The organism is Paenarthrobacter sp. TE4293, from assembly GCF_050435325.1.
Taxonomy (GTDB): domain Bacteria; phylum Actinomycetota; class Actinomycetes; order Actinomycetales; family Micrococcaceae; genus Arthrobacter; species Arthrobacter nitroguajacolicus_C.
The window spans coordinates 57,672-280,745 of record NZ_JBNJRY010000005.1 but is presented as its reverse complement, the minus strand read 5'-3'; the positions used below and the strand labels follow the sequence as shown (position 1 = coordinate 280,745).

The window sequence follows — 223,074 nt, the reverse complement described above, 5'->3', positions numbered from 1 at the left end:
AGGATGTGGCGGGGGTAGACGGCGCCGGTGGGGTTGTTCGGGTTGATGATCACAATGCCCTTGGTGCGCGGGGTGATCTTCGCTTCGACGTCGGCCATGTCCGGCCACCAGTTCTCGTCCTCATCGCAGAGGTAGTGCACTGGCTGGCCGCCCGTCAGGGTCACAGCAGCAGTCCAGAGCGGGTAGTCCGGCGCCGGAATCAGGATCTCGTCGCCGTTTTCCATGAAGGCCTGCAGTGTCATGGAGATCAGTTCGCTGACGCCGTTGCCAATGAAGACATCCTCGACGCCGATGGTCATCAGTCCGCGGGTCTGGTAGTACTGCGAGATGGCGGTCCGGGCGGAGAAAATACCTTTGGAATCGCTGTAGCCCTGGGCGCCGCGGAGGTGGTGGATCATGTCCACCACAACGGACTCCGGCGCCTCCAACCCGAACGGCGCCGTGTCCCCGAGGTTCATCTTGAGGATGCGGTGTCCTTCGGCCTCCATGGCTTTGGCGGCTTGGAGGATGGGACCGCGGAGTTCATAGCGGACGTTCTGGAGTTTGCTGGAATGCTGCATCGGACGCATGGTTGATCTTTTCACGCCACAGGGCAGGGCGGGCAAACTGTTCCAAAAACAGCGGGTTCACACCCAGCGGATCACCACCGGAAGGTCGCCGGCGATCGCTGAGACTTCCCTTTCGGTTCCGTCCACGGCTACGGCAAAGTGTTGCAGCTCCTCCATGGACGCGGGGACTTCGAAGTGCCCGGTGGCGTCGCTCCTGGCGGCTGACGCGGACGAGTGGGCGTGGATGTACGCATCAGGGATTCCCTTGTTGTGGACATCAACCAGGCGTCCCTGGATCCTGCGGCCCGTGCTGGAATTGGGGCCGGAGGTGAGTCGTTCGGGTGCCTCCGATGGTTCGTCGAAGCCCAGGGAAACCGGCACGCACACCAAGAACCCCAGGCCCTGGGAGGAAACGTCGGACTGCTCGGCTCGTGTCATGTCGCCCTTGGAAACCACGGCGTAATCCCCATGCAGCTCAACTGCCAGCAGGAGCCGTTCCATGAGGTCCAGCTGCTGCGGTCCATGGCATTGGACCGACACACGCAATTCCAGCTCCAGGACAGGCCCGTTGTGCCGGGACCGCCCCACCCGGGTGAGGGACGAAGCGCGGACGGTGACCGGAGCGTCCGGCGGGGGAACAACGGCAACCGGGGACCCGTCGTCGAACCTTAGCCGCTGTGGAGCGGCGGCCTCCGCGAGTACCAGCAGAAGGTCGGACAGTGAAGAACGAACAAGGCCCACGGCAGAACCCCAGCCGGACGGAATCCACTAAATCAACTGGAACAAGGCTACTCCCGCCGTCCGCCGTGATCGAGTTTTTGCACAAAAGACTCCCGCGCCGGGGTCAGGTCAGGCCCGGAACGCCGTCGGTGATCGTGAAGGACTTTTTGGTGCTGACCGCGGCACCCGGCGTGGTGACGTAATCCAGTACCCGGAAGTCCGCCGTCAGGGCGTCCTTGGTAATGCGCGTGTTCACATAGCCACGGTTGTCGTTGTAGAACTTCAGGTGCGGGTTCCAGGCCATGGTCGGGTCCGTAGTGGATCCAGTGCCATCACCGGTGGAGGTAATGGACGTGCACACCAGTTCCGAACCGACCACAGGCGCTGCCGGGTCCTTGTAGTCCACCTTGAGGTCGGTGGCCCAGTGGCGGTGGACGTCACCGGTCAGCACGACGGCGTTGCGCACCTTGGCGTCCACCCAGCCTTGGGTGATGCGGCGGCGGGACGCGGCATAGCCGTCCCAGCCATCCATGGAAACGTCATCGATGTTCGGCGCCTTGTCGCGGTCCCGTTCGGCGAAGAATACCTGCTGGCCCAGAATGTCCCAACGCTGCGTGGAGTTCCGGAAGCCGTCCAGCAGCCACTTCTCCTGCTCGGCGCCGGTGATGGTCCGGTTCTCGTCCCAACGCCCTGCAACGTTCTTCTGCCAGCCGTCGCCGGCGAGCTGGTCGTCACGGTACTGCCGGGTGTCCATCATGTGGAAGTTGGCCAGCTGCCCCCACTGGATGGTGCGGTAGATCTTCATGTCGAACCCAGCCGGAACCGACGACGAACGCAGCGGCATGTTCTCGTAGTACGCCTGGAACGCAGCTGAACGGCGCTGCCTGAAATGCTCCGTGGTGTCGTTGAGTTGGCCGGCGTCGCTGTTCTCAGGGATGTCGTCCGCCCAGTTGTTGTCCACCTCATGGTCGTCCCACACCACCAGCCACGGCGCGATGGCGTGCGCAGCCTGAAGATCGGCGTCGGCTTTGTATTGGGCGTGCCGCTGGCGGTAGCCCGCGAGGCTGACGGTTTCCGGCCCCTCATGATCGCGGGGGTTCCCGCCGCCGATCACGTAGCTGTCCTTTTTGTACTCGTAGAGGTAGTCGCCAAGGTGGAGCACCAGGTCCGGGTGGTCCTCGGCCAGGCGCTTGTACGCAGTGAAATAGCCGTGCTCGTACTGGGCGCAACTGGCGAACGCCATGGCCAGGGCAGCGGGGGTCTCGCCGGGTGCCGGACTGGTCAGCGTCCGCCCCACCTCGCTCAGGTGCCGACCGGTGCGGAAACGGTAGAAGTACTCCCGCCCCGGCTTGAGGCCCTTGAGCTCGACGTGCACCGAGTGGGCGGTTTCAATCCTGGCATGTTCGACGCCGCGGGCTACTACCCGGCGCATCGCCGGGTCCTCTGCGACTTCCCAGGCCACGGCGACGTTGCGCGACGGCATGCTCCCCAGTCCGTCCTCGGCCACGGGGTTCACCGCCAAGCGGGTCCAGATGACAACACCGTCGGGCCATGGTTCGCCCGACGCGATGCCGAGCGTGAAGGGGTCGGTGCGTAGACCGGCGTCGTCCGCTGTTGAAACCGCGACGGCGGGACTCGCCACGGCGGTGCCCGGCAACGCTGCTGACACGCCGGCGACGAGTCCGGCCCCGAGGCCGGCTGAGATGAGGGATCTACGGGAGATGTTTTCCATGGGATCGACCCTAGGAAGCCCGGGTTGACTGGATTCAAGGGTGATGTGAATGAGTGGTTAATTGTGTGACAAAAGGTGTTACCCCTGCCTGAAGCGGTGCCGGCTGCCCTGATGGCTCGTCTATGCTCAGTTCATGACGACGGCGGACAGCCCTCAGCGGCCCGGTACGGTGACGTTCTCGGTGGTGCTGATGTACATCGGCGGCATCGCCCAAATCATCCTGGGAATCTTGACGATCTTCCTTCGCTACACACCGGAGGCCCAGTCCGGCGGCGCAGCCTTTCCGATCACGCTGCTGGGCGCCGGGATGATCCTGTTCGGCCTGTTGGTGATCGGCTTGGCCTCAGGGGTGGCGCGCGGGAGCGAGGCCGGCCGTCGCGGCGCAACCGCGGTCATGCTGCTCGGCCTGGCATTTGCCGTGCTGGACCTCATCATTGCCGGAGACGGGGATTGGTCAGCTGTCATCGTCCAGTCACTGGCCACGATAGCCGTGGTGGTACCGCTGTGGGTGCGACGAGGACGCCGCTACTTCGATGCCCGGGGGTGAAGAGCTTCCTGGGCGTCCCTGTACGCTACGCGTCGGTGGACGAAGCGGACGATCTCTATGAGAGCAATACAGGCCACCGAAGTACCCAGGACCAGTAAAGCCGTGGGCAGGGTTGGGTCGGTGAACTGCAGGAAGTCCCGGGCTATCGGCACGGAATAGACCAGGACGAGTCCGATCATCATCGCGCCGATCACCAGGCCCTTGAAACGCGTCACGGGACGGGAGAGCACCACCAGGATCCAGATGCCAATGATCGCCAGGATGAGGGTCGACCCGGTCCGGATCTCCGCTTCGGGGATCGTTATGTTTGCGGCGAGCCGGGCGTAGGAGGCAAGTCCCAACGTCACGGCCACGCCGGCCGGTACCGCGAAGGTCAAGGATCGCCGCAGGAAACCGGGAATGTAGCGCTGGGCGTTGGGCAACAAGGCCAGGAAGAACGCCGGAATGCCGATGGTCAGGCCGTCAGTCACGCTCAGTTGCCGGGGAAGGAACGGGAACGGCAGCAAGAGGATGCCAAAGGAGATGGCCAGGAATGTGGCGTAGGCGGTCTTCGTGAGGAACAGCATGGAGACGCGCTCAATGTTGGCGATGACCTGCCTGCCCTCTGCCACCACGCTGGGCAGATGCGAGAATTTCCCGTCGAGGAGTACCAGCCGGGCCACAGCTTTGGTGGCGGCGGCACCGGAATTCATGGCCACCCCGATGTCGGCTTCCTTGATGGCCAGGGCATCGTTCACGCCGTCGCCGGTCATGGCCACGGTGTGGCCCGCCGACTTCAACGCCACCACAATGCGTTTCTTCTCGTCCGGAGTGACCCGGCCGAAAACCACGTTGTTCTTGATGGCTTCCAGGAATTCCTGGTCATCGTCCGGCAACTCCCGGGCGTCAAAGCCATGAGGGGCATCCAAGCCGACTTCCCGGGCGATCGCGGCTACCGTCTGCGGGTTATCACCCGAGATGATCCGGACATCCACATCCTGGGCGGCGAAGTACCTGAGCGTCTCCGCTGCGTCGGGGCGGATATTCTCGCGGAACGTCAACAAGGCCACGGGGACGGCATCGGCCGGCACGGTCTCGTCGGTGGTTGGAGTGCCGTGGGCCAGGACCAGCGTGCGGCGACCGGTGGTGGCCAACTCCGCGGCCTGGGTGGCGAGCTGCCCGCGCATGGGGTCGGTGGAACTGCGTCCCGGGAAGACCATTTCGGGACCACCCAGGATCCACATGCCGTCGTCGAAAATTACCGCGCTCCACTTGCGCGCTGACGAGAAGGGAACCCGGTCGATCGGCGGATGCGCCGGGGGCGGAGTGGTGAAGTGCCCTGCAAGGCTGCGGGCGGTTGCGTTGGCGTCGTTTTGCACTCCGTACCAGGAGAGTATGGACTCCCAACCAGGACGCTGGGTCAGGGAGTGGGCGGCGTCGAAAACAATGTCGCCTTGGGTGAGGGTACCGGTTTTGTCCAGGCAGATGATGTCGACGCGTGCCAGGCCCTCGACAGCCGGAAGCTCCTGGACCAGCACCTGCTGACGGGCCAGCTTCACTGCCCCCACAGCGAAGGTAATGCTGGTCATGAGCACCAGCCCCAGCGGCACCATGGCGACGACGGAGGCGATGGTCGCCGTCGCTGCGTCCCGCCAGGCGCCACTTGCGGAAGCCTCCGCCCACCCGCCCTGGGCCATCATCTGGGCGTTCAAAACCAGCAACGCCACGGGACCCACGAACCAGGTCACCCACTTCAGGACGCGATCGATTGAGGATCGAAGTTCCGAAGCCACCAGGGAGAAGCGCTTGGCCTCGGCCGCGAGCGAGTTCGCAAAGGAATCCGCCCCCACCCGGTCCACCCCCGCGGTGCCTTCCCCGGCGACCACCACCGATCCGGACAGGACGCGGTCGCCGTCGACCTTCTCCACGGCGTCGGATTCCCCGGTCAGCATGGACTCGTCCACTTGGAGTCCCCGTGAGCCGGTCACCATGCCGTCGGCAGGCACTTGATCGCCGGCCCTCAGGACAAGGGTGTCGTCCAGCACCACATCGTCCAAGCCGATGTCTGCCTCGGAGCCGTCCCTCATCACCCGCGCATGCGGCGCGTTCAGCAGTGCCAGCCGGTCCAAGGCCCGTTTTGCCCGGTATTCCTGGACGCTGCCAATGACTGCGTTGGCGATGGCACTGAAACCAAACAGGGCATCCTGCCAGCGGCCAATCGCGAAAAGGACGATGAAGCAGGCCAGGATGATGCCGTTGAAGAGCGTCAGAACGTTGGCGCGGACGATGCTCCAGACGCTGCGGCTGGTGTCCTGGACGAACGCGTTGGTTTGTCCGGCGGCGATCCTCTCAGCCACCTCGGCCGTAGTGAGTCCTTGCGAGGCCGTCCTTTGCTGGACGGCAGCACCTGGGTGGTCCTTCTCGTGTGGCACTCATGCCCCCGTTGTTGAGATGGTTCAAAGATTGTCATCGAACGGTGGTGCGATGGGATCGAGTATGCCAGCCGCCGGGCGTTAAGTCGCCGTCGTCAGCGTTGCCACGGCGTCAGCCTCGGCCACCACCCAGGAACGTTGCGACGGTAGGCGAGGTATTGCTCCCCGTAGGTCTCCGTGAGGGTAGGTTCCTCGTACCCCTTCACGAAAGCCACCACAGCGGTCAAAGCAATCACCGCGTATATGACCAGTCCCCAGCTGGCGAACAGCAGGGCCTGGCCGAGAATGATGCTGAGGACCGCGAGGTACATCGGATTCCGCACGAATCTGTAGACTCCCGTCACCACCAGGGTTTCTGTCGGGGCAATCGGCGCGGGCGTCCCCCGATGCAGGGCGAACAATGCGAAGGCGTGCAGGAGGAAAACTACTCCTGCAGCGATGGCTACCCAGGAAAGCGGAACCACGAACCAGGCCGTGCTGCCCCAGTCGTGCCCACGCCAGCCGGTGACAAGCCAAGGGATGAGGCCTGCGACCACGCCGGGGGCCATGAAGAGGAACACGATGGTCCCGATCCATGCGCGTGCTGGCGATTTTGCCTGGGCCATGGGCGACAGAATAGTCCGGTTGCTCCGGGTGCGCGAGGGGAGATGGCAGCCCCGCCGGGCGCCAATTCCGGGCACCCTCCCGCCCGCGCCGCAGCAGGACTAGGATGGCCGGCATCCACGAGCAGGCCCGGGACCACTTACCCCAAGGAGCATAACCATGGGAATCCTTTCCCTTGACCTTTTCATCACTCTCGACGGCGTGTACCAAGCGCCAGGCGGTCCAGACGAGGATCCGTCGGGAGGCTTCGAGTTCGGCGGCTGGCAGGCGGCGTATTCAGACGAAGAGGCCGGCGCCGCGATCGTCGCAGGAATCGACCGCATGGATGCGCTGTTGCTCGGCCGCAAGACCTACGACATCTTCGCGGGTTTTTGGCCCCACCAAAGCGACCATATTGCCGACACGTTCAACGCCCTGCCAAAGTTCGTGGTGTCGCGAACCCTGACCGATCCGGGCTGGGAAGGAACCACGGCGCTGGCGGAAGTGTCGGAGGTTGCCGCGCTGAAGGACGAGTACAAAGACATCCATGTCATCGGCAGCGGCGACCTCGCCCGGTCATTGCTTGAAGCCGACCTCGTTGACCGGCTGAACCTCTACCTCTATCCACTCACCTTCGGATCGGGCAAACGCTTGTTTGCGGACGGCACCGGCGTGCCCGCCGCATTCCGGGTGGCGCAGCCGCCGCAAGCATTCCCGAATGGCGCCGTTCTACTCGCCTACGACCGCGCCGGTGATCCGGTCACGGGCATTGATATAAGCCAGACGTAGCCGCGGCCGCACTACCGCGCAGGCTCGGCACGCTGGTGCTCCCGGCGGAATTGGCTCGGTGAACGGCCGGTCTTCTTGGTGAAGAGCCGGCTGAAGTAGGCGGGATCCTCGTAGCCGGCGAGTGAAGCGATCCTTTGAACGGGCAGGGCAGTGTCTGCCAGGAGTGACTGGGCGCGCGATATCCGCAGCTGGATCATGAGCTCCTTGGGACCCACCCCGGTGGCTGCTTGCACTGAATGCCGCAGCTCAGGAACCGAGACCTGCAGGGAGTCTGCCAGTTGGGAGAGGCTCAGCGGGAGATGGGCTGTCTCGCTGAGCCTGGCGAGCAGTTGGTCATCGTCCCTCCCCGCTTCCTGGGGCCCTTTGTTCCGCTGCATGCCGGCTCCAACCAGCACGCGCTGGCTGAGAACGGAAGCATCCAGGTCACCGTGCGTTCCGCTTGCTGAGAGAGCTGAACGCAGCAGCGGGAAAAGTCCAAGTACGTCCGCAAGGCCCGACGTCGACGAATCATCAAGCAACAGCATCGGGTGCTCGCGCGTAAAGCACCCCATTTCCTGCATGGCTCTTGCCATCGGTCCCGTGAACAGCAGCCAATGTTCCTTCCATCCCCGGGGCCCAGGCCCGTACCCGTGGCTTACGCCTGGAAAGAGCCAGATAACCGCGGGAGCACGAACCTCGTACCGCCTGCCATCCACAGCGAAGTGACCGGATCCTTCGGAGACCAGCACCACGGCGTGGCTGCTGAGGGTCCGGTCGGCAAAGGACGGCAGCAGACCGCTTTGTTCACCAGCGCCCAGGCACGCCAAGCCAAGGTCCCGGAGGGGAGGGGCGGGATGCCGGTAGGTTGACCAATCGTCCATGGACCTCAATGCTGCCCGGCCCCACTCGCCAAGACAAGCCACACAAAAGTCCAAGTGATAGAAACCGGAGTCCATTCACTTCACCTAAAGCCACTGCCAATCTGGACACTATGTTGACTTCGAATGGCTACGTCCTGGACGAATCGGATTCCCGTTTGGCCGAGCTGGAACCGGTACCCCCTACTGAACGCGCAGATCGTGACGCACTGTGGTCACGACTCCGCCGCGACGGTTACCTCTACTTGAAGGGACAGCTCAATCCGGACCAGCTGCTGGACTTCCGCACGTTCTACTTTGCTTCTCTGGGCGAAGCCAACGTGTACCAGGCAGGAACGGATCCGCGTGAAGGGATTGCGGCGCCGGGAGAAGTGGACCGTGCTGCGCTGCGCCGGGGCCTCTTCGACCGCATCGTTCCGGGACCGGAGTATCAAGCACTGTGTACTGCACAGGGGATTGCCGGCTGGTTTGCCTGGTTCCTCGAAGATGACGTCCATCTGCACCGGCGGAAAATCATTCGCCACACCAAACCCGGAGAGGGCGGCATCGGCACGGCCACGCAGGCCCACTACGACCTCGTCTATCTCCGCGAGGGCAGCGACCGCGTCCTCTCCATGTGGATTCCGTTGGGTGATTGCCCGCGGGAGCGGGGCGGTTTGGCCTACCTCGAGGGCAGCCACCACTGGGTGATGGCCGAGGAGCGTGAAGGAACTCTGAAGAAGCCGGCCGCCTCCATCACCGCGGATCTCCCTGGGCTGGCGGAGGAACGTGACGCCCGGTGGCTGGTGACGGACTACGAGGTGGGCGATGTGGTGGTCCATTCAGCGCATATCGTCCACGCCGCCTTGGACAATGTGGACCGCGGCGGGACCATGCGCCTGTCCACCGATATCCGCTACCAGCGCCTGAGCGAACCTATCGATTGGCGTTGGCAGGACCATTGGAATGACGACGACGGCCTCTAACCGCCCGCCGTTACTTCGCCTGAAGGACGGCATCGCCCCACCACGCCATGGTTGCCGCCGTGGCTTCGGCCAAAGGAGTCGGCTCAAGGCCGAGGAGCCGCTGGCTGACCGAGGAATCCATGACGAACGGACGCTCGAACTGGTACAGCAATTCGACCAGCTCGCGCATGTCCGTTGAAAAGACGCCCGCCACCCGCAGCACCCATCCGGGCACGGCGCCCACTTTGGGTGCAGCAACGCCTGCGGCTGATGCGTGTGCGGCGGCCATTTCGCCTTGGGTGACGGCCGGGCCGGTGGGGGCATGCAGCACCGTATTCCAGAGTTCCGGCTTTTGCGCTGCCGCAATCATGGCGGCGGCGAGGTCCGGGACGTAGGTGAACGAGTGCGACTGGCGTGCGCTCCCGATGAACTGCACTGCCTTGCCCGCCAGGATGGGGGCCACCATCCGCTCCCCGGCGTGGGCCATCTTCACCCGCGGGCCAAAGAAGTCGCCTGCCACAACGCTTACGGTGTCGGCCGCATGCGCTTGCCGGGCCGCCAGCAAGGCGGTCCGGATGCCGCGCTTGCCGCCGGTTGCGGCCCGTGGACTGGCTTCGGTCATGACGTTGTCAGGCTCGCTGTACGAGTAGAGGCTTTCGGGGAAGACGACGACGGCGCCCGCGGCTGCCGCTGCATCCATCACCACTTGCTCGGCGTGGGGGAGTTCGGCGGCCCAGGCTGATGCCCGGTAGGCCGATCCGTGGATGCAGTGGAAAACGGCGGTTGCGCCCTGAATCGCCTCATTCAGCTGCGCAGGATCCGAGACGTCCGCCCGAACCCGTTCAACGAGCGGATGCTCTGGACCGCTGCCCGAGCGTGTCAGGACCCGTACCTTGTGTCCTGCATCGGCGAGTTGTTCGGCGATGGTGTATCCGACGGGTCCTGCTCCGGTGACGACGTACATGCTGGGCCTTCCTTCGTTTTGGTGGAATCAAAAGCGAGAGCACTGCTCTCTCAATCAGCATAAACTGCCGCAGAATGAATGTCAAGAGCAGCGCTCTCGTTTGTTGCCAGCGCTCTCTGTTGTGGCAAGCTGGTGTGCATGACGTCCGTCGAATCCACCCGGGTCAAACCCCCGACGCCGCGAGAACGTGCCCGCACGCAAACCATCGCCGACATCGTTCGCCTCGGCCGTGAGCATCTGGCCCTTCACGGCGCTGCGGCCTTGTCCCTTCGCGCCGTCGCCAGGGATCTGGGAGTCGTGTCCTCGGCCGTCTATCGCTATGTCGAGAACCGCGACGAGCTCCTCACGCTCCTGCTGATTGACGGCTACAACGAGCTCGGCGACGAGGTCGACGCAGCCGTGGACTCCGTCCCGGAGAGTGACTTCGCGGGGCAATTCAGGGCATTGGCCACAGCCGTCCGGGCGTGGGCCATCCGTGAACCGGCCAGCTACGCCCTGCTGTTCGGCAGCCCCGTCCCCGGGTATCAGGCTCCCGGCGAGCGCACCACCGTTCCTGGAACGCGCGTCATCGTCCGACTCGTCCACATTTTCGATGCCGCCTTCCGGGCAGGTGCCCTGGACGCCGAGGTGAGTCCCGGCGTCGTAATTCCCGAGGGACTGGCCGCAGACCTGGCTGCCATTCGGACCGAGATGAATCTTGCGGCCCCCGACGCTTCACTGGCTCGCGGTGTTTTGGTCTGGACGTCGCTGTTCGGGGCCGTCAGCTTCGAGGTCTTTGGCCAGTATGGCCCGGATACGTTCAAGGCCCGCGAGGAGCTCTTTGGGCATCAGCTGAGCGTCCTTCAGGGCGTCGTGGGGCTCCAAGGCTAGGGCGCTACAGTATTCAGATGGTTCGAGGGCTGGCGGATATCGGTGCGGAGGGCGTCCTGCTCGCCGGTGCCGGACGCGCCATTCTCCTGCAAATCGCCGACCCCAAGGTGGGGCACGGCGTAGCTGAGCACAGTAATTTCGCGGAGCGCCCCATGGACAGGCTCCGCGCCACCATGACCTACGTCTATGCGGTGGTGTACGGCTCCGAGGAGCAGTTGAGGTCCGTTCGCCGCGCCGTCAATCGCGCCCATGCACCGGTCCGCCGCGGGCCCGACGGCGCCTCCAGGGGGTACAACGCGTTCGACGCCGAGTCCCAACTCTGGGTGGTCGCCACTCTTTACGACACGGCTGTCACCGTCTATGAGCAGGTCCATGGAACGCTCGACGACGGTACGGCCGACCGTATCTACCGCGAGTATGCGCGGATCGGGACAGCCCTGCAGCTTCCGGCGGACATGTGGCCGGCTGACCGCGCCGCCTTCGCAGTGTATTGGGACGCCCACGTGCACGGACTCCAGCCGGACGATAAAGCGCTGGGCGTGGCCCGGGACCTGCTCTACCCGGCAGGTGGGCCGCAGCTCTTGCGCCTGGCCATGCCGCTGGCGCGTTTCCTGACCGCAGGCCTGTTGCCCGATCACCTGCGCGAAGGCTTCGGTTTTGAATGGAGCGCGGGGCACGCGCGCCGCTTCGAGCGGACCATGCGCCTGATGGGCCGGGTATATCCCCGGCTGCCACAGCGGATCCGGCATTGGCCCCGAGACCACTACCTGCGCCGGCTTGTTGCGGAACCCAGGGTGCCGCATGCGTAGCTCCACCTCGGTGGAAGAATCCATTGATGCCCTCGCCCACCGATATCTGGACAATGCACGTGGTGGGCGCGCCCGGGCGGGGCTCACCGAGTTTGTGGTGTTCGGGCTGAAACAGGCATGGGCGTGTGTGTTCGGTGCTGCGTTGCTCGCGGTGATCATCGCCGCCCGCCTCTGGTACCCGGATGACGCCGCGCTTGCCCGGAACGACTTCCTGACCATCGCCGCCGTCGTTATCCAGGTTCTGATGATCAGCTTCAAACTGGAAACGCTGCGGGAACTGAGGGTGATCCTGCTGTTCCACGTGGTGGGCACCGTGATGGAGTTGTTCAAAACGGACGTCGGCTCATGGGCTTACGAGGCCGAGGGTTTCCTCCGTATCGGGGCCGTGCCGTTGTTCAGCGGTTTCATGTACGCCGCCGTGGGTTCCTATATGGTGCGCGTGTTCCGGCTGTTCGACCTTCGCTTTGACCGCTACCCCCGGCGATGGATCACGGCCATTGTGGCGGGCGCGATCTACCTCAATTTCTTCTCTCACCACTACATCGTCGACTTGCGCTGGGTGCTGCTCGCCGCCGTCGTGCTTGTCTATGGACGGTGTGTGATGCACTTCCGGGTGTTCCGCCGTCGCTTCAAGATGCCCATCCTGGTGTCTTTCCTGCTGGTGGCGCTGTTCATTTGGTTCGCCGAAAACATCGGCACGTGGTCCCGCGCCTGGCTGTACCCGAACCAGCTGAACGGCTGGCAGGCGGTCTCCATCGACAAACTGCTGGCGTGGTTCCTGCTGATGATCATCTCGGTGGTGCTGGTGGCGTGGGTGTACAAGCCGGAGCCGTTGGATGCTGCTGGCGCCGCCGAGGTCCCTAAGCTTCGCCGCGTAGCGCCTTGACGGACGCGCGCCGGGCGAGCAGTAAGGGCTCGACGTCGGACACGCGGGCTAGGTTGAAGGGTTGACTTGGGGGGGGTGCGTTGGGCGTCAATCACGATGCCGAACCCGCCCGCCCGCGCAGCCGGCCGCCGGCCAGGAGTTGGTTCCGGGCCAGAGCGTGAAATCTGCCGGGAGGGGGATCCCGAGAACCCCATCGCGTCAGTCTGGCAGTTCACCGTCGGCGAAACCAACCCCTCAGGCCCGTGATTTCAACGAATTCCTTTTGCCACAAGTCAGACTTGAGTCAACTTGACTCAACTTTGGATTGACTTAAATCTGAGGCTGAGTACAGTTGAGTGCAGAACGCTCAACTAGCCGATTGTTGAGCAGGCTTCCGGCACGTAGACCGCCCAGCGGACCGCTGCCAACGGCAATCTCCAACATCGGCCATTGAAAGGAAACAAGATATGTCACGTGCAGTAGGTATCGACCTCGGAACCACCAACTCCGTGGTCTCTGTTCTCGAAGGTGGCGAGCCCACCGTTATCGCCAACGCCGAAGGCGGCCGCACCACGCCGTCGGTCGTTGCGTTCTCCAAGTCCGGCGAGGTCCTGGTCGGCGAAATCGCCAAGCGCCAGGCCGTCAACAACATCGACCGCACCATCGCTTCCGTCAAGCGCCACATGGGCACCGACTGGAACGTCGCCATCGATGACAAGAAGTACACGCCGCAGGAAATCTCCGCGCGTATCCTCATGAAGCTCAAGAACGACGCCGAGAGCTACCTGGGCGAAAAGGTCACCGACGCTGTGATCACCGTTCCGGCCTACTTCAACGACGCCGAGCGCCAGTCCACCAAGGAAGCCGGCGAAATCGCAGGCCTCAACGTCCTCCGCATTGTCAACGAGCCCACTGCGGCTGCACTGGCTTACGGCCTGGACAAGGGCAAGGAAGATGAACTCATCCTGGTCTTCGACCTCGGTGGCGGAACCTTCGACGTCTCCCTCCTCGAGGTGGGCAAGGACGAAGACAACTTCTCCACCATCCAGGTCCGCGCAACCGCCGGTGACAACCGCCTCGGTGGCGACGACTGGGACAACCGCATCGTCGAGTGGCTCCTGAGCCAGCTCAAGGTCAAGGGCATCGACCTCTCCAAGGACAAGATCGCCCTCCAGCGTCTGCGTGAAGCTGCAGAGCAGGCCAAGAAGGAATTGTCCTCCTCCACCAGCACCAACATCTCCCTCCAGTACCTGTCCGTCACCCCCGACGGCCCGGTCCACCTGGATGAGCAGCTGACCCGTGCCAAGTTCCAGGACCTGACCAAGGACTTGCTGGACCGCACCAAGAAGCCGTTCCAGGACGTCATTGCAGAAGCCGGCATCAAGGTTTCCGACATCGATCACATCGTCCTCGTCGGTGGCTCCACCCGTATGCCTGCTGTCTCCGAGCTCGTCAAGGAACTCGCTGGCGGCAAGGAGCCCAACAAGGGCGTCAACCCGGACGAAGTTGTGGCCGTTGGTGCCGCACTGCAGGCCGGCGTCCTCAAGGGCGAGCGCAAGGACGTTCTCCTGATCGACGTCACCCCGCTGTCCCTTGGCATCGAAACCAAGGGTGGCGTCATGACGCACCTCATCGAGCGCAACACGGCAATCCCCACCAAGCGTTCCGAGACCTTCACCACCGCTGACGACAACCAGCCGTCCGTGGCCATCCAGGTCTTCCAGGGCGAGCGTGAATTCACCCGCGACAACAAGCCGCTGGGCACGTTCGAACTGACCGGTATCGCTCCGGCACCGCGTGGTGTCCCGCAGGTCGAGGTCACCTTCGACATCGACGCCAACGGCATCGTCCACGTGTCCGCCAAGGACAAGGGCACCGGCAAGGAACAGTCCATGACCATCACCGGTGGCACTGCACTGTCCAAGGACGACATCGACCGCATGGTCCGTGAAGCCGAAGAGCACGCTGCTGAGGACAAGGCCCGCCGCGAAGCTACGGACACCCGTAACTCCGCCGAGCAGCTCGCCTACTCCGTGGACAAGCTGATCGCCGACAACGACGACAAGCTGCCCGAAGAGGTCAAGACCGAGGTGAAGGCCGACGTCGACGCCCTCAAGTCCGCGCTGGAAGGCACCGACGACGCCGCCGTGAAGACTGCGTTCGAGAAGCTCCAGGCTTCCCAGACAAAGCTCGGCGAAGCCATCTACTCGCAGGCCGCCGCAGCTGACGCTCCGGGTGCCGGTGCAGAAGGTGCTCCCGCCGGTGAAAAGGCTGCTGACGAAGAAGACATCGTCGACGCCGAAATCATCGACGAAGACGAAGCGAAGAAGTAGCCATGCCTCACCACGGCAACGAAGCAGAGCACTCTGAAGGCAACGAGCCGCGCAAGCCCGTTATTCGCGACAACCGCAAGGTTGACCCGGAGACCGGCGAAGCTCGTCAGCCTGAAAGCGAAGCTGCGGCTCCCACCGAAGGCAACGCCGCTCCCACGGACGGCGACGCCCTCTCCCAGGCTGAGGAAATCCTCAACGGGGTAGAGGTGCCGGCTGAAGAGTCGGTAGCCTCCGGTGCCGCGGCTGAAGCCCAGGCTGCCGAGCTCCGCAACGACCTCCTCCGCCTTCAGGCTGAGTACGTCAACTACCGCAAGCGCGTCGAACGCGACCGCGCCGTAGCAGGAGAGATGGCCGTCATCGGCGTCCTGAACTCCCTGCTCCCGGTGCTGGACGACGTCGATGCAGCACGCCAGCACGGTGACCTCGACGGCGGCCCCTTCGCCGCCATCGCCGCCAAGTTGGAGAACGCGTTGAAGACGTACGGACTGGAGCGCATCGCGGATACGGGAGTCGAATTCGACCCCACCATCCACGAGGCACTCATCCAGCAGCCCGGCGAGGACATCGAGGTTGACACGGTCAGCCAGGTGCTGCGCTCCGGATACCGCTCAGGTGAGCGGGTCCTGCGTGCAGCCCAGGTCATCGTTGCGGTTCCGGCGTAACTAGAAGACGCTTCACCGGATATGGGGCGGTGCCCGCTTCGCGGTGCCCTCCACACCGCCGCCCCATATCCGGTTTCGCGTCGGTTGTAAGCTCGCCAGAGGCGCGATGACTGCGGCCGCACGTTTTTATTGACTTGAAAGGAAACGCTCTTGGCCAGCCAGGACTGGGTTGAAAAGGATTTTTACGCGATCCTTGGTATCGCCAAGGACGCGTCCGACGCGGATATTAAGAAGGCTTACCGCAAGCTGGCGCGGCAGTACCACCCTGATACCAACTCCGGGGATGCTGCTGCGGAGAAGAAGTTCAAGGACATTTCCGAGGCTTACTCGGTGTTGTCGAGTCCTGAGGACCGGCAGCAGTATGACGCCATCCGCGCCATGGGCGGTGCCCGGTTCGCTCCGGGTGCTGGAGCCGGACGCGGTGGCGCCGGGGCCAACGGCGGGTTCGAGGACCTGTTCGGTGGCTTGTTTGGTGGCGGCCCGGGTGCCCGCCAGCCCGCAGGTGGCGGCATTCCTCCGGAATTCGCTGACCTGTTTGGCGGCGGCTTCGGCGGTGCCGGCCAGACCGGCTTCCAGCGGGCCCCGCAGAAGGGGTCGGACCGGACGGCCACCTCGTCCATCTCGTTTGCCGGCTCGATCAAGGGCACCACGGTGAGCCTGCGTGAGAGCAACGGCAACGTCATCGACGTCAAGATTCCCGCAGGCATCAAGGATGGACAGAAAGTCCGCCAGCGCGGCAAGGGCAATGCTGGTCCGGCCGGCAATGGCGACCTCATCATTACGGTGAACGTGAAGCCGCACGACTTCTTCCACCGGGATGGCGACAACATCCGCATCCACGTACCGGTCACGTTCGCGGAGGCGGCGCTGGGCGCCACCATCGAGGTTCCAACGCTCGACGGCGACACCGTCAAGGTGCGCGTCCCGGCCGGGACACCGTCGGGTCGCACCCTCCGGGTCAAGGGCCGCGGCGTGAAAACGTCCAAGGCAACCGGCGACCTGCTGGTGACCATCGACGTCGCGGTTCCGCAGAACCTGAACAAGGAAGCGGAGGAAGCTGTGAAGGCGTTCGCTGCCGCCACCACCGACGCCAACCCGCGTCACGACCTGGCCGCAAAGGCCCGGTTGTAAGGAGGCGGTCATGGCAATCGACGTCAACCAGCCGATCTTTGTCATCTCCGTCGCTGCGGAGCTTGCAGACATGCATCCGCAGACGTTGCGCCAGTACGACCGCCTGGGCATCGTCTCGCCCAGCCGTGCACCCGGCAAGTCCCGCCGCTACTCACAGAATGACGTCAATAAACTGCGGGAGGTCCAGCGCCTCTCGCAGTCCGGCGTCTCGCTTGAGGGCATCAAGCGCATCCTCGACCTCGAAAACCAGGTGGCGGCGCTGCAGTACCGCGTAGCTGAACTGACCGAGGAACTGACCCGCCGCCGCACACCGGTGGATGCACGCATCTTCGCCGCTGGTGCGGCCGGCGACGTCGTCAGCCTGGCCCGCGGGCAGCGGCCCCGGGCGAGGTCGCAAGCTGTCGTGGTGTGGCGGCCACGGTCGGGGGATTAGCCGGAGCTAAGCCCGGGTTCGGTCCCAGCTGACCACCACGCGGGCAGCGCCGCCTTCAGTGCGCTCCACATTGGTCACGATCTGCGATTCTGAAGCACCCATGTCCCGGATCTGCTGACGGTAGTTCTCGACGTGCTCCTGCAGTGATTCCTCAGTCCATTCGCCCGGCCGCATCCGCGTGGAGATCTCCACCGGCTCTTCGCGGACCAGGATCTCTTCAGGTTGCTCGGGCTGTTCGGGCTGCGAAGGTTCGGGGTTTGGAGCCTGCGGAGCAAGCATCCGGACGGCGAAAGCTCCGCCGGCGATTCCGGCAACGAGGCCTGCTGCGATGAGCCAGATGGTGCGGCCGGGACCGCGCCGTGTGGAACCGGCACCGGTGAGTTCTGCTGCCTTGGTGGAGTTTCGTCGTGCCATGGGGAGTTCAACTTTCCGGTCGGCGTTCGGGAGTCCGTGCGTTGGTGGGCCTCAACCCGCCACTCCATCGTAAGCATGCTGGGAACCCCTGGTAAGTCGCGGCCGCCCAGTGCCACGCTCCGCCCCGGCTCCCATCATCGGGAACCGGGGCGGAGCCATGACCGAAGTACCTCAGCCGGCCAGCTGCTGAAGCGCGAACTCGACATCGACGTCGTCGTCCATTTGCTTCACGATCCGACCCGTTTCGTCCACGTCGTTATATCCGGCGTGGCTTCGGGTTTCCGCGGATTCTCCCAGCAGGGCTGCGTTGGACCGCTGGTATAGCTCAAGCCAAACGACGCCCGGTACAGGCAGGCCGTTCACCTGCGCGTCGGCGATGCGCCGCGTGCGTGCTGCGAGGCGTGCCGCCACCGTGGCCTCATCGGCGGGGGAGGCGCTGACTGTTACGGCACCGGGTGCCTGAACCGAAACCCGGACCTGGCTTGAGTCCAGCTCCGGGACCGAATCAAGGGCCTGCAACAACTCCGGTGCACTGACGTTGGCGACGGTGATGTCCACGGTTCGGCGTTCAAGAATAATGTCCCGCAGCGCCGGTATGAGGAGCGCTGACAGGCGGCCGGCACCATCAACGACGACGATGGGACCGGTTTCGTCGTAACCCACCGGTTCGGTGGGAAGGCTCAGCGGATGCTTGTGGATCATCTGGAGCAGGCCCAGTCCGTGAACTTCGGCAGCCAGGAGGGCATCGCGGGCTGCTGGGACTTCGCCGGCCGTGGCGCCCGATGCGACCAGCAGTCGCTCTAGGATCAGGCGGCATTCACGGACCGACATAGCTGCCTTGCCGGGTGGGGGTGTCAGTTTGGAATCGCTCATTGTTTAGTCCTCCGGTTCTGCGGGAAACAGCCAGTCCTGGCCGGACCCGCTGGCGATCTCTGCGGGTGTGGGAGCGCCGTGGAACAGGACTCCCACAACGCCAACCGGCCCGTCTTCCTTGGTTTTGTCCAAGCCGTAAAAGGCGCTGTTGAAGAGACGAATGATGTGGGCAGGGTTGAAGTGCTCATCACGGGTGTTCGCCCGGACGGTGTGATAGGCGGTGTCCCGCAAGGCAAGCAGTCGTTCGATGGTGACGCGGTACTCAGGGAACTGCCGGGCAACTGAACCTGCGGTCGTGGCCGGGTCCATGTCGCGGAGAAGGGGGACCAGTTGCTGCAGCTTCTCGGGCAGGTCCAGCGTCATGTCGTCGAAAACCGTGGGAAGGTCCTTGAGCGGTCCGCGGCGGGGTTCTTCGGCATTGGCGGACTTGTACCAACCGAAGTGCAGCGCTGACGGGTCATCCAGGTCCACCGACGTTGCCCAGCCGTAGTCCTTGGCGATGACGTCCAGGAGTTCACCGGCAGGCGTGGCCGGTGATGCCGGGGCATGCTCTTCCACGGTGATCAGGCTGGGCATATTCTGCGGCGCCGGGAGCAGTTCCATCAACAGGGCGCACAGGATCTCCTGTGTTTCGGAAGTGAAGTCCGTGGCCTCCTGATAGATGGAGTCGAGCAGGTTGCCAGGCTCCCCGGAGATTTCCCTCAATGCCGCCAGCCGGGAACGGAGTTCGGCGAGTTCGGAACTCACCAGTTGCGCCGCGGGCTGAAAGGTGTAGCGCATCCGGTCTTTGGCTTTGTAACTGACGGCGCGTTCCAACAGTGAGTCGAGTCGGTCCAATTCGGGTGAGTCTGCGGCAAGGACCATGTCCCGTGCCTCCGCCAGGCTCGATTCCCGCAAGGTGATCCAGCGGTCCACCATCTGCGGATGGTTCTTGGCGAACAGCACCAAGCCAAGTCCGGAGGCGTTGCCAAGGCCGAGGAAGCGACGGAATTCAGGGCTTAACCCAACAGCATCCGGGCCTTGGGCCGCGGCCATGTGTTCCGCCAGATCCAGGCTGAATTCACGCATCAGGTATGACGTGAGCATTTGCGCGTGGTACGGCGTCCGTAGCGGGTGGTCGGCTTCGTAGGCGGCGAACGACCGTGTACCGAAGGTTCCGTTCCCGTCAAGGCCGGTGTTGCGCATGAGGTAGCAAACAGCACCGAGCACCCTTGCTGGTGGTTGTTCGCCCCGGGACAAGGCCTCAACAGTGAGGTCGAAGGCCCGCATGCTGCGGTTGGCCCGGCACCAAATCAAGGTTCCCGGCGCGGCTCGTCCGCCGTAAAGCTTGGGCAGCTCACGCTTGGTCTGCTCAATGCGTTCGTCGCCTGCGGCGCCTTCAATGAGTGCACCCATCATGTCCCAATGACTGCCGATGATCCGGTCGGTACGTTCAACGCCCTCCTTGGGCGCGTTGGAGAACACCACGAACTCAAAGGACCAGTCGTCGTTGACGGCCACGTGGTAGCGGGCGTTGCCCTGTCCTGCAGCATCGATAGTGAATTCCGCGCGGGAGATAACCCAGCGCTCCTGGACCATCCTGGTGATCAGCGTCCGGCTGGCGCTGAAGCGCGTAGGCTGCAGCGCGCCCAGCGCATCGGGTGTCATGACGACCCCCGGATCCCTCAATTGCATCATTCCTGCTCCATTCAATGACTGTGTGGTGTGCCCGGACGTGCGGGCAAGATTGAGAACGTACGTCTACGCATACGTGACGTTGTTCAGCATACACATACATCAAATCCTGCGATAGGGCGGATTTATGCCAAAAGAGGCAATGTTGAAAGATGGGTCTTGTATCTGTGTCGCAGCGCACGTATGCTCCTGACAAATGGAAAATACACCAGCCCTCGAAGAACAGTCCGCTCAGAAGTCCGCAACCCGGACTCTCAGCTCAGCCAGCCGGGCCCTCGGCCTGCTCGAAGCAATCGCGGAGCATCGCCGTCCCGTCAAGCCGCCCACATTGTCCCGGCAACTGGGCTGGTCAAGGGCTACGTTGCACCAGCACTTGGTCACTTTCGTGAATGCAGGATGGCTGGAGCAACTCGACGATGGGTCGTACCGTTTGTCCATGCGGGCAAGCCGCGTGGGCCGGGCTGCCATGGAGCAGTCCAGCATCGGCGAGCGGGTCCTGCCGCTCATGCGCCAACTCACGGAAGCCACCAGGGAGTCAACGTTCCTGGCAGTTCTCGACGGGGATGCTGCCCACATCGTCGAACGCATGGAACCGCGCCGGCGCATCCGTGCCGACATCAGCTCGGAAATGAGCTGGGCGCTGGACGACAGCGCGTCGGGACGCGTGCTGACAGCGTTCGCCGATCCCGCCGTCGTCGATGAATTGAGGGCCGCGGGCGCAAAACTCTCCACACAAACCGAACTTGCCCGCGTACGCCGCAACGGTTACGCCGTTTCGGCGCGGGAACCCGACGACGAAGACATGATCACGGCCGTTGCCGTCCCGCTGATGGACGATCGCGGCTACTGCGTTGCCGCACTCGGCGTCCTGGGACCCGAAGAGCGCCTGGATATCGAGGACGTGGCGCGCAGGCTCCAAGCCGGCGCTGACAACCTCCATGCGCTGTGGCATCCAGCCAACTAGTACAAACCAGAGGAACTACCAGACCATGAAAACACCCGACACTATCTACGTCGACGGGATGGAAAGCGGCAGCTTCGATTCCGGGACGCTGAGGACCATCCGGTCCGGGCTCGTCGACTGTATTACGGTCACGTGCGGTTTTTGGGACGACGCCCTTGAATCCTTGGACTCCATTGCGAAATGGCGTGAACTCATCGAAGAAAACAGTGATGTTGCCGGTCTTGCCCGCAATGCCGATGACATCCGGCGGCTGAGGTCCGAGAACCGCACAGCGGTACTGCTGGGCTTCCAGAACACGTCGTCCCTGCAGGGCCGCATCCGCTTTGTGCGGTTGTTCGCCGAACTGGGCGTGCGCGTCTTCCAGCTGACCTACAACAACCAGAACGACGTCGGATCCAGCTGCTACGAGCCCGGCGACGCAGGACTTACCAGGTTCGGCTACGAAGTGGTGGGCGAACTCAACAACAACGGAATTTTGGTGGACCTCTCGCATGTGGGGGAGCGGACGTGCAAAGACGCAATTGCCGCATCCGCCAAGCCAGTGGCCATCACCCACGCCAATGCAGCGAGCCTCTACGCCCACCCTCGCAATGTTTCGGACAGCACCATCAAGGAATTGGCAGCGCGTGGCGGAGTCATCGGCTGCGCGCTCTACCCCAACCTCGCCGGCCCGGAATACAGCAAGTCGCTGGACACCTGGTGCGACATGGTCCTCAAGACGGCGGACATAGCCGGAATCGAGCATGTGGGGATCGGCTCGGATCTGGGTGGGAGCACCACCGACGCGGATCTGGCATGGATGAGGCAGGGCCGTTGGACCAGGAAAGCGAACTACGGTGCCGCCTCGGCATCAGCCCCCGGCGACGACGATCCCCAGTGGTTCACCTCCATGGAGTCGTTCGCCGGAATCGCTGACGGCCTTGCCGGACGCGGACTCAACTCTTCGGAAGTTTCCGCCGTGATGGGTGGAAACTGGATGCGTCTTTACAGCGAGGTCATGGCATGAGCGCCGTATCAACCACCAAACCCGTAGGCGCCACTGCGCCCCGCAAGGTCATTCCTCTACGCCGTCCCGGACGGATTGTCTCAGCCATCATCATCCTGGTCCTGGTTGCCCAGGGCATCCTGGTCCTGTTCACCAACCCCAACTTCGAATGGGACGTGGTAGCCAGTTACATCTTCGCACCGCCCATCATGCAAGGCCTCTGGCTGACACTCTGGCTGACTGTGGTGGCCATGGTGCTCGGCATCGCCCTCGGTGTGGTGCTCGCGATTATGCGCCTTTCGTCCAATCCCGTCGCTTCCTACACCGCATGGGCCTTTGTTTGGTTCTTCCGTGGAACACCGCTGCTGGTGCAGTTGGTCTTCTGGTACAACCTGGCGGTGCTCTTCCCGGCCATCAATTTGGGTATCCCGTTCGGTGGCCCGGTGTTCGCCAGCCTTGATGCGAACAAGATCATCACCCCGATCGTCGCAAGCCTCCTGGGCTTGGTGCTCAACGAGGCCGCCTACATGGCAGAAATTGTGCGATCCGGCATCACCGCCGTAGACAAGGGCCAGGTGGAAGCGGCGAGTGCACTCGGCATGAACCGGGCCAAAACGCTCCGCCGGATCATCCTGCCACAGGCATCCCGGGTGATGATCCCGCCGGCAGGCAACGAGACCATCACCATGCTCAAGAGCACTTCCCTGGTGAGCGTGGTAGCCGTGGCGGACCTGATGTACCAAGTCAACCTCATCTCCGCGCAAACGTTCCAGACCATCCCGCTGCTCATCGTGGCCAGCCTCTGGTATCTCCTGGCAACCTCGGTACTGTCCGTCGGCCAGTCCCGTTTGGAACGGAAGTTCGGCCGCAGCGACCAGCAGATCTCCGGCCGGACGAACAAATTCACGCAGCTGCTCAACACGCGGCGTCTCTTGAAGGCAGGCAACCGATGAACGCCCTCCCCATGGTCCAGGTCAGTGATGTCCACAAGCACTACGGCGACTTCCACGTCCTCAACGGCATCAACCTTGCACTCAACGCCGGCGAAGTGATGTGCGTGGTGGGACCCTCGGGATCCGGTAAGTCCACCATGCTGCGCTGCATCAACCACCTGGAGAAGATCGACGCCGGGACCATCCACGTAGACGGTGAACTCGTCGGGTACCGCGAACGCAACGGCAATCTCCATGAAATGAAGGACAAGGACGTTTGCCGGCAGCGCGCCGACGTCGGAATGGTTTTCCAAAAGTTCAACCTGTTCGCCCACATGACCGCCCTCGAAAACATCATGGAAGCACCCATGCAGGTCCGGGGCAGGAAGCGCACCGAAGTACGCGCCGACGCGCTGGAGCTCCTTGAACGTGTTGGCTTGGGCAACAAGAGCGGCAACTACCCCGGCCAGCTCTCCGGGGGCCAGCAGCAGCGTGTTGCTATTGCCCGGGCGTTGGCCATGCGGCCGAAAGTCATGCTCTTTGACGAACCAACGTCCGCGCTGGACCCCGAGTTGGTTGGTGAGGTCCTGGATGTCATGCGCGAGCTGGCGGCATCCGGAATGACCATGGCCGTTGTCACGCACGAGATGGCGTTCGCCAAGGAAGTGGGAAACTCCCTGGTCTTCATGGACGGTGGCACCGTCATCGAAAGCGGCAACCCACGCGATGTTTTGAACAACCCGCAGCACCCCCGAACACAGGCTTTTCTTTCCAAGGTCCTCTAACAGGACCCACCCTGCATTTCCCCACCCACCAAAGGAACACCATGAAAGCCACTACCCAGCCCCGTCATGCCCTGAAGAAGCCAATGGCGGCAGCTTCAGCCCTCCTCTCCGTTGCTCTGCTCTCAGCCTGCGGCAACGGCGCCGCGGCTCCGGCAGCCACTTCTGAAGCCAAGGCCAACGCCGAAGTCCAGGCGTTGTTGCCCGAAGAACTCAAGAAGGGCGGCACCGTCGAGATCGCCGTCGACTCCGCCTACCCGCCCATGGACTTCATGGAGGGCGACAAGATGGTGGGCATCGAACCCGAAATCTGGACCGCTGCCGGAGAACTGATGGGCGTCACCATCAAGCCCACCACTGTGGCCTTCGACGCAATCGTCCCCGCCCTGCAGTCCCAGCGGTACCAGGCAAGTTTCGCCGGTTTCTGGATCACCGAGGAACGCACCAAGGCCGTGGACATGGTCTCCTTCTTCCAGAGCGGTTCCCAGTACTTGGTCCGAGGCGACGACAACAAGGGAGCCATCGACAGCTTCGCCGATCTCTGCGGACGCTCAGTTGCCCTCCAGAGCGGCTCCTACGAAATGACCTACGCGGAAGACGCCGGCAAGGAATGCGAAAGTGCCGGCAAGCCGGCTGTCCAAATCCAGGGCTACAAGACGCAGGACCAAGCCACACTTGCCGTCACCAGCGGTCGTGCCGATGCCACCGGCATGGGCGCAGAAGTAGCGGGTTACGTCGCCCAGCAATCCAAGGGCAAGCTCAAGACCGCCGGCCAGGTCTTCCACACGGTTGAAGGTGGCATCGCCCTGCCCAAAGGCAGCAAGCTCTCAGCCGCATTCCAGGCGGCCTTCAACAAGTTGATCGCTGACGGCAAGTACAACGAGATCTTCGCCAAGAGGGGCCTCGACGGTGCCAAGATCGCCGAGTCCAAAGCGCACACGAGCTGATGGCGGTGGCACAGGAGACCGTGACGTTCCTTCCCGAGCCCGGGGCGGACCCGCAATCCGCCCTGTATTCGGATACCGCCGCAACGGGGGGAGTTGTCTGGACCACCCAGATACCCACCCGGCCCGACGGCAGTATCCCCGGAGACATCGAGGCACAGTCAAAGCAGGTGCTGGACAACCTGCGATCCGCCCTTGATCGGGCCGGAAGCGGCCTCGACCACGTGATGCACCTGACCATCTACTTCACCGACATGGCTGAACGGGCCGTCTTCAACGAGGTCTACCGCGAGTACTTCCCGGCGCCGCGTCCCGTTCGCTGCGCACTTGGCGTCAGCCAGCTCGGCATCGCCGGAATGAAGGTGGAACTGACTGCGACGGCGGCGCTCGCCGCAACGGCCTGACCTGCCCCGGCGTCCGGTGACGTTGCCGGCGCAGCCGCGGACCGCCGTCGGGCGCTTGAAGCTCGACGGCGGTCCGTGGCCCCTCGCTGTCTCGCGGGAACGCTGTCGGCACCCCGGTAACAAGCGGGTTGAACGGCGCTTCTTTGCCTGTGGCTAGAACGCCGGAACGGGCAGATAATGAAGGCATGGCACGGCAAGCAGCGCTCGTGCTGATGGCCTGAGCATCGTGAGGATGATGTCGGTGTCGTTGTCGGATGAAGAACGCAGGAGCTTGGAAGAGCTGGAGCGGGAACTGGCTTCGACCGATCCCGATCTCGCCTCCGAGTTGACATCGGGCCGCCCTCGCGGAGCGGCAGCCCGCACTCTTGTCGGCAGCCTGGCCGTTCTCTGCGGCTTCGTGATGGTGATCGCCGGGATCATGACCCAGATAGTGGTCCTGGGCGTCGTAGGATTCCTGTTGGCCAGCGCCGGGGCCTATTGGCTGCTGGCCGGAACCTCGCTTCGGGGGCGGGTTGGAAGGCACGACGGCGACCCCGCACCTTAGCGGGGCCGCTCGCCAGTGCTGCTCGTTGTAGCTGCTAAGGCCGTTGCCTAGGGAACCGGTGGTACGGGAGGCTGACCCTGCGTCTCCTTCACGGGCTCAGGTTCGCCCGGGGGTACCATCATGCGCCATGCCAGGACAGCGCCCGCGCCGGCAACAGCCCCGATGAGCAGGCCGATCACCCATCCGGACAGGCGCGGAGCGCGCTGCCGGCTGTTCCGTTTCAAGGCCTGCGTTGTCCTTGTCACCGCTTTGGCGGCCGTTCGCCGGGCTTCCTTGGCGGCTTTCTTATTACCGGTCAATGTGAGCATGACACCGTGGACCACGGACGGCACATCGGCGTGGTTGATCCGGGCAAGCGCCCACCGCACCACGGCATCCGTCTGTGCGGATGTGCCGTCTGTTGCGTGCTTCACCCATTCCCGGGCAAGGTCCTGTGCTGCTGGAATGATGTTCTGCGGTTTGTACATGGTGCACCCCTATCTCAGTAGATGGCCTGTTTGCCAGCCTACGCCGGAGCCCCAATGACCGACAGGTGCCCCGGCGTCGAAAGGCCTAGTCGCGGACCACTGCCGCCAGCTCCACCGGGCTCTCCAGCCCGGCCCACTGTCCGTTCAGCGTCAACTCGCCATGGAGCTCGGGAGCGGCAGCGGTGCTGGCAGAAGCGTCCGCAGCGGTATCCAGGACCCGCGCCACCTTCAACTTCAGCTCACCGGCGTCAATGATGGTCACGCCGCTGCCCGATACCGGCGCCGAGGCACTCAAGGTGGGGACGCCGCCGTCGAGCTTTCCGCTGCCTAGCACCGTCACCGTGCTGGGCCGCGGTCCCAGTTCGCCGTCGACAATGAGTTCGGCCTCTTTCCGGCCGGTCAGAATGGTGGTCGCGAGGGCCCTGACGTAGACGGGATCCGCGCACGCGTCGTATACATAGCGCTTGCCCAGGACGGAGTGGTCCATGGTGCCGATGAGCCATTCCTCGGCACCGGCCAGCTCGTAGCCGCGGTAGCTCAAGGGGACCTGGTAGATGCGGTCACCCGCGGCGACGACGTGCGTCTCGATTCCCACCTCACCGGCAGGATCATCGAAACGGTAGGCACCGATGAGCTCCGGCGCGCCTTCCTGGATAAACCAGGGCTGCTTCGGCAGGTAGTCAGCGATGAGTTCGAGCTTGGACGGGGACAGGGTTGCCTTGTGAATGATCGCCATGGTGTCCAGCCTAGGGCAGGGCGCGCTGACACTGCGCGTGTGGGCCCAGCTCCGGGTTCGTTCAGCTCCGGGTTGGGCCTAGGCGCTCGGCGTGGCCACGAGGGAGCCGGGGGCAGCGCCCACCATTCCCTCCACCGCACGGGCAAGGTGTGTGCCGCGATCGTTGACGCCGTCCCAGCGGACCAAGGCCTGAGCGTTCAGGCCGTCCACCATGCCGAGGATCTGCCAGGCGACCGCGGCGGCATCGGAAACGTTGAAGGCTCCGGTCGCGTTTCCGTCCTCCACTACTCCCTGGAAGACCTCCTGCCAGGCGTCCATTTGTTCGCGGACCGAGGCTGCCAGGGTCTCGTTGCGCCGTCCCAATGTCCAGGCTTCCACCCAGATTGCCGTGACGTCGAGTCTGCTGTTGTCCAGGAGCGTGTCCACCAGCAGTGCGAGCCGTTCCGAGGGGCCCGGACGCTGGCTCAGCAAGCCCGCAACTTCCTGTGTTTCCGCGGCCACGATGCTGGCGAACGTGCTTGAGACCAGCGCATCCATGTTGGGCTGGTAGTGCGCCACCAGCCCCGAAGCGACCCCCACCCGGGCCGCGACATTGCGCAGCGTAAGTGCAGTTAGTCCCGCCTCAAGAGCGATCTCGCGGGCGGCCTCGGTGATTTCTGCGGCGCGTTCTGCCGGTGACTTCCGGACCGCGCGTTTCTGTGGAGTGCTTGACATCAAGGACCAGTCTAGATTACCTTTTCAGCATTGTTGATCGTATGATCAACAAGGGAATTGCACTGAGGACAGAGGAGTCACCATGGCTTGGAGAATGCCGGCCGAAACCGCACCGCATGAGCGCACTTGGATGGCGTTCCCCCGAACAGGCCTGACACTTGGCGACGACGCTGCGTCGGCCGAAGAGGCTTACGGGGCCTGGACCGCCGTCGCCCACGCAGTGGCCGAATTCGAACCCGTCACCATGGTGGTGGACCCGAGCGAGCGCGACCGGGCTGCCCGCATGCTGGACAGCAGCATCGAACAGGTTGAAACGCCGTTGGATGAGTTCTGGATGCGCGACGTCGGACCCACCTTTGTGGTGGATGACGAACGTCCCGGCGTGCTTGGCGCTGTGGACTGGATCTTCAACGGCTGGGGCGCGCCGGCGTGGTCCGAATGGCAGAAGAGCGCAGGAATGGCCCGGTTTGTCGCCGCGCAGTCCGGTGCGGAGCTTGTCAGCTCCCTGCTGGTCAACGAGGGTGGCGCCATCCATGTAGACGGCGAAGGCACCGTGCTGGTCACCGAAACCGTGCAACTGGACCAGGGTCGCAATCCGTATGCGGACAAAGCATCAGTTGAGGCTGAACTGGCCCGCACCATCGGAGCCACCAAGGTCATTTGGGTTCCCCGCGGCCTGACCCGCGACTACGAGGACCTGGGCACGCGCGGCCACATCGACATGGTGGCCACCCTCCCCACTCCCGGCCGTATCCTGCTGCACTCCCAAACCAACCCGGAGCACCCGGACTACGACGTCAGCCGCACGCTCCAGGCATTCCTTGAGACCCAGACGGATGCGGCGGGCAAGCCTTTCGAGATCGTGCCGCTGCCCGCGCCGGCCACCCTGCGCGACGAAGACGGCTTCGTGGACTGGAGCTACGTCAACCACTTGGTGGTCAACGGTGGCGTCATCGCCTGTGGTTATGGTGAAGAACGTGCTGACTCGCTGGCTGCCGAGATCCTTGCCGAGGCTTACCCCGGCCGCCGTGTTGTCACTGTCGACGCCCGGCCCATCCTGGCCCGCGGCGGCGGTATCCACTGCATCACCCAGCAGCAGCCCCGTCTCAGCGGAACGCAGTTTGCCGGGGGCGCAGAGTAATGGCGCGCTTCGACGTCGTTGAGGCCTCCATTGAGCAGTTGCGCGCGGCACTGGAGTCGGGCGAGGTGACCAGCGAGGAACTCACCCAGGCATACCTGGACCGCATCGAGGCCTACGACCGCAACGGCATCAAACTCAATGCGATGGTGGTTATGAACCCCGACGCTTTGGCGGATGCGCGGGCTTCGGATGCACGCAGGACCCAAGGTGCTGAGAGGGGCCCGCTGGACGGAATCCCGTACACCGCCAAGGACAGCTACTTGGCCAAAGGACTTACGGCCGCGGCCGGATCGCCGGCCTTCGAGCACCTGGTGGCGCAGCGTGATGCCTTCACCATCGAGCGGCTCCGGGACGCCGGTGCAGTGCTGATCGGCCTGACCAACATGCCGCCCATGGCCAATGGCGGCATGCAGCGCGGCGTCTACGGACGCGCCGAGAGTCCCTACAACGCAGACTTCCTGACGGCAGCGTTTGGTTCCGGATCCTCCAACGGTTCCGGCACCGCGACGGCCGCCAGCTTCGCAGCCTTCGGCCTTGGCGAGGAGACCTGGTCAAGTGGCCGCGCACCGGCGTCGAACAATGCTTTGTGCGCTTACACGCCCTCCCGAGGCGTCATCTCGGTGCGCGGGAACTGGCCGCTGGTCCCCACTATGGACGTCGTGGTCCCGCACACGCGCACCATGGCGGACATGCTGGAACTGCTGGATGTCATCGTGGCCGACGATGCCGAAGTGCGCGGTGACTTCTGGCGCGCGCAGCCGTGGATCCAGCTCCCGAAGTCCTCCGAAGTCCGGCCGGAGTCCTACGTGGCGCTGTCCCCGGAAGGGCCCGACGCCGGACGGCTGGCTTTGCGGGGCAAGCGCTTCGGAGTGCCGCGAATGTACGTCAACGCAGACCCCGACGCCGGGACCAGCGCGAAGCCGGGCATCGGTGGTCCGACAGGCGAGCGCATCGAGACGCGGGCTTCCGTGATCGACCTGTGGGAAGCAGCGAAGCGCGACCTCGAGGCCGCGGGAGCCGAGGTCGTCCTGGTCGACTTCCCCGTGGTCACAAACTATGAAGGCGATCGCCCTGGCGCGCCCACCATCGCAACCCGCGGCCTGGTCAGCCCGGAGTACCTCAAGCGTGAAATCGAGGACCTCTCGGCCTGGGCATGGGACGACTTCCTGCGCGCCAACGGCGATCCCGCCCTCAACAGGCTTGCCGATGTGGATGGCGCACAGATCTTCCCCCACCCGAAGGGCGCCCTCGCGGACCGCTACACCGGATTCGACGACCACATCTCCGAATATCCCCGGCATGTCCGCGAATACGGCGTATCCCAATTCACCGAGATCCCCGAGCTGGAAAGCGGTGTCCGCGGACTGGAAGAGACCCGGCGCATTGATGTGGAGGAGTGGATGGACGGGCTCGGCTTGGACGCCGTCCTGTTCCCGGCCGCGGCAGACGTCGGACCTGCCGACATGGACGTCAACCCGGCATCCGCGGACCTCGGCTGGCGAAATGGGGTCTGGGTGTCCAACGGCAACCTCGTCCCACGCCACCTCGGCATCCCCACCGTCACGGTGCCGATGGGAACCATGGCAGACATTGGCATGCCCGTAGGCCTCACGTTCGCAGGGCGGGCCTACGACGACACGGCATTGTTGACGTTGGCCGCAGCCTTCGAAGCCACGGGTTCGCGCCGGACGGTTCCGCCCCGGACGCCGGCGCTGTAACGGCCTCGCGGCCCGGCAAGCCCGACCTAATGCGTGACCGGGGCCTGGCTCTGATTACAATCAAAGGGACGTCGACCACTGAGGGAATCATGAAGAAACTCACCACTGTCCTGATCGCTGCCGGGCTCATTGCCTCGGCATCCGCCTGTTCCGCCCAGCAGCAGCTGACCACCAAGGAAACCTGCGACCGCGTTGGCGTCGCCGCAGCCGGCATTCCCCAGAGCCCGAGCCAGACCGCCACCATCCGTGCGGCCAACGCCATCCGGCCCATCGAGCCCGTGGCCTCCACTGAGATGAAGCCGGTGGTTACCGCCATCCTGGAATTCCTCGACGAGCAGGCCAAGGACGAGCCTACCGACGCCGCGCAGAAGAGCGAGCGCGAAGCCAAGTTGGCTGAGCTCAATGCATCCTTCCAGGAAGCCGGTACCAAGTACGGCGAGCTCTGCCGCGGCTAATGACGCCCGCGCGCTGAAGTGTAGATAGCGCTGGACGACAAAGGGGACCGGTGACGTTAACCGGTCCCTTTTGCGTCCCCCGACGCTCTCTCACCTTCCGCCCTTTAAACCGGAACGCTCTCTCACGTGGTGAGAGAGCGTTTGGTGTTTAGGGGTGAAAGGTGAGAGGGCGTTTGGGGGTGAAAGGTGAGAGGGCGTTTGGGGGTGAAAGGTGAGAGGGCGTTACTTTTCGTCGGGGCCCAGGTCAGGCCCGACGGCGAAACGTACCTCGCGTGTCGCGCTTCCGTGGAGCTCAAGGATGGCGAGCTCGTTGGCACCTTCCCGAACCAAGGGACCCGGGATGTACAGGGTGCGCTGCGGACCGCGGCTCCAGTAGCGGCCGAGATTGAAGCCGTTCACGAAGACAACTCCCTTGGTCCAACCGTCCAAACGAAGGAAGCGGTCACCGGGGCCGCCGGCCTCGAAGGTGGCAAAGGAAACGGAGGGGCCAGCCACGCCCGCCGCAGCATCACCGGGTGGCAGCGGCACCGCAGCGGACCGGAATGCCTCCAGCGAGCCCAGGTCCACGGCACCGACTTCCCAGTCCAACACCTCCACGCCGTTCAGCAGGGCAGGACCGATCAACCCTTTGGCCTCGCCGATCCGTTGCCCGTAGTTCACCCGGCCTTGGTCCTCCAAGAGAATCTGCAGGCGGCCGCCAGCGGGGATGACGACAGAACGCTCGCCCAGTTCCCGGCTCAGCACACCCGCAGGCACACCATCCAGGAAGAACTGTGCCCGGTCCCGAACTTCGGAGAAAGAGAGGACTCCGCCGCCCGGAAGCGGGGTTTCGTACAGGTAGAAGCCCTGGTACTGCCCGGTCACCTCGACAGGCGGAACAGGTCCCGGCGCCATAGACGGACGGACAGCAGCTGGGAGCACGGACGCCGTCGAATCAACGGCAACCACAGAAGCCGGTAGGGGAGCCCGCTCACCCGGGACCTCGGCAGGGACCGGGAAGTGCTTGGCGATAATCTCCCGGAAGGCGAAGTACTTGGCCGTCGGATGCCCGTCCTCGGAAAGGGGAGCGTCATAGTCATATGACGTGATGGTGGGCTCGTAGATGCCTTTGTCGTTGGCACCGTTGGTGAAGCCGAAGTTGGTGCCGCCGTGGAACATGTAAATGTTCACAGAAGCCCCGGCTGTCAGAAGGGCGTCGAGTTCGGCGGCGGAAGCAGCGGCGTCGGTGGTGTGGTGGTGCGTTCCCCAGTTGTCGAACCAGCCGTTCCAGAACTCCGCGCACATCAGCGGCCCTGTGGGCTGCCGTTCGCGCAGGAACGCGAGCCGTTCATCAGCACGGGACCCAAACGTCCCCGTCTTGTGCAGCTCCGGCAGCGAGCCGTCCTCGATCATGGTCCCGAACGGCTGGTCGCACGTGAACAACGGAACGTCCACACCCAAGCGCTTGGACAGGTCCACCAGATGCTGCAGGTACGCCTTGTCGTTCCCGTAGGCGCCGTACTCGTTCTCTATCTGGAACATGATCACCGGACCGCCGTGCGTGACCTGCCGGGGCACCACCAAGGCCAGCACCGATTCCATGTACGCGGAGACGGCGGCCAGATACGCGGGCTCGTTGCTGCGGATGCCCACCGTGGGGTCGGTGAACAGCCAGGCGGGGAGCCCGCCGTTGTCCCATTCGGCACAGATGTACGGCCCGGGACGCACGATCGCCTTCATGCCCTCGGCCGCTACCAGGTCCAGGAAACGCCCCAGGTCCAGCCCGCCCTCAGCGACAAACGAGCCGGGGGTTGGCGAGTGTTCGTTCCACGGCACGTACGTTTCGATGGTGTTTAAACCCATCAACCGGGCCTTATGGATCCGGTCCGCCCACAGCTCGGGGTGCACGCGGAAGTAGTGGATGGCACCGGAGAGGATGCGGAAAGGCTCGTTGTTCAGGAGGAAGTCCTGATCGCCGATGGCGAAGGTATCCAAGGAGGGTCCTAACAGGGGTCTACGCCGGGCGCAGCACGGCGTGGAATGCGTACGAAGCGTTGCTCCAGATCACGAAAAGCAGCGGCGCAGGAGCCAGTGCGATGCCCAGGACCGGCTGCAGCACGGCAGCGGAGACGATGATCCCCAGCAGGATCAGCATCGCCAGGCTGAGGTACCAGCGCTGCACCACCAAGTACAGCGATGCCTTGAGGATGCTTTTCAGCCTCGCCTCGGGCAGAAGTACGACGCCGGCAATCGCCGTGACAGCGAGGCTCACCGTCACGGCGGCTGCTACGACGATCAGCGGCACCAGCAAGGCAATGCCCTGGACGTCCCCGGCCAGGTTGTGGACCAGGGCAAGGTCCACGCCGAGGAACATCAACAGGCTCACAGCGCCCACACCCAGCACCGCGGCCTTCGCGAAACTGCTTTTGTATCCCTGAAGGAAGGCGGCAACTGGCTTGACCGCGCCGCCGTCGTCGTTCAATGCCTTGAAGGCAGCGAAGATGCCGGCGAGCGACGGCGCAAGGGTGACCGAGAGTGCCAGGAAGAAAGGCCATGCGGCGGCGGGGTCGGCCACCAGCGAGAGGCTGAGGACCAGCGGCGCGTTGGCCACCGCGAGCAACGCGTTGCCGGCCAGGAAGGTGTAGATGAACCCGAAGATGCTCCCGAAGGTTTCGAATCGCGGTCCGGCCCACCGCCGTCGCTTCTGCCCAGCCACGGCACTCATCCTTTCATCCCGCTCGTCGCGATGCCCTGGATGAAGTAGCGCTGGCCGATGAGGAAGATGATGAGGATCGGAATCACGGAAATCACAGAGCCTGTCATGATCATGGCGTACTCGGCGTCGAACTGGCCCACGAAGGACCGCAGGCCCAGCTGGACGGTCCAGAGGCGGTTGGACGTGAGGTAGATGAACGGACCCATGTAGTCGTTCCATGTGTTCACGAATGTCAGCAGGGCAAGGCTGGCGAGGGCCGGCTTGGACAGGGGCAGGATCACGCGGGCCCAGATGCCGTATTCGCTGAGACCGTCGATGCGGGCTGCTTCGCAGAGTTCGTCCGGGATGGTCATGTAGTACTGGCGCATCAGGAACACACCGAACGCACCGAATGCCTGCAGGAGAATCAACGCGTTGAAGCTGTTCGTCAGTCCGAGCTGCTGCATCATGATGTACTGCGGCACCATGTACGCCTGCCACGGAACCGCGATGGTGCCGATGTACGCGAGGAACAAGACGTCGCGGCCCGGGAAACGGACCTTCGAGAACCCGTAGGCAGCCAGCGAGCCCGTGAGGACCTGCAGGCAGGTGATGATCACAGCAAGGTACAGCGAGTTCTGCAGGTAGCCCATCATGGGAATGCGGGTCCAGATGTCCGTGTAGTTGCTCCACACGAACTCCGAGGGAATCCACTGGATGGGAACGGTGAGGACCTGGTTGTTCTCCTTCAAGGACGAGGAAAGCATCCAGATGAACGGCACCATCAGCGCCACCACGAGGACCACCAGCACACCGTAGATCACGATGTTCGCGGTCCGCTTCTTCTGTTCGCGCGGGGAACGCTGACGGTCAGTACGACGGCGGTCTTCCGCAGTGGGTGCCCCTGACGGAGACGGAGCTGCGTCCTTCACAAGGGACGCCTTGAGGTCTTCGGCCATGTTGGTCATCAGCGTTCCCTCCGCTGTTGGATCTTGAACTGCAGGACGGTGACCGTCAGCACGATGATGAACAGGACCAACGAGATGGCCGAGGAGTAGCCGAACTTACCTTCGCCGATGCCCTCCTGGTAGATCAGCTGGGACAGCACTGTGGTGGAGCGGCCCGGGCCACCGTTGGTCATGACCACGATCAGGTCGAACACCTTGAAGCTGGAGACCGTCAGCATGACCACCACGAAGAACGTCGTGGGACGCAGCGACGGGATGGTGACGTTCCAGAAACGCTGCCAGGCGCTGGCGCCGTCCACTTCAGCTGCCTCGTACAGCTCTGTGGGGATGGCCTGCAGTCCGGCCAAATACAGGACCATGTAGTAGCCCATGTCCCGCCACACGCTGGTGATGATGACGGCGGGCATGGCCCAATCGGAGCTGGAGGTCCAGCCCGGCGGGTTGGCGATGCCGATGGCGCCGAGGAACTGGTTGATGGGGCCGCTGTCCGGGCTGAACAGCATGTTCCAGACCACTGCGACGGCCACCAGGGAGGTGATGTACGGGAAGAAGATGGCGACCCGGAAGAAGCCGATGCCCTTGAGCTTGCGGTTCAGCAGCATCGCCAGGATGAGGGCCAGGGCCATCGTGAGCGGGACGTGGCCGAGGGCGTAGACAAGGGTGTTCCGCAACGCGATCCAGAAGGAGTCGGATGCGAACATGCGCTCGAAGTTGGCCAGGCCAACCCACTTGGGGGCGCTGAATGAGGTCCATTCCATGAAGGAGAGCGCGAAAGCCGCCACGACGGGAATGAGGGTGAAGGCCAGGAAGCCAAGGAAGTTCGGAAGGATGAACGTCCAGCCGATCAGCGTGTTACGCCTGGCCTGCTTCCTGTTGCCGCGGCTGTGCACGGGGGCAGGCGCCTGGGTGATTGTTTCTGTAGTCATGATGACCGCTCCCGGGGTGGGGGCGTTCCTCCATTTCAGGATCCGGAGAATTCAGGTCCGGCCCGGTGCCGCGTCCAGGGACGCAGCACCGGAGCCAGTGGCTGGTCTGGACTTACTTGCCCAGGACTTCGCTGGTGACGCGCTTGCCCATCTCGGCGATGCCATCGGTGACGGAGCGCTCGCCGACCATGATGAGGTCGTGCTCCTGGTTGAGGATCTTGTCCGTGGCGGCGGACTTGTCGCTGACGGGCATTTCCAGTGCGGTCTCATCCGGCGAGAACGCCTTCTTGGAGAGCTCGTCCGTGGGCATGCCCTCCAGCTTGAAGTACTCGTCCGTAATGGCGTCGTTCTGCAGCGCAGGAACAACACCGATCTTGGAGATGGCCTTGGCGCCTTCTTCTCCGGCGGCCCACTCGATGAACTTCTTGGCCTCATCGGAGTGGCTGGCGTTCTTGTTCACAGCGAAGGCCGTGGGCGAACCGAACGTGGTGACTTTGCCGTCGTCGTTCTTCTGCGGCATCGGAGCCAAGCCCCAGTTGACGGTGGTCTTCCCGTCCTTCTTGGCCTGCAGGATGCCCGCGGTGTACCAGGTGCCCATGGGCATCATGGCAGCCTGGCCGGTTTCGAACATGGTGCGGTAGCTGGTCTTCTGGCTCTTGGCGGTGCCGAAGTCCAGGGTGGCGCCGGACTTCTGCAGGTCCAAAGCGGTGTTGTACTGGTCCTCCATGAAGCCGTAGTCGCCGCTGTTCTGGTCGGCACCGTTCTGGGCTGCAGCGATGGCCTGGACCACGGAACGCCAGATGTGGTGGTAGGTGCCGTAGACCTTCTTGCCGCCGGCCTCGGTGGTGAGCTTCTTGGCGATCTCCGTGTACTTTTCCCAGGTCAGGTCCTTGGGCTCTTCGATCCCGGCAGCCTTGAACAGATCCTTGTTGTAGTACAGGAGCCAGAAGTCCTGGCGGTACGGTGCAGCGAAGTACTTGCCGTCCATGTCGAACGCGTCCAGGCCGGCCAGGTTGTCCTTGCCCACCTTGTCCACCACGGAGTTGATTTCCTGCAGCTGGCCGTTGTTGGCGTAGCGGGAGTAGTCGATCACGTTCTTCATGGTGAGGACGTCAGTGGTGTCGCCACCGGCAAGCATGGTGGTGACTTTCTGGGGGTAGTCGTCAGCCAGGATGTCTACGGGTTCAATGTCCACGGTGGGGTTGGCGGCCTCGTATCCGTCAAAGAGGGCCTTGAACTCCGGGGTGCCCTCGTAGTTCCAGACCGAGACGGTCAGCTTGGTTTTGCCGTTTGCTGCCGGCTGCTCCGCGGGACCGGCGGCGCCTGCGCAACCGGTGAGTCCAAGCCCTGCAGTCACCGCAAGGGCGATTGCGGCGAGGGTTGTGCGCTTCATTGCGTTCTCCTTTAGTACTGGGTTACAAGTTTGCCGCAGGTGCGGCAGGTGTTTTTTTGGGCTAGGCGCTGAGACCGAGGTCCGCGTGGACTACTTGGGCCAGGAGGTCTTTGCCGGCGAGGTACCGTTCAAGGTCATCCAGTGCGGCATCGGACATCCGCCGGGTTTCAGTCCCGAGCGAACCTGCGATGTGCGGGGTGATGATCACGTTGGGGAGGTCGTACAGGGTGGACTCGGCAGGCAAAGGCTCGGGTTCCGTGACGTCCAACAGCGCCGTGATCCTGCCGGTGGCACACTCCTTCTCGAGTGCTGCCGTGTCAACGAGTGACCCCCGCGCCGTGTTGATGAGGGTTGCGTGGTCCTTCATGGCGTGGAGTTCCGCCGTGCTGATCATGTGGCGGGTCTCGGGAAGCGCGGGTGCATGGACGGTGACCACGTCCGATACCGGCAAGAGCTCCTCAAGCGGGACCAACGTAGCGCCGGCCGCCGCAACCTCGAGAGGATCAGCATGGGGATCGCTCACCAGGCAGGTGACGTCCTGGAGTTGCTGCACCAGATGGACCACGCGGCGGCCGATGCGTGAGAAACCGATGACGCCGATGACGCGGCCAATATTGCCCAGCTCGCCGCGATCGCTGATGTAGCTCCAGTCGTCCCGGTGCGTACGGGCGTCGTTGGCCAGCACGTGTGCCTTTTTGCCTGCCAATACGATCGAGGCGAACGTGAACTCCGCAACCGGGATGGCGTTGGCGTCGGCGCCGTTGGTGACGGTGATGCCGCGGTCCCACAGTTCTTCGCTGACGAAACTGCGGACTGTTCCTGCACAATGGAACACTGCCCGAAGCTTTGGCATGCGCTCCAACCGCTCTGCGTTGAGCTGCGGTACGCCCCAGCTGGTGAGGAGGATTTCCACCTCTTCCAGGCGGCCCGCCAGTTCGGATGCGTCCAAGGAATCCGTCCACGGGTGGTCGCCAAGATCGACGAGCCCGGCAAGCCGCTCCAGTCGCGTGGAATCGAACTGGTCAGCAAAGGTTCCGCTATTCATGACCAGCAGTGCCTGGGGCTTGAGCGACATTGAGGGGATCCTCCCTTCGAAATTTCCGGTGGTCTGTTCGACCATGATTTATGTGTTGCATCACATCTAATAATCAGTACATACTCATAAACAAGACAGTTCATTCAACTCAATCGAACTTGATCTGAAACGTTCAAACTCGAACAAATGAGAGAAGAATCCCTATGGCAACCGGCATCGCCGCCGTTGAAGCGCCACCCCTCCTCGGTGTGTGGGGCCCGCTGGCCGGCAGGGCCGCCCTGACGGAGTCACTCCGGGACTCCCGGGACCGTCTCACCGTCCGTCCAGCGTCCGACGCCGGGTGGCAGCTCGCTGCTGCCCGCCCCCTTGCGGAGCTGCGCGCCCAGGCCGGGGCCGAAAAGGGGAGCCCCTGGCCCCAACCGCTTGTGTCCCACTACGCGCGGTACTTCCGCGACGGCAACCGCACGGCGTACGAGGGACTGGTGGCGGGCCGGCAGCAGCGGCTGACGCGCGCCGTCGTGATGGCCGCAGTGGGTGGTCCCGGCTCCGGTGACGGTTGGCTCGATGAGGTGATCGACGGGGCGTACCTCCTCTGTGAGCAGAGTTCCTGGAGTTGGGCGGCGCACGATGACGTTTCTGCCCGCAGCGGAGGCGTGGTCCCGGACCGTTCCCGGCCTTATCTGGACCTGGGGGCCGGAGAGGTCGTGGCACAGTTGGCATGGCTGGACCATGTGCTCGGGCCACAACTCGACGAGCGGGCCCCCGGCCTCCGCCGGCGCATCCGGCTCGAGACGCACGAGCGTGTGATCCGCCCGTTCCTGGACCGCCTCGACTGGCACTGGCTGGGGTTGCATGGAGACGTCCACAACTGGAATCCGTGGATCCACTCGAACATCATTGTGGCCGCGCTGTTGCTGGTGGATGATCCCGGGCTGCAGGCTCAGGTTGTTGCCCGGTGCATCGAGGGCCTGGACCGTTTCCTGGCCTCCATACCCGCAGACGGCGCCATCGACGAGGGCTTCGCCTACTGGTGGAATGGTGCCGGCCGCGCGCTGGAAGGGCTCGCCCTCCTGGAAGAAGCCAGCGGCGGTGTGCTCAACCCGGACTTGCCGGTGATCCGCGCTTTGGTCGCTTTCCCGCACCGCATGCACTTGGGGGACCGGTGGTTCCTCAACGTTGCCGATGGCCCCGCCCGTGCCCACCCAGGACTCCCGTGGGACATGCTGCACCGCTGGGCCGTCCGGCTGGGTGACTCCGAAGCAGCCCAGCTCGCCGCCGTGTTCATGGAGGCCGAGCCCGAGCCCAACGCCGCCGCCGGCCTGGGCCGCGTCCTCACCCAACTAAGTGACAGTAAACGTCGCAATGAGGGCCCACCGGGACAATCGTCGCTACCTGGTGGGGGGACGTACCTGCCATCGGTGCAGATCATGGTCGCGCGCCAGAATCCGGGCTCCAGCGACGGACTCACCCTCGCGGCCAAGGGCGGACACAACGGCGAGCACCACAACCACCGCGATGTCGGTTCGGTGGTGGTTGCGGTCGATGGCGTGCCCCTGCTGGTCGACGCCGGGCAGCCCACGTACACCGCGCAAACGTTCGGACCCGACCGTTACCAGATCCGTGCGATGCAAAGCGCGTGGCACAGCGTCCCTGCGCCCTTCGGCTTGGAGCAGGGGACCGGGTCTTCGTTCGCGGCTACCGTTCTCCAAGAGCCCACTCCCGGGGAACCGAGCCTCGCGCTCGGGCTCGGGGGCGCCTACGGTTTGGACCACGCTGAGCAATGGATCCGCACCTCCGTCATGGATCGTGAGCAGGGGGCCGTGGTGGTTGACGACCGGTGGAACCTGCCCGAACAGGCGCCTGAGGGAACTTGCCCACCCGACGGAACGCCCGACGTCGACATCACCTACCTGGCGGCCGGCACCGTCCGCGTCGGTACAGACGCGACGGCGACCATCACCCCCGACGGCATTCCAACCGTCAGTGGCGGGCGGGGACTGCACCTCCGCTGGAAGCCCGCCACCGCCGTCGTGCTCGTGGACGAATGGCACCTCGACGATCCGCTCCTCAGCGATATCTGGGGCGGGAAGCTGACCCGGATCCGGTTCCGCATGCCCGCCGAAAACCGCGCCTCGGGCGCGTTCACCCTCACAGTGGAGGCAACATCTTGAGTTCCGAACAGACCCCGGAAACGGGCGGCAAGTCCCTCTTTTCCCTGCAGCGCCGTGAACGGCTGATGGAGGAGCTACGGGCCCACGGGGCCATCACGGTCCGCGATATTGCCGCGAAACTGGGCGTCAGTGAGCTGACCATCCGTCGCGACGTGAACACGCTCGCGGACGAAGGACTCGTCTCCCGCGTCCACGGTGGGGCGACGCTGCCGAGCCCGCTGGACCGGTCGGTGGCGGTGGGACGGCCGGCGGTGCACAGCTATTCGATCGGCATGGTGGTTCCATCGCTGGACTATTACTGGCCGCAGGTCATTTCCGGGGCACGCGGCGAAGCCGAAGCGCAGAACCTCCGGATCCTGGTCCGGGGCTCCGCCTACGATGCCGCAGACAACCGCCGCCAAGTCCAGGCGTTGCTGGACACCCAGAACATTGACGGGCTGATCGTGGCACCGGACATGGGCGGCGAGCACGGCAAGGAGTTGCTCCGCTGGCTCAATGCCCTGCCGATTCCCGTGATCCTGGCCGAACGGCGGGCACCGGCGGAAATCCCCGCGCACCGGCTCGAGTGGGTCGCCACCGATCACTCCTTCGGTGCCGGCATGGCCGTACGCCATCTCTGGCAGGAGGGGCACCGAATGATTGGCTGCCTCACGGACTCCACCAGTCCCACCAGTCCCCACGTGGTCCGGGGCTGGAAACAGGCACTTGCTGCGCTGAAAATTCCGCTGGACGCATCAATCCATGAGGACTCGGCGAAGCTGGACAACGGCGACCGTGCCAAGCACTTCGACCACGTCCTGGAACTCTGCCGCTCCACCGGGACCACCGCCATGCTGGTGCATTCGGATACCCAGGCTGTGGCGTTCGTGCAGCACTGCGTGGACCGCGGCGTGGATGTTCCCGGCAGCATGGCGATCGTGGGCTACGACGACGAAGTTGCCTACCTTGCCGAACCCGCCATCTCCGCGGTCCGGCCTCCCAAAAGCTACGTCGGCAAGGTTGCGGTGCAGCTCATGGCTGCACGCCTGGCCGAAGGAAGGATGCGCCCCGTGCATCGAATTGACCTTAACCCGGAGCTCATTGTCCGGGAATCATCCGTGGGCGCACCGCGGGGACTTGCCGGTGTCCTGTTGGAGGATTCGCTCTGATGCTTCTGCCCCCTCTGGACCATGGGCTTTCGCCCTGCACCGGCCTGACCCGCGAGCACTGGTGCGCTTACGCTGATCACCTCCTGCGCTCGGCGCACCACTTTGGCACCCCGGATCACGCCAATATCCACCTTCCCGGGGCCAACAGCCGGTACGGCCCGCGGAGTGATTCACTGGAAGCCTTCGCCCGGACCTTCCTGTTGGCTTCCTTCCGGATTGCCGGTGACCCGGCCACCACCGGCTGGATCGCAGACTGGTACGCCGCGGGCCTTGATGCCGGAACCAACCCCGCGAATCCCGACCGGTGGCCGACGCCAGGTGAGCTGGGGCAGGCGAAGGTGGAGGCGGCGTCGTTGGCTGTTGGCCTGGCGCTGACCCGCGACGTGCTGTGGGACAAACTGCCGGAGCGCGTGCAGGAGCAGCTCATCGCGTGGTTCGAGACCGTGATCGGCGAGGAATATCCGCCCATCAACTGGGTGTGGTTCCAGATTGTGGTGGAGACGTTCCTGGCGTCGGTGGGCGGGCGGTCTTCGGACGAGGACATCGACGCAGGACTCGCCATCCACGACTCCCTCTACCGGGGTGGCGGCTGGTTCGCGGACGGTCCCGAGCGCGCGTATGACCACTACGTCGGCTGGGCTTTCCAGGTCTATCCGCAGCTGTGGGCCCTGATGGCACCCAACGATCCGCGGGTGGTTGCCCGGAAAGCTCTCGACGGTGACCGGCTGGCTGATTACCTGGACGACGCTGCGTACTTGGTCGGTGCGAACGGAGCTCCGCTGATCCAAGGCAGGAGCCTGATCTACCGATTCGCGGCGGCAGCCCCCTTCTGGGTGGGGGAGTTGTCCGGGCACACTCGGCTGGCACCGGGCATGGCCCGCCGGGCGGCCTCAGGGATGCTCGACTACTTTGCCCGCCACGGCTCCATCACTGACGACGGACTCCTCTCCATCGGCTGGCACGGCGAGTTCCCGGGCATGAAGCAGGCCTACTCCGGCGCAGGGTCACCGTACTGGGCGGCCAAGGGGATGCTCGGGTTGGCGTTGCCGGCGGACCACCGCGTGTGGACTTCCGTGGAATCGCCTTTGCCCGTAGAGGTTGCTGACACCCAGCGCCTCATCACAGCTCCGGGGTGGCACGTGGACGGGACTGTGGCGGACGGGGTTGTCCGGATCCGGAACCACGCGACGGACCACGCTGTGGTTGGTGCCTTGGTGGCTGATTCACCCCTGTACGCGCGGATAGGGTATTCAACGCACACTTTCCCCGACCTCTCACCGGAGTCGCTGGATAACGCGGTGGTGTTCGAGGATTCCGCCGGCCGGCTGACGCATCGGACCGGGTTTGAGTACCTGGGCTCCTTTGCCGAGGGCGGGGTCCAGGTGGGCGCTTCCCGGTTCACTGCCCACTGGATCGACCCCGACCCCGATGCCGGACCCGATCATGGCAGCGGCGTTGCTGGTACCGCGACCCCCGGGCCTTCGGTAACCGTGGTGTCAGCGACGCGGGGTGCTGTTGAGCTGCGGTGGGTGCGGGTTTCGAGTGCCTCCGCTGGGGCTGCGTTGCGGCTGGGCGGGTGGCCTGTGGATTCTTCGTCTTCGGTGGACAGCACTGTGCGTGCCGTGCCTGGGTTTGGGTTGTCCTTGGATACATCGGGGACCTTCGTCCGTACCGGCGCACACCCCATGGGGTGGGAACTCACCATTCCGTGGGTGGGCACCTCGGGCACCGCGTACGACGGCGACTACGCCGCCGTCGTACTTCTCGCCGGTGACGGGGGTGCCTCGCCGGATACTGGTGTTGCGTTTGTTGCCGGAGAGGATGGCGGCCGCTTCGTGTTCCCCGACGGCGCCTCTGTGGCCCTCGCGCGGCTGGCCCGTTTCGACGCCTAGCTGCGCAGTAGACGACTCCTACCGTCTAACGCGCAGCTAGCCATCGAGCCGGATGCCGGGGGAGAGCGTAGGGAGCCCACGAGGGCCTGCAGTAGGCTCGCGGGATGAGCCAAACCGATGATCGAGCACGCTTCCTGGCCGCCTACGACGACAACCTCAGGACCGACGCTGAGACGCCGAGCGCCCTCAACGTCACCCACCACGGACCTGTGCGCTTGGTGACCTTCATGAAGGGTCGCGGGTTCGTCACGTACAGGGATCTGGGTGATGCGGATGCGCAGACCGTGAAGCGGCTCGTCGCCGAGGCGATCGCCTACTTCCGCGCTGAACCTGACATCACCAGGGTGGAATGGAAATCCCGCGGGCACGATCACGCTCCGGGTTTGCACGAGACACTCATTGAGAACGGCTTCACCCAGGACGAGCCGGAGTCGATCATGATCGGTGAAGCGAAGGCTCTGAGCACAGCTGTGCCACTTCCCGACGGCGTGACGCTGCGGCAAGTCAGGGACGAGCCGGACGTTCGGGCCATGAGCGCGATGCAGGATGAAGTCTTTGGCGAACCGGTGTCGGATGAGATGGCTGAGGCCTTGCTGCGACGACTCTCGCTGGGCGACGGGATGCAACTCTGGGTGGCCGAAGCAGAGGGCCGGATGGTCAGCGCCGGACGCCTGGAGCCAGTGCCCGGCACAAGCTTCGCCGGGATCTGGGGTGGTGCCACAAGGAAGGAATGGCGGGGCCGGGGGATTTACCGGGCGTTGACAGCCCGCCGCGCGCAGGCCGCCCTTGAGCTGGGAAAGACGCTCATCCACAGCGACTCCACCGAATTCTCCAGGCCAATCCTGGAGCGCTCCGGGCTGCTCAAGGTTTCGACGACGACACCGTACCGTTGGCTGCGTGCCTGACCGGGCTCCTGCGGCCAAAACCAGAAACGGTGAGTAACGGACTCCTTCTTCGCACTTGAGTCCCAAAATGCGAAGACGGCCGCCGTTACTCACCGTTTTAGGCCGTTCGGGCCCCCTCCCGCGCCCAGCAGGAGGAGGCTCGAACTAAACCGGGTTGAGCTACTTACCAGCCGCGAAGAAGCTCACGCACTGCCCCTGGTTCTTGAATACGGGCGACGGACTCGTCTTCCATCCATCGCTCTTGCACGCGTCCTTGCCGGTGGACACAGTCACGCGATACTCCTTCGTGGTGCCGTCGGGCGCTGTCACCGTGACGACCGCCGTCGAGCTTTCCGCCGTTGCCTGCTGAACCGTCACCTTTGCGTTCGTGTCCAGCGGGTAGCCGACGACGGCGGGAGTCGCCGACGTCGACAACACCCGGTAGTCGGTGGTCGCCGGGGCGAATCCGACGACGGATGCCTGGTTCACCAGCAGCCGGCCGAGGTCGGCGAGGCCGCTGTCCGCCAAGCGGGACCCGGCGATGGCTACCTCCGCGATCTTCGTGTACGACGCCGTGGTCACCAACGACACCCGGATCGCGCGGGTGGTTACGGGATCGAAACGAACCGTCGCTGGTGATGACGTGGAGAGGCCGGTGATGGTTCCCGCGGAGGTGTCCTTCCACGCTCCGGTGGCGTCCTGGTACTGGACCTTGAGGCTCTGCGCCGCTTTCTCAGCGGAGGTTACGGTGACAGAGGAAACGGTGTAGTCGCGGCTGAAGGCGTAGTTCAGGCTGTCACCCGCACGGCCGCCGCTCACCCAGTTGGACCAGCGCGTGGTGGCGTTGCCGTCGCAGCTGTTCTTCGCGACGTAGGAACCCTCGGTGTAACTTGCGGTGACGGTGGTGGTGGGGTCGTCCTGACAGATGTTGCTGCTGGGAACACGGTCGACCACCACGACGGTGAGGCTCGCGGCCAAGGATTCCGCTTTGCCGGGAACGGTCACCGAGCCGACAGCCTGGAGGGCAGCATCAGACAAGGAAGCCCAGTCCCATGTGACCGGCAGCGGGTTGCGGGCAGGTCCGTCGCCGATCTGTCCGGGGACGGTTGCCGGCGCAGCGGCCTGCGCGGCAGCCACGGTCGACCCAACACCCACCGTCACCGACGCCGGGTCGGTCGCCACATACTGACCGACCGTCACCGTCAGGAGCGCATCATCAAAAGCCTGCCCGTAGGGATCAACCCCGGATCCGCGCAGCGTCACCTTCCCTTCCTTCTCCCAGACCGAGGGATCAACCGCGGACCAGGTGACAGCCAACGGCTTTCCCGGACCCGCCTCGTACAGCGGAGTCACTGTGGAGGGGAGGACAGGTGCCACGCCAGTCAGCGTGCTCAGTTCCAGGGGCGTTACACCCAGGAGCTTCAGATCTGCGATGTCGGTGAACGCCCACGCCTGATGCGGGCTGGCGGTAGCAGTAGCCGTGGTTCCGGTCGAGGACGCCAGGGACACCGATATTCCAGCGGCCGTTTGATTGCCCGAAACCTGCAGGGCAATCGCGGCACCGGCGTTCACCAAGGACCACTGCTTGCCGTTTTCGGTGGTCACTATCCACTGTGCAGAGGGGGTGGATTTGGCTTGCTCCAACGTCAGGGAAGCCAGCGAAGCCGCACCGCTCTGGCTTCCGTTCAGCACACCGCCGTTGCCGGTAAGCACTCGACCGTCCTTGTTTGTAACAACCCACCGGCGATCGTTCGCGAACTCATCCTTGCCCTTCACGGCGTTGAACGTCCACATCTGAGGAGCCACTCCAGCAGCGTCCGTGCCCAGTTCCTCGATAGAGGCCGTTCCGTTTGCCTGCCCAGTCAAATAGTTGCCGCTCGCTTCACCGCTGAGGTGGTAGCTGTGGCCGTCCTGCACCGGTGCGGCGTCGCCTGAAACTCCAGTGACGCCGTCGACGACGAACGTCACCACTGATGCGGCGGGAACCTCAAGCGTGGCGGACTTAGCCGCGGCGTCGATTGCTACCGGCGCACCCTTCACGAGGGCGTTTTTCTCGATGTCATCCAGCGGCGACTTGGTGGTGACCACGGGCGTGACCTTGGCGCCGGGTGCGATGCTGCCGAAGCGGCTGAGATCGATGGTGACCTTTTCCGGCGTCGGGGTGTCATTGAAGTGGACCAGGGTGGCGCCGTTGCCGTCGGCGCGGAGGGCGCTGGCGGTTTTGGCGTTGTCGTTCTGGATGAGGAAGTCACCCGGCCGGATGTAGTGCGTGAAGTTCCGGGTGGTGTTGTACTTCTGGTTGGTCAGGACCTTGCACTTGGCTTGTTCCTGGGATGCGCCGTCGTTGAGCCGGCGGTTGGAGAAGCCTTCGCGGCCCTCGTAGTTGCAGTCGAAGTCGACGTAAATGGAGCCCCAGCCCTTATCGGCCTTCTCCTGCTTGTACGTGTCCTCCACAGGCTGCCAGAAGACCCAGGCGTTGGGGTCGAGCTCGCGGAGATCGTTCACCATGCGGCCCGCGATGCCCAGGCCGTTGGTGATGTTGGAGCGATCCCAGCCGCTGGTGGAGTCGCCCAGCGCCGGGTTGCCCGGCCAGAAGCCGCCCACTTCGCTCATCCACAGGGGCTTGTCCGTGGCGCCGGCGAGGTCGCGGACCCTGCGTCGATCATTGGTGCCGTACGTGTGGACGTTGAGCTGCGCTACGGCGTCCTTGGCTTCCTGGCTGTAGCCGTTCCAGTTGGTCATGAACTTGGTGGGGTCGGTCTCGTCCATCGCGGAGATGACGGCGTCCGTGGTGCCCCTTTCGAGCTCAGCGGCCAGCAGCTTGGTCACGCGGTCCTGGGCCGCCGGGTAGATCAGCGCGCCCTCCTGCTTCTGCGTGTACGTGGTGGGCGGTTTGCCGGTGGCGGCGTTGATGTCCGTGCCCCAGTAGCCCGAGTTCGGCTCGTTGAAGGGATCGATGGTATCGACCTTGATGCCGCTTCCCTTTTCGAGAAGTTCGACGGCGTTCCTCATGTAGGCGGCGAACTTGGCTTCGGCTTCGGGCAGGAGATTTTCGCCCTTGGCCGTGTTGACCTGGCCGGAAACATATCCGCTCTTGGTCATGAACCACGGCGGGGAGTTGCTGAACGCTTCCCAGTGGGTGATCTGCTGATCCGCGGCGAGGCGTTCCACCCACCAGCGCTGGTTCTGGTCGGCGTCGGGGTTGTAGGACGCGGGATCGTCCGGATCCCACTCGTTCAAGAACGCGAGCTTGTTGGCCTGCGTCTTGTCCACGGTTCCGTCCGGGTTGTAAAGGTTCGACGCCGGTTGGCCGGGTTGCGCTTCGGCCACCGGTTTCCACCATCCCTCCACAGCGCTGCCGTCGTTGAGGTAGTCGGCCACGTCTGATGCGTTTCCGCCGCCCACGTTGTACCGGGCGATGTTGAGGTTGAGGCCGTCCTCGCCGAAGACCTTTTGGTACAGCTCCTCACGCAGCTCAGGGGAGTAGCCCGCCGTCGCGTTCGCGAACCAGACCAGGCTGGTGCCCCAGCCCTCGAAGGCTTCGCCGCGGCTGGCGGGGTTCGGGGTGATGGTGACGGCTGTAGCGTCGTCTGCTTGGGCTTGCGGTGTGGTTGCGGGCATGAGCGCCAGGCCGGCAGCTGCTGTGACGGCTGCTGCCAGGACTGCCACTGGCCTTCGGATTCTTCGCGCGGTAAACGCCATGGGTGGACCTCATCGTCGGGGTGTCATTGGGTGCTGTCCGGGCTTCGGGGAAGGCCGGGCAAGCCGAGACTATGGGGCTCTCCACGTGGCAACAAGGCACTCGAACACGCTCGAACGGGGTTGGTCGGAAGTGGTCGCAGGTGTAACAACTTTGCCTTGCGCTGACTCATGGTTGTATAGATGTATACAAGTACACTTTTCCAGCGGGGCGGCACCACATGGCAGAACAACCACGGAACACCGGGGCACAGTTGGTCTACGGCGAGCTGAAGCGCCGGATCCTCAGCCTCGAACTCAAGCCGGGCGAGCGTATCTACGAGCCCGCCATGGCGACTGCCCTGCACGTCAGCCGCACGCCGCTGCGCGAGGCCATCCGGCGATTGATCTCGGAGAGCCTTCTGGAGCAACAGCCAACCGGCGGGGTGGTGGTGCCGGCACTGGACGAGACCGTGATTTCGGAACTCTATGATGTCCGTGCCGCCTTGGAATCGTTGATGGCTCGGGAGGCATGCGCCAATGCGACCGCAGCAGATCTTGAAGAACTTCAGGGAATCGTGGCCCGGAATGCCGCGATGGTGGAGTTCCCCGACGAAGCCATGAAATACGGTGTTGCCCTGCACGCCGCCATCGCCAGGATCGCTGGGAATTCGTGGGCCCAGCGCTTCCATGGGCAGATCGCCAGCCAGGTTGAGCGCTACCGGTACTTCACCAACAACGCTCCCGAACGCCGCGATGAAGCGCTGGCCAATCACCGGCTGCTGGTGGAGGCCATCGCGTCGAAGGACCCGGAGAAGGCTGCAAAGATCGCCTTTGACCACGTGGTCGGCGCGCGGGAGGAGACCTTGCGGGTCATTTCCGCCTCCGGCCTCGTCATCGAATGATCGGCGAACTCGGACGGCGCTCGTCCACTGCACTCCTGGTCCACTCCGCGCTCATCCAGGCCGTCACCTTCCTGGTCCGCCCGGCTACCACGTACCGCGCACTCGAATTGGATGTTCCCGGGTTCGCCCTTGGCCTTCTCGCCGCCAGCTACGCAGTGTTTCCCCTGCTGCTCGCCCTGCCCATCGGCGGACTGGTGGACCGCCTGGGTGAGCGTCGGCTCATGGCGATCGGGGCCGCCGTCGTACTGGGCTGTTCTGCGTTCCTGCTGTTCTGGGGAACGTCAGTCCCCGCGCTGGTGGCTGGAACGGCGCTGCTGGGTGCAGGCCAGCTGGCTTGCGTGGTGGGGCAGCAAGCGGTGGTCGCGAACAATGCTGCGTCCTCGCGCTTGGACTCTGCTTTCGGGTACCTGACCTTCGCCGCGTCTCTGGGCCAAGCCTTGGGGCCGCTGGCGATTTCCTTAGTGGGCGGTGCGTCCGTTCGGCCGGACACGCAGGCGATCTTCCTGCTCGCGACGGCCATGAGCTTGGTGCTCTTCATGACGACGTTCGTGATCTCTTCAACGGTCAGCCGGGGGAGGCGTACACCGAAGGGCACCGGTACCAAGGGCAGTTCACTGGCACTTCTCAGGACTCCCGGCGTGGTCCGCGCGTTGGCCACCAGCGCCACCGTCCTCGCCGTGGTTGACCTGACGGTGGTCTACCTTCCGGCACTCGGCGCCGAACGCGGCCTCACAGCGGCCACCGTGGGCCTGATGCTGACCGTCCGGGCGGTGTTCTCCATGATTTCCCGGCTGGGACTCGGCAGCGTGTCCCGAAAACTGGGGCGCATGAAACTGCTGATCCTGAGCCTGGCCATCTCCACGGCTGCACTGGCTGTGGCCGCCATTCCGATGCCCGAGTGGCTGCTGTTTGTGGTGATGGCATTCCTCGGCCTCGGGCTGGGAATCGGCCAACCACTGACCATGTCCTGGCTCTCGGCCCAAGCGCCGGAAGGCCAACGCGGGCGGGCGCTGGCTTTGCGGCTTGCCGGAAACAGGGTGGGCCAGGTGGTTCTTCCCAGTGCTATCGGTGTGGTGGCGGTAGGCCTCGGGGCGGCGGGCGTGTTCCTGGCGTCCGCGGTTGCCGTCGGCGGAACCATGCTGTTGCTGCGCGGGGTTCGGCTGGACGACTGACCGGGAGGTCACTCCGCGAACAGCGCCGCCAGGTCATCCGCCGTCAACGAGCCACCGGCCAACGCGTCGCCCTCCATCACATCCGCGAACAGCTGTGACTTCTTGGCCTTCAACGCCATGACTTTCTCTTCGATGGTGTCCTTGGCAACCAGTCGGTAGACCATCACGTTCCTGGCCTGCCCAATGCGGTGCGTGCGGTCCACAGCCTGGGCTTCGGACGCAGGGTTCCACCACGGGTCCAGCAGGAACACGTAGTCGGCCTCGGTCAGGTTGAGCCCGAAGCCACCAGCCTTCAGCGAGATCAGGAACACCGGGGCGGTACCGTTCTTGAATTCGCTGACCACGTCGCCACGGTTCCTGGTACTGCCGTCGAGGTAGCAGTACTCCACGCCCTCTTCGTCCAGGCGCTCGCGGACCTTCCCCAGGAACCCGGTGAACTGGCTGAAGATCAGCGTCCGGTGGCCCTCGGAAATGACGTCCTCCAGCTGTTCGAACAACACATCCAGCTTGGAAGACCGAACCCCGGAGAGTGAAGAGTCCACCAACGACGCATCCAAACTCAGCTGCCGCAGCAACGTCAAGGACTGGAAGATCGTGAAGCGGTTTTTGTTCACGTCGTCGATCAGGCCGAGGATTTTCTGCCGTTCGCGCTGCAAGTGGGTCTGATAGACCTTCTGGTGCCGCGGGTTCAGCACGACCTCCAGGATCTGCTCCTGCTTGGGCGGCAGATCCTTGATGACCTGCTCTTTGGTGCGGCGCATCATCAGCGGACGGACACGACGCCGGAGCTTGCCCAGCTGCGCGGAGTCGCCGTTCTTTTCCACGGGCTTTTGGTAGTTCTCGGCGAACCGTTTGGGGCTGGGGAACAGTCCCGGCGCAACGATCGATGTCAAGGCCCAGAACTCCATGAGGTTGTTCTCCAACGGCGTGCCCGTGATGGCCAACTTGAACCTGGCGGGCAGCTTGCGCGCGCACTGGTACGCCTTGGACTGGTGGTTCTTCACGAACTGCGCCTCATCGAGCATCAGCCCGGCCCAGTGGAAAGACGCGTAGGCATCGTAATCAATGCGGAACAGGGCGTAGGAGGTAATAACGACGTCGGCACCCGCCAACGCGTCCGCCGGTGACAGGCCGCTCTTGGCAAAAGTTTCACCGACGGTGCGCACCACCAAGCCTGGAGCGAACCGTTGTGCTTCCAGAGCCCAGTTGCTGACGACGCTTGTTGGTGCGACCACCAGGAAAGGAGCGCGCGGATTCACCTCAGCAGAATCACCCTGGGCGGCAGCGGCCGTCTCCGCGGCCAGGTCCTTGGCCGCGCAAATCAGGGCAATGGCCTGCACGGTCTTTCCCAGGCCCATGTCATCCGCCAAGACGCCGCCCAGGCTGTGCTTGTAGAGGAAGCTCAGCCAGTTGAATCCTTCGAGCTGATACGGACGCAGCTCAGCGTTAAGGCCGGCCGGAAGCGGCAGCCCGGTCACGCCGTCGTCGAGCAATCCGCCCACAGCCTCGCGCCACGCGGCGGCTTGCTCGTCCACGATCCCCAGCTGGGCAAGCTCGTCCCAGAGCCCGGCCTGGAAGCGGCTGATCTGCAGGGTGCCGTCCTTGTTGTCCGGGTTGTCCTGCAGGGAGCGGGCCTCGTCGATCAGCGCACGCAGTTGGTGCAGTTCGGGCAGGTCCAAGGAGAAGTAGGCGCCGCTGGGCAGCAGCATGCGGCTCATGCCGGCGGCGAGGGCGGAGAACACCGCCGCGAAGGAGACGGGCTCACCCTCAAGTGTGATCACGATCCCGAGGTCGAACCAGTCGCCGCTGGCCGTTTCCTTCGTGGAGATGGACACCACAGGAGCTTCGGCGGCTTCACGGTAGTCGGCGATATCGCCGGAGGTTTCCACCACGACGTCGGGCAGTTCCCGCAGTGCCGGAAGTACCTCTTCGGTGAACGCCAGCGTGTCCAAACCGCCCAGTTCCACCGACGCAGCGAGTCGCGGAGCACCCCAACCACCCGTTGCCGACTCCGCCAGCGCAGCCACCACATCCCATGGACGGCCCAGCGATTCCAGGATCCGGGCTTCCTCGGGATCATCGCGGTAGCCGCGGTCATCCGGGTGCCGCCAGAGCGGTTGGGCCGTGACCAAGGTGCCGGACTTGTAGTGCCACTCCCAGTGCAGCCGGACCTTGTGGTCGTTGCCGTAGTTGGCCAGCAGGGACAGCGTGGGGACAGCCAGCGTGGGCAGTTCCACCGATTCGTCCGCAGCCTGCACGGGTGTGGATTGCCGCAACTTCGGGTAGAACGAGGTCAGGAACCGGCTCTCATCCTCGGCAGGAATCTGAAGGGTTTGGCCGTCCATGACGAATTCCAGGAGCTCGTCAGTGATGCCGCCCTCGATCGGGGCCAGGGTGATCAGGTTCTTTTGCTGCGGCACACCGGGCAGGATTTCGCCGGAATGCGTGAAGAAAATACCGTTGGCCGGCTTGCCCAGGAAGCCCACGGTCCCGGCATCAACGGGCTCCCCGCCCACGGTGACTGACGGCGCAAGCTGCAGGCCGCCGTCGGGCGCTGCGCTTTCGGTTCCGTTCGCGTCCAGGCGCGCCAAGCTGAGTCCGACGACGGCGGGTTGGGTCTCGACGCGGACGGGCTCGCTCCCAGCCGAGTGGATGAGTGGGATGCCGGCCTTGGCAGCGTCGGCAAGGAGGGTCCACAGGTTCTTGGCAGCGAAGTCGTTCAGGCTCAGCCACATGGCGCCCGACGGTTGCTGGCGGCCGTTGCTGGAACCGTGGGCGGCGAGGAAAGTCTGCAGCCATTCGACGTGGATCTCGTTGAATTCGCGCCGGAAACTGACGTAGCTGAGGTTGTTCCAGGAGACGTCGCCACGGATCCACTTGCCCTTGGCGCCCATCATGACGGGGCGGGCCTTGAGTTGGCGGACGCTGCGCATGGGGTCGCGACGGCCTGTGTAGGAGAAGTGGGCGGCGGGCTCCTCCACTTCGAACTGCAGCGCGAGCGGAATGCCGGCCGCGCTCGGGGCCGTGCCGGGTTTCGCGATGAGCCTGTTGAGTGCCTGTTCCCACGCCGGACGGGCGGTGCCGCCCTGCTGGCCCGAGCCCAGGCGCGATGTCTGGATGCCCGGTGCCTGGGAAAGGAGCTGCGCGCGGATGGTGGGGTGGTCCTCGGCAGTGAAGAGCAATGCGGCGACGTGCTTGCAATCCTTGCGGACCGGGCAGCTGCAGATACCTACCGTGCAGCTCCAGCCGCTGGGTTTGCGGACCAGTTTCGCCGACGTCGAATAGGGCTGTGGGCCCGTGCCGCGGACCTTGCCCATCAGGAGGCCCGTAGCCGCGTCGAAAGAAATCCCGCTCACTCGGCTGCCCATGGCATAGGCCAATCCGGCCGCCAGGGAGCGGTCGTTAATGGCAGGAGTCTGAATGGCCAGTTCCCAGGTTTCGTCTGTGTGGGACGGCATGCGTCGGGCTACTTTCGGCAGGAGGTTATCTGCTCAATCTTAGTCAGCAGAAAACGGCTCCCAAACTTCGCCCTCCGTTAACCTCTTCCTCGATTGCCGCGCCGGTCCCACGCGTACGTTGAAAGTGTCCGGAGCACCATCAGCTTTCAGCAGTGAGGATTTCCCATGACTACCAGCGAGTACCCCGTCGTCCTGAACAAGGCCAGCTTCGAAGCCGGCAACGCGGATGTAGTGGATTCCAACGTCAACGTCGTGAACCAGATGTACCAGGAGCTCCTCAACAGCGACGAAATCGCACCCGCCGCGCTCAACAGCTTCTTTGTGGACTTCTACCTGACCCAGGCTCTGGCCGGCGGATTTGCCCAGTACGTCTTCACCGCACCGGAGCGTGAAGAAGTGGACTCCTACGTCCGTGCAGGCCTCGAAGGCATGGGTGCCACCCGGCACCTGGACCTCTTCAACCGCACAGCAGCAACCTTCGATGCACTGACCGAGGACGAAGCGGAGGCCTACCTCGACGGCGAACTGGACGAGTCCGAAACGCCGCCGTCTTCCGTTGTGACCTTGGACGAGCTCGACGGCGAGTTTGAGGCCCTGCTTGAGGAAGAGGACATCATCGACCTCAACGCGGCATACCTCCGCGACCAGTCCGAACTGCTGGTCCTTACCGACGAAGAGATCGAAGCACACATCGCACAGCGCGTCGCGTTGATCCCGGACCTGGCCGAGCGCCAGGCCGAAGCCGAAGAGGAAGCCCTCGCCAACGCCCCCGAATTCGAGGTCATCATCCGCGAACTCTGCGATATTGCCGGCTACGCCCTGGAAAAGATCACCATGGGCGATCCCAACTACGAGCACGACGGCGTCAAGACCCTCGCCTGGCACTTCTCCACCGACCACGGCGACTACCTCATGATCGAGGACGATGAGGAGGCCTTCATGATCCACCCGGAGACGAAGGAAATCATCGCAGCCGTGGAGTTCGAAGAGTCCGAGGAATTCGCCGACGCATAAGCCTTGGTATGCGGGCCGAGCGGCCCGGCATCCTCCGCGTGCTGGCTCCTCCGTCGCCTTTGACGCACGCTTCCGGATGCGGGCCGCTCGGCGTTTCATCTCCATGCGTGTCGACGAATACACGGTTTAGCTATTTGGGGTTGTATCCGTGAGTAGACTCGTCCGGTGCGCGCGTATTGGGAACTGGCCAAGTCATCATTCCGCCGCCATTCCACGTACCGCACTGCCGCCGTCGCCGGCGCTTTCACCAACTCGGTCTTCGGGCTCATCCGGGCATCGCTGCTGCTGAGCGCCATTACGACGGCGGGTGGCGCCATCGGAGGTTACTCGGCCACGGAGGCGGCTACGTATGTGTGGCTGGGTCAGGCGCTCCTGGCCCCTTTGGGGCTCTTCGGCAACGCTGAACTGGCCGGGCGCGTGAAGTCGGGGGACATCGCCGTCGACCTTTCCCGGTCCGTGAACCTGACCGCGTCCTACTGGGCGCAGGACCTGGGCCGCGCAGCCTTCGACGTTTTGCCGCGCGGATTACCTCCGCTTGTTGTGGGTGCGTTGGTCACGGGGCTGGCGATGCCGGGCACACCCGGGCCGTATGTGCTGGGATTCGTGTCCATTCTGGCTGCCGTGTCCCTGAACTTTCTGGGCTTCTTCGCCATCAACCTGTTGTCCTTCTGGGTGCTCGAGATCCGGGGCTTCTGGATGCTGTACATGGTCCTGATGAACCTGTTGTCCGGGTTCCTGGTCCCCGTGACGTGGTTTCCCGGGTGGCTGCTCGAGTTCGCCCGCGCCACGCCGTTCCCGTCGATGCTTCAGACCCCGGTGGACATTCTGGCAGGAAGGACCGACGGCGCCGAGAGCCTTGCGATGGTGGGCCTCCAACTCTTGTGGCTGGCCGTGCTGCTTGTGGTCGTTCAGTTGATGGTCCGATTCGGTTCGCGGCGGCTGGTGGTGCAAGGTGGCTAACCCCCGTGCGATCCGTCCCCGCGTTACCCGTCCCCGTGTAGACCGGGACCCGCACGCCCCGGTGACCAACCTGGTCCTCCTCAAACTCCTCGTCTCGGCCCGGCTTCGCTCGCAGCTCGCGTACCGGGGCAGTTTTCTCTCCGATGTCGCCGGCCAGGTCCTTTTGGGATTGACCGAGTTCGTGGAGCTCTACGCGATCGTCCACAACGTCTCCACATTCGGCGGCATGACCCTCGCCCAGACACTTCTGGTGTTCGGGCTGGCGTCCGTTGCCTTCGCACTGGGTGATCTTCTCCTGGGCGAAACCGACTCGATGTCCGAGACCATCAGGTCGGGCAAGTTGGAGGTGCTGCTGGTCCGCCCTTTGCCCGTGCTGCTGCAACTGGCCACCTCCGATTTCCAATTGAGACGGGTCGGGCGGCTGATCTTCGCAGCGGCTGCTCTGGTTGTGGCGTTCCTCGTCACGGACATTGCCTGGGACCCTGCCAAGGTCTTGCTGTCCCTCGTCACGCCGATCGCCGGGGCGGCCATCTTCTGTGCCCTCTTCCTCGGTGCCGGAGCCATGCAGTTCTGGATCCTCGACGGCAGGCAATTCGCCAACGCGTTCACGTACGGCGGCCGATACGTTGCCTCCATGCCCGGAGCGGCGCTGTTCTTCCCGGTCCAGATCTTCTTCACGTTCGTCATCCCCGCAACGTTGGTGGCCTACGCCCCCAGCCTGGTCATCCTGGGGCTCGACGGGCCAGCCGGCATCCCGGCATGGACGGGGTGGCTGGGGCTGCCGGCCGCCGTCGTCCTCAGCGGACTCATGCTGCTCCTCTGGCGGGCGGCCATCAAAAAGTACACCGGCGCAGGAGGCTGACATGCCCATCATTGACGTGGAGAATCTGAGCCGCGAGTTCCAGGTCATGGAATCCTCCGGTCGGTTCCGGCGACGCAAGAAGACCGTTCACGCGGTGCGGGGGATCGACTTCGCGGTGGAACCGGGGGAGGCCGTGGGCTACATCGGAGCGAACGGGGCCGGCAAATCCACCACCATCAAGATGCTGACCGGTGTCCTGGTGCCAAGCTCGGGGCGCGTGACCGTTTGCGGGTTCAACCCGGTGCCGCAGCGTAAAGCGTTGGCCCGGAAGATCGGCGTCGTGTTTGGGCAGCGATCGCAACTGTGGTGGGACCTGCCGCTGCAGGACTCGTACCCGATCCTCGGTGCCATGCACCGCATGCCCGAAGCGGAGTGGAGGCCGAGGTTCCGCGAGCTCGCCGATCAGATGGATCTGGGGGCGTTCCTCACCACGCCTGTTCGCCAGCTCTCCTTGGGTCAACGGATGCGGGGCGAGGTCGCTGCTGCCCTGTTGCATCGCCCGGAGCTGGTGATCCTGGACGAGCCGACCATCGGCCTGGACATGATCAGCAAGGAGAAACTTCGCCAGTTCCTGGATGCCGAGCGCCGGGAGAACGGCACCACGCTGCTGCTGACCACCCACGACATGAGCGACATCCAGCGTTTGTGCCAACGGGTTCTGGTAGTCGACGACGGCGCCATCGCCTACGACGGGCCGCTCACCGGTTTGGCTGACGTCGCCGGAGCGGTGCGTACCATGGTGGTCGACCTCGCCGCCCCCGTGCACTCGGCTGCTCTTTTCCCGCTGCCTGACGGTGCGGTGCACGAGGGCATCGAGGCCGAGGGAATCCGGCACAGCGTTTCCTTTGATCCACGCAGGCTTTCAGCGGCCACGGTTCTGGCGGCCATCTCGAGCACGGCCGAGGTAGCCGACCTGTCCCTGCACGAGCCGGACATCGAGCACCTGGTCCGGCAGCTCTATGGGAGCGCGAGGCGGTAGGGGCTTCACCGCTGGATTCCCCCGCCTCGAGATACCCCCCCCGCCTCGAGATCGCGGGAACGCTGTGAATTCGCCGTGGCGTTCCGGCGACATCGACGTGTTTCCCGCGAACTCGACGGGTTGCGGCGATTTCAGGCTAGGTGGTTTTGGTGCGGCGGAGCTTCACGAAGCCCCAAATGATGGAAGCTTGCCAGCAGACAAGCAGGCCGATCCAGATCCAGTCCAAGCCCCGGTCTACCGCGTTCATGACCATGGCAGCGAGCCCCAGGGTCCATGCCACCTCTTGTATGGCCAGGAATCCCAGGTTCGGCGGATTCTTGCGGTTGTTGTTCTGTGCCATCTTTCCTCCCCCAATGAGTGGCTTGCAGTCTAACTGCTTTGATCCAAAAGCCCTGGTCAGGTGCTCAAGCCTCCTTCGCAACGCCTGGCTGACTTCGCTGGAAACGTTCGTGCTCGTGGGCAACCTATCGGCGATTTCGCAAGGTTCCCGGCGCATGGGCGTCAGGATTTCCACATAGTGTCACCCCGCCCATCCGCATCCCGCAGGCCGTTGCCATGCTGAACCGATGAATCCAACGTCAGCCCAAAGAATCGTCAGCCCGCTCCCCGGGCGCGGCCACATCTGGAGAACCGACGAGTTACTCCGGTTTGGTCTCAACAGCCGGGGGATCAAGGCACTACTGGACTCCGGCGACCTCCATCGCTTGAGATATGGCTGCTACATCAGGGCCAGCAAATGGAACGCTCTTGGGCCGGGGAGGCAGGCAAAGGCACGAATCGTGGCGCATGCGCACGGGACCCTGACGACGTCGACAGGTGGTTTTGTGTATAGCCATTTGTCGGCGGCACGGCTTCATGGTCTCTTTCTGTGGGGTGTTGAGGACAAGGTCCATATCCTGCATCAGGCCAGGCCATCAGCGGATCGTTGGGGCAAGGACGTCCGAGGACACACCGGGCACTTCGCTGAGGGCGACGTCGTTGTGGTTGACGGCCTGCGGGCCACCACGCTGGAACGCACCGTCTTCGACTGTGTCAGGATGCTGAGTTATCCAAAAGCACTCGTGATCATTGATCACAGTCTCAGAATGGGTGCCGACATCTCAGCGCTTGCTGAGCGGGCGGCAGCCTCGGATGGCAAACGGGGTGTGCGCACGTTGCGCAAGGCGTTGGAGAACGCGGATCCGCGGTCCGAGTCGGCCGGCGAGACGCTGACCCGTGAGTTGATGCAAAGGCTGCGCATCAAACCCCCACAGCCACAATTTGAGGTGCAATCCCGGCTGGGTCGCCATCGGATGGATTTCGCCTGGGAGGAGGAGAAACTGGCTCTGGAGTTTGACGGGCGGACAAAATACTTCGATTTCAAGCCGACGGGTGAGGTCATCTATCAAGAGCGACGGCGGGAAAAGGCGCTCGTCGAGGAAGGTTGGCGGTTCATCCGGGTCGAGTGGAAGGACCTGTTCCAGGAGCGCGCCTTCAAGGAACGTATCCTTCGGGCGTTCAGGTGAGGGACCCGCGCGCGAGTTCGCGGGAACCCTGCGTTCTCGCATGGAACCTTCCGGCGATCCTGCAGGCTTCCGACGAACTCGGCGGCCGGAAGAGTCCTAGTAGCCCGACGCGGCGCCGTCGATCATCGCCCCAGAAGGGCTGACGAGGTACCAGACGCCGCCGACGCCCTGGCCGGTGACGTCGCCTGCGGCTTTGTCCTTGGCGTAGTAGTACAGGGGCATTCCATTCAGGGTTACCTGCTTCTTCCCGTCAGGGGTGGCGATGGTTCCCACCGTGCCGGTGACGCCTTCAACGGTGGGAGCGTCCGACGTCGTCGTGAAAACGGGCCAGGCCTGCAGGCAAGCGCCGGTGCAGGCGCTGGTGCCTGAGTCCTTCACATCCTTGGTGAAGAAGTAGAGGCTCATGCCCTTGCTGTCCACCACGATCTGCCCCGCGCTGGATGGCGCAACCTTCATTTCGGCCCCAGCCGCAGAGCTGGACGACGAGCTGGACGACGAGCTGGCCGACGAACCGGTCGACGAGGGAGAGGCGGAGGAGGTAGCGGCCGGCGGGGGAGCCGAGGTGGTGCTGGTTCCGGGGCTGCCACCACATCCCGCCAAAGCAGCCGCGAGAACGACGGCGCCGAGTCCAAAGCTGAGTTGTTTCTTCATGTCCCGCTCCTTTGACGAGCCGGTCGGGATGGGCCGGCGCTAACCCCTACGACGCCGGCGGGGTGAGAATGGTTCACGACGCTGAACCTTTTACCCGCGTGGGTCGTCGTATAGGCGAAAGGGCAGTGGAAAGGGCGAGGGAGGTGGCTATGCCTTTGGACGAGGACGTGGTGGCTGCAATCTATCGCGACCATGGCACGGCCCTGAAACGCTTCGTTCTCAGCTGCACCTCCGATGCCCACCAAGCCGACGACGTCGTTCAGGAAACCATCCTCAAGGTGTGGCAGCACGCCCCGCAAATCACGGGAAGCCTGCGCAGCTACCTCTTCCGGACGGCCCGCAACGTGATCATCGACAACTACAGAAAGGCGCAGCGGCGACCCTCCGAAACAGGCGAGCACGACCTCCCGGACCATGCGGCCACTGAACGCGTGGACGAGCTCCTCAACCGGGTGCTCATGGAGGAAGCGTTGCTCCGGCTCAGCCACGAGCACAGAGAGGTCTTGGTGGCCCTGCACTACCAACGTTTCACCGTCAGCGAGGCAGCACTGCAGCTGAACATCCCGGCGGGAACCGTGAAATCCCGGGCTTTCTATGCTGTGAAAGCCCTCCGAACGATCCTTGATGAAATGGGGGTGGAACGATGAACGGCAACTCCGTCCACCAATTACTGGGCGCCTACCTTTTGGGCGGGCTGGACCCCCAGGAGGAGGGCGCATTCCGGGACCACCTCGCCACCTGCGCCGAGTGCCGCCGCGAGTTGGAGGAGCTCGAAAGCCTCCCCGCATTGCTCGACGCCGTGCCCGCGGCTGACGCCGTCGCCCTCACCACCACCGGCGGCGCACATGTTTTGGCACCTTTGGAGCCGACGCCGGAACCACTTCCCGAGAAGGTCTTGGTCGATTTGTCGGTCCGCAGGCGGAAATCACGACGGCGGTGGGCAGCTGTGGTGGGCGCCGTGGCCGCCGCTTGTCTGGCGGCAGGATTCTTCGGCGGTCCCTTGCTGAACCAGCCTCCCAAACCGGACGCGAGCTACTCGGTGCAGTCGGACACCGGTTTGCAGCTAACCGTGGGCATGGTGAAGAAAACCTGGGGCACCGAACTTGAGGTGGAGGGACGCTCCATGCCGCTTGAAGGCACCCTCTACTTGTGGGTGAAGGGCCGGGACGGCGCCGAGGAACGGACCTGCGGTTGGACAGCCACGCCCAGCGGCCGGATCAAGATTACCGGCGCCACTCCGGTGCAGTTGGCCGGCATTGCGGGCGTTGAGCTCCGCGACGAAGCCGAGAAGACCGTGGCGTCCATTTCGGTGCCTTAGGACTTCAGTGCTCTGGGGCGCCCTGCGTCCGCAATTCCGCCACCAGGGCAGGGTCTTCGCAGGCCTTGGCAAATGCCTCGATCCTGCGTTCAATTTCGCGGCCAAGCAGCCAGCTTCCGATCCTCTCGGCCAACGGCTTCACCAGAGCCGGGCGGCATGAAAAGGTGTACTTCCAGACTGCCCGGGTGCCGCCGTCGTCCTCGGTAAAGCGCCAGCCGCCGCCGAAGTTTTCAAAGAACCACGGCCCGGACACCATCGTCATACCGACGTTGCGGGGTGGTGTGTAGGAGACGTATTCGCTGACCATTTTCAGGCCCATGCGGGAGACCGTCCGTGTCCGGACGCCTTTGCCCGCCGCCGTGGCTCCGTCCAGGAACCCTTGGGCGGAAATGAAGGGGTCCCATTTGAGCCTGAATGCGCCCGTGGTCTGGGAGAGGGCGAAGGCGGTTGCCGGATCCAACCGGATGAACCGTTCGGCGCGTACCTGTGGCATTTAGAAACCCTTACCTGAACCGAGCACCAGGAAGACCATGAAGACAATGCCAAAGATGTTGACGGCCATAATGGCCAATCCGATGATGCCCGTGATGCGGCCCGCATTCATGCGCCCGGCGCGAAACACAGCGATCAGTCCGCAGACCACAGCAACGATGGCCAGCAGTACCGCAACCCCCGCCAGGATCAGCGCGCCAAACCACCAGGCGTCGTTGCCCTCGTTGTAACGGCTCATCGCCGAGGCGACGGCTGCAATGCCCAAGGGAATGCTGACCACTGCGGCGATCGGCGAGAGCACCGCAGTGATAATGCTCGTGATTCCGGCACCCAAGCCGCGGTTACCGGTGCGTTCGGGTTGTTGGTAGTAGTCGATCGGTGGCTGGTAGCTCATGGTTCCCCCAAAGTTCTGCGGTTAGATCTTGCGGTAGGTGAGGTCGAAAATCATGCGCCCGGCCTCGTGGGCTTTGTTCTCGAAGCTGGTCCGGATGCGGCCTTCGAATCGGGGAGCCCAGCCACCTTCCTGGTCCACGCCTTCGTTGGGGCCGGTATGTTCCGTGCTGACAGGCGCGCGGCCCTCCCTGACGGGAGCGCCTCCCACTACGGATTCGACGCCGGATTGCCACACTTGCGTCAGCGGGCTCTCCTCGCCGCTGCGCTCGCCTTCGTGCATGTTCTCGAATTCCTTTGAATCTGCCAGGACTTCGCGGACGTGCACAGCGTAGTTGGACCAGTCAGTGGCGATGCGCCAGTAGCCGCCCTTTTTCAGCGCCTTGGCAGCAACGGAAGCAAAGGCAGGCTGGATGAGGCGGCGCTTGTGGTGCCGGGCCTTGTGCCACGGATCCGGGAAGAATACCCACAGCTCGCTTACTGAACCCTCAGGGAGCATCGACTCCAGGACCTCGGGAGCGTTGGCTTCCACCACGCGCACGTTGGTCAGCCCGCGGCTGTTGATCTTGATGATGGTGTTGGCCAGCCCCGGCGTGTAGACCTCGACGGCAAGGAAGTCCTTGTCTGGATTCTGCTCCGCGGCATGAACGACGGCGTCACCCAAACCTGAACCGATCTCCACGATCAGGGGTGCCTTGCGTCCGAAGACAGCTTCGGCGTCGAAGGTGTAGTCCGGGTGCACGGACGTGTTGGCGACGTGGCGGGGAACCTGGATGGCCCAGCGCTCGGCGTGCTCTTCCCAGGCTGCCTGCCTGCGACCCTGCAAACGGGTGCCACGGCGTACGAAGCTGACAGGGCGGCCACCGTAGGTTCCGAAGGAGGCCTGGGTACCGGGCGTGACGGGTCGCGGGGAATCTGGGGTTTCACTCATCCTTTCCAGAATACTTTGGTTGGGCTGGGGGCTCTGCAGAGGGGGGCGCCGGGGCTATGGCTTGCCCCGGCGTTCCGGGAAGACCACTACGGTGGGGACCCCACAGCCACGAAGTACGTGGGACGTCTCGAATCCCCGGAATACGAAACGGCCAGGCCGCAGCGGTTCGGGCGATACTTGACTCTGACACTGTGGAAGGCGAGAGAACTGGGACATGTTATCCATCGGAGCTTTCGCGCAGATCGGGCAGGTGACCCATCGGATGCTGCGGCATTGGGATACCGCAGGTCTGCTCGTACCAGCCCATGTTGACGAGTTCAGCGGCTACCGATCCTATGATCCCTCTCAACTTGAGCGTCTGCATCGAATCGTCGCACTGCGCCAGCTCGGCTTCGGCCTCAACGATATTTCGTCGATTCTTGACCAGGGCGTCGAGGCCGATCGCATCGCAACTCTGTTGCGGATTCGCCGCGCAGAGGTTGAGCAGGAATACCGGATCGCTGCCGGCCGACTCGTAGACGTGCAACGGCGTCTCCACCTCATCGAGAAAGAGAACCACATGTCCCAGATCGAGATCATTGAGAAGCCCCTGCCCGCTGTCCGCCTGGCAGCACGCCGCACGGTCGTAGCAGACCAGCCCGAGGTTGCAAGTGTCGTGGGTCCCTCCTTTGACGCTGTCTCCCAGATCATCGGCGATGAGCGCGGAACTCTGGAGACGCCAGTCGCGCTTTACGAGACGGTTGAAGACGGCCTGCAAGTCATCGCCGGTTACGCCTACACGGGACCCGCCCGCGACGGCTTCGAGATCATCGAGCTGCCGGTCGTTGAAAATGCCGTCTGCGGCGTCCATCTCGGCTCCATGGAGCACATTGCAGAAAGCTGGCAAGCGCTCCACGCTGAGATCTTCGCTCGAGGGCTGGTCCACTCAGGGCCATGCCGGGAACTCTACGTCCGAGCGATTTCAGAGGATCAGTCCGATTGGGTGACCGAGTTGCAGCAGCCTGTTCGTCGCGGCTGACGCATCGAACGGTAAAGAAGAGGCGGGAGAATTGCGGGGTGCGCTACGCTCCGGTCTATGCCATCCTCTTGGACCGTCCTGATCTCTGTGCACGCAATAGCCGCCAGCTATGCACTCATCTTTGGAGCTGTTAACCTTCTGCGGCGAACCAAAGGCGGCAGCCTTCATAAGGTTGTAGGCCGAATCTGGGTTGCTTCCATGTACATCGTGGTGCTGACCTCTTTCGGAATCCGGACCATAGATGGCGGGTTCAACTGGCTCCATGCACTCTCAGTTCTGACGTTCTGCACACTGACGGCAGGACTATGGGCGGTCCGAAAAGGGAACATCCGTGCCCACCGAAGCTTCATGACCGGTAGCTACTTCGGTCTGATCGGCGCCTTTGTGGGTGTGGTGGCAGTACCCTCGCGTCGCATCCCCCAGCTCGCCATCCATGAGCTTCCCTTGCTGGCGCTGCTAATTCTTGTTCTGCTGGGCACAGCAGCCCTGACGATTCTGGGCCTTGCCCAGCTTCGCAAAGTGCCCGGAGCTTGACGTACTGGTCCGGTTTCATCCACGCTTCAGCGGTTTCAGCCGTCATGGACTCGTCGATGACGGCCGCCGCGGTTGCTGCCCCGTTCGGCATGGCCATAAAGCTGTTCACCGAGGTGCTATCAGGGCCTTCTGTCATGAAGTAATTGGCCACAACCCCCAAGTAGTAGCGGACCGGGAATTCAGGGGAGGGGTACTCATCCCTTACGAACGCGAAGTGCGAGGCCCCATCACGGCTGTCGAACGCGCTGAGTTCCTGGGAGTCGAGGATGGTGCGGTTGACCGGCCCTCCAACCAGCCCTCCGGTGCCTCCGCTGGTGATGTGGGCAACTTCCTCACCGGTCTCGTTGAAGATATTGGCAGCCAGCGAGTTCTCTTCTCCACCGGGGTTGTCAGCAAATTGGTTGTACGGCGCCTGCTGCACCTGGACAGACCATCCGGCGGGCACAGTGAAGGAAATGTGGCCGTCCGGGAACGTCAAGGTGCCATTCCCGTAGTCGGGCGAGAGGCGCGGGGTTGAGGGGACAACGGGGGTCACCGGCGTCTCTGCAACGACTGCCGGCGGGATGGTCGCCTGGGACGAGGGGACCGTGGACTCGACAGGAGCGATCGGTGCTGTGGGCACCGAGACCGGTGTTGGCCTTGAGGGATTCCCAATAACCGGGGGAACTACTGCCGGTGACGTGACAGTGGCCACCGCCGGCTCATCATCTGGTGCTACAGCCACGGCTCCAGAGGGGGGAATCGCTTCCTCCACAGAAGCAGCAGGTGGCAGTGTGAAGGTCGGGACTTCCTTGGAAGCTGCAGCTGTGGTTGACGTTGCAGCCACAGGTGGCACCGGCGTGCACGCAGTGAGAGTAAGTGCAAGTGCTAGCGACGTAAGAATGGCGTACTTCGCGTAGCCGGATCGGTGGTGCTTCGTGGCTGGGTTCCTTCCCCCTTGGACGAGCCGAGCAGATCAGCCTGCTCACCCATGTTGTTTCCAGACAGGAACGAATAGTTACACCGGAACGGGGGGAGTTCTGTAACTCGTCGACCCTGCGTACGGTCCGGCCCAAAAATGCCCCCGTGTTCGATGCCCCGGGATGCTGTCGCTCAGGGTGCGGATTGTCTGCACAGTGTGTTGTCCGGCGAGAGTTCTTGAGCGACTGAAGGAACCCTGAACAAGGGCATGAGCCACTGAATCAGCGGTCCGATCAAAAACGCTTCAGCTATGGTGCCGATCCCGAGGGTCCCGCCCAGCAGCCAGCCAGCTGCAGCAACCGTTATCTCGATCAGTGTGCGGCAGTTGCGGATCGACCAGCCGGTCCGCTGGGCCAAGCCGGTCATCAGCCCGTCCCGTGCACCCGGGCCGAAGGAGGCCCCAAGATAGCTGGCGCTGGCGACAGCCAGGAGCACCAGCCCCCCGGCAAGATAGACGAGTTGCCAGAGAAGCCCGTCGGCCTGTGGAATCAAAGGCATCGACAAATCAACGAAAGCGCCGACCAGCACGGCGTTCGCCAAGGTGCCCCAGCCCGGGCGCATCCTCAGCGGGATCCACAGGAGGAGCACGAGAAAGCTGATCGCGACGATGACCATTCCGGTGCTGACCCCCGTCAGCCGAGCCAGGCCTTGGTGAAAGATGTCCCATGGGGAGATTCCAAGCCCAGCCTTGATGAGGACTGCAATGGAAAAACCGAAGAGTGACAGTCCTGCGAGCAATTGAGTGATTCTGCGAGTCAACATCACATCAGCATCCCGTGAACTGGCTTTGAAATATGTAGCCAGTTTGAACCTCTGGCTATCTCCCTGGTCAGAACTCATTGGTAAGTCTCATGTGGCACCCGTAGACCTCTCAGCGGCTGAAACCTCAGGTGGCCGGTCTATCCGACCGATCCCTTGATGAGTTTGACCAGAGCATCGCCATGGGTCAGTTGCGGATGGTGCCCGGCACCCGGCACCGGGATCAGATCAATATTTGGGAGTATTTCGAGCTCCTCAACCACGCTCGGGGCGATGGGGTCCTCGCTTCCCGTGATGATGCGGACCGGGCCGGTGAATCGCCCCAGCGCTTCCCGGAGTTCGCTACGCCACTGCTTCGATCCCGCAAGGGCGAGCTGCTTGGCTACTCTCTTGGCGCTGCTTCGTTTGAGGTCACTGAGGCTGGACTGGAGAGCAGCCGCGTTCGCTTCTGATCCGGTCAGTTGCTGTGACAGCCGTGCCGGGTCGGTGTGTCGCAGGTAGGTCGATACGAGTGGCCGCAGTCCGGCCGAGGCGCCCCTTGGGGTTTGGAGGAAGAACGGTGCGATCAGTGTGAGGGACTTGACCTGCGCCGGGATCCGGTCAGCCGCGACTACTGCTGCAGCCGCGCCGATGGAGTGGCCAATGAGGTCAGCAGGTTCCCCACCCAGCACGTCGGGCAGCCACTGTTCCCAGTCCTGAACGCCTGTTCCTCTGCTGAGGCCGAGTCCGGGCAGGTCTACGACCCGCGCGCCGATACCCGACGCCACCTCGGCCCACGTGTCTGCGTTGACCGGCAGGCCGGGAAGGACAACCTTGCTGGAGCGGGATTCGCCGAGCTCGAATGTCCTCAGGCCGCCAGCGTCGACGAATCGACGGCCGTCAGCCATGGCGGCACCAAACCGATGCGCGGCCAGGTGCTCGGCCCACCGTTCCAGGGAAACCAGAACGTCGGGCATCTCGATCTTGTGTCTGTCGGCGAACTCGATGGCAGACTCTGTCGGATAGCGATCGGAGGACATGAAGGTGAGCGTCTCGGGATCCGCCTTGGTGATCCGCTGCGGGAGCCGCTTGATGACTCCGACCGGCATCCTTACCCGCGGAACCTTCGCGCCGAGATGCCGTCCAACGTGCGTGAGCAGGTCTGCCAACGGCGGGGTGGCGTCGTCGAGAACCCAATATGCCTGGCCCGCCGCAGCCGGATCGACCGCTGCTGCCGCCATGAAGGCCGCTAGGTAGTCGACCGTGACGACCGGGAGGAACGTCGCTTGGTTTCCAGGCAGTGCGGCAACGGTGCCGTCCCAGATCTGCTCTATGGTGGTCGCCAGCCCAATGAGCTGGTCGGACTCCCCGGTCACGCTGTCACCGATCACGCTGGACGGGTTGACGATGGTCCAGGGGACTCCACGCTCCAGCGCCCGGGCCTGGAAGATGGCATCGGATTCCACCTTTGAGGCTTCGTAGGCGCCAAGTTCCTGGTAGGTCGCGGCGCGGTGGTCCTCTGACCACGGAACAGTTGTGGGGTCCTGTCCGCCGACGCGGTAGCCCGACACGTGGACCACGCGCTGCAGATTGGGGAGCTCTTGGGCGAAGTCGATCAACTTCTCGACGATGCCGACGTTCGCGCTGCGGGCCTCTTGCACGGTCATCCCGAATCGGTAGGACCCGGCGCAGTTGTGAATCTCGGTGACGAAGGGGAACGCCGATGGACCGCCCGCGAGGATCCCAGGAGCATCGAAGTCAACGATCGTCGTGCTGATGCTCCGTGTGAGGCCATGCTCCCTGACCCACTGCTCTACGCGCGCACCCGACTCGGCGGTCCGAACCGCCGCCGTAACGTTCGCACCAGCCGCGGCAAGGGTCAAGACGAGGTGCCGGCCGACCATTCCCGAGGCCCCGAAGACCAGGGCATGACGGGATTCTCCGGGGAGTGTCATCGTGTCCCCCCAATGCTCTTGCAGCGCTGGTTGATGAGCTCCGCCACGACGTCGGCGGCCGAAACCAGGGGTTGAGTATTCTGCATGGCGCGAGAGACGATGACCGCCCCCTCGATCGTCGACACGACGACGGTTGCCAGGGATCGTGCTTCCTCCGCGTCAACACCGCTGGCCTCGAGGAGCGCGGACGTCGGGGCAATCCAGGCCTCGAAGGCAGCGGCGCACGCCTTTCGCAGTCGCTCGCTCTCCGCGCCCATCTCCAAGGTGACGACGGAAACCGGGCAACCCAGCCGGAAGTTACTCTCGCTAACGATGGTCGCCAAGGCCTCTATCACGGCACGGGCAACCTCGGCCGCACCGCCCGCGGAAAGTGCGGCCTCTGTAATCAACATTTCGAACTGCTTCGCGGCGAGTTCGACCGCTGCAACGCCCAGCCCCTCCTTCCCGTCGGGGAAGTGGAAGTAGATCGACCCCTTGGGTGCCGCGGCATGTTCGATCACAGCATTCAGGCCCGTGCCGCTGTAGCCGCTGGTCTGTATGAGTTGGAGCATGGACTCTGCGAGCCGTGCCTTTGTCAGGTTTCCTTTGGATGCCATAGTGAAATAATAGACCAGTCTACATATTTTCTAAATCGCTCCGAAGCTGTGGGATGGCGCACTTGGGGTCCTGTCGTGAAACACAACGACAAGCCCCGGTCGGCTGCAATTACGCCGTTGTCCCGATATTCATGGTTTTTCAATTCGGCAAGCCAAAATCGTGAAGGCTGAAGCCAACAGTCCCCACGTGGATATGTCGCGGGCTGGTCACAATGACCCCACCACGCATCCCCAACCCTCGGCTGACAGAATAGGACGTGTGACCTCCTCCAAGACGCCCGGCTACCCAGAGAAATCAGTCCTCCCTGAAATAGCAGTGGACGCCGAGATCGACGACGAGCCGGCAGCGGACCCAACGCAACTCCGCGGCAAGAAGAGCCTCGTCTACCTTGGCATCTGTCTGGTGCTGATTGGCCTGAACCTGCGTACCGTCTTCTCCAGTTTCTCCGCGGTCCTTCCGGAAATAACGTCCGACGCCGGTCTGCCGGGCTGGTCGCTGGTGGTCCTCACCACCGTGCCGGTCACCTTGCTGGGCGTCTTCGCACCCTTCGCTCCCTTCCTGGCCCGCCGATTCGGTGCAGAACGGGTGCTCCTGGGTGCCATGGCCGTCCTCACGCTCGGGCTGCTCCTGAGGCCCCTGGAGATCCCCGGCGCAGGTCATCTGCCCATGCTTCTCGCCGGTACAGCGGCTTGCGGAGCCGCCATCGCGCTGTGCAACGTCCTCCTTCCGGGCGTCGTCAAAAGGGATTTCCCGCACCGCCTTGGCGTGATGGGCGGCCTCTACACCACAGCAATATGCGCATCGGCGGCCCTTGGTGCGGGCTTCACGTATCCGGTCTTTGCGGCAACCGGTCACTGGACCTCGGCGCTGTGGTTCTGGGCGGTGCCTGCCGCCGTCGTACTCTTGCTTTTCCTGCCGCTGGCAATCCGCCAGCCATCGGTAAAGCACCAGGCCGTCCACGGTGGCGTGAATGTATGGCGTTCAGCGGTGGCGTGGCAGGTGACCTTGTTCATGGTGCTGCAGGCCATGATGTCGTTCAGCGTGTTCGCCTGGATGGCGCCTATCCTTCGCGACAGGGGGATCGACGGCGGAACGGCCGGGTTGATCGTTTCGGTGTCGATCGTGCTGCAGATGCTCGGCTCTCTGTTTGCCCCTGCATTGGCCACGCGCTTCAAGGACCAGCGGATCATCAACATGGTGGTGGCGCTGATGACGGGCGGTGGGTTTGCGCTCACCATCTTTGGCCCCACGGAGCTGATCTGGGTCTGGACCGGGCTCAACGGGCTGGGACAGGGATCGCTGACAGCCGTGGCCTTGACCATGATCATGGTCCGCACCCGCGACGCCCACACCGCCGCGCACCTGTCCGGAATGATGCAGGGCGTCGGCTACGGTGTGGGCTCGGTCGGCACACTGATGGTGGGCCAACTCCATCAGGCAACGAGCGGGTTCGCAGCGGCCGGCATCCTGTTCCTGGTAGTCGGGAGCCTGGCAGCGTTCTTCGGATACCGCGCCGGCCGCGACCGCTTCGTTTAACGTTGTGAGGCCCACTCTGCATCCCAAAACCTCGGGGAAGTGCGCAGAGCGGGCCTCGCAACGAAAGGGAACTTAGACGGTCAGGTCCTTGCCCTTGGTCTCCGGGATGGAGAAGGCGAACGCGATGCCCACCAGCAGCAGGATCACGGCGTACACGTTGAACAGGTAGCCCTGCCCGATGCTGCCGAGCCAGGTCTGCAGGTACGGAGCCGTGCCACCGAAGACCGCGACGCAGATGGAGTACGGGACGCCGACGCCGATGGTGCGGATGTGGGTCGGGAACAGTTCCGCGTAGACGGCCGGAACGATCGCAGCGCTGCCGGCGATGAAGAACAGCATCACGGACATGGACACTGCGAGCTGCCACGGCGAGTCCTTGAGCAGCCACGTCATCGGGAAGTGCAGCAGAGCGGCGCCGGCCGCTGACGCGATGATCACCGGCTTCCTCCCGATACGGTCGGACAGCTTGCCCCAGAACGGCAGGGCCGCGATGAAGACGACGTTGGCGATCACACCGGCCCACAGGGCTTCACCGCGGTCCATCTTCAGGGACGTTGCTGCATAGCTCGGAGCCACGACACCCCAGATGTAGTAGACCACCGTCAGGCCCACCGTGAGGCCGATAACCTGCAGGGCCTGCTTCCGGTACTTGATGATCTGCGGCAGGATCGGGAGGCGCTTTTCGGTGGGAGCCTCAGCCTCGAACGCCTCGGTTTCCTTCATCTTGGCCCGCATGAACAGAGCGTAGATGCCCAAGGCTCCACCGATGAGGAACGGGATGCGCCAGCCCCAGGCGCTCATCTCTTCCTTGCTCAGGACACCTGTGAGGATCGCGCCCAGCAGGGTGCCGGCCAGGATTCCGGCGGTGCCGGACGTGTAGATGAGGGTTGCCCAGAAGCCACGGTGTTCCTTGGGTGCCATCTCGGACAAATACGTTTGCGACGACGGCAGCTCACCTCCGTGCGCCAGGCCCTGGATGAGCCGGGCCACCAGCAGCATCACCGAAGCGAAGGCACCAACAGCAGCGAATGTTGGCGCAATACCGATGAGCAGGCTGCCCACCGCACCAAGGGCCACGGCCACCGTCATGGACGTCTTGCGGCCAATCCGGTCGCCGATCCAGCCGAACACGAAGCCACCGAACGGACGGGCCACAAACCCGACGGCGAAGATCGCCAGGGTGGACAGCACGGCCGACGTGGGGTCCGCCTGGCTGAACAAGGCACTCGCGATGAACGGCGAGAAGGTTGCGTAAATTGCCCAGTCGTACCATTCAACGGCGTTGCCGATGCCGGTACCGACCAGCGTGCGCAGGTGCGACTTGTGGACCTTGACGTCGGGAGACGTTCCTACAGTGGCGGTCATGTGGTTCTCCAAAGTGGGGAGGGGTGGGAGTTAGTTGCCGGCGAGGGCGGCGATGCGGGACACGGCGAGTTCGGCGTACAGCGCGGCACCGTCGGTGAGGACGCCGTCGTCGAACAGTGCATAAGGCGAGTGGTTGAACGGCGACGTCGTGTGGTCGGCGCCGGGAGCAACGGCACTGAGGCCCACGAAGGTGCCGGGGACTTCGGCGAGGACGCGGGAGAAGTCCTCGGAACCGCTGAGGGGAGTGGCCATCCGGGTGTGCCGGGACTCGCCGAACATCCCGGCGATGACCTTCTCGGCGGTGGTGGTCTCGTCCTCGTCGTTGATGGTCAGCGGGTATTCCTCCTGGTAGTGCACGTCCACCTCCAAACCGTGGGCTGCCGCGATTCCCTGGAGCAGCCGGGGTACTGCTTCCATCATCTTCCGCCGGGACGCCTCGGAGAAGGTCCTGATGGTGGCTTCGATGCGGGCGGTCTCGGGAATGACGTTCCGCTTGGTCCCTGCGTGCAGGACCCCGACGGTCAGGACAACGGGATCGAACATGTTGAACTGACGGGTGACCATGACCTGCAACGCCGTGACCATTTCGGCAGCAGCCGTGACGGGGTCCTTGGCGGAGTACGGAGCGGAGCCGTGGCCGCCCGCTCCCAGGACTGTGACAACCAGCCCGTCCGAGGAACTGAGCATGACGCCTGGTTTGGTGACGAACTGGCCGTGCGGTTCAAGCGAGGAGAACACGTGCATTCCGTAGGCAGTATCCGCGCGACGGCCTGCGGCGTCCAGGACGCCTTCCTTGATCATGTAGCTCGCGCCGTCGAAGCCTTCTTCGCCGGGCTGGAACATGAGGATGACGTCGCCGGCGAGTTGGTCCCGACGTTCGGCCAGCAACGTCGCAGCGCCGGCCAGCATGGAGGTGTGGAGGTCGTGGCCGCAGGCGTGCATCGCGCCATCAATACGGGAGGTGTAGTCCACGCCGGTGGTCTCCTGGACGGGGAGTCCGTCCATGTCGGCCCGCAGCAGCACCACGGGCTTCTCGGCCGAAGCGTGGGCCGCACCGCCCCGCAGGACCGCGGTGACCGAGGTCGTTTCTTTGCCAAGGGTGATCTCGTACGGCAGTCCGTCCAGCGCTTTGAGTACCTTTTCCTGGGTCCGGGGGAGCTGCAGTCCGATTTCGGGTTCACGGTGGAGGTCGTGCCGGAGGCGGACGATGTCGTCCTTCAATTCGCGGGCGTCGGCGGCGATTGTCATGTGTTCTCCTGGGGCTGTCCGGGGTTTTTGTTCCTGAGAACATTGTGTGGTGACGTGATTCACACAGCGGAAAACATCTGGAAATATGCATCTTCTCTCGTAAACAGCAGGAAATATGCACGCACCTGGGAGAATCTACTCATGGAGCTCAGTGAAGAAGATCTGCGGCTGGTCAACGCTTTGCAGATTTCGCCCCGGATCAGTTGGTCCGACGCCGGTGAAGTCCTTGGCGTCCACGCCACCACCCTGGCCTCCCGGTGGGAGCGTCTGCGGGCGGCCGGCGCAGCGTGGACAACGGCGCACCTCATGGGCGATCCGAAGGACATGTGCCTGGCCATGGTGGACATAGACTGCGAAATGCATCTGAGGCCGGATGTCACAGCCGCCGTCGCCCAGCTTCCGGAGGTCATCACTGTGGAGGAAGCCGCCAGCAACCGCGACCTCACACTCACGGTCATCACCCAGGATTTGGAGCAGTTCAGCACCCACTTGCTGCCGAGGCTGAAAGAGATCCGAGGACTCACCAAGTACCACACGGCCCTCTGCACCAGGATCCACACCAGTGGCTATGCGTGGCGGCTTAACGTACTCAGCAAGGCGGAACAGCAGGCGCTCCGCGGACTTGCCGGTCCGGAGTCGGCCGGCCCGTCAGCGGACGCGATCGTGGTCCCCCTTCCCGAAAGCCACTTGGCGCTGATTCCCTTCCTCGCGCGCGACGGCCGGGCCACCGCAGCCGAGATTGCGCGCGCTTTGGGCCGGAATCCAGCAACGGTCCAGCGGCAACTCGGGAGGGTGCTGGCCAGCAGGATGCTGTCCTTCCGTTGCGAAATTGCCCAGCAGTTCTCCGGATTCCCCATCACGGTGCAATGGTTCGCGAACGTTCCCGCGGGCCACCACGAGGCCGCCGCCACGGAGCTGCGGGCCATCCGGAACATCCGCTTCTCCGCGTCCACCACGGGCCGTACCAACTTCACCATGATCATGTGGCTGCGATCCTTGGCCGATGTCATGGAAATGGAGCTGACGGTTCAGCAACGCATCCCGGGCATCGAACTGGTGGAGAGCGTCGTCATGCTCAACACTGCCAAACGCGTCGGATGGATGCTGAACCCGGACTCGACCGCCACCGGGACAGTGGTGCCGCCCTACGGAGAGCTCTTGCCCGACGGCGTCTAAGCGTGCTTAACAGCCCTCAAGACCGTGTCCAGGGTGGTGCCGGACTCGCCGTTGGGACCAGCAACCGTACGCTCGCGGTCCGTAAGGACATTGACGAACCACGGCTCCCGGTCCAACCGCAACGCACCCGCAAGCTGCTCAGGCGTGAAGAACATGCCGGACTCGTGATGGTGGCTCCACGGCGGGAGGCCGTGGGGGTGATGACCCACGATCAACAACGTGCCACCCGGGGCGACTGCCGCAGCTGCCATTGCCACGGAGTCACGCCACGGCAGCAGGGGCGAGTGCAGGAACTGGGCCGAGACCAGATCGAAGACCGGCTGGGGCTCCCACTCGGTGAGGTCCTGTTGCTGCCAGGTGATGCGCTCAGCCTGGCCGGCTTCCGCTGCATGCGCAGCTGCCCGTTCAAGCGCGACGGCGGACACGTCCAACGCGGTGACGGTCCAGCCCTGCTGGGCGAGCCAAATGGCGTCACCGCCTTCGCCGGAGCCCAGGTCCAGTGCTTTGCCGGGTTTCAGATCCTTGGCTTCTGCGACCAGCTGCGGGTTCGGGTTCCCGCTCCAAATCCTGGCTCGTTCCCGGTACATCCCGTCCCACATGTCCACGGCGTTGTCCGCGTCCTCATGGAGGTTCAGGCCGCCCTGCTGCGCGCCTTCGTGCTGGTGTCCGTGCTGGTGCCCGTGCTGGTGAGTGCCGGCGTCGGCGGGTTGATCGCTGTGGGGAGTGCCGCCGTCGTGCTTCTTTTCAGTCATACGCCAAGCGTGCCGTGGCGGGTGGAGGGAAAGCAATGCTTGTTGCTGTTTCGGCAAGTCCCACGTTCCGTTGGAGTCTGGTTTTTCCATGCGACGGTGGGTAGCCTTTGTCGCACACGCGCCCATCGCGAATCCAGGGCGCCCGAACTGGGGGATTCATGGTGTTCCTGGCGCGAAAATTCAGACTCAAGGCCTGCCTGTCAGGTGCCCTTGCAGCTGTGGTGGTGATGGCAGGGGCGCCACCCTCGCAAGCGGATCCATCAACGTCCGTTGCCGGGGCGCTGGCGGTCCAGGCGACGGTTCAGGCAGCCAGCCAGGCCGACCCCCGGAAGATTGACGTAGCCCACCCGCGATTTGTGGAGCTCAACAAGGACGGCAGCAGGCTCTTCGTGGCCAGCCCGGAGGGTGGTCTTTCGGTCATCGATACAGCCCAGGGAGTGGTGACCAAGAGCGTCCAGGCCGGCCCCACCACCGCGATGGTGCTGAGTCCGAAGGTAACATCGGCTTTCCTGGCGACGGGCACCAGCGTCACTATCGTCGACACATCCACCATGACCGTTAAGTTTGTGGTCCCGATGGGCGACGGCGTGGCCGGCATGGTGGCCAGCCCCGCCGGGACGGCGCTGTATGTGGGACTCGCCAACGCAGGCGTGAAGGTGGTTGATGTTGCACAAGGCAAGGTGACCGCCCAGATACCGACAGGCGGCACCATCACCAAGCTGCTCGCAACTCCCGACGGCGCCAAGCTCTACGCGCTCAAGGGCGCATCCGTCGCAGTCATAGACACCAGGAGCAGAACTGTCCTTGGCACCGGGCCGATGACCGGGACGGATGGCACCATCTCACCGGATGGAACCCGGTTGGTGACGGTGCACGGATGGGGACTTTCGGTCATCAATACCGCCACCGATAAGGTCCTGGCCACTTTTTCAACGTTCCTGGAGCCGTCCGCTCCTGTCTTCACCCCTGACAGCAAGCGCGCCTTTTTCGAAGACCATGGACAGCCGTATTACCCTTCGCCGGGTCGTCGAGCGATCAGTAACCCCATGGTGTCCCAGCTCAACCTTGAGACCCTGAGCGTGGGGCAGGCCACTCCGGACAGGCAGGAGTGGAGCACCATGGTTGTCCACCCGGATGGAACACGGCTCTATCGTTCCCAGTCAACGGTGCTCCAAGTGTGGGGCGCCCGGTCCGACGGGTTCTCCATCCCGCTGGCCGAGACCATCGAGCTCGGTGCCTCCGCGTCGGTCCAGGCCATGGCACCGGACGGGTCCAAGCTCTACGCTGCTGCCTTCGGGGGCAACGCCATCTGGGTCATCGACACCTCCGGCCCGCCAAAGAACGTATGGAAGGACTACAACTCCGACGGCGCCACCGACGTTCTCGCCCGGGATACGGCGGGCACCCTGTGGCTCTACCCCGGCGACGGAAAGAAAGGGTGGCTTCCACGGTCCGCGGTGGGTTCAGGATGGAACGGCATGAGCCTCATCCTGTCTGCCGGCGACTTCAACGGAGACGCCCACGCTGACGTCCTGGCGCGGGATGCTGCCGGGGACCTCTGGCTCTACCCCGGGAACGGCCGCTCGAATTGGCTGCCAAGGACCAAAGTGGGCGTGGGCTGGAATGCCATGACCGCCGTCGTTACCCCCGGCGACTTCAACGGTGACGGTAAAGCGGATGTCATGGCCCGCGACGCCGCAGGGGATCTTTGGCTGTATCCGGGCAACGGGGTGGGCGGCTGGCTCCCGCGCGTCAAAGCGGGATTTGGATGGAACCAGATGACCACCATTCTGGGGCCGGGGGAATTCGGGGCTCAGGGAGGGGACATTTTGGCCAAAGACGCAGCCGGCACTATGTGGCTCTACGAAGGGAACGGCGCCGGGGGGTGGCTCCCGCGCAGACAGGTGGGTATCGGTTGGAACGTCATGACGGCGCTGGTGACACCCGGCGACGTCGACAGCGACGGGCTGCCCGATGTTCTGGCGCGCAATGCCAATGGAAACCTCAGGCTCTACCGCGGATCAGCGTCTGGTGGCCTGCAATCCGACCTGCAGGTGGGCGCCGGGTGGAATGACATGACCGCCATTCTCTGATGCTGCTACGTCGGCTGGTTCCAGCGCTGCGCCCCGGCCCCTGAAGCGCCGAGCTCGTCCGACGGGTTCTGCAGCGTGCATGACTTCAGGCTCAGGCAGCCACAGCCGATGCACCCGTCAAGGTCGTTGCGGAGGTGCTGGAGTGCGGCAATGCGTTCGTCCAATTCCTCGCGCCACCGCAGCGACAGCTTGGCCCAGTCGTGCCTGGTGGGGGTTCGGCCGTCCGGCAACGAATCCAGGGCCTCGCGGATGTCCTTCAGTGGCAGGCCGACCCGCTGGGAGGTCTTGATGAACGCCACCCGCCGCAGCGTCTCGCGGCGGTACCGCCGTTGGTTGCCTGCCGTCCGCTCCGCTTCGATGAGCCCGTTACGTTCGTAGAAGTGAAGGGCCGACGGCGACACTCCGCTTCGCTCGGACAGCTCACCGATGGTAAGGGGCCGGTGGGCGGCGGCTTGCGGCATGGCTCTGCTCCGAGGGTGGGCGTGGTGGATTGACCTCAACAATAGTTGAGGTTCTAGGCTGACGTCCATGACCTCTGACACCTCAACGGCCGGGATTCTGCGCCGCCCGTACTTGCTCGCCACCGTGGGGGCTTGCGCGCTCGTATTCCTGAGCGCGTTTGAGTCCCTCGCGGTGACCACCATCATGCCGCTGGTGAGCCGAGACCTCGATGGAGCCAGCCTGTACGCACTGGCCTTCGCCGGGCCGCTGGCTACTGGTGTGATGGGCATGGTGGCAGCGGGGAACTGGTCGGATCGTCGTGGTCCGGCGGCGCCCCTGTATTCCTCGGTGGCGTTGTTCGTCCTCGGACTGCTGATTGCCGGTATGGCCGGCACCATGGAAATCCTGGTGCTGGGCCGGCTGGTCCAAGGGCTCGGTGGTGGCGCGATGACCGTTGCCCTCTATGTGCTGGTAGCCCGCGTGTACCCGCCCGCGCTGCATCCCAAGATCTTCGCCGCCTTCGCTGCCTCCTGGGTAGTTCCGTCCTTGGTTGGCCCGTTCGCCGCAGGTGTCGTGGCCCAATTGAGCAGCTGGCACTGGGTGTTCCTGGGCGTTGTGGGGCTGGTGGTCCCGGCTTTGCTGATGGTGGTGCCGGCCGTGCGGGGGATGGGATCCGGGCCCGCTTCGGAATCAGTCGCCGAGCCCGTCCCGTGGGCGTTCGGCCGCATGGGGTGGGCTGCGCTCGCAGCCGTCGCGGTCCTCGGACTGAACCTGTCCGCCGAGGCGCCGGGCGTGGGCGGGGTGATTGCCGTCGTCGCGCTTGTCCTGGCGCTGGTGGCGGTCCGCCCACTGGTACCGCGTGGGACGCTGACTGCGCGCCGTGGGTTGCCCAGTGTGATCCTGGTTCGCGGGCTGGCGTCGGCGGCGTTCTTTGGGGCCGAGGTGTACCTGCCGTACCTGCTGACCGAGCGCTACGCGTTCACGCCGACGTTTGCCGGACTCACCCTGACCGGCGCCGCGCTCGCCTGGGCTGGAGCATCGGCGGTGCAGGGCCGACTGGGTGAAAAGTTGGCCGACGACCTCGCCGTGAAGATCGGCGCTGCCCTGGTGCTGATAGCCGTGATCTCCACGCTGGTGACGGCTGCGTTTGCCCTGCCCGCGGCCGTGGCGATCGGCGGCTGGATCCTCGCGGGCGCTGGGATGGGCCTCATGTACCCGCGGCTTTCGGTGATGACGCTGGCACTGTCCAGCGAGGAGAATCAAGGCTTCAACAGTGCGGCTATGTCCATCTCCGACTCGCTCGGTGGCGCGCTGTCCCTCGCCGCCACGGGACTGGTCTTCGCGGCCTTTACGAAGACGAACTCGTTTGCGGGGGTCTTCGCACTGACGGCGGTCATCGCGGTCGTCGGGGTTCTGATGGCGCCGAGGGTCGCCGCCCGTGTGGCATCTCCGGACACTGGACTGGGCGCCCCGGACGCGAAACCCGAGCTCTCGCGCCACGCCTAACTCGTTGCGAGGCCTGCTCTGCACGGTATTTGCGCCCGGAAGCGTGTAAAGCGGGCCTCTCAACGCCGGGTGGGTGAGTTGCGAGGCCTGCTCTGCACGGTATTTGCGCCCGGAAGCGCGTAAAGCGGGCCTCTCAACGCCGGGTGGGTGAGTTGTGAGGCCTGCTCTGCCCGGTATTCGCGCCCGGAAGCGTGTAAGGCGGGCCTCTCAACGCCGGGTGGGTGAGTTGCGAGGCCTGCTCTGCACGGTATTTGCGCCCGGAAGCGTGTAAAGCGGGCCTCTCAACGGGAGGCTGACCTGCCCCGATGCAAGGCTCCGCGCCGATCACTGCTAGACTGGGAACACTTGATGTGCGGTGACGCCCTGAAGCAGGTGGCCTAAAGGCTGCGCGACGGGGCATTTTTCATGTGAGAGGCACATCCTGCGTCGATGAACGCGTTCTATTTGGTCCCGGCCACCGCTGTTGCAGCGAACCGGTAGACCACCTGACTTTTCCTCGGCGAACCCCTGGCCCAACCGGCGTCGGGGGCCGATGTCCGCAACTGGACACCGCCCGAAAGACATGAAGTTTATGACTACTTTTGCTGCCCTTGGCACGCCCAAGCCCATCGCTGAATCCCTCGCCGCAGACGGCATCGAAGAGGCATTCCCCATCCAGGTGAAGACCCTCCCGGACACCCTCGCAGGCCGCGACGTCCTGGGCCGTGGCCGCACCGGCTCCGGTAAGACCATCGCTTTCGCCATCCCGCTCGTGGCCCGCTTGGCCGAGCGCGAAGCAAAGCACTTCCGCAAGCCGGGCCGTCCCATGGGCCTCGTCCTTGCACCGACACGTGAACTGGCAACCCAGATCAACGCCACCATCGAGCCGCTGGCCAAGGCCATGGGCCTGAACACCACGGTTATCTACGGTGGCATCTCCCAGGCGCGCCAGGAAAAGGCGCTGCGCGCCGGCGTCGACATTGTCATCGCCTGCCCGGGCCGCCTCGAAGACCTGATCCGCCAGCGCATCCTGACCCTCGAAGCCGTTGAGGTCACTGTGCTGGACGAGGCTGACCACATGGCCGACCTCGGCTTCCTCCCGGTCGTCAAGAAGCTCATGGACATGACCCCCACCCAGGGTCAGCGCCTGCTCTTCTCCGCGACGTTGGACAACGGTGTTGACAAGCTGGTCAACCGTTACCTTTCCAACCCGCTGACGCACTCCGTGGATGATCCCCAGGCCGCTGTCACCACCATGGAACACCACGTCCTGGTGGTCAACGACCAGACCGTCAAGAAGCAGCTCATCGTTGAACTGGCCTCCGGCGCCGGCCGCCGCGTCCTCTTCATGCGGACCAAGCACCACGCCCGCAAGCTTGCGAAGACCCTCACGGACGCCGGCATCCCCGCCGTCGACCTTCACGGCAACCTGTCGCAGAACGCCCGCGACCGCAACCTTGCCGAGTTCTCCAACGGTGACGTCCGCGTCCTGGTGGCCACCGACGTCGCAGCCCGCGGCGTGCACGTTGACGACGTCGAACTCGTCATCCACGTGGACCCGCCCACAGAGCACAAGGCTTACCTGCACCGCTCCGGCCGTACGGCCCGCGCAGGTTCCGATGGCACTGTGGTCACGCTGACCCTCCCGGAGCAGCAGAGCGACGTCAAGAAGCTCATGAAGGCTGCCGGCGTTGACGTCAACTTCGAGCGCGTCACGGCCAACTCCCCGTTGGTTGCCGAGCTCGTGGGCGACATCGCTGACAAGGTTGATCCCCGCACCCGTGCAGCCCTCCTCGCGGCGAAAGCCCCGCAGGGTGGCGGCACCTCCACTGGCGCCAACGCCCAGCGCAAGCGCGCACGCCGTTCCACGCAGGCTGCACCCACCGCTGGTGGCCGCGGCGGTCGTAACGGACGCGGCAAGGTTGCTGCTGAGCCGGTTCGTACGGACACCAATCGTGCGGATCGCCGCGCAGCAGCAAACGACGACGTCGCCCGCAGCTCACGCGGTCGCGGCAAGTCGGGTGCAACTCACCGCAATGACGTTCCCGGCTCGCAGGGTCAGAACGGCCGCAGTGGTCGTCCGGCTACCGGCCAGCGCTCAGCTTCGGCTCCGCGCACGGCGTCCACCACGAGCACCCGCACCGGCGGAAACAAGGCCGTATGGTCTTCCGCTACGGGGGCCACGTCCGGTGGATCCTACGGTTCGGGTGCTTCCGGCAACTCCGGTCGCGGTGGCTCGGGCGCAGGTCGTCCGGCACGCAGCGGCCCGCGTCGTGCTTCCGCTCCGGCCTCGAACGAGCGTCGCGGCCGCTAACCTCCCGTTGTGAGGCCCGCTCTACACGCTTTCCGGAAGGAATGGGGTGCAGAGCAGGCCCCGCAACTCCAGGTGCTACCAGCCTCGGGCGCGCCACTCTTCAAGGTGTGGCCGCTCGGCGCCGAGTGTCGTGGGCAGTCCATGGCCGGGGTGCACCAGGGTTTCGTCCGGATAGGCGTCGAACAGTCGTTCCGACACGTCGTTCAACAGTGAAGTGAAGCGTGCAGGATCTTTCTGTGTGTTGCCGACGCCTCCCGGAAACAACGAGTCTCCACTGAAAATGTGGGCCGGCCCGTTCGGATCCTGGTACACGAAAGCGATGGAACCCGGGGTGTGTCCGCGCAGGTGGATCGCCGTGATTTCGATGTCGTCGAATTGCTCAACGTCGCCGTGACCAAGCCGGACATCCACCGGAACCGGCAACGCATCGGCGTCGTCCGCTCCTGCTGAGGTGGTCGCGCCGGTGGCGGCGACCAGCTCCTCCAGCGCCCGGACGTGGTCCCAGTGCTGGTGGGTGGTGGCGATCCGGACCAGTTTGGTGGGGGCCGACGAATCCGCGGCGCTGTCCTCCAGCAGTTGCTCAATGGCAGGGAGGTCGTCGGCGGCGTCGATCAACAGCTGCGCACCGGTGGACTTTGAGGTCAACAGGTACACGTTGTTGTTCATCTCGCTGACCGAAATGCTGCGGATGGTGACGTCACGTAGTGAGTGAATAAGCGAGTCCATTCGTTCAGCCTACGTTGTTGGCCTCGCGGCCTTGCGAGACCCAGTTGGGGTCCGCCGATCGTGAACCCACGACGGCGGCCGCGGCCTGGTCGAGCACCTCAAGTTGTGCTGTCCCCAGTTGCAGGGACAGTGCCCCCAGGTTCTCGTCGATCCTGTGCGTTTTGCGCGTGCCGGGGATGGGAACCACGGAAATCCCGAGGCGCTGACCTTGGGTGAACAGCCAAGCCAGGGCTACCTGGGCCGGAGTTGCATCCAGCCCGCTGGCTACCTCGCGAACCGCGGCCACGACGGCCTGGTTCGCATCAAGTGCCTCGTCGCCGAAACGGGGGATCTTGTGGCGGAAATCGTTCTCGCCCAGATCGCCTGCGCTGACGGTTCCCGTAAGGAATCCACGGCCCAGCGGCGAGTACGGCACAAACCCAACGCCAAGTTCCTTGGCTGCAGGAACAACGTTGAGTTCAACATCCCTGCTCCAGATTGACCATTCACTCTGGACCGCGGCAATGGGATGGACGGCGTTGGCCTGCCTGAGCTCCTCGGCTGTCACTTCCGACAAGCCAAGGTGCCGGACCTTGCCCTCACGGACCAGCTCCGCCATGGCCTCCACGGTTTCCACTATCGGAACGCGGAGGTCACGGCGGTGCATGTAGTAGAGGTCAATGACGTCAGTGTCGAGGCGGCGGAGGCTCGCTTCCGCCGCTTGCCTGACGTAAGGTGCATCCCCGCGGACTCCCGTGTACCCGTCCGCGGGGTTGCCCTCAATTCCGAACTTGGTGGCAACCTGGATCTCGTCGCGGCGCTCCTTCAAGAGCCTGCCTACCAATTCCTCGTTGCTCCCGGCACCGTACACGTCTGCGGTGTCGATGAACGTGATGCCCGCATCCACTGCATGCCTGAGTGTTTGCAAGCCTTCTTCGGGATCGATCCCGCCATACACCGGGGTCAGGGCCATTCCGCCGAAACCGAGGGGGCTGACCGTGAGGCCATCGCCGAGCTGAACTGCAGTCATGAACTTCTCCAATGCGCGTTGGGGTGCTCTTGAAAGCGTGAACCCGGTGACGGCCGAGGGTATTCCAGCGGGAAGGTTGATGCCTGCCCGATTCGATGGTTTGCTGCGCATTCGAGGGTAGGAGACGTCTAATGCGCAGCGAGGCATCGAAATGGAGTACGTCCCACCCCGGAGTGGTCGCTACTCGCCGGCGGGCTGCGGCTTATCGGCAGGCAGGGCCTTCAAACCGGCAGCACAGCCCACGATTCCCGCGATGAAGAGCAGCTTCAGCGGGCTCGCGGACTCGACGCCCGTGATCATTGCCCAGCCAACAGTCAATGCTGCGCCTATGCCCACCCATACCGCGTAGGCAGTGCCGAGGGGGATGCGCTTCACCGCGATACCGAGTCCGAGCATGCTCAACACGGCGGTGACAGCGAAGACCACCGTGGGAAAGAGCTGCGTGAAGCCGTTGGAGAGTCCCAGCGCGGTGGCCCAGACTGCTTCGAGGAGGGCGGAGGCCAGGAGGATGACCCAGAAGATGCCGTTGCCGGTGTTCTTGGAAGTGTTCGTCGTCATGGCTATGCCACCACCTTCAGGCCGACCACGCATGCGCCGATGCCGGCAAGCAGGAGCAGCCGGGCCGTCGTCGCGCGTTCAACTTTGGTGACCATCGCATACGTTGCGGTCAGGACGACGCCTACCCCGACCCACACCGCATAGGCAGTGCCGGTGGGAATGGACTGCATGGCGATCGCGAGTCCGGCCATGCTGGCAATCACGGACACCAGGAAGACGACGGTGGGGACCGGTTTGCGGAAGCCCTTGGAACGGTGGAGCGCTGCGGCCCAGACGGCTTCGAGTGCTCCGGAGAGAATGAGGATAATCCACGACATGACATTTCCTTTGGCCAGTCTTGTCGCGTTCCGGGTACTGAACCGTCGTCCGGAGGTCCCGCATCGGAACCTTCATTTCAGGCTAGCAACTCCGGCGCAGCGTGGCCACCTCTGGTGGCAAACGTCACCAGCTCAGGCGCTGGGCTCCACGTGGTCGATCGAGATCACGGCGATGAAGCCACGGCCCGAGATTTCCGGGCTCCGGGTATCGGATCCCACCACGGCGTCGTACCGGGACAACTCGACAGGTTCGCCGGCGCTGGGTGCCGGGTTGCCGCCGTCGGACTCTTCCTCCACAGCGGGCTCCTCCACAGCGGCGCCTGGCGAAACCGTCGCCTTACCCTCAAGGAGGACAGCGAGTTGGCCTTCGAAGACCGGATGCCCGCGCTTTTTGGAAATCTCCACAATGGACGTGTAGCCCTTGAAAGCCCCGGCGCGTGCAATCACGTTCAGGTCGCGGATGTCGCCCGTAGGGAGGGTGGCACCCGAGGCGGCTTCACCCGAAAACCGGAACGGCCGGTACTTCTCGAGCGGATGCTCGGAGCCGTCCACCGTGAGCAGCAGCAGTTCGCCCTCGATGATGGTGATCACGCGCTCCATGCCCGGGAACACCGAGAAATCGCCGGCTTTGGAGACATCGGCAATGCTGACGCGCCAATCCCACGCCCCGTCCTGGGCCGAGGCGGCCTTCGGATGGCTTGCGAGTTCGCGGGTCACCCCGCCGCCGTTGCGCCACGGTTCGGGATGAATATCGGCAAAGCGGATGATCTCCATCCGACCAGCCTAGTGGTGGACGCGGCTTCTGCGTTGGCATTGCGGCTTGCTAACGTCATATGTGGAAAACGTTGTGGGATCGACTGGAGGCGCGGGGAATGTTCGTCAAGGTATGCGGCTTGAGCACGCCCGAGTCAGTGCAGGAAGCCGTCGATGCCGGTGCGGACGCCGTCGGGTTCGTCCTCACTGCCAGCCCGCGCGAAGTCAGCCCGGAGCAGGTGCGTATTCTGCTTCCACTGGTGCCTGACGGTGTTCGTGCCGTGGGGGTCTTCCGGCACGAGCCTGCCGCTGATGCCGTGGCCAGGGCACGGAGCGCCGGCCTTGAATGGGTTCAACTGCACGGTCACCGGACTGCGGACGACGTCACAACAGTGCACGACGCCGGGATGCGGCTGATTCGAGCCGTCGCCATGGGTGCCTCCGAGGACGAGTTCGCTGATCTGGGCGAGGAAATGTTCCTGATTGACGCTGCAGTCCCTGGGTCGGGAGAGGCCTGGGACTACGCTTCTGTCCGGGCCAAGAGACTCGACGGCCGCGAGTGGCTGCTCGCCGGCGGACTGGAACCCGGCAACGTCGCCTTCGCTGCGACTGCCGCCGGTGCTTGGGGAGTGGATGTGTCCTCGGGTGTCGAAGCATCCCGTGGCGTGAAGGACCTGGCCAAGATCCGCGCCTTCGTCGAAGCCGCGAAAGCCTCCGGCAGCTAGGACGCTCTCTCACCTTCCGCCCGTTTTTCGGCGACGCTCGCTCACCTTCCGCCGCCTTTTGCTAGACGCTCTCTCACCCCACGGTCTTTCCGATGGTTTGGTGGGAGAGGGTTGGGGGATTTGGGTGGTTTGGTGGGAGGGGGTTGGGGGATTTGGGTGGTTTGGTGGGAGAGGGTTGGGGGATTTGGGTGGTCTGGTGGGAGAGCGTCAGGGGCACACCATAGAATCGCTCCAACAGCAGGCCCACCGCCGAAACGCATCGAAATACGGAAACCAGGAGCCACGCAATGAGCACGGATCACTACACCCTGACCATGAGCCGCGAGTTCGATGCCCCTCGTGAGAGGGTTTTCGACGCCTGGATGGAGCCGGACCAGCTTGCTCAGTGGTTCGGACCCGTGGAGGTAGAGGCTCCCCGCGAGAAAATCATCGTTGAGCCGCGGGTGGGAGGCATCTGGCAGGTGGTCATGGTGTGGTCGGACGAGGACGGAGAGCAGGAAGCCCCCATCGAAGCCGTGATCACGGAGCTGGAAGCGCCCGCACTGCTGGTTGCGAAAGCCAAGGCCGCTCCTGATGCCGACCATGAATACGAGGAAATGCGCCTTGAATTCGAAGACCTAGGCGGCCGCACGCGCATGAATGTCACGCAGGGGCCGTTCGAATCCCAGGAGTGGGTGGACATGACCCGCGACGGCTGGGCTACCTCGTTCGACAAGCTGGATGACCTGCTGGCCTGAGGGGTTTGGCAACGCAGCCAGTAGTCAGGGAAGAATCAGGGCAGACCCCTAGGCTTTTTGTCAGGCCCACAAGGGAGAATAGGAACTATGAAAACGCTCCTTAACATCATCTGGCTTGTGTTTGGCGGGTTCTGGCTGGCCTTGGGTTACTTCGCGGCGGGCATTATTTGCTGCGTGCTCATCGTGACCATCCCGTGGGGCATCGCTTCGTTCCGGATCGGTGCATACTGCTTGTGGCCCTTTGGCCAGATGGTGGTGGAGAAGCCGGGCGGCGCCGGGGTGTTTGCGCTCCTCGGCAACGTGATCTGGCTGCTCGTCGCGGGCATCTGGATCGCCATCGGTCACGTGGTCACCGCTTTTGCCATGGCCATCACCATCATTGGCATCCCGCTGGCCATCGCCAACCTGAAGCTGATTCCGGTGTCACTGATGCCGCTCGGCAAGCAGATCGTGCCTACCAACCAGCCGTTCGTCAGCACCTACCGCTAGGAAGCACTCGCGTTAGAAAGCGATAGCTGCCCCGGTGCGCAGGTCGAAACGGAACGCCCGCTCCAAGCGCACCGTTCCGCCGTCGGCTTCTGCTGTGAAGACGAGCTCCAGGGTGCTGCGCTCCAGGTCCGCCTCGGTGACGGTGCACGTGGGCGTGAAATAGAGAGCGTGTTCGCCGGGCCGCAGGTCAACGGGCGGGAACTCACCGGCGTTGTGGTGCGGTCCGAGAAGTACGACGCCGGCAGCCGGCTTAGTGCCTCCGTTGCGGACGCGTCCGGTGAAGGCGAGGATGTCCCCGGCTTTGTAGCCTGGGACGATGGGGCCGTAGTTGAGGTCCTGCGCCTCCCGCGTGCCAAGAACCTGGTCCCCGGCGTAGCCCTGGCCGATTTCCTTCCAGGTCTGCACATCCCATTCGCCGTCGCCGTTGGAGGGGATCACGTGGAAGTCGCCGGCGTTCTGCCACACCGCGGGCCTCCCTGGGGTGATGGACCGGAGTTCCATGTCGAACGCCAAGCCAGTCGGTTCCGGGGCTTCCGAAACTGGGCGCGGAGTAGCGGCTAGCTGCTCCGTTAGCTGCTCGGCGGGGATCGACGCGAACACGATCTCCCGGTACCCCTGCCGTTCATAGAGAACCCCGATGTTCCCGTCAGGGAGCCGCGTGACTGTCGAGTACGCCGAACTACCGCCGCAGAGCAGCAGCTTGGCGGGCCATGTGGCACCGTTGTCGGGGGAGAGGCTCAGGACGGTGTTGCGACGCAGATGCGGGTCGTGGTTATTGCTCGCGAGCAGCCAGGATGAAGTCTCCGGCGTGGCAAAGGCAGCCACGCCGGGCAGACCGTCGAAGCGCGCCAAGGAACCGTTGTCGCTGGGGTCCGGCAACTCTGGAACAGCCTGCAACGGACTCCATGAAAGCCCGCCGTCCTCGGACACAGCGGACAATCGGCACGGCGTTGCCCGTGAATGCAGGAGCAGCCGGCCATCGTCCAGGCACACCACTTTGTTTTCATTGGGCCCGAGCCCGGAGGGACCCGGACCAATCAACCCACCCAAGGCCCACGTTTCGCCGTGGTCGTCGCTAAACGCAGATGCGGCCATGATGGAACCGTCCATCAACACAACGTACTGCTGCACCAACCTGCCCGTAAAAGGCCCGGCGTGCATCTGAATTCCCTGTCCTGCCGCAGCGAAAAGGCCTGTCACTCCGCGCCCCTTGAGCTGCGCGGTAAGTCGGCGGTGCTGCCAGGTGTCGCCGTCGTCGTCTGAGAAGCTGACGTCCGCATGCTGCACGTCGTCATCCGGCTCCAAACCCGCAACGGCCTCGAAGAAGCCCGCGTGCGTCCCGGCGGCATGGAACATGAAGATGCGGCCGGTTTCGGCGTCCACCAGCAGGCTCGGATCACCAAAACCGTGCAGCCCGGAACCTGTGCGGACCAGCTGCTGCGGCTCCCAGGTGACCCCGTTGTCGTAGCTGCGACGCAGGAGTAGATCGATGGGATTGGGAAGGTCGTCCAGGTTTGGGCGGCCGTCGTAGGCGGCCAGCACTGTGCCCCGCGTGCTGATGGCAAGCGCCGGGATGCGGTACTGACGGTATCCACCCATGCCGCGGACGGCCAGGACGTGTTCACTATCGGGAAGGGCCATGAGCATTTCAGGGCGGGCGGCACCCAAGAGGTAGGAGGTCACACCTCTATGCTAGCTCGGACCATCGCCGTGGTGGGCACGCTGCTGGCAGACCTCATCCCGCACTTGGTCGTGCACGCCAAAATCGCTTCCGGCTTCGGCGCGTTTGGTGCGATCGTTCTGCTGAGAGCCAAGCCTGCCTAGGCTGCCTGGAAAGCCCCGTCCCGCAGCAAGGCCACAGTGGAACTGCCGTCCAACTCCGCCGCGATGCTGATGTCCTCCGCGAAACCGGCGTCGAGCAGTTCACGTCCGCTGGAACAGCCCCGAAGAATAGCGGCCAACCGGGGTTCGGCGGCGTCGAAGGCCGCGGCGGCCAACTCGGCTTCTGGAGAAAAGTTTCGACGCCCGGCCGCAGCCAGCCCGGCAATGAACGCACCCGCCCCGAGTTGATCCTCCAACGCCGGCCGCAGGGACCCGTCGGTCCACCTTTCACCTGCAGCGACAACTGCAATCACGGCATCAGCGGGCAACGTGGCGTGGACCCAGTCCGCCGTTGCGGCCGCGTTCCGCAGCGAGACCGCAACCACCTGCCGTGCCGAGGAATCGAGCTCATGGCTGATCGCGGAACCGTTGGGCGAGGGCAGGACCACGCGCTCCAACACCGGTGCAGCACGAAGGCCCGCCGGCGACAAGCTGAGACCCTCGGAGTCCCTCGGTCCAGCCAACAAAGCACCGTGGTGGGCAGCGAACTCACTCGCCGACGCGTCATGCCAGCGGTAGGGAAACACCATCGCCCCGCGGTCCACCGCGACACTGACGCACGTAGTGAACGAGAGAATGTCAACCACCACCGCAAGGTCGGCTCCGGGCACCACCGCACGGGCGCCGTCGAGCCCCCATTCGAACCGTACCGCATACGGAAGCTGCCGCTGGGGCGCGCCAGGTTCGCTCAACGATCCACTCACGCGAGCTCCGCGGCGAGGTTTCGGCGCGCGGTGTCGAGCCACAGCGCCTGGGCGCGTTCGCCGTGGAACAGCGGGTCAAGGCCCAGGAGATGACGCACGACGGCGGCGCGGCCCTTTGCGAAGTCGTCGTCGCTGACGTGGGCGTAGTCTTCGCGGACGGCGGCGAGGTACCGGGCGTAGGACTGCTCGTCGCCGCCAAGAACGGAGAGGTCGGCGTCGCAAAGGAGGGCGCCGGCATGGTCACCTGGCTCGGGAGAGTGGGATGACGTGAGCCGGACCAGCCGCGCGACCTCGGCCACGTCGGCAGGAGCCAGGCCCACGGACGTGAGGCGGTCCTCGGCGAGGCGGGCTGAGTCTTCCTCATCCTGACCGGCGACACCTTCGTATACGGCATCGTGAAACCAGGCCGCCAAGGAGACGGTCCGGGCAGGAAGGGCCGGTTCGGTCAGGGTGTCCAAGGCCTCAAGTACTGCCAGGAGGTGGGTGCGGCTGTGATACTTCCTGCCGTCCTCGCCCCACCGTTCCAGCAGCTCAAGGCCCAGCTCTTCGTGGCCCGGGAAGATGCTGTTCCACCGCTCCATCAAGGGGACCGTCAAGGCTTTGCTCCGTTCGCGCGCGGGAATCCGGAGCCCGCTGGCAATAAGTTTGCGGACCAGGATCCGGGCCTCCACGGGGATGGCGCCGGCCATGACAAGGTCGTCGTAACGGCGTTCGGGGACGTCGTAGTGGTCTCCGTCGAAGGCCCTTTCCGGAACCCCGGCGGCCGCCGCAAAAGCGTGCAACTCGTCCAGCGACGTGTCCGATACGAGATGCGAAAACACGGTCCCGTGCGCTGGCCACAGGGGCGGATCAACGTAGATGGCCATTGCCAAAGTGTAATCCCAAGAGATCCTTCCCAGTTGCCGGCCGTCGGGACGTCTACCGCCGTGCTGCCGCCCCGGAAACCCGGGCTGCACTGCCCGTGCTGTTCACGGCAACTGGGAAGGAGCCTGGGAGAGCTCAGCGCTCGGCCGGCAGGATGTTCTGGTTGCCGCGGAACACGTTGTCCGGATCGAACTCGCCCTTCACCAAGGACAGCCGGCGGTAGTTCTGCTCGCCGTAGGCCGCCATGATCCGGTCCTGGCCTTCATCGCCGATGAAGTTCAGCCACACTCCGCCCGTGGTGTGTGGGGCGATGTCCTGGCGGAACTGCTTGACCCATGCTTTGGCTTCCTGCCCGCCCTCCGGCGTTGCCGACAGGCCGAAGGGGTGGCTGACCCACGAGGCCCCGCGGTGTTGCAAGGGTGTGTTGGCCGCGGCCGGTCCGCCCACGGCTCCACCCCACCGCGCCACCAACTGCTGCGATTGTGGCCCTGGCAAACGCTGTGCCGAATCGACCAGGAGATCCAGCGCATCGTCGGAGAGTTCGTTGTGGTAGTCGGCGCTCCAGTAGTTGTAGTGGTCCGGAGGGTCATCGATCATGCATTGGAAACCGGCGTATTCCATGGGGGCGACCAGGTCCACGGCGGGACCAAGATCGCGGAAGGGCTGCGCGTGTTCCTGGCCCGCCTCGACGTCCCCTGCGTAAAGATATGCCATCCCGACGGCCAGCTTGCCCACCATGTCCTCGGGAACGAACTCTTCCGGCGGAGCGGTGAGATACACCAGGGCTGTTCCAACGGCGTCGGGAGCTTCAAGGGCAATGCCCCGGAAGGCCCGGGACAAGTCCGTGGCGTCCTCACCGGGAAACAACATCAGTCCGGCCATCACGGTGGGGCCGAGGTCGTGCAGCTTGAAGGTCAAGGACGTTGCGACACCGAAGTTCCCACCACCGCCGTGGAGCGCCCAGAACAGCTCCGGGTTCTCGCCGGGTGAAGCGGTGACCCGATCTCCGGACGCGGTGACCAGGTCCACTGAAAGCAGGTTGTCGCATGCGAAACCGTACGATCGCTCCAGCCAGCCGGAGCCTCCACCCAAGGTAAATCCGGAGACGCCAGTGGTGGACGCACGGCCGCCGGTGACGGCCAGGCCGTATTGCTGGGTTGCCCGGTCGAACTCGCCCCAGGTGAGCCCGGCTCCAGCGGTGGCCGTCTTTGCCTCGCGGTCCACGCTGATCGTTTTCATCGGCCTGACATCGATCACCAGTCCGTCGTCATTGGTGGACATGCCTGCCACCGAATGCCCGCCGGAGCGAACCGCGACGTACAGGTTGTGGTTGTGCGCATAAGTGAGAGCTTCCGCAACCTCCCCGGGATCAGCGCACTTGGCGATGACGGCCGGTCGGCGGTCGATCATCGCGTTGAAGAGTTTCCGGGCCTCGTCATAACTGGGGTTGTCCGGACGAATCCATTCCATGGGACGCTCCTTCGCGCCTGAGACTCTCTCCCTAGAACAGGGTACGGCGGCGGGTCCCTGCGGACCATGGGTAGCGCAAAGAAGTACGACGGCGGCCGCGCAGCAAGGCGTCGACGGGAGGGTTGGGTGTCATATTCGGTTTGCGAACAAACAGAAGGAATAAATCCGCATTTACGGATCTACACTGAGATCATGCCGCAAATACGAATTTCCGAAGCCGCCCGCTTCCTGGGTGTCAGCGACGACACCGTGAGGCGGTGGACGGAAAACGGAACACTCACCGCCCAGAAGGACGCGGCCGGACGCCTGGCAGTGGACGGCCTGGAGCTTGCCACGCTTGCCCGCGACCAGTCCCACCTTCCGGATGATCCCGCCCGGATTGGAAGTTCGGCCCGCAACCGATTCGTTGGCCTGGTGACAGGCATCACCACGGACAAGGTCATGGCGCAGGTAGAGCTCCAATGCGGCCCGTTCCGTGTGGTCTCCCTCATGAGCAGCGAAGCTGTCCGGGACCTCGGGTTGGAGCTCGGATCTGTCGCCACCGCCGTGGTCAAAGCCACCACAGTCATTATCGAAACTCCGCAGGGGAAGAGCATCATATGAGCATCATCCGTAAGCCCTTCACCGCAATCCTGGTGGCGGGCGCCCTTGCCGCCGGGATGGCAGGCTGCGCTTCGGGCGCCACGGAACCTGCCGGCAGCAGTGTCACCCCGGGGCAGCCTTCCGGAACGGTCACCGTCTTTGCAGCCGCATCACTCAAGGCGACGTTTACCCAACTGGCCAAGGACTTTGAGGCCAGGAACCCGGGCACCAAGGTGACGTTGAGCTTCGCTGGCTCCTCTGACTTGGCCACGCAGATTACCCAGGGTGCACCAGCCGACGTCTTCGCTTCGGCCGACACCAAGAACATGACAAAACTGGCTGACGCCAAACTGCTGGAAGGTACCGCCACCAACTTTGCCACCAACGTCCTGGAGATCGCCGTCCCTCCCAGCAACCCGGCGTCGATCTCTTCTTTAGCGGACTTGGCCAAGCCCGGTGTCAAGGTGGTCACTTGTGCCAGCCAGGTTCCCTGCGGCGCGGCAACGGACACTGTGGAGAAGGCCGGCGGGGTCATGTTGAGTCCGGTCAGTGAGGAGTCGTCCGTGACGGATGTCCTCGGCAAGGTCACCTCGGGCGAGGCCGATGCCGGCCTGGTCTACGTCACGGATGTGAAGGGAGCCGGCGACAAGGTCAAGGGCATCCCCTTCCCGGAATCTGACAAGGCAGTCAACACCTATCCGATCGCCACGGTTGGCTCCAGCCAGAACAAGGAACTGGCAGCGGCCTTCATCGCCGCCGTTACCAGCGAAGCAGGCAAAAAGGTTCTGGGCGACGCTGGCTTCGGAACGCCGTAGCGCGGCCCCACGATGAGGCGCAACGTTTCCGGCTACCACGGCATCCCTCGGTGGATCTATGCCGTGGCTGTCGTCGGGGGATTGCTGGTGGTTCTTCCCCTGGTGGCGATGGTGGCCAAGGTGAACTGGTCCCAGTTCATCCCGCTCATCACCTCCGAGTCCTCCCTGGCAGCGCTCGGCCTGAGTTTGCGAACCTCGGCGGCCAGTACGGTCCTGTGCATTGTGCTGGGAGTTCCGTTGGCATTGGTGCTGGCCCGCGGCGAGTTCCCCGGGCAGAGGCTCCTCCGCTCCTTTGTCCTCTTGCCGCTGGTGCTGCCGCCCGTCGTCGGGGGTATTGCGCTCTTGTACACGTTCGGGCGGCAGGGCCTCCTCGGCAAGTCGCTGGAGGTGGCGGGGATCCAGATCGCGTTTTCCACCACGGCGGTGGTCCTGGCCCAGACGTTCGTGGCCTTGCCCTTTCTGGTGGTCAGCCTGGAGGGGGCGCTTCGATCGGCCGGAAACAAGTACGAGGCCGTCGCAGCGACACTCGGCGCCCGGCCTACGACGGTCCTCCGGCGAGTCACGCTTCCGCTGGTCTTGCCGGGCCTCGCGTCAGGCGCCGTCCTTTCCTTCGCGCGCAGCCTGGGCGAGTTCGGGGCCACGTTGACGTTCGCGGGAAGCCTTGAGGGAGTGACCCGTACGTTGCCCTTGGAAATCTACCTGCAGAGGGAGACGGACGCCGATGCCGCCGTCGCGTTGTCCTTGGTGCTGGTTGCCGTAGCCATTGCCGTGGTCGGGCTCAGCTACGGCAGACGGCAGGGCAGTAAGCCCGTGGAGGTCCAGCCGTGAGCTTTGCCGTGCATGCCACCCTGCGTGCCAGAAACTTCGACATGTCCCTCGGCCTCCGCGACGGCGAGACGGTGGCCATCCTTGGTCCCAACGGGGCCGGAAAGTCGACGCTGCTGGGCGTCATCGCCGGGCTGCTGCGGCCGGATTCCGGCGCGGCGACGTTGGGCGGCCGGGAACTCTTCAGGCTCGACGGCGGCGCTCACTTCTGGAGCGCGCCGCACCTGCGTGGCACTGCCCTCTTGGCCCAGGAGGCGCTGCTGTTTCCCCACCTGGACGCCATGGACAACGTGGCGTTCGGGCCGCGCAGCGCCGGCGCTTCGAAGGGTTCCGCGCGGGAAACTGCGCGCCACTGGCTGGCCGAAGTGGACGCCCTCCCTTTGGCTGACAGGAAACCTGCCCAGTTGTCGGGTGGCCAGGCTCAACGCGTGGCGGTGGCACGCGCTCTGGCAGCCGAGCCCGAGCTCCTGTTGCTTGATGAACCCATGGCCGCGCTGGATATCCACGCTGCCCCCTTGCTCCGCCGGGTGCTCAAGCGGGTTCTGGACGGCCGCAAAGCCATCATCGTCACGCACGATGTCCTGGACGCCTACATGCTGGCGGACCGCGTCATCGTCGTGGAGCGGGGTCGCATCACAGAGGAAGGCCCCACCCGGCAGGTCCTTGAACGGCCCAGAAGCCACTTTGCCGCCGGGCTGGCGGGCCTGAACCTCGTCACCGGAACCCTCGCCGGGGAAGGAATCACGACGCCGGATGGCCGGGTTTTCGCCGGCCAGCACGATCCCGGCTGGTCACCCTTGCCCGGCCAGGCAGGCGTGGCCGCGTTCCCGCCGTCGAGCGTTTCCGTCTTTTTGGGCGACGTGCACGGAAGTCCGCGCAACTCCTTTCCGGTGACCATCACCGACCTTGAACCGCACGGCGACCAGATCCGGGTCCGTGCAAGCCCGGGGCGATCCGCGGAGGTCCTTTCGGCCGACATCACTCCTGCGGCCTCAGCCGACCTTGGACTGGTACCAGGCATGGAAGTGCGGTTTGTGGTCAAGTCCGCACTGGTGTCGGTGTACCCGGCCTGACGCTTAGTCCCTATACATGCGCTCGGCGTACGAGGGTCCGTAGTAGGACTCGAGCTCTTCCAACGGCGTCTCGGGCTGGGTGTAGGTCTTCGAGAGCACCGCGATGCTCGGCAGGCCGTCCGGATCCCAGGTCTCGGGCTGCCAGAGTCCGCTGCGCATGAACGCCTTGCCGCAGTGCGTGAATACTTCCTGGACAGAGACCACGACGGCGGCACGCGGCCTGTGTCCCTTGACCACCATCTGCTCGAAGAAGCCGGCGTCCCGGACTATGTGCGCCGTCCCATTGATCCGCAGGGTGTCCGTGCGGCCCGGGACGAGGGACAGGATGCCCACGTTGGGGTTTTCCAGGATGTTGTGGAAGCCGAACGCGAGCTTGTTGCCGGGTCGTTCGGGAATGGCGATGGTGTGGTCGTCCAAGACCTGGATGAAACCGGCGGGATCGCCCTTGGGGGAGGCGTCCACGCGACCCAGCGCGTCAGTTGTTGAGATGACGCAGAAGGGGCTTGCCGCCAGCCACTGGCGGTCGAAATCGCTGAGCGAAGCGCGCACCTTCTTTCGCACGCGATCAAGGGGCAGTCCGATGAGTTCTTCGAGTTCTTCCGCGGTTGAAATGGTGTCCATGGCCCCAGCCTAGCTGCGTGCCTGCCCGCGGGCTCTGGACACTGGTTTCGCCGTGGGCAAACATGGAACACAATGGGCCAAAAATCAAAGTTGAGCGTAGTAGACTCAACTTTGAAAGTATTGGTTCCACTCCAGAAAGGGAGCACTCTTTGGACGTCAAATTCACCACCAAAAGCCAGGAGGCCCTTTCTGCGGCCGCCATGAATGCCTCGACTGCCGGTAACCCGCAGCTTGAGCCCGCGCACCTGTTGAAGGCCCTGATGGACCAGCGGGAGGGCGTTGCCGTAGCACTGCTGCGTGCCACCGGTGCCGATCCTGACGCTGTGAGCGTACAGGCCAGCGCGGCCATCAAAGCGTTGCCGTCATCTTCGGGCAGTTCGGTCCAGCAGGCACAGCTGTCGCGCCAATCGATGCAGGCCATCCAGGCCGCCCAGAATGAGGCCGACAAACTCGGCGACTCCTTCGTCTCCACCGAACATCTGCTGCTGGGCCTCTCGGCCGGAAGCGACGCCGTCGGAAAGCTGATGCGCGACGCCGGGGCCTCCCATGAAGCGCTGCTCGCCGCGTTGCCGGGCGTCCGGGGCGACAGGAACGTCAATTCGCCGGACCCGGAAAACACGTTCCAGGCACTGGAGAAGTTCGGCACGGACCTCACGGCCGTAGCGCGCTCCGGCAAGCTGGACCCCGTCATCGGCCGTGACAGCGAGATCCGCCGCGTCGTTCAGGTCCTGAGCCGCCGCACCAAGAACAACCCCGTGCTGATCGGTGAACCCGGCGTTGGCAAGACCGCCGTCGTCGAAGGCCTTGCTCAGCGTATGGTGGCCGGCGACGTTCCGGAAAGCCTGCGCGGCAAGACGCTGATCGCCTTGGACCTCGCGTCCATGGTTGCCGGCGCGAAGTACCGCGGTGAGTTCGAAGAACGCCTGAAGGCCGTGCTGGAGGAAATCAAGAACTCCAACGGCCAGATCGTCACGTTCATCGACGAAATCCACACGGTGGTCGGTGCCGGCGCCACGGGCGAGAGCGCCATGGATGCGGGCAATATGCTCAAGCCCATGCTGGCCCGCGGTGAACTGCGCCTGATTGGCGCCACCACGCTGGACGAATACCGCGAAAACATCGAGAAGGACCCTGCCCTGGAACGCCGCTTCCAGCAGGTCTACGTTGGCGAGCCCAGCGTGGAGGACACCATCGGTATCCTCCGTGGCCTGAAGGAACGCTACGAGGCACACCACAAGGTTGCCATCGCCGACTCTGCCTTGGTGGCCGCCGCTACGCTGTCCAACCGCTACATCTCCGGCCGGCAACTTCCTGACAAGGCCATCGACCTCGTGGACGAGGCCGCGTCCCGGCTCCGAATGGAGATCGATTCCGCGCCGGAAGAGATCGACCAGCTCCGCCGCGCCGTCGACCGTTTGACCATGGAAGAACTGGCCCTGCAAGGTGAGACGGATCCGGCGTCAGTGGAGCGGCTGGCTGCGATCCGCGCGGACAAGGCCGATAAGAACGAGGAGCTCAGCGCGTTGAATGCGCGCTGGGAAGCCGAGAAAGCCGGCCTCAACCGGGTCGGTGACCTCAAAGCGAAGATTGACGAACTGCGTTCGGCCGCGGATAAGTCCCAGCGCGAAGGCGACCTCGAATCGGCGTCGCGGATCCTCTACGGAGAACTGCCCGCCCTTGAACGGGAGCTGAGCGCCGCCGCTGAGGAAGAGTCCGCCCGGAGCGATGCCAAGCCCGAGCTGATGGTCGCGGAGGACGTGACTGCTGATGATATTGCCGAGGTCATTTCCGCGTGGACGGGGATCCCTGCAGGCCGCATGCTCCAGGGTGAATCGCAGAAGCTGCTGCACATGGAAGAGGAGCTTGGGAAGCGACTGATCGGGCAGACGAAGGCCGTCCAGGCTGTGTCCGATGCCGTGCGTCGTGCCCGTGCCGGCATCAGCGATCCCAACCGTCCCACGGGGTCGTTCCTGTTCCTTGGTCCCACCGGCGTCGGTAAGACAGAGCTGGCCAAGGCGTTGGCGGACTTCCTCTTTGACGACGAACGCGCCATGATCCGGATCGACATGTCCGAGTACAGCGAGAAGCACTCGGTGGCCCGTCTGGTGGGTGCCCCTCCGGGATACGTCGGCTATGAAGAAGGTGGCCAGCTCACCGAGGCTGTCCGCCGCAGGCCCTACTCCGTGGTGCTGCTGGACGAAGTGGAAAAGGCCCACCCCGAGGTCTTCGACATCCTCCTGCAGGTCCTCGACGACGGACGCCTCACTGACGGTCAAGGCCGCACCGTGGACTTCCGCAACACCATCCTGGTGCTGACGTCCAACTCCGGCAGCCAGTTCCTGGTAGACCCCACCATGGATGCCAAGGCAAAGCGGGACGCGGTCATGGCGGTGGTGCAGGCCTCGTTCAAACCCGAGTTCCTGAACCGTTTGGACGAGATCGTGCTCTTCGATCCGCTGTCCGTAGAGGAACTTGCCCGGATCGTGGAGCTGCACGTGGCCGAGCTTGCCAACAGGCTCCGGGACCGCCGCCTGAGCCTTGAGGTTTCCGACGGAGCGCGTGCGTGGCTGGCCATGTCCGGCTTCGATCCCGCGTACGGCGCCCGGCCTTTGCGGAGGCTGGTCCAGCGTGAGATCGGCGACCGCCTGGCGAAGGAGATCCTTGCCGGCGAAATCAGCGACGGCGACACCGTGGTGGTGGACACCGCGGCTGACCTCGACGAACTCACCGTTGAGGGCTTTGAAGCGCTGACGGGTCCCGACGGCGGCGCCCCCGCAGGCACGGGTCTCACGGTCCGCAGGAAGCAGGGATAGCTGCCGCCACAGCACTCCGGACGTACTCCCGCCTGAAGATTGGCCCGTTGGCTGCACGTGCAGCCAGCGGGTTACTTCTGGAGGAGGTCTTCCTTGATGGTGTTGCCTGAGTCCACCACGATGAAGCAATCGACGCGTCGGTCGCCCCTGTCCCAACTGGTGGTGCTCGGGTAGACGTTCTGCTGCAGCAGGACGTAATTGTCCGCTGCCGGGGTGAGCTTTGCCACAGCGGCCTTGCAGACCTCGCGGCCCTTGTCCCGCAGGGCGTTGGTTCCGGGGAAGGAATCGTCGCCGGGGTACACATGCACTCCCACCAGTTGGGCAGAGTGCTCGGTGTCGCAGGCTACCGCCCGCGCCTCGCTGGCGTTGGGGTCGAAGTCGGCGAAGCAGTCGCCGACTTGGAAATCCTTGGAATTGGCGTCCCGGGGGAGTGGGCCGGGGGTAGCCGTGGCGCTCGGCGTGGTGACAGTGGCTTCAGGGCGGGTTCCCAGCAGGTTCAGAAGTACCCAAATCACCACACCAATGAGCACCAGCACGCCCACCACGATTCCGCCGATGACCAGGCGTTGCCGCTTGACCGGGTCGCCGTCCTGCTCAGGCGGCACCTCCTGCCCGGGATATGGCTGCTGGCCAGCATAGGGCCGCTGTCCCGGATAGGGCTGCTGGCCTACATACGGCTGCTGGCCGGGATAGGCGCTGGGGTACGAAGGTGCCTGACCGTCGGTGGGCGGCAAGGCAGGATCGGGTTGGGCGGCAGGGTCCGGTACGAAATCAGGGTCGAGTTCGGGCGCAGGATCCGGTTGAAGGCCCGAAGGGGACACCTCCGGGGCTGCAGGCGGCGGGGTTTTGGGCGCAGGAGGCACCCCATTCCCGTCATGATCGCGTGGAGAGTCCTCGCGTGGTGGAGTGTTGTCCTGGCTCATTTCCTGGGTGTGCCTTCCTGCTGTGACGCCGCATTGAGGCAGACTCTACCCAATTTTTGGGCCCCGGGGAGGTGTTTGGCCGTGGTTTCGGCCGGAGCCGGTCCGGACGCGGGGCTGTGGTGGCGCGCAGGCACCCCTGAAAGCATGTAATCTAGACATACGACAAATTGACCAAACATTCCGGGGCCTCACCGATAGCCAAGGTGACCACCTCCGGTCCAAGTACAAAAGGGGGTCACGCCATGGGGCGCGGCCGTCAAAAGGCAAAAGCTACCAAGCAGGCTCGGGATATTAAGTACTACTCCCCGAACACTGACTATTCGGCACTTGAGCGGGAGCTCACGGGTCCGTCCAGTCGTGTCAAGAGCCACTTCCCGGAAGATCCCCCGGAGCCGGACTATTCGGCCTACGAGGACAAGTACGCGGAAGACGACGACGACGAGGTTGACACCCGCCGGATCGGATAGCTGTCGCAACCAACAGGTGCCGTAGGCGCTGAGTTGCGGACCGCCGTCGTACTTCAAGGTCATCGCGCATTTTCGGATGCCGTATATCTTTTGAAAAGGGCCCTCAGGGCACGCCATTCATTGGCGTACCCTGAGGGCCCTTTTGTGCGTAGTGTTGACCTCGTGCGCATCGAAAGGGAAATTCATGCCGGAGGCTAACAGCTACAAGCAGGGGACACCGTGTTGGGTAGACCTTTCCTCCACAGACATTGACGTTTCCAGGGGGTTCTACAGCGACCTCTTCGGATGGGAGCTTGACGCCATGGATGCTGGCAACGGCATGACCTACTACATGGCAAAGCTCAAAGGCCGCTACGTCGCGGGCATGATGCAGCACATGCCTGATGCGCCGGAGGGGATGCCTTCCTACTGGGCGAACTACCTTGCCGTGGACTCAGCCGACGAGGCTGCGCAGCGCGTTGAAGCTGCCGGCGGAACCCTCCTTTCCCCGCCTGACTCGGTTCCGAACGGCTCAGGACGTATGTTCTTCGCCACAGATCCCACCGGAGCCCAGATCGGCTTCTGGGAAGCCGGCAACCATCCGGGATCGGGCCTGGTGAACGAGCCCGGAACCATGATTTGGAATGAACTGCAGACGAATGATGTCCGCAAGGCCGTAGCGTTCTACGAGGCGGTGACAGGGTGCACCAGCGAAACTGCGCCGGCTGGTGACCTGAGGGAGTACACGAGCCTGCTGGTGGAGGGAAAGCGCATTGCCGGTGCGCTCACGCTGCCAATTGAAGGCTTGTCGCCATTCTGGATGACCTATTTCAACGTGGTGGACATCGATGCCACCGTGGAGCAGGCCGTGGAGTTGGGCAGCCACATCATCGCTCCGGCTTTCGACGTCCCCGGAGTGGGCCGCATGGCCGTCCTCATGGACCCTGCGGGCGCGGCCTTCAGCATCATGACGGGCCTGGCGCCATGACCACACGAAAGCACTACGCCAGCGGTGAGCCGTGCTGGGCGGACCTGCAGACCAGGGACGTTTCCGCGGCCAAGGACTTCTATCAGCACGTTTTCGGCTGGACCTACAAGGACCTGCCCACTCCCGATGGCCGAAGCTACGCGCAAGCCTTCGTCAAGGATCAGTTGGTGGCGGTCATCGCCCCGCAGAACTCCCTGCAGGAAGCGGCCGGAACGCACGGCCAATGGAACGTCTATCTTGCCGCCACCGATACCGATGAGATCGCCGGCGACGCCGTCCATGCCGGAGGGAAGCTCCAGTTCGGACCCGAAGCTGTTGCCGACACCGGTGTCCTGGCGTTCATCGAACCTCCCGGCGGCGGAACCACGGGCGTCTGGCAAGCCGGCACGCATCTGGGAAGCCACTTGTTCAACGAACCCGGTGCGCTGGCCTGGGCTGAACTGTTGACACCTGAGCCGCAGGCCGCCGTCGCGTTTTTCCAGCAGCTGTTCGGTTACGACGTCACCGAGTACCCGCAGGACGACGGCGGCAGCTACAGCACGCTGATGGTCAACGGTGACGAGGTGGCCGGCATCGTTCCTGCCGACGAGGGTGACGACGCCGGGTGGCAGATCTACTTCGGCGTATCGGATGTCCGCAAGGCCACAGAGGCTGCGGCTGCGGCCGGCGGAGAGATCATCGTAGAGCCGGAGGAGAAGCCCGGGACGGGGTCGCTGGCCACGATCCAGGACCCGCAGGGTGGAGTCCTTAGCCTGATCCAGGTCTAGGAAGAGCAAAAGAGCGGCCGGGCAGTTGGGATCAACTGTCCGGCCGCTCTTTAACAGGCGGGAGGCCGCTTAGGCGTAGGCGTTCACCAGACGGACAGCGCCGCCGTCGACGCCCTTGGCACCCTGGACGTAATCCGGGCCGGTCTTGTCGATGGAATCCGAATCCGCGGAAACGGTACCCATCACCCAGGACGGAAGGCCGCGGTCGTTGAGGCGGGCTACTGCGGCGTCGGCTGCTTCAGCGGAGACGATGGCAACCATGCCGACGCCGAGGTTCAGCGTGCGCTCCAGGTCGGCCAGCGGCACGTTGCCGAGTTCGGAGACCAGCTTGAAGATGGCCGGCAGTTCCCAGGTGTTGCGGTCAACCGTGGCCACGAGGCCCTGCGGGAGTACGCGGGCCAGGTTGGCGGCCAGGCCACCACCGGTCACGTGGCTGAAGCCGTGGACTGCTGCGCCTGCCGTAACCGGGAAGGTGCGGGCGAGGTCCAGGCAGTCGGCTGCGTAAACGCGGGTCGGTTCCAGGAGTTCCTCGCCCAGCGTGCGGCCGAGTTCGGAGACCTGGCGGTCCAGTGCCCAGCCGGCGTGGTTGATGACGCGGCGGACCAGGGAGTAGCCGTTGGAGTGCAGGCCGGAGGAGGCCATGCCGATGACCACGTCGCCGGCACGGACACGGTCCGGACCGAGGAGGGCGTCGGCCTCGACGATGCCGGTGGCGGCACCTGCGACGTCGTACTCGTGCTCACCCAGCAGGCCCGGGTGCTCAGCGGTTTCGCCACCCACCAGGGCGGTGCCGGCAACGGAGCAGGCAGCAGCGATACCGCGGACGATGTCTGCGATGCGCTCCGGAACAACCTTGCCGCACGCGATGTAGTCGGTCATGTAGAGCGGCTCAGCACCCACCACGACGATGTCGTCCACCACCATGCCCACCAGGTCGAAACCGATGGTGTCGTGGATGTCCATGGCCTGCGCGATGGCAACCTTGGTGCCAACGCCGTCAGTGGACGTCGCGAGCAGCGGCTTCTTGTAGGTCAGCAGCTTCGAGACGTCGTACAGGCCAGCGAAACCGCCGACGCCGCCAATCACCGAAGAGTTGTGGGTCGCCTTGATGGCACCCTTCATCAGTTCGACTGCGCGGTCGCCCGCTTCGACGTCGACACCTGCGGAAGCGTAGGTGATGCCGGCTGTATTCGCGGTGTTTCCAGCGGCTGGGGTTGCGGAGGTCATACAGACTCTTTCTTGTCGGCGTCGGTCAAACGATCAGCGTCGGTCAGCAGGTTCTCGAATTCGGCGTCAGGCCCCGGATCGCATCCCGTGGCACCCGGCTTCTCGGCCGGATCCTCGGAATCGTCCACTGAATCGGACTCAGCGGCCGGTTCCAGTCCGCCGAGGTCCGTGCGCTCCAGAAGGTTCTTGCCCAGCTTGTCCGCGTGCGGCAGCTCAATTGGGTATTTGCCGGTGAAGCAGGCCGTGCAGAGGCGTTCGCGCGGCTGCTGGGTGGCCCCGATCATGCCGTCTTCGGAGATGTAGGCCAGCGAGTCAGCGCCGATGGCCTGGGAAATCTCCTCGATGGTGGCGCCGTTGGCGATCAGTTCCGCGCGGGACGCGAAGTCGATGCCGTAGAAGCAGGGCCACTGGACCGGAGGGGAAGAGATCTTGACGTGCACCGCTGCAGCGCCGGCTTCCCGGAGCATCCGAACGATGGCGCGCTGCGTGTTGCCGCGAACGATCGAGTCGTCCACCACCACGATGCGCTTGCCGCGGATCACGGATTCCAAGGCGTTGAGCTTCAGGCGGATACCCAGCTGGCGCAGGGTCTGCGAGGGCTGGATGAACGTACGGCCGACGTAGGCGTTCTTGACGAAGCCATGGGCGAACGGAATGCCGGACTGCTCTGCGTAGCCAACAGCTGCGGGGGTACCGGACTCGGGAACGGGAATCACGAGATCGGCCTCATGCGTGTTTTCGCGGGCCAACTGGCGGCCCATCTCAACACGTGCCTCGTACACGGAGCGGCCGGCAATGGCAGCGTCCGGGCGGGCGAGGTAGACGTATTCGAAGACACAGCCGGCCGGGGTCGCCTCGGCGAAACGCTGGGAGCGGACGCCGTCCTCGTCGATGGCAATGAACTCGCCGGGCTCGATCTCGCGGATGAAGCTCGCGCCCACGGTTGCCAGGCCGGCCTGCTCGGAAGCGACAACCCAGCCGCGTTCCAGGCGGCCCAGACACAGCGGACGGATGCCGTAGGTATCGCGGGCTGCGTAGAGGGTTCCTTCATCCATGAAGACGAAGCAGAAGCCACCCTTGATCTTGGGCAGCAGCTCCAGCGCGGTCTGCTCCAGGGTCTTGCCCTCTTCACCCTCGAGGAGGGCGGTCACCAGGGCGGTGTCCGAGGTGTTGCCCTGCTTCATTTCACCGGTCAGCTGGCCCTCGTTGCGCTCAAGGATCATTTCCCGGAGCTCAGCGGTGTTGGTCAGGTTGCCGTTGTGAGCCAAGGCAACCGTGCCGGTTGCTGTTGCACCCAGGGTTGGCTGCGCGTTGGCCCAGTGGCTTGCACCGGTGGTGGAGTACCGGCAGTGGCCAACGGCCAGATGCCCGGTCAGGGTGTTCAGGGTTGTCTCATCGAAGACCTGGGACACAAGGCCCATGTCCTTATAGACATTGATGCGCTTGCCGTCACTGGTAGCAATACCAGCCGATTCTTGTCCGCGGTGCTGCAGCGCATACAGCCCGTAATAGGTGAGTTTTGCTACTTCTTCACCGGGAGCCCAAACCCCGAAGACGCCACAAGCGTCCTGGGGGCCTTTTTCGCCGGGGAGAAGATCATGAGAAAGTTTTCCGTCGCCACGTGCCACTGGTCGATTGTCTCATGATGTCGGCGTGGTACGTTCCCCTGCAGCTTATGTGACCCCGCGAACTGGTGCAGAACAGGCGTGTTATTGCGAAAATGCGGTGTGTCTCACATTCGGCTCCCCTCCAGGAGGCGGGCCGGGCGCCTGACTTAGCGGACGCCGTCGTTCTCTGGTCCTTCATCCGGAACCGTGTCCGGAACGGCCTCCACTACCGCACGCTGGGACCGCTTGACGCTGATGCGGTCCAGGATGAGGGCGATGATGGAGAAGACGATGACGCCGCCGCCGGCGCAGACAATCAAGAAGAATCCGAACACTGTGCTGGCGTCGAAAGCGGGGTCGGCCTGGCGGCCGTAGGCGATGATGGCGGCCACGATTGCACCAACCACTGCTCCCAAAATCATGAAGGGAACGAACTTGGGTGCCCGGCGGACCGTGATCTCGCGACGGGCGGAGTTGGGGGTGGTGTCCTCTGAAGCCATGCGTTAAAGCCTACCGTTCCCCGCCCGAGTGACAGCTAATGCCAATGTTCCTGGCGAACATTGGCATCAACTGGCAGCTCGGCGGGTGTGTTAGCTGCCGCGGTACGTCGAGAACGCGAACGGGCTCAGCAGGAGCGGCACGTGGTAGTGCTCGCCGGCGTCGGAAACTGTGAAGTTCAGGTCCACTTCCGGGAAGAACGTCTCCGTGCCGAGACCCTCGTAGTAGGCGCCGGTGGCGAAGTTCAGGCGGTAGGCGCCGCCCGGAATCCGCTCCGGACCGAGGGTCTTGATGCGGCCGTCGGCGTCGGTTTCGCCCTTCGCCACCAGGGTCCAGTCGTCACCTTCACGGACGTAAAGTACGACGGCGACACCCGCCGCCGGGCGGCCGGAACCGGTGTCCAGGATGTGCGTGGTTACTTGTGAAACGCTCATGCGTTGACTCCTTCGCTGATCAATCCGGAGAGGCGCAGCAGTGCGATCTCCCGCAATTGGCCAGCCACGATTGTGTCTTCTTCTTCGGGGGTGTGGGTGAGGCGTTCCTGGAGGGCGCCGAGCATTTCCTGTGCGCTGCGGCCTGCGGCGCGGATCAGGAAGACCCGGCCAAATTTCTCCTCGTAGGCGCGGTTGCCCTCAGCCAGGGCGGCCGTGACGGCGCTGTCTCCAGGGTCCACGCCGGCTTGCTCCGATCGGGACATTGCAGCCTCGGTGGTCTGGGCCTTGGGGCGTTCACCGATGCGGGGGTGGTGCGCCATGGCGGACTCCACCTCGGCCGGCGTGAAGGGTTCGGCGGCGTGCTGGGCTTGGCCCAACAGCTCGTCGACGTCGGTGAAGGGCCGCGCGTCTGCGATGGCCTCTACCCAGCGGCTGATATCCAGGCAAGGGGTCAGGATCCTGATGGCCTCGTCCCGGTCAACACTGTTGAATTCTGCAAGCTCCATGCTTGTGACATCCTCGTGCAAATGCTGGCATCCATGGTGTGGGCTATGCGGAACCCCTGCTGGTCAGCAGGAGGAAGCATCCTACTTCTGCTTCCGCATCATGGAACTGTTATTTCAGCATACGTAATTCAGTTAAGCCGAGGGGTTGGCTCGGTGTCAAGAGACTACCGCTCCCCGGGCGCTGTGGTGGCGGACGCGTGGTGGCGGGCGCGGACCGTCAGGTAGAGCCGGTGGGCGGTGATCACCACTGCCAGCCACGCGATCCCGATCGCCCAGGCGGCCAGCACGTCCGTCAGCCAGTGGTGGCCGAGGTAGACGCGGCTGAGGCCCATGGTGATGGCGAATACCGCTGCGAGGGTCACCGTGATGACCCTGGCCCGCACGGTTTTGAGCCGCAGAATGATCAGGTAGGCCACGATGCCGGCGATCACGATGGAGTTCAGGGAGTGGCCGCTGGGGAAAGATGCGGAGTGCTCGTAGGGAGGAATGGCGTCCGCGAGGTCCGGGCGGGTCCTGCCGAAGATCGGCTTGCCGAGGATGGTGATGACCAGCGACCCAAGCCCCGCGGCGAGCATCAGGATGACCGGTGTCCATGATCGCCGCTTTGTGGCAAGGAAAATCATGATGCCCACGGCGATGATGGGCATGCCCACGGTGCCGCCGATATTGGTGTAGGCGGTCACGGCCGCATCCACGGCGGGAGACCTGACGGACTTGGCCGCATCCAGCACTGGGTGGTCAAGGCCCGCAACACCGTCGGCCTCGGTGACGGACTCATATACTTCGCCAAAGACCCAGGCCAAGGACAGTGCCACGGCCAGTCCCACCACCAGTGTGATGATCAGCGCGGCGTAGGGACCCAGGAGCTTGGTGACCCCTTCCGCTCCGCGCGCCAAGGTCCGGCCCACCGGCGTCTTCCATCGGGTCAGGTCCTGCCCCGCGACGAATCGGTCCTGGCTTACTTCGCCTGGAACGCCCTGCTCCGGCGCCTCTTTTCCTTCAGTCGTCACTCGTGTTCCCCTATCCGTGGCGGCCTCAGCGTTGGTGAGTAACCTTAGCATTTCGGACTTGGGGGTTCCTGGGGGGGGCGGCGCTGTTATTTCGCGTTTTCGGTCAGGGGTTGGCCCACTTTGACCAGGCGCGTCTGTTCCTGATGGAGTTCAGTCCCGTCCTCCCTGAGGGGCCGGACGTGGGGGACTGGTTCACCCGTTGCGGGGTCGATCACCACGGAGTGCTGCTCCCCGGCGTCGAAGGCGTTGCGTTCACCCCATTGCCGGAGGCTGAGCATGAGCGTGAAGAGGTCGCGCCCGGCGTCCGTCAGTTCATACTCGCTCCGGGTGCCGCGCTCATTGGGAATCCTGGTGAGGATGCCCCTCTCGACCAGGAGGCGCAGGCGGTCCGAGAGGATGTTTTTCGCCACGCCCAGTGATTTCTCGAACTCTGAAAAGCGCCGTTTTCCGTCCAGTGAGTCCCGGATGATGAGCAGCGTCCACTTGTCGCCGACCAGATCGGCCGCCCTGGCCACCGGGCATTCGGGGTCGGTCCACTCGATGTGACTTGGTTGCAACATGAAACCATCCTCCCATAGAGTCAAATGGTTGCACTTTGAAACCAAATAATCTGGAGGCCTTCGCCGTGAGCACTCATTACCTGACGACATCCAGCCAAGGACTCAGCCGTCGGCTTCTCCTGCTACTCGCTGTGGCGGCCGGGTTCATGGTCTCCAACATCTATTACGGGCAGCCGCTCCTTGAACGGATCGGAGCCGATTTCGGGATTCCCACAGCGGGGGTCGGATGGATGGTGGCCGCGTCGCAAGCCGGGTACCTTCTGGGCTTGGTCCTCCTGGTGCCCTTGGGGGATGTGGTGGACCGCCGGGCGCTCATCAGCCTCCAGATTGCGGCCACTGCTGTGGGAGGATCCGTCATCACACTGGCGGGGTCGCAGGTGGCTGTGCTGGCCGGGTTCCTGCTCCTCGGTCTGGCGTCGTCAGTGGTGCAGACCATCGTGGCGTATACCGCCGCCTCCAGTACCCCCGAACAAAGGGGCGGAAGCATCGGCACCGTCACAGCCGGCGTCGTGAGTGGCATCATCCTTGCCCGGACCCTGGCGGGAGGCATGACGGACCTGTGGGGCTGGCGGTCGGTCTATGTTCTCGCGGCGGCCGCAGGCGTGGTCCTTGCCCTCGCTGTTTTTCGAGTCCTGCCGAGGGAAGATGCCGGCCGGGCCGGGGTGGGCTACTGGCGGGCTGCCTCGTCCGTATTCGTCCTCACGCGGCGAGATCCCGTTTTCCGCGTCCGGGCGCTCATCACCATGCTGCTGTTCGCGTCTTTTGGGGTGCTGTGGAGCGGGATGTCCCTGCTGCTCGGCGGTCCTGCGTGGAACCTTCCGCCGAGTCTCATTGGGCTCTTCGGGCTGGCGGGCCTCGTGGGGGTTGTAGCTGCCTCAAGGGCGGGCGCCGCGGCGGATCGTGGGTGGGGTCAGCGGGTCACGGGCTGGAGCCTCGCTGCGCTCCTGGCCTCATGGGTGGCGTTGTCGCTGGGGGAGTGGTCGCTGATCCTGTTCATTGCCGGCATCATCGTGCTCGACGCCGCTGTTCAGGCGGTCCATGTCAGCAGCCAGACGATGATCGTGGCCGGAGCCGGGGAATCCGCCAGCAGCATCATCGGCAGCTACATGGTGTTCTATTCAGTGGGCAGTGCGGCGGGTGCGGCAGCTGTAGCTCCGGTGTATGACTCGTGGGGTTGGACGGGCGCGAGTGTCCTCGGGGCGGGGTTTGCCGTGGCGGCGCTGGCGGTGTGGGGGCTGGGCCGGCTCCGGTCCTCCAGAACGGCCGGGCGGGGCGTGGCTCGCTCCGCACAGCACGCTGGGGCAGAATGACCTCAAGCAGCTGAAGGAGTTTCGCACATGCCAGACATTCTGACGTCCAGGTTCCTGTTCGGTCCCGGCCCGAGCAATTGCTACCCCGAAGCCATGGCCGCTCTGGCCTATCCCGTGCTCGGCCACCTCGATCCAGTGTTCATCGAGCGGCTCGACCACACCTGCGAGGGCCTCCGCACCGTCTGGGGCACGTCCAATGCGCGGACGCTTCCCCTGAGTGCCACCGGTTCCGGCGGCATGGAAGCCGCTTTCGTGAACACCGTGTCCGACGGCGACGTGGCAGTTATCGCCGTCAACGGACTCTTCGGGGCGCGGATGTGTGAGGTCGCCCGGCGATGCGGGGCCACGGTGGTGCGGGTGGATCACGAGTGGGGACAGCCCGTCGACGCCGACCGTGTGCTCTCGGCGCATCCTCATCCGAAAGTCATCGCCGCCGTCCACGCTGAGACATCCGTAGGTGTGCTCTCCGACATCGCGGCGCTGGGCGCCGGCAAGGGCGACGCCCTGTTGATCACTGACGCCGTCACCTCCATCGGCGGGCTGGAACTGTTGGCGGACGACTGGGGTATCGACGTCGGATACGCCGGGACCCAGAAGTGCCTGGGCGTCCCGCCGGGCCTGTCACCCTTCACCGTCTCCGACCGCGCCTTCGAGCGCCGCATCAAGGATCCGCGTTCCTGGTACCTCGACATCGGGTTGCTCGGCGGGTACGTCGGGGCGGCCAGTGGCGCGCGGACCTATCACCACACCGCGCCCGTCACCATGATTGCCGGGCTCGAAGCCGCCTTGGACCGTATCCTCGCCGAAGGGCTCGACGTCGTGCAGGCCCGGCACCGTGCCGCAGGCGCCGCCTTGCAGGCCGGGCTGCAGGACATGGGGCTTGAGCTGTTCGCTGCCGAGGGCGCCCGGTTGCCGAGCCTCACCACGGTCAAAGTGCCCGACGGCGTCAGCTCGGCTGCCGTACGTGCTTACCTTCTGGAGAACTTCAGCATGGAAATCGGCTCGGGCGTGGGTGAGTTCGCGGATACGGTGTGGCGCATCGGCATGATGGGCCCGAACGCCAACAGTGCGTCGGTGATCCTGGTGCTGGGGGCGCTGAAGGAAGCCATCGCCAAAGCCTGATCCCCTCTCACCTTTGGTGTGTTTTCTGTCGACGCTCTCTCACCTTTGGTGTGTTTTCTGCTGACGCTCTCTCACCTTTGGTGTGTTTTCTGTCGACGCTCTCTCACCTTTGGTGTGCTTTCTTCCGATGCTCTCTCACCTTTGGTGTGTTTTCTGTCGACGCTCTCTCAGCTTTGGGCGCCGACCGTCAATCGGTGGCGTGACCGGCGTCGTACGTTAACGTCGCGGAGCCGGCAGTGGTACCGTCCGACGGCTGAATGGACGTGACCGTCAACAAGCCCGCACCCGGGAGCGTGACCGACTGGCCTTCGCGGAAGGCTTGTTTCCGTTGCTGCTCAGCGGTCCGGATCCAGAACTGGATAGCGGGAGCGCCGTCGGCCATACCGATCTTGACCACGCCCACTTTGACGCCATCGAAGGTGGGCTGCATGCCTTGCTTGACTGTTACGAGCTGTTCCACGGCCATCCCTACTTCACGTCCACGGAGTACACGGAATCGAAGTTTTCTTTGTACTCATCCTCGGTCAGTTCCAGCGTGCCGGACTTGTGATCGTCGTCGTCTTCCAGGTACCCGCCCGATGGACCCCAAGGGTTGGCCAGCACGATAACCTTCTCGCCGTCGTCGTTGGTTTTCACGTCTACCACCATGTATGCGTGGTTCGGCACGACGTCAGTGCGATTGACTTCATCGGACTCCCACACCCAGTCGAAATCGTCGTCCTTGACGTCTTCGGTACCCACAGAGATGGCTTTGCCGTCGGAGAGCTTGTCCTCGATCTCGTCCAGGTCCAGCTCGCCGTCCTTGTCGGCGGACTGTCCGGTCATCAGTTCCATGGCTTCGTTGCTGAACCCGCCGTCGATGTCGTCGTAGGATCCGCCGCGGTGCTCAGCGGCCGCGCGCTCGTAGATGGAGAGCCAGTTAGGTTCACCGTCCGCGCCTCGGACACCGCCCTCAGTTGACTTGGCCTCCACAGTAACTTCCACGGGTTCGCCGTCCTCGTAGAGCGTGACCACCCAGTGGGTTGGCGGATCGCCCACGGGGCGCATGTGTTCTTCAAGGAATTCGTCGAGCTTTCCTTCACGCTCCAGAACCTGCGCCACCGAGCCGATCCCGGCCAGCAGCCAGCAATCGCCGATCTGTCCTTGGTTGATGTCACTGGGGTCGCCCGCATTCGGGTCGTCGCGCACATCGCCGGGGACATCGACGTCGGGAGTGTCCGGATTCAGCGGGCCGGGGTCGCCGGGAGGGTTCGAGTCGCCCCGCCCGGAATGATCAGAACCGGGAGCGCCCGAACTGGACTTGTCCTGCTCATCTGCGTTGCGGATCAGTTCTTTGGCCTGGGTCTGCAGTTCGCTGGAGATCTTCTTGAGCATGGGTCGGTGTTCGGAGTCCCACGAAGCCCGGAACATCACAGCGTCCCGGCCATCCCACCGCGCATTGCTGATGAGGTGACCCAGCTCCGTGGACAGGGAGGTCATCCGTTCCGAGTGCCGCGACATCGTCTTTGCCAGTGCACGCAATTGTTCAATGTCAGCTCCGTAAAATCCCGGCATTTACCTGTCCCCCTCAGGAATTTCGTTGATATCGCAATTCTCGGACTTAACCGGAACGGTGACGTCCAGATAAGCCGGGAACTTAGATCGGATGGTCACCGTGGCACCCGCAGCGTCAGTGCTGCGTGTGACCACCCAGCCGCCCGCCACGGGGTCGATGCCATCGAATAAAGGGAAGCCGTGCTCTCTCAGGACAGGATCCGATACGGCGAAAACGTCCTCAAAGTGCCTGGATGGCTCCACGATGTCAGCGCTGCTTTTCATGCTCCGCGGCGAAAGCATGCATCTACCGTCTTGGGCGCGGCTCATACGCGCCGGATCATCGACAGCCCAGGAGATGTCCGGCATCTTCGTTTCCAAGGCGGCAACAAGGTCGGCGGTCAGGGCGTTGTACTTCGCGACGCTTTCTGCCACGGGAGCCGGTTCGGCAGTGACCGGCGGCGCGCTGCTGGGCTCCCGCGTGGGCCCGTCGGGGGTGTCACTGCAGCCTGCAGCAACAGTCACCACCGCCAGGGCAGCGACCAGCGCCCTAAGGTTACGGTCCATGCGGCGGTTCATTTCGTCCCCAGTTTCATTAAGTGCTCGACGGCGGATCTCACCGAATGCTTTCATGTTGCGTTGCTCCGCGCGATGGGCAGAACAACCCGTGCAGGTGAGAGAGGGTCCCGCTTGAGGGGGTGGGAGGTGAGAGGGCGTTCGGTTTGAGGGGGTGGGCGGTGAGAGGGCGTTCGGTTTGAGGGGGTGGGAGGTGAGAGGGCGTTCGGTTTGAGGGGGCGGGAGGTGAGAGGGCGTTCCGCTCAAAGGCGTCAGGGGTGAGAGAGGATCAGGTGTCGCGGGTGAGGATCCAGGTGTTGGTTCCGTCCTGGCGCTCGAACGTCACCGTGGTCACCAGCGCCTCGATCAAAGCGAGTCCGCGCCCGGATTCGGCTTCGGAGTCGGGCATCGAGGCTTGCATGTCGCTCGCGAACGGCTCCCGGGCGTTGTGGGCACTGACCCGGGCCACCAGCCGGGTGGGGCGGACGCTGATGTCCACGTCGATCTCCACTGGCTTCTCTGCCACGGGGAGCGCGTGCTGCACGATGTTGGCGGCAGCCTCGATGAGTGCGGTGGCAAAGGTCATCCGATCCATATCGGGCACAAAGGAGGCATCGTCCCAGAGGGCGTCCAGCTCATTGTGGATCGCCTCGATCGCGTCCTCATTGGATGGCCCATGGAAGCCGCGGCGGGCGATGACTTCAGTCATCGCCGAACGCTTCCTCGGCTGAGGGGTACGCCGTGAGCACCCGGTCCATGTTGGTGAGTTCCAGGACCATCTTGACCTGGGGCTGGACGCCGGAGATGCGGAGGTCGCCGCCTGCCTGCCGGGCTGCTTTGAGGCACCCGATGAGCGCACCGAGTCCGGAGGAGTCCATGAAGTCGGTTTCGGCGAGGTTGACCACTACCCGGCTGGACCCTCCGGCTACTACTTCGTTCACTACTTCGCGGAGTTTGGGCGCGGCCACCATGTTCAGGCGTCCAACGCTCTTCACTTCCGCGTAGGCGTCCTTGACCTCATAGCTAAACTGCATCTGCATTCCTTTCTTCGGGGCGCTCCAGCCCACCATCTTCAGGCACAAAACCTTTGTACAAAACTGCCTTGACCAACACGCTCAGGACCACCAGGTCGAACGCTACCCACGCAACATTCACCAGCGTTCCCAGTGGCTCCGAAAGGCCGGTCAAAAGGCGGGCGATCCCCACAACCAGTGCGATGGCCAACAACACGGCCACTATGATCTGCGGCCGGATGAGGCTCCAACTCGGCCCACCGTTCTGCCGGGCCTTGGGGGTGACCGCAAACCCGAGGGGACGTCCGAACCAAACGTTCCTGGCCGCCGTCGTGCAGGCCTTGATCCAGGTGGGGAACAGCGCCAGGCTGTACTGCTGCCCGCGCCACGTGGGGATGCCGTGCCCGGCGACCACAAAGAGCAATTGGTTCACCACCATGAACGGGATGAACCGGATGAAGAAGTCGAAGCTCAGGCTGCTCACCGGCAGGATGCCGAGCGTCAGGTAAATGATGGGCGCAGCGAAGTACACCACGGCCGCGAAACCGCTCAGGTAGCTCCACATGGTGGAGAAGTACATGAGCCGCTGGCCCCAGGAGAGCCGGGGCTGTACCAGGGGATTTTCGCGGAGGAGGACCTGCATGGTGCCTTGGGCCCAACGGAGGCGCTGGGTGAGCATGGTCTTGAGGTCCTCGGGTGCCAATCCGTTGGCCAGGATTTCGTGGTGGTAGACGCTCTTCCAGCCCAGCGAGTGGATCCGCATTGCCGTGGCCATGTCCTCGGTGACCGAGATGGTGGCCAGCGGCATGATCGGCTGCGCTTCGTCGGTGCGTTCCACGGAAATGGCGTCCAGGACGGCGTGGACCGACTCGAGCGCACCCAAAGGGGACCAGTCGCGGCCGGACATACGGTCGACGGCGTCACTCGCCACAGTTGTCACGCCGGACTCGCCGACGTGGGCCAGTTCCATCGCGGCAATCTCTTCAAGGTCGGACTGGAGCGCGGAGAAGTCGGCGGCCACGAGGGTGCGCACGGCTTCGTCCACTTTGCGGCGTACGCGGTACGTGATCTCGCTGAGGGATACCCGCGCTTCGAGTTCCTGCTGGGCTGCGTTGGTGGCGGCCTCCACTTCGTTGAGCATCTGCTCCACCAGCGGGTTCCGGGCCTCTTCGGAGCGGCGGGCTTTTTTGATGGCCGATCGGGACGCAGCGAGGGCCCGGCGCACGCTCTTCTCCGTGGCTTTGACGTAGCCCACGAGTCCCAGCTGCATGAGGGCTTCCCGGCGTAGGATCGCGTTGGAGCCGCAGAAGAACGCAGCGTTCCAGCCGTCCTTGCCCTGCTGGATGGGCCCATAGAAGAGTGGTGCCTGGCTGCCCAGGGGATCATCGGCGGGGACGTTGATGAAGTACTGCGGGGTTTGGACCAACGCCACGCGGTCGTCGTTGAAGTAGCCCAGCGTCTTGTCCAGGATGTCCGGCTCGGGGATCTGGTCGGCGTCGAGAATCAACAGGTATTCGCCCGAGGTGACCATGAGCGCGTTGTTCAAGTTGCCTGCTTTGGCATGCCGCGGCATGTCCGGTGTCCAGTCGGCGCCCCGCGTCACGTACCCGATCCCGTTCGACTCGGCGAGGTGGCGCATCTCGGGGCGATCGCCGTCGTCGAGTATCCATGTGCTGTGCGGCCAGCGGATGTCCTTGGCGGCGAGGGCCGTGGTCATCACCAGGTCCAGCGGCTCGTTGTAGGTGGTGATGAAAACGTCCACGGTCGCGTCGGCCGGGGCCGGGGGCGGTGGCTTGCGGATCTTGAGGTTCCACACCGTCAGCCCGAAGAGCATCACGTCGATGAGGCTGTACGTCTCAGCGATCACCAACGGAACGGCGATCCACCACGCGTCCCAGTTCAGCGACGCCATCCAACGCCACGCCACATAGTTGACGCCCAGAATGACTGTCAGGACAACCAGGAGCCGGGTCCAGAAACGTGTCACAATCCCCCTTTTTGTACTTTAGTTCCGGTTGCCGGGTTGACGGCGAACGACGACGGCGGTCACGTCGTCTTCCGCTGTTGCGGCAGGTGCCAGTTCGAGGAGCGCGGCGCAGATGTCCTCTGAGGTGCCCTGGATCCGCGCCGTCTTCTCCACGTTCCGGATGAAGTCTTCAAGGGATGCGTGGGCATCCAGCACTCCGTCGCTGACGATCACCAGTGAGTCTCCGGGCTCCAGGTGGAGCTCAGCGGCAGGCCAGTGCTGTCCGTCGAGGATGCCCACCGGCGGGCCGGCGGAAACGAGCCGCTGCGCCGCGCCCTCAGCCGGGATGTGCAGCGCAAGGCCGTGGCCGGCGTCGATGTAGCTGAGCTTTCCGGAGGCAGCGTCCAGCCGCGCGTGGAACATGGTGGCGAAGGAGCCGGACTGGTCCAGGTCCGAGGTGATGGTGGCGCTGGCCGAGCCGAAGGCGGTGTCGATGGCCGGGGTGTCTGCCACCGAACGCATCACGGCCCGGACGGTGGCCGCGATCAGTGCCGCGCCCATGCCCTTGCCCATGGCGTCCGCGAAGGTCAGGTGCATGCCGTCCCGGGTTTGGTACCAGTCGTAGAAGTCCCCGCCGACGCTGCGCGACGGGCGGAAGGCGCCGGCGACGTCGTATCCCTCAAGGCGGACTGTTTCTCGCGGCAGGAGGCTCTGCTGCACCACGGCAGCGCGCTCGAGTTCGTCCGTCTGGCGGGTGTCCTCGGCTGGCGCGGCGGGGGTGCGGGCCCTGCGGAACAGGGCGCGGATGCGGGCCTGGAGTTCCTTGGGGCTGAAGGGCTTGTTGATGTAGTCGTCAGCGCCGATGTCCAGGCCGTTGAGCCGGTCGATCTCATCGGCCCGTGCCGTGAGCATGAGGATATAGGCGTCGGAGAATTCCCGGAGACGGCGGCACACTTCCATGCCATCGATGTCCGGGAGGTTGATGTCCAGCGTCACCAGTTCCGCATTGGTGCTGCGGACGGCCTCGACGCCGGACAGGCCGTCCGGGGCTTCGGTCACCACGAAATCGAGCTGCTCGAGGACAAGGACGAGGAGGCCGCGGATGTCAGCGTCATCTTCGACAACGACGGCGTGGCGCACGGGTGAGGAAGAGACCATGGCTCCATTAACTAATGATGCTGGGTATTTGTCACGTTTAGTCACGACACATGAAACGCCCGCTCACAAAAGTGGGCGGGCGTTACATGATTTGTGCAGTTAGGTGAGAGAGGGTTTAGACGCCCAGTTCTTCTTTCAGCGCCTGGACATGGCCCTGTGCGCTGACCTGGTACTGGGTGAGCTTCACGGTGCCTTCGCCGTCGAGCACAACCGTGGAGCGGACCAGGCCTTCGACGATTTCGCCGTCAACCAGCTTTTCGCCCCAGGCACCGTAGGCGAGGGCCACGGCGTGGTCTTCGTCGGAGAGGAGTGGGAAGGTCAGGGCGAACTCGCCCGTGAACTTGGCGAGGGCTTCGGGGCCGTCCGGGGAGATCCCGATAACGTCGTAGCCCTTGCCCTGCAGGCTGGCGAGGTTGTCGCGGAAATCGCAGGCCTCGGTGGTGCAGCCGGGAGTGGCTGCCTTCGGGTAGAAGTACACAATGACGTTGCGTCCGCGGTAGTCGGACAGCGAGACCTTGGTGCCGTCGGCGTCGAGAAGCGCGAAGTCAGGTGCTTGCGTTCCGACGAGGAGTTTCTGGGTCATGGCGATCCTTTACATTCAACCGGTATGCACCGGCGGTCATTTCAAACAACAGCGATCATTCAAAGAACGAAGTCAATGAAGTAGAACAGCGAAATCAGATGCTGTATTCCGCAGGTCCGCGCACTGTGGCATAAGGGCCTGGCACGAACTGGTAGCCGCCACCACGGACGGTGGCGACGGTGTGTCGGGCGGAGCCTAGCTTCCGCCGCACCCTTCCAACATAAACGTCGATCGAGCGAAATGCCGCGCCCGGAAGGTCAAATGACTCCAGGAAGCGTTGCAATTCTTCACGACTGATGGCCCGCGAGCAGTTCACCACGAGGTAGCGCAGCAGCTTGTATTCCATGCCAGTAAAGGAAACGGGCTCCCCATCCAGCAGGACTACTTCAGCGGCGAGGTCCACCGCAAGTTGGCTGCGGCGGCTCGCCAACGTTACGGGCTCGACGGCGGTGCTGTCGCCCGCTGCGGTGCGGTCGCCGCCGTCGGAAGCAGCTTCCGAACGCGCGTCCGCGAGGGCATCGGCGAGCGAGAGTGAGCCGTTGGTACCGGCGTCGGCGGCTTCCTGCGGAGTGCCGCCCCAGGAAGTGTCGCCGACGCCGGAGTGCTCTGCCCCGGGGGCGGGCCAGATGCGGACTTCCGCATCCGGGGCAAGTTTCATGGCGCGGGCCAGCACAAGGCGTGCTGCCCGCTCCCAGACTGCAGGATCGATCTCGTCGCCCTCGGCCGGGTTGACCCAGAGGGCCAGGCCGTGTGCGGTCAGGCCGTTGCGATCATTCAAGCCAGCCCGCCGGCCCGCGGCCCCGCGCGAGGCGAAGCCGCGGGACGGCGGTGGCCCGTAGGCATTGACTGCCATGGCGGTAGGCCTAAACGTTGCCGCGGCGGAGCAGCTTGCCGCCGGGGTTCTGGCCGTCGATCGGGGTGCCGCGCAGGTACGTCTTGCGGACGACGCCGGCCAGCGGACGGCCGTCGTACGGCGTGATCGGGTTCTTGTGCTTGAGCTTGGTGACGTCCACAACGAAGGCTTCGTCCGGGGCGAAGATGGAGAAGTCGGCGTCGTAGCCCAAGGCGAGCTGGCCCTTGTTGTGCAGGCGGGCCAGGGCGGCGGGCTTCTCGGCCATCCAGGACACGACCTGCTCCAGCGGGATGCCGCGGTGGCGGGCTTCGGTCCAGATCAGGGACAGGCCCAGCTGCAGCGAGGAAACGCCACCCCAGGCAACAGCGAAGTCGCCGTTTTCCAGGTCCTTGAGGTCCAGCGTGGAGGGGGAGTGGTCCGAGACGATGCAGTCGATGGTGCCGTCCTGCAGGCCCTTCCAGAGGAGCTCGCGGTTGGAGGCCTCGCGGATCGGCGGGCAGCACTTGTAGGCCGTGGCGCCGTCCGGGATTTCTTCGGCCATAAGCGTCAGGTAGTGCGGGCACGTCTCAACGGTGAGGTTGACGCCGTCGCGCTTTGCCGAAGCGATCATCGGCAGCGCGTCCGAGGAGGAGAGGTGCAGGATGTGGGCGCGGGCGCCGGTCCAGCGGGCACGTTCGATGACCTCGGCGATGGCCTTGTTCTCGGCACCGCGGGGGCGGGAGGCCAGGAAGGTCTCGTAGTGGTCGCCGCCCGGGTGCGGGGCGCGGTCGATCGCGTGGGAGTCCTCGGCGTGGACGATCATGAGGGAGTCGAAGGACTTGAGTTCCTTCATGTCCTCTTCCATCTCGTCTGCATCGAGGTGCGGGAACTCGTCCACGCCGGAGTGCAGGAGGAAGCACTTGAACCCGAAGACGCCTTCGTCGTGCAGCGGGCGGAGGTCGCTCTTGTTGCCAGGGATGGCACCGCCCCAGAATCCGACGTCCACGAACGCCTGGTCCTTGGCGACCACACGCTTCTGCTCCAAGCCGTCCACGCTGGTGGTGGGCGGGATGCTGTTCAGCGGCATGTCGATGATGGTGGTGACGCCACCGGCAGCTGCGGCACGGGTGGCGGAGGCAAAGCCTTCCCACTCGGTGCGGCCGGGCTCGTTGACGTGGACGTGGGTGTCCACCAGACCGGGGATGAGGGTTTCGTCGTCTGCGAGTTCGATGACCTCGTCGCCCGTCAGGCCGTTGCCCAGGGGTTCGATGGCGACGATGACGCCGTCGCGGATGCCAACTTCGCGTGCTGCGAGGCCTGCGGTGGTCAGGATGCGCTGGCCCCGGATAACGAGGTCATAGGCGCCGATTGCTTCAGACATTGAGGTACTCCTTGTTTTCGGTCCGTTCTGCCAGGTACACGCCTATGTGCCTACCTAATTGTTCAAGCAACGGACCTGCTTCAGCGATACATTTTTGGACATCTTTTTCCAGATCGGTCAGTGCGTGGACCGTATGGAAGCCGGCATCCGTGAGTTGTTCCCGGCTCAGGGTACTCCGGCCGCACACTGCGATCACGGGAACCCCGTTCCTTTGCGCGGCGCGCGAGACACCCATGGGCGTCTTGCCGAGCAGGCTTTGCTCGTCCAGGCTGCCTTCTCCGGTGATCACCAGATCGGCGCCCTTCAGCCGTTCTTCCAGTTCCGTGAATTCAAGCACGACGTCGATGCCCGGCCGCCGCTCTGCCTTCAGTGCCGCGATGGCAATGTAGCCAACGCCGCCTGCGGCTCCAGCGCCCGGTGCCTTCGCTGCGCTTCTGGCCTGCTGGCCGGTTGCTGCTGCGAGAACGTCGACGAAGTGGTTCAGTGCCGCGTCCAGTTCGGTGACGTCGTCCGGCGTCGCGCCCTTCTGCGGACCGAAGATGGCTGGGGCTCCGCTGGCCCCCAAAAGGGGATTGTCGACGTCGGACGCCAACACGAACTCCGTGGCCTCAACGCGGACGTCGAAGTTGGAGAAGTCGATGGTGTCGATGTCCGCGAGGGCGGCACCGCCGCCGGGGAGCTCATTGCCGTCCTTGTCCAGGAACACGGCGCCGAGACCCTGCAGGACTCCAGCGCCGGCGTCGGTGTTGGCGCTGCCGCCCACACCCAGGATGATCTTGCGGCAGCCGAGGTCCAGCGCGGCGCGGATGAGTTCGCCCGTGCCGATGCTGGTGGCCGCTTTTGCCGTTTCAGACGTGGGGCCGCCCGGCAGGAGGGCGAGACCGGAAGCTGCCGCCATTTCGATGACAGCTTCCTGGTCCCGCACTGCAAAGTCGGCCTTCACCGGATCGCCGAGCGGGCCGGTGACGGTGGTGGTCCGGCGGGTGAAGCCGGAGCCGATGGCGGCGTCGATGGTTCCTTCGCCGCCGTCGGCCACCGGAATGCGTGTTGCCTCAATGCCGTGGCCGAACCCCGCCTGCAGGCCTGTTGCCAGGTGCTCGGCGACGTCGGGCGCGGACAGCGAGCCCTTGAATTTGTCCGGGGCGATGACAACACGCATTCCGGTGCCTCCTTCCTTTACTTACTTACGCTTTGGTCAGGATCGCGGTGGGTGCGTCCGCCGCGGTTTCTGCCAACTCTTCGAATTCGTTCACGCCGCTGATTTCAACGCCCATGGAGATGTTGGTGATCTTTTCCAGGATCACTTCAACAACCACGGGAACCTTGAACTCGCCCATCAGTGCCTTGGCCTTGTCGAAGGCGGCAGGCAGATCGTTGGGGTCCTCAACGCGGATGGCCTTGACGCCCAAGCCCTCAGCAACCTTGATGTGGTCAACACCGTAGCCCGCTGCGTTCGCAGAGAGATCAGTGGAGTTGATGTTCTCGAAGGCCAGGGAAACGTTCTGTTCCATGTTGAAGCCGCGCTGGCTCTGACGGATCAGGCCCAGGTAGCTGTTGTTCACCACAACGTGGATGTACGGCAGGTTGAACTGTGCGCCAACGGCCAGTTCCTCGATCATGAACTGGAAATCGTAGTCACCGGACAGGGCAACAACAGTGGCGTCCGGAGTTCCACGAACCACGCCCAGTGCGGCGGGACCGGTCCAACCCAGCGGGCCGGCCTGGCCAGCGTTGATCCACTTGCGGGCACCGAACACGTGCAGCATCTGTGCGCCGGCGATCTGTGAGAGACCAATGGTGGACACGTAGGTGGTGTCGCGGCCGAAGGCCTTGTTCATCTCCTGGTACACGCGCTGCGGCTTGATGGGCACGTTGTCGAAGTTGGTCTTGCGGTGCAGGGAGCCCTTGCGCTCCTGGCACTCGGCAACCCAACCCGAGTAGTCCGGCAGGGTCTTGGCGGCCTGGCGTTCGCGGGCCAGCTCCAACAGACCGTCCAGCGCCGCACCGGCGTCGGACGCAATGCCCAAGTCCGGCGAGAAAACGCGACCGATCTGGGTCGGCTCAATGTCGATGTGAACGAACTTACGGCCGGCCGTGTAGGTGTCCAGGCCGCCGGTGTGGCGGTTGGCCCAACGGTTGCCGATGCCGATCACGAAGTCGCTCTGCAGGAACGTCTCGTTGCCGTAGCGGTGCGAGGTCTGCAGGCCAACCATACCGGCCATCAGCTGGTGGTCGTCCGGGATGGCGCCCCAACCCATCAGCGTGGGGATAACGGGAACGTTCAGGATCTCGGCCAGTTCAACCAACTGGGCCGAAGCGCCGGCGTTGATGACGCCGCCACCGGCAACGATCAGCGGGTGCTGGGCTGCGGTCAGCAGATCCAAAGCCTTTTCCAGCTGCTTGCGGGAAGCCTTGGGCTTCTCCACCGGCAGGGGTTCGTAGGCGTCGATGTCGAACTCGATCTCGGCCATCTGAACGTCGATGGGCAGGTCCAGCAGAACCGGGCCCGGGCGACCCGAACGCATCAGCTGGAAAGCCTTCTGGAACGCGCCGGGAACCTGGCCCGGCTCCAGGATGGTCATGGCGAACTTGGTCAACGGCTTGGCGATGGACTCGATGTCCACGGCCTGGAAGTCTTCCTTGTGCAGCTTGGCAACGGGTGCCTGGCCGGTGATGCAGAGCATGGGGATGGAATCTGCCCATGCTGCGTACAGGCCGGTGATCATGTCCGTGCCAGCGGGGCCCGAAGTTCCGATGCAGATGCCGATGTTGCCATCAGCAGCGCGGCTGTAACCGTCAGCCATGTGGCTGGCGCCTTCAACGTGGCGGGCCAGCGTGTGGCGGATGCCGCCGTGGGCACGCATTGCCGAGTAGAAGGGGTTGATCGCTGCGCCTGGCAGGCCGAAAGCCTCGGTGGCGCCTTCCTTTTCCAGGATGGCGACTGCCGCATCAACGGTGCGCATCTTAGCCATGGTGTACTCCTTGTTTTTTGCCCTTTCGGGCGAAGTCTGTGGTGTTTTTGGGTGTGGTGAGGGAGCCGCCGTCGTTTAAGTACGACGGCGGGTTCCCTGCTTGTGTTGCTTTGCCGGCTTTTGCCGGGGGTGCTTACTTCCGGCCGCTGAGCTGGAGGACCTGCTTGAAGAGGCCCGAGTGGTCGAGGCCGCCGTCGCCCTGGTTGACGGTTGCGGCGACGAGCTGGGCGACGACTGCGCCGAGCGGGACAGCGACGTTGGCTTCGCGGGCTGCGGAGGTGACGATGCCGAGGTCCTTGTGGTGGAGGGCCAGACGGAAGCCGGGGTCGAAGTTGCGGTCGAGCATCTTCTGACCCTTCTGGTCGAGGACCTTGGAGCCGGCCAAGCCGCCGCCGAGGACCTTCAGTGCTGCGTCGGTGTCTACGCCGTAGGCCTCAAGGAAGGCGATGGCTTCGCCGAGGACCTGGATGTTGACGGCCACGATCAGCTGGTTGGCTGCCTTGACGGTCTGGCCGGAGCCGGACGGGCCGACGTGGACGATGGTTTTGCCCACTGCGTTGAGGACTTCCTGTGCTGCCTCGAAGTCTGCAGCTTCGCCGCCGACCATGATGGACAGGACGGCGTCGATGGCGCCCTGTTCGCCACCGGATACGGGAGCGTCGAGCGGGCGGATGCCGGCTGCGACTGCGTCATCCGACAGGCGCTTGGCGACGTCCGGGCGGATGCTGGATGCGTCGATCCAGATGGCGCCCTTCTTCGCGTTGGCGAAGACGCCGTCCTTGCCGCTGACTACACCCTCAACATCGGGGGAGTCCGGGACCATGGTGATGACGACGTCGGCGTCCTTGACTGCGTCCGCGATGCTGGTGGCACCCTGGCCGCCCTCGGAGACGAGCTTGTCGATCTTGTCCTGGCTGCGGTTGAAACCGGTGACCGTGTGGCCGGCCTTGACGAGGTTGATGGCCATGGGGAGGCCCATGATTCCGAGTCCGATGACTGCAACGTTGCTCATTGTGGTTCTCTTTCTGAAAGTCTTTTTAGCTCAGGTGTGCTGGATGGCGAGTCAGCCTCTTTGGCGGGTGCCGCCGTCGTGCGTTAGTTGGCGTTGGCGCGCTGGCGGATGGCCCAGCTGAAAGCCGATTCCTGCGGTTCCTTGTACTCGAGGCCGATGTAGCCGTTGTAGCCGAGTTCGCGGCTGCGGGCGATCCATTCGCCGAGGGGGAGCGTGCCGGTTCCGGGAGCGCCGCGGCCGGGGTTGTCGGCGATCTGGATGTGGCCGAAGTCCTTGGCGTGGTTCTCGATGACGGATTCGACGTCGTCGCCGTTGACTGCCAGGTGGTAGAAGTCGGCGAGGAGCTTGATGTTCTGCGCACCGGATTCTGCCTTGACGCGGGCGATGACCTTGAGTGCGTCTTCGGCGGTGAGGAGCGGGTACTTGGGTGCGCCGCTGACCGGTTCGAGGAGGACGGTGCCGCCGATGCGGGCGACGCCTTCAGCTGCCGCGGCGAGGTTCTTTGCCGCGAGTTCGTCCTGCTCTTCAGGGGTGAACTCGTCCTGGCGGTTTCCGTAGAGGGCGTTGAAGGCCTTGCAGCCCAGGCGCTCACCGATGCCTGCTACGACGTCGATGTTGTCCTTGAACTCGGAGCAACGTCCCTTCCAGGACACAAGGCCGCGGTCGCCGCCGGGCATGTTGCCAGCGTTGAAGTTCAGGCCCGTGAGCTGAACTCCGGCGTCCTTGATGGCGGTTTCAAACTCGGCAACTTGTGCGTCGCTGGGGACGGAGGTCTCGAAGGGCCACCAGAACTCGACGGCGTCAAAACCGGCTGCCTTCGCGGCCGCGGGGCGCTCGAGCAAGGGCAGCTCCGTCAGGAGGATGGAGCAGTTCACTGTGTACGTCATCGTAGGTCCTTCCGAGGAGGGGCTTTGATCTATCTTCCGGGAAGCTTGGCTGCCGCCTTGGTAGTTGGCTTTAGTTTCCGCTTTGTGGAATTTAGATTCTGCTTTATGAAAAGTCTAGGGAAGGTGGGGGTGTGAGTCAAGGGGGTGGGTTGGCTCATGGAAATGGTCCGGGTGGGGTTGGTTACGGACATCCTTGAGGGATGGGTTTGACGATCAGCTAGCGCAGGGCGGTCACGCTGATCAAGACCCGTGCTACCCCAGGGCGGCCGTGTTGAGAAGGTCCGGATCCTTTATGAGCTCGTCCTGACAGGGTGGCACCGGGATTCTGCCCGGCGGGCATTGTGACGAGCCTGGAGTTGCGGCCTCTGCGGGCCCGGCCGGTGCCGGTGCCGGCGTATGGTCCACCCGGCCCTGAAACGGACCTTCACATGAGGCAACGAATCATGCTTCCCGGACCTTTTGACGTGAGGCAACAGGGGGCTTCGGGATGGTGGGCGTTTGGGATGCAGGAAGCAGCGAGTCAGGGGCGGATAGGGCTTGGCCAGATGCTTTGTTGCCCAACGAAAATGATCCTTCCATTGACGGCACGAAATGCCGCGCGTCCTCCTGCGTAACAAAGCAATGTCCGTGCGAAAATACATAAGACTTTTCGTTGGATGAAATGAGTTGCATTGACCGATTACATGGAGCAGGCAGTTGATCGGCTTTCCTACGCGATCAAAGAGGAAGCCGACCGAAGAATCGTGTTCCTCACCGGTTCGGGCATCAGCTTGCCTCAGGTGCCTTCCACTGCAGCCATGGTCGAGATCTTCTTTGATGAACTGGGTGCCTCCGCGAAGGCACTGAGGGTGAAACTCCAGGATCAGACTGCAGAGCAGAAGTATCTGGCGGTGTCACATGAGTTGAAGCAGCGGCGCGGAGACCGAGGGCTAGCGGCTGCTATTCGTAAGGGCGTGCTGAAGGCCATCAAAGACTCGGCGAAATCAAAGATTACTTCGTCTGGGGGCGTTGACGACGAAGACTGGGAGCTTCCTCGGGCGCAGGAACGCCTTGGCCAGCTTGTGGCCGCGATACCCAGACAACAGGTGGGGGCAATCCTGACCACCAATTTCGACTCCTTATCTGAGGTCGCGTGCAGGATACACAGCATTCAAACGGTCACGGTCGCCGTCGCCGGCAAGGCGGCCTTCCAATTGGACGCCCTTTACGGAACCCTGCCTATCGTCCATCTACATGGGTTCTGGGAGTCGAGCGCCACGCTCAGTACAGGGCAACAACTAGCAACTGAACGTCCACAGGTAGAACAAATGATTGCCAGGGTCTTAGAAAAATCGTTGTTAGTGGTGGTCGGCTACGGAGGGTGGGAAGACTCATTCACGAGGGCGCTGATTTCCATGATGAAAGATGGTCGTCTTTCATCATTGGAAACCGAAGTTGTCTGGCTGCAGTTCGGCGGTGCCGAAACAAAATCCGCCCATCCAATATTAACTGCGATAGACGGGGCTGCGGGCGTTTCTATCTACTACGGAATCGATGCTGAGGAGTTCTTTACTTCCGTTCTATCCAGCATTGGAACAGTAGGACGGGTCGATCGGGAGGTCCCAATGGGCTGGTCCGTCCCGGTGGATGACACGGATCATCTTGGCAGGGATGATCTCCTGAACTACGTCCAGGGAACTCAGCCAACTTGGCCTACAGCAGCTCTAATGCCCCGACTGCACAACACTAAAAAAGCGGCTGCTTTGCTAAATGGGAGGGTTGACGAGTCCAGATCGGGCTTGATTGTGCTGGCTGCGCCTGCTGGGGAGGGGAAATCCACAGCTTTGCGGCAACTTGCCCTCGATGCCAGCGAGAATTATCCAGAGGCTGTAATTTTGCACCGAAACCCTGGAGCCCCTCGCGTCACACCTGCGTGGATACAGTATCTCCGCGAGAACAATGCCCTAACTCTTATTTTCGTGGATGATGCTGATCTCGTCCTGGGCCAAATCGTCGACTCAGGGGGGCTCAACTCGGTGGCCTCCGGCGGAGTTATAATTTGGATCGCTGCACTCCACTCATCTTATCTCTATTCGGGTGCTATGCGCCGTGCGAGACTTTCTGACATTGATGTTTTGGAGTTTGAGCAGTTTGGCAGATCAGATTCCGAGTTACTTTCTGAGGTCTGGCTCGTCCAGGACGTTGTGCCCACCGTGCTAAGAGGTAGGAGTTCTGATGATATTACCAACGCCATTGAGAAGGCTGGGTCCTCACAACATGGTGGTTCGCTTTTTGGTTCCGTCCTGCAACTGTGGAGCGGCGACGGTCTTCTCGATCGCGTCTCCGAACTGATGGCAAAAGTTGCTAAATTAACCATTCGTGGAGTCAGCTTTCGATACCTCTTGAGCGCGGTGGCGGTAACGCAGGTAGCCTGGGACAGAGAAGAGGAATTTGGCGGCGGCATAAGTCTATCTGTTCTAGGCCAAATGGCTGATATTCGCAGCACAGACGTCTTGCGCATGGTTGTAGAGCCGCTCGGGCGCGAGATAGGAATCTCGCGGATTGGCGATAAGGTATACGTCCGACACCCTTCAATTGCTGATGCAATCGTCCAAATTCTCAAAAAAGAAGATGAGTTGCCTGACGTTGCTCGTTCAATCGCAAAGGCTGGAGCACAGTTACGCTTCTCTCGCGAGTACGAACACGATGAATACCGGGCGGCGTACATGCTGTCACGCCGCCTGACGGGTGCTGCGGCCCGTGCTGCCGGCCGAGGTGCAATTGATGGAGGTCCGTCGTATCTGGAACCGCGGGTTTCAATGCTAACGACAATGCGCGAGAACGGTGAGCTTGCCACGGCGCGCAGATACGCCCAAGAACTCAGCACGAAGTTGGGAGGCTACAGCGATGCGCTCAAGTCACAAAGGGGTTTCTTTGTCGAATGGTCGGTGGTGGAGGCACGTGCTGGAAATTTTGAAAAGGCGATGTCACTTGCTGTACGTTCATTGAGTGATCAAGTCGACGGTTTTTTGCGCTTAGACAAATTGCTGTATTCGCTGGATTGCATTAGGGCATATGCTGGCAAGCGTGAGCTTGAGAATAAGGCCGGTGCTGCGGAGCTCAAGGTGGCCGCATCGCATCTCTTGAATAATTTACCTGCGGCTGGAACCTTCTCGACCGTTAGAAACGCCCCGCGTGAAAGAAGGAGCCTATTTGAGGTTCAAAAAGCATTCCGCATTGCGGCGTTGAAGTTTGTGGATGCGGATACCACTTTTCGAAAGATGCAGGAAGTTGTTCGTGTAAATAGTCGCTAAAAAATCGCTACCCAGTTATCTCTATTGGCTTGCCAGTTTTGTAAGCCCTCGGTGGTTTCGATTTGCTTTATGCAAACCCGTCCCAGCCAAGGAAGTTAATCATGATGGACTGGCCGTGCACAATTCGCTGAGGTAACGGCCTGCTCTCTCCGCGAGTCGAAGTCCAAGCATTACTGAACGGCGATTCGAATAGCCTGAACAAGGTGCAGGGCATCTGGCAAAGGTAATAACTGGCGAATGGCGTGAGTGGGCGATCGGACAGAGTGCATTCAGCGTCGTTCCTGGCGCTTCTGGAGTCGACCGCCAAGCCTGTCAGCTGTCGGGCACTGGCTCATTGTGCTCCACCAGTCCGGTTTCGTACCGGTTTCACGGGCATTTGATGCGCGACGCTGCCTATTTGAAGCGCTCCGAGACCGCTGCCAAATTAGCGGCTTAAGCTTTTCGGGAAGCAATTTTCCTAGAGTCTGGCACGGCCTTCCGCTCCCCTTACGCTGGCATAGACGCCCCATTGGCTGCAAAGCCCCAGCTGCTTGCGTCCTCCGGCTAAGCTGAGGAGCGCCGCTGGGCAGCCAGGGCAATTGCGCAGAAGCCGCAGAGATGCTCGCGGAAGGACAAACGAATGGCTCGGCCGACAGTTCAGGACGTCGCCAGGACGGCGGGTGTATCCGTTGGCACGGTGTCGCGCGTGTTGAACGGAAGCCCGGCTGTCAGCGAGGCGGCCAAGGAGAAGGTCAACGCAGCCATCCGCGAGCTCAGCTATCGTCCTCTCGCCTCAGCTAGGGATCTCCGAAGAGACCGAACAATGCGTGTCCTGGCACTGGCCAAGAACCTCGACTCCCTCGTGATCAGCGAAGTTTTCCGCGGTGTCGGCGATGCTGCGGCCGACTCGGGCTATGTCAGCCTTATCGCAGCGACCGACGGGGATCTTGATCGAGAGCAGCAACTCGTGGACATGCTGCGAAACGGCTCCGTGGATGGATTGGTGATCTTCTCGCCGACGATGCCGGACGAAGACGTCAACGCGGTCGCCGAACAACTCAACGTGATCCAGGTCTGTGAAATCGTCGACGCCGAGGCGGCCTTCGGTGTTTCGATCGATGACCGCCAAGCCGCCTACGACATCACTAAACATCTGATCGATACCGGTGCCAAGAAGCTCGCCATGATCGCCCACAGGGGTGCCCGCTCGGGCCGCCTGAGGGAAGAAGGCTTCCGCCAGGCACTCGAGGAAGCAGGCTTGGAAGAGGAGCAGATCCTGTTCGGCGAAGGCAACTTCGGCTTCCACGCCGGGCGTACGCTCGCTAAGAAGCTTCTCAAAGCAAAAGACCGCCCCGACGCCGTTTTCTGCGGCACCGACGTAGTCGCAGCCGGTTGCGTCCGTGAACTGACCGACGCCGGACTACGAGTCCCTGATGACATCGCTGTGGCAGGTTTCGATGACTCCGCCCAGGCAGAAATGTGCGTCCCAGAGCTAACGACGGTCAGGCAGCCGGCTTACGAGATGGGCCGCGTAGCCTTCGCTGAACTTTTGGAACGCATGACAATCCCAGACGCACATCGCAAGGGCAGAACCTTCCTCCCGCACGAACTCGTTATCCGGGACTCCACCAAATAAAGAGGGTTGACAGCCCTTAGTGGTCGCTGTCACACTACTTTGGAATCGATTCCACGGCCGAAAGGCCGATTTTCAAGGCAGCATTTGGAATCGATTCCACGGATCAAAAAGAACTACCGGCAAAGAAGCCACCCTCAGCACGCGGGACAACCCGAACGCGTACTGAATGCCACCGCCCACAGACCCCAAAGGAGCCACTTGTGGACTTGAACCGACCTGCTTTCCCGCTCCAGAGTCAGAACAAAGCCCCACGAAACCGCACGACGCTAGCGGCGACCGCCATAGCAGCAGCCCTCTTCCTCAGCGCGTGCGGCGGGGGAGCAGCACCCCAAGGTGCCGAACAAGCGGCAGCTGCCGATCCGGCGTCGGGCGCTAATGCCAGCGGTGCCGTGAACATCTGCGGCGTCAAGGACGCGAGCGGCATCTACAAGGGCACGGCGGAGGCGTTCACCAAGGCGAGTGGCAAGGTCACGGCCAAGTACACGGAGATCGGCGCCACCACGGATGAAGCCCGCACGCAGATCGTGCAGCGGCTCGAGGCTAAGTCCACCGAGTGCGACCTCTTCATCACGGACGTCATCTGGACCTCCGAGTTCGCCTCCCAGGGCTGGCTGCTGGACCAGACCAAGCTGGTCGAAGCCAACAAGGACCGGCTCATTCCCTCCACTGTGGAAACCACCAAGTATGAAGACAAGTACTGGGGCTCGCCGTTCTTCACCAACGCAGGACTGATCTACTACCAGAAGGACAAGGCAGCCAAGCCCGAGTCCTGGCAGCAGCTCTACGCGGAAGCCGCCAAGGCTCCCGGCAACGGCTACGTCTACCAGGGCAAGCAGTACGAGGGCCTCACCGTGAACTTCCTCGAAATGCTTTATAGCGCAGGCGGTGAGGTGCTCAACGACCAGGGCGACGTCAAAATCGACTCCAAGGAAACCCGCGACGTCCTCAACTTCATGAGCGACGGCCTCAAGAACGGCTCAGCCGACCGCGCCGTCCTCACCTACAACGAAGACCCGGCCCGCCTGGCCTACGAGTCCGGCGACTTCGGATACCAGCGCAATTGGCCGCACGTGTACCGGCTGTTGAACGCGACACCGCTGGCGTCAAGCTTCGCGGTCGCGCCGCTGCCCGCATGGGAAGGCGGCAAGGCCTCCGGCGTGCTGGGCGGCTGGAACCTGGCGATCTCGGCCCACTCCACCAACCAGGCTGGGGCTGTCGCGTTCATCGACTTCGCCACCACCCCGGACTGGCAGAAGCACGTGGCCATGGACTACTCGCAGGCCCCGGTCAACGAAGCTGCCTACTCTGACCCGGCGGTACTGCAGAAGATGCCGTTCGCCACGGAACTCCTCGCCTCGGTGAAGGGCGCCAAACCGCGCCCGATCTCCCCGGTCTACCCGCAGATCTCGCAGGCGATCTACAAGAACGTCTACGCCGTCCTCTCCGGCACCGCCTCCACTGAGGAAGCCGTGAAGAAGATGGCCGAGGAAATCACCACCGCCAAGGCGAGCTTCTAGTCATGGCACTCAGAACAATCCCGGCAAGCCGCGGCCCAGCGAAGACAAGCGGCCGCGACCGCGCCGAGCGTAAGCTCGCGTTCCGCATGACCGCCCCGTCGCTGGTCATCATGGCCCTGGTGGCGGCGGTGCCCATCGGCTACGCCATCTGGCTTTCGCTGAACCAGTACAGCGTCCGCACCGCAGGCCTTTCCCGTTTCGTGGGTCTGGAAAACTACATCAACGCCCTCGCAAGCCAAGAGTGGTGGGCGGCTTTCGGCCAGACGTTCCTCTTCGCAGGCCTCTCTGTGAGCCTGGAACTCATTCTCGGCACGGCCATGGCATTGCTGCTCAACCTCGCGTTCAAGGGCCGCGCCGTCCTGCGCACCGTGGTTCTGCTGCCGTACGCAATCATCACCGTGGTCAGCGCCATCACCTGGCAAACGATGTTCCAGCCCAACATGGGCCTGGTCACCAATGTCCTCTCCACGCTCGGGCTGCCGGGCGGCGACGTCGTCTGGCTCGGTGAGCACGGCTACGCGATGGCCGTGATCGTCATGGCCGACGTCTGGAAGACCACGCCCTTCGCAGCGCTCATCATCCTGGCCGGCCTGCAGGTCATCTCCGCCGAAACGTACGAGGCCGCGGAACTCGACGGCGCCAGCAAATGGCAGACCTTCGTCAACATCACCCTGCCGCTCCTGCGCCCGGCGATTGTTCTCGCCGCGATCTTCCGCACCATGGACGCCCTCCGCGTCTTCGACCTGCCGTTCGTCCTCACCCGCGGCGCCAACGGCACCGAATCCATGTCCATGCTCGCCTACACGCAATTGCGCGAAAACCGGCTGGTGGGCGAAGGCTCGGCGCTGTCCATCCTGACCTTCCTCACCGTCATGGTGGTCTCGGTCATTTACGTCCGCTTCGCCGGCGGCAACATCCGCGACGTCGCGAAGGAGGAACAATGAGCACACTGACTGCAGAACGCCCGACGCCGGAACTCGCCACGCGCCCCAAGGCACCGAAGCGTCGCTTGCGTGGGGAATCGAAACTGCACCCCTTGGTGTGGGTGTTCGTTGTGGCCGTCATGGCTTTCTCGCTCATCCCGTTCTACTGGCTGGTGAACACCTCGCTGAAGAAGGGCGCGAGCCTTTCCCAAGGCGAGCTCTTCCCGAGCCAGCCGACACTCGAGAACTATCTGGTGGTCTTTCAGAACCCCGAGTTCCTCCTGGCCTTGCGCAACTCGGTGATTATCGCCGTCGTGACTACAACAGTGGCGCTGGTGTTCGCATCCTTCGCCGCCTATGCGCTGGCCCGGCTGAAGATGCGCCGCAAGGCAATGATCCTTACGCTGATCCTCTCGGTCACCACGTTCCCGGCCATCGCCATTGCTGCCCCGATGTTCTCCATCTGGCGCGAGATCGGCTTGTACGACACGTTGCTGGGCCTCATCATCCCGAAGCTGACGTTCGCGTTGCCGTTGGCCATTTACACGCTGACGTCGTTCTTCAAAGAAATCCCGCGTGAGCTGGAGGAATCCGCGTACATGGATGGCGCCACCCCGTTCGTCGCTTTCCGGAAGGTCATCCTGCCGCTGGCGGTCCCCGGCCTGGCGACGACGGCGATCCTGGTGTTCATCTCCGTCTGGAACGAATTCCTCCTGGCCGTCACCCTGACCACCTCGCCCGAAGCCCGCCCGGTCCCGGTGGCGATTGCGTTCTTCAGCGGCACCAGCGAGTTCGACCAACCCCTCGGCACCATCAGCGCCGCGTCGGTGATCATCACGGTGCCGCTCGTGATCCTGGTGCTCGTGTGCCAGAAGCGCATCGTTTCCGGCATGACGGCCGGCGCCGTCAAGGGCTAACCCCAAACCTAGTAAACCCAGAAAGAACAGGAACAACGTGAGCATTCAGCAGCAGGACCCGTCCGCAACCCTCAAGGTGGGAGTTGTGGGCATCGGTTGGGCCGGCCAGCAGCACCTCAAGGCGTACAGCACCATCCCCGGCGTCGAAATTGTCGCCGTCGCCGGCATGGAAGCTGACCTTCTTGCCCAGCTGAAGGAGGAATACAGCATTCCCCACGCGTTCGCCCGCTGGGAAGACATGATCGGGCTTGAAGGCCTCGACGCCGTCAGCGTCGCCGTGCCGACGTTCCTGCACGCGCCCATCGCCATTGCGTCTCTTGAGCGGGGACTGCATGTGCTGAGCGAAAAGCCGTTGGCGCGCAACGCCGTCGAGGGTCAACAGATGGTGGACGCCGCCCGCAAGGCTGGCCGCGTGCTGGACGTTGCGTTCAACCACCGCCGGCGCGGCGACATTCAGGCGTTGAAAGAAGTGATCGACGCCGGCACGCTGGGTCGCCCGTACTACGCCAAGGCATCCTGGCTCCGACGGCAAGGCATTCCGATGCTGGGCAGTTGGTTCACCAACCCGGAGCTCGCCGGCGGCGGTCCGCTGGCCGACATCGGCGTGCACGTACTCGACTACTCGCTGCACCTCCTCGGCGAGCCGAAAGTCCTGGCCGTCTCCGCGTCCACCCACTCCGAACTTGGCCCGCGCGGCCTCGGCGGCAATGCCCGCTACACGGCGTCGAACTCCAGCCACAAGTTTGAAGTGGAAGACTTCGCCTCCGCGTTCATCCGGCTGGAAGGGGGCGGAACCCTGATCTTGGAAGCCGGATGGGCCACGTACCGCGACGAGCGGGACCTGATGGACTTCACCGTTTACGGGACCGACGGCGGAGCGGACTTGCGCTCGGTTGGCGCCTCCGAGAACCCGGTAGCGGACGTCCATGTCTTCACCGAGAAGGACGGCGAAAACGCTGACTTCGAGGTGGTGGCTGAACCCGGGCGAGCCCACCAGGCCGTCGTCGACGATTTCATTGCCGCCGTGCGCGGTGGCGAGACCGTGTGGGGAAGCCACGACGGTTCGCTGGCCCTCAGCCGGGCCTTGGTGCTCGATGCCTGCTACAAATCCGCCCTCGAACAACGTGAAGTGGTGCTCTGAAATGTCTGATTCGAAATTGAAGATTGTCGTCTGGAACGAGGCCGTCCACGAGGCCCGCAACGAGCCCTCCACGATCGGCGAAATGTATCCCGAAGGGATCCACGGCGCCATCGCCGCCGGTCTGCGCGGTTTCTACCCGGACTCCGAAATCTCGACGGCGACACTTGCCGATCCGGAGCACGGGCTTTCTGAAGAGGTGCTGGAGCAGACCGACGTGCTGCTGTGGTGGGGGCACATTGCGCATGGCGAAGTCGCTGACGAAGTGGTGGAGCGCGTGCAGCGGCATGTGCTCGGCGGCATGGGCCTGGTGGTCCTGCACTCGGGGCACTTCGCCAAGATCTTCACCCGCTTGCTGGGGACCACTTGCTCGCTGAAGTGGCGCAACGAGGGCGAACGGGAACTCGTGTGGACGGTCAAGCCGTCACACCCGATCGCAGCCGGCATTGAGAGCCCGATCGTCATTCCGCAGCAGGAAATGTACGGCGAACTGTTCGACATTCCCGAACCCGACGACCTGATCTTCATCAGCTCGTTCACCGGGGGAGAGGTGTTCCGCTCAGGCGTGACGTTCTCGCGGGGCAAGGGCCGGATCTTCTATTTCAGCCCCGGCGATCAGGAATACCCGGTGTACCACCAGCCGCAGATCCAGAGAGTCATCGCCAACGGCGTCGGCTGGGTTGCCCAGCCCGGAGTCTTCCGAGAGTCACCCGAGGTTTCCAACCCTTCGCGGGGCTGGTTCGAGGACTAATAAGATGACCACACTTCTTCCCAATGGCCGTCCTTTGGGCGTGGCCGCCATCGGTTACGCCTTCATGGGGAAGGCCCACTCGAACGCGTGGCGGAACGTGGCCAGCTTCTTCGACGTCCCGGCCTTCGAGCAGAAAGTGCTGGTTGGCCGGGACGCCTTGGCGGTGGCCGAGGCCGCTGCCAAGTACGGCTGGGCGGAGTCCGCCACTGACTGGCGGTCCGTGATTTCACGGGACGACATCGACATTGTGGATATCTGCGCGCCCGGTTGGATGCACGCGGAGATCGCTCTGGAAGCTCTGGCTGCCGGGAAGCATGTGCTCGTGGAGAAGCCGCTCGCCAACACTCTGGAAGAAGCTGAGCTGATGGCCGACGCGGCTGCTTCGGCTCGGGAGCAGGGTGTGCAGTCGATGATCGGGTTCAACTACCGCCGCGTTCCTGCCCTGGCCTTGGCTCGGGAGTTGATTGCCGAAGGCCGTCTCGGAACTGTGCGGCACGTCCGTGCCGCCTACCTGCAGGACTGGCTGTCCGACGTCGAAACTCCCATGAGTTGGCGGCTTCGGAAGGAGACAGCCGGCTCGGGCGCCCTGGGAGATATTGCCTCCCACGCGATCGATCAGGTCCAGCACCTCACGGGCCAAACCGTCACCGAGGTGACCGGAACGTTGAGGACTTTTGTGGCTGAGCGTCCCGGCCCGGATGGTTTGGAGAAAGTGACAGTCGACGACGCCGCATGGGCCACTCTGGGAATGACCGGAAACATCAGTGCCTCGGTGGAAGCATCTCGCGTGGCCACGGGGCAGAAGAACTCGCTCAAGATCGAAATCTACGGCTCACTAGGGTCGCTGACGTTCGATCTGGAGAACCTCAACGAACTCGGTTTCCTGGACGCCACGCTTCCCGTGCGGGAGCAAGGATTCCGACGGATCCTGGTCAATGAGCCCGAACACCCGTACCTCGAGGCGTGGTGGCCGCAGGGGCACGTCATCGGTTGGGAGCACACCTTCACGCACCAGGTCCGCGACTTCCTCCTTGCCGTTCGCGACGGAAGCCAGCCATCGCCGTCGTTCGATGACGGGTTGCAGATCCAGCGGGTGCTGGCCGCCGTCGAAGAGTCGGCGCGGAACAGAAGCACGGTGACTGAGGTTCCAGCCGTCACTAAGGGAATCGGGGATCTTCAGGCTCTGGGCGCGAAATAGTTGGCCTCTTTCGCGGATGTAGGGACTGCTCCACACTGGTTCTAAGCGGCTTCTCTGGGGATGGGCCGGAGCCAGGGCGGGTCGAAACGAGGAAGGCTATGCAGAAATCGCGCGTGGCGGCCGTGCTGACGTGGATCTACGCTGCGGCTTTCGGAATTCCGGCGATTCCGGTAAGCATCCACCTCCTGCAAAACGGGTACCTGCCGATGTTCATGGACCTGTTCCCGATGTACGCGGGTCCATGGGACGGACTGGAAAGCTGGGCCTTCGTGACGCTGCTCATGGTGTTCCTCGTTGTAGTCCTGGCAGCATCGTGGGCGGCTTGGCTGGCTTGGGAGGGACGTAGATTCGGGTTGGTTCTTGGCCTGGCCCTCCTGCCTGTGGAAGCGGTGTTCTGGTTGGGCTTCGATCTGCCCTTCCCATGGTTGTTCGGTGCGGCCCGCGGCTTGATGTACGCCCTCGCCTTGATGTCCCTGCGCCAACGTCCGCAGCGGCGGCTGGCCGGGTAGGAGAGTCCGCTCACCGAGCCCGCCGCCGTACGCCCGCACCACCGCGGGTTTAGAGAATCGGCGACAAGCCCTTCCATCCAGTGCTGATGACACCAGGGTAGAGCCATCCGCCCTTGCCATTTCCTGGGTAGTTCCACAGGTAACCGGAATTGTCGCGGGCAAGTATGTCCGGAAAAGTGTCGCCGTCGAAGTCACCGGGACTCGTGATTTCGTTCATTTCGTTCCAGCCATAACCAATTTTGCTTTCAGGTAGCCATCCGCCTTTTCCGTTACCCGGGTAGAGCCATAGCGATCCGGCGCTGTCACGGGCGACGATGTCGGCGAAAGTATCGCCGTTGAGGTCCCCTGGGCCTGTGAGTTCGTTCATGGCGTTCCAGCCGTAGCCGATTTTGGTTTGGGGTAGCCATCCGCCTTTTCCGTTGCCCGGGTAGAGCCATAGCGATCCGGCGCTGTCACGGGCGACGATGTCGGCGAAAGTATCGCCGTTGAAGTCTCCAGGGCTGAAAATTTCGCTCATGGCGTTCCAGCCGGAACCGATCTTTGTCTGGGGGAGCCACCCGCCCTTGCCGTTACCCGGATAGAGCCAAAATGATCCGGAGGCATCGCGAGCCAGAAGGTCCATGTTGCGGTCACCGTTGAAATCTGTGGAGGTTGTGATTGACGACATCACATTCCACCCAGTTCCTATGCGCACTTGGCCCCATTCCCCGCCGTCACCACGGCCTCGATGGAGCCAAAGCGACCCTGAGGAGTCTCTCGCTATGACATCCGGAAAGTTGTCCCCATCGAAGTCCATGGTCCTCGGTTTTGGAAGCACCGTGATGGTCACTGTGGGCGAGGATGCGCTTGTCCCGAGGACGTTGGTTGCAGAGATTTTGAAGGTGAACTTTCCGGCCGCCGTTGGCTGGCCAGTCAGAGCTCCTGTCCTCGAGTCGAAGGTAGTTCCTGGCGGAATCGACCCGGAAACGATGCTGATCTGAGCCGGCGGTGCAGAGGTGACCCCAAAACTATATGAATACTCGAAGCCCACCGTTGCTGTCGGAGGCGTCGCCGGGGGAGCAATAACTGGGACGACCGAGGTGGTGCTACCGTCCAAAATCAAGACTTCGTCCCGTGAACTGGCGACGAATACCGTGTGGGACTTGGGGTCAATTGCAATACCGAAAGTATCCGAGTTCGTGGTGATTCGCTGAGTTACCTCACCTCCGTTTATGGCAACGAGGCCTTCTCCACCGCCGTTTGGGACGCTTGCGAACAAAGTTCCCGTCTGAGGGTCTACTGCCACATCGCGGGCGCCGCCTGCGATTGAAATTTGGGATGTTACTGCCTCGTTTTTGACGACAGTGACTCCTTGGGTGATCTCATTGGCCACGTAGACGGTATGAGTGATCGGGTCGACGGTCACGCCCTGCGGGAAGCTGTAGTCGCCTGACAGTTTGATCGTTTTTGTCACCACTCCTCCCTTGATGATGGAAAGAGTTCCACTTCCGTGATTGGTGACATACACGGCATGAGTCCCTGGATCTACGGCAACGTCTGACGGGTAGTGGCCAACTGCGATGCGGGAAGTCACCTTTCCGTCTTTGATGACTGCCACCCGATGGGGGTCGTTGATGCCTGCCGCGCTGCTCCAGTCCGTTACGTACGCAATGTGTGTCCCCGGGTCCACCGCGACGGCCACTGGAGCGCCCCCAACGGAAATAGTTGCAGTCACCGAGGTTCCATTGATGACCGAGACGGTTCCAGAAGCTGAATTCACAACGTACACCGTGTTCGTGGATGAATCTACGGCAATACCTTGAGGCCTGTCACCGACTGGAATGGTGTGGGTTACGGTATCCCCTTGAATAACTGAAACAGTGTTGCTGCCGGAATTTGTGGCATATACAACTCCTGAGGCTGTATCCACGGCAACCCCGATGGGCGCCTTGCCGACTGGCACCCAGTCCGTCAGGGCCGGTGCGGCCACGGAGATAGCTGACATGGGGGGAGCTGCAAGGAACGTTAGTGCAAGTGCCACTGCAGCGGCGACACGTCCAAGGACTTTGACGGCCATAAGTGCCAAACCTTACGTTGGTTGGGTATTTGGTTATCGATATTTTGAGTCAAAAAGAGTTTGAGCTAGTTGATCTGAGACATGCCACTCCAGCCGGTGCCAATTCTGGTGGCCGTCAGCCAGCCGCCTTTGCCGTCGCCGGGGTAGAGCCAGAGGTATCCGCCGGAATCGCGTGACAGGAGATCTGTGAAGCTGTCGCTGTTGAAGTCTCCTGGGCTGGTGAGTTCGCTCATGGAGTTCCAGCCGGTTCCAATGCGGGAGGGCGTGAGCCAGCCGCCTTTGCCGTTGCCGGGGTAGAGCCAGAGGTTACCTGCGGTGTCGCGGGCGAAGAGGTCAGTGAAGCTGTCGCCGTTGAAGTCTCCAGGGCTGGTGAGTTCGCTCATGGAGTTCCAGCCGGTTCCAATGCGGGAGGGCGTGAGCCAGCCGCCTTTGCCGTCGCCGGGGTAGAGCCAGAGGTCACCTGCGCTGTCGCGGGCGAGGAGATCTGTAAAGCTGTCGCCGTTGAAGTCTCCGGGGCTGGTGAGTTCGCTCATGGAGTTCCAGCCGTTGCCAATCTTGGTGGCCGTCAGCCAGCCGCCTTTGCCGTTGCCGGGGTAGAGCCAGAGGCTGCCTGCGGTGTCCCGGGCCAAGACGTCCAACTTACGATCACCGTTGAAATCGACCACAGCAGTAACCGATGTCATAGCGTTCCAGCCAGTTCCGATCTGAACAGGTGTGAGCCATCCGCCTTTGCCGTTGCCGGGGTAGAGCCAGAGCGCGCCGGACGCACCTCGTGCCATGACGTCGGAATAGCCGTCACCGTTGAAGTCCTTCGGGAGCGTCTTTGGAAGCACAGTGATCGTCAGATTAGATGTGACCGCATCGGGCCCGATGATGTTACTGGCCGCGACCTTGAAAACAAACTGACCTTCCGTGGTCGGCGTACCGGAGAGCGTTCCCGTCGCGCCGTCCAAAGTCAGCCCTGGGGGCAGGGAACCACCAGCAATACTGAACTTGGCCGGAGGCTCAGCCGTGGCAGCGAAAGTGTACGAGTAGGACGCCCCCACTGACCCGGTGCCCGCCGGGGTGCTGGCCTTAAAGACCGGTCCAAAGGCGGTCAGACGACCATCAATGACAGATACAGCTCCTGCATTGGGGTTGGTCGTATAAACGGTGTGTGATGTTGGATCAATCGCCACAGCGGACGGATACCAGTCCACGCTGAAGTTGGAAGTAAGCTTTCCGTCGTTAAGAGCCAAGACTTGCCCGCTCAGATTGTCGGCAACGAAAACGGAGTGAGTGACTGGATCGACAGCAACCCCGTTGGGTCGCCCTGGTAAAGGTACTTTCACGGAGGTGCCATCGCCGTTGATGACTGTAACGCCCGCGTCCACACCTCCGGTCTCATTCGTTACGTAAATCTTATGTGTCCCGGGATCGACTGCAACAGAAGCTGGGTTCAGCCCCGCTGGAAGGGTCTTCACAACTTTGTCAGAGCTGATGATTGACAGCGTCTCGCTGACTCTGTTCGCGACGATTACCGTGTCATTTCCAGTGTCAACTGCTACACCATAGGGTCTCCGACCGACTTTGATTGTACTTGTCACGGAAGTCCCGGAAATGACCGATACCGAACTTCCCTCGAAGTTGCTGACGTAGACCGAGTGGGTTTTTGGATCAACAGCGATTCCCATCGGTACATCGCCGACCGCAACGGTGCTGGTCACTCGGTTTCCGGAAATTACGGAAACGTTGTCGTCATAGGAATTGGTGACATAGACAGTATGTGTTCCGGGGTCGACTGCCACAGCCCACGGCCTGTTTCCGACCGTGATTGTATCCGTCACTTTTCCGCCATTTATTACGGAAACAGTGTTGTCGTACGAATTAGCGACATAAACGGTCCTGGTTACAGGATCCACTGCCAGGCTGGACGGATAAGACCCTACGGCTATAGCGTTCGGCACTGACGGAAGGGCTGACGCTGGGGACAGCGATACGGGGGTTGCGACAAAGGCAAGTGCGAGCGACGCAGCAGTAATGATGCGCCGCGAAGAGGTGGCAGTCATAAGGCCAAACCTTACAGGGAGTTGATTCTCACACCATGATTCTGCTCACTGTTGAATGCGTTGAATCTTGTCGCTTGCACATCATCGTTGCTTTTCCTCACCCGTGCCCACCTGCCTCCAACCCAGCCCCCACGGCGGCAACAAACGCGTCCGTCTCAGCTGCCCGCCTACTCTTCAACCACAACGCCGACGTCCGCCAAGCCAACGGATCACCAACCAAGGGCCGCCACACAATCCCTGAAGGCAACGGTGTCCACGGCTCCTCATTGAAGTGCACCCCGCGGCCGGCCATGATCAGCCCGTGCGTGAAGTGCTGGTTCCTTGCGTGCACAATCGCCGCAGGCAAGTACCCGGCGTCGCGGCACGTGTGCAGGAACGAGTCGTACAGGGTCGGGGCCATGTGGCGCGGGAAGATGATCAACGGACTCCCGGCCAAGTCACCCAGCCGCACGGCCTCCAATGAAGCCAGCGGATGCGAAGCATTCAGCACCACCCCCAGAGCCCGGGAATGCAACGGCCCCGACTCAAAACCTACGCTGCTCAAAGGGTGACGCACCACCGCAACGTCCAGTTCGCCGTCGCGTAGTCGCTCAACCTGCTCAACCGTGGTGAGCTCGTGCAGGTTGAGTAGAACATCAGGGGCAAGCGAGCTAAACGAAGAAACCATCGTGGACAGGGCAACCGGGTTCGTGTCCGGCGGTACCGCCACCTGCAGGACGCCCGAGGCGCCGGGCCGGATCCGCCGCATCGACTCCTGCGCCATCGCCACGTGATCCAGCACCCCACGCGCATGCTCCAACAGCAAAGCCCCCGCTTCAGACAGCTCCACGCCGGTGCGCCGCCGGTGAAACAGCTGAACCCCGAGCTCTTTCTCCAGGTCCTTGATCCGTTGCGAAAGTGGCGGTTGGGCCATGTGCAATCGCTGGGCTGCGCGGCCAAAATGCAGCTCCTCGGAGAGCACCACGAAATACTTGAGATGGTGGAGGTCCATCGCCGCACCATATCAGTTTGGTATCAAGGCGAGTAGATATTGATGTTAGACGGGTCACATTCCCTGATGGTCAGATGGGACTCAAGAAACCCCAACGAACCAAAGGAAACTCCCCAATGTCCCAGGACGTCCTCTTCGAACAGACCGGCCCCATCGCCACCATCACCCTGAACCGCCCGGACAAGCTCAACGCCTGGACAGAGGCCATGCGCAGCGAACTCATCGACTATCTGGAAGGCCTCAAAGGCAACGACGAAGTCCGCACGGTCATCCTCACAGGCAGCGGCCGCGCGTTCTGCGCAGGTCAGGACCTGGCCGAGACCGCATCCATGAACCCCGAGGACCACGAGTCCGCGGAAGCTTGGATCGACGGCTTCGACCGCCTCTACCGCGCCGTCCGAAACCTCGACCAGATCACCATCGCCGCGGTCAACGGCGTCGCCGCCGGCTCCGGCTTCCAGTACTCGCTGCTCGCAGACCTCCGCGTCGGCGACTCCAAAGTCCGCATGGGCCAGCCCGAAGTCCTCTCCGGCATCCCCAGCATCACCGGCATCTGGGCAATGTGGAGCATCCTCGGCAAGTCCAAGACCTCCCAATTCGTCCTCACCGGCGAACTCGTGGACGCTGCCGAAGCTCAGCACCTCGGCCTCCTTAACTACTTGGCGGACGACGGCGGCACGCTGGCTTACGCCCAGGAACTCGCCTCGCGCTTGAGCCTCCTTCCTCCGGGTGCAGTCCGCCTGACCAAGAACCGCCTCCGCAGCCTCGAAGACGACGACCTCACCGATGCCATGGCAGAAGCCAAACGCGTGCACCGCGAGGCCTACGGCACCGGCGAACCTCAGCGCGAGATGGCCCGCTTCCTCGCCGGCCGCCGCTGATCGGACGGGAAAACAGGATGAAAACAGCAACCCAAGACCGCTACACCGAACTACGGAACAGCCACCGCTGGGAGGTGCCGGAGCTCTACAACATGGCCGTCGACGTCGCCGACCGGCACCCAAGGGACAAGTGCGCGCTCATCCTGGAGTCCGCCGTCGAAGGTCAACGTGAGGTGAGCTGGGGCGAGATCCAGGACCGCTCGCGGCAGATTGCCGCCACGCTCCAACAGGCCGGCATCAAGAAAGGAGACCGGGTCGCCGTCTTGCTCCCGCAACGCGCAGACACCCCGGCCGCGTACCTCGGTGTGCTGCGGACCGGCGCCATCCTGGTCACGATGTCCCTGCTCTGGGCTGCGGAGCCGATCCGCTTCCGGCTGGAAGACAGTGGCGCGTCGGTGATCATCGCCGAGGACTCAGCGAAGCACCTGTTCGAGTACTACGAGGGCATGTTCATCGACATTGACAGCCCGGCCATCAAAGAGGCTCCCACCGAATTCCAGGATGTCGAGACCAAAGCCGACGATCCCGCCCTGATCTTCTACACCTCGGGCACCACCGGCCGCGCAAAAGGAATCGTCCACGCGCACCGGACCCTGCTTGGACACAATGAGTTCGAGTACTGCCACCAGATTGGCGACGGCGACGTGTTCTACGGCGCGGGGGACTGGGCCTGGTCGCTGGCCAAGCTCATGGGCCCGCTCCGGCTCGGCGCCACGCACTTGGTTTTCCGGCCCAGCGGCGGTTTCGATCCCGCAGCCCTGCTGGACAGCATGAGCCGCCACCGCGTCACCAGCGCGCTGGTCAACCCGACGTTCCTGCGGAAGATGCGCGAAGACGTGCCCGACGCCGGTGCTCGCTTCCCGCTGTCCCTGCGGACGGTTTGTTCGTCCAACGAGCCGCTAACGCCGGATTTGATCACATGGTTCGAAGCGCAGTACGGGGTGACCCTGCTCGATTACTACGGTTCCACAGAGTCGTACCCGCTGCTGGGCAACTACCCGGACGTGCCGGTGAAGCCCGGCTCCATGGGGCGTCCACTTCCTGGCTGGGAAGTCCGGTTATTGGACGAAAATGAGCAGGAAGTGGCCCCGGGCGAGACAGGCGAGGTCTGCCTCCGCGCACGGTCCAACCCCCAATTTCCCTTGGGATACTGGAACATGCCGGAGGCGTCCGCCACCGCGTTTGGAGGCGGTTGGTACCACACGAAGGACCAGGCCTACACGGACGATGACGGTTACTTCTGGTTCCTGGGGAGGACCGACGACGTCATCAAAACGTCCGGCTACCGTGTTGGACCCTATGAGCTGGAGGCAGTCATCCGCGAGCTCGATCCCGTGCGGGACGTGTCCGTCACTGGCGTGCCCGACGAACTCCGCGGCCAGTCCATCAAAGCCTGGATCGAACTCATGCCCGGTCACGCTGGGGGAGCGGAACTGAGCGAAACCATCGTGGCGCATGTGAAGGAGAACTTCTCCCGCTTCGCCTACCCACGATTCATTGAATACGTCACTGCGCTGCCGAAGTCGGCCACCGGAAAAGTCCAGCGGGCCCAGCTCCGCGAACTCCCACACGTTGTAGCCTCTCCCCGCACCGAAGGACAACAATCATGAATACGATGACCGAGAAAGTCGCTGACACTGAGTCTTCCCCCCGGCGCAGCCTGAAGCGCGTCGCCGCGGCAGCCGCCGTCGGAAATTTCGTCGAATGGTTCGACTCCGCGGCTTATGCGGTCATGTCCGTCACCATCGCGAAGCTCTTCTTCCCGGATTACAGCACGACGGCGTCACTTCTGGCCGTGTGGGCGATCTTCGCCGGCGGCTTCATCGCCAGGCCGCTCGGGGCAGTTTTCTTTGGACGCTACGGTGACCGGATCGGCCGGAACAAGATGCTCGGCCTGTGCGTGCTGATCATGAGTGCGGCGACATTCTGCATCGGCATCCTGCCGACGTTCGCGGTGATCGGCGTGTGGGCTCCGATCCTTCTGTTCTTGTTCCGTGCGGTGCAGGGCTTCACAACGGGCGGCGAGTACACGGGTTCTTCGGCCTTCATCGTTGAGTACGCCCCGGAAGGAAAGCGGGCAACGTACGCCAGCATCATCCCGGCCACCGTTGGGCTCGCCTCGGTTGCCGGTGCGTTGCTGGGTGCTGCAATTACCGCGACGTTGAGCACCGCAGACCTTCAAGCCTGGGGCTGGCGGATTCCGTTCCTGCTCGCGGCACCGCTGGGACTCATTGGCCTGTACATCCGGTCCAGGGTTGACGACACTCCGGTGTTCCGCGGCCTGGAAAATAAGGGTGAAGTCGCCAAGCGGCCTTTGGGTGATGCCATCCGGATGTGTTCGCGCCAGATCTTCACCCTCTTCGGCTACAGCATCACCAACGCGATCGCTTATTACCTGATGAGCAGCTACATGATTGCGTACATGACCTCAAGCCTTGGATACTCCTCGGCTGAATCCATGATCACGAGCGTGATCACGATGCTGGTGTACACGGCCGTCTGCCCGTTGGCCGCCAGGGCAAGCGACCGTTATGGACGCAAGCGGATGCTGCTGGTGGCCTGTGTTGGCTTCGTGGTGATGACCATTCCAGCGTTCTCCATCATGCCGCTGGGTCTCGGTTTCGCGATCCTGGGAACCAGTGTCCTGGGCGCGTTGGTGGCCGTCATCGGTACGTCCAACGTGCCGGCGCTGGTGGAGATGTTCCCGTCCTCGGTTCGTGCTTCGGGATCTGCGATTGGGTACACGCTGGCTTACGTGCTCTTTGGCGGAACGGCTCCCTTTGTTGCCACCGGCTTGGTAGCTGGCTTTGGGACACCGCTGGCACCGGCCTTCTATCTGATGGGCATGGCTCTGGTGTCCGCAGTAGTTGTGGTCCTGTTCTTCCGGGAGACGAAGGACCTGTCGCTGTCGCGGACCACGGTTCTTTAGGTTCGTCTGGCTCGAAAGAGGTTGGGTTGGGTGCGCATCAGCGCCCAGCCCAACCTCTTTCTTGTGCCCGCTGAACGTTGGGGCTTAGGCCAGCCCCACGACATACTCCTCAATCCGGGCGAACACGTCGGATTGCGCCTGCTGGGAAGCCCGCCAATCGTCCGGGATCTGCAAAGAGTGGTCGGCTCCCGGCACCTCCAAAAAGGTGCCGGCGCTCTCTGATTTACGACCGCCGTCCCACAGTTTGTCCTGCGAACCACCGATAAACAGGTCGTCCTTTCGCGAGGAGCTGATGGTGCTTCTGACCTTCTCATCCGTGAGTAGCGGTGTCAGCCAGATCCCGCGGATGCGAGCATCCTCGGCCCACGGAATGCTCAAAGTACTGAACGACTTGGCGACGATCAAATGTTGATCGGCGGCGGGTGAGGCGGCAAATGCTCGCTCGGCAGCATTGGCCGCAAATTCGTGAGGGGCAGCACTGGGCGAATCATCAGGAGTCCACCGGACAGCCTGAACATGCCAGCCCAGGGAGCCCAGCATCTCCCCGATCCAGAAGAGAACTGGGCCCTCCACGGGATATCCGGAACCAGGCAGCAGAACAGCTACCTTGGTTTGCTCCGGGTGATCAGTGGGGGCCTTTGCCCAGGTGAAAGATTCCATAAGGCATGCTACTGCGCGACTGGTTCGCACCCACCTAAAATCGATGGATAAATTAACTGGTCCAAACGGTGGTAGTCCCGTAGGGTCCATGGATGGGGAAAAAATTGCGCAAGGCGTTGCTGCATTTGTTGATCGTGGCAGCTGTTGCGGGGAGCACCAGCTGTGCGATTCCGGGAGGGGTGAGCACGGCGCCGATCGCTGCTCCGACACCAAGCACTTCCCCGCAAGTGTGCCGCTTTGTGGAGGGGGTCCCAGCGGTGACAGAGGGCTGTGTGGTGGTGGATCCTGAAGCGGCCATGGCCGCGAACGAGCTGTACCGCCAGCGAAGAGCCCTAACGCCGGACATGCGGGAACATCTCAATTCCTACCTGGAACCCGCTCGAAAGGCACTTGAATCACTCAGCCAGCCCGCCACGGCGATTGCCGTAGTGGATGCGTTCGGATCTGTTGGACTTACGGACGCGGTGCAGACGGATGACAACGGAAATGGTGTGCGGTTCGGGGCAGCGTCGCCGCGGGGCGGATGCCTCTTCGGATACGTGGCTCTCGACGGCAAGGTCGACATTTCTACCGGCGGCAGCATTATGGACGGCGGCTGCCTGGAGATGCCCGGGCACTGAGCCCCATCTCTCTTGGGATGCGGCCATGCTTCTTCCACCACCTAGGCCACCCTCAACCACCACCTAGATGACCCCACGTAACCCCTAATTTCGGCCGATTCACCACCTAGTTTCCTCTTTCCGCCCTGTGGCCCTCCTGCCCGCCCATAGTGTCCTTCTCAGAACGAGCACCCGGAAAACCGTCGGGGCCGCTCCGAGGAAGCGTGCACAACTATTGGGGGTTGGGTCATTGAAGCTGAGTGAGCAACAGAGCATCGCCGCCGCTGTGGATCAGTGGATCACGGGCATCCCGGGACGTATCCGGGACCACGTCATTTTCGTTGAGAATCCCGAACATACCGGTTACGCGAAGACGCTGGCCGGCGAGGATTCGACAATCCTTGTCCTCAACGGGGACAAAGCAGACGCGGGCATCGTGGCGGTCACGGGCACGTTCGATGTCGCCGGGGAAGAGCTCCTGGTGGATGGGACCCTCAGCCTGGAAATCCAGGACTATGTGGCCATTCCGTTCGTGAACCTGGTGGGCGTGACCGTGGTCAGGATAACCACCAAAGAGGACTGGCAGGCCTTCTTTGACGACGCCGAGGAAGCCTGCCGAACGGGGCATTTCGTCCAGCAACTCACCGAAGTCAACGCAGTGTTGGCTGAGCGGGGATTGCTGAACGGAGGGCCGAGAGATAACCTCCTGCTGACCAGGCTCCACATCACGTGGGACGGAACCATCCTCAGCGGGCCGTACGGAACCCAGATCGGCAGGGTGGGTGACGTGCTGCCGGATCTTCGGGTCAGGTCCATCGCCCTCCGGCCTGAGTCCGCTGTTGCCGCGGTGTACTACCCCTGGGACATCTATGAATCACTGGCCGGCAAACCGTGGATTTCGCGCTACTTGGCCGCTTTGGATGCGTGGAAATTCGTACCGCGCGAGGACCGCCCCACCACCAGTTTGGTGGGGTTCGGAACCAGCCTGTACGGGGCAGCGCTGAGGGACGGTCTGCCATCAGCGCAGGCTCCCTTCATCCTGAGAAGGGGGGCCGACCATACCCTCCTCGACGCCAAGACCGGGCGGCTGTTCAAGGTAGGTCCGGACGCCGCAGCCATCGTCGAGGCCGTGTCCAACCTCCGCGATGTCAAGGCCGCAGCTGTAGCCGCGGCGCCTGCCCTCAAAGTTTCCGTTGCACTCGCCGAGGAATCCGCACGGGCTGTCATGGATCGATTTGGGCAGTTGGGCATCGACATCATTGGTGCACGCTGATGACCGTCGTGCCGATCCTTCCCACACCCAGGACACAACTTCCGCTGTGGGTGCCACTCGTCAGCCAGCATGACTTCATTGGGAAAAGCCACACGGCAGTCAGCGCCCAAGGTGTCCACGTCACCTTCGAGGATGGGCGGCAACGCATCTGTGCAAAGAGCGGGCTCTGGAATGCCAACCTCGGCTTCGGGAACCAGCACATCGCTGAAGCCATCGCCCGGGAACTCCGCACGGCCTCCTACCTGCCGCTCTTCCGCACTGCCCACCGCGCAGCCATCGAAGCCTCCGGGGCCCTGTTGGCCTTAACAGCCCACAGCTTCCAACGCGTCATCTTCTCCACCTCCGGAGGGTCCGCCAATGACGCCGTGATGAAGCTGGCACGCCAGTACTTCGTCCTGGACGGGCAACCCGAACGGAAACTCGTTGTTGGACTGAAGGGCAGCTATCACGGACTGACCTACGGAAGCCATGCCCTCAGTGGCGATGACCTCGGACAAGCCGTGTACGGCGTCGACCGGCGGAATGTCCGGCATGTCAGCTTCGACGACGACGGCGCGGAACTACACCAGCTCCTGCAACGGGAAGGCCACAGGATCGCAGCGGTCATTATCGAGCCCGTTCTGGGCTCAGGCGCGGAAGCGGTGCCGGACGCTTTCATTGAGGCGGTCATCAAGCATCGCGACCAGCACGGCTTCCTCATGGTAGCCGACGAGGTAGCCACAGGCTTCGGGAGAGTAAATGGATGGTTCGCTTCCGATGCGTGGCCTCAGCAGCCAGACGTCATCGTTACATCCAAGGGACTGACCAACGGCACCAGCGCCTGCGCCGCCCTCCTGATCGCACTGCGGGTGACGGAAGCCTTCGATGCGAATGAGTCCGTCTTCGTTCACGGGGAAACTCAGGCCGGCACGCCAGCGACCTGCGCTGCGATCCTCAGCACCATCGCCGAGATGAAGCGACTGGATCACAACACCCTGACCAAGCAAGTGGCAGCCGGCCTTGACGGTCTCATCGAGGAGCTTCAAGACACCCGTGGGGTAGGCAACCCGACTGGGCGAGGCTGCATGCGGTCCATCAAACTGCGGTCCCACAACGGCCTGCCTCTCTCATCAGGCGGTGTCCTTGCTGTGGTCCGGCGCATCCACCAGGCCGGTGCGATCGTGCAGCCAGGGCCTGGACGGATCCAGCTCCTTCCCGCGCTGACCTACACGCCGGAAAATTTCGAAGAGCTCCACGCCGCCGTCAGAACCGGCCTTGCCGCGGCCGAGCGGGATGGTGTCTTCGCATGATCGCAGACCACATGTGGAGGACCCGCTGCGTCATCCTCGACGACGGAACAGCAGCCAAGTACATCGGCGGTATGACCCGCGGGCGGACCGGGTTGGTGGTGGACGGCCACCTGACGGGACACCGGGACAAACTTCTGGCCGGCAACCTCAAAGGAGTGCCGGTCCTGGAACTGAACGCTGCACCGGTCACGGTGGAATGCGTCCGAAAAGTGGGCAGCTTCATCAGGGAAAACGGGCTTCAAACCGTAGCCGGACTCGGCGGCGGTTCAGTCCTGGACGCGGTAAAGCTCGCTGCGCTCTTCACCGCGGATCCGAGCCTGGCCGTTTTCGCCGAACGTCACGCCAAGCGCTCCGGATTGCTGGTCCTTCCTCCCGTCACGAACCCCAAGGAACGTCCCAAAACCATTCTCATGCCGTCCACCGTGGGGACCGGCGCCGAAGTCAGCGCTGTAGCGTGCCTGGACACCGCCGTCGGACGCCGCTTGGTTGTCTCCCGCTACCTGACGGGTGACGCTGCTCTGCTCGACGCCGGACACCTCGCCTCCCTGCCCAAACAGCTGGTTTTCGAAGGCCTGCTTGAAGCGTTCCTCAGGGTGGCCGGCACCATGATTGGCAGCTACCGCAGCATCTTCGACGACGACGGCCACCTGCTCATTCAGCGGATAGTGCGGCTGGGTGAGCTGCTGTCCCGGAACGATGAGCCCGGGCTGAGCCTGGCCGCGGCCAGGCTCAGCATGGAAACGCATACCGGCTGGGCACTGATGGGCCGGAACCCCTACGGCGCCAAGCACTGGTACGTCGCCAACGAGCTTGCCTATGTCACGGGCGCACGGAAGATGACCGCGACAGCGTCCGTTATTGGCCCCATCTGGCGGGAAATTAGCCAGGGCGCTGCGGCATGGGGCGATTCCGCACGCCTCAACAACCTCTGGGGCATGGTGACGGCAACGGATCCTTCACTGGATCCCGACCCGGGGCGGGGCATTGACGAGCTGATGTGGCAGTGGGGCATCGCGAGACTGCCAACCATCACCGAGGAAACCTTGGTGCGCACCACTGACGCCTCCATTCGCAACTGGGGTGGCGGGCTTCCGATGCTTCGGGGCATCGACGCCGCGCAGATCCAGCATGTCCTCAGCGAGGCTGCGGGAGGACCCAACAACTTGCCGGGCCCCACAGGCAATCTACGAGTGGCAGGGGAGAGGAGGTGAGCACATGAACAGCAACACCGCATTCAAAACCCTGGACCTGCACATCCAGGAGCTGGAGCCCATGGACGTCCCGGACGACTGGGACGAACGAATCAAGGGCATCTCAGCCGGGCTGGCGCTGGTGGGCATCGCAGTAGCTATCACCTGATCAGCTGTCCTGTGCACCACCACAGCATCAGCGAGGGGAGGTGAAAGAGAATGCCACAGCTCAACATTTCCATCCAGGAGATCGAGTCGCTGGACACCCCGGACTTCCAAAACTGGTTCATCGGGGTCTCCCAGGGAGTCGCCATCGGCATCATCGCAGTCAGCATCACGTAAGGCCTGCCACAGGCATCCGACAAGAAGAAAGGAGGAGCCAATGATCGCAGCCTCCACCCTGCAGCTATCCATCGAAGAGCTGGAGAACCTCGACACCCCGGACGATACACCGTGGTACATCCGGGTTGGTGACGTCATCATCATTGCCGGCATCGTCGTCGGCATCGCCGCCACCTAGCCGGTGCACGCGGGTGGAGCCATGTTCCGTCCCCACCCGCGTGCATCCCCGGACCCCTCTCAACCTCCCGGAGAACACGAGCTGATGAACACCGCAAAAGATAAGACCGCCGACGCCGTCCTGCGCATCCTGGGCCACGTCGATCCTCCAGAGGACCTGTACAGCGTTTCGGGCTCCCGACTCTACGACCTTGTCACTGCCAACGACCTGACGGAGCTGCCCGAGATCCTGACTGCGGCGCGGAAAACCGCGGGGCCCATCCTCGAGTTGGCTGCTGGATCCGGACGGATCACCCGTCCCCTCCTGACCCTTGGACGGCCGCTGACCGCCGTCGACTCTTCGCGCGAAATGCTGGCCCTCCTCGCGTCGAAGGTGGCAACCCAGGCGTTCAACCCGCGCGGTGTCCGGGTGGAGATGGTGGAGGCTGATATGTCCAGCTTTGAGCTCGACGGCGGATACGGTTGCGTGGTTCTGGGGGCCAGTTCCATCACACTCCTTGACCCTCCCGGCCGACGTGCGCTGTTCCGCAGGGTTCACGACTGCTTGGCTCCCGAGGGGCGTTTCCTCTTGACCGTCCTGAACGCGGACAGCCACCACGCGTCAGAAGAGAACGACGGCGGCACGACAGTTTCGCCGTTGGGCACAGACTCGTTCCTGATCACCACGGAAAGCCGGGACCCGGCCAACGGCGCCCGGCACGTCACCATGATCCACGTCAACTTCGGTGAAGGCGGGACGTACCGCTCTTCTGCGTACACCAGCGACATCGCTTTCGTCAGCAACAGCCTCATCGAGGAAGAAATCACGGCTGAGGGCCTCACCATCCTCGAACGCAGGCCGGTCCGCATCGCGACAAAGACCCCGGGCCTGAACGACATTGAGCTGTGGGTGTGCGGCGCATGAGCCTCGATCCTCTGCAGACGCTCGATCCCGCGTCAGGCCTGGTGTCCGAATCGGCCGTCTACGTTCCCAACGACGTCGGGTTGTGGCGGACCGCGGGTTTGCTGGCACAGGGCCGCACATCTCAAGCGGGGTTTGCCGCCGCCGTTGGGGCTTTTGACGTCAAGAAACGAGACTCCCTCACCCGGGGTGCGGGGGAGGCCGTGGAACGGTTTGCGTTGGTTCCGGCACAGGCGGGTTCCGAGTATCTCCTGGCCTGCGAGGGAAGCCTTGACCAACGGATCGACTTCATTACGCCAGGGCTGGGACGGCCATCTGCGCTCGCCTATGAATTCCCTTGGTACCGGGCCACCAACCTGCTGACCGGAAAGGTCTCGCACGTTCCGGCTCCCGTGGTGGACTACTGTCCCGGGTTCGGGGAAATAAACCCGTGGGATGGCTTCTTTGATCCGTCTCCGAACGGCGCAGCATCGGGTCCGTCGGAGGACTTTGCCCAAGCCGCAGGACTCGCGGAAGTCCTGGAACGGGATGCCTTCTTGTCCGCGTGGCACCAGCAAACGCCCCTTCTGAGCTTCGACGTTGCTTCGCTGCCGGAGGAGGTGCGTGCCACACCTGAAGCGAAGAGCCTCCTTCTGCTTCTTGACGCGGCGAGGGCTGCCGGCGTCGATCCTGTCCTGGCTTTCGTTCCGCAGGAGGGCCGTCCCCTGGAAACGGCGGTGTGCATCATCGCCGTCGAAGGGAGCTTTGGCGCCGTGGGGCTCAAAGCGGCTGCCCACCCTGTGTCCGCGTTGCGGGGAGCACTCCAGGAAGGACTCCAGATTCGGGAGCTGTTCCTCACCCGCACACCTTCCGGGACTCCTCCGGCGGTGACGGACGACGATTCCCGCGCAGACTTCTGGACCACGCCCGCCGCGATTGACGGCTTGCTCCGGTGGGTCCGGTCCTTCCAACCGTCGACGCTGCGGGAGGCCCATCCCACACCGGACGTTGTGAGTTTGGTGGAGTACTTTGCTGGAAGGGACATCCAAGCCCATTGGGTCAGCCTCACGCACAGGCTTCCCGCGGCGATCCAGGACATGGGGTGGGCAGCCGGCAAAGCGATCTGCCCTGGAACTGTTCCGCTCACCATGGACGAGACCAAAGGACTGTTCCTTAGCGGCCATTCCTCCACCCCACATCCCCTGATATGAACCGGCTCAGAGGCAACGAATCCACTGATGCCCGGTCGGTCACGTGGCCGGTGCACCTTGCCCCGTCGGGGTCCATCGATGCGCCGTTGGCCGCATCAGGACCATGGATCGTGGCCATCAACGGCGTGCCGAAGGCGCGGGTCTCGGCCGACGTCGCAAACGTCCTCAGAGCAGTGGACGGCAAAAGGAACCCGGCCCAAGTGGCGCATTTCCTCGGCTCGCCATGGACCGCCCAGGATGTCATGGGTATCGTTCGCCAGTTGGCCCCCACAGGAATATTCGACGGCGGCGCGCAGCCATCTGCGATGCGTCGTGTCCAGTTCAGGCCTCCGCTGACCCTGCAGTTCACCCTGTTCAACCCAGCACCGTTTCTGCAGTTCTTCCGGCCGATGGTGGTGGCCATGGCCCGGCCCGGTATGGCTGTGGTGGGACTGATGCTCCTGCTCGGGGGCCTGGCAGGCGCGTTCATAGCAGGGCCCAGCATGTGGCGGGTCCTCTCGACGCCGCTTCCTGTGGAGGCCTATCTATACGTCGTGGCGGCGATGTTCGTCTCCACGCTCCTGCACGAACTGGGTCACGGTATGGCGCTCACGTACTTTGGCGGCACGCCGCGCCGCATAGGGATCATGCTGTTCTATCTCTCTCCTGCGTTCTTCTGCGACGTGACGGATGGGTGGCGGCTGAGCTCCAGGAAGCAGCGCGTACTCGTTGCCCTCGCGGGGCCTTTGGTACACGTAGGTCTGGGCAGCTTGGTGTTGGCTGGCCAAGCGCTGCTTCCCGAGTCGCCCGTGAAGGATGCCGCTGTCCTCTACGGGGTCATTTGCTACGCCGTGGCCGTGCTCAACTTGTTCCCGTTCATCAAGCTGGATGGCTATGTTGCCCTGATGTCTGCCGTGGACATCCCCCACCTCCGGAAGAAGTCGCTGGAGGCATTGACCGATGTGGTCAGCTTCCACCTCCTGGGCTCGCGACGCACGCTCCGCACGAACGGCCTTTTGCCGTGGTTTGGACTCGCCAGTTTTGTTGCTGGAATCGCCCTCATGGCGATCGGCTATCAGCGGCTGATGCCGATTTTCCTGCAGCTGGGCCATGTCGGACACCTTGTTGTGGTGGCGGTCCTGTGCCTGCTGCTCGTCGTGGCGCTCCGGGGAGTCATCCGGTTCCTAAGGTTTGCGGCAACCAACGGGAGTCCTCGCTGGAGACGGATCCTCGTGGTGCTGTTGGGGCTGCTGGTTGGTGGAGCGCTGCTGGTCGTTATTCCAGTGCGGGCGGTGACAGTGGCGGGCTACACCTACCGGGACGGTCAGCTCACGATCGTGGCTCCAGTCGAAGGCCCGCATGGGGCTATATCAGCCGGGGACCGGGTGACGCTGCAATCGCAGGGAATGATCATTCACGAGAATCTGGGCCGGGCAGCCGTCGGTGACCAACCGCCGTCGACGTCCATGGCACCGCTGGACACGCTGGTCCCCATCGCCCTGGCAGGCGACACCCTGCCCGCGATGGCGTTCGGGGCAAAGCTCGAATCAGGAACGAACCTTTCAAGCTCCGGGCGCGCGGAAGTCACCAGCCAACAGGAGACGAGCCTGGGGGAGTGGCTGTGGACTTCGATCACTGCCTCACCCCTGTGGCCAGGGCAAGCCGGGCCAACCGCAGACTCCACGAAAGGGCAGCTATGACAATTCATGCCAGCTTCGAGCAGTTCAGTAAGAAAAGAGGTGCGCGTTCAGCCGTCGAAAGCCTGACGTTCGACGTGCCTGCAGGCCGCGTGGTGGGACTGATCGGTCCCAACGGGGCAGGGAAAAGCACGGCGCTCGCCGGCCTGACTGGACTGGTGGAAGCGACGTCAGGGCGCGCAACGGTCTTTGGCGTTGACTACCGCACCCTCCGGAGACCCGCCGCCAAAGTCGGAGTGAACCTCGACGGAATGGACGTGGAGCCTGGTCTGACCGGGCGCCGGCACCTGCAGATCTGCCAGCTCGCTGCGGGTGTGGACCGGCAGAACGTGGAGCGGGTTCTGAAGTTGGTGGATCTCGCTCACGAAGCCAGCAAAAAGGTCCGCGACTACTCGCTGGGCATGCGGCAACGGTTGGGCATAGCCTCCGCCCTTGTCGGAAATCCCCACTTGCTTGTGCTCGACGAGCCCGCCAATGGTCTGGATCCGGAAGGCATCCAGTGGCTGCGACGCTTCTTACGGGAGTTCGCAGCGGCGGGCGGAAGTGCGTTGGTTTCCAGCCACCAACTCATGGAACTGGAACAAGTGGCGGACCACGTGGTCATTCTTAAACAAAAAGTCCTGTTCCGCGGAACCCTCCACGAGGCCAAAGCGCTGGGTGGCGGCAGCCTTGAGGATGCGTACTTCAAGATCCTGGCGGGTACCCAATGATGGTGGCCGCGGTGACAAGCGGGATCCGATCCGAGCTCCTGAGATACGTCAGCGGGTATTCAGTCCTGGGCATCGTGGCGTTCAGTGCTTTGGTGCCGTGGTTCGTGGCCAACTTCCTTGGATGGCCGGATAGCTCGGACGCCTTGTCGGCTCAGGACAACATCCAGATTTTTTGGGCTCTGGCCGCAGGCATTGCGCCGGTAGCAACCTTCGCCGGGAGCTATCTGGTAACCCGCGAAGCGTATTACGGCACGCTTCGCCGCACTGTAGTTGCTGCGGGTATGACGAACGTGCTGGTCACCAAGTACATCGCCGCGGTGGTGGTGGGACTCTGCACGGTGGTGATTGGAATCGGAGTGTGGGGCGGGACCACCGCGTTCTCGCTTCCACGGGACGTTGCCTCCCAGCTTCTGGCTCCCGAATCGCTGGGACGGCTGCCGGGTGTGTTGGTCGCCTCGGCCCTCGGTGCCGTCTGGGGCTGCTCCCTCGGTTGGATCTTCCAGCACTACTACGCGACGACGATACTCACTTTGGTGATTCCGCTCGCCATCGAACTGCCTCTGCTGTCGAACGCTCCCGAGATGGCTGGGTGGCTCCCGTCCGGTGCATTGGCAGGGATTGCCGCCGTCCCCTTTAACGGACTTCTCGAGCCCATGCAGGCGTTCTTCGTGTCCCTCGGCTGGCTGCTGGCGGCTGGATGTGGCGCGGTGTGGTCCCTCCGCAGGAAGGAGCTCTGACGTGGTTCCGTCATTGCTGTCCGAGCTCCGGCGCCCATGGTTGTGGAGGGGAGCGGCTGTTGGGGCCTCGCTGGTACTGGGATTCATTGCGTTGGTGATTTTCGCCGCCGCACTTGAACCCGGTTCATCCTTGGCACATCTCGATGGACTCCTGGTGGAAACGGGACTGACACTCACGCTGACAGGGTCTGCCGTGGTGGGCGCCTCCGCCTTCACCGCCGGCTTCCGCACGGGATCCCTGACCCGCCGGGTGTTGTTGTTCCAACGAAGCCCGGCGTTCCGGGCCCGTGCAGCCGCGACGTCGCTGGCAGCAATGATCAGCGGCGCAGTTGTAGGCGTGATTCTTGTCCAGTCAGGAGTTCTTCTCGAGGAATCATGGCACGTGGGCCTGGCCGCTGTCCCAGCCTTCGCTGGGCTTGCCGGGATGGGATCGGTGTGGGGTTTCGCTGCCGGTTCCCTCATCCGCAACCACTTGGTGAGTCTCTTCGCCGTACCCCTTAGCTTGCTCCTTCCCGAGCTGCTGTTGGAGCAGACAAACGCATTCTTCCCCGTCCTCGCCGCTGACTGGGCAACCCAGACAGCTGTCAACATACCGGCCTGGGGCTCTTTTACCGGAGCTGTGAGCTGGCTTTTAGTAGTCACAGCCATAGCCTTCGGCGTCTTCTTGAAGCGCGACCTGGCCTGACTTTCCACCCACCCATTAAGGAACCCACCGTGAATCGCAAACCACTGATATGGCTGCTGCTGGCCTTGGTGCTTGCCGCCTACGCCGTCTCCATCTTCGTCTCCAATCCTGGTCAGTCACCGTGGTCCGTGATCTCCGGAATCATCGTCGCGGTTGCATCGTTGGTCATGGTGTGGAGATACAGTCGGGAGCTCAAGAACAACCGCCCATCTTGACCGAACCGGATGAACTGTGGCGAAAACTGTGGAGCACCCGGGCCTACAAAGGCTTTGTCACCATAAACAGGGACACGTATCTGGAGGCTGACGGCTCTGTCTCCGAATGGGACGTCATCGCTGGCCCTGACTCCGCAGCCATGTTGGCCTTCACTGAGGGTGGCACGGACGTTGTGCTGTTTGAGCAGTTCCGTGTTGGGCCGGGCAGGACGCTGCTGGAACTTCCCGGTGGGTACGTGAACCAAGGCGAAGCACCCGACGCTGCCGCTCTGCGCGAGCTGTCAGAAGAGACCGGCTACGGCTCATCGGCAATCTATTACGCGGGAGCGGAATGGTGGTCTGCCCGGTCCTCCAGGCGAAAGCACCTGGCCATAGCAGCGGAAGCCCGCCCCGTCGACGACCCATCATGGGACGTCTCCGAGGCGGGCTTCGTGCGGCTCCTTCCAAGCGACGAACTGCTCGATTACCTACTCAGCGGTGAGCTGACGGATGCGGGCCTCGCCTGCCGCGGCCTCATGAAGTTCGCTGTCAGCAACCAGCAGGATGCTGGACTCGTGAAACTGCAAGGGACCGTTCGCCGCCTGCTTCCTGGCTGTTGAGTCCGCGCTACCTGCCAGGTTTGACCGGTTTGACCACTAGCGCTGAGCCACCACCACGCCGGGTGGGCTCCGCCGCGGCAGTCATTTGCCCGTCTCTACCGAATTCGATGGCCGTCGCAGCCCCGATCTCGGCCGCCGAGGTGAAGGCATCACCGGCCGGAACCAGATCATGTCCCAAGGACGTCAACGCCGGACCGTAGGCATCGATGAAGGCAGGTTCGGAGCTGACGGTCGCGCCATTCCGGGGTGCAGCACGCGGAGCGGCAAGGGCCTCGGAAACGGTCATGCCCAAGTCCACGCGGTTCAGGATGGTCTGCAGAACCGTGGTGATGATGGTGGAACCACCCGGTGAACCCAGGGCGAGGAACGGCTTCTGGTCCTTCAGGATGATGGTGGGCGACATTGAGGACCGCGGACGCTTGTTCGGTTCGATCCGGTTGGGATCCTTCGCGTCATAGACCGTGCTGAAGTCAGTCAGCTCGTTGTTCAGCAGGAAGCCACGGCCAGGGACCACGATTCCTGACCCACCAGTCTGCTCAATCGTCAGCGTGTACTCCACCACGTTTCCCCACTTGTCGGCGACCGTCATGTTGGTCGTGGAGATGTTCTCCGTATCCGTTTCATTGGCGAGGGGCGCCACGGCAGCCGGGCACGCGCCGTCGTACGTTTCTATGTTGCCGGGGGCGACCGGCTTGGGAGCGGCCGCCGTCGGGTCGATTTCGCAGGAGCGCTCCTTGGCGAAGACGTCGTCCAACAGGGTTTTGGTCGGCACTTTCACAAAGGCAGGGTCACCAACGTAGGCGCCGCGGTCCGCGAAGGCGAGCGAGCTGGCCTCAAAGTAATGGTGCAAGGCATCCGCTGGTTTCATGCCCTTGAGGTCGTAGTTTTCCAGGATGTTCAGCGCTTCGCCCACGGTTGTGCCACCGCTGCTGGATGGGGCCATCCCGTAGACGTCAAGGCCGCGGTACTCCACCTTGGTGGCGTCCTGGTCCACCACCTTGTAGTTGGCAAGATCCTGGGCTGTCATGGAGCCGACCGGGATGGGCAGCTTCGTTTCCGCCGTCTTGGGCGGAGCCTGCACGGTCTGGGCGATCTCCTCCGCGAGCGGGCCGCCGTAGAAGGCGTCGGTGCCCTCCTTGGCGAGCGTACGGTAGGTCGCCGCGAGGTCGTGGTTCTTGAAGACGCTTCCGACGGCGGGAGCGTCGCCACCGGGAAGGAAGAGGTCCCGGGTGGACGTGAAGGCGTCGAAGCGAAGTTTGTTGTCCAGGGTTTGCTGGCGGAAAGTCTCATCCACGACGAAGCCGCGGTTCGCTACCTTGATGGCCGGCTTCAGCGCGTCACCGAGTCCCATCGTCCCCCAGCGTTCCAGCGCACGCTCCCACGTTGCGGGTGTGCCGGGGACGCCAACGGAGACACCGCTGGTGACCAACTCCGGTGTGAAGTTATAGGGCTTTTTGGTGGCTGGATCGATGAACGCGTCATTCTTCATGCCGGCCGGCGCTGTTTCACGGCCGTCGATGGTGCCCACTTGTTTGGTCTTCGCGTCGTAGAACACGAAGTAGCCACCGCCGCCGATGCCGGCGCTGTAGGGCTCGGTGACGCCGAGGGTAGCTGCTGCGGCGACTGCTGCGTCGGCCGCGTTGCCGCCCCTCATGAGGACTTCGATAGCGGCCGCGGATGCCTCCGGATCGACGGTACTCACGGCACCTCCGTAGCCGGTGGCCGTTGCGTTTTTGTCGGTTTCCCGGGGATCGGCGAAGGCCGGACTGGCCATGGCCCCGCTCGTCGCGGTTAGTGCCAAGGCTGCCGTTACAGCAGCCAGCTGACGTCTCACATGTGTCATGGTTCCTCCCAGAGTTGTTCCAGACGGTGATGTGGGTGGACGGTCCGGTCACCCTACCCCGGGGCTCTGCGAGGGACAACGGTTGAAATGAGGCCCCATACGAAGTAGGAGCAACCACGCGGCCATGTGCGAACCCGCCCGAGTGGCACTTCTAGTACTTGGAAAGTACAGGGGAGTAGCGCAGGTAGATCTTGAGACCGCCGGTGTCATGGGAAATCCCGGTGCAGGTTTTTCGCAAAGTCCACAAATTCGTCGGCTCGCACCGTTCTTGGGTCAGCCCCATTTCGGCTATCCGCGACCCTGACGTATGAGGGGGTCGGACATCTACAGTCATTTCCCGCCAGCAGCCTCCCGACCCACACCCTGTAGAGATCGACCCCGCCTTGCTCGGCACAGGGATAGCCTGGAAAGCCGAATCGGAGGGAACGGCACCTTCATCTATAGCGGTCCAAAGAATGGAGCCGACCCACGCAACCAGGAAGATCCCAAGAGCGAGGACAGTGAGACATCCTCCGCGCTCTCGGGTCATCCACTTACCCTACGGATTTCTCCGGTCCCGGCAGAAGCTCCAAGAGCTATGTACGTCCGACGCATTTGTTCCCCCAAATCGAAGATTTCAGACTACACGCCGGCTCTGCGACGACATATCCAGCGCCGCTCGTGGCAGGACCGCGAACACTGGCGAATGTTAGCGGTGTGGGTCCACAACAATCTGAACGTCGTCCTCATAGAGGACATAGCCAGGGGCGGATGACCGGAGCTCTTCCCATTGCGTCCCGTAGCGGTCCAGTAGGTTCAAGTATCCGGGAATTCTGGCCAACAGGTGAGTTGCACTGATTTTGAACCATGCTTGGGCGTGCAGATTGTGGGCACGGTTGTAGACGGTGGGATCGACCAGGTCCCGGCGGGACTCGAGCCTATTCCAATGAGTGCGTCGGGCCCGTCATATGCTGAGGAGATGACCGAGAGCGTAAGTGTCAGAGTCGACGGCGTCGAAATTCCCGATGAACCACTTTCTCAACTTGCACTCGCGAACTACGGGCATTTCACCGCCATGCAGATTCGTGCCGGTCGGGTCCGGGGCCTATCCCTGCATCTTAGTCGTCTTAAATCCGCTCATGCTGAGTTGTACGGAACTGACATTGATACTGCACAGATCCTGGAAAGGATCCGGGAAGCCGCGGAAGATGCACCTGACTCATACCTGCGGATCACTGTCTTCGAGAGTGATCCAGGGAAGGTTCGAGTCATGACCGCCGTACGCCCGGCCGTCGAACCGGCCGCCGAGGGGGTCAGGCTCCTTCCGGTCGTCTACCAGAGGCCCGTTGCGCACATCAAGCATGTAGGAAGTTTTGGCCAGCTGTACTTTGGTCGCTTGGCACGCAGGAGAGGCTTCGACGACGCACTTCTTACGACGGCGGGCGGCGGGATCTCTGAGACGACCACAGCAAACATCGCGTTCATTGACGAAGATGGAACTCTCGTATGGCAGTCAGCGCCATCTCTGTATGGGATCACCTGGCAGATTCTTGAAACGGCCCTCGCAGAGGCAGGGTTCAAAACCCGCAGACGACCCGTCACGCTGAACGATGTGTCCAGTTTTTCCGGAGCGCTTGTCACCAACTCTGTCGGTGTCGTGAGTGTCTCAAGAATCGGCTCAGTGATCTACAACGACGACGCCCCTGTTCATCCGATCGCGGCCGTTTATGATTCCAGCCCGTGGGACTGCATCTAGCAATCACCGGCTCTCGCCCACCAACCCGAACCTGGTACGTTCGCTCAAGTACAGACCCATGGCCACGACTGTGGCGTGACCACTTTGATGCCCAACGTGCCCGACCAGCAGCCCGTCGCGCAGGTACCGTTGAGCGATGACGATCAACTTTGAGGTGCGTCGTGCCGAGCCCTCGGACGCGCCAAACATGGCAGTGGTTCATGTGGATACTTGGCGCGAAACCTACCGGGGATTGATGAGCGACGCGGAGTTGGACGATCCAGGGCTCCTGGAATGGCGCGAGAAATTCTGGACGGCAGCGCTAACAGATTCTCGATACGACACGAACAGTGTTGTTGTGGCATCGCATGAGGGCAGTCTGATCGGCATTGCCATGTCAGGTCCCGCTCCCGACCAGTCGGAAGAGCCACAGCAGTTGTATGTCCTGTACGTGTACGCCGCATTCCACGGTTCGGGGGTTGGCACGGCGCTTCTGCATGCAGCAATCGATCCTTCCGCGCCCGCCGAGCTGTGGGTGGCGGACCCTAATCCTCGAGCACAGGCCTTCTATCGGAAGAATGGATTCGTCGCCGACGGGACGTTCAAGATCGAAGACGACGTGAGGGACATCCGAATGGTCCGCAGCATCCAAGTGGTGGTCGGACCCTAAAGGATCGACCACCAGGCGCTCACCGTGGCAAGGGGCGAAGCTTGAAGATGAGAATTCCGAGGTACTTGTTCATCCACCCGCTGAGACGGTCACAATGCGGAAGGGGGAGGTTTCCATGGCGGCAAGGATTGTCGAGATCATCAGTCACGTCTTAAGGGATGTGAGTTCCAGCGGGCTTCAACACCCACGTATTGACGAGACGGACTGGTGCGGCGACCCGCAGGTGCTCTCGGCCATGATCTACAGCGTCCGCGACTCCATCGGACAAGGCGTTTCAGTGAGGCGTGACATTTCGCAGGCCGCCCAGCTCGTGTCAGTGGCCGATCAGGTTCAGGAATGGGTCATCGAGGAAAACAGCCTGACCAACAGCAACTGGCCCCAATGCCCGTGGCATCCCAGCAACCACCCGTTGACCGCCCGTCTGGTCGACAATGAGGGTGTTTGGGCATGCCCCGCGTTGAGCACCCCTGCAGCCGTAATCGGTGAGCTCGGCGCAAAAGGGTCGGAAGACTAGGCCTGCCGCTGCCTTCGCTTTCACCCTGCATCTCGCCCGGTCGCTTATACGGAGACGCGTTGTTGAGCACTCCTCCGCGCAGCGACCGCCTGGACGCCGACTCCCACCAAGCCAATGACGAGTGCCAGCAAGATCGTGGGCAATGCGGCTCCGTCTGGACCGAGGGCCCGCCCGAACACGTCCCGTCCCATGGCGAGCATCTCCGGGATATCTCCTGCAAGCACGCGTGTTCCGAGGACTGATTGGACCGCGGTGAAAAATGCCGGAAGCAGCCACAGGAATACGAGGTTGAGTACCCAGGCAACCGATCGGCGAGCGGGCCGGAGTCCGCACCACGCCAAGGCGCAACCCACCAGAACGGCAGGGACCCATCGTGCAACAGTGGGCACAGCAGTTGGTACGTTGAGGAATCCCACGACGTTCACCACCCACACCACTGCCCACGAAGTGAGTGGGATTGCCATGAGTCCGAAGTCGATGGTTGCTTTGACCGTGGAAGGTGAATTGATGAGCAATAGCGCGACGAGCGCTGCAAGCATGCAACCGATGACGCCGGCCAGAAGTCCGCCGAAGTAGAGTGCCGACAGGCTGCCGGGCAAAAGCCCTTCCTTGAGTACCGTGAACGACTGGACAGTGGCTGTGAGGTGAACCGCCAGGACTCCGGACACGGCGCACCAAGTGACGAGTCGACGTCGGACGGGTGACCAAATGCGGACTGCGAGTCCGGCAGCAGCGCCTCCCACGGTCAGGAGTGCCAGAAGGGTGGTCGCCTCGTATTGGCTCAGGGGCAGGAGGGTTGTCGGCATCTGCGCTGGCATCACCTGCGTTGCCCACAGATTTTGAAGAGGCAGCGTGGCTCCGGTGATCCACCAAGGGGTCAGGCCAAGAACGCCGCCGAGGAGTCCGATCAACCACCCCCACAGAGCGTCCCGGGCGGCCGTGTTCGATGGCGTCCCGGACGGGACGGAGTGCTGTGCAGTTTGCTCGGGGTGGCTCACGAGGCTCCTCGTTTGAGTCTGACTGGAGTGCCTGCGCCTATGGGAGGAGGGCCAACCGCCAATACTACACCGAGTGGACTAATCCGAAGGTTCAAACAACCAGCCGCAGCGGCCGCTTCCCCAAATGAACGGTGATTTCTTGCCCCCACGAGGCCGTCAGCCGGTCGTTTTCCATGCCGTCACCGAACACCACTAATTGATCGGAGGCCACGGTGATCCGCAGCAGTTCGCCAGCTTCGAGTACGCCTTCGGTCAGTGAGGCGCCTGTGACGGGGGAGGGCCATGCTTCGCGGACGAACCACGCGAGCCGCGGGTCGGTCGGCGCCGGGAGTGCCCGACCACCGCGTTCCAGGGCGATCGAGGCACACCAGCCGGTGGCGCCAGTGCCCGTGGAAACTATAAGGCCCGACGACGATTGCCGCTCGGTTTGCCCGCCGGGCTGGGTGAAACTGGGCGCTGTCACGGTGTACTTTGCCGACTGGTGTGAGGCGTGCCCGATGAAAACTTCGTTGAGCGCCGAAAGCTGCTGCCCGTCGTCGAGCGTTGCCGTCACGGTGGTGAGGTCCTGGCAGTGCAGCCGGGCGGGGTCGGCGGCTCGAAGGAGTGCGGCGGCGGCCGCCGGCGTGTGGCGGACCAGGACGCCGGGGTTGGCGCCGGGTTCCGGGTCGATGCCGATGACCGGCTGCCCGTTCAGGTATTTGGCGACGTTCGCCACCAACCCGTCCTGCCCCACGACCGCGATGATGTCCTCTGCCGTGAGCAGGAACCGGCTAAGGTCTGCGCGTTCCACTTCGGCCTGCCGCCAGTCGGACGGAACGGCGGCCCGGATGGTTGCCAGTGCTGCGGTGAGGTGATCGTGGCGGTCCTGAACGTCCTGGATGTCGCGGCCCCGGGTGTGGAGGAAGAACTCGGCCTGGCCGCGGGTGGCGTGCCGGTCCAGGAGTTCCTGAAGTTCGGTCCGCCGGTGGACGATGACGATGCGCGGGGTTGCCATGATGTGACCTTACTTGGTGGTGTCTGCGGTGATGGCGGGTTCCTTGAGCAAGCCAGCCAATGCTCCGCTGAGCAGGTCCGGAGTGATGGTGAGATTGCCGATGTTTGGCAGACTTCCGGCTGCATCCTTGAGTGCCAGGGCCAGCAGCGTGGCCTGCTCCATGTTGCGGTAGACCTCCATAGTGGCGGCTTCCCGGGCTGCGGCTGCTTCACCAACCAAGCGGATTTGGTTAGCCTCGGCTGCTGCGCCAATTCCCTTACGTTCAGCGGATCCTTGTGCTTCGATCAGTCCTGCGGCGGCCTTCTCTTCGGCTGCGCGGCGGGCGTTGGCGCCTTCCTGGGCCACGAGGTTCTCGCGGCGGACGGCCAGCTCGATCTGGCTCGCCATCTCATTCTCGGAGATGGTGCGTTCACGTTCGACGGCGACTGCCCGCCTCTCGTACACGGCCCGGTCCGCTTCGGCTTGAAGTTGTTCCCGGACCGGAGTCTGCAGGGCGCGTTCGACGTCGGCTTCGGGCCGGACGGCCAACACCTGCACGCCGAGGATTTCGATGCCCGTAGATTGCAGTCTGGCATCTGCCCGCAGGGCCTCCGTGAGGACCAGTCGGAGTTGGCTGACGCCGCGTTCGAGCGCCTCGGCGAGGGTGGTGGTGGCGATCTGGTCGATCGCGTGGCTTTGGCACAGCTGGCCGATGATCGTGGAGACCTGCTCACGTCCGGTGGCCGGGGCCTTGCCCTCGGTTTGCAGTCCGAAGTCGAGCCGGGTGGAGACGGCTACGGGGTCGATGAAGCGGTAGGTCACGTTGGCCTGCACGCTGACGTCCTGGTGGTCGCGAGTGATGGCGTGGAAGAGGGTGGGGAGTTCCTGGTCGTCCACGGGAACCTCGCTCAGGACGGAGTTCGCGGGGCGGAAGAAGAACGCTTGGCCCACGCCTTGGTGTTTGACGGCGCCCTTTTGAAGGTGGACGACGTAGCCGGTGGGGCTGCCGAGGAAGTGGCTGAGCCAGGGGTAGCGCTTGATGATGGCCATGGTGCTCTCGCTTTCGTCATTTTCTCGTCAACTTGACGATAACTACACACTAGGGTGCACTCGGCTTTATTGTCAACACGACGATAACTTCCTATGCTTGATATATGCCCGCATCCCATTTCGCCCCCGAGCGCTTTCCGGTGACGGTGGACGTCGTCGCCCTCACTGTTCGCAACGGTGAGCTGAATGTCCTGCTCATCACCCGGCTCATCGAGCCCTATCAAGGAAAACCGGCGCTCCCGGGCGGCTTCGTGCTGGCGGGTGAGGACCTGCTTGAGGCGGCGGGCCGGGAACTGGCGGAGGAGACCGGCGTCGAACATTTGCCCGGTCACCTTGAGCAGTTGGGAAGTTATGGCCCGAAGGGGCGCGACCCCCGCGGCGACGTCCTGACCGTCGCGCACCTGCTGCTTGCGCCCGACTTTCCTGTGCTGTCGGCCGGCAGCGACGCTGAGCAGGCGGCCTGGTATCCGGTGCGGGAGGTTCTTGGTGGGACGCTCGAGTTGGCCTTCGACCATTCGGGTATCCTCGACGACGCTTTGGAGCGGGCCAAGTCGAAGCTCGAATACTCGCCGCTGGGTGCTGCCTTCTGTGGCGACGAATTCACTATCGCGCAGCTTCGCGCAGTCTACGAGGCCGTATGGGGGACCCGCCTGGACCCGCGGAACTTCCACCGAAAAGCGACCGGAACACCCGGCTTCCTCGAGGATACCGGGCGAATGACAGCGGGCGACGCCGGGCGGCCGGCTGCGCTTTTCAGGCTCGCCCCCGAAGCGCGCCCGACGGCGGGCCAACCCACCCGCGCGGTACTGAACCCGCCGCTGATGCGCCCGAGGGACTAAGACGGCTGGCACTGAACTGGGGCAGTCATCGCTCCAATGGCGGTCAGGGCTGCGGTTCCAACCATCGTCGCAACAGCCGCGCGTCACTTCCGCAGGAGCGAAAGCTTCTCACTTATCCCTTGTCTGCGACTCCTCCGCGGTTCGCCGCAATCTGATAACGGCTAGCCCGATGACGCTGCCTGCTGCGGCCAGGAAGAACAGCAGCGCCAGTAGTGGACCTGAAATCCCGGGAAAAAGCGGGTTCCGGCCGGTAAGGAAGATGGAAGCGATTAGGCCTACCAGCGACACGCAAAACGCCAGCCCCAGGACTTTCTGCCTGCGACCCTGGCGAGTTATCGGCGATGTATTTGAAGTATCCATGAATAGATTCTATCGTCTTGATCAAACGTAAATTGATAGGTTTGTAAACAATATGGGGAGAATTGTATGAAAGCCAGAAAAATTGCTGGAATCCTGTCCGCGGGGCTTCTCGTTGCCGGTGGTATAGCCGGGGCCTTGCTAGTGCACCGGAAGAGGCGAGGGTCTCGGTGTGTGGTTACTCACAAGAAGTCCGCTCCTACAATTCCATCCTTAGTCTGAGCCTGCTGGGTCAGACCCTAGACCCTTTTGGCGGCCAAAAAGTCGTGTCTGTCTACGGTCACTGCGGTCCCACAAACGTAAAGATCGTCACTGAATCACCCAGATGGCAATCGCTACGTATGCGTGCCTCCAGGTGACAGCTGGTTGGGATTCGTGAACCAAGGCGACAGGATCACTGGCGCCTACTACGTCGGTCTCTGCTAAAGGACAGATCACATGAGCAAGTTCAACGGTTTCAAGCGCATTGCCGCCGCCATAACGACTGGGGCAGCGCTGGTACTCACCGGGCTGGTAGTCACCGCCGCGCCGGCATCTGCAGCCGTGTGTGGTTTTCAGGGTGTTGTCACTTCGAATATCGGCGGCAACGTAGCGCCCTGGGAACAAGCGATCTATAACCACTGCGGTCCAGGTAACGTCAAGATCAGAGTTCAGTACTACTATGCCGAACGCGACCTGTGCGTGACCCCTGGAGAGACACTCCTCTATGCGAACCCGAACTTGGGCGGCCTCAACTTTGCGTATTACATTGGCGGTTGTTGACCAGTAAAAACTAGCCGATTCTCTGTAGAACGATTATTTAGCGTGCACTTTGAACGGTAGATATTTTTGACCTACTTCTAAATGAAAACTGATGGGCTTAATTGTCCCAAGGCTACTCGCCGCTCGTGGGTTTGCTATAGCGCTAGGGCATGAGTGTCCCACTTGTCCGCTATGCCGGTGGGGCACTCTCGCAGACCCCTTACTCATCGATTAGGCCTCGGCAGATCAATCACACGAAGTGCCGAGCCCTAAGTTTCATTGGCTCACGCTTTCAGGCACCCAAGCGGCTGTGTCATCCCAGTCAGGAGCGAGCTCGTTCAGCCCGTTGATGCGTTGCGGAAGCCATAGGCTCTGTGACGGACAGGGGTTTCTTCTGCCGATGAGGGGACGTGAGGTGGCAAGCCGAGTTAGGGACTGATGACGTATTCCGTGAAGTGGCCACAGGGTTTAAACCCGAGACGGCGGTACACGGGTTCTCCGTCCTCGGAGGCCTGCAATACTGCGGTTTCGTATCCGGCTTCGCGCGCGGTGTCGAGCGCGGCCACGGTGATTGCGCCGCCGAAGCCTCGTCGGCGGTCGGAGGCGAGCGTGGCAATGTTGTAAATCCCGGCGACGCTCGAATGCAAGAACACTTCGGCCGAACAGACGGGGCGACCGTTTATGTACCCGACCATGTAGCGAGCGGGACAATCGGTGGCGAGGGCAGAGTCTGCGGCCTCGGCAAAGAACTGCTGGACCGTGGCTGCTGGCGGGCTCCAGTTTGCAGCGAGGATCGCGGCGTAATCGGCTAGCTGTTCCGGGGTGGTCACCTGACGGATTGTCAGGTCTTCTACTCGCGTCTCAGGGAGGTCGCCGTGCAGGTCCTTCCACATGCCTGTCTCTGTCTCTGACGCCTCGAGGCCGGCGTTCTCGAGGTATTCGGCAAGATTGCCAGGAGTAGAGGCCGGGCCTACCCACCAGGAGAACGGGCGGCCGGTGGATGCCAGGGTTCGGACCGTCTCCGCGGTGCGGGTTTGCGCTGTGTCCTGAGCGAATTGGGCTGCGGCGACGATGTTGAAGGTGTCGTCGGCCAGGCCGCTATCGGCGATCAGGAGATCGGCTGTTTTCGCAACGGAGGCACCGAGACGGTTATGGTGCAAGTGACTGGCATGCTCAGCTAGATTCTGTTCCATCGCGTGCTGCAGATCGGATTCAGAGCCAAGCGGAAAATTCGCGGCTTCCATGATGATCCATTCAAACATGCTTCCTCGAGGGTGTCGGGCGCTGATCCACTCAACGTATCCGAAGCCTGCTGGTGGGCCGGGCCTAAAAGCCAGCGAAGTGTGACACGGTAGTCTGCCGATCAGACCCTCAGCTGGCTCGAAGCCGGTCCTCCACGGGTCGCTCTTCACTCCTGAGATGCTCCAAGGCAAATCCCCGTAACTCTGGGACTTTCGGCGCTAAATGGCGGTCCCTTTGCGGCGCTATTTGGCGCGTTCCTAGCAGTAGGCGCCGCGTCGGTCTTCAGATGATGCGCATTTGGAGCTCGCGGTACACCGTGGTCCGTGACACCCGGAACAGCTCGGCCTGCGGATGCTCGCCGGCGTCATGCAGTGTCAGAAGGTGCTTCCGCTGTGTCTTGGGCAACTTTGGCTGCTTCCCTTTTAGCCGCCCCTTGGCTTTTGCTTCCGTCATGCCCTGGCGGGTGCGCATCCGGATCAGATCCGCCTCAAACTCGGCCACCATTCCCAGGACGTTGAACACCAGATGGCCTACCGTGTCAGTTGGGTCGTGGGTGCTTCCACCGAGACTAAGCACAACCCCTTAGCCCGTCAGCTCATCGGCAATGTCCCTGGCATCAGATAGAGAGCGCGCCAGCCGGTCGAGCTTAGTCACCACGAGCGTATCGCCGGCCCGGCAGGCCGCCATAGCGTCACGGAGACCTGAGCGCACACGATTCGCTCCCGTGAGTCCGTGATCGACGAAGATCTGGGTCTCTTCCACACCCAAAGCAACGAGGGCCTTGCGTTGGGCAGTGAGGTCCTGGTCGTTCGTCGAGACCCGTGCATAACCGATCTTAATTCCAGTCATAAGGGACATGGTTGCAGTAATCCCCCCCGTCACCGTGCATTTCATCGTGCGGGTCTTACGTACATGGCCCAGGCCTGCAGCGGCGCGGAGCGGGGCGACAGGCTTTGGCAGCACGGTGATCGACCGGCTTACGGGCGAGCCGCAGTGCAACTTTCGAGTAGTTATGCTGCCCGCCAACCTAAGAGCCCGTATCGTTATGTCGTGGACGAAGATTGGCGGTTGATGGGTCAGGAGCCATACCTCGCTGGGCGCAGAATGCGCTTCACCTCATGGACTTCATACCGAACGGGCTGGGACCACGATCACTGCGCTTTCTGCTCGACGGAGATATCAGATGACCGTACCGGTCACGCCGAGTACAACGAAGCTTGGGTAACTAGCCCTGATTCATATACTTGGGTCTGCCCGAAGTGCTTTGATGACTTCCGAGAGAGATTCAACTGGGTCGTCGTTGAGCCTTGATCGCTCGCCGGAGGCGGTGCGGTTGACCATCCCTGATCGGACACTCAAAGCGTCCGGCTTACAGGGTCCAGTAGGGCTCCGTTGGGGTACGGGCCCTATGATCCAGCTATGACCGTTCCGGACCTCTCGTTCCTTATTGGAGACCTCCAACGTGGAGCACGGTGCGACCCGAACGGCGAAGTAAGTTGGCCGATATCCCAAGCTTCAGCCGCTGTTGAAGCTCTTGCCGACTCAGGTCGGCTGGTTCTCGGATTGGATATCTGGGACTACCAAAGTGACGGCATGGTCCTCGAGGTGCCTTGGTGGTCCTACACAGGGTCCGACGTGGAAGAAGCCCGTAGTTTTGCTCTGTCCGCTCTCAGTCATGGAGATCTCCCAGGCGACTGGGTTCTCGTTACTTGGTAAGCATCCCAATCACGCTGGCCCGACGGCGAAGGTTCTCTTACCAAACTTCCCTGAGGACGGCCTTTCATCGGGTCTGTAACGGGGGAATCTACTGTTGATTGGATGGCATTTGAGTAACGGACACTGCATTCTGGCGGACCTATCCCTGAATCCCACTACTGAAGGGGGTCTCAGAGAGCCGCTACCTTCCGGGACGCCCTCGCTGATACTTGAGTTCAAAGACCAAAACGGAACAACACAACTCGGAGCAAGAATCGAAACGCCTACCGCCGGCCCCCTCCGCCCAGGAGAAAAAGTTCTGGGAGCCAGAGTCGACTTCTGGGCAGATGAAGCACGCATACATGCCACGGACGGGCAATTCTTCGAGCTTTGGTATGGAAGGCATATCGGCCACGGCGTCGTTCAGCAGATCCTTTAGGGATGTGGTTTCGGCCGTAAATAGCGGTCTTTCGCAGCGCTATTTGGTGCACGAACCAGCCACGCAAGGGGATCCTCCAGCGGGCCGTAATGAGGAGTCGATCTAGCTAGACATCTGTTGTATTGCAACAGGGATGTAGGTCAGCACGTTGAGTAGGGCCCAGATGGCAAGTCCGTAGCCGAGCGCGAGGGCCGCTATCGCCATAGAGCGACCCCTCTCGTTTTTTCGGTTGATCTGATTCAACGAGACGTGTCCAGCCCCCACAGCGAAAGTCGCAAGTATGCCGAGGCCAAAGAACCAAATTCCAGCAAAGGCGAGGCCGGCCAGAGCAACGGCCACAATGGCCAGCACGTTAATCCGGCCAGTGGTCAACGGTGCCTTCGTAGATGACATACTCACAGTTTCCCCATTTCGTAAGCGTCAATTGAGTCTAACCGCGTAGCAGAGGCTCACGCATTACCGCCCGGTAAAGGATCCCTCACCGGACACTTAAGACCTCCGTCTAGGATTGCGGGTGTTGAACGGGCCTCGGCTTGCGTCGTAGAACCGCCACGAGGACGACGTGTAGCTATTACTCTTGGGGAAACAATAGAGCTAGAGCTTACGGGGGTTCTAACTGCATCGTGTGATGCGTTGTCTCGGCACTTATGCTCTTCAATGGCTGGGTGCAGTTGCCAGCTCCGGAAAGGGTCATCTTGGCAAAGCGTTACCGGCGTGGAAATGCACTTTGGGTGCTCTACCTGATTCCTCCCTTTGCCATCACCGCATTTCTTGTGTGGCTGATGCGGGACGTCTGGCACATGTTCTAAGTGGCGATGGGGCGGGGCTGCGAAATCGCACTTTACTGGGTTGAACGCGTCCCAGAAGCCTTGCCACACGTGACAGCTGTGCCGCAGTGAGGCAGCGCCCGGTTAGGGATCCTTTACCGGACGGAGCTTGAAACGTCCGGTGGGCACCGTTCTACGGTCGGGGTGCTGGGGGAAGGGCTCCAAGGTCGGCGAACGCACCAGCCACGCCGAAGGTGCCATAGGAGACGCAGCGCACCTTTTGGATTCAGGAGTCAAACGTCCTCATGGACCACTACTTGAATGGGGCCTTGGTACCCCACGAATCCCGGACCGCCGTTCTTCGCGAATTCATCCAAGTAATCATTGGCGTCCTTCAAGGACGACCGTAGTCCGTCACCTTTACCATCGATGGCGACAATGAACGGGGTCCCCTGGGTCTGCCATCTTTCGGTGATGTTCGGGAGGAGGGAGACGAATGTTTCGCCCACTTCCGATGGCTCGGAGAGTCCACGGGCAATCACGACGTAGCCGTTGGTGTTTCCAAACCATTCGAGGTCCGAGATGAGCGATGTTGCCGCGTCCAGTCCCCATGTTGGGAAGGGGTACATGAACTCCTGAGCGAGGTAATCCGCCAGCGCTATTCGGCCTACTATGCCTGTCAGATCAAGTTGAAAGACCATCATTTGACACGTGGACGCATCGCGGGTCAAGCGTTCAAACTGCGTCTCGTCCACGCCGAGGTGAATGGTGTGGGTCTGCGAGAGGTCTATCGTGCTCATGGTGTGATCCAGGGGGTGCGCGGACATAGTTTCTGAAGTATAGATTGAGCCGGGCTGCGCGGACGGAGTTGCCCCTAATTGGCCCGGCGGTGCGCCATACCCACTACCCACGGCTGTGAAAAGGCGGCAAACAAGGCTGAAAGTCCAGCGTTGGCCGATCTCGCCACAGCGTCCGGTAAGGGATCCCTCACCGTGCGCCCATCACGGCCGCCTGTGATCAACCCGTTGAGGCCAGGCTTTCCAGTGTTGAAAGAACCAGAGGACGAACGTCTGATGCCTCGGCGTATGGCACACCGCTTCCAGGCGAATACAGCGAAAGAACTTACAGCAACTCTTCCGTCCGGCCGTCGCCGAGATACTCCTCGATAAGAACTTCTTCCAACACCTGTGCAGCACGCATGGACTCGTCGCCACACAGGAGCCGATCGGCTGCTTGCTGGAGTCTTTCTGAAACGCTCATGATGCCGTTACCGTAGCAAGACTTCTGGTCATCTGGCGTTTCCCGCAAAGGGATCCTTCAACGGACAGCTGCCTTCTCAAACCTGGTCGAGCGTAATGTCCAGTGAGTTGGGTCGCTGGCTTGTGCCAAGCGCCCATTCCCATCCGGGAAGGAGGACCGTGTTCCTGAAGAAGTCTTCGAGTGAAGTGTCGAAGGACCACAGGCTGCCGCTACCAAGTGCCCTGGTATCGGGTGTTGGATCCCAGTAAAGGGTGCAAGACAGCTGCCAAGTCGAACCGTCGTCGCCTGCCTCAATGAACTGACGGGAGAGGTCCACACTGAATTCCTGTGTGCCACGCAACCCGTAGGTTCCGAACTGGGCCAGAACGCCGTCGCCGTCCTCGTCTACGGGAGCGCAGTCGCTGGCCGGGATGGCCGCGAACGACTGGAAGGCCTTCACCACCGCTCCAGGGTTTAACCTTCACCACCGCTCCAGGGTTTAAGGTGTCGCTGCGTTCGCCTGACTTTATCTCCGCGAGCATCTGCTCTAATCGGTCCTTGGCTTCTCGGATAAGCATGCCCTGATTATCCACGAGGAAACCGTCACGGCCAGAGACTGCGCCAATGGATACCTCAACCGAATAAGCTGCGCCCGTTAGCCGGTCCTCCACCGGCCGCTCTTCACTCCTGAGAAGCCCCCAGTCGAATCCCCGTAACTCCCTGGCCACTCGGATTCCCGTAAGACCCGCCCGCAAAACTGCCCGGTGAAGGTGCCCTAACTACACGTCCACTTTGAAAGCAGCGGTGCTCGTCGGGCTGGCTTTCTCCAGGTATGTTCACAGCAAACCTATTGACACGATGGCTGGAAACCACCGCCGTTATCTGTCCCTCAGTTTGCCAGCGTGGGCCAGTACGGAAGCGGCTGTGGACTCGGGGTCCGGCGTGGAGATCAGCCACGTGCGCTGGGGCGTCTCCAGGACGATGGCCGGTCCGCCGACCAGAAGCCCCCACGTTCGCCGGCCCAAGTACCGGACGCCGAAGCCTTCGGTCATTGAACTGGACGGCGCCGGGGAGGCATCAACGACGTCCTCCAGCGGGATCGTCTTGGAGTAGAACGGCCGGCATCTGACAGTCAGGCTCTGCTCTGTGGCTTCAATAGTCACGCTTATTCGGAGTACCGCAACTGTCAGGACCGCAATGACCGCCACCAGCCCTCCGCTGATCAGCAGTACACCGCTGGGGATGGCCGTTGCAATGATGAAGAAGCAGAGCAGGCCCACCGCGCTTGCGATGACCTTCTGCGAACCGCGACTGATCCGGGCCTCTGAAATCAGCGTTGATGTCCCGCTCACAGTTCATCCACCAGTGCCCGCGCGCGGGATAGAAAGTGCTCGCGCACTTCAGGATCCGGGGCAACGGTGTCGAAGACTCCCGCGAGCATCACCGCAGCGTCAAGAGTGTAGATGGGCCAGGACAGGCTTCCGACGTCGATGCTCCCGCCACCTTTGGAGTAGCCGTTCAGGAAGGCCGTATAGTCGATCCCATTTTCCCTGATGACGGAGTACTCACTGATCCGTGCGATTTCCAGATCTGGAGGTGCTGCGAGGGCGTTGCTCCAGTCGAAGATCGCAAGCGGCTGACGGTTGCGGACCCTTACGTTTTGGCGTCGAAGGTCCATATGGGTGAGGCAAGGCTCGCTGGAGCTACGTTCGAGTGTTGCCTGCAGAGTTGCTGAGGGAGGCAGATTGGGGAGCGAATGGCGGATCCGAAGACGCGCGTATCGTCCCTCCAGCCGGTCAACGAGTCGGCCATCCCAAAACCTTCCTGCTTGGGCAACCAAAGGAAAGTCTGGAACTGGCAGCCCGTGCATCGAGGCGACAACGGACCCGAGCCCGGCAGAATCCAGTTCGGAACCGTCGTCGTCGACGACCTCCAGAACCAGTACCGGGAAGCCGTCCTGCACCACAAGGTCAATGGCGGCGGCGCTGGGGATGCCGTTGCCCGAAGCCCAGCGGGCCAAGGCCATTTCCTGCCGTTGGAGCGTCTCGGCCGAGACGCCCCTGTTGTTCGCCGTGTTGAACTCACGCGACCGAGGGACTCGATAGCCCTCGCGGACTTCGCCGGCAATGGCTTCGTAGAAGAGGAATTCGGTTCCGGCTCCTGCCAGCGTCACCGACCCAGCACCCCGGCGAGCGGCGACCGCGATGGCGACGTCCGTCGTCGTGCGTTCAGCGGACTGACTCAAGGGTGGCTCTGACCCGGCTTGGAGGTGTTATCGGGTGATTGAGTCACAGGGGTTCCCCTCCGCATCCGAATCCATCGGTCAACGAAAACGGCGAGGGCGGCCACAACACCAGCCAATGCCAAAGATGGGAGCGGACCCAACGTCGACAAAAGAACGGCGTACGTCCCGAATCCGAACACGAAGATCAGCAGACTGCGTCTGGTTTTGGCACTCATGAATTTCCCCCCAAGAACGCCGTACTTGGCATGGGGCGAGCCTACCTGTTGTGGGACAGGGAGCAAGTCAAGCCTGGTTCAGGGGCAGGGGACGGCTGGTTCCTTGCTTGCGGCGGCGATCACCCGGTTCAGCTGGGCCAGCACCTGCTGCGGACTCCCGCCAGCGTCCACCACCACGAAGTCGTCAAACTCGGGCAGCGATCGGTATGCAGAGCGAAAGGCTTGCAGGTCAGCCAACGTCTCGTTGTCGGTCCCGCGTGCCGTGACCCGTTGATGGGCGAGGCGGGGGTCGACGTCGAAATGGACTGAGAGGTCCGGCGCTGGGAGCTTTCCCAGCAGCCATGGAAGCAACCGGCCGCGGCCTAAACCATTGGCCTGACGCAGTGCGAGCTGGCAGTGCAGGTGGCGATCCATGATCACCAGGCCGTCGAACTTGTGGGCGCGCGCATGGTTGATCAGCACGTTGAACAACCTGACGCCGGTTTCAATGATGTCGGCCAGGCGCGGTGGCAAATGCCAGCCAAACCGCTCGGACAACAGCGACAACCGCCGCCGGGCAGCGTGGTTGCTGAGCAGCAGCGCGTTCCGCCCGTCAGCAAGGGCCGATTCAACCAAGGCGCGGGCCGCCGTCGTTTTTCCTGAACCGTCAATTCCCGTCAGAACAATGAGCATGAGGCCTCCCCTCGTTTCCTTTCCAACGAAGGGAGGCGCCGTCTTGTGCCGTGGTCCGGCGTGAGTCAGCCCACAGGCCGCCAAGTAAACCGCGGCTGTTGGCGGGTGAGGAAGGCATTAATGCCAATCTCCATGTCCGGGCTGTCGGGCATGGCTGCCCAGGCCTTGGCCCACTCCTGGTCGAGGCCGGCTGCGCCGGAACCGCAAGCATCTGTGAGGTCCATCAGCCGTTTCATTGAATGCATGGAGAACCGCGAACGGCTCCGGAGCGTACTGACCAGCGCTGCGCTCTTTTCCTCGAAAGATTCGGAAGGCACGACGTCGGCCACCAGGCCGAGCGCGCGGGCTTCAGTGGCGCTGAACGTCTGTCCGGTGAGGAGGATGTACTTCGCCTTGGCATGACCCACCAAACGGATCAGCCGTTCGATGCCTGGGCGCGGGTAGATGATGCCGATCTTGGCCGGGGTCAATCCGATGACTGCGCGTTCGTTGGCAATGATGAAGTCGCAAGCCGAGGCAATCTGCCAGCCGCCGCCCATGCATGCGCCGTCCACCAAGGCCACCGTGGGCTTCGAAAGTGAGCCGACGGCGGCGTCGGCGGCGCTGAGGTGGTCCACGGAGGAGCCGTCCTCTTGGGGATCCACCAGCACGGAAGCAAGTTCGCTGATGGCGGCCCCTGCACAGAACGTTCCGCCGGCACCGCGCAACACCACCACGGCAACGTCCGGGTCTGCGTCCAACCGCGGCATCAGCTTTTGGATTTCAAGGCACATGTCCTTGGTGAGCGCGTTGCGTTGGGCTGGGTTGCAGATCTCCACGGTCGCCACGCCGTCAACGATTGCGACGGAGATACGGCCGGTTCGCACCTCGGAAACGATACTCATGAGCGCGCTCCTGCCACCGCGGAGGTCTTTGACGCCGGGACGCAAACAAGGCGGCCCTCGCGCTCAAGCCGGGTGACGTCGTCGTGCGTCATTCCGCGCTCCATGAGTACCTGGGCAGTGTGCTCGCCGAGAAGGGGTGGGGGAGCCAGGATTTCGCTGGCTTGGCCGTCCAGGCTCAGCGGTCCGCGCAGGAGGGGAAGGTCTGATCCGTCCCGACGCCGGCGGTGCTGGACGAGTCCCAGCGCGGCAACCTGCTCGGAGGCCAGTGCCTGCGCGTAGTCGTAGATGGGACCGCAGGGAATGCCTGCCCCGCTGATCAGCCCCACCCATTCGGCCGCGGGCTTTGTGGTCAGGGCCGATTCAATGAGCTCCGTCAGTTGGTCCCTGTTGGCTGAGCGGTCCGCGCCGGTGATGAAACGGGGATCCTCCACGGCAGAGGGAACGCCGAGCAGCCCACAGAAGGCCCGCCATTGCTTGTCGCTGCCCACGGCAATGTTGATGGATTCGGTGGCCGTGGCGAACATTCCGTACGGGGCGATGACAGGGTGGTTGTTGCCCTGCGGAGTCGGTGCCTCTCCGAGGCTGAGTGCCTTCTGCCCTTGGAAGGCGGACAGGTTCAAGGCTGTCTCCAACAGCGAGGTGGACACCCGGCTGGGGCGTTCACCGTTCCGGGTACCAAGAAGCGCCGAAACTATCCCGAACGCGCACACCATCCCGGAGGTGATGTCCACGATCGGCACGCCGACGCGGTACGTTTCACCGGGCCCGGACCCTGTAACGGACATCAGCCCGGACATGCCTTGGATGACCTGGTCCAGTCCGGCGTCGTCCTTGAGGGGACCGGTGTTGCCGAAACCGGTGACGGATCCGAGCACGAGGCCAGGGTTGAGCTCGTCGAGCCGTGACGCGGTAAAACCCATCTTCTCCAGGGTGCCGGGCTTGAAGTTTTCCACCAGAACGTCGGCGTCGGCGATCAAACCGGAGAGGATGTCGCGTCCCTCGTCCGAATAGAAGTCCAGGCACACGGAGACCTTGTTGCGGTTGACGGAGTCGAAGTAGAGGCTGTGGCCGTCCTGAAATGGAGGCCATTGACGGGCCGTGTCACCGCCGTTGACGCTCTCGACCTTGATGATCCTGGCACCCATATCGGCCAGGAGGGCGGTGCAATAGGGGCCGGCGAGGGCCCGGCTGAGGTCGATCACGGTGATCCCGCGGAGTGGTTTGAGCATGCTGTGCACCTTTCGTGCTTTCAAAACCTGCACTTGCGCTGTCGGTTCACTAGATGAACCAACGGTTCATTTTGGGAAGTCGCCTGTAATGTAGGGCACGGAAAGTAGTCGGTCAAGCGGGAGGGTGCATGAGCACGCAAAGCGTCGTCACGGCCATCAGGGTGCTGGAAGCGGTTTCGGACAACCAGCCCGCCGGATTGTCTGAGCTCAGCCGCGAAGTCGATGTCCCCAAAGCGACCGTGCTCCGTATGCTCCGGACGCTGGCCGAATTGGGCTGGGTGGCGCAGTCCGAAGCCCAGGCCGGCAAATGGGTACTCACCAACCACGCTTTCGCCGTGGCAAGTCGTGGCAGCAGCGGATCCGCCATCCGCGATGCCGCCATGGGCCCCTTGAATGCCCTGCAGCTGGACACCACGGAGACGGTTCACCTGGCGGTGCCGGACCGTGGGTACATGCTCATCATCGAACGCCTCGACACCCCGCACGTCCTCAGGGCCTTCCTCCCGCTGGGTTCACGGCTGCCGATGCATGCCTCATCGACGGGAATGGCCTATCTGTCCGCGGCAGATGAGGCTTTTGTCGATGAGTATCTGGCAGGCCCGCTCGAAGCGTTGACGCCCCAAACCGTGGTGGATCCTGCGAAACTCCGCGAGATGGTGGCGGACACCAGGGCGCGTGGGTACTCCATCAATGAGCAGGGCCTCAGCACAGGCATCACCTCCATAGGCGTGCCGCTGCTGGGACCCGGGGGTGTGGCGGCCGGTTCCATCTCCATCTCAGGCCCTTCAAGCAGGATCGTCCCGGCCAAGTATCAGGAATATGGCGAGGCCGCAGCGGGGACTGCGCGTGAGATCAGCAGGGCCCTCGGGGCATTCTCAGCCAAGGCCTACTAAGTTTCCTGTGAAAATACTTCGCCGCAACACAAAGCGCGCCTATCATGATGCTGTGGACGTGCTTCTTTGGAGTATTGGTTCCGTTTGAACCCGTTTCCGAGGGGTACTAAAGCGATATGGAGAACTATTTCTTCGATCGGTGCCCGTTGGCATGGGTGGCGCCCCTCATTGGGGTACCAGCGGACGCCTTCCTGAATAGACAAACTTTGTTGAAGGGATGCGTAGCTCAATGAACACACTCTTGATAATCGCCGGAATCATTGCGATTGTTTTGCTCCTCGTCGGTGGATTTAACCAAGCCCTGAGCTTCCTGCTCTGGGTAGGAATTATCCTGCTTGTCCTGGCCCTCCTGGGCTGGGTCCTGGGGCGGGGCCGATCGCGCGTATGACAACTGATCCAAGTGAAGTTGCCGGTTTTGCGCAGGTTCGCGATGGAACTACGACCCCCGGAAATCCCATCCCCAGGGATCCCGGGACGCCGGATTCCAGCGAGCAAGTGCCCGTAGGTGACGCGTCGTCCGGAAGCCCGGACGACGCCGTCGATGCGGGTCCCAGCGAGTCAGCGAACCCACCTGGACCGGCAGAAGAAAAGGACGAAAAGGCCGCGGACGACCGTGGCCTGACGACCGAAACCAATCCCACGGATTGATCGGACCAGTGTGGCCGCGGGCAGGAGATTTCCGGCCCGCGGCCGCGCTCTTCGTGGCGGGCCATATCAGCGGTTCGTCTACTAATTCCCGAAAATCGTCACGATGGGGGAAGAAATGCGAATCGGTTCAATCATCGGGCTGATCGTGGTTGTTTGGCTCGTAATTGGCGCAATTGCCGCCGGCCAGCGAGGCTACTTCAGTGCTCCGCCCGCACAATGCTCGCAGTTCGCCACCATAGCCTTGAATATTGTTGCCGGCCCGCTGAATTACACCGGCCTGGACCCTCAAGGCGGTTGCGAGGTTCCGCAGCCGTCATGAGCAGATCCGCGGGGTGCCTGGCAGTTCTCCTGGCATCCTTGGCAGTCATAGCGGGTTTGCTGACGGGCTGTTCCCCCACCTCGTCCGCCGACACTCTGGAAGGCCCCGCCAAGGACGTTTCCTCCGCGGTGCGCGCGGCCAGCCTCGCGGTTGACCTCAGGATGGCTGACAGCACGACGGCGGCCGCCGCATCCACCGCTGCCGATGACATGCTGGGGGAGGTGGACTCCGCTGCCAAGGAGGTCCACGGCTTCGCGGCACCAACCCAGGAGGAACGCGCGCTGCGGAACGACATGCTCGCATCCTTCTCCACCATCTCCCGTGCACTCCTGCACGCCCGGGACGCCCTGACGGCTCCCTCCGCTGATCCCGGCGATGGACAGGCCCGGTTGGCCACCGTGCAGGCAGAGCTCCGGACCGCGACAGAACAGCTGGACAGCCTCATGACCAAGGCCGGCATCCAGTGAAACGGCTCCTCGGTGTTGCACTCGGCATCCTGACAGCGATCGGGGGCTTTGTCGACATCGGGGATCTGGTGACCAATGCGGTGGTCGGTTCGCGATTCGGGTTGTCTTTGGCCTGGGTAGTGGTGGTCGGAGTCGTCGGCATCTGCCTTTTCGCCAACATGTCCGGCAGGGTGGCTGCCGTGTCGGGCCGGGCCACCTTTGAGGTCATTCGCGAGCGGATGGGACCCCGGGCCGGATTGGCCAATCTTGGCGCGTCGTTCCTAATCAACCTGATGACGGTCACTGCGGAGATCGGTGGCATCGCCCTGGCCCTCCAACTGGCAAGCGGGGTGTCCTACATGCTGTGGGTTCCTTTTGCCTTGCTGGCAGTGTGGCTGGTGATTTGGCGGGTGAAATTCAGCATCATGGAGAACGTCACGGGGCTTGTGGGCTTGTCCCTGGTGGTCTTCGCGGTGGCGCTTTTCCTTCTCAAACCGGATTGGGGCGCCTTGGCCGGCCAGGCCTTCACTCCCTCCATACCCGGTGAGGAGGGCCCCGGAGTCTATTGGTACTACGCCATAGCCCTGTTCGGAGCTGCCATGACGCCGTATGAGGTGTTCTTCTTTTCCTCCGGCGCCGTGGAGGAGCGGTGGAAGGTCAAAGACCTGATCCAATCCCGCATCAACGTCCTCCTGGGTTTTCCGCTGGGCGGGTTCCTGTCCATCGCTATCGCCGCGTGCTCCGCCGTCGTGCTTCTGCCGGCCGGGATCAGCGTCACCACGTTGTCCCAGGTGGCGCTGCCCGTGGCCCAAGCCGGCGGCCAGCTGGCACTGGCTGTCCTGATCCTCGGTGTGGTGGCAGCGACTTTTGGGGCCGCGTTGGAGACCACTCTTTCCAGTGGTTACACCCTGGCGCAGTTTTTCGGGTGGTCATGGGGCAAGTTCCGTCGGCCGGCCCAAGCGGCCCGCTTCCACGTGGCCATGATCGTGGTCCTGCTGGCCGGTGTTGCCGTCCTGGCGACCGGCGTTGATCCCATCCTTGTCACCGAGTACTCGGTGGTGTTCTCCGCGATAGCCCTTCCCCTGACATACCTTCCGATACTCATCGTGGCCAACGATCCGCAATATATGGGCAAGCATGTCAATGGCCGTGCCGTGAATATTGCCGGCCTGGTCTACCTGGTCATCATCCTGGTCGCATCACTGGCGGCCATTCCCCTCATGATTGCGACGGGAGCAGGAGCATGAGCAAACGCCGTCAACCGCCTGGGATCAGGCCCGCACCGCGACCAGCCGGCTTGGTACTCGATGCGCAATTGCACCTGTTGGACCGCCAGATGCTGGACGTCGACGGCGTCCCCGTCACCACGGTGGACGATGTCGAGTTGAGCGGGCCCGAACCCGGTGAGGCCATCCCGGAGGGAACCGAGGCGCCGCACATCACGGCGTTGCTGACGGGGCCGGTACTGGCAACGCGCATCTTCGGCGGCAGGCCGCCGTCGAGCAGGTTGATCCGCATACCGTGGAGCTCGGTGGCGGGCGTGGACACCGTGGTGACGTTGGGTGTCCGCTCCGACTCGCTGGATGCCTCGTGGGTGGAGCGGTGGTTGCGGAACCACGTTATCGCGCGGATCCCGGGAGGCCGCCATGATCCTGACTGACATGATGGGGTGCGATGTGACGGACAGTGACGGACAACGGCTGGGCGAGGTGTCTGACGTCCGCTTCGCCGTGGATGCCGCGCCCGGGCAGCTCCTGAGCCAGGCGAGGTTGGTGGGTATCGTGGTGAGCCCCCGCACGGCGTCGTCGTTCCTGGGGTACGAGCGACAAGGCCTCACGCAACCGTGGCCGGTCGCGCAACTGCTGCGGTGGTGGCACAGGGGATCGTTCCTGGTGCTCTGGGAGGACATTGCCATGGTCGGTGCACGGGAGGTGTCGCTCCGTCCCGGCTTCAGTGCCTACGACTCGCGGCTGACACGATAGACCCTTCGCCAGTTAATTGCTAAGTTTGCTGACTAATTGACAGGTCACTAAGTACCCTTATAGGTTCGAAGTGTTCCATTACACGTTCACCGCATCGGAAAGGACAGGTCACATGGACAAGCAGAATGCCACACCGGAAGAGGAAGTGGGAGGCTACGGCACCCCGACGGCAGAGCAGGAAGCCGGCGGACAGGCCCAGCCACGGGTGGAAGAGGACCTGACTGAGGCCGGTTTGAGCCAGGACAGTCCCGACGGCGAAACCTACGCGACGGGCGCACCGAACCTCAGCCATCTGGATCCGGAGGATTCAGACAGCGCAGGGGAGCCGGGCGCCGGCCGTTTCGGCGGAACCGAAGAGCAGGCCCACGCAGAGCAGTCCTCATTGCCCGACGGCAACGATGACGCCTTGCCGGACGGCAGCGGCAACGACCTTCCCGAGGAAGAGTCGCCCAACGACGATGACGAAGAAAGTTTCGACGCCGGCTAAGAGCTTTGGCTGGCGCGCTAAGACTGGCGCGCCACTGGTTAAGCAGCCAGCCGGCTGGCGCGCCGCACTCCCGCATGGGCACCCGAGACACGATCGAAGGAATGAACCTATGGCTACGGTCAACAAATCAATCGAAGTAGATGTCCCTGTATCTGTCGCCTACAACCAATGGACGCAGTTCGAGACTTTCCCCGAGTTCATGAACGGCGTCGAGTCGGTGGAACAAATCGATGACACCGCACTGCATTTCGCTACCAACGTGGGCGGCGTGAAACGCGAGTACAACGCCCAGATCATCGAGCAGGTCCCGGACAGGCTGGTCAGCTGGGCCAGCGTCGATGGTCCGCGCAACGCTGGCACCGTCAGCTTTGAACCGCTCGAGGACGCCCGCACCCGGGTGAATGTAGCGATTGATTGGGAACCGGAGGGCCTTGCCGAAAAGGCCGGTTCGGCACTGCACATCGACGAACTGCGGGTGGGTGCCGACCTGGACAAGTTCAAGAAACTCATCGAAGCCCAAGGACATGAAACGGGTGCCTGGCGCGGCACGGTGTCCGGAGGAGACGTCGATGACACCGGCGAAGGGCTGGGCAGCGGTGGAGTGACGACGGCTGAGTTCCCGCCGGCCGATCCGGACCTCGCCGCACCTGCTGCAGGCGAGGGGCCCGTTGAGCCGCCCCAGCCGCGTACTCCCGGCCTCTAAGGCCGTCTTCTCTCTGGCGTAGGGCCGCGGACTGGCCCACACTGGATACAGCACCAATAGATAGCTCCAACGAGGGCCGGCCACCACTACGGGCCGGCCCTCCGGCTTACCCGGAGAGGAGTCCTGACACCATGGAAACGTCCGGCACTGTAGAGGCTGAACGGAAATTCGAGGCTGACCCGTCCACGCCGCTCCCTGATCTCCACGAGATCGACGGCATTGGAACGGTGGGTGAACCGGCAAACCATAGCTTGGAAGCCATCTATTTCGATACGCGCCACCTTGCCCTTGCTGCCCGTGGAATCACCTTGCGCCGCCGCACCGGGGGAACCGACGCCGGCTGGCACCTTAAACTGCCCCTCGGCCCCGGCAAACGGACCGAGATCCACGCGCCGCTGGGCGCTGCGGACACCGTCCCGGTGGAACTCATGGACCGCGTGCTTGCCTACACGCGCGGCCATGCCGTGGCAGCAGTTGCCACACTCACCACGGAACGGATCAGCTACGCGTTGTACGGGCAGGGCGGTGAACGCCTGGCTGATTTCGTGGACGACTACGTGCGGGCCCACGTAACTGTCGGCGAGCCCCGTGAACTGGAATGGCGGGAGTGGGAAGTCGAGGTGGCCGCACACGACGGCACCGATGATGCCTTGCTGGACAGTTTGACGGCGCAGCTCACCGACGCCGGGGCGACGCCCAGCGAACGAACCTCAAAACTGGCCACCGCATTGGGTGAATCGTGGCCTGCGCTCAAGGGAACCGGCGGGGAATCGTTCACCAAAGGGGGAACAGCGGTTGTTCCCGTCCGCAATTATCTGGCTGACCAGGTGGCCGATCTGCTGCTCCAGGACGCCCATGTGCGATTGGGACGGGACGACGCGGTCCATCAGATGCGATCGCTGATCCGCCGTATCAGGTCCGTGTTGCACTCATACCGCAAGCTCTTCGAGCCCGTCCCCGTCAAGGATCTTGAGAGCGAGCTGAAATCGCTGGCCAAGACGCTGGGCCGGTACAGGGACGCCGAGGTCCTGCACGCCCGCCTCGGGAACCGACTGGATGAACTGCCGGGAAAACTCGTCCTGGGTCCGCTGCACCAGGAGCTGGACCAGCGCATGGCTGTCAGGGCGAACACGGCCATGGCAAGCATCAAGAACCGGTTGAACAGCCCACGGTACTTCCGGCTCTTGGATGAACTTGAGGCATTGATCGACGCGCCGCCCGTATCGCCGCTCGGGGCAGCACCAGCCGGAGAAACGACTGCGAAGCTCGTCAACAAAGCCGCCAAGCGGCTGGTTAAACGCCACAACGCAGCGGTGGGTGCCGCCGTCGGGCCTCAACGCGACACGGCGTTTCACGAGGTCCGGAAGTCGGCCAAGAAACTGCGCTTCGCCGCTGCGGCCGTGGAGAGTGTCCACGGCAAACGGGCCGCCAAGGTGGAGGACGCGGCGCACAAGGTGCAGTCGATCCTCGGAGAGCACCAGGACAGCGTGATGGCCGGCGCGGAACTGCTGAAGCTGGGATCAGCCCAGGGCGTCAGCAGCGGTGCGTTCACCTACGGCGTGCTGCATGCCATGGAACGGACCGCCGCCGACACCGCACAAGAGGACTACCTTCGCCACAGCAGGAAGGCACTGAAGCTCCGGCTCAAAAAGTAGGAATCTACTTCTTGAGGAAAGCCAGCAAGGCGTCGTTGATTTCGGCGCCGTGGGTCCAGAGCAGACCGTGCGGAGCGCCTTCGATTTCCAAGTACTCGGCACTGGGCAGCGCGTCCTTGAAGCGCCGGCCCGTGACGTCGATGGGCAGGATGTTGTCAGCCGTGCCGTGCACGATCAGGGCGGGAACATCGATCTTGGGGATGTCGGCGCGGAAGTCGGTGAGCCAGGTGGGCTGGGCGGCTACGGAGGCGAAGGCGCCCGACTTGCTGGCGAGGTTCCAGCTGGCATCAACGGACTCCTGGCTAAGGCGCTCGGTGCCGAGGAAGGTGTCGGTGTTGTAGAAGTTCTTGAAGAAGTCAGTGAAGAAGGCGTACCGGTCTGCCGTGACTGCCGAGGCAAGGCCGTCGAACACGTCCTGCGGAACGCCGTCGGGGTTGTCGTCCGTCTTCAGCAGGAACGGTTCCAGCGAGCCGAGGAATACCGCTTTGGCAACGCGGGCCGATCCGTAGGTGCTGATGTAGCGTGCAACCTCTCCGGTGCCCATGGAAAAGCCCACCAGGACGGCGTCGTTCAGGTCCAGGGTGTCCAGGACGGTCTTCAGGTCCGCGGCGAAGGTGTCGTAGTCGTAGCCTTCGGTGGGCTGGCTGGACTTGCCGAATCCGCGGCGGTCGTACGTAATGACGCGGTAACCGGCGTCGAGGAGGGCGGCGGTTTGCTTCTCCCAGGAGGACCCATCCAACGGGTAGCCGTGGATCAGGACCACTGCCTGTCCGCTCCCGTGGTCCTCGTAGTAAAGCTCGATTTCAGTGCTGTTTTCGTTTCCGACGGTGATGTAAGCCAAAACTCAAGTCCCTTCGATGCGGTTCAACACGAACGATTCCCAGCCTACTGTCCTGTCGGGACACTGGCACGGTCCCCGTCATGCTCCTGTCTTGAAACGGCCACGGCGTGCATATTGTCCTCAGCCCAGGCCTTCATGGCGAAAATAATCGGGAGCAGGGATCGGCCAAGGGGAGTGAGCTCATAGTCTGTTCGAACCGGAACGGACGGAGTGACTTCACGACCAATCAGGCCATCCCGATCCAGCGTGCGGAGCGTGGAGGTCAGCATTTTCTGGCTGGCGCCGGGAATACGGCGTCGTAGTTCGCTGTGCCGTTGCGGTCCTTCCTCCAAAGCGAGCATCACTAACGCCACCCATTTGCTGCTGATGGCCTCCAGCAACTGGCGCGCCGGACAAAGTTCCAGGGACGCGTTGTACTGGTGCTGCGCTCTCTGCCGGGTCTGGTCAGCCGTGAGTGTCATACCCCTCATCATTGCAGGCACTTTCAGGTGCCCTGGGCACAATAAAGTGCGTTCTTACGCTGTATGACGGTGCCGGGCGAGGATCGACGAGGGGGCAAAGCGTCCCCGTGAAAGGAAACAATGCCCTCCATCCTGCACGTCAACGCCTCGCCCCGCTACTCCAACAGCGATTCACTACAGCTCGCCCGCCACTTCATCGAATCGGTTCAGGCTGCCGCTCCGGAAACGTTTGAGCTGGAGACGCTGAACCTGTTCGACGACGGCGCGTTGCCGGCTTTCGGACGGATCGCGGCAGCTGCGAAGATGGCCGTCTTCACCGGCCAGGACCAGACGCCGGATCAGGTGGCGGCCTGGGAGTCAGCCCGTGCCGTCTTTGACCAGTTCGCCTCTGCCGATGCTTACGTGTTCAACATCCCACTGTGGAACTCCGGAGTACCGTACGTCCTTAAGCAGTGGATCGACATCATCACCCAGCCGGGCTGGAGCTTCGGATTTGATCCTGAACAGGGCTACAGCGGTCTCATGGAAGGCAAGCACGCGATGGCCATCCACACCAGCGGCGTCTATTATCCCGGCGTTCCGGCAGCCTTCGGCTCCGACTTCGGCAGCACCTTCTTTGCCGACTGGCTGAACTTCGTGGGCATCGAGGATGCCGTGCACATCCGTTTCGCCCCTACCGTCCTCAACTCCAACGTCGAAGGCACTCGCCGGCTTGCCGAAGCCGACCTCAGCGACGCCGCGCTTCTGTTCGCGGGGAAGCTGGGCGCTGCGGCAAAGCTGCAGCTGGCGAACGACTAAGAAACGACGAGGCCCGCGTCAGGCAGGCTACTTGCCGGAGTTCGCTGCGGCCGAAGCGGCCGCAGCGGCAGCGGCAGCCGCTTCAGCCGCAGCTGCTGCATCCGAGGCCGCCGTATTGGCGGAGTCCACAGCACCATCAGCTGCAGCGATGGCGTCGTTCATGATCTGCTGATCCACTTCGGTCGTATCGACAACCAGTTTGACCGCCTTGGCGTCCGTCTCGGAGCCTGCCGAGGGGTCGGTCGATACGGCTGCTACTTGCTGGCCCGGCTCGAGCGTGGTCCAAGGAGTTCCATCAGGTCCCACGATCGAAATGGTCAGCCCGGCCCCAGCCAAGGCAGCTTTGGCATCAGCGAATGGCTTCCCTGCGATGTCCGGAACCGTGGTGAGCTTGGTTGCAGGGCTGGAGGCCGCGGTTTCAGAAGGTTTGGCCTGTGTAGCTTCCGACGAACCGCCGGAGCATCCTGCCAGCGCTGCGCCGATCACCAATGCCATCGTCAATGCTGCGGTCTTCTTCATCTGCCATACCCCCAAAATAGTCCGCTGGCCGGCTCATAGTTTGCCAACCCCACGTGGTGCAATACCAGCGGCAACTTTACCCGTATTTCTCTAGTTGCCCGCAGCAACCAGACGTAAACTGGCCTTCGGTTCACAACGCTTTAGCTCGGAGTCCGGATGCTGTGGAAGGTACTTGTTCGCTTCCTGCGGCCGCATCAGCGGCTGCTGATCGCCGTCGTCGTCTTCCAATTGGCGCAGTCCATCGCGTCGCTGTACCTGCCGACGCTCAACGCCGACATCATCGACCATGGCGTCGCCACCGGGGACACCGACTACATCCTGCGCATGGGCGGGCTCATGTTGCTGATCACCCTGCTGCAGATTGCCTGTGCCGTGGTGGCCGTCTACTTCGGTGCGAAGGCTGCCATGGGGATGGGCAGGGATGTCCGAGACGCGATCTTCAGCCGGGTGGGGGAGTTCTCGGAGCAGGAAGTCACCAGGTTCGGCGCGCCGTCGCTGATCACCCGGTCCACCAACGACGTCCAACAGGTGCAGCAACTGGTCCTCATGTCCTGCACGCTCATGGTCGCGGCTCCCATGCTGAGCATCGGCGGCGTGATCATGGCCGTGCGGCAGGACGCCCAGTTGTCGTGGTTGATCGCGGTGTGCGTGCCGGTGCTGTTGGTGGCTGTTGGCCTGATCGTGTCGCGGATGGTGCCGCTGTTCCGCAAGATGCAGGTCCGGATCGACGCCGTGAACCGTGTCCTCCGCGAGCAGCTGACCGGCATCCGCGTGGTCCGCGCTTTCGTCCGCGAGGACATGGAGACACATCGGTTTGCCAAAGCGAACGACGACGTCACTGACGTTGCGCTGCGGGCCGGCCGGTTGATGGCACTCATGTTCCCGGCGGTCATGTTGGTGATGAACGTTTCCAGCGTGGCGGTGATCTGGTTCGGGTCTTTCCGGATCGAGGACGGCTCGATGCAGGTGGGCACACTGATCGCGTTCCTGAGCTACCTCATGCAGATCCTCATGTCCGTCATGATGGCCACGTTCATGGCCGTGATGATCCCGCGGGCGTCCGTTTCCGCCGATCGCATCGGTGAGGTGCTGGAGACCGACTCAAGTGTCCAGCCGCCGTCGAACCCTGTCACGGGTGGTATCCGTCGCGGCGAACTCGAAATGCGCGGCGTCGGATTCGCCTACCCGGGTGCCGAGCAGCCGGTACTGAGCGGGGTGACCTTCACGGCGCTGGCAGGCCAGACGACGGCAATCATCGGCAGTACGGGGGCAGGCAAAACTACGCTGGTGAACCTCATGCCCCGCCTGTTCGACGCCACCAGAGGGTCTGTCCGGATGGACGGGGTGGACGTTCGTGAACTGCACCCGGACCTGCTGTGGGGCCACATCGGGCTGGTGCCACAGCGGCCCTACCTTTTCTCCGGGACCGTTCGCAGCAACCTGCAGTACGGAAAGCCCGACGCCACCGACGACGAACTGTGGCAGGCGCTCTCCGTGGCCCAGGCCCGGGATTTCGTAGAGGAAATGGAAGGCGGCCTGGACGCTGTGATCTCGCAGGGCGGCACCAACGTTTCCGGCGGGCAGCGGCAACGGCTCGCGATAGCCAGGGCCTTGGTGAAGCAGCCCGAGCTCTACATCTTCGACGACTCCTTCTCCTCCCTGGACACCGCCACGGACGCCAGGCTCAGGCAGGCACTCAAACGCCACACCAACGGTGCCACGCTGGTCATTGTTGCGCAGCGGGTCTCAAGCATCGCGGATGCGGACCAGATATTAGTGCTCGACGACGGCAGGATCGTTGGGCGCGGAACGCACGAAGAACTGTTGGAGACGTCCGGGACGTACAGGGAAATCGTGTCCTCCCAGCTCGCAGCGGAGGAGGCGGCATGAGCGCCGTATCCGCCGGGCCTCGCGGCCCCCAACGCCCGGCGATGGGTCCGGGCCGCGGTGGACCGTTTGCCGGTATGAACATTCCGGCCGAGAAGGCATCCAACTTCAGCGCCTCCGCCCGGCGTTTGTTGGCCACCCTGCGGCCGGAGCGGTTCTGGCTGGCGCTGGTGCTGGTGTTCGCCGTGGTCAGTGTTGCCCTCTCCGTGATCGGGCCCAGGCTGCTAGGCGAAGGCACCAACCTGATCTTCGCCGGCGTCGTCTCCAAACAGCTGCCCGCAGGGGTCTCCAAAGCCGACGTCATCGCGGGGTTGCGCGCTTCCGGTGATGACAGCAAGGCGGACATGCTGGGCGCCATGACCCTGACGCCCGGCGTCGGAATCGATTTCGGTGCGCTGGCCTCGGTCCTGTTGTGGGCGCTGGCGTTATATGTCTTGGCCTCAGCGTTCGGCTGGATGCAGGCATACGTGCTCAACGGCGTCGTGCAGCGGACTGTGTACCGCCTCCGCGAGAGGATTGAAGCCAAAATCCACCGCCTGCCTTTGCGGTATTTCGACTCCATCCAGCGCGGTGAGCTGCTCAGCCGGGTGACCAACGACGTTGACAACATCTCCCAAAGCCTGCAGCAATCCATCAGCCAGGTGGTGTCCTCCCTGCTGACCGTCCTGGGCGTGCTGGTGATGATGTTCCTGCTCTCGCCGCTGCTTGCTTTGATCGCGCTGGTGACCATCCCGCTGACACTCGGAACCACGCTCCTGATCGCCAAGCGTTCGCAGAAGCTGTTCGTGGCGCAGTGGAAGAACACCGGCGAACTCAACGGCCAGATCGAGGAAACCTACACAGGGCATGCACTGGTGAAGGTCTTCGGACGGCAGAACGAGGTGCAGGAGAAGTTCCGGGCGAAGAACGGCGAGCTGTATCAGGCGAGTTTCGGCGCCCAGTTTGTGAGTGGCCTGATCATGCCGGCCATGACGTTCATCGGGAACCTGGTCTATGTGGGGATCGCCGTGGTCGGTGGCCTGCAGGTGGCCTCCGGCTCCATGCAATTAGGTGACGTGCAGGCCTTTATCCAGTACTCGCGGCAGTTCACCATGCCCTTGGCGCAGCTGGGGTCCATGGCCAACATGTTGCAATCCGGCGTAGCGTCGGCAGAGCGGGTGTTCGAGTTGCTGGATGAAGTCGAAGAGTCGGCTGAACCGGCTCCCGATCCCCGGTCCGGTCCGGCGCGTGGTCGGCTCGTCTTCGAGAATGTCTCCTTCCGGTACTCCCCGGACAAGCCGCTCATCACGGACCTTAGTTTGGTCGCAGAACCGGGGCAAAGCATCGCGATTGTTGGGCCAACTGGCGCAGGCAAGACCACTCTGGTGAACCTGATGATGCGCTTCTACGAGCTGGATTCCGGACGTATCACCCTTGACGGCGTGGATATCGCCTCGTTGCCCCGGCAGGAATTGCGCTCGCGGATGGGCATGGTCCTCCAGGACACGTGGCTGTTCGGCGGGACCATTCGCGACAACATTGCCTATGGACGGCCCACGGCTTCCGAAGCTGAAATACAGGAGGCGGCCCAAGCTACCTACGTGGATCGCTTTGTTCGGTCCTTGCCCGAGGGCTACGACACGTTGCTGGACGACGAAGGCGGCAACGTCTCCGCGGGGGAGAAGCAGTTGCTCACCATTGCCAGGGCCTTCCTGTCCCGGCCGTCAGTGTTGATCCTTGACGAAGCGACGAGCTCCGTGGATACCCGGACCGAGGTGTTGGTGCAGAAAGCCATGAATGCCCTGCGCTCGGACCGGACCAGTTTTGTGATTGCGCACCGGCTCTCCACCATCCGCGACGCCGACCTCATCCTGGTGATGGAGGCCGGGCAGATCGTGGAGCAGGGAACCCACTCGGAACTGCTCGCCACGGGTGGGGCGTACTCCCGGCTGTACGAGGCGCAGTTCGCGGCGCCTGCGGCTGAGGTGTGATCTGAATTTGAGCCGCCGGCGGCTCAAGGAGGTCCCGAAGCGACGGTCTTTAGCCGCGGCCTCGGGCCACCGCGTAGGAGGGTTCGCGCAGCCGCTTGGTCCAGCCGTACGTTCCGGCGGTGGGAAGAGGGTTGAGGACCGGATCAAATCGCTCTGCGGTGTCCTCTGCGTGGTCTGCCAGCTTGAGCGTCAATGTTCCGAACCTTGTCCAAGCGCCGAGCGGGGTGGCGTGATGAAGCTCCAGCGTCCAGGATTCCCCGCCCAGGAGGGAACGGAACGCCGCCGGGTCCACTGGCAATTTCCCGGGGCTTTCGATGGTCCTTGCTGCTATGAGCACCGGACCCGTGTCTGATTTGTACGGCATCATGCTTGAGAAAACAGCGGCCGCGGCGTCCCGCCGCAGCCGGAGGACGAAGCGACCGATTCCCGTTGGTCCTGTGGTCGCGAGGAGCATGTCCGACAGCCTGTCCTGCTCCGTGAAGCGCACGGCAAGGCCGAGGATGTCGGGGAAGGCGTCCGGGAGACCCAGTGATCGCGACAGCCGGGCCTCCACCCGGTTGGTCCCTGCCGTGTCCAACCAAGGAATGCCCGACGGCTGGCGCTCTCCGTCATCCCGCTGCATCGTTCCAACCAATTGGATGCCCTTGGGATGGATGGGCCTCTGCGGACGCACGACTTTGATTCCCCGGAAGACCGCAGCAAACGCGGATCCTGCCCAAGCTTGCACTGTGCTGCTCAACGTATCCACGTGATCACCCTATGCGGGGGAACCATCGAATGACAGGTTCCTGACTTTCCCTTGTCTATCCTTCGCTCGGCCGGAGCTGCCTACGGCAACCGTGATGGCCGCAGCACGTTGGCGTCGCCGGCTTTGGTCCGGTCGAGCGGCACGGGGCTCACCAGTACTGCGGCCCCACGATGCAGCAGACCTCCCGAGATCACCTGGCAGCGCACACCACCGCGACCACGCATCGCTTTATGGGCACCGGGGGCCAACATTTCATCCATCCAGGCGCAAGGATGTGCTGGGCGACCGGCCTTCAACCGCACCACGTCCCCACCGGACTCAAGAGCGAACTCGTGACCAAGCAGCGGAGCCAGCTCGACTCCGCGCATCACCACGTTCCGCCGGGTCAACAGGGGATCGAGGGGCCCAACCTCGAGGTCCGCGGCAATCGATTCCAGTGCCTCCACGGCAAATACAGTCACGGCAGCATCCATGTGCGCGGCCTTGCCAAAGAACCTGTCGCCAACAATCCCTTTGCCGGCTACCAGCTCTGCCTGCTGCGCGTCGGTGGTGGGGACATCCGCGGCGCCTTCGCGGGCGCGGCCAAAGTAGGCGTGGGCCGGCGACACCAAAAGGTGCAGCACTTCGACGTCGTACCTGTACTCGGTGGTCATACCTCAACGCTAGCCCCCGGATGCAAACACTGCCCCGCAATGTAAAGGGTGCTTTACTTCATTAATGAGTAAAGCTTCCTTTACATCGAGGCGTGCACCAATCCATCACTACGTCTTGGCCGTCCTCCTCGGCGCCATACTGACCATCGCGGTTTCCGTCCTGGTGGGAGCATCAAACCCGGGCGATTTTTGGCTCGCTGCCGGAATTGGCGCTTTGTGTTCCGCCTACCCTGCAATGTCGCTCGGCGCCCGGGTCTTCGTTTCGAACAACACCGTCACCCGCGACGCCCAAGGCGGGCAGGGTGTCGAGGTGCAATGGATGCGCCAAGCCGGAGCCGGGGCGTTCCTCGACATACTGGTGGCCACCATCGTTATCGCCGGGGTGCTGGCTGTCGGCCGGTTTCAGGTCGAAACGCTCCCGGTCCTGCTCGGGCTCGTAGGGCTGAGTGCACTGGATGCCGGCTTGCGCTATCTGGCCATTCGCCACCGCGCACTGAAGTGAAGAACAACATCGCCGAGCGCCGGGCCTGGCGCCAATGGACGCAAGCGGACCTGGCTGCCGCACTCGGAGTTTCCCGGCAGACGGTCATCTCCATCGAGCGGGAAAAGTTTGATCCATCGTTGCCCTTGGCCTTCCTAATTGCAAAGACCTTCGAGTGTGCCATCGAGGACATCTTCACTGCCGATTGATGCACTGTGGCCCACGCCGCAGCGCTTTGATTGCCGCCCGGATACTGTTGCACGGTGAACTTTGCGGAGGCCCCCGACGGCACTGAACTCGCCTGGTCCGAGGCCGGGGAGGGCGAACCGCTGCTGTTGATCGCCGGACAGGCGACATCCATGGATGGTTGGGGCCCGACGGCGAAGCTGCTGTCCCGCTATTTCCGCGTCATCCGCTTCGATCACCGCGGGATCGGGCGGAGTGGGAAGGGCGACGCTGATCGATACACCACGCGACTCCTCGCGGAAGACGCTGCCGCCGTTCTCGAGGCCGCCGGCACGGATTTAGCGCACGTGTACGGCCATTCGATGGGAGGGCGGATCGGCCAGTGGCTGGCCATCGATCACCCGCAGAAGGTCAACGCTCTGATCCTCGCAGCCACGAGCGGAGGGAAGTCGCCGGAACCCGGAACGCAACCCGACAAGGCAGCAATGGAAGCCTTGGTCAGCGGGGACTTGTCCCGCCTTGAGCCTCTTTTCTTCGACGCTGAGTGGGTCTGCGCCAATCCCGAGGCGACACACGTGTTTTTCAACTCCCGCGCGTCGGCGTGGGCCAAAGCCCGGCACTTCAAAGCCAGTCGTGAGCATGATGCCTGGAATGAGCTCAGCGCCATCAAGGCCCCCACGCTGATTCTTCACGGCACCGGGGATGCGCTGACTCCCTTGCCCAACGCGACCCTGCTTCGCGAGCATATTCAGGGCTCGGTACTGGTGCGCGTACCCGGAGCGGGTCACGGCCTTCATCTGGATCACCCGGAGACGCTTGACTGGATCCGGCAATTCGTTGCCAGGAAGGCTCGCTGACTGCGGAACGACTTCTCCCTGCTTGGAAGGGCCAGCTTTGCACTCCGAGGCGGCGATCAGCTTCTCCGGGAGGCCGCTCCTTTGGCCACGTCGAAGAGCGATGTAAATGTATCCGCTAGCCAACTCCTGCTTTCTCCAGTGGAACCCTCAAAACCTCGAGCGCAGCCAGCAAATACGGGACCGGATCAGGATCTGACCCGGCGGCCCATTGCATCCACGCCTCGAAGGTCGTGGCAAGGTATGCGGCGCTGAGGAATCGCGCCGCTGAGTCGGAGAGGCCACTTTCGACCAGGAAGGCGAGGGCTTTCTCGCGCTGCGGTGCCAGGGACTCGTAGCTGCGGCTTGTCAGTTCGGCGTGCTCGGCGATCAGTCGGAGCCGGCCGCGGGTCACGGACAGGTCGGGAATGACGGCGGCCCCGGCGGCCGCCGCCTCACGCAGCCCCGCCAGCACATCGGCGTCGGACTTTCCCTGCTGGTGGAACGAGCCGAAGGCGAGTGTCGACGCCTCGACGACCGGCTCCGTGCCGCCCCACACAAGATCGGCCTTGCTGGCGAAGTAGCGGTAGAGGCTCTTGCGGCCAATGCCGGCGGCGCGGGCGATGTCCTCCATGGACGTGTTCTCATAGCCGTGCTCAGCGAACAGGTCCAGGGCTAGTCCGGCCACGGCGTCGGGGTCGATCGTGGCAGGGCGACCACTGGCGCGCTGGCGTTTGGCAGCTTCCGAAGTCATCCCTCCAGTATTCACTCTTACATAATGACACAGAGTGTCATAAGATGGCTGAACCACCCAGCAACCATCGGAAGGACATCATGGGCAACGACGCTTCATGGCAGGAGGCCACCACTTCCGGCCGCTTTGCCGGCAAGACCATCATCGTCACAGGCGCGGCTTCGGGAATCGGCCAAGCCACCGCACTGCGCATCGCGAAGGAAGGTGGCAGGGTCATTGCGGCCGACATCAGCAAAGAACGTCTGGATGCCCTGGTGGAAGAGAACAGTGGCTTGGACCTCGTCCCGGTGGCCGGCGATATCTCCACGGAGGAGACCGTTGCCGCCGTCGTGGCGGCTGCCGGCGCACGCGTGGACGCCCTGGCAAACGTCGCCGGCATCATGGACAACTTCGCCCCCATCCATGAGGTGGATGACGAACTCTGGGAACGTGTCTTCCGCATCAACGTCACTTCCCTCATGCGCCTGACCCGTGCCGTGGTGCCGATCATGCTGGAAGCCGGAACCGGTTCCGTAGTGAACGTTGCGTCCGAGGCTGGCCTGCGCGGCTCTGCCGCGGGTGCCGCCTACACCGCGTCCAAGCACGCCGTGGTGGGGCTGACGAAGAACTCGGCCGTAATGTACGGGCCCAAGGGACTGCGCTTCAACGCCGTGGCTCCTGGCCCCACCATCACCAACATTGTGGCCAATTGGGGGTCGCAGCTCGCAGCAGAACGGCTGGGCCCGCTGATGCAGGCGACGGTCCCGACTCCGGCCTCCGCAGCACAACTGGCTGCGTCCATCACGTTCCTCCTCAGTGACGACGGCACCAACATCAACGGCGCCATTTTGGCGTCCGACGGCGGGTGGTCAGCTCTATAGGGCTTTTCCACCGAGGTGCCGGACCAGCGCATCCACAATGGGCAGTTGACCTTTGACGAGTTTCGTCCGGGCCTCGGCTTCGTCGAACCATCGGGCATCGTCGATCTCCGGGAAATCCTTGATGACACCTGAACCTTTGGGCCATTCCATGGGAAAGGTGTTGCTGACGATCTCCTGCGGCTGGAAGTGGTTGGCTTCGGCAGTGAAGGCGGTAATGAGTTTGCCTGAGGGTTGCCGGAAAACTCCCAATAGCTCATAGTCGGCTGCCGGGGCCGGGGAGCCTATTTCTTCTGCGAATTCACGGTGCGCGGCCGCCAGGGGATCTTCATCCTCCGGGAACTCTCCCTTGGGTATGGACCATGCATGCTGGTCTTTCCGCGCCCAAAAAGGTCCGCCCATGTGGGCGATCCACAGCTGCAATTCACCGTTGCCCGAGGTGCGGTGGAGGAGAATGCCTGCGCTGCGGATCGTCATGGGTCTTCCTGGTTGCGTGCTGTCGGCGATAAGGACGGACCCGTCCAGAGTACTGCGGGGACCCCGGGCCGTTATCCAATTGATGTTGAAACCGTCATTTTCCATACCTGTTTCACTTCCAGCAGTTCACTTACTAATCGATAATCGAGGAGTTGCACGTTCCTCGGGGGTGGAACGTGACTGTGGCTTCCGGCACTTGCCGGAGGTATTTCTGGGCGCATCAGCAGGAGGAAACAGCAATGGCATCGTCAATGAGGCTCCTTCCACATGGGGGAAGAAAAGTAATGGGTTTGGCCGTCGTGATGGCGGTGGGTTTATCAATGTTTACGGGCATGGGTCCTTCGCATGCAGCGGATACAACGCCGATGGCAGAGGATCCCGGGCCGGTGGGCAGTTTTGCCTGGAAAGGGTTCAATTGGCAGAAGCGTTTCTGGGGCGGGGCACCCATGTACAACGCGAGCTGGGACGCCAACAACGTCAGCAACCCGGACGCCAACGGGCACGTCAAACTCTCCATCACCAACCCCACCGGGTCTGCGCCCATAGGGGCAGAGTTCCAATCCACACGTGAAGGCTTCGGTTACGGCACCTACAGCACCACAGTGGAGAAGGACGTCAGCGCGCTTCAGAAAGAAGTGGTGTGGGGCTGCCTGTTCACCTACGATCCTGCAGCCGAGCCGGGATATACGGAGATTGACCTCTGTGAAGCATCGGCATGGGGTGGAGGGGCAGCGTACGGCGAAAACTGGCCGGTAACGCAGGGCCATGGATATTGGTTCGACGCCACCAAACCTCCGGGGCAGGGCAACAACACGGTCACCTTCGATGTTACGAGTGCTCCGATCCTCACCCACAGGATGGTCTGGGAGCCGGGCAAGCTGACCTTCGAGACCTTCGCGGGGGAGGGCTACAGCGGAACCCTGTTGAAAAAGACCGTCTTGCAAGGATCCACGGTCCCGCTGCCGGCTAAGGAGCAGATCCACTTCAACCTCTGGGTCACCGGTGGCGGTGGCGGGGACGCGGCCCACGTCGCTCCCGAAACGGTCACCATCCGGGATTTCTCCTTTGTCCCGGGGATTCCCCTGACGGCTCCGACTCCCACGGTGTCCGGTACGGCGGCTGTCGGTTCAACGCTGACGGCCAACCCGGGAACGTGGACCACAGGAACAGCCTTGACGTATCAGTGGTACAGGAATGGGTTGGCGATTTCTGGAGCCACCGGGGCCACCCGCGTTCTTGCAGCCGCAGACCAAGGCACAAAACTGACCGTGCGGGTGACGGGCACCAAGACCGGCTATGCCACCACCACCAAGGAATCAGTGCCAACGTCGACGATTGTGGCCGGGACGTTGGTAGCGCCAACACCAACCATCACCGGGACGTTGACTGTGGGCTCCACACTCACAGCGGGGGTGGGCACCTGGACGTCGGGCACTACCTTGACGTACCAGTGGTATCGGTCCGGGGTGGCCATTACGGGTGCAACGGCTAAAACCTACACCTTGGTGGGCGCCGACCAGGCGGACACCATGAGCGTGAAGGTCACTGGTACCAAGGCGGGCTACACCACAGTGACCAAGACCTCGGCCAGCACGGCTCCGGTCAGCTAGCGGGAAACAACCAGCCCGCAGTTGTATCGCGCTGGGGGGAATAAGCGATACACCTGCGGGCTGGTTGGGCTTGATGTGGAAGAAGGCGTTAGGCCTTCTTCTCTGCGCGGACCGGAACGATCCTCCTGATGGCGAGACCGAGGGCCAGCATCGCGAATGCTGCGAGGGCGAACCAGAAAAGATCGCCAGCGCCTGTCATGGCCAGGGTTCCTGATCCGGTGGCTCCTACGAAGGCGCCTGCTGCGGGTCCGGCTGGGTTGTTGTACATGAGTCTTTACCAAACTTTCTTTCGGTTGAGTGCTGCATCCAGGTACGCCTTGGCGTGAACGGCCTGGAGGAAGATATCGATGACGGTTTCGTACATGGTTGCGGCCAGGAGCATGTATCTCCAGCCCCTGAAGCGCAGCGTCACGATGCGCTCCAGAACGAAAATTGCGGTGACTGCTATCCAGAAGGGCTGAAGGTTCAGGCCCATGCCCGTGGTGAGAGCGAAGATGATGGAGCCGAAGTAGGCCAGGGTCACCACGACGCCGATCATGGAGAGGAACTGACGCCCCCAGTAGGGCCTTGTGATCTTGGTCCACCCGTACTGCACGCAGTTCTCTACGGCGCCGCGCTTCCAGCGGAGCCGTTGGGCCCACAGTTCACGCCAGGTCGGCATGACCTCAGTGACCAAAGTGCAGTTGGACGGGGAAGCGATGCGGTAGCCGAGCGTCAACAGGGCGAAGGAGAGCTCGTTGTCTTCGGTCAGGACTGACGTGTCGTAGACGCCACCCTTGCCGTTGCCCGGGGGCAGCGTCCCCTCCAGCCGGGCTGCGACGACGTCGCGCAGTGTTTTGACGCGGAACAGGGCTGCCGTTCCGGTCACCACCAGGCACTTTCCGTGGAGGCGCTTGACGTCGCGGGCGTAGCGGGCGTACTCATTCCGCTGCAAGTGCCCCACGAAACCGCCACCCGGTCCGCCACTGAAGACTCCGCCCACGGCTCCGAGGAGTTCGTCGGCCAACAGGTTCTTCGTGGCGTTTTCGATGAAGTCCAGGGCGAGCTGCGAGTCGGCATCCTGCACCAGGACCAAGTCCTCGGGGTCGGCATCGGGAAGCAACTCGCTGAGGGCGAAGTTGAGGGCTCCGGCCTTCTTGTCCTTGTTGCCGACCGTGCGCATGACCTCCACGCCCTGGGCAAGCGCAAGAGCCTCGGTGTCGTCGGTGCAGTTGTCCGCCACCACAATGATGCGGTCCGGGCGGCGGCTCTGGTTGTTCAGCGAGACCAAGGTCTCGGTGATGCCGGAGGACTCGTTGTGGGCCGGAACCAGGACAGTGACCACTCCGCCGGGGGCACGGTGGGATCCGTGGGGCGCGGCGGCCGTTGCCAGCGGGTCTGATTCGGCCGTGTATTCCGTGATGTCCGTCAGCATTGTGATCCCTCCGTTCGTGCGTTGAAAGCGTTGACTCACTTAGAGTTCCAACGCCAACGCAAGAAAGGCGCAGGCAAAGCGTCAAGGATTTATCAAGGTTTGCTCAGGACTTACCGTGAGGCGTCACGAAACGGGTTCGAGGACCACTGGTGCGCTTGATGGACGTGTCCACGGGGCGGTTTTAACGCAAGAGGACGACGCCGGTAAGTACCGGCGTCGTCCTCTTGCGTTTGGTGTGAGCTGCTTAGCGGCTCAGGCTCACCGTGAAGGTCTTGGGTCCGCTGAGGGTCACTGCAATTCCGCAGTTTTCTGCAGCTGCCCGGTGTGAGAGGGACTGGATGGCGGCATCGATGGTGTGGTCGATGGCCGACTTGTCCCAGATTTTCAGCGTGATGGAGTCAGTATGTGTCGTCATTGTCAGTACTTTCACTCAGGCCGTAAACAGCCCCAAGCCTCTTCGCCCGGGGCCGCATCCTCGTCGGTGAGGATTGCTGATTCAGCTTGTATGGGAACGAATTCCCTCATTCATGGTTCATGCTGCCCACCATGGTTGACAAGCGAAGCGCGCCAAGTGTGACCGATTACACGTTGCTCATTACTTTGTGTAACCAGTGCTGACGCTGAGCTCCCGCCAACGGTCAACCGCCCGGACGTCGCCGTCGTCGGGTATTCGGTGGTCAGGTCCTGGAGCGCAGGCACTTATCGTTCCACTACGTCCACGGCCCGCCGCCGCTGGGTCAGCCGTTGACGTACCCCATGTGCTGGGCGTTGTACCGATCGCCGTGGACGCCTATGTTCCGGACGATCGCGTCGAGGTCGGCGCGCTCATCGGCGGACAGTGCGAGCTGCGTTGCGGCCACGTTTTCCTGGATGCGCTCCGTGCGGCGGGTACCCGGGATCGGCACGATCCACGGTTGCTGCATCAGCAGCCAGGCCAGGGCGATCTGCCCGGGCGTTGCCCCCTTCGCCGCTGCGAGCGTCTTCACGTGGTCGATGAGTGCCTGGTTGGCCGCGAGATTCCCTGCTTCGAAACGCGGCACCCGGGAGCGGATGTCGCCCTCGGTGAAGCTGGTGGAGGTGTCCACGGCGCCGGTGAGGAACCCCTTGCCCAGCGGGCTGAACGGGACGAATCCGATGCCGAGCCGCGCAAGGACAGGCAGCACCTCGGCTTCGGGGTCGCGGGTCCAGAGTGAATATTCGCTTTGGACAGCAGTGACTGGGTGCACTGCGTGAGCACGCCGGATGGTGTCCGCGGAGGCCTCAGAGAGGCCGAAGTGCTTGACCTTGCCCTCGGCTATGAGCTCGCCGATCGTGCCGGCGACGTCCTCGATCGGCACGGCGGGGTCAACCCGGTGCTGGTAGAACAGGTCGATCACGTCGGTACGCAGCCGCTTTAGCGATTCCTCTGCGACGCGGCGGATCTGGTCTGGCCGGCTGTCAAGGCCGACACTCTTGCCGTCGCGAATGTCCCAACCGAACTTGGTGGCGATGACGACCTGGTCGCGGATCGGCTCCAGAGCCTCACCCACCAGCTCCTCGTTGACGTAGGGCCCGTAGACCTCTGCGGTGTCGAAGAAGGTGACCCCTTCGTCGACGGCCGAGCGCAGCACGGCGACCATCTCGTCCCTGCTGCCCGGGTTGGGACCATAGCTCTGGGACATACCCATTGCGCCGAGTCCGAGTGCGGAGACCTTCAGGCCTTGGCCGAGTGTTCTGGTGTGCATGATCAGTCCTTCGTAGTGGAGGTGTGCTTGAGTGCAAGCCCGCCAAGCCACCGTGTCCTGTGACCGCCAGTCCGCTCTGCTCGGGGCTGATACTCGCCCGACGGGACATGAGGAACTGGCGTGCATCGTCCCGGTATTCATACGGACAACGCTATTATGGCCATCGCCGCAGAGGGAGTCCCCACTGGTACACCCTTCACTGGAGACCCATCTCCTCTGTCAGGCCGTCGGCAAATCCAGTGTGTAGACCACCAGCTGCACCTTCGGCGCAGGCCGCTCCTTCTCACGCCCGGGCCGGCGGACGTAGCCCAGGCGCCGGTAGAGGCGCTGAGACGTCTCATTGTCGACGGCGGTGTCCAGCACCACGCGCTCGGCACCACGGGATGCGGCGAGGCGGGCGGATTCGTTCAAGAGTTTTTGGCCAAGACCCGCGCGGCGGGCCTCAGGCAGCACGGCCAAAAGCCTCAGCTCCACTTCACCTTCCTGCGCCTGCCGGCTGAGGCTTGAGCCGAAGGGCAGGAGGCTGGCAGTACCCACCAGGCGTCCGGTTTCTTCGTCTGCCGCGACCAGCAGCACACCTTCGCGGGCCCTGGCCGCAGCATCCAGCAAAAGGCCGAGCCGCTCTTCGTCGGGCTGATGGGCGCCGGGAAGATGATGTCCGAAGCCTTCGTACGTCAGCCGCCCCACGGCGTCGTACTCTTCCGGGAGCGCCTCACGGATCACATACGTGTCGGCGGCGACGGTCTGCGTGGTGGTCATGGTCGTCCTTTCGGCTGCGGATCGAGTCCGAGGTGTGATTTCAGCGTGGTCCCCGAGTACTCGGTGCGGGCGAGGCCGCGTTCCTGGAGGAGGGGAATGACGCCGGAGGCGAAGCGATCCAAGTCCTGGGGGAGGAGGGAAAACATGAGGTTGAAACCGTCGGCGGCACCTCCTGCGTGCCAGCGTTCCAGGGAGTCCGCCACGTGATGCGGGGTGCCGATGAAGTCGTCGTTCCGTTTGTCGCCGGTGAGTATTGAGTAGAGGTCCTTGAGCGTGACCTCATCCTCACGTCCGCGGATCTGTTCTCCGGCGGAGCGGAAATCGGTGCGCGGCTGCGCAATGGTGGGAATGCCGGACTGGGCTACGGTGGCGTCTGCTCCGAGCCCGGTGAAATCGAGTTGGCCGGCGAAATACTCCTGTAGAAAGTCCAGGACCTGCTGATCAGTGATGAGCCTGTCCAGCTCGCGGATACGTTCCAAGGCCTCGTCGCGGGTGTCTGCCACTACAGGAGAGATGGCTTGGTAGATGAAGAGTTCGTCGGGATTACGGCCAAACGCCGCCGCCTGGGCACGGACGGATTCACGGTAGCTCCGGGCCTGCGGAATGTCCGGATGACTCGCGAAGAGGGCGTTGGCGAAGCGCGCTCCCAGCTGCTGCCCCGGAACCGAGGTTCCGGCCTGGGCCAGCAAGGGGGAGTGCTGGGGTGAGGGGCCGATGTTGAGTGGACCGGCAACTGTGAAGAATTCTCCCTGGTAATCCACCCGGCTGAGCTTGTGTCGGTCAAAGAACCTGCCGGCCTCCTTGTCGTACAGGAAAGCGTCCTGGTCCCAGGAATTCCAAAGGCCCTGGGTGACCTCAACGAACTCTTCGGCGCGGCGGTACCGCAGGCTGTGGTCGAAGTGCTGGTCGGCGCTGAAATTACCTGCCGTGCTGTTGGTCAGGTCCCGGGTGGTGACGATGTTCCAACCGACGCGGCCACCACTGATGTGGTCCGCGGTGAGAGCTGCTCGGGCAAAGTTGTAGGGCTCGTCATAAGAGGTGGAGGACGTGGCGATGAGGCCGATCCTGTTGGTGACCGCGCCAAGGGCAGTGACCAGGCCGATGGGGTCGAACCTGTTGAGGATACCGGGGTTGGATGTCTCGTCGATGGCAAGGGAGTCGCCCAGGAAGATCGCATCGAACTTGGCGTCTTCGGCTATCCTGGCGAGTTTTACCTGGTGCCCGAAGTCGATGCTGGCTTGGGGAAACGCCGTTTCATGGCGCCACGAAGCCAGATGAATGCCGGTACCTACGAGGTAGGCGAAGAAGTGGATCTGCTGGCGTTCACGGGTGAGTATCTGGTTCATGGGCCTGTTCAGTGCTGTTCGGAGTCAGGAAAGGTTGAGGGACGGCGGCGCTCTGTGGCGCAGGGCCGCCGTCCCCCACGTGCTACTTGGTCTTCTTGATGGCCTCTTCTTCAGCGGTCAGGACTTCCTGCAGCTTGGCCGCTGTCCAGTCCGCCTTGAACTGAAGGTTGCCGTCGTTCAGTTTGGTCACCGAAGCCTCAACCTCGGGCGAGTGATAGGCGTCCACGATCTTCTTCCAGGTGGGATCGTCCTTGCGATCGGCCTTCACCACGAAGCCGTTGATGTACGGGGCCAGGGACTCCGAGTTCAGGTCTTCCTTGAAGATGATCTTCTCGTCACCCAGTCCGCCCTTTTGGGCCTGGGTGTTGTTGACGACGGCAGCATCCGTGGTGCCCTTGAGCGCGTTGACAGTCTGGTTGCTGTCCACTGGGACTACCTTGATCTTGCTGGAGGTGATCTCAGCCGGGGTGGACAGCGAGTTGCCGCCGTCCTTGAGCTGCAGCAAACCGGCGGTCTGCAGGTTCAGCAGGGCACGGGCCTGGTTGGTGGGGTTGTTCGGGATGGCAACTTCGGCGTCCGCGGGCAGTTCCTCAACGGACTTGAACTTCTCCGAGTACAGCGCCAGCGGGTACACGGCGGTGGCACCCACCGGAACCAGCGTGCCGTTGCTGTTGACGTTGAACTGGGACAAGTACTTGAGGTGCTGGAACAGGTTGATGTCCACCTGGCCCTGCTGGGTTGCCGTGTTGATCTGCGCACCGTCCGTGAAGTTCTTGACCTCCAGCTCAATGCCCTGGTCCTTCAACTTGTTCTTCAACAAGGTCCAGTGTTCTTCGGCGCCGTCGTCGACGCCGATGACTACCTTGGTGGTCGCAGAGGTCGCGGAACCACTTGAAGCACCTCCGCATGCTGAGAGCGATAGGGCGGCGATCAGGCCGACGGCGGCAACTAACAGGCGGTTCTTCATGATGCTTCTCCGTACAAAGGGTATTGATGCGAATGGAAGGTACGGGGTGTCCCCCTGCCCCACGCTAGGCAGCGCGGGCAGTAGGAATCGAACGCGTCCGCAATACTCCGACGCGCATCGTCAAGGAAAGAAACCGCAGGTCACAGGGGGTCACGGGGTTCGATCTGCGGGCTCGCGCGCTGTTGGAATGGGCATCCAATCAACCCCAAAAGGAGGCTCCGGTGAGCGCGATCGTTTCGCTGCGCGGCGTCAGCAAACTGTTCCCGGTCCAAGGTGGCAACCGCGCCCAAGGAAGCAAACGCGCGGGCAACAGGACCACGGAGCCGGTACGCGCCGTCGACCATGTCACCCTGGACGTGGAGGAGGGGACCGTCGTAGGCATCGTCGGATACTCGGGGGCGGGCAAATCCACCCTCGTCCGGCTGCTCAACGGGCTGGAACGTCCCACGGAGGGGCAGGTCTTCGTCAAAGGCCAGGACATCTCGTCCCTCCCGGAAAGCGAACTCCGGAAGGTTCGCGCCGGCATCGGCATGATCTTCCAACAGTTCAACCTCCTGAAGTCCCGCACCGTGTTCGGGAACGTTGCCTACCCACTCAAGGTGGCCGGCTGGCCCAAGGACAAAATCAAGCCACGAGTGGACGAGCTCCTGGAGTTCGTGGGCATCGCTGACAAGGCTGGCTCCTACCCGCGGCGGCTTTCCGGCGGGCAGCAGCAACGCGTCGGCATCGCCCGCGCACTGGCGAACGCACCGGACATCCTCCTCGCCGACGAAGCCACCAGCGCACTGGACCCGGAAACCACCCGCGACGTCCTCCGCTTGCTCCGGCGTATCAACAAGGAACTTGGGACCACCGTTGTGGTGATTACCCACGAGATGCACGTGGTCCGGGAAATCTGCGACACCGTGGTGATGATGGAATCCGGCAAGGTGGTGGAAGCCGGGCCAACGTACTCCGTGTTCGCCAACCCCCACAGCGGCTCCACCCAGCGCTTCGTTTCCACAGCAGTCCACGGCACCCCCGAACCGGACACCGTAAGCCGGCTTGCTGCCGCGCATCCGGGCCGGCTCGTCTCCATCGGCATCTCCGAGGCTGCGCCCACGCCCTTGGTTGCTGCCACCTTTGAACGCCACGGTGTCGGCTCCAGCGTCGTGTTCGGCGGTGTCACGGAGATCCAGAACAAGATCCTCGGCACCCTCACGTATGAGCTCACGGGCAGCGACGACGCCATCGACGCCGCGCTCGCCGACTTAGGCGATGTCACCGCCGTCGAACGCCAAACGGCCGCCGATGGTGCCGTTCCGCACCTTCCCGTCCCCGCGAACGCCGGAGAATAACCATGACCGACTGGACAACGCTCCTGCCCGTCCTGGGCGAATCCTTCCAACAGACCATCTACATGGTGGTCATCACCGTGCTGCTGAGCGGCGCCGCCGGGCTGGCGCTGGGTGTCACGCTCTACGCCACCAGGCCGGGAAACCTGTTCGCCAACAAGGCCGTGTTCCCGGTCCTGAACTTCCTGGTCAACATCATCCGGCCCATCCCGTTCATCATCTTCATCACGGCCATCGCCCCGCTGACGCTGATCGTCATGGGAACCACCATCGGCACCACGGCCGCGATCCTGCCCATGGCGCTCATGGCCGGCGTCGTCATTGGGCGTGTGGTGGAACAAAACCTGGTTGCATCCGATCCCGGTGTGGTGGAAGCCGCCCGGGCCATGGGTGACAGCCGCCTGCACATCCTGTGGTCCGTGGTGATTCCCGAGTCGCTGGCGCCGCTGATCCTGGGTTACACGTTCATGATCATCGCCATCGTGGACATGTCCGCCATGGCCGGGTACATCGGCGGCGGTGGTTTGGGCAACTTCGCCATCATGTACGGCTACCAGCAGTTCAACTGGGAAGTCACCCTGGTGACCGTGCTGATCATCATCGTCATGGTCCAGGCCGCGCAGTTGCTGGGTAACTTCCTGGCCCAGCGCATCCTCCGCCGCTAACTCTTTTCAAGGGAGAACCACAATGCCTATCGAATTCCTCGGCATGGGTGCCGGCAACGATTCGACGGAGACGTCGGCGGCTACAACGCCGTTCTTCGACCCCCAGTACGCTGCCCGTATCGCGAAGATCCATGAGGACAACAACTGGGATCACGTCCTGTTCGCGTACAACTCCACCACACAGGACCCCTCGGTCCACGCAGCGTGGGTGGCGGCGAACACGGAGCGGATCCAGCTGAGGTTGGCGCACAGGCCCAACGTTTCCCACCCAACGTTCGCGGCGCGCTCCTTCCTGACGCTCGACCACATCGCCCAAGGCCGGCTGACCGTGCACTTCATCACCGGCGGTAGCCAGGCGGACCAAGCCCGCGAAGGTGATTTCCTTGCCAAGGATGCCCGGTACGGCCGGACGCAGGAATACATGCAGATCGTCCGGCGGGCCTGGTCCGGTGATTCGTTCAGTTGGGACAGTGAGCACTACCGGTTTGAAGACTTCGCTTCTGGTCTGGCGCCCTTTGCGGGGAAACGCCCGGGGATTTCCTTTGGCGGATCCTCCGAGGCTGCCTGGTCCGTGGGTGCCGCGGAGGCCGATATCTATGCGCTCTTTGGAGAGCCGTTGGCGGATGCTGCCGGGCAGCAGGAGCAGATCCTTGCGCGGGCGGCGGCCCTCGGACGCACTCATCCCCTGCGCTGGCAGATTGCGTTCCGGCCCATTGTCGCGCCAACTGATGAGCTCGCGTGGGAGAAAGCACACGCCATCCTGGGCACCTTCGAGGCCCGGCGGTCTGCCGGCGAGGTGATCGATCCTGTCCGCCACTACAACCAGAAGCCCGAAGCGGCCGGGACACAGCGACTCCTCGCCGCGGCTGAGCGCGGGGCCCTCCATGACCGTGCCCTCTGGACGGCCCTCGCCAAAGCGGCAGGCGGCGGAGGAGGAAGCGCGACGGCGTTGGTGGGCTCCTACGACACCGTCACCCAGGCGATCCTGGACTACCACGACCTCGGATTCGAGATCTTCGGCCTCCGTGGCTACGACTTCGTCCCGGACGCCCTTGAGTTCGGGCAGCACGTTATTCCGCAGCTCAAGCAGGAAGTGGCCCACCGGGAGCAGGGCAGAAGCGCCGAGGAGTTGCGCGCCGGCCAAGCGGCCGCCCGGGCCCGCGCCTTGGCCGTGCCTTCCTGACCCTCTTTGAGCTCCACCATCAATGAAATTAACCAATTCCGGTTCTTGGCTTCCTTTGACGCCAAAGTCGGTGAGGAAGGAACGCGATGAGTGGCCCAGGAAAACGTTCTGCCCTCTGGCTTTGCCTGGGTGCAGGATTCATCACGCTGCTGGACCAGTCAATGTTCGTGCTGGCAGTCCCCGCGATGTCTGCTTCCCTTCACGCCGACCCTGGCTCCGTCCAGTGGATACTTGCGAGCTACTCGCTGGCGTTCGGCGTCGCCTTGGTTCCCGCCGGCAGGTTGGGCGACATCGTTGGGCGGCGCACGCTCTTCATTGCCGGCATCGCCGTCTTCGGAGCCTCCAGCCTGGTGGGCGGCCTGGCCACTGACCCATCGTTGGTCATCATTGCCCGGCTCCTCCAAGGATTCGGCGCCGGCACTTTGAATCCGCAGGTGCTTGGCCTCCTGCAGGACATCTACTCCGGACAAGACCGCGCCAAAGCACTGGGCGCCTACGCAGCCGCCGGTGGATCCGCCGCGGTCTGCGGCCCGCTGATCGGCGGATTGATCCTCTCGCTGGGCGACCCCTCGATCGGATGGCGGATACTGTTCCTCGCGAACGTCCCTTTGGTGCTGATCCTGGTGCCATTGGCCTTCCGGCTCCTGCCACGGCCGGCAAGCCAACGCGCCGAAACCACCAGACCATCGGTAGACCTCCTTGGCGCGTTGTTGCTGGGGACAGTGGTGGTGGCATCACTCATTCCCACGATCTACGGCGCGGGCACTATTGCTGTCACCTCACTGGGGATCGGTGCAGGTGCGCTCCTGGCCTTCGCCGGCTGGGAGATCCTCTACCACCGGCGCGGCCGGACTCCGTTGCTCAGTGCCTCGCTCGCGACATCCAGAGGCTACGCGCTGGGCGTTGTGGTGGCGCTTTGCCAATTCGGCGTCGGTGCTGGAATGGCCGCTGTGACCGCCTTCTACTTCCTCTCCGGGACGGGGCTGGCACCGTTGGCGGCCGCAGCCATCCTGGCTCCGCAAGCGGCGGGAATGCTGTTGGCGTCCAGCTTCAGTTGGCGCTTTGTTGCCCGCTACGGGCGTGCCGGGATCGTGTACGCGCTGGTGGGCAGCTTGGCCTGCCTGGTGGCAAAGGACCTTTCCGTGCAAGGACTCGACGGCGGGACGGCGGCACTTGCTGTGGCCGGCGTCGGGCTGCTCCAAGGCGTGGCAACCGGACTGGTTGTGGCGCCGAACCAGACACTCACTCTTGCGCACGCGCCCGTGGGTGCCGCCGGTGTGGCAGCAGGCTTCTACCAACTCAGCCAGCGGTTTGCGGCGGCACTCTGCTCGGCTGCAGCGGCCGGCATGTTCCTGCAGGCGCAGGGTGCGGCCACCGGGGAAGCGTCCAAGAATGCCTTCCATCAAGGAATGGTGATGTGCTCCATCCTGCTGGGTATCGCACTGGTGGCCGGCGGACTCGACTGGCTGCGTGAGGCGGGGGACGGCAGAAACGCACGCGCCGCCGTCGTGACTTCCGGAAAGGAAGCCGCGACGACGGCGGCGGTACTGACGCCGGAATGCCCGGCGACGGCGGGTACTCAGCGCTCGGCGGCCACCGCCCCGGTGGACGCCTGAGCCGTGCCGGCCGGCTGGTCGGTGGGCCCGGTGGTGGGGATGCCGGCGTCGCGGAGGGCCGGGAAGCCGCCATCGACGTGAACGGCGTTGGCGTAGCCGAGGGCCTTGAGCTTCTGTGCGACGGGACGTGAACCGTTCACGGAGCCGCAGAACACCACGATGTCCTGGTCCGTGCCGCTGACCTGCGCAAGACGATGGGCGGACTCCGGGCTGAAGTCCTCTTCCACATGCTCGCGGTTCACGATCACAGCACCGGGAACTGCTCCGGTACTGGCCCGGCCACCTTCGCTGCGGACGTCGATCAGCAGGGCGCCTTCCTCGATGAGAGTGGCGGCTTCCGCGGCGGTGATGAGTTGGTTGTCTTCCTGGGTTGTGTCTTTAAGGCCGGTGGTTTCGATGGACATGGTGCTCCTTGTTCTTGAGTGAATGATGGTGGGTGGAAAGGACAAGCTAGAGACCCCAAGCCTCGGCGAGCAACTGGTAGGAGTTCTCACGGTCTGCAGGATCGTGGGCAATGGTGGTGATGAGCAATTCCTGCGCTCCGGTGGCACGTTGCAGCGTGCGGAGTCCATCGCGGACCTGGTGCGGATCGCCAACAAACCTGGTGTCGACGCGGTCCTTGACCAGCTCCGCAGCCTCGGCATCCAAGGACACCTCCAAGGCGTCTTCCGGAGAAGGATACGGAATGGCGCCGTGGCCGCTGCGGATGCCGTGAACCCAGTGCTCGTATCCTCGGGCCAGGCGGTGGGCTTGTCGTTCATCGGGCGCCACCAGGACATCCGCCGAGACGATCACGTGCGGTGCCTGCAAGGCAGCGGACGGCTTGAAATGGGAGCGGTACTCGGCGACGGAATCCAGTACGCCCGCCGGTGCGACGTGGTAGTTCGCGCCGAAGGGGAGTCCCAGCTTGCCGGCCAACCGTGCGCTGGGACCGGCTGTTGAGCCGTGGATCCAGAACTGCGGCGCCTGCCCCAACGCCGGTGTGGCAGTGACTTCCTCGCCGTGCTTGGTGCGGTAAGCACCCGTGAAGAAGCCGATGATGTCCTGGATGTCGTTCTCGAAGTTGTCCGTATCTCCGGGGAAGCGCCCCAGCAACTCGCCCTGCAGTCGGAACTTCCTCGGCAGGACAGCTCCAAAAATAGGCCGCGGTGCCGGGACCAGGAGGCCGTCGATAACACGGTCGGCGGGCCCGGCTTCGGCGGAACCAGCCGGTGGGACGACTCCCGGAGCCGGTTCGCCGGACGATTTCGGAGGCCCGGAGCGCCCGAAGCCCAGATCCAGCCGGTCGGGAAATACGGCGGCAAGGGTTCCGATGCTTTCAGCGATCTGCAACGGGCGGTAATTCCCCAGCAGGGTGGCAGCAGTTCCGACGCGGATGGTGCGGGTGGCTGACGCCACCAGGCCGGCCAGGATATGCGGTGCAGAACCTGCCACTCCCGTGTTCAGGTGGTGCTCAGCCAGCCAATACCGCGAGTACCCGGCAGCCTCGGCAGCGACGGCGAGGGCGAGCGTGCTGCGCAGTGCCTCACCGGGTGTTTGTCCGGATGACACCGGGCTTAGATCGAGGACGGACAGCGGGGTGATGGGAGGCGTCGGCATGGCACGACACTACGGACGCACCTTGCCGGGCCAAAGCTGGAGCGTCACCCCGCTCAATCCGGCTCAACCCTGCGAAATCCTGGGAAATCCGGGGAAACGGACCGTCATAAGAACGCCTTTGTTGCCCCGGAATGAGGACTTCCCGGTGGATGCCGGTGGGCGGCCGATGGTGCAGATCGCTGGGATTTCGAACAAATAGCACCAAACTCTCACAGTCATTTCCTGTCAAACCCTTGACCGGGCCGTTGAGACGCTGGTAAACCTTGTGGGCGGAAAGCGTTTTCTCACACAACCCACCACCGGCGCCTAAGTGGCGCGGCGCTTTGGGCGACATGAGTGAAACGTTCCAAAAAAGTGCGTGCAGACCCACTGCCGCCCATCAAAGGAGATGTTCTTTGGCTTACCCCTCGAAATGTTCCTACCGCCCCTCCCGTGGCCGTGCGTGGAAAGCAGTCCCGCTCGCGGCCTCCGCTTCACTCGCTGCCGCGGCCATCGCGCTGACGGGTGTCCCACTCGCCCAAGCAGCCCCCACCCAACTCCCGCAGGCAGCGCAAGCCGGCCTTCCCGGCGTCGTGCCTGCCGCGAAAGACGCAGCATCGCTGAAGCGCCAAGTGGAAAACCTGGACCGGGCGCCGGTTGCGGTTCTGACGGACCAAGGTGTCACCGTGAGTTGGCGCATGCTGGGCCTGGACAAAGACAGCATCGGCTTCCAGGTCCTGCGCGATGGCGTCAACATCACTCCCGAGCCCATCCGCAATGCCACCATGTTCGTGGACCCCACAGGCACGGCACAGTCCAGCTATGTCATCAAGACCGTCGGAAACGGACAGGGCCAGGACAAACTGACCGAAGCCGTGACGCCACTGGCGCAGAACTACTTGGCCATTAAGCTCGACAAACCGGCTGACGGAGTGACCCCGGACGGCAAGGCTTACACGTACTCGGCCAACGACGCCACCGTCGCGGACCTCGACGGCGACGGCAAGTACGAGGTCATCCAGACCTGGTCGCCGTCCAATGCCAAGGACAACTCCCAGTCCGGCTACACGGGCAATGTCTACGTGGACGCCTACAAGCTGGACGGAACCAAGCTGTGGCGCATTGACCTGGGCCGCAACATCCGCGCCGGCGCGCACTACACCCAGGTCCTGGCCTACGACTTCGACGGCGACGGCAAAGCCGAAGTGGCCTTCAAGACGGCCGACGGCACCCGCGATGCGGCCGGTACCGTGATTGGAAACGCCGACGCCGACTTCCGCAACACCGCCGGCTACGTCCTGTCCGGTCCCGAATTCCTCACCGTCTTCAAGGGGGAAACCGGAACCATCCTGGACACCGTGGCCTACGAGCCCGAGCGCGGCACGGTAGCCAGCTGGGGCGACAACTACGGCAACCGGGTGGACCGCTTCCTGGCCGGCGTGGCCTACCTCGACGGCGAGCACCCCTCCATGATGTTCAGCCGCGGCTACTACACCCGCACGGTCCTGGTGACGTACGACCTCGTCAACGGCAAGCTGGTGAAGCGCTGGGCGTTCGATTCAAACCTGGCCGGCGATCAGTACAAGGGGCAGGGCAACCACAACCTCTCGGTCGCCGACGTAGATCAGGACGGCAAGGACGAGTTCGTCTTCGGTTCCATGACCATCGACGACAATGGCCAGCCGTTGTACAACACCAAACTTGGCCACGGCGATGCCATCCACACAAGCGACCTGGACCCGTCGAGGCCCGGACTGGAAACCTTCGCCGTCCACGAAAGCATGAGCCAGAGCGGCAACCGCGGCGCGACCTTCCGTGATGCCGCGACAGGCGAGGTGCTGTGGAGCATCCCGGCCATCAAGGACACCGGCCGTGGCGCGGCAGGCGACATCGATCCCCGCTACGCCGGAGCTGAAGGCTGGGCCATTGGCGGAACGGCGGCCTGGGATTCACCCGTCGGTCAGCTCATGTCAGCCCATGGTGAATTGATTGCCGAGAAGATCCCGGCCGCCAACTTCCTGGCCTGGTGGGATGGCGACCTGCTGCGTGAGATCGTGGACCACGATTACGACGCCACCGTGTCCCGCGGCGTTCCCACCATTTCCAAGTGGAACTGGGAAACGGAAACCAGTGACCGCCTCCTGACCGCTGAGGGCGCCCGCAGCAACAACACCACTAAGGGAAACCCGTCCATCCAGGCTGACATCCTGGGCGACTGGCGCGAAGAGATCGCGTGGCCGTCCACGGACAGCTCCGAGCTGCGGATCTACACCACCACGGCTCCCACCGAGGTCCGGCTGCGGACCCTGATGCACGACACCGTCTACCGGACAGCCGTTGCCCGTGAGAACGTTGCCTACAACCAGCCGCCGCACCCGAGCTTCTTCATCGGTGAGGGTATGCAGCCGCCGGCGATGCCCGCGGTCGTGTACACCGGCACCAAGAAGTAGCCGCAGCTGTTAACGAAAAGTGCCGCCCGGGTCGCGTTGACCCGGGTGGCACTTCAGCGTGGTCGGCTGCAAGCCCTACCTTTGTCCGGGCAGCCCACCCATCGGTGGAATGAAGCCTTCTCCGCGGTCCTCGTCGTCCTTCCGCTCAGCGGCGCTGCGGGTATCGCTGTCAGCCGTCTCATCCGAGTCGCCGTCCAGGTCGGCAAGACCGTTGGTCTGGTCGAACGGGTGGGTGACGGGGTCGACGATCGGCGTTGTGTCCGGGGCGCCGGGTGAAGGGTCGACGGCGGCAGCCGCTGTTCCGGTGGTACCTGCCGGTCCGCTGGTGGTGGCCGGAGTTGCGGTGGGCGCGGAGGTTTCCGGTGCCTGCTTTTCGATGTACTCCTTGAACTTCTTCAAGTCGGACTCAGCCTGCCTTTCGATGACGTGCAGTTTGTCCCCGAGGAATTCGAGGACGCCATGGGGTTCGTATTCCAGGGACAGATGCAGTGATGTTTGGCTGGGGCCGGCTTCCTTGAAATCCACCCAACCTGCATTCTTGACACCGTCCACGGCGGCCCAGGCCACGGCCCGGTCCACGTCCTGCTGAACGATCCTGGCTTCCCAGCGGCGATGGACGCCTGCGATTTCGGCCACCCATTCCAGCCGGTCGTCGCCCAGCCGCGTCACGCGTTCCACCCCGCCCATGAAGTGCGGGAATTCCTCGAACCGCGTCCACTGCCTGTAGGCCGTACTGATCGGAACGTTGACCATGATCGTCTTATTTACCTTCGTGGTCATGATGTCCGCCTCCTCCTTGACTCGATATTGATCAGCATACTTACAGTATCGGGCTTTTTGGAGGGATGGAACAGGGCCTGAGAGTGCAGGGCTAGTCGATCACCCGGCCGTTCTGTACGAGGTGCTCCAGATGCCCGGAGATATCGGCCAACACGGCGATGTCTGCCACCGGGTCGGCGCCGAGCACCAGCAGGTCCGCGTCCGCTCCCGGGGCAACCACGCCAATTTCGCCTTCACGCTCCAGTAGTTGGGCCGCCGTCGTGGTCGCCGAGCGAATGGCGTCAATCGCGGGCTGAACCTTGCCCAGCAGCCTGAATTGTTCGTTCTGGTGGCGGTGCATTCCGCCCAGAAGGTCCGAGCCGAAGGCCATTTTGACGCCGGCCTCGTGGGCACGCGCGATCGCTTCGAGCCCGCTGGTGAGGACGGAGTCCACTTTGGCCCACATGTCCTCGGTCAGCCCGAATTCCTTGCCCTCTTCCTTCAGTGCCCAATAGGTGACCAGCGTCGGGACCAGGAAAGCATCCATTTCGAGGAAGAGGTTGAGGCTCTGGTCGTCCAGCAGGTTGCCGTGTTCGATCGAGCGGACGCCGGCTTCCAGTGCGCGGTTGATGGCTTTGGCGGTGTAGGCATGGGCCGCGACGTAGCGGTTTGCCGCCTGGGCTTCTTCGACCGCGGCGCGCATCTCTTCCATGGAGTACTGGGTGGAGTCGATGCGGTCGGTGGGGGAGGAGACGCCGCCGGACGCCATGATCTTGATGTGGTGGGCGCCCTTGCGGATCTCGTCGCGGGCGGCAGCGCGGACTGCATCAACGCCGTCGGCCACCCGTCCGATACCGCAGCATCCGCGGCCATTGGGATCGTGGTCTTCGCCCGGCAACCGCATGTCACCGTGACCACCGGTCTGGCTGAGCGCGTGGCCGCAGAAGTGGATCTTCGGTCCCTCCAGCAGACCTTCCTGCTGTGCCATGGCCAATCCAAAATCAGCTCCGGACAGGTCGCGGACCGTGGTGAACCCGCGGCGCAGCATCGCACCCATGATGCGGGCGGTCTGCGCATAGACGTAGGACGGCGGCGTATACGTCAGCGAACGGAAATCGGCGCTGGAGGCGACCACATGGACGTGGGCATCGATCAGGCCGGGAATGACGAACTTGCCCGTGCCATCGATCACGCGTGCACCCGAAGGTGCCTCGGCGTTCGGTTCGACGCTGCTGATCTTTCCCTCAACGCTCACGACGTCGGCAGTTGAGTAGGTGCCTGCCTGCACGTCCAGGACGCTTGCGTTGCGGATGACCAGGGGTGTGCTCTCTGGGGTGGTGCTCATGCTAAACAGTGTCCTTCCCGGGGGCTTCAGTGACTTCGGGGATTTCAGTGGGATGGGAGGCAAAGGCCTGGACCAGTCCGGCCAGGTTCGCAGTGGTGACCTCGACGGCGGTATCCACACTGTGCTGTGTGTACTTGCCTTCTGCGTCCAGGAGAGCGAGGACGCCCACGACGTTGCGGTGGTCGTCGAGGACGGGCACGTTGATGACGGCGCCGCAACCGAGCTGCTGGATCAGCCCGGAATCCGAGAAGACGTCCCGGAGCGATTCGAGGTCGGGTGCAAGGAACGGCTTCTTGTCCTCGATGACCGTCCCGAGCCAGCCCGGGGAGATCTCCACCGTTTTCTCGCCTCCCACCGGATACTCGGCCGGGTGGCTGGTGAAGAGGCGTCTGAGGCTGGAGCGCTGCGGGATCCACTGGAGGACCGTGAAAAGGACAACCCCTGGATTTCTTTGCAGGGCTTCAAAGGTTTGCTGGAACACTGTGTCGGTCTTCATGGCGCTCACTTTTTTCCTGCCGCTGCCGGGTCATGTTCGGCGCGGGCGTTGATGTCCTCCAAGGACTTGCCTGCAGTGGAGGCGCCGAAGATCACCACGCCCAGGACGCCGATGGTCAGCACCACGGTGGTCATGGTGAACACGCCGCCGAAGCCAAGGGAAGCGGCGAAGATGCCGATGATGGACGGTGCCAGGATGCTGCCGATGCGGCCCACTGCGCTGGCCAGGCCAACACCAGTGGCACGCATCCAGGTGGGGAAGAGTTCCGGGGTGTAGGCGTAGACGCCGGCGTAGGTGCCGTTGAGGAAGAAGGACAAGGTTGCAGCGGCCAACAGGATCATGCCGGAGTCGTTCGACTGGCTCAGCCAGAAAGCGCTGATGGCCGATCCCGCCAGGTAGAGCGCGATGGTGTTCTTGCGGTCAATCCGGTCACATAACCAGGCGGCGGAGAAGTAGCCGGGGATCTGCGCCAGGTAAATGAGGATGGAGAACTCAAAGCTCTTGGTGATGGTGATTCCGCGTCCTACCAGCAGGGTGGGAATCCAGGAGAAGAAGCCGTAGTAGGAGAACGTGATCACAAACCAGATCAGCCAGATCACTGCGGTCCGGCGGCGCATGGCCTTGGACCACATGAAGGCCAGGGCGTTCCAAATGCTGATCTTTTGTTCGTGCTTGGTGATTTCCTCCTCGGCGGCCGGCAGGGGTGCCAGGGGCTTGCCGGTGGCTTTCACGACGCTCTGCTCGAAGCGGTCCACTACTTCCGTGGCTTCGGCTATGCGCCCGCGGCTGATGAGGTAGCGCGGGGATTCCGGGAGGCTGCGGCGCCACCAGAGAAGGAGAAGGATGGGTACTGCGGTGATGACCTGCGCCCAGCGCCAGCCGTCCTCGCCCATCGGGACAACGAAGCGGCCGATCAATGCTGCGGCCACGAATCCGAAGGAGAAGAACCCTGCCAGGGTTCCGATGAACCAGCCCCGGCGCTTCGGCGGAATGAACTCGGAGAGGAACGGCGCGATGATCACACTTTCAGCGCCTGCGCCCAGTCCTGCAAAGATCCGTGCAATCAGGAAGATTTCGAAGTTGGGGGCCATGGCGGCGATCACTGACATCAGGCAGTAGAAGGCCAGCGCCCACAACATGACCTTCTTACGGCCAAAGCGATCGCCCAGCCAACCGGCCAGGATGGCGCCGAAGAAAAAGCCGAACGGGGCGGCTGAGCCCACCAGCCCGAGGCTGGCGGTACTGAGGCCCCACAGTTCCTGGATGCGCGGGAGCAGGAAAGCAACCACTGCCCCGTCCATGCCGTCGAACGAGTAGCCGAGGCCTCCGATGAGGAGAAGCTTGTAGTGTGGTCGACTGAGAGCCAGACGATCCAAGCGTGCTGTGAGAGACATGGTGATTCCTGCCAAAGTGGGCCAAGTTGTACATTTTTAGGAATATGCACAGATCTGTGCAGAAGTGATGTATCGAAGTTACGGCCAAAGTGTGAGGTAGGTCAATAGATGGAAGAAGATTTCGACTCGTCAACGTTGACCGAGTGGCTCGACAGCCGTGTCCAGGGGCGGAAGCTCGCGGCTCGCCAAATGCAGGTCATCGGCATCCTCCGATCCCAGCCCCGGCTTGCGTCCTATGGCTCCGTCAGTGACATTGCCGCAGTGGCCGCCTCAAACGCCTCCACCGTGACAAGGACCGCGCAAACACTGGGATTCAAGGGTTGGGCTGACTTCCAGTTCGAGCTCCGGTCACGCTTCCTGGCATCCCTGAGCGCAGTGGAGGTTGCGGCCGAACACAACGGCCACATCAGTAGTCCTGCACAGGCTGCGGTATCCACTGACCGGGCGAATCTGGCGCATTTCGAGCGCACATTGGACGCCCACACTCTCCATAGTATTGCGGAGGCGATCGCGGGTGCACGGCAAACTTACATCGTTGCCGCCGGTAGCTACGCGATTCCCGGCAAGGCCCTGGAGCACAACGCGATCATCGCCGGCTACAACGTCCGGCTCCTGGACGCCGACGTCGCAGCCCTCACCAATGCCATTGCACGGCTCGGTGCAGAGGACCTGCTCATCGCCATCAGCCTTTGGCGGGTTTATGACAGCACCATGCGGGCCGTCGACATCGCCCACGGCCTGGGCACGCCCATCGTGTCCATCACGGACAGCGCCGGGTCGCCCGTGGCAGTGCATGCCGACCACAGGATTGTGGTGCCTACTGAGGGCGCCGGCTTCTTCCCATCGTTGACGGGCGCGGTGGCTGCGGTCCAGGCGATCGCCGTCGAGCTTGCCTCTTTGGATCGGGAACGCTCCAACCAGAACATCGCTGCCTCGGAGCGGACCTGGGACCAAATGCGGATCATGCATCCGCGCTCCAGTTCCTAGAGCTGTGGCATCCTGACCCTCTTTGGGCCCAGCAGGAGCTGAAAACAACCCCTTTGGGTTACTTTCCGGCCCAGACGTCCCCAAAGAAGGTCAGGAAGCAACGGAAACTACGACGCCGGGACCTCCTGCGGCGCATCGGCCACCGCCGGCAGATGCTGACCGACCAGGGCCAGGTTTTGGATGACGGCCAAACCGAACTGGGCGGTGTCGTTGGTGGAAACGGTGGGAGCTTCATCGACCGGCTGAAGCACGTACGGCGGCAGGATCTTCTTCAGGGTAAAAGCCTCCGCGTGGTTGAGGTTCTCTCCACCCTCGGCAAAGCTCTCCCAGGCCAATTCCGCCAATTCCGGGGAGCCCAGCCGGGCCGCAGCGTAGGCCGTGAGCCTGCTGTGCGCCTGCGTGAGGTAGATGCCGGCCAGGGGCTGGCCCACCTCCGCGATCTGCTCTTCCGGAGTGGCCAGGAACAGCCGGCAATACTGCATCCAGGCTTCCTCGAAGTCCTTGTCCGGCACCAGGCTGATGAGTTCGCTGCAGATTTCCACCAAACCGAACACGGCACTCAGGTGCGAGACGCTGATGACTTCCCGGCCGGCGTCGAACCTTCCCGCGTCAAGGTCGTAGAGCGCCTCGCCCGTCAGGAAGCCGTACTTCAGTGCGCCGATGTCGGCCATGGTTCCCAGCAGGCGATCGCGGGAGCGCGGGTTCCCCGTGCGTTCCCAATCCGTGAGCCACGTGGCGGCCAGCGAACCCCAGTCCGTCCCCAGCCCGACGCCCAAGGCGCCGCGGTCCGGGCGGTACGTATCGGCGTCGGGCCTTACTTTGCGGACGGGGTCCAGCCCCAGGAAGTTCTGGTCGCTGTCCACCAGTTCGGTGAGGAGGTCGCCGGTGCGTTCATCGGCGGTCAGGTAATAGTAGAAGCGCCGGTAGGCCGGGGTGCTGATGCGCAGTTGCTTGGCACTGCAGCCCCAGTGCTGGACGTTGTGCCGGGATCCCAGGCCGCGCCACGGACCGAGGTGGTAAACATCCACCTCGCCGGTGTGGCGGGTCATGGCCTCGGCATAGCGGAAGACGTCCGCGCGACCGGTACGGAGGTACATGTACCAGAGCCAGAGGTCGGGGGAGAGTTCGGAGTTGTCCCACGCGTAACCGCCGACGTCGTAGCGCCAGACGTGCCTGTCGGTGTCATAGGTGTGCATGACGTCGCCGTAGTTCCAGAATCCGTACCAGCGGCGCTGCTCGGTTTGGCCTTGATAGAAGTCGAAGAGGAAGTCCAGCTTGTCCTCCAGCTGCGCCCGGGCCGGGGTGCTGCGGTCCACCGGTGACCAGTCGCCGAAGACGCCGGCCGCGTGCAGGTACTCCGGGGTGGGCTGCAGCACCGGGGGAGTCGAAGCTGCCCGGGCGTCGGCGGCGAGGCTTTCGGTGCTGGGCGTGGCGTCATAGGCGAAGAGCGTCAGCTCATGCGTCCGCGCGATACCGGTCGGGTTGCCGAAGCCCGGCTCGTAGTCCTCATACGTGATCTCCAGGCCCTCGAGTTGGTCCTCGAACGTGTCCTGGCCCAGGCCGTCGTGGTAGAAGCGGAGATCCATCGGCTGGGCCTCGGGGGAGTAGAGCCAAGCGGTCATGGTCGCTTCTGTGGTGGCTGCCCCGCGGATATCCAGCTGCCCCGGGTGCGACTGCCAGAAGTCCCGGATGCCAACGCCAAGGCCGCCGCGGAGGTCGCTCAGCGAACAAAAACCGGCCGCGCGCGTGCCGCCGGAGATGCCGACCCACCCGTGCCCTGGCGCCGTCCGCTTGCGCAGCTCAAAACCGTCAGCGGTGAGTTGCGTCAGTGTGTAGTCGTTCCAGCTGGGGATGAGGTGGAGCCGTTCGGAAACCAGTGGGCTCCACTCGCTGGGCGGCGGGGTCGGCTGGCCCGTGACCTGGGCGTTGCGCACCTCCTCACCCGGATCCCGCCGCAGGCCGGTCAGCCCGCGTACTCCCTCCACCAGGAATCCGCCGTCGGCCCCTGCAATCCTGATGTGCCGATCGTGGAGCCCGCTTGTCAATGGGACCGTGAACCGGACACCGAGACCGGCCAGGAAGTCCTGTTCGGCGTCGCCATCCCAGATGAACGAGTGCATCATCCTCACGCTGCGCGCCCCTGCGTAGAAGTAGAAGCGGACGGTGAAGGGGAGCCACTCCCTGGTGCCTTCGTCGGCGTGGTGCAGTCCTTCGATCCGGACCACTGCGCGGACCGGACCGTCCTGCTCCACAGTGACACTGGCGGTGTGACCGGTGAATGCTGTCCGGGTGGTGGTGCCCGTTCCTTCGGAGACTCCTGACTGCAGCAGGCTCACCAGGCGCCCGTCCTTCGCCACCACTTCGCTGTTGCAGCGGAGCTCGCTGAACAAGGCTTCGCCGCTCCGAGCGAGCACCATCTCCACCGTGCCCGTGGACACCGTGACGGAGGTTTCCGTTTCGGTAACGGTCACCAGCGGTGGGCGTTCGACGGCGGCTGCCGGGCCGGCGTCGTGCGTTTCGGTTGAGTGGGTGACCTGGTAAGCGGCGGCGGGCTGATCGGTTGCGCCGAGTGCGAGGCCTGCCCACTTGAGGGAACCGTCGGGCCAGGTGGCGAGCGGCCAGGTTTGGGCGTTGACGGGGCTGCCGCTGGAGTCGAGGACCGCGAGGGCGCTTGCGTCCCGGACGGTGCCGCGTTGGAACGGCATTCCCCACGTCGTGCCGCCGCTGAGTCCGGCGGGCGGTTCGCCATCGATCCATGTGACCGGGGCGTGCTGAGTCATGGTCAATTCCACCTAAGAGTTGGGAAAACGCTTTCTTTGAGACGTTTCAACAACTTACCCGCGTGCTGACCGGGCCGCAAGGGGTGGTCGGGCAGTGGTCTCATGGACCCTTGACTCGCCTCTGGCCCCGGCGTATCGTACAACCAAATGGTTGTAGATCAGCTCAGTCCGGTCCCCGAAAAAGACATCGAACTCGACCGCCTCTTCCAAGCCCTTGCCGACGCCACCCGCCGGGACATCGTGGCCCGCGTGACGGCGGGGGAGTACTCGGTCTCCGGGTTGGCTTCGCTCTACACCATGAGTTTCGCGGCCGTGCAGAAACATGTGGCGGTCTTGGAACGGGCCTCCCTGGTGACCAAGGAAAAACGTGGGAGGGAGCAGATTGTGCGCGGGAACCACGATGGATTGCACAAAGCCCGGCACCTGTTGGACCACTTCGAAATGATCTGGCGGCAACGAGCCAGCCGGATCGCGGACATACTCGCTGAAGATGACGAAAGGGATCTGCCATGACTGTTGTCAGCGTAAACAAAGATGCCGAGGCTCTGAGCTTCACCATCGTGGCCGAGTTCGATGCCGACGTGAAACGCGTGTGGAGGATCTGGGAAGACCCCAGGCAACTCGAACGCTGGTGGGGGCCACCCACCTGGCCGGCCACCTTTGAGACCCACGACTTCACCGCCGGAGGCAAGGCCGCCTACTACATGACCGGTCCGGACGGCACCAAGGCCCACGGCTGGTGGAAGTTCACCGCCATCAACGCCCCGGACCACCTCGAGTTCGACGACGGCTTCGCCGACGAGCAGGGCGAGCCCGTGGACGACTTGGGCATCACGCATGCCGTCGTGAAGCTGGAGCCCGTGGATCACCGCACGCGAATGACCATCACCTCAAGCTTCGAGTCTGAAGAACAGATGCAGAAGATGGCCGGGATGGGCATGGAAGAAGGCATGCGCGAGGCCATTGAGCAGATCGATGCCGTACTTGCGGAGCCAGCCACTGTCTGACGACTGAACCGGACACAAAAAGAAGCCGACGACGGCGGGTGCCTCCCGCCGTCGTCGGCGTATGGTTTAAGTCCCGGCCGCCTTTCGAAACGGACCTGAGTCATGGCGCGACTGATCATCATGGGCCCTCCGGGTTCCGGCAAAGGCACGCAGGCGGAATACCTTGCGCGCCACTTCGGGATCCCGGCCATTTCCACGGGCGACCTGTTCCGCGAGCACGTCCGGGACAAGACCGAACTCGGCCTGGAAGCCGGTGGCTTCATGGACCGGGGTGAGTTCGTGCCCGACCATGTCACCACGGACATGCTCAAACAGCGCATGGAAGAAGCTGATGCCGCCGACGGGTTCCTGTTGGACGGCTACCCGCGGACGGTCATCCAAATCGGTGCCTTGGATGAGATGCTGGCGGCTCGGGGCCAGCCCCTGGAAGTTGTCCTGGCGCTGACGGCCGCGGACGATGAGCTGCTGGGCCGGATGCTCCGCCGCGCTCAGGAGCAGGGGCGAAGCGATGACACCGAAGCTGTGATTCAGCGCCGGTTGGAACTGTATCGGGACGAGACACAGCCGGTACTGACGGCCTATTTACAGCGCGGAATACTCCTGACCGTCGATGGATCCGGAGAGCGGGAAGCCATCACGGCGGCCGCGATTGCCGCCGTCGAAGGGGCCCTGTCCCGCTAGCCGCCGGCAACGGCCGGAAGCTCTGAGCCCAAGGCGCGAAGGTATGCCGCGAACCCCTCCGGCGCCCGGGCCTGCATCCGTCCTGAGGTCACCACACGGGTGGTGTCCGTGGCGGTGACAACGAACCCGTGGCGGCGGACCCGTTCCACCAGTAGCCGGTCCTCGTGGGCCCGTAGTCGTGGAAAGCCGCCGGCGGCCACATAGGCGGAGGCCCGGATGCCCAGGTTCGCCCCGTAAATGTGGGGATGGTCCTCGCGGAACGGGTGCAGTTCCAACCAGCGCCTTAGTATTGCCGGGTCCACGTCGTCAGGGTCAGGCTCCACGGATCCAAGGATGGCGTCGGCTCCCGCGTCGGCCAGTTCCACCTGCCTCACCAACCAATGCTCCGGAACGGTGGAGTCGGCGTCGGTGGTCGCTACCCAGAGGCTCGTGGCTCCGGCCGGGGGCAGGCGATCCATGGCCGCGCGGATTCCGTAGTCGCGGCTTGCGCCGGTGCTGTGCAGTTTCACGGACACGGCACTGAAACGGGGATCCCCTGCCATGTTCGCGGACGTGATGTCAGCAGTGCGGTCCGTGCAGCTGTCCAGGACAACACAAATTGAAGCCGTGATGTCCGGGTGCTTCCGTTGCAGGGCGTCGGTGGCGGTCTTCAATGCCGCGATCGCCTTGCCGATGTGTCGCTCCTCGTTGTGGGCGGGCATCACCACCACGACGTTTCTGATGCACTGCGGTTGTGGCTCCGTCATGGCGCCTTATCCGGGGCCAGAAGTACTTCCAGCATGAAGTCCTTCTCCTGGTACAGCCCGTGGGTGGGCCAGCCCAGCTGGGTGCGGGCCATGGCGTGGACCGACTCCGCATCCAGTTGCCAGCCGGAGATCGGATGCCGCCAATGGCAGAGGAGGAGCGTTCCGCCGGGACGGGTTGAGGCCTGGATCCGTGCCAGGAGTTCAGTAAGCTCTTCCGGCGACAGGTAATAGCCCGTCTCGGACAACACCACCAGGTCGAACGTGCCGTCGGGCCACTCATGCGGCATGGTGAGGTGCCGGACCTCCGCTGACGGGTACCCGGCCAACCGCTTCGTGGCCTGGGCCAACGCTGCAGGGCTTGCGTCCACTCCGAGGAATGTCCGGCAACGCTGGGCAAGCTCTTCGCTGAGGGTTCCGATGGAACAACCGAGTTCCAGCCCGGACTCGTAGCTTTCCTGGGGCAAGGCTGCCACGGTCATGGCCCTCTTGCGGCGTTCGTACCAGCTGGTGGTGTAGCTCCAGGGGTCCTCTTCGCGGGAATGGACCTCGTCGAAGATCCTCTCCGCGTCCGCGGCGCTGTTGGTGCCCGCTGTGGACGGGTGCCAGGCGAAAGTTTCGAAGGGCCGCGCGAAGTGCTCCAGGAACGTCCCTGAAAGCAGAGTCTCGTCGCCTGGCTGCTGCGACAGCGGTTCGGTCTGCGAGGCGTGGGCCTTCATGGCGTCGGCTTTGGCCTGCCGTGCTTCCGGGGCCAAGGGCACCCGTACCCAGTTCTTCCACGTCGCGTCCTCGGTTCCTGCCCATAGCCAGTACCAGATGGGGTATTCGAGGAGTCCGTAGCCGCTCTCCGTTGCGACCTCCGCGGCGACGGTGCCGAGTGTGTCGTGGTCCGTGTGGCCGTCAGCGCGATAGGGAGCCACGATCACCACGTTTTCAGCCGTCAGGCCGGACACTGCTTCGCGCACCGCCTCAGCGATCCCGGCCGCGTTGGCCGCCAACTGCCCGTCGGGCAGTTCGAGGAACCGCCACGTCGCGCTGGGCGCCAGCCCGGACACCGCCGTGTCGAATTCGGTGAGCCTGACAGCGGCAAGCTGTTCCGGCGTCGTGGTCTGCGAATCCGGGTGCGAGGCCTCGCCTGCCGTGCAGAGCAAAACTTTAACCACTGCACCAGCGTCATGAAGCGTGGCCATGAAGCCACCGGCGCCAAGTGTTTCGTCGTCCGGGTGCGCGGCCAGCACCACGAATGTCATGGCCGCGAGTTCTGTTGCGTCCAGCGGCAGTTCTGGGAGCGCGGCCACACCCGACGCCGCCCAGTCCTGTTCCGACGTTCCGGTGTCCGTGTGCGAAAAGGTCACCACTGGCGTTCTCCCTTCAGCGTCAGTGCGCCCAGTTGGGCGTCGTCCCGCATGGCGTGGTGCTGCCGGATGTACAACGACAGATCCGCCATCCGCTTGCCGTACGCTTCGTTGAACGCCAGCGGCGCCGGAC

222 protein-coding genes, 3 pseudogenes and 1 riboswitch (2 of these 226 running past the window's edge) are annotated in these 223,074 nt (G+C 63.4%); of the genes and pseudogenes, 115 read left to right on the top strand and 110 right to left on the bottom strand.

Annotated features, from left to right (window positions below):
- The 3 genes from QF015_RS12420 to QF015_RS12410 form a co-directional block, all read right to left on the bottom strand.
- Window positions 1-569 carry the 5' portion of a pyridoxal phosphate-dependent aminotransferase gene (locus QF015_RS12420; protein ID WP_310210895.1) on the bottom strand. 670 nt of this gene lie to the left of the window's left edge, so 569 of the gene's 1,239 nt are visible here — the first part of the coding sequence; its start codon is at window positions 567-569; the stop codon falls past the left edge of the window.
- A gap of 57 nt (window positions 570-626) precedes the next feature.
- Complete coding sequence (locus QF015_RS12415) at window positions 627-1,289, bottom strand: hypothetical protein (RefSeq protein ID WP_310210892.1); 663 nt, start codon at window positions 1,287-1,289, stop codon at window positions 627-629.
- Window positions 1,290-1,392: 103 nt separating this feature from the next.
- A complete protein-coding gene (locus QF015_RS12410) occupies window positions 1,393-3,000 on the bottom strand; it encodes an alkaline phosphatase D family protein (protein WP_429389355.1) in 1,608 nt (535 codons plus the stop codon).
- A 133-nt stretch (window positions 3,001-3,133) separates the two neighbouring features.
- Here QF015_RS12410 and QF015_RS12405 point away from each other — a divergent pair, with 133 nt between their 5' ends.
- The gene (locus QF015_RS12405) at window positions 3,134-3,547 is read left to right on the top strand and encodes a hypothetical protein (protein ID WP_310210887.1); all 414 of its coding nucleotides are present in this window, start codon (window positions 3,134-3,136) and stop codon (window positions 3,545-3,547) included.
- Here the strand turns inward: QF015_RS12405 and QF015_RS12400 are convergent.
- A complete protein-coding gene (locus QF015_RS12400; RefSeq protein WP_429389353.1) occupies window positions 3,526-5,958 on the bottom strand; it encodes an HAD-IC family P-type ATPase in 2,433 nt (810 codons plus the stop codon). The two genes, QF015_RS12405 and QF015_RS12400, sit on opposite strands and share 22 nt — an antisense overlap.
- Window positions 5,959-6,053: 95 nt before the next feature.
- Window positions 6,054-6,563, bottom strand: a complete 510-nt coding sequence (locus tag QF015_RS12395) for a methyltransferase family protein (RefSeq protein WP_429389351.1) — start codon at window positions 6,561-6,563, stop codon at window positions 6,054-6,056.
- Between the two features lie 157 nt (window positions 6,564-6,720).
- Here QF015_RS12395 and QF015_RS12390 point away from each other — a divergent pair, with 157 nt between their 5' ends.
- A complete protein-coding gene (locus QF015_RS12390; protein WP_310210878.1) occupies window positions 6,721-7,329 on the top strand; it encodes a dihydrofolate reductase family protein in 609 nt (202 codons plus the stop codon).
- 11 nt (window positions 7,330-7,340) lie between these two features.
- Here the strand turns inward: QF015_RS12390 and QF015_RS12385 are convergent, their stop codons facing one another.
- Window positions 7,341-8,189 (bottom strand): helix-turn-helix domain-containing protein, encoded by an 849-nt coding sequence (locus QF015_RS12385; protein WP_429389348.1) that lies wholly within the window; start codon window positions 8,187-8,189, stop codon window positions 7,341-7,343.
- 110 nt (window positions 8,190-8,299) lie between these two features.
- On the opposite strand from QF015_RS12385, the gene QF015_RS12380 reads away from it, so the two are divergent.
- Complete coding sequence (locus tag QF015_RS12380; protein WP_429389346.1) at window positions 8,300-9,151, top strand: phytanoyl-CoA dioxygenase family protein; 852 nt, start codon at window positions 8,300-8,302, stop codon at window positions 9,149-9,151.
- A gap of 10 nt (window positions 9,152-9,161) precedes the next feature.
- Here the strand turns inward: QF015_RS12380 and QF015_RS12375 are convergent, their stop codons facing one another.
- A complete protein-coding gene (locus QF015_RS12375; protein ID WP_429389344.1) occupies window positions 9,162-10,094 on the bottom strand; it encodes an NAD-dependent epimerase/dehydratase family protein in 933 nt (310 codons plus the stop codon).
- A gap of 138 nt (window positions 10,095-10,232) precedes the next feature.
- Here QF015_RS12375 and QF015_RS12370 point away from each other — a divergent pair, with 138 nt between their 5' ends.
- From QF015_RS12370 to QF015_RS12340, 7 genes are all read left to right on the top strand, one after another.
- Window positions 10,233-10,964: a TetR/AcrR family transcriptional regulator gene (locus tag QF015_RS12370; protein ID WP_429389342.1), complete on the top strand. Its 732-nt coding sequence runs from the start codon at window positions 10,233-10,235 to the stop codon at window positions 10,962-10,964.
- A gap of 17 nt (window positions 10,965-10,981) precedes the next feature.
- Window positions 10,982-11,773, top strand: a complete 792-nt coding sequence (locus tag QF015_RS12365) for an oxygenase MpaB family protein (protein WP_429389340.1) — start codon at window positions 10,982-10,984, stop codon at window positions 11,771-11,773.
- Window positions 11,766-12,659 (top strand): DUF817 domain-containing protein, encoded by an 894-nt coding sequence (locus QF015_RS12360; RefSeq protein ID WP_310210858.1) that lies wholly within the window; start codon window positions 11,766-11,768, stop codon window positions 12,657-12,659. Before QF015_RS12365 ends, QF015_RS12360 begins: the two co-directional genes overlap by 8 nt.
- A gap of 446 nt (window positions 12,660-13,105) precedes the next feature.
- Window positions 13,106-14,971 carry a molecular chaperone DnaK gene (gene dnaK, locus QF015_RS12355; RefSeq protein WP_310210855.1) on the top strand — a complete coding sequence of 622 codons (1,866 nt, stop codon included), beginning with the start codon at window positions 13,106-13,108 and terminating at the stop codon, window positions 14,969-14,971.
- Window positions 14,972-14,973: 2 nt separating this feature from the next.
- Window positions 14,974-15,633 carry a nucleotide exchange factor GrpE gene (locus tag QF015_RS12350; protein WP_310210852.1) on the top strand — a complete coding sequence of 220 codons (660 nt, stop codon included), beginning with the start codon at window positions 14,974-14,976 and terminating at the stop codon, window positions 15,631-15,633.
- 150 nt (window positions 15,634-15,783) lie between these two features.
- Window positions 15,784-16,764, top strand: a complete 981-nt coding sequence (locus tag QF015_RS12345) for a DnaJ C-terminal domain-containing protein (protein WP_310210848.1) — start codon at window positions 15,784-15,786, stop codon at window positions 16,762-16,764.
- A gap of 10 nt (window positions 16,765-16,774) precedes the next feature.
- A complete protein-coding gene (locus tag QF015_RS12340; RefSeq protein WP_429389336.1) occupies window positions 16,775-17,197 on the top strand; it encodes a heat shock protein transcriptional repressor HspR in 423 nt (140 codons plus the stop codon).
- A gap of 6 nt (window positions 17,198-17,203) precedes the next feature.
- On the opposite strand, the gene QF015_RS12335 is transcribed toward QF015_RS12340, so the two are convergent.
- The 3 genes from QF015_RS12335 to QF015_RS12325 all read right to left on the bottom strand — a co-directional run bounded on the left by QF015_RS12335 (window position 17,204) and on the right by QF015_RS12325 (window position 20,161).
- On the bottom strand, window positions 17,204-17,611 hold the full coding sequence (locus QF015_RS12335; protein ID WP_429389334.1) for a hypothetical protein: 408 nt from the start codon (window positions 17,609-17,611) through the stop codon (window positions 17,204-17,206).
- Between the two features lie 171 nt (window positions 17,612-17,782).
- Complete coding sequence (locus tag QF015_RS12330) at window positions 17,783-18,484, bottom strand: hypothetical protein (protein ID WP_429389332.1); 702 nt, start codon at window positions 18,482-18,484, stop codon at window positions 17,783-17,785.
- Between the two features lie 3 nt (window positions 18,485-18,487).
- Window positions 18,488-20,161: a hypothetical protein gene (locus tag QF015_RS12325; protein ID WP_429389330.1), complete on the bottom strand. Its 1,674-nt coding sequence runs from the start codon at window positions 20,159-20,161 to the stop codon at window positions 18,488-18,490.
- Window positions 20,162-20,354: 193 nt separating this feature from the next.
- On the opposite strand from QF015_RS12325, the gene QF015_RS12320 reads away from it, so the two are divergent.
- The 7 genes from QF015_RS12320 (at window position 20,355) to QF015_RS12290 (ending at window position 25,713) form a co-directional block, all read left to right on the top strand.
- Window positions 20,355-21,122, top strand: a complete 768-nt coding sequence (locus tag QF015_RS12320) for an IclR family transcriptional regulator (protein ID WP_310210834.1) — start codon at window positions 20,355-20,357, stop codon at window positions 21,120-21,122.
- A gap of 25 nt (window positions 21,123-21,147) precedes the next feature.
- A complete protein-coding gene (locus tag QF015_RS12315) occupies window positions 21,148-22,128 on the top strand; it encodes a dipeptidase (RefSeq protein ID WP_310210831.1) in 981 nt (326 codons plus the stop codon).
- The gene (locus tag QF015_RS12310) at window positions 22,125-23,060 is read left to right on the top strand and encodes an amino acid ABC transporter permease (protein ID WP_310210828.1); all 936 of its coding nucleotides are present in this window, start codon (window positions 22,125-22,127) and stop codon (window positions 23,058-23,060) included. The genes QF015_RS12315 and QF015_RS12310 overlap by 4 nt, the downstream gene beginning before the upstream one ends.
- Window positions 23,057-23,824, top strand: coding sequence for an amino acid ABC transporter ATP-binding protein (locus tag QF015_RS12305; protein WP_310210822.1), 768 nt, complete (start codon window positions 23,057-23,059; stop codon window positions 23,822-23,824). The genes QF015_RS12310 and QF015_RS12305 overlap by 4 nt, the downstream gene beginning before the upstream one ends.
- Window positions 23,825-23,865: 41 nt before the next feature.
- Window positions 23,866-24,768: an ABC transporter substrate-binding protein gene (locus QF015_RS12300; RefSeq protein WP_429389327.1), complete on the top strand. Its 903-nt coding sequence runs from the start codon at window positions 23,866-23,868 to the stop codon at window positions 24,766-24,768.
- A gap of 20 nt (window positions 24,769-24,788) precedes the next feature.
- A complete protein-coding gene (locus QF015_RS12295; RefSeq protein ID WP_310210816.1) occupies window positions 24,789-25,169 on the top strand; it encodes a RidA family protein in 381 nt (126 codons plus the stop codon).
- A gap of 235 nt (window positions 25,170-25,404) precedes the next feature.
- Entirely contained in the window at window positions 25,405-25,713 is a 309-nt protein-coding gene (locus QF015_RS12290) for a DUF3040 domain-containing protein (RefSeq protein ID WP_310210973.1), read from the top strand.
- Window positions 25,714-25,760: 47 nt separating this feature from the next.
- Here QF015_RS12290 and QF015_RS12285 read toward each other — a convergent pair whose 3' ends face one another.
- The 3 genes from QF015_RS12285 to QF015_RS12275 form a co-directional block, all read right to left on the bottom strand.
- Window positions 25,761-26,180 (bottom strand): hypothetical protein, encoded by a 420-nt coding sequence (locus QF015_RS12285; protein WP_310210812.1) that lies wholly within the window; start codon window positions 26,178-26,180, stop codon window positions 25,761-25,763.
- Between the two features lie 85 nt (window positions 26,181-26,265).
- Window positions 26,266-26,916 carry a CG0192-related protein gene (locus QF015_RS12280; RefSeq protein WP_429389324.1) on the bottom strand — a complete coding sequence of 217 codons (651 nt, stop codon included), beginning with the start codon at window positions 26,914-26,916 and terminating at the stop codon, window positions 26,266-26,268.
- Window positions 26,917-26,994: 78 nt separating this feature from the next.
- Window positions 26,995-27,630, bottom strand: a complete 636-nt coding sequence (locus QF015_RS12275) for a TetR/AcrR family transcriptional regulator (protein WP_310210806.1) — start codon at window positions 27,628-27,630, stop codon at window positions 26,995-26,997.
- An 82-nt stretch (window positions 27,631-27,712) separates the two neighbouring features.
- Here QF015_RS12275 and QF015_RS12270 point away from each other — a divergent pair, with 82 nt between their 5' ends.
- The 3 genes from QF015_RS12270 (at window position 27,713) to QF015_RS12260 (ending at window position 30,944) form a co-directional block, all read left to right on the top strand.
- Window positions 27,713-28,771 carry an agmatine deiminase family protein gene (locus tag QF015_RS12270; protein WP_429389321.1) on the top strand — a complete coding sequence of 353 codons (1,059 nt, stop codon included), beginning with the start codon at window positions 27,713-27,715 and terminating at the stop codon, window positions 28,769-28,771.
- The gene (locus tag QF015_RS12265) at window positions 28,771-30,489 is read left to right on the top strand and encodes an amidase (RefSeq protein WP_429389319.1); all 1,719 of its coding nucleotides are present in this window, start codon (window positions 28,771-28,773) and stop codon (window positions 30,487-30,489) included. The genes QF015_RS12270 and QF015_RS12265 overlap by 1 nt, the downstream gene beginning before the upstream one ends.
- An 89-nt stretch (window positions 30,490-30,578) precedes the next feature.
- Window positions 30,579-30,944 carry a hypothetical protein gene (locus QF015_RS12260; protein ID WP_310210798.1) on the top strand — a complete coding sequence of 122 codons (366 nt, stop codon included), beginning with the start codon at window positions 30,579-30,581 and terminating at the stop codon, window positions 30,942-30,944.
- Window positions 30,945-31,166: 222 nt separating this feature from the next.
- Here QF015_RS12260 and QF015_RS12255 read toward each other — a convergent pair whose 3' ends face one another.
- The 6 genes from QF015_RS12255 to QF015_RS12230 all read right to left on the bottom strand — a co-directional run bounded on the left by QF015_RS12255 (window position 31,167) and on the right by QF015_RS12230 (window position 38,025).
- The gene (locus QF015_RS12255; protein ID WP_429389317.1) at window positions 31,167-32,918 is read right to left on the bottom strand and encodes a glycoside hydrolase family 35 protein; all 1,752 of its coding nucleotides are present in this window, start codon (window positions 32,916-32,918) and stop codon (window positions 31,167-31,169) included.
- A gap of 19 nt (window positions 32,919-32,937) precedes the next feature.
- The gene (locus QF015_RS12250) at window positions 32,938-33,648 is read right to left on the bottom strand and encodes a hypothetical protein (RefSeq protein ID WP_429389315.1); all 711 of its coding nucleotides are present in this window, start codon (window positions 33,646-33,648) and stop codon (window positions 32,938-32,940) included.
- Window positions 33,645-34,586, bottom strand: a complete 942-nt coding sequence (locus QF015_RS12245) for a carbohydrate ABC transporter permease (RefSeq protein WP_310210791.1) — start codon at window positions 34,584-34,586, stop codon at window positions 33,645-33,647. Before QF015_RS12245 ends, QF015_RS12250 begins: the two co-directional genes overlap by 4 nt.
- Entirely contained in the window at window positions 34,586-35,512 is a 927-nt protein-coding gene (locus QF015_RS12240) for a carbohydrate ABC transporter permease (protein ID WP_089596338.1), read from the bottom strand. Before QF015_RS12240 ends, QF015_RS12245 begins: the two co-directional genes overlap by 1 nt.
- A gap of 112 nt (window positions 35,513-35,624) precedes the next feature.
- Window positions 35,625-36,905 carry an ABC transporter substrate-binding protein gene (locus QF015_RS12235; protein WP_310210788.1) on the bottom strand — a complete coding sequence of 427 codons (1,281 nt, stop codon included), beginning with the start codon at window positions 36,903-36,905 and terminating at the stop codon, window positions 35,625-35,627.
- A gap of 61 nt (window positions 36,906-36,966) precedes the next feature.
- Window positions 36,967-38,025, bottom strand: a complete 1,059-nt coding sequence (locus QF015_RS12230) for a hydroxyacid dehydrogenase (protein ID WP_429389312.1) — start codon at window positions 38,023-38,025, stop codon at window positions 36,967-36,969.
- Between the two features lie 119 nt (window positions 38,026-38,144).
- On the opposite strand from QF015_RS12230, the gene QF015_RS12225 reads away from it, so the two are divergent.
- From QF015_RS12225 to QF015_RS12210, 4 genes are all read left to right on the top strand, one after another.
- Window positions 38,145-40,112, top strand: coding sequence for a heparinase (locus QF015_RS12225; protein WP_429389310.1), 1,968 nt, complete (start codon window positions 38,145-38,147; stop codon window positions 40,110-40,112).
- Window positions 40,109-41,260, top strand: a complete 1,152-nt coding sequence (locus QF015_RS12220; protein ID WP_429389308.1) for a LacI family DNA-binding transcriptional regulator — start codon at window positions 40,109-40,111, stop codon at window positions 41,258-41,260. Before QF015_RS12225 ends, QF015_RS12220 begins: the two co-directional genes overlap by 4 nt.
- Window positions 41,260-43,152, top strand: a complete 1,893-nt coding sequence (locus tag QF015_RS12215; RefSeq protein ID WP_429389307.1) for a DUF2264 domain-containing protein — start codon at window positions 41,260-41,262, stop codon at window positions 43,150-43,152. Before QF015_RS12220 ends, QF015_RS12215 begins: the two co-directional genes overlap by 1 nt.
- A gap of 104 nt (window positions 43,153-43,256) precedes the next feature.
- Window positions 43,257-44,057: a GNAT family N-acetyltransferase gene (locus QF015_RS12210; protein ID WP_429389305.1), complete on the top strand. Its 801-nt coding sequence runs from the start codon at window positions 43,257-43,259 to the stop codon at window positions 44,055-44,057.
- 159 nt (window positions 44,058-44,216) lie between these two features.
- On the opposite strand, the gene QF015_RS12205 is transcribed toward QF015_RS12210, so the two are convergent.
- Window positions 44,217-47,738: a discoidin domain-containing protein gene (locus QF015_RS12205; RefSeq protein ID WP_429389303.1), complete on the bottom strand. Its 3,522-nt coding sequence runs from the start codon at window positions 47,736-47,738 to the stop codon at window positions 44,217-44,219.
- 218 nt (window positions 47,739-47,956) lie between these two features.
- Between QF015_RS12205 and QF015_RS12200 the strand changes: the two genes are divergently transcribed.
- Complete coding sequence (locus tag QF015_RS12200) at window positions 47,957-48,619, top strand: GntR family transcriptional regulator (RefSeq protein WP_429389301.1); 663 nt, start codon at window positions 47,957-47,959, stop codon at window positions 48,617-48,619.
- Window positions 48,616-49,791, top strand: a complete 1,176-nt coding sequence (locus tag QF015_RS12195) for an MFS transporter (protein ID WP_429389299.1) — start codon at window positions 48,616-48,618, stop codon at window positions 49,789-49,791. The genes QF015_RS12200 and QF015_RS12195 overlap by 4 nt, the downstream gene beginning before the upstream one ends.
- Before the next feature lie 8 nt (window positions 49,792-49,799).
- Here QF015_RS12195 and QF015_RS12190 read toward each other — a convergent pair whose 3' ends face one another.
- Complete coding sequence (locus tag QF015_RS12190) at window positions 49,800-53,249, bottom strand: SNF2-related protein (RefSeq protein WP_429389297.1); 3,450 nt, start codon at window positions 53,247-53,249, stop codon at window positions 49,800-49,802.
- 165 nt (window positions 53,250-53,414) lie between these two features.
- On the opposite strand from QF015_RS12190, the gene QF015_RS12185 reads away from it, so the two are divergent.
- The 4 genes from QF015_RS12185 (at window position 53,415) to QF015_RS12170 (ending at window position 57,064) form a co-directional block, all read left to right on the top strand.
- Window positions 53,415-54,263: a DMP19 family protein gene (locus tag QF015_RS12185; RefSeq protein ID WP_429389295.1), complete on the top strand. Its 849-nt coding sequence runs from the start codon at window positions 53,415-53,417 to the stop codon at window positions 54,261-54,263.
- 165 nt (window positions 54,264-54,428) lie between these two features.
- On the top strand, window positions 54,429-55,223 hold the full coding sequence (locus tag QF015_RS12180; RefSeq protein ID WP_429389293.1) for an ABC transporter permease: 795 nt from the start codon (window positions 54,429-54,431) through the stop codon (window positions 55,221-55,223).
- On the top strand, window positions 55,216-56,085 hold the full coding sequence (locus QF015_RS12175; RefSeq protein WP_429389291.1) for an ABC transporter permease: 870 nt from the start codon (window positions 55,216-55,218) through the stop codon (window positions 56,083-56,085). Before QF015_RS12180 ends, QF015_RS12175 begins: the two co-directional genes overlap by 8 nt.
- Before the next feature lies 1 nt (window position 56,086).
- A complete protein-coding gene (locus QF015_RS12170; protein WP_310210746.1) occupies window positions 56,087-57,064 on the top strand; it encodes an ABC transporter ATP-binding protein in 978 nt (325 codons plus the stop codon).
- 136 nt (window positions 57,065-57,200) lie between these two features.
- Here the strand turns inward: QF015_RS12170 and QF015_RS12165 are convergent, their stop codons facing one another.
- Entirely contained in the window at window positions 57,201-57,404 is a 204-nt protein-coding gene (locus tag QF015_RS12165) for a hypothetical protein (RefSeq protein WP_429389289.1), read from the bottom strand.
- A gap of 226 nt (window positions 57,405-57,630) precedes the next feature.
- Here QF015_RS12165 and QF015_RS12160 point away from each other — a divergent pair, with 226 nt between their 5' ends.
- Complete coding sequence (locus QF015_RS12160; protein WP_429389287.1) at window positions 57,631-58,569, top strand: type IV toxin-antitoxin system AbiEi family antitoxin domain-containing protein; 939 nt, start codon at window positions 57,631-57,633, stop codon at window positions 58,567-58,569.
- 96 nt (window positions 58,570-58,665) lie between these two features.
- On the opposite strand, the gene QF015_RS12155 is transcribed toward QF015_RS12160, so the two are convergent.
- Window positions 58,666-59,220, bottom strand: coding sequence for a COG4315 family predicted lipoprotein (locus QF015_RS12155; protein WP_429389285.1), 555 nt, complete (start codon window positions 59,218-59,220; stop codon window positions 58,666-58,668).
- A gap of 149 nt (window positions 59,221-59,369) precedes the next feature.
- Between QF015_RS12155 and QF015_RS12150 the strand changes: the two genes are divergently transcribed.
- Window positions 59,370-59,867, top strand: coding sequence for a sigma-70 family RNA polymerase sigma factor (locus tag QF015_RS12150; RefSeq protein WP_310210736.1), 498 nt, complete (start codon window positions 59,370-59,372; stop codon window positions 59,865-59,867).
- The gene (locus tag QF015_RS12145) at window positions 59,864-60,538 is read left to right on the top strand and encodes a zf-HC2 domain-containing protein (protein ID WP_310210734.1); all 675 of its coding nucleotides are present in this window, start codon (window positions 59,864-59,866) and stop codon (window positions 60,536-60,538) included. The genes QF015_RS12150 and QF015_RS12145 overlap by 4 nt, the downstream gene beginning before the upstream one ends.
- A 4-nt stretch (window positions 60,539-60,542) precedes the next feature.
- On the opposite strand, the gene QF015_RS12140 is transcribed toward QF015_RS12145, so the two are convergent.
- The 3 genes from QF015_RS12140 to trmB are packed head-to-tail and all read right to left on the bottom strand — an operon-like array spanning window position 60,543 to window position 62,351.
- Complete coding sequence (locus QF015_RS12140) at window positions 60,543-61,031, bottom strand: type II toxin-antitoxin system RatA family toxin (protein WP_310210732.1); 489 nt, start codon at window positions 61,029-61,031, stop codon at window positions 60,543-60,545.
- Window positions 61,032-61,424, bottom strand: a complete 393-nt coding sequence (locus tag QF015_RS12135; protein ID WP_429389283.1) for a hypothetical protein — start codon at window positions 61,422-61,424, stop codon at window positions 61,032-61,034.
- Window positions 61,425-61,445: 21 nt separating this feature from the next.
- A complete protein-coding gene (gene trmB / locus QF015_RS12130; RefSeq protein ID WP_310210726.1) occupies window positions 61,446-62,351 on the bottom strand; it encodes a tRNA (guanosine(46)-N7)-methyltransferase TrmB in 906 nt (301 codons plus the stop codon).
- 214 nt (window positions 62,352-62,565) lie between these two features.
- Here trmB and QF015_RS12125 point away from each other — a divergent pair, with 214 nt between their 5' ends.
- The 3 genes from QF015_RS12125 to QF015_RS12115 all read left to right on the top strand — a co-directional run bounded on the left by QF015_RS12125 (window position 62,566) and on the right by QF015_RS12115 (window position 64,420).
- Entirely contained in the window at window positions 62,566-63,369 is an 804-nt protein-coding gene (locus QF015_RS12125; RefSeq protein WP_429389280.1) for a MerR family transcriptional regulator, read from the top strand.
- 57 nt (window positions 63,370-63,426) lie between these two features.
- A complete protein-coding gene (locus QF015_RS12120) occupies window positions 63,427-63,903 on the top strand; it encodes a DUF2306 domain-containing protein (protein WP_310210724.1) in 477 nt (158 codons plus the stop codon).
- A 214-nt stretch (window positions 63,904-64,117) separates the two neighbouring features.
- Window positions 64,118-64,420, top strand: coding sequence for a hypothetical protein (locus QF015_RS12115; RefSeq protein ID WP_429389278.1), 303 nt, complete (start codon window positions 64,118-64,120; stop codon window positions 64,418-64,420).
- Window positions 64,421-64,995: 575 nt separating this feature from the next.
- Here the strand turns inward: QF015_RS12115 and QF015_RS12110 are convergent.
- From QF015_RS12110 to QF015_RS12100, 3 genes are all read right to left on the bottom strand, one after another.
- Window positions 64,996-65,625, bottom strand: a complete 630-nt coding sequence (locus tag QF015_RS12110) for a YczE/YyaS/YitT family protein (RefSeq protein ID WP_429389512.1) — start codon at window positions 65,623-65,625, stop codon at window positions 64,996-64,998.
- Window positions 65,626-65,762: 137 nt separating this feature from the next.
- The gene (locus QF015_RS12105; protein WP_429389276.1) at window positions 65,763-67,556 is read right to left on the bottom strand and encodes an alpha/beta fold hydrolase; all 1,794 of its coding nucleotides are present in this window, start codon (window positions 67,554-67,556) and stop codon (window positions 65,763-65,765) included.
- On the bottom strand, window positions 67,553-68,152 hold the full coding sequence (locus QF015_RS12100; protein ID WP_429389274.1) for a TetR/AcrR family transcriptional regulator: 600 nt from the start codon (window positions 68,150-68,152) through the stop codon (window positions 67,553-67,555). Before QF015_RS12100 ends, QF015_RS12105 begins: the two co-directional genes overlap by 4 nt.
- A gap of 259 nt (window positions 68,153-68,411) precedes the next feature.
- Here QF015_RS12100 and QF015_RS12095 point away from each other — a divergent pair, with 259 nt between their 5' ends.
- Entirely contained in the window at window positions 68,412-69,689 is a 1,278-nt protein-coding gene (locus tag QF015_RS12095) for an MFS transporter (protein WP_429389272.1), read from the top strand.
- A 72-nt stretch (window positions 69,690-69,761) separates the two neighbouring features.
- On the opposite strand, the gene QF015_RS12090 is transcribed toward QF015_RS12095, so the two are convergent.
- Complete coding sequence (locus QF015_RS12090; protein WP_310210709.1) at window positions 69,762-71,054, bottom strand: MFS transporter; 1,293 nt, start codon at window positions 71,052-71,054, stop codon at window positions 69,762-69,764.
- Window positions 71,055-71,084: 30 nt separating this feature from the next.
- Window positions 71,085-72,302 carry a M20 metallopeptidase family protein gene (locus QF015_RS12085; protein WP_310210706.1) on the bottom strand — a complete coding sequence of 406 codons (1,218 nt, stop codon included), beginning with the start codon at window positions 72,300-72,302 and terminating at the stop codon, window positions 71,085-71,087.
- Between the two features lie 141 nt (window positions 72,303-72,443).
- Here QF015_RS12085 and QF015_RS12080 point away from each other — a divergent pair, with 141 nt between their 5' ends.
- Window positions 72,444-73,478 (top strand): Lrp/AsnC family transcriptional regulator, encoded by a 1,035-nt coding sequence (locus tag QF015_RS12080; RefSeq protein WP_429389269.1) that lies wholly within the window; start codon window positions 72,444-72,446, stop codon window positions 73,476-73,478.
- Here the strand turns inward: QF015_RS12080 and QF015_RS12075 are convergent.
- Entirely contained in the window at window positions 73,475-74,230 is a 756-nt protein-coding gene (locus tag QF015_RS12075; protein ID WP_429389267.1) for an SAM-dependent methyltransferase, read from the bottom strand. The genes QF015_RS12080 and QF015_RS12075 overlap by 4 nt on opposite strands.
- A 158-nt stretch (window positions 74,231-74,388) precedes the next feature.
- Here QF015_RS12075 and QF015_RS12070 point away from each other — a divergent pair, with 158 nt between their 5' ends.
- Complete coding sequence (locus tag QF015_RS12070) at window positions 74,389-76,323, top strand: FG-GAP-like repeat-containing protein (RefSeq protein WP_429389265.1); 1,935 nt, start codon at window positions 74,389-74,391, stop codon at window positions 76,321-76,323.
- 5 nt (window positions 76,324-76,328) lie between these two features.
- Here the strand turns inward: QF015_RS12070 and soxR are convergent, their stop codons facing one another.
- The gene (soxR, locus tag QF015_RS12065; protein ID WP_310210694.1) at window positions 76,329-76,853 is read right to left on the bottom strand and encodes a redox-sensitive transcriptional activator SoxR; all 525 of its coding nucleotides are present in this window, start codon (window positions 76,851-76,853) and stop codon (window positions 76,329-76,331) included.
- On the opposite strand from soxR, the gene QF015_RS12060 reads away from it, so the two are divergent.
- On the top strand, window positions 76,852-78,270 hold the full coding sequence (locus tag QF015_RS12060) for an MFS transporter (RefSeq protein ID WP_429389263.1): 1,419 nt from the start codon (window positions 76,852-76,854) through the stop codon (window positions 78,268-78,270). The genes soxR and QF015_RS12060 overlap by 2 nt on opposite strands.
- Before the next feature lie 571 nt (window positions 78,271-78,841).
- Window positions 78,842-80,563 carry a DEAD/DEAH box helicase gene (locus tag QF015_RS12055; protein WP_310210689.1) on the top strand — a complete coding sequence of 574 codons (1,722 nt, stop codon included), beginning with the start codon at window positions 78,842-78,844 and terminating at the stop codon, window positions 80,561-80,563.
- A gap of 75 nt (window positions 80,564-80,638) precedes the next feature.
- On the opposite strand, the gene QF015_RS12050 is transcribed toward QF015_RS12055, so the two are convergent.
- From QF015_RS12050 to QF015_RS12030, 5 genes are all read right to left on the bottom strand, one after another.
- Entirely contained in the window at window positions 80,639-81,289 is a 651-nt protein-coding gene (locus tag QF015_RS12050) for an MBL fold metallo-hydrolase (RefSeq protein WP_429389261.1), read from the bottom strand.
- 4 nt (window positions 81,290-81,293) lie between these two features.
- Entirely contained in the window at window positions 81,294-82,298 is a 1,005-nt protein-coding gene (locus tag QF015_RS12045; protein WP_310210683.1) for an aldo/keto reductase, read from the bottom strand.
- Window positions 82,299-82,478: 180 nt separating this feature from the next.
- A complete protein-coding gene (locus QF015_RS12040) occupies window positions 82,479-82,856 on the bottom strand; it encodes a DMT family transporter (protein ID WP_310210680.1) in 378 nt (125 codons plus the stop codon).
- Between the two features lie 2 nt (window positions 82,857-82,858).
- The gene (locus tag QF015_RS12035; protein WP_172323106.1) at window positions 82,859-83,173 is read right to left on the bottom strand and encodes a DMT family transporter; all 315 of its coding nucleotides are present in this window, start codon (window positions 83,171-83,173) and stop codon (window positions 82,859-82,861) included.
- A 9-nt stretch (window positions 83,174-83,182) separates the two neighbouring features.
- Window positions 83,183-83,248: riboswitch (guanidine-III (ykkC-III) riboswitch) on the bottom strand.
- A 57-nt stretch (window positions 83,249-83,305) separates the two neighbouring features.
- Window positions 83,306-83,947, bottom strand: a complete 642-nt coding sequence (locus tag QF015_RS12030) for a HutD/Ves family protein (protein WP_429389258.1) — start codon at window positions 83,945-83,947, stop codon at window positions 83,306-83,308.
- 98 nt (window positions 83,948-84,045) lie between these two features.
- On the opposite strand from QF015_RS12030, the gene QF015_RS12025 reads away from it, so the two are divergent.
- The 3 genes from QF015_RS12025 to QF015_RS12015 all read left to right on the top strand — a co-directional run bounded on the left by QF015_RS12025 (window position 84,046) and on the right by QF015_RS12015 (window position 85,877).
- Window positions 84,046-84,651 carry a phosphoribosylanthranilate isomerase gene (locus tag QF015_RS12025; RefSeq protein WP_429389256.1) on the top strand — a complete coding sequence of 202 codons (606 nt, stop codon included), beginning with the start codon at window positions 84,046-84,048 and terminating at the stop codon, window positions 84,649-84,651.
- Between the two features lie 287 nt (window positions 84,652-84,938).
- Entirely contained in the window at window positions 84,939-85,388 is a 450-nt protein-coding gene (locus QF015_RS12020; protein ID WP_429389254.1) for an SRPBCC family protein, read from the top strand.
- A gap of 87 nt (window positions 85,389-85,475) precedes the next feature.
- Window positions 85,476-85,877: a YccF domain-containing protein gene (locus QF015_RS12015; protein ID WP_011776159.1), complete on the top strand. Its 402-nt coding sequence runs from the start codon at window positions 85,476-85,478 to the stop codon at window positions 85,875-85,877.
- A 12-nt stretch (window positions 85,878-85,889) separates the two neighbouring features.
- Here the strand turns inward: QF015_RS12015 and QF015_RS12010 are convergent, their stop codons facing one another.
- Window positions 85,890-87,560 (bottom strand): sialidase family protein, encoded by a 1,671-nt coding sequence (locus QF015_RS12010; protein WP_429389252.1) that lies wholly within the window; start codon window positions 87,558-87,560, stop codon window positions 85,890-85,892.
- A gap of 6 nt (window positions 87,561-87,566) precedes the next feature.
- Here QF015_RS12010 and QF015_RS12005 point away from each other — a divergent pair, with 6 nt between their 5' ends.
- Window positions 87,567-87,701, top strand: a complete 135-nt coding sequence (locus tag QF015_RS12005) for a hypothetical protein (protein ID WP_310210663.1) — start codon at window positions 87,567-87,569, stop codon at window positions 87,699-87,701.
- On the opposite strand, the gene QF015_RS12000 is transcribed toward QF015_RS12005, so the two are convergent.
- The 3 genes from QF015_RS12000 to QF015_RS11990 form a co-directional block, all read right to left on the bottom strand.
- Window positions 87,698-88,462, bottom strand: a complete 765-nt coding sequence (locus tag QF015_RS12000) for a 2-phosphosulfolactate phosphatase (RefSeq protein ID WP_429389250.1) — start codon at window positions 88,460-88,462, stop codon at window positions 87,698-87,700. The genes QF015_RS12005 and QF015_RS12000 overlap by 4 nt on opposite strands.
- Window positions 88,459-89,328: a DUF4031 domain-containing protein gene (locus tag QF015_RS11995; protein WP_429389248.1), complete on the bottom strand. Its 870-nt coding sequence runs from the start codon at window positions 89,326-89,328 to the stop codon at window positions 88,459-88,461. The genes QF015_RS12000 and QF015_RS11995 overlap by 4 nt, the downstream gene beginning before the upstream one ends.
- A 133-nt stretch (window positions 89,329-89,461) precedes the next feature.
- Window positions 89,462-90,796, bottom strand: coding sequence for an FAD-binding oxidoreductase (locus QF015_RS11990; protein WP_429389246.1), 1,335 nt, complete (start codon window positions 90,794-90,796; stop codon window positions 89,462-89,464).
- A gap of 192 nt (window positions 90,797-90,988) precedes the next feature.
- Here QF015_RS11990 and QF015_RS11985 point away from each other — a divergent pair, with 192 nt between their 5' ends.
- From QF015_RS11985 to QF015_RS11970, 4 genes are read left to right on the top strand one after another with little or no spacing between them, the layout of a single operon-like run.
- Window positions 90,989-91,399 carry a TOBE domain-containing protein gene (locus QF015_RS11985; RefSeq protein WP_310210655.1) on the top strand — a complete coding sequence of 137 codons (411 nt, stop codon included), beginning with the start codon at window positions 90,989-90,991 and terminating at the stop codon, window positions 91,397-91,399.
- Window positions 91,396-92,193 carry a molybdate ABC transporter substrate-binding protein gene (gene modA / locus QF015_RS11980; RefSeq protein ID WP_429389244.1) on the top strand — a complete coding sequence of 266 codons (798 nt, stop codon included), beginning with the start codon at window positions 91,396-91,398 and terminating at the stop codon, window positions 92,191-92,193. Before QF015_RS11985 ends, modA begins: the two co-directional genes overlap by 4 nt.
- Window positions 92,194-92,205: 12 nt before the next feature.
- Window positions 92,206-93,021 carry an ABC transporter permease gene (locus QF015_RS11975; protein ID WP_310210650.1) on the top strand — a complete coding sequence of 272 codons (816 nt, stop codon included), beginning with the start codon at window positions 92,206-92,208 and terminating at the stop codon, window positions 93,019-93,021.
- On the top strand, window positions 93,018-94,091 hold the full coding sequence (locus QF015_RS11970) for a sulfate/molybdate ABC transporter ATP-binding protein (RefSeq protein WP_429389242.1): 1,074 nt from the start codon (window positions 93,018-93,020) through the stop codon (window positions 94,089-94,091). Before QF015_RS11975 ends, QF015_RS11970 begins: the two co-directional genes overlap by 4 nt.
- 3 nt (window positions 94,092-94,094) lie before the next feature.
- On the opposite strand, the gene QF015_RS11965 is transcribed toward QF015_RS11970, so the two are convergent.
- Complete coding sequence (locus tag QF015_RS11965) at window positions 94,095-94,712, bottom strand: pyridoxamine 5'-phosphate oxidase family protein (RefSeq protein WP_310210646.1); 618 nt, start codon at window positions 94,710-94,712, stop codon at window positions 94,095-94,097.
- Window positions 94,713-94,861: 149 nt separating this feature from the next.
- On the opposite strand from QF015_RS11965, the gene clpB reads away from it, so the two are divergent.
- Window positions 94,862-97,525, top strand: a complete 2,664-nt coding sequence (gene clpB / locus QF015_RS11960; RefSeq protein ID WP_429389240.1) for an ATP-dependent chaperone ClpB — start codon at window positions 94,862-94,864, stop codon at window positions 97,523-97,525.
- 71 nt (window positions 97,526-97,596) lie between these two features.
- Here the strand turns inward: clpB and QF015_RS11955 are convergent, their stop codons facing one another.
- On the bottom strand, window positions 97,597-98,448 hold the full coding sequence (locus QF015_RS11955) for a septum formation family protein (RefSeq protein ID WP_429389238.1): 852 nt from the start codon (window positions 98,446-98,448) through the stop codon (window positions 97,597-97,599).
- A 242-nt stretch (window positions 98,449-98,690) separates the two neighbouring features.
- On the opposite strand from QF015_RS11955, the gene QF015_RS11950 reads away from it, so the two are divergent.
- The 3 genes from QF015_RS11950 to QF015_RS11940 all read left to right on the top strand — a co-directional run bounded on the left by QF015_RS11950 (window position 98,691) and on the right by QF015_RS11940 (window position 100,649).
- Window positions 98,691-98,915 carry a DUF3073 domain-containing protein gene (locus QF015_RS11950; protein ID WP_024818182.1) on the top strand — a complete coding sequence of 75 codons (225 nt, stop codon included), beginning with the start codon at window positions 98,691-98,693 and terminating at the stop codon, window positions 98,913-98,915.
- Between the two features lie 184 nt (window positions 98,916-99,099).
- A complete protein-coding gene (locus tag QF015_RS11945) occupies window positions 99,100-99,882 on the top strand; it encodes a VOC family protein (RefSeq protein WP_429389236.1) in 783 nt (260 codons plus the stop codon).
- Window positions 99,879-100,649 carry a VOC family protein gene (locus QF015_RS11940; RefSeq protein WP_310210636.1) on the top strand — a complete coding sequence of 257 codons (771 nt, stop codon included), beginning with the start codon at window positions 99,879-99,881 and terminating at the stop codon, window positions 100,647-100,649. The genes QF015_RS11945 and QF015_RS11940 overlap by 4 nt, the downstream gene beginning before the upstream one ends.
- A gap of 69 nt (window positions 100,650-100,718) precedes the next feature.
- Here the strand turns inward: QF015_RS11940 and purM are convergent, their stop codons facing one another.
- The 7 genes from purM to QF015_RS11905 all read right to left on the bottom strand — a co-directional run bounded on the left by purM (window position 100,719) and on the right by QF015_RS11905 (window position 106,491).
- A complete protein-coding gene (purM, locus tag QF015_RS11935) occupies window positions 100,719-101,876 on the bottom strand; it encodes a phosphoribosylformylglycinamidine cyclo-ligase (protein ID WP_310210635.1) in 1,158 nt (385 codons plus the stop codon).
- Window positions 101,873-103,504, bottom strand: coding sequence for an amidophosphoribosyltransferase (gene purF, locus QF015_RS11930; protein WP_310210633.1), 1,632 nt, complete (start codon window positions 103,502-103,504; stop codon window positions 101,873-101,875). Before purF ends, purM begins: the two co-directional genes overlap by 4 nt.
- 146 nt (window positions 103,505-103,650) lie before the next feature.
- Window positions 103,651-103,983 carry a hypothetical protein gene (locus QF015_RS11925; RefSeq protein WP_310210631.1) on the bottom strand — a complete coding sequence of 111 codons (333 nt, stop codon included), beginning with the start codon at window positions 103,981-103,983 and terminating at the stop codon, window positions 103,651-103,653.
- Between the two features lie 90 nt (window positions 103,984-104,073).
- Window positions 104,074-104,415: a hydroxyisourate hydrolase gene (gene uraH, locus QF015_RS11920; protein ID WP_017199951.1), complete on the bottom strand. Its 342-nt coding sequence runs from the start codon at window positions 104,413-104,415 to the stop codon at window positions 104,074-104,076.
- Window positions 104,412-104,921 carry a 2-oxo-4-hydroxy-4-carboxy-5-ureidoimidazoline decarboxylase gene (uraD, locus tag QF015_RS11915; protein ID WP_310210629.1) on the bottom strand — a complete coding sequence of 170 codons (510 nt, stop codon included), beginning with the start codon at window positions 104,919-104,921 and terminating at the stop codon, window positions 104,412-104,414. Before uraD ends, uraH begins: the two co-directional genes overlap by 4 nt.
- A gap of 164 nt (window positions 104,922-105,085) precedes the next feature.
- A complete protein-coding gene (locus tag QF015_RS11910) occupies window positions 105,086-105,931 on the bottom strand; it encodes a phosphatase PAP2 family protein (RefSeq protein ID WP_429389233.1) in 846 nt (281 codons plus the stop codon).
- An 86-nt stretch (window positions 105,932-106,017) separates the two neighbouring features.
- On the bottom strand, window positions 106,018-106,491 hold the full coding sequence (locus tag QF015_RS11905; protein ID WP_310210624.1) for a winged helix-turn-helix transcriptional regulator: 474 nt from the start codon (window positions 106,489-106,491) through the stop codon (window positions 106,018-106,020).
- Window positions 106,492-106,556: 65 nt separating this feature from the next.
- Between QF015_RS11905 and QF015_RS11900 the strand changes: the two genes are divergently transcribed.
- Together QF015_RS11900 and QF015_RS11895 are read left to right on the top strand one after the other, a co-directional pair.
- Entirely contained in the window at window positions 106,557-107,801 is a 1,245-nt protein-coding gene (locus QF015_RS11900) for an MFS transporter (RefSeq protein ID WP_429389232.1), read from the top strand.
- A gap of 27 nt (window positions 107,802-107,828) precedes the next feature.
- Entirely contained in the window at window positions 107,829-108,923 is a 1,095-nt protein-coding gene (locus tag QF015_RS11895) for a pyridoxal-phosphate-dependent aminotransferase family protein (RefSeq protein WP_429389230.1), read from the top strand.
- Window positions 108,924-109,110: 187 nt separating this feature from the next.
- On the opposite strand, the gene QF015_RS11890 is transcribed toward QF015_RS11895, so the two are convergent.
- From QF015_RS11890 to QF015_RS11825, 14 genes and pseudogenes are all read right to left on the bottom strand, one after another.
- Window positions 109,111-109,383, bottom strand: a complete 273-nt coding sequence (locus QF015_RS11890) for a hypothetical protein (protein ID WP_310210615.1) — start codon at window positions 109,381-109,383, stop codon at window positions 109,111-109,113.
- Between the two features lie 8 nt (window positions 109,384-109,391).
- Window positions 109,392-110,477, bottom strand: coding sequence for a C2 family cysteine protease (locus tag QF015_RS11885; RefSeq protein ID WP_429389228.1), 1,086 nt, complete (start codon window positions 110,475-110,477; stop codon window positions 109,392-109,394).
- Window positions 110,478-111,023 (bottom strand): hypothetical protein, encoded by a 546-nt coding sequence (locus QF015_RS11880; RefSeq protein WP_429389227.1) that lies wholly within the window; start codon window positions 111,021-111,023, stop codon window positions 110,478-110,480.
- Between the two features lie 277 nt (window positions 111,024-111,300).
- On the bottom strand, window positions 111,301-111,720 hold the full coding sequence (locus tag QF015_RS11875) for an ATP-binding protein (RefSeq protein ID WP_310210608.1): 420 nt from the start codon (window positions 111,718-111,720) through the stop codon (window positions 111,301-111,303).
- Window positions 111,713-112,045: an STAS domain-containing protein gene (locus tag QF015_RS11870; protein ID WP_310210605.1), complete on the bottom strand. Its 333-nt coding sequence runs from the start codon at window positions 112,043-112,045 to the stop codon at window positions 111,713-111,715. Before QF015_RS11870 ends, QF015_RS11875 begins: the two co-directional genes overlap by 8 nt.
- Entirely contained in the window at window positions 112,035-114,011 is a 1,977-nt protein-coding gene (locus QF015_RS11865) for a glycosyltransferase family 2 protein (RefSeq protein WP_429389224.1), read from the bottom strand. Before QF015_RS11865 ends, QF015_RS11870 begins: the two co-directional genes overlap by 11 nt.
- A gap of 18 nt (window positions 114,012-114,029) precedes the next feature.
- Window positions 114,030-115,148 carry a PP2C family protein-serine/threonine phosphatase gene (locus QF015_RS11860; RefSeq protein ID WP_429389222.1) on the bottom strand — a complete coding sequence of 373 codons (1,119 nt, stop codon included), beginning with the start codon at window positions 115,146-115,148 and terminating at the stop codon, window positions 114,030-114,032.
- Between the two features lie 115 nt (window positions 115,149-115,263).
- Window positions 115,264-115,731, bottom strand: a complete 468-nt coding sequence (gene bcp / locus QF015_RS11855) for a thioredoxin-dependent thiol peroxidase (RefSeq protein ID WP_310210596.1) — start codon at window positions 115,729-115,731, stop codon at window positions 115,264-115,266.
- A 94-nt stretch (window positions 115,732-115,825) separates the two neighbouring features.
- Entirely contained in the window at window positions 115,826-116,584 is a 759-nt protein-coding gene (locus QF015_RS11850; protein ID WP_429389219.1) for a winged helix-turn-helix domain-containing protein, read from the bottom strand.
- Window positions 116,585-116,594: 10 nt separating this feature from the next.
- Complete coding sequence (gene allB / locus QF015_RS11845; protein ID WP_310210590.1) at window positions 116,595-117,944, bottom strand: allantoinase AllB; 1,350 nt, start codon at window positions 117,942-117,944, stop codon at window positions 116,595-116,597.
- On the bottom strand, window positions 117,937-119,103 hold the full coding sequence (locus QF015_RS11840) for a glycerate kinase (RefSeq protein WP_429389217.1): 1,167 nt from the start codon (window positions 119,101-119,103) through the stop codon (window positions 117,937-117,939). The genes allB and QF015_RS11840 overlap by 8 nt, the downstream gene beginning before the upstream one ends.
- A gap of 25 nt (window positions 119,104-119,128) precedes the next feature.
- Window positions 119,129-120,916, bottom strand: coding sequence for a glyoxylate carboligase (gene gcl, locus QF015_RS11835; protein WP_429389216.1), 1,788 nt, complete (start codon window positions 120,914-120,916; stop codon window positions 119,129-119,131).
- A gap of 133 nt (window positions 120,917-121,049) precedes the next feature.
- Window positions 121,050-121,946 (bottom strand): annotated as a pseudogene (locus tag QF015_RS11830) (2-hydroxy-3-oxopropionate reductase); the annotation flags it as partial.
- Window positions 121,947-122,011: 65 nt separating this feature from the next.
- Complete coding sequence (locus QF015_RS11825) at window positions 122,012-122,815, bottom strand: hydroxypyruvate isomerase family protein (protein ID WP_429389214.1); 804 nt, start codon at window positions 122,813-122,815, stop codon at window positions 122,012-122,014.
- A 671-nt stretch (window positions 122,816-123,486) separates the two neighbouring features.
- On the opposite strand from QF015_RS11825, the gene QF015_RS11820 reads away from it, so the two are divergent.
- The 9 genes from QF015_RS11820 (at window position 123,487) to QF015_RS11780 (ending at window position 134,676) form a co-directional block, all read left to right on the top strand.
- Window positions 123,487-126,108 (top strand): SIR2 family protein, encoded by a 2,622-nt coding sequence (locus QF015_RS11820; protein WP_429389212.1) that lies wholly within the window; start codon window positions 123,487-123,489, stop codon window positions 126,106-126,108.
- 619 nt (window positions 126,109-126,727) lie between these two features.
- Entirely contained in the window at window positions 126,728-127,723 is a 996-nt protein-coding gene (locus QF015_RS11815; protein ID WP_429389210.1) for a LacI family DNA-binding transcriptional regulator, read from the top strand.
- A gap of 200 nt (window positions 127,724-127,923) precedes the next feature.
- Window positions 127,924-129,240 (top strand): ABC transporter substrate-binding protein, encoded by a 1,317-nt coding sequence (locus tag QF015_RS11810; RefSeq protein ID WP_429389208.1) that lies wholly within the window; start codon window positions 127,924-127,926, stop codon window positions 129,238-129,240.
- Window positions 129,241-129,242: 2 nt separating this feature from the next.
- Window positions 129,243-130,184 (top strand): carbohydrate ABC transporter permease, encoded by a 942-nt coding sequence (locus QF015_RS11805; RefSeq protein ID WP_429389206.1) that lies wholly within the window; start codon window positions 129,243-129,245, stop codon window positions 130,182-130,184.
- On the top strand, window positions 130,181-131,080 hold the full coding sequence (locus QF015_RS11800) for a carbohydrate ABC transporter permease (RefSeq protein WP_209759330.1): 900 nt from the start codon (window positions 130,181-130,183) through the stop codon (window positions 131,078-131,080). Before QF015_RS11805 ends, QF015_RS11800 begins: the two co-directional genes overlap by 4 nt.
- Window positions 131,081-131,117: 37 nt before the next feature.
- Window positions 131,118-132,221 (top strand): Gfo/Idh/MocA family protein, encoded by a 1,104-nt coding sequence (locus QF015_RS11795; RefSeq protein WP_429389204.1) that lies wholly within the window; start codon window positions 131,118-131,120, stop codon window positions 132,219-132,221.
- A gap of 1 nt (window position 132,222) precedes the next feature.
- Window positions 132,223-132,969 carry a ThuA domain-containing protein gene (locus QF015_RS11790; RefSeq protein WP_429389203.1) on the top strand — a complete coding sequence of 249 codons (747 nt, stop codon included), beginning with the start codon at window positions 132,223-132,225 and terminating at the stop codon, window positions 132,967-132,969.
- A 4-nt stretch (window positions 132,970-132,973) separates the two neighbouring features.
- Entirely contained in the window at window positions 132,974-134,167 is a 1,194-nt protein-coding gene (locus QF015_RS11785) for a Gfo/Idh/MocA family protein (protein ID WP_429389201.1), read from the top strand.
- Window positions 134,168-134,265: 98 nt separating this feature from the next.
- Window positions 134,266-134,676 (top strand): hypothetical protein, encoded by a 411-nt coding sequence (locus tag QF015_RS11780; RefSeq protein ID WP_429389199.1) that lies wholly within the window; start codon window positions 134,266-134,268, stop codon window positions 134,674-134,676.
- 49 nt (window positions 134,677-134,725) lie between these two features.
- On the opposite strand, the gene QF015_RS11775 is transcribed toward QF015_RS11780, so the two are convergent.
- The 4 genes and pseudogenes from QF015_RS11775 to QF015_RS11760 form a co-directional block, all read right to left on the bottom strand.
- Entirely contained in the window at window positions 134,726-136,660 is a 1,935-nt protein-coding gene (locus tag QF015_RS11775) for an FG-GAP-like repeat-containing protein (RefSeq protein ID WP_429389510.1), read from the bottom strand.
- A gap of 137 nt (window positions 136,661-136,797) precedes the next feature.
- Window positions 136,798-137,910, bottom strand: coding sequence for an FG-GAP-like repeat-containing protein (locus QF015_RS11770; protein WP_429389508.1), 1,113 nt, complete (start codon window positions 137,908-137,910; stop codon window positions 136,798-136,800).
- A gap of 609 nt (window positions 137,911-138,519) precedes the next feature.
- Window positions 138,520-138,780, bottom strand: a pseudogene (locus QF015_RS11765) (YncE family protein); the annotation flags it as partial.
- 97 nt (window positions 138,781-138,877) lie between these two features.
- Window positions 138,878-139,771 carry a LysR substrate-binding domain-containing protein gene (locus tag QF015_RS11760; protein WP_429389197.1) on the bottom strand — a complete coding sequence of 298 codons (894 nt, stop codon included), beginning with the start codon at window positions 139,769-139,771 and terminating at the stop codon, window positions 138,878-138,880.
- A 116-nt stretch (window positions 139,772-139,887) separates the two neighbouring features.
- On the opposite strand from QF015_RS11760, the gene QF015_RS11755 reads away from it, so the two are divergent.
- Genes QF015_RS11755 through QF015_RS11745 form a run of 3 tightly spaced genes read left to right on the top strand, consistent with a single transcriptional unit; the run spans window position 139,888 to window position 143,581 of the window.
- Entirely contained in the window at window positions 139,888-140,652 is a 765-nt protein-coding gene (locus QF015_RS11755; RefSeq protein ID WP_429389195.1) for an enoyl-CoA hydratase/isomerase family protein, read from the top strand.
- A 17-nt stretch (window positions 140,653-140,669) separates the two neighbouring features.
- Window positions 140,670-142,262 carry an acyl-CoA synthetase gene (locus QF015_RS11750; RefSeq protein WP_429389193.1) on the top strand — a complete coding sequence of 531 codons (1,593 nt, stop codon included), beginning with the start codon at window positions 140,670-140,672 and terminating at the stop codon, window positions 142,260-142,262.
- Window positions 142,259-143,581 carry an MFS transporter gene (locus QF015_RS11745; protein WP_429389192.1) on the top strand — a complete coding sequence of 441 codons (1,323 nt, stop codon included), beginning with the start codon at window positions 142,259-142,261 and terminating at the stop codon, window positions 143,579-143,581. The genes QF015_RS11750 and QF015_RS11745 overlap by 4 nt, the downstream gene beginning before the upstream one ends.
- An 84-nt stretch (window positions 143,582-143,665) precedes the next feature.
- Here QF015_RS11745 and QF015_RS11740 read toward each other — a convergent pair whose 3' ends face one another.
- Window positions 143,666-144,121: a hypothetical protein gene (locus QF015_RS11740; RefSeq protein ID WP_429389190.1), complete on the bottom strand. Its 456-nt coding sequence runs from the start codon at window positions 144,119-144,121 to the stop codon at window positions 143,666-143,668.
- A 212-nt stretch (window positions 144,122-144,333) separates the two neighbouring features.
- On the opposite strand from QF015_RS11740, the gene QF015_RS11735 reads away from it, so the two are divergent.
- From QF015_RS11735 to QF015_RS11665, 15 genes are all read left to right on the top strand, one after another.
- A complete protein-coding gene (locus tag QF015_RS11735; protein WP_429389188.1) occupies window positions 144,334-144,861 on the top strand; it encodes a hypothetical protein in 528 nt (175 codons plus the stop codon).
- A 229-nt stretch (window positions 144,862-145,090) separates the two neighbouring features.
- Complete coding sequence (mpaB, locus tag QF015_RS11730; RefSeq protein ID WP_310210507.1) at window positions 145,091-146,113, top strand: daptide biosynthesis RiPP recognition protein; 1,023 nt, start codon at window positions 145,091-145,093, stop codon at window positions 146,111-146,113.
- A complete protein-coding gene (gene mpaD / locus QF015_RS11725) occupies window positions 146,113-147,402 on the top strand; it encodes a daptide-type RiPP biosynthesis aminotransferase (protein ID WP_310210504.1) in 1,290 nt (429 codons plus the stop codon). Before mpaB ends, mpaD begins: the two co-directional genes overlap by 1 nt.
- A complete protein-coding gene (gene mpaC, locus QF015_RS11720) occupies window positions 147,399-148,613 on the top strand; it encodes a daptide-type RiPP biosynthesis dehydogenase (protein WP_429389186.1) in 1,215 nt (404 codons plus the stop codon). The genes mpaD and mpaC overlap by 4 nt, the downstream gene beginning before the upstream one ends.
- Window positions 148,614-148,617: 4 nt before the next feature.
- The gene (locus tag QF015_RS11715; protein ID WP_310210498.1) at window positions 148,618-148,761 is read left to right on the top strand and encodes a daptide-type RiPP; all 144 of its coding nucleotides are present in this window, start codon (window positions 148,618-148,620) and stop codon (window positions 148,759-148,761) included.
- 50 nt (window positions 148,762-148,811) lie between these two features.
- Complete coding sequence (locus tag QF015_RS11710; RefSeq protein WP_310210496.1) at window positions 148,812-148,934, top strand: daptide-type RiPP; 123 nt, start codon at window positions 148,812-148,814, stop codon at window positions 148,932-148,934.
- Window positions 148,935-148,974: 40 nt separating this feature from the next.
- On the top strand, window positions 148,975-149,112 hold the full coding sequence (locus QF015_RS11705) for a daptide-type RiPP (protein WP_310210494.1): 138 nt from the start codon (window positions 148,975-148,977) through the stop codon (window positions 149,110-149,112).
- An 84-nt stretch (window positions 149,113-149,196) separates the two neighbouring features.
- Entirely contained in the window at window positions 149,197-150,015 is an 819-nt protein-coding gene (gene mpaM, locus QF015_RS11700) for a daptide-type RiPP biosynthesis methyltransferase (protein WP_429389183.1), read from the top strand.
- Window positions 150,012-151,202: a YcaO-like family protein gene (locus QF015_RS11695; protein WP_429389181.1), complete on the top strand. Its 1,191-nt coding sequence runs from the start codon at window positions 150,012-150,014 to the stop codon at window positions 151,200-151,202. The genes mpaM and QF015_RS11695 overlap by 4 nt, the downstream gene beginning before the upstream one ends.
- Window positions 151,199-152,881 carry a daptide biosynthesis intramembrane metalloprotease gene (gene mpaP, locus QF015_RS11690; RefSeq protein WP_429389179.1) on the top strand — a complete coding sequence of 561 codons (1,683 nt, stop codon included), beginning with the start codon at window positions 151,199-151,201 and terminating at the stop codon, window positions 152,879-152,881. Before QF015_RS11695 ends, mpaP begins: the two co-directional genes overlap by 4 nt.
- Complete coding sequence (locus QF015_RS11685; protein WP_429389177.1) at window positions 152,878-153,588, top strand: ABC transporter ATP-binding protein; 711 nt, start codon at window positions 152,878-152,880, stop codon at window positions 153,586-153,588. The genes mpaP and QF015_RS11685 overlap by 4 nt, the downstream gene beginning before the upstream one ends.
- 11 nt (window positions 153,589-153,599) lie before the next feature.
- Window positions 153,600-154,325: a hypothetical protein gene (locus QF015_RS11680; RefSeq protein ID WP_429389175.1), complete on the top strand. Its 726-nt coding sequence runs from the start codon at window positions 153,600-153,602 to the stop codon at window positions 154,323-154,325.
- Between the two features lies 1 nt (window position 154,326).
- Window positions 154,327-155,010, top strand: coding sequence for a hypothetical protein (locus QF015_RS11675; protein WP_429389173.1), 684 nt, complete (start codon window positions 154,327-154,329; stop codon window positions 155,008-155,010).
- Window positions 155,011-155,039: 29 nt separating this feature from the next.
- Window positions 155,040-155,225, top strand: coding sequence for a hypothetical protein (locus tag QF015_RS11670; RefSeq protein WP_429389171.1), 186 nt, complete (start codon window positions 155,040-155,042; stop codon window positions 155,223-155,225).
- Window positions 155,222-155,824 (top strand): NUDIX hydrolase, encoded by a 603-nt coding sequence (locus QF015_RS11665; RefSeq protein WP_310210470.1) that lies wholly within the window; start codon window positions 155,222-155,224, stop codon window positions 155,822-155,824. The genes QF015_RS11670 and QF015_RS11665 overlap by 4 nt, the downstream gene beginning before the upstream one ends.
- A gap of 7 nt (window positions 155,825-155,831) precedes the next feature.
- On the opposite strand, the gene ggt is transcribed toward QF015_RS11665, so the two are convergent.
- Window positions 155,832-157,667: a gamma-glutamyltransferase gene (gene ggt, locus QF015_RS11660; protein WP_429389169.1), complete on the bottom strand. Its 1,836-nt coding sequence runs from the start codon at window positions 157,665-157,667 to the stop codon at window positions 155,832-155,834.
- Window positions 157,668-158,625: 958 nt separating this feature from the next.
- Here ggt and QF015_RS11655 point away from each other — a divergent pair.
- The 3 genes from QF015_RS11655 to QF015_RS11645 all read left to right on the top strand — a co-directional run bounded on the left by QF015_RS11655 (window position 158,626) and on the right by QF015_RS11645 (window position 160,565).
- Window positions 158,626-159,402, top strand: coding sequence for an aminotransferase class IV (locus QF015_RS11655; RefSeq protein WP_429389167.1), 777 nt, complete (start codon window positions 158,626-158,628; stop codon window positions 159,400-159,402).
- A 136-nt stretch (window positions 159,403-159,538) separates the two neighbouring features.
- Window positions 159,539-160,051: a GNAT family N-acetyltransferase gene (locus tag QF015_RS11650; RefSeq protein WP_310210460.1), complete on the top strand. Its 513-nt coding sequence runs from the start codon at window positions 159,539-159,541 to the stop codon at window positions 160,049-160,051.
- A gap of 115 nt (window positions 160,052-160,166) precedes the next feature.
- Window positions 160,167-160,565: a hypothetical protein gene (locus QF015_RS11645; protein ID WP_429389165.1), complete on the top strand. Its 399-nt coding sequence runs from the start codon at window positions 160,167-160,169 to the stop codon at window positions 160,563-160,565.
- A gap of 44 nt (window positions 160,566-160,609) precedes the next feature.
- Here the strand turns inward: QF015_RS11645 and QF015_RS11640 are convergent, their stop codons facing one another.
- The 3 genes from QF015_RS11640 to QF015_RS11630 form a co-directional block, all read right to left on the bottom strand.
- Entirely contained in the window at window positions 160,610-161,563 is a 954-nt protein-coding gene (locus tag QF015_RS11640) for a hypothetical protein (protein ID WP_429389163.1), read from the bottom strand.
- Window positions 161,564-161,654: 91 nt separating this feature from the next.
- On the bottom strand, window positions 161,655-162,557 hold the full coding sequence (locus tag QF015_RS11635; protein WP_429389161.1) for a hypothetical protein: 903 nt from the start codon (window positions 162,555-162,557) through the stop codon (window positions 161,655-161,657).
- A gap of 9 nt (window positions 162,558-162,566) precedes the next feature.
- Window positions 162,567-163,586, bottom strand: coding sequence for an SPFH domain-containing protein (locus QF015_RS11630; protein WP_429389159.1), 1,020 nt, complete (start codon window positions 163,584-163,586; stop codon window positions 162,567-162,569).
- A gap of 104 nt (window positions 163,587-163,690) precedes the next feature.
- Between QF015_RS11630 and QF015_RS11625 the strand changes: the two genes are divergently transcribed.
- Window positions 163,691-164,425 (top strand): NUDIX hydrolase, encoded by a 735-nt coding sequence (locus QF015_RS11625; RefSeq protein WP_429389157.1) that lies wholly within the window; start codon window positions 163,691-163,693, stop codon window positions 164,423-164,425.
- Between the two features lie 108 nt (window positions 164,426-164,533).
- On the opposite strand, the gene QF015_RS11620 is transcribed toward QF015_RS11625, so the two are convergent.
- On the bottom strand, window positions 164,534-164,785 hold the full coding sequence (locus QF015_RS11620) for a hypothetical protein (protein WP_429389156.1): 252 nt from the start codon (window positions 164,783-164,785) through the stop codon (window positions 164,534-164,536).
- 435 nt (window positions 164,786-165,220) lie between these two features.
- On the opposite strand from QF015_RS11620, the gene QF015_RS11615 reads away from it, so the two are divergent.
- Window positions 165,221-165,544, top strand: a complete 324-nt coding sequence (locus tag QF015_RS11615) for a DUF6355 family natural product biosynthesis protein (RefSeq protein WP_429389154.1) — start codon at window positions 165,221-165,223, stop codon at window positions 165,542-165,544.
- A 407-nt stretch (window positions 165,545-165,951) separates the two neighbouring features.
- Here the strand turns inward: QF015_RS11615 and QF015_RS11610 are convergent, their stop codons facing one another.
- From QF015_RS11610 to QF015_RS11560, 11 genes and pseudogenes are all read right to left on the bottom strand, one after another.
- Complete coding sequence (locus tag QF015_RS11610; protein ID WP_429389152.1) at window positions 165,952-166,785, bottom strand: GNAT family N-acetyltransferase; 834 nt, start codon at window positions 166,783-166,785, stop codon at window positions 165,952-165,954.
- A 262-nt stretch (window positions 166,786-167,047) separates the two neighbouring features.
- Window positions 167,048-167,614, bottom strand: a pseudogene (locus tag QF015_RS11605) (recombinase family protein).
- A 1,387-nt stretch (window positions 167,615-169,001) separates the two neighbouring features.
- Window positions 169,002-169,292, bottom strand: coding sequence for a DUF4190 domain-containing protein (locus QF015_RS11600; protein ID WP_429389150.1), 291 nt, complete (start codon window positions 169,290-169,292; stop codon window positions 169,002-169,004).
- 667 nt (window positions 169,293-169,959) lie between these two features.
- Window positions 169,960-170,466 carry a hypothetical protein gene (locus QF015_RS11595; RefSeq protein WP_429389148.1) on the bottom strand — a complete coding sequence of 169 codons (507 nt, stop codon included), beginning with the start codon at window positions 170,464-170,466 and terminating at the stop codon, window positions 169,960-169,962.
- A gap of 322 nt (window positions 170,467-170,788) precedes the next feature.
- A complete protein-coding gene (locus QF015_RS11590; RefSeq protein WP_429389146.1) occupies window positions 170,789-170,926 on the bottom strand; it encodes a hypothetical protein in 138 nt (45 codons plus the stop codon).
- Window positions 170,927-171,002: 76 nt separating this feature from the next.
- On the bottom strand, window positions 171,003-171,368 hold the full coding sequence (locus QF015_RS11585; RefSeq protein ID WP_429389144.1) for a hypothetical protein: 366 nt from the start codon (window positions 171,366-171,368) through the stop codon (window positions 171,003-171,005).
- A gap of 415 nt (window positions 171,369-171,783) precedes the next feature.
- Window positions 171,784-172,257 (bottom strand): hypothetical protein, encoded by a 474-nt coding sequence (locus tag QF015_RS11580; RefSeq protein ID WP_429389142.1) that lies wholly within the window; start codon window positions 172,255-172,257, stop codon window positions 171,784-171,786.
- Window positions 172,254-173,150, bottom strand: coding sequence for a phosphotransferase (locus QF015_RS11575; RefSeq protein WP_429389140.1), 897 nt, complete (start codon window positions 173,148-173,150; stop codon window positions 172,254-172,256). The genes QF015_RS11580 and QF015_RS11575 overlap by 4 nt, the downstream gene beginning before the upstream one ends.
- Window positions 173,151-173,443: 293 nt before the next feature.
- Entirely contained in the window at window positions 173,444-174,037 is a 594-nt protein-coding gene (locus QF015_RS11570; RefSeq protein ID WP_429389138.1) for a dTMP kinase, read from the bottom strand.
- A gap of 65 nt (window positions 174,038-174,102) precedes the next feature.
- Window positions 174,103-174,921, bottom strand: coding sequence for an enoyl-CoA hydratase/isomerase family protein (locus QF015_RS11565; RefSeq protein ID WP_429389136.1), 819 nt, complete (start codon window positions 174,919-174,921; stop codon window positions 174,103-174,105).
- The gene (locus QF015_RS11560) at window positions 174,918-176,150 is read right to left on the bottom strand and encodes a CaiB/BaiF CoA transferase family protein (RefSeq protein WP_429389134.1); all 1,233 of its coding nucleotides are present in this window, start codon (window positions 176,148-176,150) and stop codon (window positions 174,918-174,920) included. Before QF015_RS11560 ends, QF015_RS11565 begins: the two co-directional genes overlap by 4 nt.
- Window positions 176,151-176,278: 128 nt before the next feature.
- Between QF015_RS11560 and QF015_RS11555 the strand changes: the two genes are divergently transcribed.
- From QF015_RS11555 to QF015_RS11505, 11 genes are all read left to right on the top strand, one after another.
- Window positions 176,279-177,043, top strand: coding sequence for an IclR family transcriptional regulator (locus tag QF015_RS11555; RefSeq protein ID WP_310210394.1), 765 nt, complete (start codon window positions 176,279-176,281; stop codon window positions 177,041-177,043).
- A 229-nt stretch (window positions 177,044-177,272) separates the two neighbouring features.
- Complete coding sequence (locus tag QF015_RS11550; protein WP_310210392.1) at window positions 177,273-177,431, top strand: hypothetical protein; 159 nt, start codon at window positions 177,273-177,275, stop codon at window positions 177,429-177,431.
- On the top strand, window positions 177,428-177,691 hold the full coding sequence (locus QF015_RS11545; protein WP_310210387.1) for a hypothetical protein: 264 nt from the start codon (window positions 177,428-177,430) through the stop codon (window positions 177,689-177,691). The genes QF015_RS11550 and QF015_RS11545 overlap by 4 nt, the downstream gene beginning before the upstream one ends.
- 115 nt (window positions 177,692-177,806) lie before the next feature.
- A complete protein-coding gene (locus QF015_RS11540) occupies window positions 177,807-178,010 on the top strand; it encodes a hypothetical protein (RefSeq protein WP_026541994.1) in 204 nt (67 codons plus the stop codon).
- Window positions 178,007-178,477, top strand: coding sequence for a hypothetical protein (locus QF015_RS11535; RefSeq protein ID WP_429389131.1), 471 nt, complete (start codon window positions 178,007-178,009; stop codon window positions 178,475-178,477). The genes QF015_RS11540 and QF015_RS11535 overlap by 4 nt, the downstream gene beginning before the upstream one ends.
- A complete protein-coding gene (locus QF015_RS11530; protein WP_429389129.1) occupies window positions 178,474-179,703 on the top strand; it encodes an Nramp family divalent metal transporter in 1,230 nt (409 codons plus the stop codon). The genes QF015_RS11535 and QF015_RS11530 overlap by 4 nt, the downstream gene beginning before the upstream one ends.
- A complete protein-coding gene (locus QF015_RS11525) occupies window positions 179,700-180,116 on the top strand; it encodes a hypothetical protein (RefSeq protein ID WP_310210375.1) in 417 nt (138 codons plus the stop codon). Before QF015_RS11530 ends, QF015_RS11525 begins: the two co-directional genes overlap by 4 nt.
- On the top strand, window positions 180,103-180,438 hold the full coding sequence (locus QF015_RS11520) for a PRC-barrel domain-containing protein (RefSeq protein WP_429389127.1): 336 nt from the start codon (window positions 180,103-180,105) through the stop codon (window positions 180,436-180,438). The genes QF015_RS11525 and QF015_RS11520 overlap by 14 nt, the downstream gene beginning before the upstream one ends.
- 112 nt (window positions 180,439-180,550) lie before the next feature.
- Window positions 180,551-180,925, top strand: coding sequence for a hypothetical protein (locus tag QF015_RS11515; protein WP_310210369.1), 375 nt, complete (start codon window positions 180,551-180,553; stop codon window positions 180,923-180,925).
- A 109-nt stretch (window positions 180,926-181,034) separates the two neighbouring features.
- On the top strand, window positions 181,035-181,628 hold the full coding sequence (locus QF015_RS11510) for an SRPBCC family protein (protein WP_429389125.1): 594 nt from the start codon (window positions 181,035-181,037) through the stop codon (window positions 181,626-181,628).
- 131 nt (window positions 181,629-181,759) lie between these two features.
- Window positions 181,760-183,283, top strand: a complete 1,524-nt coding sequence (locus QF015_RS11505; protein ID WP_429389123.1) for a CHAD domain-containing protein — start codon at window positions 181,760-181,762, stop codon at window positions 183,281-183,283.
- 4 nt (window positions 183,284-183,287) lie between these two features.
- Here QF015_RS11505 and QF015_RS11500 read toward each other — a convergent pair whose 3' ends face one another.
- Complete coding sequence (locus tag QF015_RS11500; RefSeq protein WP_310210359.1) at window positions 183,288-184,124, bottom strand: alpha/beta fold hydrolase; 837 nt, start codon at window positions 184,122-184,124, stop codon at window positions 183,288-183,290.
- A gap of 44 nt (window positions 184,125-184,168) precedes the next feature.
- A complete protein-coding gene (locus QF015_RS11495; RefSeq protein ID WP_429389121.1) occupies window positions 184,169-184,585 on the bottom strand; it encodes a winged helix-turn-helix transcriptional regulator in 417 nt (138 codons plus the stop codon).
- Between the two features lie 120 nt (window positions 184,586-184,705).
- Between QF015_RS11495 and QF015_RS11490 the strand changes: the two genes are divergently transcribed.
- Window positions 184,706-185,383 (top strand): FMN-dependent NADH-azoreductase, encoded by a 678-nt coding sequence (locus QF015_RS11490; protein WP_429389119.1) that lies wholly within the window; start codon window positions 184,706-184,708, stop codon window positions 185,381-185,383.
- 27 nt (window positions 185,384-185,410) lie between these two features.
- On the opposite strand, the gene QF015_RS11485 is transcribed toward QF015_RS11490, so the two are convergent.
- Complete coding sequence (locus QF015_RS11485; RefSeq protein WP_429389117.1) at window positions 185,411-185,902, bottom strand: PASTA domain-containing protein; 492 nt, start codon at window positions 185,900-185,902, stop codon at window positions 185,411-185,413.
- Between the two features lie 156 nt (window positions 185,903-186,058).
- Here QF015_RS11485 and QF015_RS11480 point away from each other — a divergent pair, with 156 nt between their 5' ends.
- Window positions 186,059-187,792 (top strand): ABC transporter ATP-binding protein, encoded by a 1,734-nt coding sequence (locus QF015_RS11480; RefSeq protein ID WP_310210346.1) that lies wholly within the window; start codon window positions 186,059-186,061, stop codon window positions 187,790-187,792.
- Window positions 187,789-189,759 carry an ABC transporter ATP-binding protein gene (locus tag QF015_RS11475; protein ID WP_429389115.1) on the top strand — a complete coding sequence of 657 codons (1,971 nt, stop codon included), beginning with the start codon at window positions 187,789-187,791 and terminating at the stop codon, window positions 189,757-189,759. The genes QF015_RS11480 and QF015_RS11475 overlap by 4 nt, the downstream gene beginning before the upstream one ends.
- Window positions 189,760-189,808: 49 nt before the next feature.
- Here the strand turns inward: QF015_RS11475 and QF015_RS11470 are convergent, their stop codons facing one another.
- Entirely contained in the window at window positions 189,809-190,507 is a 699-nt protein-coding gene (locus QF015_RS11470; protein WP_429389113.1) for a hypothetical protein, read from the bottom strand.
- 80 nt (window positions 190,508-190,587) lie between these two features.
- On the bottom strand, window positions 190,588-191,160 hold the full coding sequence (locus tag QF015_RS11465) for an MOSC domain-containing protein (protein WP_429389111.1): 573 nt from the start codon (window positions 191,158-191,160) through the stop codon (window positions 190,588-190,590).
- 64 nt (window positions 191,161-191,224) lie between these two features.
- Between QF015_RS11465 and QF015_RS11460 the strand changes: the two genes are divergently transcribed.
- The 3 genes from QF015_RS11460 to QF015_RS11450 are packed head-to-tail and all read left to right on the top strand — an operon-like array spanning window position 191,225 to window position 192,684.
- A complete protein-coding gene (locus tag QF015_RS11460) occupies window positions 191,225-191,662 on the top strand; it encodes a hypothetical protein (protein ID WP_429389109.1) in 438 nt (145 codons plus the stop codon).
- On the top strand, window positions 191,659-191,850 hold the full coding sequence (locus tag QF015_RS11455) for a helix-turn-helix transcriptional regulator (protein ID WP_429389107.1): 192 nt from the start codon (window positions 191,659-191,661) through the stop codon (window positions 191,848-191,850). Before QF015_RS11460 ends, QF015_RS11455 begins: the two co-directional genes overlap by 4 nt.
- Before the next feature lie 54 nt (window positions 191,851-191,904).
- On the top strand, window positions 191,905-192,684 hold the full coding sequence (locus QF015_RS11450) for an alpha/beta fold hydrolase (RefSeq protein ID WP_429389105.1): 780 nt from the start codon (window positions 191,905-191,907) through the stop codon (window positions 192,682-192,684).
- Window positions 192,685-192,799: 115 nt separating this feature from the next.
- Here the strand turns inward: QF015_RS11450 and QF015_RS11445 are convergent, their stop codons facing one another.
- Window positions 192,800-193,414, bottom strand: a complete 615-nt coding sequence (locus QF015_RS11445) for a TetR family transcriptional regulator (protein WP_310210326.1) — start codon at window positions 193,412-193,414, stop codon at window positions 192,800-192,802.
- A gap of 80 nt (window positions 193,415-193,494) precedes the next feature.
- Between QF015_RS11445 and QF015_RS11440 the strand changes: the two genes are divergently transcribed.
- Window positions 193,495-194,274, top strand: coding sequence for an SDR family NAD(P)-dependent oxidoreductase (locus tag QF015_RS11440; RefSeq protein ID WP_310210568.1), 780 nt, complete (start codon window positions 193,495-193,497; stop codon window positions 194,272-194,274).
- On the opposite strand, the gene QF015_RS11435 is transcribed toward QF015_RS11440, so the two are convergent.
- The gene (locus tag QF015_RS11435) at window positions 194,269-194,748 is read right to left on the bottom strand and encodes an NUDIX domain-containing protein (RefSeq protein WP_310210323.1); all 480 of its coding nucleotides are present in this window, start codon (window positions 194,746-194,748) and stop codon (window positions 194,269-194,271) included. The genes QF015_RS11440 and QF015_RS11435 overlap by 6 nt on opposite strands.
- Before the next feature lie 365 nt (window positions 194,749-195,113).
- On the opposite strand from QF015_RS11435, the gene QF015_RS11430 reads away from it, so the two are divergent.
- A complete protein-coding gene (locus QF015_RS11430) occupies window positions 195,114-196,358 on the top strand; it encodes a hypothetical protein (protein WP_429389103.1) in 1,245 nt (414 codons plus the stop codon).
- An 88-nt stretch (window positions 196,359-196,446) separates the two neighbouring features.
- On the opposite strand, the gene QF015_RS11425 is transcribed toward QF015_RS11430, so the two are convergent.
- The 7 genes from QF015_RS11425 to QF015_RS11395 all read right to left on the bottom strand — a co-directional run bounded on the left by QF015_RS11425 (window position 196,447) and on the right by QF015_RS11395 (window position 202,568).
- Window positions 196,447-196,626 carry a hypothetical protein gene (locus QF015_RS11425; RefSeq protein ID WP_429389101.1) on the bottom strand — a complete coding sequence of 60 codons (180 nt, stop codon included), beginning with the start codon at window positions 196,624-196,626 and terminating at the stop codon, window positions 196,447-196,449.
- A gap of 6 nt (window positions 196,627-196,632) precedes the next feature.
- On the bottom strand, window positions 196,633-197,772 hold the full coding sequence (locus QF015_RS11420) for a glycosyltransferase (protein WP_429389099.1): 1,140 nt from the start codon (window positions 197,770-197,772) through the stop codon (window positions 196,633-196,635).
- Window positions 197,773-198,016: 244 nt separating this feature from the next.
- Window positions 198,017-198,187 carry a hypothetical protein gene (locus tag QF015_RS11415; protein WP_018778796.1) on the bottom strand — a complete coding sequence of 57 codons (171 nt, stop codon included), beginning with the start codon at window positions 198,185-198,187 and terminating at the stop codon, window positions 198,017-198,019.
- Between the two features lie 322 nt (window positions 198,188-198,509).
- Window positions 198,510-199,496: an aldo/keto reductase gene (locus QF015_RS11410; RefSeq protein WP_429389097.1), complete on the bottom strand. Its 987-nt coding sequence runs from the start codon at window positions 199,494-199,496 to the stop codon at window positions 198,510-198,512.
- A 219-nt stretch (window positions 199,497-199,715) separates the two neighbouring features.
- Window positions 199,716-200,255 (bottom strand): GNAT family N-acetyltransferase, encoded by a 540-nt coding sequence (locus QF015_RS11405; RefSeq protein ID WP_429389095.1) that lies wholly within the window; start codon window positions 200,253-200,255, stop codon window positions 199,716-199,718.
- On the bottom strand, window positions 200,252-201,601 hold the full coding sequence (locus QF015_RS11400; RefSeq protein WP_429389093.1) for an LLM class flavin-dependent oxidoreductase: 1,350 nt from the start codon (window positions 201,599-201,601) through the stop codon (window positions 200,252-200,254). Before QF015_RS11400 ends, QF015_RS11405 begins: the two co-directional genes overlap by 4 nt.
- A gap of 82 nt (window positions 201,602-201,683) precedes the next feature.
- On the bottom strand, window positions 201,684-202,568 hold the full coding sequence (locus tag QF015_RS11395; protein WP_310210304.1) for a MetQ/NlpA family ABC transporter substrate-binding protein: 885 nt from the start codon (window positions 202,566-202,568) through the stop codon (window positions 201,684-201,686).
- 221 nt (window positions 202,569-202,789) lie between these two features.
- On the opposite strand from QF015_RS11395, the gene QF015_RS11390 reads away from it, so the two are divergent.
- The 4 genes from QF015_RS11390 to QF015_RS11375 all read left to right on the top strand — a co-directional run bounded on the left by QF015_RS11390 (window position 202,790) and on the right by QF015_RS11375 (window position 207,366).
- The gene (locus QF015_RS11390; protein ID WP_429389091.1) at window positions 202,790-203,905 is read left to right on the top strand and encodes a methionine ABC transporter ATP-binding protein; all 1,116 of its coding nucleotides are present in this window, start codon (window positions 202,790-202,792) and stop codon (window positions 203,903-203,905) included.
- 2 nt (window positions 203,906-203,907) lie between these two features.
- A complete protein-coding gene (locus tag QF015_RS11385) occupies window positions 203,908-204,567 on the top strand; it encodes a methionine ABC transporter permease (protein ID WP_310210298.1) in 660 nt (219 codons plus the stop codon).
- A 22-nt stretch (window positions 204,568-204,589) separates the two neighbouring features.
- Window positions 204,590-205,750 carry an LLM class flavin-dependent oxidoreductase gene (locus tag QF015_RS11380; RefSeq protein ID WP_429389089.1) on the top strand — a complete coding sequence of 387 codons (1,161 nt, stop codon included), beginning with the start codon at window positions 204,590-204,592 and terminating at the stop codon, window positions 205,748-205,750.
- Between the two features lie 86 nt (window positions 205,751-205,836).
- Window positions 205,837-207,366 carry an MFS transporter gene (locus QF015_RS11375; protein WP_429389087.1) on the top strand — a complete coding sequence of 510 codons (1,530 nt, stop codon included), beginning with the start codon at window positions 205,837-205,839 and terminating at the stop codon, window positions 207,364-207,366.
- Here the strand turns inward: QF015_RS11375 and QF015_RS11370 are convergent.
- Both QF015_RS11370 and QF015_RS11365 read right to left on the bottom strand, forming a co-directional pair.
- Complete coding sequence (locus tag QF015_RS11370) at window positions 207,330-207,770, bottom strand: rhodanese-like domain-containing protein (protein ID WP_310210288.1); 441 nt, start codon at window positions 207,768-207,770, stop codon at window positions 207,330-207,332. The genes QF015_RS11375 and QF015_RS11370 overlap by 37 nt on opposite strands.
- A gap of 46 nt (window positions 207,771-207,816) precedes the next feature.
- Window positions 207,817-208,965, bottom strand: a complete 1,149-nt coding sequence (locus tag QF015_RS11365; RefSeq protein ID WP_310210286.1) for an LLM class flavin-dependent oxidoreductase — start codon at window positions 208,963-208,965, stop codon at window positions 207,817-207,819.
- Window positions 208,966-209,360: 395 nt separating this feature from the next.
- On the opposite strand from QF015_RS11365, the gene QF015_RS11360 reads away from it, so the two are divergent.
- Window positions 209,361-211,394, top strand: coding sequence for a rhamnogalacturonan lyase (locus QF015_RS11360; protein WP_310210283.1), 2,034 nt, complete (start codon window positions 209,361-209,363; stop codon window positions 211,392-211,394).
- Window positions 211,395-211,469: 75 nt separating this feature from the next.
- Here the strand turns inward: QF015_RS11360 and QF015_RS11355 are convergent, their stop codons facing one another.
- The 4 genes from QF015_RS11355 to QF015_RS11340 all read right to left on the bottom strand — a co-directional run bounded on the left by QF015_RS11355 (window position 211,470) and on the right by QF015_RS11340 (window position 215,388).
- The gene (locus QF015_RS11355; protein ID WP_429389083.1) at window positions 211,470-212,174 is read right to left on the bottom strand and encodes an SRPBCC family protein; all 705 of its coding nucleotides are present in this window, start codon (window positions 212,172-212,174) and stop codon (window positions 211,470-211,472) included.
- Window positions 212,175-212,265: 91 nt separating this feature from the next.
- Window positions 212,266-213,498, bottom strand: coding sequence for an amidohydrolase family protein (locus QF015_RS11350; RefSeq protein ID WP_429389081.1), 1,233 nt, complete (start codon window positions 213,496-213,498; stop codon window positions 212,266-212,268).
- A 1-nt stretch (window position 213,499) separates the two neighbouring features.
- Complete coding sequence (locus QF015_RS11345; protein ID WP_429389079.1) at window positions 213,500-213,994, bottom strand: GAF domain-containing protein; 495 nt, start codon at window positions 213,992-213,994, stop codon at window positions 213,500-213,502.
- A gap of 5 nt (window positions 213,995-213,999) precedes the next feature.
- Window positions 214,000-215,388, bottom strand: coding sequence for an MFS transporter (locus QF015_RS11340; protein ID WP_429389077.1), 1,389 nt, complete (start codon window positions 215,386-215,388; stop codon window positions 214,000-214,002).
- A 108-nt stretch (window positions 215,389-215,496) separates the two neighbouring features.
- On the opposite strand from QF015_RS11340, the gene QF015_RS11335 reads away from it, so the two are divergent.
- Window positions 215,497-216,375, top strand: coding sequence for a MurR/RpiR family transcriptional regulator (locus QF015_RS11335; RefSeq protein WP_429389075.1), 879 nt, complete (start codon window positions 215,497-215,499; stop codon window positions 216,373-216,375).
- A 107-nt stretch (window positions 216,376-216,482) separates the two neighbouring features.
- Here QF015_RS11335 and QF015_RS11330 read toward each other — a convergent pair whose 3' ends face one another.
- Window positions 216,483-219,155 carry a Tat pathway signal sequence domain protein gene (locus tag QF015_RS11330; RefSeq protein WP_429389073.1) on the bottom strand — a complete coding sequence of 891 codons (2,673 nt, stop codon included), beginning with the start codon at window positions 219,153-219,155 and terminating at the stop codon, window positions 216,483-216,485.
- 147 nt (window positions 219,156-219,302) lie between these two features.
- Between QF015_RS11330 and QF015_RS11325 the strand changes: the two genes are divergently transcribed.
- The 3 genes from QF015_RS11325 (at window position 219,303) to QF015_RS11315 (ending at window position 220,843) form a co-directional block, all read left to right on the top strand.
- Window positions 219,303-219,668, top strand: a complete 366-nt coding sequence (locus tag QF015_RS11325; protein ID WP_429389071.1) for an ArsR/SmtB family transcription factor — start codon at window positions 219,303-219,305, stop codon at window positions 219,666-219,668.
- On the top strand, window positions 219,665-220,162 hold the full coding sequence (locus QF015_RS11320) for an SRPBCC family protein (RefSeq protein WP_310210261.1): 498 nt from the start codon (window positions 219,665-219,667) through the stop codon (window positions 220,160-220,162). The genes QF015_RS11325 and QF015_RS11320 overlap by 4 nt, the downstream gene beginning before the upstream one ends.
- A 102-nt stretch (window positions 220,163-220,264) precedes the next feature.
- The gene (locus QF015_RS11315) at window positions 220,265-220,843 is read left to right on the top strand and encodes an adenylate kinase (RefSeq protein ID WP_310210258.1); all 579 of its coding nucleotides are present in this window, start codon (window positions 220,265-220,267) and stop codon (window positions 220,841-220,843) included.
- Here QF015_RS11315 and QF015_RS11310 read toward each other — a convergent pair.
- The 3 genes in view from QF015_RS11310 to QF015_RS11300 are tightly spaced (each overlapping or abutting the next) and all read right to left on the bottom strand, a layout consistent with a single transcriptional unit that may run on beyond the window.
- Window positions 220,840-221,589 carry a glycosyltransferase gene (locus QF015_RS11310; RefSeq protein WP_429389069.1) on the bottom strand — a complete coding sequence of 250 codons (750 nt, stop codon included), beginning with the start codon at window positions 221,587-221,589 and terminating at the stop codon, window positions 220,840-220,842. The two genes, QF015_RS11315 and QF015_RS11310, sit on opposite strands and share 4 nt — an antisense overlap.
- On the bottom strand, window positions 221,586-222,944 hold the full coding sequence (locus QF015_RS11305) for a PIG-L family deacetylase (RefSeq protein ID WP_429389067.1): 1,359 nt from the start codon (window positions 222,942-222,944) through the stop codon (window positions 221,586-221,588). The genes QF015_RS11310 and QF015_RS11305 overlap by 4 nt, the downstream gene beginning before the upstream one ends.
- A protein-coding gene (locus tag QF015_RS11300) for an acyl-CoA dehydrogenase family protein (RefSeq protein ID WP_429389065.1) crosses the window boundary here: on the bottom strand, window positions 222,938-223,074 show its 3' end. Its footprint extends 997 nt past the window's final position; only the last 137 of its 1,134 coding nucleotides appear in the window; its start codon lies beyond the right edge, outside the window — the gene reads right to left on this strand; the stop codon is at window positions 222,938-222,940. The genes QF015_RS11305 and QF015_RS11300 overlap by 7 nt, the downstream gene beginning before the upstream one ends.

What these genes read in the sequence shown, in the direction of transcription:
- QF015_RS11740 (WP_429389190.1), bottom strand. Translation starts at nt 144,121, where the DNA reads ATGCTGGGCTCCCTGGGCTGGCATGTTCAGGCTGTCCGGTGGACTCCT.
- QF015_RS12135 (WP_429389283.1), bottom strand. Translation starts at nt 61,424, where the DNA reads ATGAGCTACCAGCCACCGATCGACTACTACCAACAACCCGAACGCACC.
- QF015_RS12395 (WP_429389351.1), bottom strand. Translation starts at nt 6,563, where the DNA reads ATGGCCCAGGCAAAATCGCCAGCACGCGCATGGATCGGGACCATCGTG.
- uraH (WP_017199951.1), bottom strand. Translation starts at nt 104,415, where the DNA reads ATGAGCGTTTCACAAGTAACCACGCACATCCTGGACACCGGTTCCGGC.
- QF015_RS12035 (WP_172323106.1), bottom strand. Translation starts at nt 83,173, where the DNA reads ATGTCGTGGATTATCCTCATTCTCTCCGGAGCACTCGAAGCCGTCTGG.
- QF015_RS11560 (WP_429389134.1), bottom strand. Translation starts at nt 176,150, where the DNA reads ATGCTCAAACCACTCCGCGGGATCACCGTGATCGACCTCAGCCGGGCC.
- QF015_RS12365 (WP_429389340.1), top strand. Translation starts at nt 10,982, where the DNA reads ATGGTTCGAGGGCTGGCGGATATCGGTGCGGAGGGCGTCCTGCTCGCC.
- purM (WP_310210635.1), bottom strand. Translation starts at nt 101,876, where the DNA reads ATGACCTCCGCAACCCCAGCCGCTGGAAACACCGCGAATACAGCCGGC.
- QF015_RS12405 (WP_310210887.1), top strand. Translation starts at nt 3,134, where the DNA reads ATGACGACGGCGGACAGCCCTCAGCGGCCCGGTACGGTGACGTTCTCG.
- QF015_RS11950 (WP_024818182.1), top strand. Translation starts at nt 98,691, where the DNA reads ATGGGGCGCGGCCGTCAAAAGGCAAAAGCTACCAAGCAGGCTCGGGAT.
- QF015_RS12125 (WP_429389280.1), top strand. Translation starts at nt 62,566, where the DNA reads ATGTTATCCATCGGAGCTTTCGCGCAGATCGGGCAGGTGACCCATCGG.
- QF015_RS12325 (WP_429389330.1), bottom strand. Translation starts at nt 20,161, where the DNA reads ATGATGCAATTGAGGGATCCGGGGGTCGTCATGACACCCGATGCGCTG.
- QF015_RS11895 (WP_429389230.1), top strand. Translation starts at nt 107,829, where the DNA reads ATGCCAGACATTCTGACGTCCAGGTTCCTGTTCGGTCCCGGCCCGAGC.
- QF015_RS12170 (WP_310210746.1), top strand. Translation starts at nt 56,087, where the DNA reads ATGCCCATCATTGACGTGGAGAATCTGAGCCGCGAGTTCCAGGTCATG.
- QF015_RS12275 (WP_310210806.1), bottom strand. Translation starts at nt 27,630, where the DNA reads ATGTCAAGCACTCCACAGAAACGCGCGGTCCGGAAGTCACCGGCAGAA.
- QF015_RS11790 (WP_429389203.1), top strand. Translation starts at nt 132,223, where the DNA reads ATGTCTGATTCGAAATTGAAGATTGTCGTCTGGAACGAGGCCGTCCAC.
- mpaM (WP_429389183.1), top strand. Translation starts at nt 149,197, where the DNA reads ATGAACACCGCAAAAGATAAGACCGCCGACGCCGTCCTGCGCATCCTG.
- QF015_RS11320 (WP_310210261.1), top strand. Translation starts at nt 219,665, where the DNA reads ATGACTGTTGTCAGCGTAAACAAAGATGCCGAGGCTCTGAGCTTCACC.
- QF015_RS11870 (WP_310210605.1), bottom strand. Translation starts at nt 112,045, where the DNA reads ATGCAGTTTAGCTATGAGGTCAAGGACGCCTACGCGGAAGTGAAGAGC.
- QF015_RS11620 (WP_429389156.1), bottom strand. Translation starts at nt 164,785, where the DNA reads ATGGATACTTCAAATACATCGCCGATAACTCGCCAGGGTCGCAGGCAG.
- QF015_RS12020 (WP_429389254.1), top strand. Translation starts at nt 84,939, where the DNA reads ATGAGCACGGATCACTACACCCTGACCATGAGCCGCGAGTTCGATGCC.
- QF015_RS12315 (WP_310210831.1), top strand. Translation starts at nt 21,148, where the DNA reads ATGAAAACACCCGACACTATCTACGTCGACGGGATGGAAAGCGGCAGC.
- QF015_RS12240 (WP_089596338.1), bottom strand. Translation starts at nt 35,512, where the DNA reads ATGACTACAGAAACAATCACCCAGGCGCCTGCCCCCGTGCACAGCCGC.
- QF015_RS12120 (WP_310210724.1), top strand. Translation starts at nt 63,427, where the DNA reads ATGCCATCCTCTTGGACCGTCCTGATCTCTGTGCACGCAATAGCCGCC.
- QF015_RS11555 (WP_310210394.1), top strand. Translation starts at nt 176,279, where the DNA reads ATGAGCACGCAAAGCGTCGTCACGGCCATCAGGGTGCTGGAAGCGGTT.
- QF015_RS11380 (WP_429389089.1), top strand. Translation starts at nt 204,590, where the DNA reads ATGCCTATCGAATTCCTCGGCATGGGTGCCGGCAACGATTCGACGGAG.
- QF015_RS12055 (WP_310210689.1), top strand. Translation starts at nt 78,842, where the DNA reads ATGACTACTTTTGCTGCCCTTGGCACGCCCAAGCCCATCGCTGAATCC.
- QF015_RS11505 (WP_429389123.1), top strand. Translation starts at nt 181,760, where the DNA reads ATGGAAACGTCCGGCACTGTAGAGGCTGAACGGAAATTCGAGGCTGAC.
- QF015_RS11335 (WP_429389075.1), top strand. Translation starts at nt 215,497, where the DNA reads ATGGAAGAAGATTTCGACTCGTCAACGTTGACCGAGTGGCTCGACAGC.
- mpaP (WP_429389179.1), top strand. Translation starts at nt 151,199, where the DNA reads ATGAACCGGCTCAGAGGCAACGAATCCACTGATGCCCGGTCGGTCACG.
- QF015_RS11615 (WP_429389154.1), top strand. Translation starts at nt 165,221, where the DNA reads ATGAGCAAGTTCAACGGTTTCAAGCGCATTGCCGCCGCCATAACGACT.
- QF015_RS12100 (WP_429389274.1), bottom strand. Translation starts at nt 68,152, where the DNA reads ATGGCATCCAAAGGAAACCTGACAAAGGCACGGCTCGCAGAGTCCATG.
- QF015_RS11410 (WP_429389097.1), bottom strand. Translation starts at nt 199,496, where the DNA reads ATGCACACCAGAACACTCGGCCAAGGCCTGAAGGTCTCCGCACTCGGA.
- QF015_RS11815 (WP_429389210.1), top strand. Translation starts at nt 126,728, where the DNA reads ATGGCTCGGCCGACAGTTCAGGACGTCGCCAGGACGGCGGGTGTATCC.
- QF015_RS12155 (WP_429389285.1), bottom strand. Translation starts at nt 59,220, where the DNA reads ATGAAGAAACAACTCAGCTTTGGACTCGGCGCCGTCGTTCTCGCGGCT.
- QF015_RS12330 (WP_429389332.1), bottom strand. Translation starts at nt 18,484, where the DNA reads ATGAGCGATTCCAAACTGACACCCCCACCCGGCAAGGCAGCTATGTCG.
- QF015_RS11955 (WP_429389238.1), bottom strand. Translation starts at nt 98,448, where the DNA reads ATGAGCCAGGACAACACTCCACCACGCGAGGACTCTCCACGCGATCAT.
- QF015_RS11625 (WP_429389157.1), top strand. Translation starts at nt 163,691, where the DNA reads ATGCCCGCATCCCATTTCGCCCCCGAGCGCTTTCCGGTGACGGTGGAC.
- QF015_RS12340 (WP_429389336.1), top strand. Translation starts at nt 16,775, where the DNA reads ATGGCAATCGACGTCAACCAGCCGATCTTTGTCATCTCCGTCGCTGCG.
- QF015_RS11400 (WP_429389093.1), bottom strand. Translation starts at nt 201,601, where the DNA reads ATGAACCAGATACTCACCCGTGAACGCCAGCAGATCCACTTCTTCGCC.
- QF015_RS11520 (WP_429389127.1), top strand. Translation starts at nt 180,103, where the DNA reads ATGATCCTGACTGACATGATGGGGTGCGATGTGACGGACAGTGACGGA.
- QF015_RS12235 (WP_310210788.1), bottom strand. Translation starts at nt 36,905, where the DNA reads ATGAAGCGCACAACCCTCGCCGCAATCGCCCTTGCGGTGACTGCAGGG.
- QF015_RS11825 (WP_429389214.1), bottom strand. Translation starts at nt 122,815, where the DNA reads ATGACGTACACAGTGAACTGCTCCATCCTCCTGACGGAGCTGCCCTTG.
- QF015_RS11365 (WP_310210286.1), bottom strand. Translation starts at nt 208,965, where the DNA reads ATGCCGACGCCTCCCATCACCCCGCTGTCCGTCCTCGATCTAAGCCCG.
- QF015_RS12225 (WP_429389310.1), top strand. Translation starts at nt 38,145, where the DNA reads ATGGCAACCGGCATCGCCGCCGTTGAAGCGCCACCCCTCCTCGGTGTG.
- QF015_RS11945 (WP_429389236.1), top strand. Translation starts at nt 99,100, where the DNA reads ATGCCGGAGGCTAACAGCTACAAGCAGGGGACACCGTGTTGGGTAGAC.
- QF015_RS11545 (WP_310210387.1), top strand. Translation starts at nt 177,428, where the DNA reads ATGACAACTGATCCAAGTGAAGTTGCCGGTTTTGCGCAGGTTCGCGAT.
- QF015_RS12335 (WP_429389334.1), bottom strand. Translation starts at nt 17,611, where the DNA reads ATGGCACGACGAAACTCCACCAAGGCAGCAGAACTCACCGGTGCCGGT.
- QF015_RS11905 (WP_310210624.1), bottom strand. Translation starts at nt 106,491, where the DNA reads ATGTTGCAACCAAGTCACATCGAGTGGACCGACCCCGAATGCCCGGTG.
- QF015_RS12085 (WP_310210706.1), bottom strand. Translation starts at nt 72,302, where the DNA reads ATGACAATCGCCGCCGACGCCCGCGAATTGAAGGACGACATCGTCCGC.
- QF015_RS12185 (WP_429389295.1), top strand. Translation starts at nt 53,415, where the DNA reads ATGACTACCAGCGAGTACCCCGTCGTCCTGAACAAGGCCAGCTTCGAA.
- QF015_RS11355 (WP_429389083.1), bottom strand. Translation starts at nt 212,174, where the DNA reads ATGACCACGAAGGTAAATAAGACGATCATGGTCAACGTTCCGATCAGT.
- QF015_RS11565 (WP_429389136.1), bottom strand. Translation starts at nt 174,921, where the DNA reads ATGAGTATCGTTTCCGAGGTGCGAACCGGCCGTATCTCCGTCGCAATC.
- QF015_RS11375 (WP_429389087.1), top strand. Translation starts at nt 205,837, where the DNA reads ATGAGTGGCCCAGGAAAACGTTCTGCCCTCTGGCTTTGCCTGGGTGCA.
- QF015_RS11550 (WP_310210392.1), top strand. Translation starts at nt 177,273, where the DNA reads ATGAACACACTCTTGATAATCGCCGGAATCATTGCGATTGTTTTGCTC.
- QF015_RS12370 (WP_429389342.1), top strand. Translation starts at nt 10,233, where the DNA reads ATGACGTCCGTCGAATCCACCCGGGTCAAACCCCCGACGCCGCGAGAA.
- QF015_RS12410 (WP_429389355.1), bottom strand. Translation starts at nt 3,000, where the DNA reads ATGGAAAACATCTCCCGTAGATCCCTCATCTCAGCCGGCCTCGGGGCC.
- QF015_RS11750 (WP_429389193.1), top strand. Translation starts at nt 140,670, where the DNA reads ATGAAAACAGCAACCCAAGACCGCTACACCGAACTACGGAACAGCCAC.
- QF015_RS12105 (WP_429389276.1), bottom strand. Translation starts at nt 67,556, where the DNA reads ATGACACTCCCCGGAGAATCCCGTCATGCCCTGGTCTTCGGGGCCTCG.
- QF015_RS12285 (WP_310210812.1), bottom strand. Translation starts at nt 26,180, where the DNA reads ATGTACAAACCGCAGAACATCATTCCAGCAGCACAGGACCTTGCCCGG.
- QF015_RS12015 (WP_011776159.1), top strand. Translation starts at nt 85,476, where the DNA reads ATGAAAACGCTCCTTAACATCATCTGGCTTGTGTTTGGCGGGTTCTGG.
- QF015_RS12195 (WP_429389299.1), top strand. Translation starts at nt 48,616, where the DNA reads ATGATCGGCGAACTCGGACGGCGCTCGTCCACTGCACTCCTGGTCCAC.
- QF015_RS12200 (WP_429389301.1), top strand. Translation starts at nt 47,957, where the DNA reads ATGGCAGAACAACCACGGAACACCGGGGCACAGTTGGTCTACGGCGAG.
- QF015_RS12160 (WP_429389287.1), top strand. Translation starts at nt 57,631, where the DNA reads ATGAATCCAACGTCAGCCCAAAGAATCGTCAGCCCGCTCCCCGGGCGC.
- QF015_RS11430 (WP_429389103.1), top strand. Translation starts at nt 195,114, where the DNA reads ATGGCAGAGGATCCCGGGCCGGTGGGCAGTTTTGCCTGGAAAGGGTTC.
- QF015_RS11405 (WP_429389095.1), bottom strand. Translation starts at nt 200,255, where the DNA reads ATGACCACCACGCAGACCGTCGCCGCCGACACGTATGTGATCCGTGAG.
- QF015_RS11735 (WP_429389188.1), top strand. Translation starts at nt 144,334, where the DNA reads ATGGGGAAAAAATTGCGCAAGGCGTTGCTGCATTTGTTGATCGTGGCA.
- QF015_RS11595 (WP_429389148.1), bottom strand. Translation starts at nt 170,466, where the DNA reads ATGAGCACGATAGACCTCTCGCAGACCCACACCATTCACCTCGGCGTG.
- QF015_RS11475 (WP_429389115.1), top strand. Translation starts at nt 187,789, where the DNA reads ATGAGCGCCGTATCCGCCGGGCCTCGCGGCCCCCAACGCCCGGCGATG.
- QF015_RS12245 (WP_310210791.1), bottom strand. Translation starts at nt 34,586, where the DNA reads ATGACCAACATGGCCGAAGACCTCAAGGCGTCCCTTGTGAAGGACGCA.
- QF015_RS11310 (WP_429389069.1), bottom strand. Translation starts at nt 221,589, where the DNA reads ATGACGGAGCCACAACCGCAGTGCATCAGAAACGTCGTGGTGGTGATG.
- QF015_RS12040 (WP_310210680.1), bottom strand. Translation starts at nt 82,856, where the DNA reads ATGACGACGAACACTTCCAAGAACACCGGCAACGGCATCTTCTGGGTC.
- QF015_RS11445 (WP_310210326.1), bottom strand. Translation starts at nt 193,414, where the DNA reads ATGACTTCGGAAGCTGCCAAACGCCAGCGCGCCAGTGGTCGCCCTGCC.
- QF015_RS11460 (WP_429389109.1), top strand. Translation starts at nt 191,225, where the DNA reads ATGAGTAAAGCTTCCTTTACATCGAGGCGTGCACCAATCCATCACTAC.
- QF015_RS11875 (WP_310210608.1), bottom strand. Translation starts at nt 111,720, where the DNA reads ATGACTGAAGTCATCGCCCGCCGCGGCTTCCATGGGCCATCCAATGAG.
- QF015_RS11940 (WP_310210636.1), top strand. Translation starts at nt 99,879, where the DNA reads ATGACCACACGAAAGCACTACGCCAGCGGTGAGCCGTGCTGGGCGGAC.
- QF015_RS12250 (WP_429389315.1), bottom strand. Translation starts at nt 33,648, where the DNA reads ATGAGTGCCGTGGCTGGGCAGAAGCGACGGCGGTGGGCCGGACCGCGA.
- QF015_RS11425 (WP_429389101.1), bottom strand. Translation starts at nt 196,626, where the DNA reads ATGTACAACAACCCAGCCGGACCCGCAGCAGGCGCCTTCGTAGGAGCC.
- QF015_RS12260 (WP_310210798.1), top strand. Translation starts at nt 30,579, where the DNA reads ATGAAGAAACTCACCACTGTCCTGATCGCTGCCGGGCTCATTGCCTCG.
- QF015_RS11715 (WP_310210498.1), top strand. Translation starts at nt 148,618, where the DNA reads ATGAACAGCAACACCGCATTCAAAACCCTGGACCTGCACATCCAGGAG.
- QF015_RS11775 (WP_429389510.1), bottom strand. Translation starts at nt 136,660, where the DNA reads ATGTCAGCTATCTCCGTGGCCGCACCGGCCCTGACGGACTGGGTGCCA.
- QF015_RS12300 (WP_429389327.1), top strand. Translation starts at nt 23,866, where the DNA reads ATGAAAGCCACTACCCAGCCCCGTCATGCCCTGAAGAAGCCAATGGCG.
- QF015_RS12210 (WP_429389305.1), top strand. Translation starts at nt 43,257, where the DNA reads ATGAGCCAAACCGATGATCGAGCACGCTTCCTGGCCGCCTACGACGAC.
- QF015_RS11975 (WP_310210650.1), top strand. Translation starts at nt 92,206, where the DNA reads ATGAGGCGCAACGTTTCCGGCTACCACGGCATCCCTCGGTGGATCTAT.
- QF015_RS11800 (WP_209759330.1), top strand. Translation starts at nt 130,181, where the DNA reads ATGAGCACACTGACTGCAGAACGCCCGACGCCGGAACTCGCCACGCGC.
- QF015_RS11850 (WP_429389219.1), bottom strand. Translation starts at nt 116,584, where the DNA reads ATGGCAGTCAATGCCTACGGGCCACCGCCGTCCCGCGGCTTCGCCTCG.
- QF015_RS12070 (WP_429389265.1), top strand. Translation starts at nt 74,389, where the DNA reads ATGGTGTTCCTGGCGCGAAAATTCAGACTCAAGGCCTGCCTGTCAGGT.
- QF015_RS12030 (WP_429389258.1), bottom strand. Translation starts at nt 83,947, where the DNA reads ATGGAGATCATCCGCTTTGCCGATATTCATCCCGAACCGTGGCGCAAC.
- QF015_RS12385 (WP_429389348.1), bottom strand. Translation starts at nt 8,189, where the DNA reads ATGGACGATTGGTCAACCTACCGGCATCCCGCCCCTCCCCTCCGGGAC.
- QF015_RS11340 (WP_429389077.1), bottom strand. Translation starts at nt 215,388, where the DNA reads ATGTCTCTCACAGCACGCTTGGATCGTCTGGCTCTCAGTCGACCACAC.
- QF015_RS11435 (WP_310210323.1), bottom strand. Translation starts at nt 194,748, where the DNA reads ATGACGATCCGCAGCGCAGGCATTCTCCTCCACCGCACCTCGGGCAAC.
- QF015_RS11485 (WP_429389117.1), bottom strand. Translation starts at nt 185,902, where the DNA reads ATGAAGAAGACCGCAGCATTGACGATGGCATTGGTGATCGGCGCAGCG.
- QF015_RS11350 (WP_429389081.1), bottom strand. Translation starts at nt 213,498, where the DNA reads ATGAGCACCACCCCAGAGAGCACACCCCTGGTCATCCGCAACGCAAGC.
- uraD (WP_310210629.1), bottom strand. Translation starts at nt 104,921, where the DNA reads ATGGAGCTTGCAGAATTCAACAGTGTTGACCGGGACGAGGCCATCAGG.
- QF015_RS11395 (WP_310210304.1), bottom strand. Translation starts at nt 202,568, where the DNA reads ATGAAGAACCGCCTGTTAGTTGCCGCCGTCGGCCTGATCGCCGCCCTA.
- QF015_RS12045 (WP_310210683.1), bottom strand. Translation starts at nt 82,298, where the DNA reads ATGACTGCAGTTCAGCTCGGCGATGGCCTCACGGTCAGCCCCCTCGGT.
- QF015_RS11985 (WP_310210655.1), top strand. Translation starts at nt 90,989, where the DNA reads ATGCCGCAAATACGAATTTCCGAAGCCGCCCGCTTCCTGGGTGTCAGC.
- QF015_RS12375 (WP_429389344.1), bottom strand. Translation starts at nt 10,094, where the DNA reads ATGTACGTCGTCACCGGAGCAGGACCCGTCGGATACACCATCGCCGAA.
- QF015_RS11590 (WP_429389146.1), bottom strand. Translation starts at nt 170,926, where the DNA reads ATGAGCGTTTCAGAAAGACTCCAGCAAGCAGCCGATCGGCTCCTGTGT.
- QF015_RS12290 (WP_310210973.1), top strand. Translation starts at nt 25,405, where the DNA reads ATGTCGGTGTCGTTGTCGGATGAAGAACGCAGGAGCTTGGAAGAGCTG.
- QF015_RS12005 (WP_310210663.1), top strand. Translation starts at nt 87,567, where the DNA reads ATGCTAGCTCGGACCATCGCCGTGGTGGGCACGCTGCTGGCAGACCTC.
- QF015_RS11600 (WP_429389150.1), bottom strand. Translation starts at nt 169,292, where the DNA reads ATGTCATCTACGAAGGCACCGTTGACCACTGGCCGGATTAACGTGCTG.
- QF015_RS12110 (WP_429389512.1), bottom strand. Translation starts at nt 65,625, where the DNA reads ATGTTGACTCGCAGAATCACTCAATTGCTCGCAGGACTGTCACTCTTC.
- QF015_RS11420 (WP_429389099.1), bottom strand. Translation starts at nt 197,772, where the DNA reads ATGCTGACGGACATCACGGAATACACGGCCGAATCAGACCCGCTGGCA.
- QF015_RS12050 (WP_429389261.1), bottom strand. Translation starts at nt 81,289, where the DNA reads ATGGACTCGCTTATTCACTCACTACGTGACGTCACCATCCGCAGCATT.
- QF015_RS12305 (WP_310210822.1), top strand. Translation starts at nt 23,057, where the DNA reads ATGAACGCCCTCCCCATGGTCCAGGTCAGTGATGTCCACAAGCACTAC.
- QF015_RS11330 (WP_429389073.1), bottom strand. Translation starts at nt 219,155, where the DNA reads ATGACTCAGCACGCCCCGGTCACATGGATCGATGGCGAACCGCCCGCC.
- QF015_RS12205 (WP_429389303.1), bottom strand. Translation starts at nt 47,738, where the DNA reads ATGGCGTTTACCGCGCGAAGAATCCGAAGGCCAGTGGCAGTCCTGGCA.
- QF015_RS11695 (WP_429389181.1), top strand. Translation starts at nt 150,012, where the DNA reads ATGAGCCTCGATCCTCTGCAGACGCTCGATCCCGCGTCAGGCCTGGTG.
- QF015_RS12080 (WP_429389269.1), top strand. Translation starts at nt 72,444, where the DNA reads ATGGAGCTCAGTGAAGAAGATCTGCGGCTGGTCAACGCTTTGCAGATT.
- QF015_RS11965 (WP_310210646.1), bottom strand. Translation starts at nt 94,712, where the DNA reads ATGGACACCATTTCAACCGCGGAAGAACTCGAAGAACTCATCGGACTG.
- QF015_RS12150 (WP_310210736.1), top strand. Translation starts at nt 59,370, where the DNA reads ATGCCTTTGGACGAGGACGTGGTGGCTGCAATCTATCGCGACCATGGC.
- QF015_RS11610 (WP_429389152.1), bottom strand. Translation starts at nt 166,785, where the DNA reads ATGTTTGAATGGATCATCATGGAAGCCGCGAATTTTCCGCTTGGCTCT.
- QF015_RS11785 (WP_429389201.1), top strand. Translation starts at nt 132,974, where the DNA reads ATGACCACACTTCTTCCCAATGGCCGTCCTTTGGGCGTGGCCGCCATC.
- QF015_RS11880 (WP_429389227.1), bottom strand. Translation starts at nt 111,023, where the DNA reads ATGGACCGTAACCTTAGGGCGCTGGTCGCTGCCCTGGCGGTGGTGACT.
- QF015_RS11370 (WP_310210288.1), bottom strand. Translation starts at nt 207,770, where the DNA reads ATGTCCATCGAAACCACCGGCCTTAAAGACACAACCCAGGAAGACAAC.
- QF015_RS12140 (WP_310210732.1), bottom strand. Translation starts at nt 61,031, where the DNA reads ATGCCACAGGTACGCGCCGAACGGTTCATCCGGTTGGATCCGGCAACC.
- QF015_RS11805 (WP_429389206.1), top strand. Translation starts at nt 129,243, where the DNA reads ATGGCACTCAGAACAATCCCGGCAAGCCGCGGCCCAGCGAAGACAAGC.
- QF015_RS11755 (WP_429389195.1), top strand. Translation starts at nt 139,888, where the DNA reads ATGTCCCAGGACGTCCTCTTCGAACAGACCGGCCCCATCGCCACCATC.
- QF015_RS11535 (WP_429389131.1), top strand. Translation starts at nt 178,007, where the DNA reads ATGAGCAGATCCGCGGGGTGCCTGGCAGTTCTCCTGGCATCCTTGGCA.
- QF015_RS11745 (WP_429389192.1), top strand. Translation starts at nt 142,259, where the DNA reads ATGAATACGATGACCGAGAAAGTCGCTGACACTGAGTCTTCCCCCCGG.
- QF015_RS11635 (WP_429389161.1), bottom strand. Translation starts at nt 162,557, where the DNA reads ATGGCAACCCCGCGCATCGTCATCGTCCACCGGCGGACCGAACTTCAG.
- QF015_RS12270 (WP_429389321.1), top strand. Translation starts at nt 27,713, where the DNA reads ATGGCTTGGAGAATGCCGGCCGAAACCGCACCGCATGAGCGCACTTGG.
- QF015_RS12380 (WP_429389346.1), top strand. Translation starts at nt 8,300, where the DNA reads ATGTTGACTTCGAATGGCTACGTCCTGGACGAATCGGATTCCCGTTTG.
- soxR (WP_310210694.1), bottom strand. Translation starts at nt 76,853, where the DNA reads ATGGACGTCAGCCTAGAACCTCAACTATTGTTGAGGTCAATCCACCAC.
- QF015_RS11325 (WP_429389071.1), top strand. Translation starts at nt 219,303, where the DNA reads ATGGTTGTAGATCAGCTCAGTCCGGTCCCCGAAAAAGACATCGAACTC.
- QF015_RS12230 (WP_429389312.1), bottom strand. Translation starts at nt 38,025, where the DNA reads ATGGTCGAACAGACCACCGGAAATTTCGAAGGGAGGATCCCCTCAATG.
- QF015_RS11685 (WP_429389177.1), top strand. Translation starts at nt 152,878, where the DNA reads ATGACAATTCATGCCAGCTTCGAGCAGTTCAGTAAGAAAAGAGGTGCG.
- QF015_RS12060 (WP_429389263.1), top strand. Translation starts at nt 76,852, where the DNA reads ATGACCTCTGACACCTCAACGGCCGGGATTCTGCGCCGCCCGTACTTG.
- QF015_RS11570 (WP_429389138.1), bottom strand. Translation starts at nt 174,037, where the DNA reads ATGCTCATTGTTCTGACGGGAATTGACGGTTCAGGAAAAACGACGGCG.
- QF015_RS11840 (WP_429389217.1), bottom strand. Translation starts at nt 119,103, where the DNA reads ATGCGTGTTGTCATCGCCCCGGACAAATTCAAGGGCTCGCTGTCCGCG.
- QF015_RS12090 (WP_310210709.1), bottom strand. Translation starts at nt 71,054, where the DNA reads ATGACCGCCACTGTAGGAACGTCTCCCGACGTCAAGGTCCACAAGTCG.
- QF015_RS11655 (WP_429389167.1), top strand. Translation starts at nt 158,626, where the DNA reads ATGACCGAGAGCGTAAGTGTCAGAGTCGACGGCGTCGAAATTCCCGAT.
- QF015_RS11885 (WP_429389228.1), bottom strand. Translation starts at nt 110,477, where the DNA reads ATGCCGGGATTTTACGGAGCTGACATTGAACAATTGCGTGCACTGGCA.
- QF015_RS11645 (WP_429389165.1), top strand. Translation starts at nt 160,167, where the DNA reads ATGGCGGCAAGGATTGTCGAGATCATCAGTCACGTCTTAAGGGATGTG.
- QF015_RS11480 (WP_310210346.1), top strand. Translation starts at nt 186,059, where the DNA reads ATGCTGTGGAAGGTACTTGTTCGCTTCCTGCGGCCGCATCAGCGGCTG.
- trmB (WP_310210726.1), bottom strand. Translation starts at nt 62,351, where the DNA reads ATGAGTGAAACCCCAGATTCCCCGCGACCCGTCACGCCCGGTACCCAG.
- QF015_RS11345 (WP_429389079.1), bottom strand. Translation starts at nt 213,994, where the DNA reads ATGAAGACCGACACAGTGTTCCAGCAAACCTTTGAAGCCCTGCAAAGA.
- QF015_RS12280 (WP_429389324.1), bottom strand. Translation starts at nt 26,916, where the DNA reads ATGGCGATCATTCACAAGGCAACCCTGTCCCCGTCCAAGCTCGAACTC.
- QF015_RS11630 (WP_429389159.1), bottom strand. Translation starts at nt 163,586, where the DNA reads ATGGCCATCATCAAGCGCTACCCCTGGCTCAGCCACTTCCTCGGCAGC.
- QF015_RS11860 (WP_429389222.1), bottom strand. Translation starts at nt 115,148, where the DNA reads ATGGTCTCTTCCTCACCCGTGCGCCACGCCGTCGTTGTCGAAGATGAC.
- QF015_RS11465 (WP_429389111.1), bottom strand. Translation starts at nt 191,160, where the DNA reads ATGACCACCGAGTACAGGTACGACGTCGAAGTGCTGCACCTTTTGGTG.
- QF015_RS11710 (WP_310210496.1), top strand. Translation starts at nt 148,812, where the DNA reads ATGCCACAGCTCAACATTTCCATCCAGGAGATCGAGTCGCTGGACACC.
- QF015_RS12190 (WP_429389297.1), bottom strand. Translation starts at nt 53,249, where the DNA reads ATGCCGTCCCACACAGACGAAACCTGGGAACTGGCCATTCAGACTCCT.
- bcp (WP_310210596.1), bottom strand. Translation starts at nt 115,731, where the DNA reads ATGACCCAGAAACTCCTCGTCGGAACGCAAGCACCTGACTTCGCGCTT.
- QF015_RS11995 (WP_429389248.1), bottom strand. Translation starts at nt 89,328, where the DNA reads ATGGCCATCTACGTTGATCCGCCCCTGTGGCCAGCGCACGGGACCGTG.
- QF015_RS11760 (WP_429389197.1), bottom strand. Translation starts at nt 139,771, where the DNA reads ATGGACCTCCACCATCTCAAGTATTTCGTGGTGCTCTCCGAGGAGCTG.
- QF015_RS11515 (WP_310210369.1), top strand. Translation starts at nt 180,551, where the DNA reads ATGGACAAGCAGAATGCCACACCGGAAGAGGAAGTGGGAGGCTACGGC.
- QF015_RS11440 (WP_310210568.1), top strand. Translation starts at nt 193,495, where the DNA reads ATGGGCAACGACGCTTCATGGCAGGAGGCCACCACTTCCGGCCGCTTT.
- QF015_RS11495 (WP_429389121.1), bottom strand. Translation starts at nt 184,585, where the DNA reads ATGACACTCACGGCTGACCAGACCCGGCAGAGAGCGCAGCACCAGTAC.
- QF015_RS11510 (WP_429389125.1), top strand. Translation starts at nt 181,035, where the DNA reads ATGGCTACGGTCAACAAATCAATCGAAGTAGATGTCCCTGTATCTGTC.
- QF015_RS11385 (WP_310210298.1), top strand. Translation starts at nt 203,908, where the DNA reads ATGACCGACTGGACAACGCTCCTGCCCGTCCTGGGCGAATCCTTCCAA.
- allB (WP_310210590.1), bottom strand. Translation starts at nt 117,944, where the DNA reads ATGTCTGAAGCAATCGGCGCCTATGACCTCGTTATCCGGGGCCAGCGC.
- QF015_RS12350 (WP_310210852.1), top strand. Translation starts at nt 14,974, where the DNA reads ATGCCTCACCACGGCAACGAAGCAGAGCACTCTGAAGGCAACGAGCCG.
- modA (WP_429389244.1), top strand. Translation starts at nt 91,396, where the DNA reads ATGAGCATCATCCGTAAGCCCTTCACCGCAATCCTGGTGGCGGGCGCC.
- QF015_RS11540 (WP_026541994.1), top strand. Translation starts at nt 177,807, where the DNA reads ATGCGAATCGGTTCAATCATCGGGCTGATCGTGGTTGTTTGGCTCGTA.
- QF015_RS12265 (WP_429389319.1), top strand. Translation starts at nt 28,771, where the DNA reads ATGGCGCGCTTCGACGTCGTTGAGGCCTCCATTGAGCAGTTGCGCGCG.
- QF015_RS12215 (WP_429389307.1), top strand. Translation starts at nt 41,260, where the DNA reads ATGCTTCTGCCCCCTCTGGACCATGGGCTTTCGCCCTGCACCGGCCTG.
- dnaK (WP_310210855.1), top strand. Translation starts at nt 13,106, where the DNA reads ATGTCACGTGCAGTAGGTATCGACCTCGGAACCACCAACTCCGTGGTC.
- QF015_RS12145 (WP_310210734.1), top strand. Translation starts at nt 59,864, where the DNA reads ATGAACGGCAACTCCGTCCACCAATTACTGGGCGCCTACCTTTTGGGC.
- QF015_RS11315 (WP_310210258.1), top strand. Translation starts at nt 220,265, where the DNA reads ATGGCGCGACTGATCATCATGGGCCCTCCGGGTTCCGGCAAAGGCACG.
- QF015_RS12390 (WP_310210878.1), top strand. Translation starts at nt 6,721, where the DNA reads ATGGGAATCCTTTCCCTTGACCTTTTCATCACTCTCGACGGCGTGTAC.
- QF015_RS12165 (WP_429389289.1), bottom strand. Translation starts at nt 57,404, where the DNA reads ATGGCACAGAACAACAACCGCAAGAATCCGCCGAACCTGGGATTCCTG.
- QF015_RS12320 (WP_310210834.1), top strand. Translation starts at nt 20,355, where the DNA reads ATGGAAAATACACCAGCCCTCGAAGAACAGTCCGCTCAGAAGTCCGCA.
- QF015_RS11415 (WP_018778796.1), bottom strand. Translation starts at nt 198,187, where the DNA reads ATGACGACACATACTGACTCCATCACGCTGAAAATCTGGGACAAGTCG.
- QF015_RS11490 (WP_429389119.1), top strand. Translation starts at nt 184,706, where the DNA reads ATGCCCTCCATCCTGCACGTCAACGCCTCGCCCCGCTACTCCAACAGC.
- QF015_RS12075 (WP_429389267.1), bottom strand. Translation starts at nt 74,230, where the DNA reads ATGACTGAAAAGAAGCACGACGGCGGCACTCCCCACAGCGATCAACCC.
- gcl (WP_429389216.1), bottom strand. Translation starts at nt 120,916, where the DNA reads ATGGCTAAGATGCGCACCGTTGATGCGGCAGTCGCCATCCTGGAAAAG.
- QF015_RS12025 (WP_429389256.1), top strand. Translation starts at nt 84,046, where the DNA reads ATGTTCGTCAAGGTATGCGGCTTGAGCACGCCCGAGTCAGTGCAGGAA.
- mpaD (WP_310210504.1), top strand. Translation starts at nt 146,113, where the DNA reads ATGACCGTCGTGCCGATCCTTCCCACACCCAGGACACAACTTCCGCTG.
- mpaC (WP_429389186.1), top strand. Translation starts at nt 147,399, where the DNA reads ATGATCGCAGACCACATGTGGAGGACCCGCTGCGTCATCCTCGACGAC.
- QF015_RS11780 (WP_429389199.1), top strand. Translation starts at nt 134,266, where the DNA reads ATGCAGAAATCGCGCGTGGCGGCCGTGCTGACGTGGATCTACGCTGCG.
- QF015_RS11990 (WP_429389246.1), bottom strand. Translation starts at nt 90,796, where the DNA reads ATGGAATGGATTCGTCCGGACAACCCCAGTTATGACGAGGCCCGGAAA.
- QF015_RS11705 (WP_310210494.1), top strand. Translation starts at nt 148,975, where the DNA reads ATGATCGCAGCCTCCACCCTGCAGCTATCCATCGAAGAGCTGGAGAAC.
- QF015_RS12310 (WP_310210828.1), top strand. Translation starts at nt 22,125, where the DNA reads ATGAGCGCCGTATCAACCACCAAACCCGTAGGCGCCACTGCGCCCCGC.
- ggt (WP_429389169.1), bottom strand. Translation starts at nt 157,667, where the DNA reads ATGACACATGTGAGACGTCAGCTGGCTGCTGTAACGGCAGCCTTGGCA.
- QF015_RS11650 (WP_310210460.1), top strand. Translation starts at nt 159,539, where the DNA reads ATGACGATCAACTTTGAGGTGCGTCGTGCCGAGCCCTCGGACGCGCCA.
- QF015_RS12360 (WP_310210858.1), top strand. Translation starts at nt 11,766, where the DNA reads ATGCGTAGCTCCACCTCGGTGGAAGAATCCATTGATGCCCTCGCCCAC.
- QF015_RS11925 (WP_310210631.1), bottom strand. Translation starts at nt 103,983, where the DNA reads ATGGCTTCAGAGGACACCACCCCCAACTCCGCCCGTCGCGAGATCACG.
- QF015_RS11525 (WP_310210375.1), top strand. Translation starts at nt 179,700, where the DNA reads ATGAGCAAACGCCGTCAACCGCCTGGGATCAGGCCCGCACCGCGACCA.